The following is a 230,686-nucleotide window of genomic DNA, read 5'->3' as shown; positions in this document are numbered from 1 at the left end:
TTTGTTGACCCGCAGCGGCGACAGGGCGCCATCGAGGTATTCCCACACGGGGCGGGTGAATTCCGGCTGGCTGCGATCGGCCTTGATCACGCTCATGTCGGGGCTGACGCCAATGAACGCGCGATCGAACAGGTCGGGACGGATCCCGGCGGCCAAGGCGTCCTTGCGAAACCCGGCCTGCCATTCAGCGAAGGTCTGGGTGGGGACGATGTCCAGGTTTTCACCAGTGGGCACGACAGGCGGCACCACGGCCGGGGCGGTCACGGCGGGGATGGTCTGGAGCGGTTGGGCGTCGGCGGCGGTGGGTTTTTCAGCGCAGGCGACCAGCAGGGCGATGCTGGTGGCGGCAATCAGCTGGCGCAGGGGCAAGCGACGGGAAAGACAAAAGGGCATGCACGGGTCCAGAAATACAAATCAGGTGCTGACCTTAACATGCGAAAGGGCTGTAGGGCTTGTCCAGGTGTTCAAGCGGCCAGAAAGCAAGAAGCCTCCCAGTTGTCAGACTGGAAGGCTTCGCGGCGGTAGCTGCCCTTGCCCTTGGCGGGTCGTTCCTGGCGGCTGCGAAACAGCGGCTGGGCGACGATGGACTTGGCCTTGTTGGGGCCATGCCTGGATGGCTTTTTGCTCATGGTGGGATCTCTCATGGGGGAGGGTTGTGCGGGGCGAATCATGGGCCAGAGTTGGAGGGCTGTCCAGTCCCGGCAGGCCGGCGGAATGTGTGCAGCGTTTGCGACCAGCGCGCTTGTGTGGCGAGGGAGCTTGCTCCCGCTTGAGTGCGTAGCGCTCATCGCTTTTTTGGGATCGCTTCGCGATCCAGCGGGAGCAAGCTACCTCGCCACAAAAGCATCTGGCAAGGCGGTGTTTATTCAGCTGGAAGCGTCAGTCGCTGCCCGGCCATCAACAGCGACAACCGACTCAGGCTCATCCACGGCGAGCCAGCGGCCTGGCCCTTGATCTGCGCGTCGATGCGCTGCGCTTCGAGCAGCAGTTGTGCCCAGCGCGGCGCCGAGTAACGTTGCAGGGCCTTGCTCATCAGCGGCTTGCGTTTGTCCCATACGGGCGGGCGGGCCTGGCTGAAGGCCTTGTCCAGCGGTACACCCTGGCTGTACTGCAACGACAGGTTGGCCAGCAGGCGCAATTCCCGGGACAGCGCCCAGAGGATCACCGGTGGCTCGACGCCTTCGCCTCGCAAGCCTTCAAGCATGCGCAGGGCGTGGGCAGCCTCGCCGTTGAGGATCGCATCGGTCAGCCCGAAGACATCGAAGCGAGCGCTGTCGGCCACGGCGGCCTGCACCGTTTCCACGGTGATTTGTCCGCCTTCGGCCATCAGCTTGAGCTTTTCGATTTCCTGGGCCGCGGCCAGCAGGTTGCCTTCGACGCGGGCGGCAATCAGCTCCACCGCGTCCTGGCTGGCCGAGAGGCCGGCCTGGGACAGGCGTTGGCGGATCCAGCTCGGCAGTTGGCTGACATCCACCGGCCAGATCTGCACGAACTGGGTTTGCTGACCCTCCACCAGGGCCTTGCCCCATTTGGTCTTCTGCGCACTGCCATCGAGTTTCGGCAGGTTGATGAGCAGGACCGTGTCCTCGGCAGGCCGCGAGCAATACTCGATCAGCGCGGCGGCGCCTTTGTCGCCAGGTTTACCGGACGGCAGGCGCAGCTCCAGCAGGCGCTTTTCTGCGAACAGGGACATGCTCGCCCCGGCCAGCAGCAGGCTGCCCCAATCGAAATTGGCGTCGGCGGCGAACACCTGGCGTTCGTCGAACCCTTGCTGGCGAGCGGCACTGCGGATGGCGTCGGCAGCTTCCTGGCACAGCAATGGGTCATCGCCACTGATGATGTAGACCGGCGCGAGGGCGCCTTGCAGGTGCTTGCCGAGTTGGGCGGGGGCCAGTTTCATGGAATGCAGCTCATGAGCGCAGATGGGCGGGGCGCCGGAGCACCCCGCACGGCTTATTCAGCCGGGACTTCCAGAGGCGACTGCTGCGGTGTTTCCGCCTCCGCCTTGCGTGCCGCTTCCAGCGCGTCGGCTTCGGCCTTGGCGCGGGCGTCGGCGGTCTGTTGCAATTGCTCCAACTGGGCCGGGCTCAGGCGTTGCAGGCGCAGCATCATGCGCTGTACCAGCTCGCGACGCATTTCGCCACGCACCTGGGTCGATTCCTGGTCGGAGCCGGTGATGTTGTTGCCGTCGTGCAGGTAGACCTTCTGCACCTGGAGCTTGTCGTCCAGCAGCGACAGGTTGTTCTGGCCACGGATTTCATAGCTCAGCACGTTGGTCAGCTCGTATTCGGCCGAACGCCCGGCGCCGGCGTAGCTCAGGCTGCGCTGACTTTGCTGTTCATTGGTCAGCACCAGCTTGTAGGGCGCGCCGTTGTAGACCTTCACGCCACTGTTCTGGAGCGTGTCGCGCAGCATTTTCACGGTTTCGCCGTAGGCGTCCCGCGCACTGAGGTCCAGCTCCTTGATAGCCAGCTCGGTGGTGCCGGTGCCACGCAGCTGGAAGCCGCAGGCGCTCAACAGGACCGCCAGGCCCACGACCAGCAGATTACGTTTGATCATCTTGTTGCTCCCCTTGAAACCCTATGGGCCGACAACGCGGCCCCCCAGGTCATATTCGGCGCCCGGCCCGCGGCCAGGCGCCCGATCCAATTAGCTTGCGACGATGTTGACCAGTTTGCCGGGCACGACGATCACTTTGCGAATCGTCAGGCCATCGACGAAGCGCAGCACGTTCTCGTTGGCCCGTGCGGCGGCTTCGACTTCTTCGCGCGTTGCGCTGGCCGGCATGTCGATCTGGCCGCGCAGCTTGCCGTTGACCTGGATGACCAGGGTCAGGCTGTCCTGCACCAGCGCGGTTTCGTCCACCACCGGCCAGCGGGCGTCGATCACCGGGTCGGCGTGACCCAGTCGATTCCACAGCTCGTGGCTGATGTGCGGGGTGATCGGCGCCAGCAGCAGCGTCACCGCTTCCAGGCCTTCGTGGAGCAAGGCGCGATCCTGTCCGGTGGCTTGCGCGGCTTTTTCCAGGACATTCATCAACGTCATCACCTGGGCGATGGCGGTGTTGAATTTGTGGTTCTGGCCGACGTCATGGCTGGCCTGCTTGATGGCCAGGTGGATCGAGCGGCGAACGGCTTTCTGTTCGTCGTTCAGGCCGTTGACGTCCAGCTTGCCCGGCAGGCCCTGGGCCACGTGGGCCTGGGCCAGGCGCCAGACGCGCTTGAGGAAACGGTGCGAGCCCTCGACGCCGGAGTCGGACCATTCGGCGCTCATGTCGGGCGGCGAGGCGAACATCATGAACAGGCGGCAGGTGTCCGCGCCGAACTGGTCGATCATCGACTGTGGGTCGACGCCGTTGTTCTTCGACTTGGCCATCTTCTCGGTGCCGCCGATTTCCACCGGCAGGCCGTCTGCGATCAGCTTGGCGCTGATGACCTTGGCCTTGCTGTCGCGTTCGAGCTCGACATCGGCGGGGTTGAACCAGGTGTAGGCGCCGTTGGCTTCGCGACGATAATACGTCTCGGCGACCACCATGCCCTGGGTCAGCAGGTTCTTGAAGGGCTCGTTGGAGCTCACCAGGCCTTCGTCGCGCATCAGCTTGTGGAAGAAGCGCGCATACAGCAGGTGGAGAATGGCGTGTTCGATACCGCCGATGTACTGGTCCACTGGCAGCCAGTGGTCGGCGGCGGATTTTTCCACCAGGCCGCCTTCATGGTGCGGCGAGGCGTAGCGGGCGTAGTACCACGAGGACTCGACGAAGGTGTCCATGGTGTCGGTTTCGCGCTTGGCCGGTGCGCCGCATTTCGGGCAGCTGCATTCGTAGAACTCGGGCATGCGGGCCAGTGGTGAGCCGGCGCCGTCGGGCACGACGTCTTCCGGCAGGACCACGGGCAGTTGGTCTTCCGGCACCGGTACGTCGCCGCAGGTGCCGCAATGCACGATCGGGATCGGGCAGCCCCAGTAGCGCTGGCGGCTGATGCCCCAGTCGCGCAGGCGGAACTGGGTGCGGGAGGCACCGAGGTTCTTCTTGATCAGGGCCACTTCGATGGCGTCGAACGCACCCGCGAAATCCAGGCCGTTGAATTCACCGGAGTTGATCAGCTCGCCGTGTTCGCCGTAGGCGTCCTGCCACGGGGCCGGGGTCTGGTCGCCGGCGCTGGTGCGGACCACGGGCTTGACCGGCAGGTTGTACTTGTGGGCGAACTCGAAATCGCGTTCGTCGTGGGCCGGCACCGCCATGACGGCGCCATCGCCGTAATGCATCAGCACGTAGTTGGCGACCCACACCGGGAGTTTCTCGCCGGTCAGCGGGTGCTCGACGAACAGCGAGGTCGGCAGGCCTTTCTTCTCCTGGGTGGCGACGTCGGCTTCGGCGACGCTGCCGCCCTTGCATTCGGCAATGAACGCCTGCAGCGCGGGATCGTTCTGGGCCGCCAGGGTCGCCAGCGGGTGCTCGGCGGCCACGGCCACATAGGTGGCGCCCATCAGGGTGTCCGGACGGGTGGTGAAGACCTTCAGGGTGCCGGCTTCGCCAATCGAGGCGACGTCGTAGGGGAACTGCACTTCCATGCCCCGGGACTTGCCGATCCAGTTGCGCTGCATGGTCTTGACCTGTTCGGGCCAGCCGGTCAGCTCGTCGAGACTCTCCAGCAGTTCATCCGCGTAGGCGGTGATCTTGAAGTAGTACATCGGGATCTCGCGCTTTTCGATCAGCGCGCCGGAGCGCCAGCCGCGACCGTCGATCACTTGCTCGTTGGCCAGTACGGTCTGGTCCACCGGGTCCCAGTTCACGGTGCCATTCTTGCGATAGATCACGCCTTTTTCGAACAGGCGGGTGAACAGCCACTGCTCCCAACGGTAGTAGTCGGGCTTGCAGGTGGTGACCTCGCGGGACCAGTCCACCGCCAGGCCCAGGCTGCGCAGCTGGGACTTCATGTAGGCGATGTTTTCGTAGGTCCACTTGGCGGGGGCCACGTTGTTCTTCATCGCGGCGTTTTCCGCCGGCATGCCGAAGGCGTCCCAACCCATGGGTTGCAGGACGTTCTTGCCTTGCATGCGCTGGTAGCGGGAGATCACGTCGCCAATGGTGTAGTTGCGCACGTGCCCCATGTGCAGCTTGCCGCTGGGGTAAGGGAACATCGACAGGCAGTAGTAGGTCTCCTTGCCTGGCTGTTCACTGACTTCAAAGGACTTTTGCTCGTCCCAGAACGACTGGGCGGCGGCTTCGATTTCACGGGGCTGGTAGTGTTCGTGCATGGCTACTTTTGTACTGAATGGGGTGGCCCAATCCTCTTCGTTGCCATGCTGGACGCAGACGACGCCGTATGCGGCGTTCTCGATGCCCAGCCAAGCTGGAAGTGGAGTTACAGGAAGCGCCGTAGCATACATGACCGCGCTCTGCCGAGGGAAACCCTGATTGCATGCCGGCCATTGCCGACCACCGCCCGTGTCGGGCGTTCAGGGCCGTTGGTCGCGGCGTCCTGCCGGTTTGCCAAGCGAAGCTAAGCTTCTCAATGGGGAGTGAGTCTTATCTTCAATGAGGTGAGGGATGGTTGAATCACAGCGAAAAGTAACGACACCTGAGTTGTACGAAAAACTGATCGATCGTCTCGGGGTGGCCCTGGACGCTGCAAGAACCGCCGGTCGTTTGCGCGACGAGCGTCCGACAGAGCTGGAACTGCGCGGCCTCAGCCCCGCAGAGTTCGAACTGGTCAAGGCTTACCTCGAACAGGTCGGACACCCGACCCGCCCGAGCGCAGCCCAGGTACCCCAGCGTCACGAGGCGCCCCGTTCGGCCAAGGTGGTATGGCTCAAGGACCGGACGCCGGACAAGGAAGCCGTCAGGCTCCGGTCAATGTAGTTGAACTAGAACCGGACCCACCCAGGTCGCTCTTTTGATTCAAGGTCCTTTCGAATCTGTTGTCGCTTTGCGTCAACCCACTTAGGCTTCGGGCATCTATGGAGATGCCCGATGCCGTTTCGCTATTTCATCAAACAACTTCTCTTGCCGCCGGGCATTCTCTTGCTGCTGCTGGCGCTTGCCTGGTGGTGGCGCAACTCCCGGCCGCGCCTGGCTCGCCTGTGCTTTATCGTGGGCCTGGGCGGCTTTTGGCTGATGAGCCTGCCCGTGGTGGTGCAGTGGAGCGCCAAGGCCCTGGAGCAGGAGCCGCCGCTGGCGCGCAGTGAATGGGCGAGCCTGGCCCAGCGCGCCGACGCCATCGTCGTGCTCGGCTCCGGCCGTGAGCGCGGCGACCTGGCCTGGGGCGCCGACCAGCCCACCGGTGTGGGGCTTGAGCGTCAGCGTTATGCCGCCCGACTGGCCAAGGCATCGGGGCTGCCGGTGCTGACGACCGGCGGCCTGCACTACGGTACTCCACCCAGCGAGGCGAAGCTCATGGCCGATTCGCTGCTGGATGATTTCGGGGTCACCGTACGCTGGCAGGAAGGGCGCAGCCGCACCACCTGGGAAAATGCCCGGATGAGCGCCGAGATCCTCCTGCCCGAGGGTGTCCGCCGCGTCGTGGTGGTGACCCAGTCCTGGCACATGCCGCGGGCGGTCATGAGTTTCGAACGCTCGGGTTTTGAAGTGGTGCCCGCGCCGGTGGGGTTCCTGGGGGCGGACAACGCCCGGCCGTTGGGCGGCTGGATGCCGGAGTTCAAGTCGATCTGGCAGTCCGGGCAGTTGATGAATGAGGCGGTGGGGTTGGTGGGGTACTGGTTGTTCTATCGCTGAATCGTCAAGGTGAACGCTTATTGTGGCGAGGGGGCTTGCTCCCGCTGGGGCGCGAAGCGGCCCCTAAAAACAGGGGCCTGCTGCCGCAGTCCAGCGGAAGCAAGCTCCCTCGCCACGGGGTTTTTCATTCAGATGGGGAACGGGTTATACCGTCCTGGCCATCCGGCCCGTCATCAGGGCCCAGCCCAGCAGTAGCACGCACAGGCCGATCAACGGCCACGAGCGCCATTGCAGGTAGGGCGTCAGGTCGTGCATTGGCACCACTTCGCCATACAGGATGCCGCGCTCGAACTGCGGGATCTGCGCGGTGATCTGGCCGAAGGGGTTGATCAGGCCGGTGACGCCGTTGTTGGTGGCGCGGATCATCCAGCGTCCGGCTTCGAGGGCGCGCATCTGGGCCATTTGCAGGTGCTGCAACGGGCCGATCGAGGTGCCGAACCAGGTGTCGTTGCTGATGGTCAGCAGCAGGTCGCTGCGCGCCGAGAGGCCGGCGGCGAACTCCGGGTAGACCACTTCATAGCAGATGAACGGCGCGATCTGGTAACCCTTGGCCTGCAGCAACGGCTGGTCGGCCGGGCCCCGGGCGAAGTCCGACATGGGCAGGTCGAAGAACGCGATCAGACCGCGCAGGAGGTCCTGCAGGGGCACGTATTCGCCGAACGGCACGAGTTTTTGCTTGAGGTAGGTGCCGTCGCCTTCGCCGGTCACGGTGATGCCGTTGAAGTAGCGCTTTTCGTGGCGCACCAGTTGGCGAATCGGCACGCCGGTGATCAGCGCCGAATGCCGCTCGGCGGCGAAGCTGCCCATCATGTCCAGGTAGCCCTGGGCCGACTCCTTGAGCACCGGGACCGCCGTCTCCGGCCAGACCAGCAGGTCAACGCGCTTGGAGGTAAAGCTCATGTCGCGGTACAGCGCCAATTGGGCGTTGAGCTGTTCCGGGTCCCACTTCAGGCTTTGTTCGATGTTGCCCTGGATCGCCGCGACGCTCAGCGGGTCGCCCGAAGGGCTGGTCCATGCATGCCCCTTGAGCGCCATGCCGGCCACCCACGGACCGACCAGCAACACCACGCCGGCGGCGATGAAGCCCTTGCGCCCGGTGCCGATCAACCGGCGCGCGTTGTACAGCAGCGCCGCCGTCAGTGCCAGGGTGAAGGAGATCAGCCACATCCCACCCACTGGCGCGAGGCCGGCCAGGGGACCATCGAGCTGGCTGTAGCCGGAATAGAGCCACGGGAACCCGGTGAGGAACCAGCCACGGAAGGCTTCCTGGCCCAACCACAGCGCGGCGAACGCCAGGGCATCGGCCAGCGGCGCTTCGTTGCGCCGCAGCCAGCGCGCCCACAGCCAGGCAGGCAGGGCAAAGAACCAGGCAATGGCGGCGATGAACAGCAGCATCAGCAACCCGGCCAGCAGCACCGAGGCACCACCGAAGTTGTGGATGCTGACGTAGATCCAGCTGGTGCCGGCGCCGAACAGACCAAAACCGAAGCACCAGCCTCGGCCGAGGGCCTGGCGTGGCGACAGCTCGCGCAAGCCGGCATAGAACAGCCCGACCGCCAGCAGTGCCAGCGGCCAGATGTCGAACGGTGCCAGGGCCAGGGTGGTGATCGCGCCGGCCGCCACGGCCAGCAGGTTACCGGGCCAGCCGGGGCGGTTTATCCAGCGCATGTGTGTCCTTAGCGGGTCTCGCAGGGTTTATCGGGCAATGGGCGACAGGCGCAGCAGGTGAATCCGACGGCTGTCGGCGTTCAGGATGCGGAAGCGCCAGGAGCCGATTTCCGTGGTTTCGTTGCGCTTGGGCAGGTGCCCGAAAGCGCTCATCACCAGGCCGCCGACCGTGTCGAACTCATCGTCGGAGAATTGGCTGTCGAAGAATTCGTTGAAGTTCTCGATCGGCGTCAGGGCCTTGATCAGGAAGTCGCCGCTGGGCAGGGGCTTGATGTAACTGTCTTCCTCGACATCGTGCTCGTCCTCGATGTCGCCGACGATCTGCTCGAGCACGTCCTCGATGGTGACCAGCCCGGCCACGCCGCCGTATTCGTCGATGACGATGGCCATGTGGTTGTGGTTGGCGCGGAATTCACGCAGCAGCACGTTCAGGCGCTTGGACTCGGGCACGAAGGTGGCCGGGCGCAGCAGGTCCTTGATGTTGAAGCTGTCGCCGTTTTCCTGAAGGATCAGCGGCAGCAGGTCCTTGGCCAGCAGCACACCCATGACGTCGTCATGGCTTTCGCCGACGACCGGGTAGCGCGAGTGAGCGGAGTCGACCACGGCGGGCAGGAACTCGCGGGGTGTCTGGGTCGCCTTGATGCTGACCATCTGCGAGCGCGGGACCATGATGTCGCGTACTTGCAGGTCAGCGACCTGGATGGCGCCTTCGACGATGGCCAGCGCTTCGCTGTCCAGCAGTTTGTTCTGGTGTGCATCGCGCAGCAGCTCCAGCAGCTCCTGGCGGTTTTTCGGCTCATGGGCAAAAGCCTGGGTGAGCTTGCCCAGCCAAGACTTCTGCCCGTTGCTCGATCGATCTTCGCTCATAGCGATTACTCTGAATCCTTTGTCGTTACAGGTTGATGTATCAGTGTTCGTCGCCGGCATAAGGGTCGGGATGACCCAGCTCTGCAAGCAACGTTCGTTCCAGTGCTTCCATTTCCTCGGCTTCGTCATCTTCTATATGGTCGTAACCGAGCAGATGCAAGCAGCCGTGAATCACCAGATGGGCCCAGTGGGCCTCGCCAGTCTTGCCTTGTTCGCGCGCTTCGCGCTCCACCACCGGGACGCAGATCACCAGGTCGCCCAGCAGCGGGATGTCGAGCAGTTCGTCGGGCACGTCGGCGGGAAATGACAACACGTTGGTGGCGTAGTCTTTCTGCCGCCAGGTGTGGTTCAGTTCGCGGCCTTCGGGCTCATCCACCAGGCGGATCGTCAGCTCCGAATCGGCGCTGCGCTGGCGCAAGGCCAGTTCACACCATTGGCGGAACTGGGTTTCGCTGGGGGCCGGGCATTCGCTGGCCAGTTGCAGGTCGAGTTCAAGCATTGTGGCGGCTGCCCTTGCCTTCGACCGTGTCTTCGTCGGTGCGGCTCTCGAAGCGCTCGTAGGCTTCGACGATACGCTGCACCAGCGGATGACGGACCACGTCCTTGGGCAAAAAGTGCGTGAAGCTGATACCTGGCACGTCCTTGAGCACCTGGATGACATGGTTCAGCCCGGACTTGGTGCCGCGAGGCAGGTCGACCTGGGTGATGTCGCCGGTGATGACCGCGGTGGAGCCGAAGCCGATCCGGGTCAGGAACATTTTCATCTGCTCGACCGTGGTGTTCTGGCTTTCGTCGAGGATGATGAAGCTGTTGTTCAGGGTGCGACCACGCATGTAGGCCAGCGGGGCGACCTCGATGACCTGGCGCTCGATCAGCTTGGCGACGTATTCGAAGCCCAGCATTTCATACAGCGCGTCGTAGAGCGGGCGCAGGTAGGGATCGATCTTCTGGGTCAGGTCGCCGGGCAGGAAGCCGAGTTTTTCCCCGGCTTCGACCGCCGGGCGCACCAGCAGGATGCGCCGTACCTGTTCGCGCTCCAGCGCGTCGACGGCGCAGGCCACGGCCAGGTAGGTCTTGCCGGTACCGGCCGGGCCGATGCCGAAATTGATGTCGTTACCCAGGATTTCCTTCACGTAGCGCTGCTGGTTCAGGCCGCGCGGGCGAATCATGCCTTTTTTCGTGCGCAGGGCGACGGCCGGTTCCGAAGGCGCGGGGTTGTCCAGCTCTTCGACCGCCGACTCCTGGAGGAACAGGTGCACGGTGTCTGGCGACAACTCGCTCCCCTTGGTTTCCCGGTAGAGGCGGCGCAGCAGGTTTTCCGCGGAGGTGGTGTGCTTGGGTTCGCCGATCAGCTCGAATTGGTTTCCGCGGTTGCGGATCTCGATGGCCAGGCGCTGTTCGATCAAGCGCAGGTGCTCGTCGAATTGCCCGCACAGATTGGCGAAGCGGCGAGCCTCAAATGGCTCGAGAATGAAACGATGAGGTTCGATGGGTGCGTTCAAGGTCGTTTTTAGCCGCCCAGGGGCAATTGAGATGAAACCAAGGATAGCGCCAGTAGGCTGGGTGCGAAAGCTCTTAAACAGGGCAATTCCATTCCTGCGACCGACGTGAACCTGTGGGGAGCAATCTGTGGGAGCGGGCTTGCTCGCGAAGGCGGTGGTTCAGGCCACTCAGTGTTGAGCGCGAAACCGCTTTCGCGAGCAAGCCCGCTCCCACAAGGCAATGATGTAGTTATTGGACCAGCGAGCCGCGCAGGGAGTGCGGTTGCGCGGCGTCGATGTGCACGTCGGCGAACTGGCCGATCAGGGCTGGGGTGTCGCAACGGAAGTTGACGATGCGGTTGTTTTCCGTGCGTCCCTGCAATTCGCCGGGGTCTTTCTTCGAGTAATCGGTCACCAGGATCCGCTGGATGGAGCCGACCATTTGTCGGCTGATCTCGAAACCTTGCTGGTTCAGGCGGTGTTGCAGGGCGTTGAGCCGTTCTTTTTTCAACTCTTCGGGGGTGTCGTCCGCCAGGTCGGCCGCCGGCGTGCCGGGGCGCTGGCTGTAGACGAAGGAATAGGAGAAGTCGAAGCCGACGTCTTCGATCAGCTTCATGGTCTGTTGGAAGTCCTTCTCGGTTTCGCCAGGGAAGCCGACGATGAAGTCCGAGCTGATGCAGATGCCCGGCACGGCGGCCCGCAACTTGCGCAGCTTGGATTTGTACTCCAGGGCCGTGTGGTTGCGTTTCATGGCAGCGAGGATCCGGTCGGAACCCGATTGCACCGGCAGGTGCAGGTGTTTGACCAGTTCCGGGACCTCGGCGTGGGCCTGGATCAGGCTGTCCGAGAACTCCAGCGGGTGCGAGGTGGTGTAGCGGATGCGGTCGATGCCGTCCACCGCGGCCACGACGCGGATCAGCTCGGCGAGATCCGCCAGGCGGCCATCGTGGGTCAGGCCGCGATAGCCGTTGACGTTCTGGCCCAGCAGCGTCACTTCGCGCACGCCGTTTTCCGCCAGGTGGATGATCTCGGCGATCACGTCGTCGAACGGCCGGCTGACCTCTTCGCCGCGGGTGTAGGGCACGACGCAGAAGGTGCAGTATTTGCTGCAACCTTCCATCACCGAGACATAGGCGCTCGGGCCGTCGATGCGTGGTTCGGGCAGGTGGTCGAACTTTTCGATCTCCGGGAACGAAACGTCCACCTGGGGCAGCCTGGTCACACGCGCGGCGTCGATCATCTCGGGCAGGCGGTGCAAGGTCTGCGGGCCGAAGACCACGTCCACGTACGGCGCGCGGTCGCGGATGGCGGCGCCTTCCTGGCTGGCCACGCAGCCGCCCACGGCGATGACCATGTCCGGGTTGGCCAGCTTCAGCTCGCGCCAGCGGCCGAGCTGGGAGTACACCCGGTCCTGGGCACGTTCGCGGATCGAGCAGGTGTTGAGCAGGATCACGTCCGCGTCTTCGGCGCGGGCAGTGACTTCCAGGGCCTGGTGGTCGCCCAGCAGATCGACCATGCGCGAGCTGTCGTACTCGTTCATCTGGCAACCGTGGGTTTCGATGTAAAGCTTCTTGGCCATGGACGGGTCATCACGTGATTCAAAGAACCGCGCATTATAGGGAACAAGTCAGCGGGTTCCTACCGCTGCCGGAGCAGTGGCTATGCTATAGTTTGCGCCCTCATTTTTACCCGCCGATGTGTTTCGCCAGCCATGACCAAACGTGAAGCTCCAATCTACAAGGTGATTTTCCTCAACCAGGGCCAGGTGTTCGAAATGTACGCCAAGCAGATCTACCAGAGCGATCTGTGGGGCTTCCTGGAAGTGGAAGAGTTCGTCTTTGGGGAGCGCACGCAAGTGGTCGTCGACCCGAGCGAGGAAAAGCTCAAGGCTCAGTTCGAGGGCGTGGTACGCAGTTTCGTGCCCATGCACTCGATCGTGCGCATCGACGAAGTCGAACGCCTGGGCACGCCGAAAATCAGCGAAGCCCGCGCTGGGGTGGGCAATGTGATGCCGTTTCCGATGCCGATGCCTGAGAAGTAACGGCTAGACAGTTGCACACAGTCCCTGTGGCGAGGGGATTTATCCCCGCTGGGGCGCGAAGCGGCCCTAAAACCTGACAGCTCGGTATTAGAGGTTGACTGAGTTGACTGCTTTTGGGGCTGCTGCGCAGCCCAGCGGGGATAAATCCCCTCGCCACAAGGGGCCATGGTGGTTTCAGGGCAGCGGCGAAAAAGGCGTACGCCCATCGGCGTTCTGCAGTTCCATCAGGTACTTGCGAAAGATCTGCCCGAGCACCTGGGTGGCCACTTCCAACTCGTCGCGGGGCATTTGCTCGGCGACTTCGTCGGCGGTGTCCAGGGCGTCTTCGGCGCCGTTGACCGCCGCCATCTTCAGGACGATGTAGGCCTGGACATTGTTGGCGGGTACGCCTTCACCATGAAAGAACATGCCGCCCAGCTTGAATTGCGCCTGGGCATGGCCTTGTAGCGAGGCTTTTTCGAAATAGTCGAGGGCTTGCTTGAGGTCGCGCGGCGCAGCCTTGCCTTCGTAGTAGAACTCGCCCAACTCGTACTGTGCCTGCGCATCGCCTGCATCCGCCGCTTTTTGACAGGCGTCGAGGGCCGGTGCGAGATCTTGTGGCTGGGTGTTGAGCGTGCAACGGCCCAGCGCCGGGATCAACAACGAGTTGCCGCCTGCCTGTGCATTCGCCAGCAGGGGCTGAAGGAGCAACAGGCAGCCCAAGGCAAGGGTGCGGCCGGTGCGGTTCATGGGAATCGACTTACCTCTGAGGGGCGCGCGGACCCTCCGGGGGATCCAATAAGCGCGCATTATGAAATAAGCGGGGCCATCCTTACAAAGTCTTTACTCGTTTTTCTGCTGCGAGGGAATGCCAACGGCTGCTTCGCGGCGAAATCCGTAGGAAAAGGATAGGAGGTTGTCGGCAATCACTGACGCCGGCATCAGCCAGCGTCAGTTATCCACAGGCTTATTTCAAGGCTGCGAACGCTCGCTCGGCTGCGTCGAGGGTGATTTTCAGCTCCGCCTCGCCATGGGCGATGGAGGTGAAGCCGGCTTCGAACGCGCTCGGCGCCAGGTATACGCCGCCTTCGAGCATCAGGTGGAAGAAACGCTTGAAGCGATCGGCGTCGCTGGCCATGACGTCTTCGAAGGTGACGATGTCATCGGCACCGCTGAAGTACAGGCCGAACATGCCGCCGGCCTGGGTGGTGACGAACGGGATGCCGGCCGCGTCGGCGCGAACCTGCAAGCCGTCGAGCAGGCGCGTGGTGTAGTCGGTCAGCTCGGCATGGAAGCCCGGGCGACTGATCAGGCGCAAGGTGGTCAGGCCAGCGGCCATGGCCAGTGGGTTGCCCGACAGCGTACCGGCCTGGTAGACCGGGCCCAGTGGGGCGATGCATTCCATGATGGCGCGCTTGCCGCCGAAGCAGCCCACCGGCATGCCGCCGCCGATGATCTTGCCGAAGGTGCTCAGGTCCGGCGTCACGCCATAGTGGGCCTGGGCGCCGCCGAGGGCCACGCGAAAACCGGTCATCACTTCGTCGAAGATCAGCACCACGCCATGCTGGTCGCAGAGGCGACGCAGGCCTTCGAGGAAGCCCGGTGCCGGTGGTACGCAGTTCATGTTGCCGGCCACCGGCTCGACGATGATGCAGGCCACTTCCTGGCCGACGTCGGCGAGCATCTTCTCGACTTCTTCGAGGTCGTTGAACGGCAGGGTCAGGGTGTGCTTGGCAAACGCCGCTGGCACGCCGGCCGAGCTCGGGACGCCTTGGGTCAGGGCTCCGGAACCGGCCTTGACCAGCAAGCTGTCGGAGTGGCCGTGGTAGCACCCTTCGAATTTGATGATGCTGTCGCGACCGGTGAACCCGCGTGCCAGGCGGATCGCGCTCATGGTCGCCTCGGTGCCGGAACTGACCATGCGCACCATCTCCATCGACGGCACGATCGAGCAGACCAAGTCGGCCATTTCGGTTTCCATCGCGGTGGGGGCGCCATAGGACAGGCCGTGGACCAGTTGCTGGCGCACGGCGTCGAGCACCTCCGGATGGCTGTGGCCGAGGATCATCGGACCCCACGAACCGACGTAGTCGACATAGCGCTTGTCGTCTTCGTCGGTCACATACGCGCCTTCGGCGTGCTTGAAGAACAGCGGGGTGCCGCCGACGCTCTTGAACGCCCGGACGGGAGAGTTCACGCCACCGGGAATGTGTTTCTGGGCATTGGCAAACAGGGTTTCGGAACGGGACATGGTTGGGCTCTCGAAATCGAAAAAAAAGATTATTGGGGCTGCAGCAGGGCGTTGAAGGCGCGGGCGCGGCGCGTCACTTCTGCGCTGCTGTCGGCGCCGAACAGGCCATGGACCACGGCCAGCAGGTCGACACCGTGGGCCACCAGCGGGGCGGCGTTGTCCAGGGTGATGCCGCCGATGGCGCAGACCGGAACGTGCAGCCTGGCATGGGCTTGTGCGAGTAACTCAAGCGGTGCGCCGGGGGCGCCGGGCTTGGTGGTGGAGCTGAAGAAGCGCCCGAATGCCACATAGCTGGCGCCTTCGGCGGCGGCCTGCTCGGCCAGCTCCAGGCTGGCGTGGCAGGTGGAGCCGATGATCGCCTTGCTTCCCAGCAGCGCCCGCACCGGGGCCAGCGGGCCGTCGGTCTGCCCCAGGTGCACGCCGACGCCCAGGCGCGCGGCCAGTTCGGCGTCGTCGTTGATGATCAACTGGGTGTTGTAGCGCTCGCACAGGTTGCGCAGGGCTTCGGCTTCGCGCAGGCGACGGGCCTCGTCGCTGCTCTTGTCGCGGTATTGCAGCAGGGCGACGCCACCTTCCAGCGCGGCCTCGACATACGCGAGGAATTTGCCGGCCAGCAGTTGGCCGTCGGTGATGGCGTAAAGGCCACGTAATTTCATTCCACAGGCCTCCGGAGCTAGGAGCAGAAATCCAGCGGCAGGCGACGCGGCACGAACTGGCCTTGGCCCAGCCGTTCGGCATCGCGCAGGGTGCGCCAGGTGTAATCCAGTGCGGTCTTGACGGCGCTGGCGAGCTGTTCGCCCTGGGCCAGGCGGCCGGCCAGGGCGCTGGCGAGGGTGCAGCCGGAACCGTGATAGCTGCCGGGCAGGCGCTGGCAGGTAAAGGTTTCGCGGTGGCCATCGCGGCTGTACAGGCGATTATGGACTTCATGTTCATCGCCGTGGCCACCGGTGATCAACAGGTGCTTGACGAAAGGCAGCAGTTTTTCGGCGCATTCATCGGCGCTGCCCTCGGGCAGTTCGGCGAGGATGCGTGCTTCCGGCAGGTTGGGCGTGGCGATGATCGCCAAGGGCAAGAGGCGTTCGCGCATGGCGTAGCCGACCTCGTCCTTGCCCAGCCGCCCGCCACCGCCGGCGCGCAGCACCGGGTCGCAAACCATGGGCAGGTGCGGGTGCGCCTGGAGCAGTTCGACCACGGTGTCGACCATTTCCAGTGAACCAAGCATGCCCAACTTGACCGCCGCCACCGTCGAATCGTTGAGCACGGCATTGGCTTGCGCCAACACCCAGGCCCGATCGAGCACGCGGAAATCACTGACGTTGACCGTGTCTTGCACGGTCAACGCGGTCACCGCCGGAGCGGCATGACAGCCCTGGGCGAGCAGGGCTTCGATATCTGCCTGCAAGCCGGCGCCACCACTGGGGTCGTGGCCGGAGAGACAGAGGACAACGGGGCGAGAGCTGTAGATATTCATGGTGCGCGAGCTTACCACCAAACCCTTCGATCGGCGCGCACCTGTGACGAGGCCCCGAGGCTTATCCGGTAATCTGACCGAAGCAACAGCTCTATCTCAATGCTTTCCCCTGGAACGCCCGTTCTAGAGCCTTCTGTGGGAAAAATTTCAATGGTGCAAATTGGCCATCAGCGGCTATGCTAGTGATGGATCCAACTCATAACAGGTAATGCCGGTTTTACGTCTACTCAGGGAATGGGGGACTTCCTGACTCAACCGGACAGGCCATGCTGGGGCTTAAATGCGCTATTTGTTGATGTTGTTACTGTGCTTGTCCCCTTGGCAAGTGCCCTCGAATTCGATGAGTTCACCCAAAACCTGCCCCTGGGCCAAGCCCTGCAAGTGTTCGAGGACGCGAGCGGCAATGCCAGCCTCGATGACGTCCTGGCCCAGGCCGCGGCCGGCGGCTTCAAGCCCCATGACAAAGCTACGCTGAACGCCGGTTATTCGCGTTCGGCGTTCTGGTTGAAAGTCGACCTGCAGTACCGCCCCGCGAACCCGGACGCCCAGCGCACCTGGCTGCTGGAGTTGGCGTATCCGCCGCTGGACCATCTCGACCTGTACCTGCCCGATGCTGCCGGGGTGTATCAGTTGGTGCGCCGCACCGGCGACGCGCTGCCTTTCGCGAGTCGTGAAATCCGCCAGAACAACTACCTGTTCAGCATCGATTTCAAGCCCGAACAGCAGCGCACCGTCTACCTGCGCCTGCAAAGCCAGGGGTCGATCCAGGCACCGCTGACGTTGTGGTCGAGCACTGCCTACCTGGAGCAGCAGCCGGTGCGCCTGTACGTGCTGGGGATCATTTATGGCGTGCTGTTGGGGATGCTGGTCTACAACCTGTTCATCTACTTGAGCGTGCGGGACACCAGCTACCTCTATTACATCGTTTACATCGCTTCGTTCGGTCTCTACCAGTTGTCGGTCAACGGCGCGGCCGTGGAGTATTTCTGGCCGGACGACCCCTGGTGGGCCAACGCTGCGACGCCCTTCTTCATCGGCTGCGCAGGCCTGTTTGGCAGCCAGTTCGCCCGCAGCTTCCTGCAAACCGCCCAACATAGCCGCTGGCTCGATCGGCTGCTGTTGGCCCTGATCGCCTACAGCGCCGTGGTGGTCGGCCTGTCGTTGATGACCAGCTATGCCCTGGCGTTGCGCCTGGCAACGGCACTGGCGCTGGTCTTCACCGTGGTGATCTTCGCCGCCGGGCTGTTTGCCTGGTGGCGTGGCTTGCGGGTGGCGCGGTATTTCATCATTGCCTGGTCGGCGTTTCTGCTGGGCGGCGTCGTCAATACGCTGATGGTGCTCGGCTACCTGCCAAACGTGTTCCTGACCATGTACGCCAGCCAGATCGGTTCGGCCATCGAAGTGGCGCTGCTGTCCCTGGCCCTGGCCGACCGTATCAATGCCATGCGCGAGCAGCAGGCTCAGATCCTGCTCGACGCCGGGCAAAAACTGGAAGTGCTCAACCAGCAACTGGCCCAGGGCAACAAGCTCAAGGATGAATTCCTCGCGACCCTGACCCATGAACTGCGCACGCCAATGAATGGGGTGATCGGTTCGTTGGAGTTGATGGAAACCGTCGAGATGGACGAGGAGATGACCCAGTATCAGCAGACCGCCGCCGGTTCGGCGCGGGACATGATGCGCATGGTCAACGGCATCCTCACGCTCACCGAGCTGCAGGCTGGCAAGCTCAAGGCCTGTCCGGTTCCGTTCAGCCTGCGTGAGGTAATCGCGGCATTGGAGGTGCAGTTCGGGGCCAATGCGGCGGCCAAGGGCCTGGATTTCAAGGTGGACGTGGCCCCGAGCCTGCCGGATCGGCTGCTGGGTGACCGTTGCAAGCTGGCCCAGTGCCTGGAGTGTCTTCTGGACAACGCCATCAAGTTCACCCGGGTCGGTGGCCTGGCGTTGCGCGTCAGCGGCCGGTCGACGCAGCTCGATGGGCTGGTGTTGTCATTCGCGGTGATCGACACCGGTATCGGCTTTACCGACCTGGGTGAAGCGACCCTGTACCAGCGGTTCTTCCAACTGGACGGCTCGATGACCCGCGAATACGGCGGCCTCGGCGTGGGCCTGGCCATCTGCCGGCAACTGGTGGAGTTGCTCGGCGGGCGCCTGACCCACACCTCGGAGCCGGGTCGCGGCAGTCGTTTCCAGCTGGACGTCGAGTTTGATGTCGCCTTGCCCGCGCCTGATCCGTCATCGCTCGCGTTCGGCGAACGCCAGGACGCGCGCTTGCCCCAGGACTGCACGGTGCTGCTGGCGGACGACAACAGCATCGATCAGTTGGTGATGCGCGGCATGCTGCTCAAGCTGGGTTACCGAGTGCGAACGGCCGACAGCGGCCGCGCGGCGCTGGAACTGTTGCAGGGCGAGAGTTTTGATGCCGTGTTGCTTGATTGCCAGTCGCCACCTTTCGACGGCGTGTCGGTCTGCTGCCAGATTCGCACGCTGCCCGGTTGCGAGGAGTTGCCGGTACTGGTGGTCAGCCCGACCCCGGGGCATGAGCGCTGCCCGTCGGGCGCCCTGGTGGATTACCTGGGCAAACCGGTGAAATTCGAGGCGTTGCAGGCCATGCTCCAGCGGCGGGTGCTGTGTCCGAAGCAGGGTGAACGCGCCGACATTTAGGCGCATATGACACTTTGTTCGGCCGGGAGGCGGTGCTTAACTGAACCTCTGCTGGCTGACCAAGGAGCCCTGTCATGAACCTGCACCAGTTCGCCGAAACCCACGACGTCACCAACCAGCCACCGTCCCTGGATGGTGCCAACCTGTATCGCATCGACCTGCCGCTGCAGCAGTGGGCCCTGCGTTTTGGGGCGGGCTGGGCGCGGGCGCGGATCGATGCGTACGGGGCGCTGGCCGGCGGGCCGCTGATGGAGGCAGGGTTCCTGGCCAACCAGAATAAACCGGTCTTTGCCAGCCATGACCGCTACGGCCACCGGATCGACCTGGTGGAGTTTCATCCGGCCTATCACCAGTTAATGCGCACCGCCGTCGAGCATGGCCTGCCCAGTTTGCCTTGGGCCCATCCGCAGCCTGGCGCCCACGTGGCCCGTGCGGCGATGACCTATTTGCACAGCCAGGCCGAGGCCGGTACCGGCTGCCCCCTGACCATGACGTTCGCCAGTGTCCCGGCGCTGCGCTTGCAGCCTGACCTGGCCGAGCGCTGGCTGCCGAAGGTGCTCGCCACCGAGTACGACCCGCGCAACGTCGGCATGGCCCACAAGGCTGGGGTCACCCTCGGCATGGCAATGACCGAGAAACAGGGCGGCACCGACGTTCGGGCCAACACCACCAAGGCTTTCCCGGTGGGCCCCAGCGGCCCCGGCCAGGCCTATGAGCTGGTGGGTCACAAGTGGTTCTGTTCGGCGCCGATGTGCGACGCCTTCCTGACCCTGGCCCAGACCGACAAGGGCCTGACCTGCTTTTTGCTGCCACGCCATCGCCCGGATGACACCCGTAACCAGTTCTACATCCAGCGCCTGAAGAACAAACTGGGCAACTGTTCCAATGCTTCCAGCGAAGTGGAGTTCCGCGGGGCGTTGGCCTGGATGATCGGCGAGGAAGGGCGCGGTGTGCCGACGATCATCGAGATGGTCGCCATGACCCGTTTCGATTGCATGGTTGGCTCCAGCGCCCTGATGCGCCAGGCGCTGACCCAGGCCAGCCATCACTGCGCGCATCGCAAGGTCGGTGGCAAGCTGTTGAGCGAGCAGCCACTGATGCAGAACGTACTGGCCGACCTGGCGCTGGAAAGCGAGGCCGCGCTGGCCTTGAGCCTGCGCATGGGCCGGGCGCTGGACCACTTGAGCGACGACCACGAGGCCCGGTTCGCCCGGCTGGTGACGGCCGTGGGCAAGTACTGGATCTGCAGGCGCGCTCCGGCGATGATCAACGAGGCCGCCGAGTGCATGGGCGGCGCCGGTTACGTCGAGGACAGCATCCTGCCGCGCCTGTACCGGGAGGCGCCGGTCAACTCGACGTGGGAAGGTTCCGGCAATGTGCAGTGCCTCGACGTGCTGCGAGCGTTGTCGAAGGAGCCAGGCGTGTTGGAGGTGCTGTTCAACGAACTGGGTGACGGACACGGCGATCGGCGCCTGGCGGACCATATCGGTCGGTTGCAGGCGGCGTTCAAGGACACCGACGACATTCAGTACCGCGCCCGGCAATTGACCGAAGACATCGCCGTTGGCCTGCAAGCCAGGCTGTTGCTCGAAGCGGGCAACAGCGACGTCAGCGATGCCTTCATCGCCAGCCGCCTGGGTGCCGCGGGCCGTGCCTACGGCACCTTGCCTCGGGGCTTGAATGTCGAAGCGATCGTGACGCGCTCCACCCCGCATGGCTTTTAGACACAACGCTTAACCCTGTGGGAGCGGGCTTGCTCGCGAAGACGGTGTGTCAGACAACATCGATACTGAATGTGCCGACGCTTTCGCGAGCAAGCCCGCTCCCACAGAGGGCGCAGTGATGCTCGGTCATTACGCCACTGTTCCCGTCGGGCGGCGATGCAGGCAAGATGAGGGCCTGCAAGTCAGAACACAGGAAGCTGATCGTGACCGAAGCGTTTATTGTCGTTCAAACCGCCGAACAAGCCGTGGATCGTCTGGCGGCCCTGCACGAGCGTGCGACCACCGCGCTGAACCAGGCGCTCATGCGTTATCTCAAGGACCGTATCGAGCCGGATGCCGAGCAACGTGCGCTGTTTCGCTACCCCGCCCTGCGCCTGACCTACCACTGCCACGGTGAAGTTCCGCAAACCACTCGCGCCTACGCCAAGGTCCAGCTGCCGGGCACCTACTGCGTGACCGTCACCCATCCGGCCGCGTTCCGTAAATACCTGCTGGAGCAACTGGTCCCGCTGATGCACGACTTCACCGTCACTGTCGAAGTGGGCGTCAGCGAGCAGAACATTCCCTATCCCTACGTGGTGGAACAGGGCGATGAGCTGGCCGGTTCCGGCGTGACCGCCGCGGTGCTGGCGCGGGTGTTCCCCAGCACCGACCTGTCGGCCGCCACCGATGGCATCGCCGACGGCCTCTACGACTGGGAAAACACCGATCCGCTGCCCCTGGCGCTGTTCGACGCCGCCCGGGTGGACTTTTCCCTGCGTCGGCTGGTGCATTACACCGGCAGCGACTGGCGCCATGTACAGCCCTGGATCCTGCTGACCAACTATCACCGCTATGTCGACCAGTTCATCGTCCATGGCCTTGAGCAACTGCGCAGCGACCCGCGCTTCGTGCGCATGGTGTTGCCGGGCAACGTGATCATCGACAAGCACATGGACCACAGCGAAGCCTCGGCCATCGCCGCCGGGGTGGTCTGGCACCGCTACCAGATGCCCGCCTATCACCTGCAGGCCAGCGATGGCCACGGCGTCACGCTGGTGAACATCGGCGTCGGCCCGTCCAATGCCAAGAACATCACCGACCACCTGGCGGTGCTGCGCCCGCATTGCTGGCTGATGATCGGCCACTGTGGCGGGTTGCGGCAGTCCCAGACCATCGGCGACTACGTGCTGGCCCACGCCTACATGCGCCGTGATGGCATCCTCGACCGAGTGGTGCCGCCGAACATCCCGATCCCGGCCCTGGCGGAGGTGCAACTGGCGCTCCAGCAGGCCGCGGCGAACATCACCGGGGAAAAGGGCGACGAGCTGAAGAAGCGCTTGCGCACCGGCACCGTGCTGACCTACGACGACCGCAACTGGGAACTGCGCTGGGCCCAGGAACGGCCCTTGATCAACCTGTCTCGCGCCGTGGCGGTGGACATGGAAAGCGGCACCATCGCCGCCCAGGGCTATCGTCTGCGGGTGCCGTACGGCACATTGTTGTGCGTTTCGGACAAGCCGCTGCACAGTGAGATCAAGCTGCCGGGGTCGGCCAACGCGTTCTACGAGCGAGCGGTCAACCAGCACTTGAAGATTGGTATCGCGGCGCTGGACCTGCTGCGCACCGAACTCAATTCGCTGCATTCGCGCAAGCTGCGCAGCTTCGACGAGCCGCCGTTCCGCTGATTCGACGGTGGTCATTTGACGGTCGGGCCACTAGCATGGGTGGCCCCGACCGTTAGATGTTGTATTCGCCATGCCCCGTCCGCCCCGTCCCGCTTCCCGTCGCCCTGGCGCGAAGCCTCAAGCCAATGCCCCGCGTCGTGTCGCCAAGGCACCGCCGGCCGAGCCGAAGCTGATCCTGTTCAACAAACCCTTCGACGTGCTGACGCAATTCAGCGACGGTGAAGGGCGGGCGACGCTCAAGGACTTTATCGACGTGCCTGGCATCTACCCGGCCGGGCGGCTGGATCGCGACAGCGAAGGGTTGCTGTTGTTGACCAACGATGGGCAACTGCAGGCGCGCATCGCCGACCCCCGGCATAAGCTGGCCAAGACCTATTGGGTGCAAGTAGAGGGTGAGCCGAGCGCCGAGCAATTGCAGCGTTTGCGCGAGGGGGTGGAGCTGAACGACGGCATGACCTTGCCGGCCGAGGCTCGTCAGTTGGATGAGCCGGCGTTGTGGCCGCGCAACCCGCCGGTGCGTTTTCGCCTCAGCGTGCCCACGAGCTGGCTGGAGCTGGTGATCCGTGAAGGGCGCAATCGCCAGGTGCGCCGCATGACGGCGGCGGTCGGCTTGCCGACCCTGCGGCTGGTGCGGGTCAGGATCGGTGACTGGACCCTCGAAGGGCTCGATCAGGGCCAGTGGAAGGAAGTGCCGGCGCGCTTATAACGCCCCGGTTTCGATCAGGCCGATCACCACGCTCTTGATGACGAACGCCGCGACGCCCAGACCCAGCACGAAAAACAGGATGAACGAGCCGAAACGCCCGGCCTTGGATTTTTTCGCCAGGTCCCAGACGATGAAACCCATGAAAATGATCAGGATGCTGACCAGGCCGGTCATCATCCACTCTTCGAAAACAGCAGGATCCATCAGGACACTCCGGCGTAAGCGGGCTTGAAAAGTCGCGGCGAGTATAAGGCATGAGGCGCGGGCGCGGGATTGGCCTGCGGCGGTGTGTCGCAGCTATCCATCGGCTGACGCGTTGTGGCGAGGGAGCAAGCTCCCCCGCCACAAAAGCGGTCAGCTGCGCAGGTGAGTCAACGGCAGCTCGGTGCTGTTGAGTACCTGGTTCAGCACGAAGCTTGACCGCACGCTGGTGACGCCATCGATCCGGGTCAGGTGCCCCAGCAGCAGTTTCTGGTAGTGGTCCATGTCCGGCACCACCACCTTGAGCTGGTAGTCCGCGTCCATGCCGGTCACTAGGCTGCATTCCAGCACCTGGGGCAGGTTGCGGATCGCCGCTTCGAAGTTTTCGAAACGTTCGGGGGTGTGGCGATCCATGCCGATCAGCACATAGGCCGTCAGGCTCAGACCGAGCATCTTGCGGTCGAGCAGGGCGACCTGGCGGGTGATGTAGCCGTCGTCTTCCAATTGCTTGACCCGCCGCGAGCAGGGCGAGGGCGACAGGCCGATGCGCTCGGCCAGTTCCTGATTGGAGATGCGTGCATCGCGCTGCAATTCCGCCAGAATACTCAGGTCGTATCGGTCGAGTTTGCTCATCGGTCGGGCCTTTATCTGGATAATTGCGGAATATTATCTATCCAGGGCTAAAAATTGCGCAAGCCATGTTTATTTGAGCAATATTCGCAATCATCTGTCGGCGCCCCAGGCCTATCCTTATCACCAAGATCACTGCTCGGACAAACAGTCCAGTGCAGCCCGCCCAATCCGGCCGGCTGCGGTCGCAGCACCCACCGGTGACTGGCAGACCCCCGAGCTGCACACTGTCCAGAAGACGGCGTGAGGTGAGCCGACGTCAAAAGCGTCGAGCACGGACTAGATTCTCAAGGGGAGGCCGACGGGCCTCCCTTTTTTATTGAGCGCAGATTCTGTTTTGGCTAGGGGGCGTCATAGCCGCAGGAGCGCAGGCGCTGGCGGGTCAGGCGTTTGTCCGGGTAATCGGCACCCCAATTGAGGTGCTGGTCATAGCGGGATTTGACGTGGGCGCAGGCGGCTTTGATTTTTTCCTCAGCCTCGGCCAGGGCGGCATCGGACAGGCGATTGATTTTCAGGCTCTGGAAGAATGGCAGGATAAAGGCCTGATCCAGGTCATAGCCCTTGGTGCCTTCGGGCAAGCGTTGGCCGGCGCTGACCGAGAACGGCTGTTTCAGGCCGCTCTGGTTTTCCCAGCACCAGTAGGTGACGTCCTCTTCCCAGGTATCCGTCGGGCTGTGCCATATGTCGTAGAAGCGCAGGCATCGCATGCCTTGCCGGGTGACCCACTCGATCTCTTCGGGGCGTGCCTTGCTTGGGGTAAGGTCCATCAGGGCGAGTTTGTTTTGCAGGAACTGTTCAGGAGCATAGAGCGCTCCTTCGTCCTTGCCATCGAGTAGGCCTTCAACGGTGATCCAGCGCGATGAGGCCAGCACGACGAGGTCGTTGGAGCGATAGCTGCCGCTGGCACTCGCCGACTGAATGTCGCGGACCTTGTCATAGTTGAAGCCGCTTTTGACCGTGCCGCACGGCGTGTGCCGCAATGGCCCTGGCAAGTCATAGGAGAAGCGTGGGCTCAAGGTGACCCTTTGCTCCCCGACTTCACACAGCATCCGGCTTAGCCGCCGATCATCTTCATGCACCAGCGGTGTGCGCCCGCAGCCCCACAAGGCCGTGAGTAACAGCGCCAAAGCAACAAACCTAATCTCCAACACGAAGGCCTGTATGACGGGGGCTCGTTCTCGTGCGGATGAAACTGACATACCTTCACTCCCTTGATAGTTCGCTGCGGCGGACGCCGGCTGGCGCTTTCGGCGAATAGAACCGTTCCTGTCGTCGACGAAATCGGCGGGTATCTTAAACCCCGGGGGCAGAGCGGCAAATGCCTGCTAAATAAAGCCTGTGGCTGATAACCTGTCGCAGAACCGGCCTGGGGTTTCCCAGTCTTATCATCAGGCCCTGAACCGTCGTGAGGAATAACATGAAGTCGCGCATCTGGCGTTTGGCAGGTGTTGGTCTGTTGTGGGCAAGTGTCAGTGCGCAGGGAATGGCCGATGATCAGCAAAACCGCGGAGGCCCGGACGGCGGCCGCGGCTACGATCCGCGCGGCGGCAACGACCAGGGCCACATTGAGCAACCCCGGCCCCGGAACAACGAGATCATCCGAGGCGACAACAGCCGGCAGTTCGAGCCGGGTGCCCAGCGCCAGGGCGGCCCCTCCTATGATCGAGGGCCCCGTGACCCCAATGGCTACGGCCGGCCGCCGTCGCCGCCGGGCAATAACTTACCGATCCAGGGGCGACCCGACAGCGTGAACCAGACCCGTGAACCGCAACCGGGGTATTACCGCGATATCCCGCGTCGCGGCGATGGCTATCCCAACGGCGGGCCACGTCCAAGCCATGACAATCGCCCTGAACAGCATTGGCCCGGTCGCCCGGACGGGCACGGCAATGGCTGGGGCCCAGGCCCGCAATATCGCCCGGGGTACGTGATCGACCGTTTCCCGGATCGCAACTACCGCGTGCCCTATCGCGGCCAGGATTACTTCTATTCGGGCGGCTATTGGTACCGTCCCCAGGGGCCACGCTACATCGTGGTCGAGCCGCCACGGGGCATCCGTACCCGTTACCTGCCTGACTACGCCAGGGAAGTGTGGATCGGCAGTTCGCTGTTCTTTCTCGCCGCTGGCGCCTATTACGTCTATGAGGCCAACACCCGGGATTACGTCGTGGTCGAGCCGCCGGTGGCCAACCCGCAGCCTCAACCCCAGGGCAACAGCTACGACGTGGTGGCGTATCCGGCCAACGGCCAGTCACCCGAGCAGGTCAACCAGGACGGCTACGACTGTTATCGCTGGGCGGTGCAGCAGAGTGGTTTCGACCCGCGCAACTACACCTATCCACCAGCGCCGGAGGTAGTGCAGACCTACCGGCAGGCCCAAGGCAGTTGCCTGAGCAGCCGTGGTTACCAGGTGAGTTACTGAAGCGTCAGCGCCCTTTGTGGCGAGGGAGTGTGCTCCCTCGCCACAGGCGGCGCATCAGGCCCTCGCGCCCTTGACCACTTCCGACGGGTCGGCGTGCACCAGCACTTCGGCCTTGGGGTAAGCGCGATGGATGGCGTCGGCGGCCTGGTCGCTGATTTCGTGGGCGATGGACAGGGTCAACTCGCCCGGCAGTTCCAGGTGCAACTGCACGAACCAGTGGTTGCCCGAGATCCGCGTGCGCAGGTCATGGGCGCCCAGCACGCCGGGTACGGCGCAGGCCAGCTCCAGCATGTGCTGGCTGACATCCGGCGGCAGTTCTTCATCCATCAGCACCGCAAAGCTTTCCCGGCCGATCTGGATGGCGCTCCACAAAATGTAGGCGGCAATGCCCAGGCCGAACCAGGCGTCGAGTTGGTACCAGCCGAACCCGGCGAGCACCAGGGCGATCAGGATGCTGCCGTTGAGCAACAGGTCGGAGCGATAGTGCAGCGAGTCGGCACGTACGGCGTTGGAGCCGGTGGCGCGAATGACCCGATGTTGCAGCGCCAGCAGTGCCACGGTCAGGGCCAGGGAAAACACGATTACGCCAACGCTTAGCCAGGGCGCGTCCACCGGGACAGGCTGCTTCAGGCGCTCGATGGCCTGCAATGCGATCAATACGGCACTGCCGCCGATGAACAGCGCCTGGGCCATGCCGGCCAGGGATTCGGCCTTGCCGTGTCCGTAGCGATGGTCATCGTCGGCGGGGCGCAGGGCGTAATGCACCGCCAGCAGATTGAGCAGCGAGGTGACGCCGTCCAGTGCCGAGTCGGTCAGGCCGGCGAGCATGCTCACTGAACCGCTCAGCCACCAGGCCAGCGCCTTGGCGATCACCAGGATCAGCGCCACGGCCACCGAGGCACGGGTGGCCAGGCGCAGCAGGCGCGCGTGTTCAGTCGCCGTGGTCATGGCGCGATCGCTCTTTCAACGGCGCCCTTCATGCGGCGGGCTTGAGACCGAGCGCGGCCAGTTGCTGTGCGCTGCCCTTGTGCTGGATCAGTCGCGGGTCGTCCAGTGGGAAGCTGCGGCCCAGTTCGCGTTCCAGGATCGCCTGCAACACGTGGTTATTGACTGTGCCATCGGGGTTGATGGCCGGCTTGAGTTTTTCTGGCTCGATCTGGACGCTTTTGCCCGGCTCGAAGTAAATGGCGCCGGTGGCGAAATCCACCGCGAACGCGATCAGGCCGGGAATGATGTAGAACAGCAGGCCGACGGCATCGAGCGCGGCAATCGCCGGGTCGATCTTGCCGTCGATCTGGCCACGGCGGTCGGGGTAGAAGATCGAGCCGCAGGCGCTGAGCTGGGTCAGCAGGGTGGCGACCAGGACGCCGCCGATCACGCGAAAGGGAATACGCATCACAATCTCCTGAGCAGATAAAGGCGTTGCTGGTTGGAGTCCAGACCACGCTAAACAGTTCGCCGTTATACTCGGCCCTCTGTTTTGGAGCCAGCATGATTTCTTTGCCGATCGATGAAGTTTTACCTGCCCTGCGCCAAGCCTTGGCGTCCCGCCATGAAGCCGTGCTCGAAGCGCCGCCCGGTGCCGGTAAAACCACCCGTGTTCCCTTGGCCTTGCTGGACGAGCCCTGGCTGGCCGGGCAGACCATCCTTATGCTCGAACCGCGGCGCCTGGCCGCCCGGGCAGCGGCCGAGCGCCTGGCCAGCGAGCTGGGGGAAAAGGTCGGCGAAACGGTCGGCTACCGGATCCGCCTGGACAGCAAGGTGGGCCCCAGGACCCGCATCGAAGTGGTTACCGAAGGCATCCTCACCCGGCGCTTGCAGGACGACCCGGCGTTGGAAGGCGTGGGGCTGCTGATTTTCGATGAGTTCCACGAACGCAGCCTCGACGCCGACCTGGCCCTGGCCTTGAGCCTCAATGGCCGGGAGCTGTTTCGCGACGACCAGCCGCTGAAGATCCTGCTGATGTCCGCCACCCTTGAAGGCGAGCGCCTGGCCGGGCTGCTGGGCGATGCACCGATCCTGCGCAGCGAAGGGCGCATGTTCCCGGTCACGGTGCGTTGGGGGCGTCCGTTCCAGCCGGGCGAGTACATCGAGCCACGCCTGGTGCAGACCGTGCTGGAAGCGCTGCACGATGAAACCGGCAGCGTGCTGGTGTTCCTGCCCGGGCAAGCGGAGATCCGCCGGGTTCACCAGCAGTTGGCCGACGCCCTGGGCGAGGGCGGCAATGTCTTGTTGTGTCCCTTGCACGGTGAACTGGATCTTGCGGCCCAACGCGCTGCCATCGACCCCGCGCCGCCGGGCCAGCGCAAAGTGGTGCTGGCGACCAACATTGCCGAGACCAGCCTGACCATCAATGGCGTGCGGGTGGTGGTCGATGCCGGCCTGGCTCGCGTCCCGCGTTTCGATCCGGGCAGCGGCATGACCCGGCTCGACACCCAGCGCATCTCCCGCGCCAGCGCCACCCAGCGGGCCGGCCGGGCGGGGCGCCTGGAGCCGGGGGCGTGCTATCGGTTGTGGTCCGAAGACCAGCACGAACAATTGGCCGCCTACGCCAGCGCGGAGATTCTCTCGGCGGACCTGGCCGGGTTGGCCCTGCAACTGGGCCGCTGGGGCATGGCGCCGCAGCAACTGGTGTGGCTCGACAGCCCGCCGGCCGCGGCTTATGCCCAGGCCCAGGACCTGCTGCAACGACTGGGCGCGCTGGAGGGCGAACAATTGACCCGCCACGGCCAAGCCATGGCCGAACTGCCTGCCCACCCGCGTATCGCCCATTTGCTGCTGCGCGGCCAGGCGCTGGGGCTGGCGGACATGGCCTGCAACGTCGCCGCGCTGTTGGGCGAGCGCGATATTCTCCGCGGCGCCGGCGCGGACTTGCATAGTCGCCTGGTGTTGCTCTCCGGCGAAGAACGAGCGACTCGCAGTGCCCAGGGCAACGTACAGCGGGCGCGGCAACTGGCCCGGCAATATCGCGGCTATTTACGGGGCAAGGCCGAACAAGCCGTCGCCGATCCCGATCACCCACGCTGGCTCGGCGCCTTGCTGGCGCTGGCCTATCCGGACCGCGTCGCGCAACAGCGGCGGCCCGGCGGCGCGGAATATCGCTTGGCCAACGGCCGCGCGGCACAGTTCGCCGAGGCCGACAGCCTGATGAAACACGCGTGGCTGGTGGTCGCCGACCTGGGCAGCCGCCAGGGCCAGCGCGAAGAACGGATCTACCTGGCGACGGATATTGACCCGGCGCTGTTTGACTCGGTGCTGGCCGAGCAGGTGCGCACCGTGGATCAACTGGACTGGGACGAGCGCGAAGGCGTGCTGCGTGCCGAGCGCCAGCGCAAGGTCGGCGAACTGGTGCTCAGTCGCGAGCCGCTGACCGGCCTGGACGAGGCGGCGCGCAGTCAGGCGTTGGTGAACCTGGTGCGGCGCAAGGGCCTGGAACTGTTGCCCTGGACCCCGGAACTGCGCCAGTGGCAGGCGCGGGTGGCGCTGTTGCGCCGGCTCGACCTGGAGGCCAAGGGCGAGAGCGAATGGCCGGACGTCAGCGACGGGGCATTGCTGGACAGCCTCGAAGACTGGCTGATGCCGTACCTGGGACGGGTGTCGCGCCTCAGTCATTTTGCCAACCTGGACCTCTCGAGTATCGTCCACAACCGGTTGCCCTGGCCGCTGCCGCAACGCTTGGATGAACTGGCACCGCACCATCTGAGCGTGCCTTCGGGGTCGTCGATCCGCCTGGACTACAGCGAGCACCCGCCGATCCTGGCGGTGCGCCTGCAGGAACTCTTCGGCCTGGCGGACACCCCGCGTATCGCCGGTGGCCGCCAGGTCGTCAAGCTGCACCTGCTGTCACCGGCGCGCCGGCCGGTGCAGGTCACCCAGGACCTGGCGAACTTCTGGCGCAGCACCTACGCCGAGGTGAAGAAAGACCTCAAGGGCCGTTACCCCAAGCATTACTGGCCTGACGATCCGCTGGTGGCGGAGGCGACGGCGCGGGCCAAGCCGCGCAAGGCCTGACGATGCGTCGGCGTTGGATTCAAGCAGGCTTCGCGGCAGGCGGCTGGCGCAGGTGCCTTTCCACGATGTCTGCAATCAAGAGGCCTATTTTCTCGGAGAAGGTCACCGAGAGTTGGCCGTTGGTGTATTGGAGCCTGGCCGGGGCGAGCGATTCGTCGCTTTCGGTCACCCCTTTTGCCACCGCATAGCCGTTGATCGAGACCGTCAGGCGCACTCTCTTGACGGACAAACCATCGCCAAAATCCTTTTGCAGGACGTCCGCCGGGACGGCTCCTGAAATCCTGGGGTCCGACAGCGGTGAACCGGCCTGCCTGTCGTAATGGTTGAAGAAGCGCTCGATGAGCACCCCGTCCGCCCGCTCGAAAGTGAATGTCAGGTTGTCGAACAGCCTCTGCGGGTCGAAGGCCTGGGTGCGCAGGCAGAACGTCAGAACCTTCAGGATGATCTGCGAGCCTTTGAAGAGAGGATCGCCGGCGGGCGGGTGAACGGTTTCGCAAAAATGCAGCCGGGTCAGGTACAGGCAATCGTCCTTGACGAGGATGTTCAGGTCGATTCTGGGCGGCATGGTTTTTATCCCGGCCGCTGCGATGCCATACCATTCGTAGAAGCCACCGAACCTGTCATGGATAGGGGTGTTGGGCCTGCGCCCGTTGTTGATGTCGGATTCGTAGTAGAGCATGTCGGAACACAAGGACTCCGCCAGTTCTTCAGTCGGCGAAATGTGTGCCCAGTCCCAATGCTGGATGGACGTGAAGCGTTGGTCTTCGGTTTGAATTTTGCTTTTGAGGTGGTGCGTCCCGGAGCCGGCCAGGTAGCAGGTGCCAAAGTGCTCGGTGGTCACCGTGGCTTCGGGGCGGTGGATATAGGCGCGCCGGCCGCCTTGTCCATCCAGCAGCACGCCCAGCATGTGGAAGGCGCTCGCGGTCGCGCCCATGCTCATCAGGACCTGATCGATCATGGCCGCCTCAATCAGCGCGTCGGGTTGATAGCCGAGCTTGATCTCGATGGATTGTGATAACGCCACCCAGAATTCATAGGCCGACCGGCAATCCCCGGCAAAGGCGAGCATGCCGCTGTGGTTCGGCAGGAGGTAGGTTTTACGCCCCATGCGGGCGATATGGAACGGCCCGTCCTGGTCATGCCAGTCAGTCGGTATCAGCCCCAGCGAAGGCACCCAGACAGACATTGATTGGCGCTTGTCCGGCCCGTCGGCGCTGATCAGGCAATCGGCGATCAAGTGGGGGTCGTGCTCAGGGTTGATCAGCGCGATGACGGTCATGGTGAGTTCTCCAGGTGAGTCCGATCAGTGGGGCGTGCATTCCATGGGCGGCTGTCAGGGCTGGCGGAGTGGCTAGGGGGCGGCCGGCAACAGAAACCGTGCAATCACCGGCAGATGGTCCGAGATCCGCAACGTGTCGTCCTGGCGTACCTGGGCTTCCACCCGCTTGATCCGCGGGCTGTAGAACAGGTAGTCGACGGTGCGGTCGGGGCCGTTGAGGCCCGGGTCGTTTGGGTAGTGGGTCAACCAGTGCTCGCGGTCGATGCCGCTGGCTTCGTTGTTGGTGGGGATCATCGGGTACTTGTCCCACAGCAGGTGCAGGGCGCTGTCGGCGGAGTAGGGCGTGCGCTGTTCTACCGGCAGGCGTCGGTACTGGCCGAGGGGCAGCAGGTTGAAATCGCCGCCGATCAGCCACGGCGTGCCGGATGATTCGAGTTTGTCCAAGGCCCTGGTCACGGCGGCCACTTGCCGGGGCAAGGTCTCGTCCGGTTCGGTGGCCCGTTCCAGATGGGTGTTGAGCACTGCCAGGCGACCGCCGTCCTTGAGCGCCAGGTAGCTCACCAGCAGGGCGTTCTTGGGTTGGAACTGGCGACTGATGAAGTTGGCATCGGCCACCGGCAGTTGCACCCGTTCGGCGTGGTCGATGCGATAGCGGCTCAGCGTCGCCAGTTGTCGACCGACACTGCCGAAGATATGCGGGTCGGGGATGAATTCGGCCTTCCAGTCGAAGGCGCTGGTGGCGCAGGGGTAGAGATCGGCCAGGCGTTCCTGCAACAGCTTGAGCTGATCCTGGTAGTCGCTGGCCTTGGCGCCATGGTCCAGTTCCTGGAGCAGGACGATGTCCGGTTGCTCGTCGCGAATGACCCGTGCCACTTCATCGAGGCTGAAGGCCATGTCTTCCAGGGTCGGGCTTTCGTCGTCGCCCTGGGCCAGGTCGTGCCAGAACACGTAGCGCTTGCCGGCCAGGAACTGCACGTTCCAGGTCATCACCTTCAAGGCCTGGCCGGGCATCAGTGGCGCTGCGTTGGCGGCGCAACTGACCGGCAGGGTTTCCCGGGGTGTGGGCGCCAGGTCGAACCGTAGATCGCCAGGGCGGCCAGGCACAGGATCGACAGCAGGCCCAGCAGGGTATAGCGCAGTAGACGGGTCATGGCTCAGCTTATGGGCGAACGCAAAAGTGAGCCCGAGCATAACCGAGAGCGGTTCCCAAGCCCAAGCCCGGGACTTGCGCCGCGTGGCTCAGCGGTTCTCGGGCCTTGCTTCGAGCAGCATGAAGATGCGGAACAACACCACGCTGGTGAACAGTTGCAGGAAGCTGTGGACGCTGTCGATCAACAGGCTGATAACCGGGTTCAGGGGGCCCGGATACGCCGAGACACTGGCGCCCTTGAGCAACCACAGCGGCGCCATCACACAGAGAATGCAGGTCAGGATCCGCCAGAAATTGCCGCGGCTCATGGCCAGGCTTTCCTTCATGGCGGCCAGCGGCGTGAGGCCCCTGAGTACCAGCAGGTATTCGCTGAAGGCCAGGGTCACCATCAGCCACAGGCCCGGCAGGAAGTACAAGGTAATGCCCACCAGGATCAGCAGCGTGTTGAGGGCGGTCAACAAGGCAAAGCGTGGCCACAGGGTCAGCGCCGTGGCGAGCAGGTCGCGCGTGCGTGGCGTCTCGCCGCGGCTGCGGGCGTCGAGAAACAGAATCAGCGCGGCGGTGTAGAGCGGGTACACCAGCAGCCCGACGATCACGCTGTAGCCGGGAAAGCCTTCCGGGCCGACGGCGCTGTCCACGCCTTGCTGCAGCAGGGCCTCGAGTATGACCAAGGGCAGGCAAAGCTGGGCGATCCGGCCCAGATGGCGCTTGAAGAAATACAGAGAGTCGCGCAGCACGTCAAACGGATTCATGGTCGCATCGCAGGTCTAAAAGCGGTCCGACACTTTAACCGATCAGGTGCCCGCACAAGCAAACGTAAACATCTGGTAAAGACCGTTGAAACCGTCCAGGCCAGCCCCATTACTGATGGGCACCGGTCGTGTGATCGGAATGGTTTTCTACCCGGCAATCTGATGAGGTCGCCATGAACAGCGAAGAACAAACCCTGATCGATGGACTGTTTTCACGGCTGCAACAGGCCGAAAAGGATTCAGCCCCGCGCGACGCCCAGGCCGAGGCGCGGATCAAGGAACACCTGGCGAGCCAGCCCGCCGCGGGCTATTTCATGGCCCAGGCGATTCTGGTGCAGGAGGCCGCGATCAAGCGTCTGGATGAGCAGAACCGGCAGCTCGCCCAGCAAGTCGAGCAATTGCAGGCCGAGCTGCAGCAGGCCCGGAGCCAGGCGCCGGCATCAAGCAGTGGCGGCGGTGGTTTTCTGTCGAGTATTTTTGGCGGCAGCAACCGGGACTCACGCCCTGCACCTGCTCCAAGCGCTCCGGTCTCCGGCGGCTGGCGTGAACCGGGGCGGCCTTCGTTCAATTCGGCCCCGCCCCAACAGGGCTTCAGCGCGCCGCCTTCGGGCTACGGTGCCCCGCAACAGCAGGCCCCGGCAGCCAGCAGTTTCCTCGGTGGCGCGCTGAAAACCGCTGCGGGCGTAGCCGGTGGCGTCATGCTGGCCCAAGGCATCAGCAGCTTGTTCCACAGCGGCCAGCAGCCGCAGGAAATCGTCGAGGTCATCAAGGAAGAGCCCGCTCAACCGGTCAATGACACCGGTGACAACGGCTGGGGCGATGACCAGCGCGTGGCCGATAACCAGGCCTATGGCAACGATTCGGATGGTTTCAGCGACGCCGACTACAGCGACGACGGATCCTTCTTCGGCGACGACGACTCCTTCGTCTGACCTGCCATTCGTCCGGGGCGCCCTGGCGCCTCGGGCCGATTATTCGCGGAACATTCCCCTTGGCTGGCATACTGGGGACTTTTCGGGCCAGATGGCCTGCGCTTGTGCAGCCAAGAGGAAACGCGGTGAAGAAAATTGCAGTGTTCGCCGATGTCCAGAACCTCTACTACACGGTGCGCCAGGCCTACGGTTGCCACTTCAACTACGCCGCGCTGTGGGCCGATGTCAGCAAGCAGGGGCAGATCGTCGAGGCCTATGCCTATGCGATCGACCGTGGCGACAGCAAGCAGCAGCAGTTCCAGCAGATCCTGCGCAACCTGGGTTTCACCGTGAAGCTCAAGCCCTACATCCAGCGCAGCGACGGCTCGGCCAAGGGCGATTGGGACGTGGGCATCACGCTGGACATCATGGACGCGGCCGACCATGTCGACGAAGTGGTGCTGGCCTCCGGTGATGGCGATTTCGACATGCTGCTCGAACGCATCATCAGCAAGCATGGTGTGCAGGCGGTGGCCTATGGCGTGCCGGGGCTGACCGCCAACTCGTTGATCCGCGCCGCCAGCCGTTACGTGCCCATCGAAGGCGCGTTGCTGCTCAAGAATTGATTTTTACGGAGTTCAGCAGGTTTGGAACGCATCGCAGTCATCGACTTTGAAACCACCGGCATCACCCCCAGCAGCAGTTGCCGGGCCACCGAGATTGCCGTGGTGATCCTCGAACAGGGCCGGATTGTCGACCGTTACCAGAGCCTGATGAATGCCGGTGTGCGCGTTCCGGCCTTCATCGAGCAACTGACCGGCATCAGCAACGCCATGCTGCGCAGCGCCCCGCCGGCCGAGAAGGTGATGAACGAGGTCAATGAGTTTGTCGGCATCACGCCGCTGCTGGCTCATAACGCCGCCTTCGACCAGAAGTTCTGGGACTTCGAACTGGGACGAATCAAGCGCACCCGCCTGCAGAACTTCGCCTGCTCACTGCTGCTGGCCCGGCGCCTGATGCCGGCCGCGCCGAACCACAAGCTCGGTACGCTCAACACCTTCGCCGGCCTACCCCACACCGGCCAGGCTCACCGAGCCATGGCCGATGCCGAAATGGCCGCCAACCTCACCGCGCACCTGGCCTCGGAGCTGCGGCAAAAGCATGGGTTGCAGACGTTGTCCCATGATCTGTTGTGCCGCTTGCAGAAAGTGCCGGCGGCCAAGATCAATGAGCATCTCAAGCGCCATCGCGGATTCTGAACACACCACAGAACCCTTGTGGGAGCGGGCTTGATCCTTATTTCCCGTTGCCTTCCAACTGCCCCAGTGGCACACGCTTTTCAATGGCGCTGGACAGCACGATCGAGGTCTTGCTGAAGCCGAACTTGGCGATGCGGTTGATCAGTGCTTCCAGCTCCGGCATCGAGCCCACTGCTGCCTGCATGATCACGCAGGGGTCGCCGGTTACCCGGTGGCATTCGGTCAGTTGGGGGATCTTGCACAAGTCGTCGTATGCCTTCTGGTTGCCGTGCTGGTTCATCCGCAGTTCGATCACGCACTGCACCGGCAGGCCGATCTTCGCCATGTCGACCTTGGCCTGATAGCCGGTGATCACCCCGCTGGCCTCCAGCTTGCTGACGCGCTCGGCCACGGCCGGCGCCGACAGGTTCACTTTGCGGGCCAGGTCGGCGTAGGAAGCCCGGCCGTTTTCCAACAGGGCGGCGAGCAACATGCGGTCGTATTTATCCACGGGGAGGGCGTCCAACTGAGATGACTTTCGAAAGCACGGTTTATAGCGTCGATCTCCTTGTTTTGAAAAGTGTATGGCTGCGATAAACAGGTTTTGTAGCTTATTTTCCGCTCGTCGCCTTTCTAGAATAGCGGCTCTCCTTGTCCTGACTTCGAGCTGACCATGCCGGGCCTACGCCGTTTTCCTCTGCCACTGATCGCTGCCTTTTTCGCCTTGTATGTCATCTGGGGGTCGACCTACCTGGTGATCCGCCTCGGCGTCGAGCATTGGCCGCCGCTACTCCTGGCAGGTATTCGCTTTGTGTTGGCCGGGTCGTTGATGTACGGCTTTTTGCGCTGGCGCGGGGCACCGGCGCCGACCTGGGCGCAGTGGAAGGCCGGGGCCCTCATCGGCGTGTTGCTGCTCAGCTTTGGCAACGGCGCGGTCAGCGTGGCCGAGCACTCGGGCGTGGCGTCCGGGGTAGCGGCCCTGGCCGTGGCCACGGTGCCGTTGTTCACCTTGCTCTGCGGATATTTCTGGGGCGCGCGTAATACTCGTCTGGAATGGGCCGGCATCGTGCTCGGCTTGATTGGCATCGCCATGCTCAACCTGGGTTCCAACCTGCAATCGAGTCCGTTGGGGGCGACCTTGCTGTTGTTCGCGGCCGCGTCCTGGGCCTTTGGCTCGGTGCTGAGCAAACACGTGCCGCTGCCGGCGGGAGCAATGGCCAGCGCCGTTGAAATGCTGGTGGGCGGCGTGGTGCTGCTGATCGGCAGCTTCGTCAGTGGTGAGCACCTGGAGCGCGTACCGCCGTTCGAAGGCTGGTTCGCGCTGGCCTACCTGACCTTCTTCGGTTCGATCATCGCCTTCAACGCCTACATGTACCTGCTCAAGCATGTCCGTCCGGCGGCGGCCACCAGCTACGCCTACGTCAACCCGGCGGTGGCGGTGTTACTGGGCATCGTGTTTGCCGGCGAGACCATCGGCATTGAAGAGGCCTTGGCGATGCTGGTGATCATCAGCGCCGTGGTGCTGATCGGGCTGCCCCAGTGGCGCAAGCCCAAGCCTGCGCCGGTCGAATCCTGAATTGAGGTAAACTGCCGCGTATTGCACACCATGCGCTGACTTTTCCTACGGTATTTCCATGACTTTCGCCTCCCTTGGCCTGATCGAACCCTTGCTGCGCGCCCTCGACACGCTCGGCTACCAGACCCCGACCCCGGTGCAGGCCCAGGCCATGCCGGCGGTGCTGGCCGGTCGTGACCTGATGGCCGCGGCCCAGACCGGCACCGGCAAGACCGCCGGTTTCGCCGTGCCGCTGTTGCAGTTGCTGACCACCGAAGGACCGAAAGTGGCGGCCAACTCGGTGCGGGCGCTGATCCTGGTGCCGACCCGCGAACTGGCCGAGCAGGTCCATGAAAGCGTGCGTGAGTACGCGCAGAACCTGCCGTTGAGCACCTACGCGGTGTACGGCGGCGTCAGCATCAACCCGCAGATGATGAAGCTGCGCAAAGGCGTCGACCTGCTGGTCGCCACGCCGGGGCGCCTGCTCGACCTGTTCCGCCAGAACGCGCTGAAGTTCAACCAGCTGCAAACCCTGGTGCTGGACGAAGCCGACCGCATGCTCGACCTGGGCTTCTCCGAGGAATTGGCGAATATCTACCGGGCGCTGCCGAAGAAGCGCCAGACGTTGCTGTTCTCGGCGACCTTTTCCGACGCGATCCGCTTGCTGGCCGGGCAGATGCTCAACGACCCGCTGAGCATCGAAGTGAGCCCGCGCAACGTGGCTGCCAACACCGTCAAGCAATGGGTGGTGACGGTGGACAAGAAGCGCAAGCCGGAACTGTTCGTGCACCTGATGCGCAAGGACAAGTGGAAGCAGGTGCTGGTGTTCGCCAAGACCCGTAACGGGGTCGATGCATTGGTGGAAAAACTCCAGGGCCTGGGCGTCAACGCCGATGGCATCCACGGCGACAAGCCCCAGGCCACGCGCCAGCGTGCACTGGACCGTTTCAAAGTGGGGGAGGTGCAGATCCTGGTGGCCACCGACGTCGCCGCCCGTGGCCTGGATATCGAGGATTTGCCGTTGGTGGTGAATTTCGACCTGCCGATCGTGGCCGAGGACTACATCCATCGCATTGGCCGTACCGGTCGGGCGGGCTCGACCGGGCAAGCGATTTCCCTGGTCTGCGCCGACGAAGTGAATCTGCTGTCAGCCATCGAAACCCTGACTCGTCAGACGCTGCCCCGGCAAACGGAGCATGATTTCGAGCCGGAACACCGGGTCCCGGAAACCGACGCCAGCGGCCAGGTCATCAAGAAACCGAAAAAGCCGAAGAAACCGAAAACCGCCGGCGGTGGCGGCAAGCGTAACCTGGGCAAATGGGTGGACAGCGGTGATGCGGCGCCGGTGGAGCCTTCGGTCAAACCTGTGCGTAAAGTGCCGGTGTTCAACACCGGGCCGCGCAAGAAAAAATAGCTGTGCGGGCGATTTGCGCCCCTCAGTGCAAAAACGGCCACCCTTTATTGCCGTTCGTCGCCCCGAAAACCTTTGATCCGCCGCCGTTCACCCGCGCATTGAGGGGCGAACCGCGGCGCTGATCGTGTGCGACCAGATCGTAGGAATTTTCCTGACTTTTGCAAAGATCGGGATTTGTCCTATGAGCAGGCGGCCACGCCTTGGTAACATGTCGTACATATGGAGTTCTTCATTTTGTTGGGAGTGGTTGGGTAGATGGGTGTGGTCGAAGCAAGTATTGCTAAATTCAAGAGTAAGGATGCGGTAATCGGGATCGTAGGCCTGGGTTACGTCGGATTGCCGTTGATGCTTCGCTACAACGCTATCGGTTTCCGCGTCCTGGGAATCGATATCGATACCGATAAAGTGGCCAAACTCAATGCGGGCCAGAGCTACATTGAGCACATTGCCAGCAGCCATATCGCCCAAGCACGGGCGACGGGCTTCATGGCGACGAGCGATTTCAGCAAGGTCAGCGAATGTGATGCGCTCATTCTGTGCGTGCCGACGCCGCTGAACAAATATCGCGAGCCGGACATGAGCTTCGTGATCAACACCACCGACGCCATCAAGCCTTATCTGCGCGCCGGTCAGGTGGTTTCGCTGGAAAGCACCACTTACCCGGGCACCACCGAGGAAGAGCTCCTGCCTCGCGTCGAGGAAGGCAACCTGGTCACTGGCGAAGACATCTTCCTGGTCTACTCCCCCGAACGAGAAGACCCGGGCAATCCCGATTTTGAAACCCGTACCATTCCCAAGGTCATCGGTGGCCACACACCTAACTGCCTTCAGGTCGGTATCGCCCTTTACGAGCAGGCCATCGACCAGGTCGTGACGGTCAGTTCCACCAAAGCCGCCGAGATGACCAAGCTGCTGGAGAATATCCATCGCGCGGTGAACATCGGTCTGGTGAACGAGATGAAGGTCGTGGCCGATCGCATGGGCATCGACATCTTCGAAGTGGTTGACGCCGCGGCCACCAAGCCCTTCGGTTTTACCGCGTATTATCCTGGGCCCGGGTTGGGCGGCCATTGCATCCCGATCGACCCGTTCTACCTGACGTGGAAGGCTCGCGAGTATGGCCTGCATACGCGCTTCATCGAGCTTTCCGGCGAAGTCAACCAGGCCATGCCGGAGTATGTGGTCGGCAAGTTGATGGACGGATTGAACAACGAAGGCAAGGCCCTCAAAGGCAGCCGAGTGCTGGTCCTGGGGATTGCCTACAAGAAGAACGTCGATGATATGCGCGAGTCGCCATCGGTCGAAATCATGGAGCTGCTCGAAGCCAAGGGCGCCGTCGTTGCCTACAGCGACCCGCACGTCCCGGTATTCCCCAAGATGCGTGAGCACCATTTCACGCTGTCGAGTGAGCCGCTCACGGCGGATAACCTGGCGTCGTTCGACGCAGTGATTCTCGCCACAGACCATGAGAAGTTCGACTACGAGCTGATCAAGGACGCCGCTCGCCTGATCGTTGACAGCCGTGGCAAGTACCGTACGCCCGCGGCACATATCATCAAGGCCTGACAGCCGGTCTACAGGGTCGGACCAGCAGAAAGCGGGCTTGCGCTTGCCCCGCCTGCCGGTCCCGCTTCGAGGCAATACCCCTTTTTTGAGGTCTTTCCATGAAACGTTTTGCTCTTATCGGTGCTGCCGGCTATATCGCCCCGCGCCATATGCGCGCTATCAAAGACACCGGTCACGAGTTGGTCTGCGCCTACGACATCAATGATTCGGTCGGGATCATCGATAGCCTGTCGCCACAAAGCGAGTTCTTCACAGAATTCGAGCGCTTTTATGACTACGCCTGGCGGCTCAAGCGCGATCCTGCCACGGCGCTGGATTTCGTTTCGATCTGCTCCCCCAACTACCTGCATCATCCGCATATCACCGCGGGGCTGCGCCTGGGCTGCGACGTGATCTGCGAAAAGCCGCTGGTGCCGACCACCGCCATGCTCGACGACCTGAGCCTGACCGAGCGGGAGACGGGCAAGCGCCTGTGGAACATCCTGCAACTGCGTCATCACCAGGCCATCATCGACCTGAAAAATCGGGTCCAGGTCGAAAAGCGCGCCCACAAGCATGAGGTCGACCTGACCTACATCACCAGCCGGGGCCGGTGGTACATGGAAAGCTGGAAAGGCGACCCTCGCAAGTCGTTCGGCGTTGCCACCAACATTGGCGTGCACTTCTACGACATGCTGCATTTCATCTTCGGCAAATTGCAGCGTAACGTCGTTCACTACGCCAACGATTTCAAGGCGGCTGGCTATCTGGAATACGAAAATGCCCGTGTGCGTTGGTTCCTTTCCATCGACGCCGATGACCTGCCGGCGTCCGTGAAGGGCAAGAAACCGACGTACCGCTCCATTACGTGTGATGGCGAGGAAATCGAGTTCTCCGAAGGCTTCACCGACCTGCACACGGTCAGCTACCAGGCGGTCCTGGATGGCAAAGGCTACGGCATCGAAGATGCGCGGCACTGTGTTGAAACGGTGGAGACCATTCGCACCTTGACCCCGACTCGCGCCCAAGAAGGCGAAGGTCACCCGTTCGTAGCAGGGCTGAAGTAAGCCCAGGGAACATGGTGGCAACATGAAACAGCAGGTTGCCAGCATTGCGGTAACCCGCTGTTTTTGTATATGCGTACCATGACGTACATCAGGACTCAAACGTGAACTACTACCAGCATCCCAGTGCGATCATCGATGATGGCGCCCAGATCGGCGAGCAATCCCGTATCTGGCACTTTGTCCACGTCTGCGGTGGCGCGCGCATCGGTCGCGGCGTTTCGCTTGGCCAGAATGTGTTTGTCGGAAACAAGGTGGTGATCGGCGACCACTGCAAGATCCAGAACAATGTTTCCGTCTACGATAACGTCACCCTTGAAGAGGGCGTTTTTTGTGGACCGAGCATGGTGTTCACCAACGTCTACAACCCCCGTTCGCTCATTGAGCGAAAAAACGAATACCGCGACACCCTGATCAAGAAGGGCGCGACGCTGGGAGCCAACTGCACGATTGTCTGCGGTGTGACCATTGGCGATTACGCTTTCGTGGGAGCCGGTGCGGTGATCAATCGTGATGTACCCGCCTATGCCCTGATGGTCGGTGTCCCTGCCCGGCAGATCGGTTGGATGAGCGAGTTCGGCGAGCAGCTGGACTTGCCGTTGAGCGGAGAAGGCTCTGCGCCGTGCGCCCATTCCGGGGCCACGTATGTGCTCAGTGGGAATGTGCTTAAAAAGGAGAACAAGCAGTGATCGAGTTCATTGACCTCAAGGCTCAGCAGGCGCTGATCAAGGTGCAAATCGACGCGGCTGTCCAGCGTGTCATGGCCCATGGGCAATACATCCTTGGCCCTGAAGTGAATGAGCTTGAAGAGCGCCTGGCAGCCTTTACCGGCGCCAAATACTGCATCAGCGTCGCCAATGGGACCGATGCCCTGCAGATCGCGCAGATGGCGCTCGGCATTGGCCCGGGCGATGAGGTCATCACTCCGGGATTTTCCTATATCGCCACGGCCGAGACCGTTGCCTTGCTCGGAGCGAAGCCGGTCTACGTCGATGTCGACGCCAAGACCTACAACCTGGATCCCGCGCTGCTGGAAGCGGCCATTACGCCGAAAACGAAAGCGATTATCCCGGTCTCGCTGTACGGCCAGTGCGCCGACTTCGACGCGATCAATGCCATCGCAGCCCGGCATGGCATCCCGGTGATCGAGGATGGCGCGCAAAGCTTCGGCGGGCTTTATAAAGGCAAGCGCTCCTGCAACCTGAGCACCATTGGCTGCACCAGTTTTTTCCCGAGCAAGCCCTTGGGCTGCTACGGCGATGGCGGTGCGATGTTCACCAACGATGAGAACCTGGCCAAGGTGCTGCGGCAGATCGCCCGGCATGGCCAGGACCGTCGCTACCACCATGTTCGCGTCGGCGTGAACAGCCGGTTGGACACGCTGCAGGCGGCGATCATGCTGCCCAAGCTGGACGTGTTCGAGACCGAGCTGCGTCAGCGCGAGGACGTCGCGCAACGTTATGCCCGATTGCTGGAGCAGGCCGACATCGCCGCTCCGTTCGTGGCGGCGACCAGCCAGAGTGCTTGGGCCCAGTACACGGTGCAAGTGGCTTCGCGCGATGCTGTCCAGAAACACCTGGCGAGTGCCGGCATCCCTACGGCCGTGCATTATCCCATCCCCCTGAATCGCCAACCCGCGGTCCGGGACGAGCAGGCACACCTGCCGGTCGGCGATGCGATCGCCGCCCGCGTCATGAGCCTGCCCATGCACCCCTACCTCGATGAGCCTTCCCAGCGCCTTATTGTCGACACCTTGAAAGAGAGCCTTCGCGTATGACCTGCAAGATCGTAACCATCGTTGGCGCTCGTCCACAATTCATCAAGGCCGCGGCGGTTTCCCGGGAAATCCTCAAGCATCCGGAACGCCTGGTGGAAGTCATGGTGCACACCGGGCAGCATTACGACCCGAACATGTCCCAGGTTTTCTTCGACGAACTGGAGATCCCGGCACCCAAGTACAACCTTGAAGTGTCCGGTGGGACCCATGGCGTGATGACGGGGCGGATGCTTGAAGGGATCGAGCAGATCCTCCTTGAGGAAAAACCGGATTGGGTGTTGATCTACGGTGATACCAACTCGACATTGGCGGGCGCGCTGGCGGCAGCGAAGCTGCACATTCCCGTCGCCCATGTCGAGGCAGGGTTGCGCTCGTTCAATATGCGCATGCCGGAAGAGGTCAACCGTATCCTGTCCGACCGGGTGTCGACGCTGCTGCTGTGCCCCACGGCCCTGGCCGTCGATAACCTGGCCAAGGAAGGGCTCCGCGAAGGGGTGCACAACGTCGGCGACGTCATGTACGACGTGGCGCTGTTCTACCGCGAGCGCGCCAAGGCGCAAAGCCAGGTCATGGCGCAGCTGGGCTTGAAGGAGGGGGCTTTTGCGCTGGCGACATGCCATCGTGCTGAAAACACCGACGATCCTCAGCGCCTGGGTGAAATCATGGCCGCTCTGGCCGACATTGCCGCGCAGATGCCGGTCGTTCTGCCGCTGCACCCACGTACGCGCAACCTGCTCAAGACCCATGCATTGGAACATCACCTGAGCACCATCAAGGTGGTAGACCCGTTGCCGTTCCTGGACATGGTTGCCCTTGAGCAGGCGGCCAACGTGATCCTGACCGACTCGGGCGGCGTGCAGAAAGAGGCCTATTTCTACCGGGTGCCGTGCATCACCCTGCGCGATGAAACGGAATGGGTCGAAACTGTCGAGCTGGGCTTCAACCAGTTGGTCGGTGCCAATCGCAATGCGATTAAAACGGCAATGGCCAACCGGTCTATCCCTGAAGGCCAGGCAGATGTCTACGGCGACGGTACCGCCGCCGCACGCATCGTCGCTATCCTGGAAAGCACCCGGCCATGAATCCGATTTCAATCATCTGGCGTCACATCCACGTGTTGTGGGCGACGACCTTGACCGATATACGCAGCCGCTTCATCGGCACGATCTTTGGTGTCGCGTGGATCTTCCTCTACCCGTTGCTGTTCCTCGGCCTGTATGCCGTGGTCTACACGATGATCTATCGTGTACGGGTCGCGGAGTTCGGCACCTTCGACTACGTGCTGCTGATATTTTGTGGCCTGGTGCCCTTTCTCGGTTTTTCCGAGGCACTGGGCAGCGGGGTGGGATCGGTACTTGGCAACAAGGGGCTGATCAAGAACACGCTGTTCCCGATCGACCTGATTCCCGTCAAGACCGTCCTGGCCAGCAGCGTGACGATGCTGGTGGGGCTGGTGATGTTGCTGATGGTGTTGTGGAGTCGTGGCATCGTCCATTCCACGCAGTTGGCGATCCCCTTGATATTGGTGCTGCAGATCATCTTCACGGTGGGCCTGATCTGGATACTCTCGGCGATCAATGTGTTCGTTCCCGACCTGAGTCAGATGGTCGCGGTGCTTATCCTGTTCCTGATGCTGGTATCGCCTATCGCCTATACGCAGGAAATGATCCCCAAGGAGCTCATTCCCTTCATGTACCCCAACCCGTTGTACTACCTGATCATGCTGTATCGGGATGCGGCGTTCATCGGGGTCATCAAGCCTGGGCTGCTGGCCATTTTCACCGTCATTTCGTTCTCCACTTTCTTCTTGGGTGGATTTGTCTTTTCGCGATTGAAGCCGTTATTTGCCGATTATGTCTGAGCCGATCATTGAACTAGCCTCCATCGCCAAGATGTACCGGATTTTCCGTTCGCCACGCCATCGTATGGTTGAGGCGCTGGGTTTTCCCGTGGCCCGGTCGACCTACGACGAGTTCTGGGCGGTGCGCAACCTGTCGTTGACGATCAAGCCCGGGGAACGCGTGGGGCTGGTGGGGCGCAACGGTGCCGGCAAGAGTACGATGCTCAAGCTGATCGCCGGGCTCATCCAGCCGACCGAAGGCACGGTCAAGGTACGTGGCAAAGTCCAGGCGTTGATGGAGCTGGGGACGGGGTTCCACCCCGAGTTCACCGGTCGCACCAACGTCATGTCGTCTTTCGCCTACCAGGGTGTGACGGGGGCTCGTGCCAGGAAACTGCTTGACGATGTGCTGGAGTTCGCTGAGCTCGAGGAATTCATCGATAAGCCGGTAAAGACTTATTCATCCGGCATGTACTCGCGACTGGCCTTTGCGGCAGCCACGGCCATACGCCCGGAAATCCTCATCATCGATGAGATTCTTGGCGCCGGTGACTCGTATTTTGCCGGCAAGTCCGCCAAGCGGATGCGTACCTTGACGGCGGAAGGTTCTACCGTCTTGTTCGTTTCCCACGATATGTCCGCCGTGCAGATGATCTGTGATCGCGCCATTTGGGTCGAACGCGGCAGGATTGTCGCCGATGGCGACCCGATCGAGATCGGCCGCTCCTATGCGGCGTCCATCCGCAAGCAGGAAGAGCTGCGCCTGAGGGCGATCAACCTGAAGCTCAGTCGTGGGGATGTCAGTGAATTGCTGACCGACACCGAAGTCGACCGCGTGTCGGTGCTGCGTTTCATCTCCGCTGCCGACGATGCGCCGACAACTCCCCTGGCGGTGTTCGAGATGACGCTCGAGCACAAGGGTGAAGTCATCGACAACGTGCTGGTTGGAGAAGCCCTGGACGATGACCGTAACCAACGGCTGCACCTGTTGACCGCCCATGGCTACATGAACTGGGGGGCGCCAAGCAAGACCTCCGAAGGGATCAGCTACCGGGAGTTCAAGGACTGTGGCGGGCAATACAAGCATGCCCCCGTCAGCATCAAGGTCCCGTTGGGGCTGGGCGAGTTGGGTGAGTTTGCCGTGACCATCCGGCACACCGGCACGGGGGCGGGCGAAACGGTCTACTGCCAGATATTCGATGGCTTGGAATACATCACCATCGGCACGTTGGAGCCGGCTGCCGAGAATGGGCAGATGATCAGCCAGCGTTTTGCTCTCAGCTCCTTCGTGCCTTCGGCAACCGACAATGCTCCGGCCGTGGCCGAGCGGTCCGATTTTGAATACGGCGAAGGCAGTGCCTGGATCGACGGCGTCGACTTTCTGGATCGGCATCAAGAGTCACGGCGCGTGTTCTCTTTCGGCGAGCCACTTTACGTCCACGTGAAATGGGGTGCCAAGGTCGATATCCCCTGTATGTCGTTCATCATTTGCATCTATGGCATGGACGGGCGCTGCGTGGCGCAGGTTGTGTCGCCGTTCATTTCGTCCACGCGGGACCGACGCACGGGGCTGGTCAAGGCGCAGTTCGACCCGCTGATGGTCGGCGTGGGGGACTACGTGATCTCCGTGGGTATTTTCGATGGCATGACCGAGAGCCAGGCGAGCGGCGAACACCCGCTGGACGTCCATGATCGTCAATACCGCATTCGTGTGACGGCGCCTTTGGATGTGCGCATGGAGCGCGGTTTGGTCGTGCACCCGGTGGAATGGGTCAATCTGGAATCCGTTGAATGAGTAAGCGTTCCGAGATCAGTTATTTTGCCCAGGCCGACCTGTGGAGCCGCAACGCGGTTTCCGAGCAGGTCGCCGTTGCCGAGGATCTGATCGAACTGATCCCCGATTCGGTAAACACCATTCTCGACGCCGGTTGTGGCAACGGTACCGTGACCAATCGACTGGTGCCACGCTGGGACGTAGTGGGCTGCGATATCAGTGAGGCTGCGGTCAAGCGCGTGCAAGCGCCCGCCTTGGTGGCCGACTTGTGTGCGATCCCGTTTGGCGACCGCAGTTTTGACCTGACGCTTTCCAGCGATGTGATCGAGCATTTGCCCGACTCCATCTATGCTCAGGCCCTGGCCGAGATTGCCCGGGTATCGGCACGCTATATCCTGGTGGCGGTTCCTTACCGCGAGCTGCTCGAGGCGGCCGAAATCACCTGCCCGGCGTGTGGCACGCGTTATCACGCCCATCTGCATCAGCGCAGCTATACGCTGGAGGACGCGATATCGCTGTTCGCCCCGGTATTCTCGGCGGTGGACGTACGGTTTTCCGGTGAGTCGTGGACGTTTGAAGACCCCAAGATAGTCGAGGCGTCGCGTGCCTTGTCGGGCCTGGATTACCCGTTCGAGGACGGTATCTGCCCTCATTGCTCCACCCGCCGCGGGCCCGTGGAGCGGTCGAGCTCCGCCCTGATGGTGCAGCGCCGTTTCGAGGCGTTGCAGGCGATGCAGTCGGCGCAAGGGCTGCGCAGGATGCCCGACACCAGTGAAATTCTGGTGTTGTTCGAGCGCGGCGCGGCGGCGACAAGCCACTGGGCCACGCCCGATAGTGACGCATCCTTCGATGAATCGGGTTTCGCATTGTCCAGTCTGGCCCTGCGGGACAATCCGTTCAATTATCCGCGCAGCGTCTACCGTATCCAGAGCGACGCCGATTACGGCATAGTCACGGTTCCCCGGCGTCCCGAATCGGTGCAGGTGGAAGTGGGCGAACTGGAATCCCTTGAGGTTTACGATCACGTTCGCGGGCGCTACGTCAGCTGCCCTCGGGACAATGAGACCGGGACCTATCAGCTGGCCCCGGTTCCGTTCGGTCCCCATGGCTGCATCCTGCGCATGCTTCACCCCAGCGCCGACTTGCAATTGCAGATGACGTTCGAGGAGGCCGATCAGCGCAAGATCATTGCCTGTTGCCTGGGCGATGATCCCAGCGTCGCTCAAATGCGTGAAGAGGCAAGCAGGTTCTCGGCCCTGACCGAGCAGTTGGAGATTACGCGCTCGGCCCTTGAGGACAAGCTTCAGGAAAAAGAACGAGCGCTGCTCGAGCAGACCCAGGCGATGGCCAGGGTCAACACACTGGCCAATGAACTCGAGGACAAGCGCGCCGAGTTGGAAGACCGTTACACCCAACTCAGCGAAAGGGCCTCGGCCCAGGAAGTACTGATCAGCAACGGCGAAGTTCGTGTCGAGGCGCTGGCGAGCGAGAACGAACGGCTTTGCTCGCAGATAGCGAACCTGCAGGCCGAGCTCGACGGGACTCGGCACCACGGTGAAGCCTATCGGTTCGAGATTCAGCAACTCACGCTCAAGGTTGAACAACTGAGCCACCTTGCCAATGAACTCGAAGCTCGGCGAGATGCCCTCGAGCGTGAGCTCCAGTCGCGTGATCAGCAGTTGAAGAGCCTGCAGGGCCTGTATGACTCGGCGCTGCTGCAAAAAGAACACTGGATCGAGAAAAACAGCGAACTCGAACTCAGGCAGCACGACCTGACCATGACGATCGAAGCGCTTGAGTCGCAAGTCAATCAGGCACAGATCATCGCGCTTGAATACCAGAACGCCGTTGAGCGGATCGAAGTTCTGGCGCTGGAAAAAACCACGTTGAGCCTGGAGTTGGAAAGTCTGAACATGGAAGTTTCGGCGCGTTCTCACGAATTGGCAGAAAAACACCGTGTTACGCAGCACTTGAATGACTTGTCCGAGCGCCTGGAAAGCCAGCGTGAAATGCTGGAGGCCAAGGTCAAGAGCCTGGGCATGACCATCAACGGCCTGGTGGAGGAGAAAACCGAATACCAGATGTTGGTCGATGCGTTGCATATCCGCCTGGGGGAAGGCCTGCACAGGGAGGTGAACCAGCCACGCAAGGTCCTGGTGCTGTCGCATATGTATCCTCGCGAATACAACATGGTTGGCGGGATTTTTGTCCATGAGCAGGTCAAGGCCCTCAGGGCCCAGGGCATCGACGCCCGCGTGGTCAGCGGCGAGCCGTTCTGGATCAACACCGTCAACCCCAAGGCGATCAGGCGTGCGCTGAATATCTACCGGGCCCAGAAAATCAGTGGCTGGGAGGAGCATGAAGGCGTGCCGCTGATCCGCTTCCCCTATATCGTCAGTTCACTGCTGCCTTTCCAGGCCCATGCCACGACTTACTCCCATGGGTTGCTACGCCAGGCCGAGTGGTTGCGGGCAGACTTCGATTTCGAACTGATCCATGCCCACACCGCCTACACCGACGGCACCGCTGGTCGCCGCCTGGCCAGCAAGCTGAACGTACCGTTGGTCATTACCGAACACACCGGACCTTTCACGACCTTGACCCGTACGCGCTACTTGCGCCGCATGACGCAAAAGGCCCTGAACGCGGCTGACAAGGTGATCGCGGTCAGTTCGGCGTTGCTCTCGGACATGCGTCGGGAGGTCAAGCTCAAGGCGGGTGTCCATACGCAAGTGATCGCCAACCTGGTCGATACCGAGCTGTTTGGCGAACAAGCGGTCACGCGCGACGAATTGATCCATTTGTTGTGGGTCGGTCACTTCGTGCCCGTCAAGCGAGTCCCGGTACTGCTGGAAGCCTTCGCCGTAGCGCTCCAGTCGGAACCGCGCCTGCGCCTGCGCCTGGCGGGCAGCGGGGAAGGACTCGAGGACGCCCAAGCCCTGGTGGACAGCTTTGGCATCGGGCACGCCGTGGAGTTCTCCGGACGCGCCAGCCGCACGCAATTGGTCGATTACTACCGTGAATGCGATTTCCTGGTGATCTCCAGTGAAAGCGAGACGTTTGGCGTGGTGGCGATCGAAGCCATGAGTTGCGGCAGGCCGGTGCTCACCACTCGCTGCGGCGGCCCTGCCGAGATCGTTTCGCATTCACAGCTGGGGCATGTCGTGGGGATGAGCGTTGATGAGTTGACCCAGGGGATGCTGACGATGGCTCGCCAACGGGAAACCTTCAACAGTCGGGTCATCCGGAAAGTGACGGAGCTGAAGTTCTCCAGCGCCAGCATTGCCCAGGAAATCGCGAACGTGTACTCGGCCTCGATGGAAAACCGCAAGCGCTAGATGTCCATCAGCGTGCTGACTTACAAATAATTCAACAGGGATGCTTTCGTTCAATGAATCAAGTCATAACAGGTTCGCCCGTGCGGGCGCATGATTCGAACCTGGATTTTGTGCGGGTGGTCGCTTGCCTGGCCGTAGTGCTGCTGCACGTTTCCGCGCGGCCGATCTACATGCAGGGCGAATTGAGCATGTGGGCCTGGTTTCTCGGTGACGCCGTCAGCTCGTTAACTCACTGGTGCGTGCCGGTGTTCGTGATGCTGAGCGCTGTGCTGATCCTCGGCAATGCCAAGACAACCTATCGCCATATTCTGACCTCCCGCGTGCCGCGCATGCTGGCTGTGCTGTTCATCTCTTCGGTGATCTATGCCCTATGGATGAAGTATTTCCAGCAGGCCTTTGTCTGGACCGCGTTCTTGAGAGCCATTGTCCTGGGGCAGCCGTATTACCACTTGCACTTCTTCTACCTGATCATCGGGCTTTACCTGATCGCGCCACCGCTGTCCCAGGCCGTGGTCAACATGCAAGAGAAAGACCTGCGCAACGCGGTCATCGCCACGTGCACCCTGACCATGGTGACCTTTGCCTGGAGCACGTTTTCCCGCACGTACACGCCCAATGGCGGTAGTTTCTCCTGGTCGTATATCAGTTACTTCCTGCTGGGGTATTACCTGTACAAGTTTCGACCCAACCTGCCTTACGCGATGATCGCCTGGTTGGGTTACCTGGTCACGGTGGTCGGGACCTTCGCGCTGGCCTACGGTTTTGGCAGTGCCTACACGTGGAAGCTGTACTTCTTCAGCTATTTCAGCCCGACGGTTTTCGCCATGTCCATCGGTGTCTGGGGGTTGAGCCTGCAAGTCGCGCAAAAAGTCAGGATTCCCGGGCTCAAGCGGCTGGCTCCGCTGACGCTGCTGGTCTACATCCTCCATCCGATTTTCATGGAATTGTTGCGCTCGCAATACGCCAAGGTCTCTCCCTCGTTGATGAGGCCATTGATAGAAGTGCCATTGACCTTCGTGCTGACGACCCTCTGTGCTTTTGCCACAGCCTGGTTGCTGTACAGGATTTCCTTTATTCGTCGTTTATTTTAAGGGTGTGCAAGTGAGTAACTCTAAGAGCCGTGCCGTGATACTTGCTTCGGCTGCCGTCGTGGCAGTAGCCGGTTTGGGGTATGCATGGAAAAACAACTTGCTGTTCGGTGGTGTCTTTAACTGGAGCAGCGAGCCGGTCGTGCGTGTCCAGCCGGGGTCGGAAGACTCCCTGCATGTCGAATACCCTTCGGTCTTCAAGGTCGGCGATGCGAACGCAATGCTGTACTCCGGGTATGGCGACGATCATCGCTGGAGGATCAAGCTGGCCACCGCGCAGAACGACACCGACTACGTCAAGCAGGGCAACATCTTCGACGAAAAGCTGCTTCCATTCAAAGGCGCCTACGCTTTTCCGTTTGTCAGGAAGAACCTGGTAAACGGTGCAACCCGCTATGAGCTGTTCTTTTCCGTGACCGAAGATGGTTCGGCCTCCTACTCGGCGATCTATCGTTCCACCAGCGCCAATGGCCTTCGTTGGGAGACCCCCAAGAAACTGTTGGGCGACAGTGCCCTTGACCCGGTTGTGTTCAAGCACAATGGGCGCGACACGATCGTCTACACCTCCACGGTCAACGGGAACAATACGATCAAGGCGGCCGAACTGAAGGCCGATGGCGGCGTGGGACCGAGCACTGTGGTGTTGAACCCGGACAGTGGGATCTACACATTGGGTGTTGTCCACGTCAATGACAAGCCTGTGCTCTTCGTGGAAACCCCGAACAGTTGGGATGCCTATTGCTTCAATGCATCGGACAAGCTCGTTGCGGCAAGCCAGGAGCCGGTGTTCACGTTCAAGGACAATACCGGGAAAGCGTGGGATGGCTTGAAGTACGGCATGTACTTCTTTGAAGAGGCCGACTCGCCAACCATCTATTACAACGGTATTGAAGCGCATGGCGTCGAGCAGGGCGGGCAAATTGGCGTTGCCAGTTACGATGCCGGCAACTTGACCAGCAAGTTGAACTTGACCCAGTGTCAATGAATCGGGATTGCAACGGCGCATGAATATTTTGATGACAACAGCCGATCATTTGATGATCGATCGGCGGATTCTGCAGGAAGCCCAGACATTAGTTGAGCAGGGCCACCAAGTGACGTTGTTGGCGGGTTTCGAATGTCCGCAGCGCGAGTCTTACTCGCACAATGGCATAAAGATCGAGCGGTTCATGTTCGATTGGGGCGATTCGCGGTTTTCAGCCCTGGCACGTCGCTATAACCTGCAACCAGGCTCGAGCACTTATAACCGGGCCTGGCGCTTGTTCCGGGCCTGGGCCAACCGTGTGGCGAGCTTGAACAGCTTCGAGCAGTTCATTCTCGATCGAATGACGGAATACCAGGTCGATGTGCTGCACGTGCATGACTTTCCCATGCTGGCGCCGGCCGTCGAATTGGCGAAGATGCGCAAGGTTCCGCTGATCTACGATGCCCACGAACTGTACTACGCCCAGGTGCAACTGCCCGAGGCCACCCAGAGAAAGTACAAGAAAAAGGAATCGCGGCTGATCAAACAGGTCGATGCAGCGATTACCGTCAACCCGTACATTGCCAAGCTGATGGCCGAGCGCTACGCCGTCACGGCCCCGCACGTCATCATGAACGCGGCGCCCAAGGTGCCGGTGGCGTCGACGTCCTTGCTGCGCGAGCGCTTCGGTCTTGCGCCCGATGACAACATTCTGCTGTACCAGGGCTGGATCTCCGACAATCGGGGCATTGAGCGCATCGTCGAGGCGGCGGCCAACTTTGCCGCCAACACTTATCTCGTGCTTGTGGGATACGGTGCATTCGAGGACACCTTGAAAAAACTGGTCATGGAGCGAAACCTCGGAGATCGGGTGTTCTTTTATGGCGGGGTGCCGTCGGATGATCTGCACGAACTGACCTGCGACGCCGACCTGGGCATCATTCCCTACCATGGCGTCGACGAGAATAATTACTTCTGCAGCCCCAACAAGTTGTTCGAGTTTGCGGTCGCCGAGTTGCCTTTCATCAGTAACGACTTGCCATTCCTTCACGATATCGTCGCTACTTATGGCAACGGTTTGCTGGCGGACTTGAATTCTGCCGAGGCCATTGCAAGTGCGGTCAACCAATTGTTCGGCGACTCAGCGAAAATGGCGGCGCTGAAAGACGGGGCGAAGAAAGCCCGGGAAGCGATCAATTGGGACGTGGAAGGTGAAAAGTTGCTGAATATCTATCAACGGGTTACGGGCTGACTTCTTAGAAAATTTGAACGACGCGTCAGTTATTGTTTGTTTAGGGCAGGATGGTTTTTTATGTGTGGGATTGCAGGGATCGTAGCGGTTTCAGGAACGCCAGAGTCGATGCGTGGCTCCGTCATGAAGATGATGGACGCCATTCGTCACCGTGGCCCCGATGGCGAGGGCACCTGGCTTGATCCTGCTCGGCCTGTGGCGCTGGGACATCGGCGCCTGGCAATTATCGACCCGGAACACGGCAAGCAGCCGATGACCACCGAGGACGGTCGTTACACGATCGTTTTCAACGGCGCCATCTACAACTACCTGGAGTTGCGCCGCGAGCTCATCGGTCGAGGTCACCCGTTGCACAACTACTCGGACACGGAAGTGTTGCTGTACGCCTTCCGCGAGTGGGGCGAGCGTTGTGTCGATCGCCTGATCGGCATGTTTGCCTTTGCCATCTGGGACCGCCTCGAACAACGTCTTTTCTGCGCTCGGGATCGGATTGGCATCAAGCCGTTCTACTACCATTTCGATGGCCAGAAACTCGGGTTCGCCTCCGAGATCAAGGCACTCTTTGCCGATGGCTCCCTGAAGGCGGAGTCCAATTCGGACGGTTTGCAGGATTACCTGACGTTCCAGTTTTGCCTGAACGAGAAGACGCTGTTCAAAGGTGTCCAGAAGCTTGAGCCGGGTTATCACCTCAGCGCCTGGTATGAGGGCAGCCAGCTCAAGATCAAGACTTCCCAGTACTGGGATCTGCAATACAACATCGACGAGCGCCATGACGAGCGTTACTTCGTCGATAACCTCGCGGCCCTGATCGAAGACTCGGTGCGCATGCACTTGCGCTCCGATGTGCCGTTGGGCGCGCACTTGTCCGGCGGCCTGGATTCCAGCGCAGTCGTGTGCCTGGCGTCGAGGATGTTGGGTGGCGAGCAGCTCAAGACATTCACCGGGGCTTTCCATGAAGGCCCGCAGTTCGATGAGACGGGGCACGCCAAGGCTGTATCGGCGTTCGCCGGTACCGACTACAACGAGGTGTACATCCCGGGCAGCGAGCTGGCCGACCTGCTCCCCAAGCTGATGCACTTCATGGATGAGCCGCTTGCCGGCCCAGGCCTGATTCCACAGTATTACGTTTCGCGCCTGGCTGGCGAGCAGGTCAAGGTCGTACTGGGCGGGCAGGGCGGTGACGAGCTGTTCGTAGGGTATGCCCGCTACATGGCGGCCTACCTGGAGAAGTGCTTGTCCGGTGCGATCAATGAAACGGCGAACCAGCATCGCTATGCCGTTTCGCTGGAATCGATCATCCCCAACCTGTCGTTGCTCAAGACGTACCAGCCAATGTTGCAGGGGCTATGGCGCGAAGGGCTGTTCGCCTCGACCGACCAGCGCTATTTCCGCTTGATCGATCGCAGTGAAGGCATGTCGCACCTGTTCAACCCGGATGCCTTCGACAAGGGCTACTCGCCGTTCGAGTCCTATCAGAAAATCTTCAATCGCGAAGGCCTGCATTCCCTGGTCAACCAGATGACCTACTTCGACCTCAAGGGCTCCTTGCCGGCGTTGCTCCATGTGGAAGATCGCACCAGCATGGCGGCGTCCATCGAGTCGCGTGTGCCGCTGCTGGATCACCGCATCGTGGAGTTCATGGCGACCATTCCGCCGAACATCAAGTTTGCTGGCGGGCGCATGAAGCATCTGTTCAAGGAGTCCGTACGCAACGCGGTGCCGCAGAGCATTTTCGAGCGCAAGGACAAGATGGGCTTCCCGACGCCATTGACGCAATGGACCAAGGGCGTTGCCCGCGATTTCGTTCGCGACACGCTGCTGTCCGAGCGAGCCCGCTCGCGCGGGTTGTACAACGCGCAATCCGTCGAGAAGGCATTGAACAGCGAAAGCGAGTTCGGACGGGTCGTCTGGGGGTTGCTGTGCATGGAGCTCTGGCATCGCAACTTTATCGATGGAGACCTGCAACCGGGTGGTATCTGAAATCATGCCGAATGCCCCGCGGGTCTTGATGCTCTGTAACGACAGACAGATTGACCGAAGAATCCTTCTCCAAGCCGACAGCCTGGAAGAGGACGGTTGGGACGTCACGATCCTGGCCATGCCGGCGGATGAACTCATGGGGACGGATGACCGCCGCGTGCGGCGCATCGGTGCCCAGACCGAGTCGACTGCACGCAAGGAAAATCGGGTGCTCGAGGCCTATGGCCTGATGCGCCGGCATCTACCGATGAACGGTCGCCTGATGCGTGCCATGAAATCCCTTGCCTGGCGCTTCCTGGTCGATCATGAGCGTTTCTACCTGAACCTGTTCCTGGCCGATGGGCTTCAACACAAGGCTCAGGTGGTGGTGGCTCACGATCTGCCGATGCTGGCGGTGGGGCGCACGTTGTCCGAAGCGTTCGAGGCGCGCCTGGTCTACGACAGCCATGAGCTCTACAGCGAGCAGGAGTTCTCTCGGGGACAGCGCGCCAGTTGGGCCCAGGTCGAGCGTCGGCATATACAGGCCTGTGATCGCGTGATTACCGTCAACCCCTCCATCGCCCGCGAGCTGGAGGCGCGTTATGGGGTGGCTGAAGTGGCCGTTATCCACAATGCCGAGCGTATCCAGCCGCAAACCGAGCGTTCCTGGTACTTGCACGAGCGCTTTGGCATTCCCCGCGAGCATCGCGTGTTGTTGTTCCAGGGCGGTTTTTCCGCCGGGCGCAATCTGCCTGAACTGGTCGAGGCCATGGCATTGTTGCCCCGCGACGCAATCCATCTGGTCCTGCTGGGAGACGGTCAGCTTGCCACGGGCCTGCAGCGCCTGGTCGAGCGCAAAGGACTGGCGGCACGGGTGCACCTGCATCCGGCGGTGGCCCAAGCGGATCTGCTTGCAATAACGGCCTCGGCCGATGCGGGTGTCATCCCCTACCAGCCGATCTGCTTGAACAACTATTACTGCACGCCGAACAAACTGTTCGAATTCATGGCGGCGGGGCTGCCGATCCTGGCCAGCGACCTGCCCGAACTTCGCCGCCTGGTGGAGGGAAACCGGATCGGCTGCGTGGGCGATCTTTCGACGCCCCGGGCGATCGCCGGCATGATCGAGACTTTTTTTGCCGATGGACAAAGGCTGCAGCACTGGCGTGAGCAACTCACCGTGGTTCGCCAGGCGCTGAGCTGGCAGCAGGAAGGCGAGCGGCTCAAGCAACTGTACAAGGCGTTCAAATGAAAGTCGCAGTGGTTTATCAGTACTATCAGGGGCACTCGTCTCCGGGGCATTCGCTGGTGTACGAACTGACCCAGCATCTGGCGGCTGAGGGCCATAGCGTGACGGTGGTGTCCGGGCAAACCGGTTACATGCAGCGCGACACGCCGGTACTCCCTTGGTACCGGCGGCTGATCCTCAAGGAAAAAGAAGGCCTGGTTAAGATCATTCGTACCTACACCTACAGTGAATTGCATCGCAGTTATCTGGGGCGGTTGATCAGTTTCCTTTCATTCTCCGTGACAGCGCCCTTTGGTCTTCTGCGGGCCGAAAGACCGGATGTCGTGCTGGCCTCCTCACCCCCTATCTTCCCCATGCTTCCCGTGTGGGTGGTGTGCAAGCTGCGAGGTATACCGCTGGTATTCGAGGTCCGGGACCTGTGGCCGGAGTCTGCCGTGCAGATGGGGATCCTGCGCAATCGGTTGCTCATTTCCATCATGTCCTGGATGGAGCGGTTGCTCTATGACAAGGCGCAACGCATCGTCACCCTGACCCAGGGGATTCGCAATGACATCCATGCGCGCGGCTGGCCTGCGAGCAAGCTGGAAGTCATTACCTGTGGTGTCGACACCCAGATGCTCTATCCGGACGCCGAAGCTGGAAGCGTGGTGCGTCGCAACTTCGGTTGGGAGGGGCGCAATATCGTCCTGTACTTCGGCGCCATGGGCGAAGCCAATAACCTGGATGTGGTCATTGATGCCGCCGTGCAGTGCCAGGATGAAAACACGCTGTTCCTGTTGATCGGTGACGGCATGAAGCGGCCCTACCTTGAGCAGCGGATTGCCGAGCTGAACATCGATAACGTATTGATCCTGCCTCCGGTGTCCAAGCACGAAGGGCGGGGTTTCATCAACGCCGCCGATGTATGCCTCGTCACCTTGAAGGACATTCCGTTGTTCAGGGGCGCCATCCCTACGAAGCTGCTCGATTACATGGCCTGCGGTCGCCCCGTGTTGTGCGGTGTCGAAGGAGAGGCTGCCGAGATCGTCAAGGATGCGAAAGCCGGGATGGTGTTTGAGCCGAACAATGGCCATCAACTTTCAGTCATCATTGCCGACCTGATGCGCAATGAGCCTCTGCGCAACAAGATGGGGCAGAGTGGGGCGCAGTATGTAAAGAGCAACTTCGATGCGGTGCAAAGCCGAACGGCAATGACCGCGCTGCTCGAGGCTGTTTCAGTCGGCTAGGCTGCCAGGCCTGGCCTGCCCGGCGTGAACGAGTGGCTCAGGATGCCGTGCCCTTCCTGAGCCAATCCAGCACGCCCAGCCCCGCACGGTAGCCTGTCGCAAAGCATGCCGTGAGCAGGTAGCCGCCGGTCGGCGCTTCCCAATCGAGCATTTCCCCTGCAACGAAGACCCCTGGAACGGACCTCAGCATCAGGTTCTCGTCCAGACCGCTGAACACCACGCCGCCGGCACTGCTGATGGCTTCATCCAGCGGACGAGGCTTGACCAGGGTGATGGGCAGGGCCTTGATTGCCTGGGCGAGCCGTGCTGGGTCGGCGAAGGCGTCGGCGGGGGTGAGTTCGCGCAGCAGTGCGGCCTTGACCCCATCCAGGCCCAACTGGCTGTGCAGATGCTTGGCCATCGAGCGTGAGCCGCGTGGCTTGCCGAGGGCCTGGAGGACTTTGTCCACAGGCCGGCCGGGCAGCAGGTCCAGATGGAGTGTGGCGCTGCCGTGTTGGTTGATGGCCTCGCGAATCGACGCCGACAAGGCATAGACCAGGCTGCCCTCGATGCCGGTGGCGGTGATCACACATTCGCCGAGGCGCGGCACCTCGTCGTCCAGGCCCAGGGCGACGTTCTTCAGCGGCGCACCGGCGAACTTGCTGACCAGCAGTTCGCTCCAGGCCTGGACGTCGAAGCCGCAGTTGCTCGGTTGCAGCGGCGCCAGGGTGACGCCCCGTTGTTCCAGGGGCAGCATCCACGCGCCGTCGGAGCCCAGGCGCGACCAACTGCCGCCACCCAGCGCCAGCAGCGTCGCGGCGGGGCGCACGGCGTGTTCGCCTGCCGGCGAGGCGATCTTCAGGCTGCCGTCGGCGTTCCAGCCGAGCCAGCGATGGCGCGTGTGGATCGCCACGCCGCCGTCGCGCAGGCGCTTGAGCCAGGCCCGCAGCAGCGGGGCGGCTTTCATGTCGGTGGGAAAGACCCGGCCGGAACTGCCAACAAAGGTGTCGATGCCCAGCTCATGGATCCAGCGGCACAACTCATCGGCACCGAAGCTGCGCAGCAACGGTGCGAGGTTCGCCGCGCGCTCGCCGTAGCGGGCCAGGAACGCCGGAAAGGCTTCGGAGTGGGTGATGTTCATGCCGCCGACACCGGCCAGCAGGAATTTGCGACCCACGGAGGGCATGGCGTCGTACACATCGACCTGGATCCCGGCCTGGCTCAATACCTCGGCGGCCATCAGGCCGGCGGGGCCGCCGCCGATGATGGTGACGTTTGGAGGGGGGGATGGGCCGGTCGAGGTCATGATGGGCGCTGACAAAGAAGTGAGTAGGCGCGGCATTCTATCAGCACGCAAATCCTGTGGGAGCGGGAGATGCCGGTGCAGGTGCTCAAAAAACAGTCAGGGCTCTGCAGGCCATGTCCGGCATGGCCTGCAAGTCGTTTCGCTCAGGTTATCCACAGGCCGCTCCACAGGCATTGTGGGTAACGCGCCCTGGTTTCAATGACAACCTGATGACGTCCAGACCTTTTGTGCGCTGTGGTGCAGGATCCCGTGGCGGCGGGCCAGGGCCTGGCGATCCTTGCTGTAGCCGCCGCCGATCACGCCGACCACCGGAATGTCGCGCCCCAGGCAATGGCGCATGACCCGTTCGTCGCGGGCGGCGAGGCCTTCGTCTGTCAGCTTCAGGTAACCGAGGGCGTCGTCCTTGTGCACATCGACGCCGGCGTCGTACAGCACCAGGTCCGGCTGGTACAGGGGCAACAGGTAGTTGAGGGCGTCGTCCACCACCTCCAGGTAGGCGGCGTCGCCCATGCCCATGGGCAGTGGAATGTCCCAGTCGCTTTGTGCCTTGCGTGCCGGAAAATTCTTTTCGCAGTGCAGGGAAACTGTCACTGCGTCGGGAGTGTCATGAAGTATTCGCGCGGTGCCGTCGCCCTGGTGCACGTCGCAGTCGAAGATCAGCACCCGCGAGACCCGGCCGCTGGCCAGGAAATAGCGGCTGATCACGGCCAGGTCGTTGAAAATGCAGAAGCCGGCCGGGTGGTCGTAGTGGGCATGGTGGGTGCCGCCGGCCAGGTGACAGGCCAGGCCGTGCTCAAGGGCCTGTTCGGCGGCCAGCAGCGAGCCGCCCACGGCGCGAACCGTTCGGCGGGCCAGGGCGTCACTCCAGGGCAGGCCAAGGCGCCGTTGGTCCTCGCGGGACAACTCGCCCCCCATGTAGCGTTCGATATAGGCACGGTCATGGGCCAGGGCGAGGATGTCCGGCGGACACAGTGAAGGGCGCAGCAGGTCGGCGTCGCGGGTCAGCCCGCTGTCGACGAGGTGATCGCGCAACAGGCGAAACTTGTCCATGGGGAAACGGTGTTCCGCCGGGAATTCGGGGCTGTAGTCTTCGTGGTAGATCAGCGGCAACGGCATGGTGTTTTTCAAAGGTGATTTAAGTGACGGATCCTACCAGCGATGTAGACTCAGGGCATGGAGAGGGAGTGAAGATGGAGCCGATACTCGAATTGGAAAGCGCGCGGCTGGTCTTGCGCCAGTGGCGTGACGACGACTTGCCGGAATTTGCCGCCATGTGCGCGGACCCGCAGGTGATGCGTTATTTCCCTGCGCCGCTGAGCCGCCTGGAAAGCGCCGCGCTGATCGGGCGCGTGCGCGGGCATTTTGCCGAGCACGGTTTCGGTTTGTGGGCGTTGGAGCGCAAGGACACCGGCGCCTTCGTCGGCTTCACCGGCCTTGGCGTGGTCGGCTTCGACGCACCGTTCACCCCGGCGATCGAGATCGGCTGGCGCCTGGCCCGCGAGCACTGGGGCCTGGGGTATGCCAGCGAAGCCGCGTGGACCGCGCTGCGGTGTGCCTTCGATGCCTTGGGGCTGGAGGAAGTGGTGGCGTTCACCGCCGTCGACAACCTGCCGTCGCAGAAGGTCATGCAGGCCATCGGCATGCAGCATGACCCGGCGGACGACTTCGAACACCCAACACTCGCAGTCGGCCATCCGTTGCGTCACCATGTGCTCTATCGCATCAATCGTGAGCAGTGGTTGCAGACCCTTCACGGTTAGCCAACACGGACGTTTACAATGCCCGCCCAATGGCCCGGGCCAACAATCGATCCACCGCCGCAGCACAGACTGCGCGGTATTGCGCTGTGTGAGGAAAGTCTGAATGAGCCACGTGTTGGAAGATCTGGTCGACCTGCTGACCCTGGAACCGATCGAAGAAAACCTGTTTCGCGGTCGCAGCCAGGACCTGGGGTTTCGCCAGTTGTTCGGCGGCCAGGTGCTGGGCCAATCATTGTCGGCGGCCAGCCAGACCGTGGAAGAGGCCCGTCACGTCCATTCGATGCACGGCTATTTCCTGCGCCCCGGTGATGCGGCTTTGCCGGTGGTCTACCAGGTGGACCGGGTGCGTGACGGCGGCAGCTTCAGCACCCGTCGGGTCACGGCGATCCAGAAGGGCCATCCGATCTTCACCTGCAGCGCCTCGTTCCAGTACGACGAGCTGGGCTTCGAGCACCAGAGCAGCATGCCGCAGGTGGTCGGGCCGGAAAACCTGCCGTCCGAGTTGGAACTGACCCAGCAGCGCGCGCACCTGTTGCCTGAGCACATGCGCGAAAAGCTGTTGTGCCCCAAGCCGATCGAAGTGCGCCCGGTCACGGAAAAGGATCCTTACAACCCGCAGCCGGCCGACCCGATCAAGTACGTGTGGTTTCGCGCCGATGGCGCCCTGGCGGATTCGCCAGCCTTGCATAAGTACCTGCTGGCCTATGCCTCGGACTTCGGCCTCTTGACCACCTCGATGCTGCCCCATGGCAAGTCGGTCTGGCAGAAGGACATGCAGGTCGCCAGCCTCGACCATGCCTTGTGGTTCCACGCCGACCTGCGGGCCGACGATTGGTTGCTCTACGCCATGGACAGCCCGTGGGCCGGCAACTCCCGCGGGTTTTCCCGGGGCAGCGTGTTCAACCGCGCCGGGCAACTGGTGGCGTCGGTCACCCAGGAAGGGCTGATTCGCCATCGCAAGGACTGGGCATGAGCCTGGCCGATGTCCGTCACTGGGTCTTCGACATGGACGGCACGCTGACCATCGCCGTGCATGATTTCGCGGCGATCCGGGTGGCCCTGGCGATCCCGCCCGAAGACGACATCCTCACCCACCTGGCGGCCCTGCCGGCCGATGAGGCCGCGGCCAAGCACGCCTGGCTGCTGGAGCACGAGCGCGACCTGGCGCTGGGCTCCAGGCCGGCGCCGGGGGCGGTCGAGCTGGTGCGCGAGTTGGCAGGACGCGGTGACCGCCTGGGAATCCTGACCCGCAACGCCCGCGAGCTGGCCCACGTCACTTTGGAGGCCATCGGCTTGGCCGACTGTTTCGACGTGGCCGATGTACTGGGCCGCGACGAGGCGCCGCCCAAGCCGCATCCCGGTGGCCTGTTGAAGCTGGCGCAGGCCTGGGACGTGGCCCCCGAGGCAATGGTGATGGTCGGTGATTACCGCTTCGACCTGGACTGTGGTCGTGCGGCAGGGGCGCGGACGGTGCTGGTGAACCTACCGGACAACCCGTGGCCGGAACTGACCGACTGGCATGCGCGCGATTGTGACGAGCTGCGGCGGATGCTGTTGGCTTGAAGTGTTGAATCGAGTGTTCGCGATGAGGCCAAGTCAGGCAGGACGAGGCTTACTGCCCGAACAAGGCCTTCAGCCCCTCGGGCGAATTGAACATCCCACTGCCATCGTGCCCGATCCCGGGCACTTCGATCAGCCGTTGGGGCATCTCCCCTGGGTGCCTTCTGGTCAGGTAGTCGAAAAAGAAATGACCGCGCAATAACCGATACGGTCCCTGGGTTTGCGCTTCGCAGCTTTTGTCCAGGGCTGGATGCTCCGGGTCGACATCCTGTTGGCCGAGCAGGTAGACGATGTCGCGCTTGATGTAGTTGTCTTCCAGTTGGGCCGGTGTTTGCCCGGCGGCGTAGGCCGGCAAGTTTTTCAGCCCGTACTTCCAGTGATTGAAACCCGGACAACTGGCGGCATCGAAGGCCATCGGCCGTTGTTCATCGAAATAGGCGTAGGACGACGGGTTGGCGACGACGAAGCGCGGGTTGATCCTGAAGGGGCCGTGGGCGAGCAGGGCGTAGCGCTGCACGACCTGGGCACCACCGGAATGGCCGGCGATGACGATCTGTTGCACTTCGGGGAACTGCTGCCGGTCACTGACCCGCGCGACGATGTCGTCCAGAACCTGGAACGAGCTGACCGGATGCGGCCCCGTGGACAGGCCTCCGGCCATCCAGTCGTTGCCCTGCCAGCGGAGCAGGTCATTGGGCAACAGGTGGCGAGCAACGTCCTGCTCGTTGAGAAACTGCGGGGCGATGATCAGGGTGGTGCCCAGTTGCCCGGCCTGCCCGGCCGCTTTCTCGGCGCTGTGCAGGTAGGTGTCGGCATTGCGCAGCCGACCGTGGAGGATGATCAGCACGCGCTGGATGGACGCCGGGGCCGGGCTGACGTCCACGGCCATGGCGCCACCCTTGAGTTGCAGGCGCCCTTGCGCGACCACGTTGACGCCGTGCTCATTGGCCTGGGCCAAGGTGCTGCCCAGCACCAGCGCGAACCATGCGGCCCACTTCATCATCTACAAGCTTTTCGCCGCAAAAGTGTCGCACTGGCTGACCTGGCCCTGGGCGAACCCGGTCTTGAACCAGCGTACCCGCTGCGCCGAGGTGCCGTGGGTGAAGGAGTCGGGTACCACGCGGCCCTGGCCCTGCTGTTGCAAGCGGTCATCGCCGATGGCATTGGCGGCGTTCAGGGCTTCTTCGATGTCGCCCGGTTCCAGCCAGTTCAGGCGTTTCTGGGCATGGTTGGCCCAGACGCCGGCCAGGCAGTCGGCCTGCAACTCCTGGCGCACCAACAGGCCGCCGTCACCTTCCATCTGCCGGCCTTGCTGGCGGGCCTCCTGGATTTTCGCCGACACGCCCAGCAGCGTCTGCACGTGGTGCCCGACCTCGTGGGCAATGACGTAGGCCTGTGCGAAGTCCCCGGCCGCGGAGAAACGTTGGGCCATTTCCTTGAAGAAACTCATGTCGAGGTAGACCTGCCGGTCTGCCGGGCAATAGAACGGCCCGGTGGCCGATGACGCGAGGCCGCAGGCCGAGTTGACCCGACCGCTGAACAGCACCAGCTTCGGTTGCTGGTACTGGCGCCCAGCCTGCTGGAACACCTGGCCCCAGGTGTCTTCGGTATCGCCGAGGATCGAGCGCACGAACTCGGCCTGCTCGTCGTTGGCCGGCGGCGCCTGGCGGGTCTGCGACGAGGCGGGGGCGGACGTGTCCATCTGCCCGGCCAACTGCCCAAGGATCTGCATCGGGTCCTGGCCGGTGATCCAGCCGATGCCGACGATCAGGAGAATGGCCGTCAGGCTCAAGCCCTTGCCGCCGCCGAAGCGCAATCCGCCACCCCCGCCGCCATCGCCTCGGGCGTCCACCACGTTGTCACTGCGGCGACCTTTTTTCCATAGCATGTGGGCAGTCCTCTGATTGACCGGTGTGAACAGTGTTGCCGCTGAGTGGGATTGCCGCCAGTTCACTAACAGATTTTTGACTGTGGGAACGGATCGGCGCGCGAGTGCGCTGTATCCGTTGACCTTCTGCGTGGCGCGAAGTGCCGCTTCTCGCGCCGGCTCGCTGACACCGATATGGATTAAAATCCCATGTCGTTCCAGAATTTGCATTAAACTTCGCTTATTCTGGAATCAGCGTACTCATCTGGATCGTCCATGGCCGGCAGTCAAATCGAACGTGTCTTCAATGTGTTGGAAAATCTCGCCAGCGATCCCCGAGGCTGGCCGCTGCTAGGGCTGGCCGAGCAGTTGCAGATCCCCAAGAGCGCCACCCATCGCTTGCTCGCCGAGCTGATGCGCCTGGGCTATGTGCGCCAGAACCCTGATAACCTGCGGTATCACCTGTCCACCCGGTTGGTGGCCATGGGTTTTCGCTACCTGTCGCGAAGCGGCGCTGACATCGTGCAGCCCGTGCTGGATCGCCTGGCCCGGGAAACCGGCGAGCTGGTGCGCCTGGGCGTCATCGAAGGCGATTGCCAGACCTGGATCGCCAAATCCCAGGGCGCGCGGTCCGGGCTGCGCTACGACCCGGACATGGGCCGCGAGGCGCCGCTGTTCTATACCGCTTCGGGCCATGCCTGGCTGGCGTGCATGAGCGACGCCGAGGCGCTGTCGCGGGTGGAACGCCAGGCTGCCCAACTGCCGACAGAGGCGGGGCCCAACGCGCCGCGCAACTCGGTCGAACTGCTGGAATACCTGCGCCAGGCGCGCGAGCAAGGCTACGCCTGTGTCGAGGAAAGTTCGGCGATCGGTACGTCGGCCATTGCCGCCGTGGTGCGTCATCCGGTGGATGGGCGGGTCGTCGGTGTGCTCAGCGTGGCCGGTCCCAGCGCGCGGATGACACGGCCGCGCCTGCATGAGCTGGCACCGACCTTGCTGGCGTTTGCCGAAGAGCTGTCCCAGGCCAGCCAGGCTTCGGAGTTGTTCAACTGAACCGGTCGTCGCAGCGATTGAATGGGCGTGGGCGCGGTCTTATCCGTCACACGCCAGCCCTGGCCTCTTACTTCATGCATCGCGGGATTCCTACATGACCGTCAGCACTCCGCTTTCCGGCGTCAATCAGGCCTTCAAGGGCATCCTGCTGATTCTTTGCGCAACATTCCTGTTCTCCAGCCATGACGCCTTGTCGAAATACCTTTCGGGGTTCTACCCGATCATCATGGTGGTGTGGGCGCGCTACGTGGTGCACACCCTGTTGATGGCGGGCATCTTCCTGCCCCGTTCGGGATTGCCGGTGCTACGCACCAAGCGTCCCTTGTGGCAAGTGGCCCGGGCGTTGTGCCTGCTGGGCACCAGCTTGTTCTTCACCACGGCGTTGTTGTACATCCCGTTGGCGGAGGCGACGGCGGTCAACTTCCTGGCCCCCGTGCTAGTCACGGCGTTGTCGGTGCCGTTGCTGGGTGAGCGGGTGACGCGTGGCCAGTGGATCGCGGTGATCTTCGGTTTCATCGGGGTGTTGATCATCGTCCATCCCGGCGGGGATCTGTTTACGCCGGCGGTGTTGCTGCCGTTTTGTTCGGCGCTGTTCTTCTGTTTCTACCAACTGCTGACCCGCAAGCTCAGCGAGATCGACAGCCCGACCACCAGCAACTTCTTCGCCGGCCTGTGCAATACGTTGGTGATGAGTGCGTTGGTGCCATTCTTCTGGCAAGTGCCGAGCCTGGTGCATGGCTTGATGATGCTGGCGCTGGGGGCCTGCGGGATGACGGCACACCTGATGCTGACCCAGGCGTTCCGCTTTGCCGCCCCGGCGCTGCTCGCGCCGTTCGGGTACTGTCAGATCGTGTTCGCCGGCCTGCTGGGGTGGTTGTTGTTCAACCATACGCCGACGTTGACCACGGTGTTCGGTATCGTGCTGATCTGCCTGAGTGGCCTGGCGGCGGCGTGGCAGCAGCGACGCAAGTGACTGGCTGCCGCAACCCCTGTGGTGAGGGAAGAAGGTCTCTCGCCACAGGGGCTGCGGTCGTATCAGCTCTCCAGATTTGGAATCTTGCGCGGCGCCATGAAGTACAGCCAGGTCAGGGCGATGAAGTACATCGCCGGGATCAAGGTGAACAACACGGTGTAGTTGTTGTTTGTGACGGTCAGGATGTGGCCCACCAACTGGGTCATGAACATCCCGCCGATGGCCGCGCACATGCCGCCGAAGCCGAACACCGTGCTCATCATGTATTTGGGCGTGTAGTCCATGACCAGGCTCCAGATGTTGGCGGTCCAGGCCTGGTGCGCGCCGATGGCCAGGGAAATGGCGAACACCGCCATCCATAGGTTGCTTGCGCCGGCGGCCATGATCACACCGATGATGCAGCAGGCGAACAGCAACATGGAAAGCAGGCGCGCCTTGATCGGGTTGAGGCCGCGGCCAATCAGGAACGAAGACAGGATACCGCCGCCCACGCTGCCGAAGTCGGCGGTCAGGTAGATGATGATCAGCGGGATGCCCATCTGGGTGACGTTGATGCCCAGGTTGTATTGCTGGTTCAGGAACGGCGGCAGCCAGTAGAGGTAGAACCAGAACACCGGCGCGGTGATCGAGTAGGCGAGGGCGAACGCCCAGGTGCCGCGCATGCGCAGGATACGGGAGAAGGGCACGCGGGCCTGCTCCGGTTCGTCCTGGGCCTGGATGTAGGCCAGTTCCGACGCCTTGACGTTGGGATGGTCTTCCGGGTTGAAGTATTTCAGGCCCCAGAACAGCAACCAGACCCCGCCCAGCGCGGCCATGCACAGGAACGCCGCCTGCCAGCCCCACACGTGCAGGATCAATGGCAGCAGCATCGGCGTGAACATTGCGCCGACGTTGGTCCCGGCGTTGAAGATACCGGTGGCCACCGCCCGTTCGCCGGCCGGAAACCACAGCCGCGTGGTTTTCACGCAGGCCGGGTAGTTGGCCGCTTCGGTCAGGCCCAGGATGAAGCGGCAGACCATGAAGCCGACCGCCGAAGTGGCCAGGCCATGGGCACCGGTCGCCAGGCTCCAGAGCAGCACGGCGCAGAAGAACACGCGCTTGACGCCGATCCGGTCGATCAGCCGGCCCTGCAGGACAAAGCCCACGGCATAACCGACCTGGAACCAGAAGTTGATGTTGGCGTAGTCCATCGCCGTCCAGCTCATTTCCTTGGCCAGGATGGGCTGCATCACGCCGAGAGCGGCGCGGTCGATGTAGTTCAGGGTGGTGGCGAAAAACACCAGCGCGAGCATGCCCCAACGGGTCTTGCCCACGGCCAGGGCGCCGCGGATTTTGTCGCCGATGCCACCGGTCGTGACGCCCATGCCTGGGCTCAGGGGAGAACTTTGGGAAGGATTCATAGCGTGTACCCGTTTTTGAAATTCTTATGGGGTGATCGGGGTATTCCACGACGCCGGCCAATCCGGCTGCGTCAATGTGGGGCTGATGGTGCGCAGTGGACGAAAAATCGTCAATTCGCCCCAAGGCATTTTGTTCGATAATCGCCCAAAAAACTAACTGGGTGGTACATATTAAATTGCTGAAAGCCATCAGCGCCTCAATAATCGGTCCATTCCTTCAAAAGCGCTGCCAACAGCGCCGCAACTCTGTAGCCGATGCCTCCCGGGAGCCGAAGTCATGCAGCGTTCCATTGCCACCGTTTCCTTGAGCGGTACCCTGCCGGAAAAACTCGAAGCCATTGCCGCCGCCGGTTTCGATGGTGTGGAAATCTTCGAGAACGATCTTCTCTATTACGATGGCAGCCCGCGGGAAATCAGGCAGATGTGCGCCGACCTGGGCATCGCCATCACCTTGTTCCAGCCGTTTCGTGACTTCGAAGGCTGCCGTCGTGATCGCCTGGCGCGTAACCTGGATCGGGCCGAGCGCAAATTCGACCTGATGCAGGAGCTGGGCACCGACCTGGTGCTGGTGTGCAGCAATGCCTCGGCCGATAGCCTGGGCGATGAGCAATTGTTGGTCGATGACCTGCGGCTGCTGGCCGAACGGGCTGGCGCGCGCGGCCTGCGCATCGGCTATGAAGCGTTGGCCTGGGGCCGGCACGTCAATACTTATCAACAGGTCTGGAACATCGTGCGCCAGGCCGATCATCCAAGCCTTGGCGTGCTGCTCGACAGCTTCCACACCTTGTCCCTCAAGGGCGATCCGAGGGCGATTGCCGAGATCCCCGGCGAGAAGATTTTTTTCGTGCAGATGGCCGACGCGCCGATCCTGGCAATGGATGTTTTGGAGTGGAGCCGCCATTTTCGCTGCTTCCCCGGCCAGGGCGAGTTCGACTTGCCGGGTTTCCTGGCGCCGATCATCAAGAGTGGCTACCGCGGGCCGCTGTCGCTGGAGATCTTCAACGACGGCTTCCGCGCCGCGCCACCAAGGGCCAATGCCGCCGATGGCTTGCGCTCGCTGCTGTACCTGGAAGAGAAGACCCGCCAACGCCTGGCCGAAGAGGCCATGCCGGTCAGTAACGCCGATTGCCTGTTCGCGACGCCGTCGGCCAGCGAATACAACGGTATCGAGTTCCTCGAGTTTGCCGTGGACGACAACCTCGGCGCCAAGCTCTCCCACTGGCTGGAGCGGCTGGGCTTCGTCAAGGCCGGCCAGCATCGTTCCAAGAACGTCAGCCTGCTGCGCCAAGGCGATATCAACCTGATCCTCAACAGTGAACCGTACTCCTTCGCTCACAGCTTTTTCGAAGCTCACGGGCCGTCGTTGTGCGCCACCGCGTTGCGGGTCAAGGACAGTGCCAGCGCCCTGGCGCGGGCGGTGGCCTACAAGGGCCAGCCCTACCGCGGCTTGGTCGGGCCCAATGAGCTGGAGCTGGCGGCGGTGCGCGCACCGGACGGCAGCTTGATCTACCTGGTCGACCAGGACGCCGACGTCTATGGCACCGATTTCAATTTGCAACCGGGCGCGGTCATCGGGGCCGGGCTCAAGCGCATCGACCACATGGCCATGGCGTTGCCGGCCGACAGCCTCGACAGCTGGGTGTTGTTCTACAAGAGCCTGCTGGATTTCGAGGCCGACGACGAAGTGGTGCTGCCCGACCCCTATGGCCTGGTGAAAAGCCGCGCGCTGCGCAGCCGCTGCAGTTCGATCCGGTTGCCCCTGAACATTTCCGAAAACCGCAACACGGCAATCTCACACGCGCTGTCGAGTTATCGTGGCTCTGGCGTGCACCACATCGCCTTCGATTGCGATGACATCTTCGCCCAGGTCAGCCGCGCCAAGGAGGCCGGGGTGCCGCTGCTGGACATTCCGCTCAATTACTATGACGACCTGGCCGCGCGTTTCGATTTCGACGATGAGTTCCTCAGCGAGCTGGCCTATTTCAACGTGCTGTATGACCGCGACGCCCAGGGGGGCGAGTTGTTTCATGTCTACACCGAACCGTTCGAGGGGCGGTTTTTCTTCGAGATCATCCAGCGCAAGAACGGTTACGCCGGCTACGGCGCGGCCAACGTGGCGGTGCGGCTGGCGGCCATGGCGAAATCCCGCAGCGGTGGCTTGCGGCATGCCAAGTTGTAGGGAAATCGTAAAAGTGGCGGCAAAGGGCGGCCCCGTGACTTCCTTCACTGCACGGTGCGGCCCATAATCGCAAGCCTTGCAGTGATGGCCGTGAGCCCACAATGACTATGAATCCAGAGCTTCCCGCAGACCTCGACGAGCCCCTCGTCGCGCCACGCAAGAGTCGCAAGAACAACCCGGAGAAAACCCGGGAAAACATTCTTCAGGAAGCCATCGTCGAATTCGTCCAGCAGGGCCTGGCCGGCGCCCGGGTCGATGCCATCGCCGAACGCATCCATACCTCCAAGCGCATGATCTATTACTACTTCGGCAGCAAGGAGCAGCTGTACATCGAGGTGCTGGAGAAGCTCTACGGCGATATCCGCAGCACCGAGGGCCGGCTGCACCTGGCCGAGCTGGCGCCGGTCCACGCGATACGGCGCCTGGTGGAGTTCACGTTCGACCACCATGATCGCAATGTGGATTTCGTGCGGATCGTCGCCATCGAGAACATCCATAACGCCGAGTACGTCAAGCAGTCGCGGGTGATCAAGGCGATGAACAGCACCATCCTCGACTCCCTCGACCTGATCCTGCGGCGGGGCGCTGAAGAAGGCGTGTTCCGGGCGGGCCTGGCACCGCTGGATGTGCACTTGCTGATCAGTTCGTTCTGTTTTCACCGGGTGTCGAACCGCCACACCTTCGGCGAGATTTTTCAGATCGACCTATCGGACGAAGCGATCAAGCAGCGTCATCGCCAGATGATCTGCGAGTCGGTGCTGCGCTATTTGCAGGCCTGAACGCAACCCCTGTGGGGGCGGGCTTGCTCGCGAAAGGGCCCGCACAGTCGCCATGGAGGTTGACTGTCGGATCGCATTCGCGAGCAAGCCCGCTCCGACAGGTCTTCAGTGATTCATGCGCTGGAAGTGTTCCAGCATCCGCTGCGCATCCGGCACCACGCCACTGAACAATTCAAACGCCTTCACCGCCTGGAACACGGCCATGTTGCCGCCATCGAGTGTGCGGCAGCCCAAGGCGCGGGCGTTGCGCAGCAGTTCGGTTTCCAGGGGGAAGTAGACGATTTCCGCCACCCACAACGCGCCCCGCAACAGCTCGACCGGCACCGGCATGCCCGGCAACTTCGTCATGCCCATCGGGGTGGTGTTGACCAGGCCGTCGGCCTCGGCCATGGCGGCGGGCAAGTCATGCCCGGCCCGGGCGCGGCCGGCGCCGAAGTGTTGGTTCAGGTTGTGGGCCAAGGCCTCGGCGCGGCTGACTTCCACATCGAAAATACTCAGCGTCTGTACGCCTTCAGCCAATAGCGCGTGGGCAACGGCCGCACCGGCGCCGCCGGCGCCCATCTGGACCACGTGCCCGCGGGAAACATCCCCCAGGCCACGGCGAAACCCTTCGGCGAACCCCAGGCAATCGGTGTTGTGGCCGACGCGTTTGCCGTCCTTGAGCACCACGGTATTCACTGCGCCGATGCCGCGGGCTTCGGGCGACAGTTCGTCCAGCAGCGGGATGATCGCCTGCTTGCACGGAAAGGTGATGTTCAGGCCGGTAAAGCTCATGCGTTCGGCGGCGGCCAGCAGGTCGGGCAGAGCGCTGCTGTCGAGTGTCAGCGCATCGAGGTCGATCAACCGGTAGAGGTAGCGCATGCCTTGGGCGTCGCCTTCGTGCTCGTGCAGGGCAGGGGTGCGCGAGGCCTGGATACCGGCGCCGATCAGCCCGGCGAGCACAGTGATGTTCGACATGTGGATCAACCCTTCAACCGCTGACTGAAATGCTCCAGGGCCAGGCGATAGCCGTGGCTGCCAAACCCGCACATCACACCGATGGCGATGGAGGAGACGAAGGAGTGATGGCGGAAGGTTTCCCGCGCATGGACGTTGGACAAATGGACTTCGATCACCGGGATTTCACTGGCCACCAGGGCGTCGCGGATGGCCACCGAGGTGTGGGTCCAGGCGGCCGGGTTGATGACGATACCGGCACAGCGGCCACGGGCGCCGTGAATCCAGTCGAGCAGTTCACCTTCCTGGTTGGTCTGGCGAAACTCCACCGCCAGGCCGAACTCTTCAGCGGCGCGTGCGCACAACGCGGAAATGTCCGCCAGGGTTTCATGGCCATAGGTGGCCGGCTCGCGAGTGCCGAGCAGGTTCAGGTTCGGGCCGTTCAGCACCAGGACGATCGGAGGCATCAATTTTCTCCACACTTTTTATTGTTGGTGTTGGCCGGGTTCCAGCCGTTGGAGGTAAATTGTACTAGATGGTTAGTTTGGTCAAACGAAGCCGCTGTCGGCGCTCAATAAGTGTTCGATGATCGAACAGCACCTTTAAGCGGCAAGCGGGGTTGTAGGAGGAACTCGTTTGTGGCGAGGGGATTTATCCTCGTTGGGCTGCGAAGCAGCCCTGAAGTCGTGCACTGCCGTCACAGCGCAACCGTGTTGGTTGATTTGCGACTGCTGCGCAGTCGAACGGGGATAAATCCCCTCGCCACAGGAATCGCCTCAACGCCGGGTCAGCAACACCCCGGATTCCATGTGATGGGTCCAGGGGAATTGGTCGAACAACGCGCAGCGCGTGATGCGGTGGGTGTCGTTCAGTTGCGCGATGTTGGCGGCGAGGGTTTCCGGGTTGCAGGAGATGTACAGGATGTTGTCGAAGCGCCGGGTCAGTTCGCAGGTGTCCGGGTCCATGCCTGCGCGCGGCGGATCGACGAAGACGCTGCCGAACGCGTAGCTTTTCAGGTCGATGCCCTGCAAGCGGCGGAACGGCCGGACTTCGTTCAACGCTTCGGTCAATTCTTCCGCCGACAAGCGCACCAGCGTCACGTTAGCCACGGCGTTTTCGTCCAGGTTGCTCAGCGCCGCGTTCACCGAAGTCTTGCTGATTTCGGTGGCCAGCACGTTGCGTACGCGGGTTGCCAGGGGCAGGGTAAAGTTGCCGTTGCCGCAGTACAGTTCCAGCAGGTCGTCGTTGCGATCGCCCAGGGCGTCGTAGGCCCAATTGAGCATCTTCTGGTTCACCGTGCCGTTGGGCTGGGTGAAGGCGCCTTCGGGCTGGCGATAGCTGAAGGTGCGGCCGCCCACTTCAAGGCGCTCCACCACGTAGTCGTGGCCGATCACTTCTCGCTTGCCCTTGGAGCGGCCAATGATGCTGACGCCCAAGTCGTTGGCCAGTTGCGTGGCGGCGGCATGCCAATGCTCGTCCAGCGGACGGTGATAACACAGGGTGATCATCGCGTCGCCGGCCAGGGTGGTCAGGAACTCCACCTGGAACAGCTTGTGGCTCAGGGGCGCGCTGGCCTGCCAGGCGGCTTTGAGTTGCGGCATCAACTGGTTGATGCGCAGGCTGGCGATAGGGAACGTCTCGATGAGGATCGGCGTGCGTTTGTCTTCCTGGAAGAACATCGCGTAGTGCCGCTCGCCGGCCTCGCGCCACAGGCGGAATTCGGCCCGCAGGCGGAAGTTCTGCAGTGGCGAGTCGAACACCTCGGGTTGCGGCGCATCGAAGGGGGCCAGCAGCTCACGCAAGCGGGTGACCTTGTCCTGGAGCTGCGTGGCGTACGCCTGGGAATCGAAAGTCATGCGTTGAACCAACCCAACTTGATCACGAACAGGATGGACAGGATGACCAGCGCCGGGTTCAGCTCACGGCCACGGCCCGACACCAGCTTGATGGCGGTCCAGGCGATGAAACCGAAGGCGATGCCGTTGGCGATGGAGTAGGTGAACGGCATGGCCAGCGCGGTCACCACCACCGGGGCGGCGACGGTGATGTCGTCCCAGTCGATTTCCGCCAGGCCCGAAGTCATCAGTACGGCGACGAACAGCAAGGCCGGCGCGGTGGCGAACGCCGGGACGCTGCCTGCCAGTGGCGAGAAGAACAACGCCAGCAGGAACAGGACCGCCACCACGATGGCGGTCAGGCCGGTGCGGCCGCCGGCACTGACGCCCGCCGCCGACTCGATGTAGCTGGTGGTGGTGGAGGTGCCCAGCAGCGAACCGGCCATGGCGGCGGTGCTGTCGGCGATCAGCGCACGGCCCATCTTCGGCATGTGGCCGTCCTTGCCCATCAGCCCGGCGCGCTTGGCGACGCCGATCAGGGTGCCGGAGTTGTCGAACAGGTCGACGAACAGGAAAGCGAAGATCACGCTGACCAGGCCGATGTCCAGGGCGCCCTTGATGTCCAGTTGCAGGAAGGTCGGGGCCAGGGAGGGCGGCATCGATATCACGCCGCCGAACGGGGTGAAGCCCATCAGGATCGAGACGATGGTCACCGCGAGGATGCCGATCAGCACGGCCCCGCGCACTTTCAGTGCTTCGAGCGCGACGATCAGGACAAAACCGAGCGTGGCGAGGATTGGCGCCGGTTGCTTCAGGTCGCCGAGGCCGACCATGGTCGCCGGGTTTTTCACCACGATGCCGGCGTTGTTCAGGGCGATCAGCGCCAGGAACAGGCCGATGCCGGCGGCGATGGCCGAGCGCAATGGCAGCGGGATGCTGTTGATGATCCACTCGCGGATGCGAAAGATCGACAGCAGGAAGAACAGCACCGCAGAGACGAACACCGCGCCCAGCGCCACTTGCCAGGTATGGCCCATGTGCAGGACCACGGTGTAGGTGAAGAAGGCGTTCAAGCCCATGCCCGGGGCCAGGGCGATCGGGTAGTTGGCGATCAGCCCCATGACCGTGGAGCCGATGGCTGCCGCCAGGCACGTGGCGACGAATACGGCGCCCTTGTCCATGCCGGTTTCGCCGAGGATGCTCGGGTTGACGAACAGGATGTAGGCCATGGCCAGGAAGGTCGTGACGCCCGCCAGGATCTCGGTCCGCACGTTGGTGTTGTGTGCCTTGAGTTGAAACAGCCTTTCCAGCATGTCTGCTCCCCGTGGCGCGCAGGGCGCCGTGAATGTATCGACCTCAACAGCAAAGCACAGACCGCCAGGGGCGCCTGAATTTTCTGCGGGTCGGAAAAAGCCGCGCATCATACCAGCAGCGTGGCCATGTGGCTGCGATCGTCGTCGATGTTTTACCGAAGCAAAAAGAGCGCCATACTGCGCGCGGTTCAGAAGCTCGATAGGTCTCACATGAACAGAAATCTGCTGGCCTTGGTTTGCGCGTTGGGCCTGTGGTTGCCCGGCCTGCCCGTCAATGCCGCTTCGGCACCGCCGTTGAGCGAGGTCAAGGTGCTCAAGGTCGAGTCGCCGGCCTGTGGCTTCGAGGACATCACCCCCGGGCAGGCACAGACCCGTTGTGACCACAGTGGTGCGAACATCAAGGTCTATGTGCTGGAAGTCGGCTATGGCCGCCAGCCCCATGTCACGCTGGACGGCTTCGAAGTCGACGGCACCCGCTCGCCGGTGTGCGCGTTCAGCAATGGCAATCTCAACGATTGTTCGAGCCGCACCAAGGTCGTCGGCTATCTGTACATCTTCGACCTGAAGGGCAAGCAGGAGGGCACCTTCAGCTACAGCAACGTCTCGATCAATGCGCCGGGCAATCGGATGTCGACCCAGTTGTATATCAAGTGACGGGCAGTTGGCAGGACGCAGTCCGGCAAACCTGACTAGTCTTCAGGAACACCCCTGCGGAGAACACCCATGATTGCTGGAACCGCGATTCCCCGAGCCCTGATCGCCGTTGCCGAAGGTGTCGACGACTTGCAGACCGTCACCCTGATCGACGTCCTGCGCCGGGCGCAGCTCGAAGTGGTGCTGGCGAGCATCGAAGGCCGGCGGATGCTGACCTGCGCCCGTGGCACCCGCCTGACCGCCGACGGCATGTTGGTGGACGTGCTGGTGCAGGACTTCGACCTGATCGTCCTGCCCGGCGGCCTCATCGGCGCCCAGCATCTGGCCGCCCATCAACCCCTGCAACAACTGCTCAAGGGCCAGGCCGCCGCCGGCCGCTTCTTCGCCGCCATCGCCGAAGCGCCTGCGCTGGCATTGCAACCTTGCGGCGTGCTGCGCCAACGGCGCATGACCTGCCTGCCCGCCGTCAGCCAGCAATTGTCCGGGTGTACCTTTGTCGACCAACCCGTGGTCGTGGATGGCAACTGCATCACCGCCCAGGGCTCGGCCGCCGCCCTGGCGTTTGCCCTGGCGTTGGTGGAACAACTCAGCGGCAAGGGCGTGCGCAATGTGGTGGCGGCGGAACTGCTGGCCTGACTGGCGTCAGGCGTGTTGTGGGAAAGCTGGAAGGCTTTAATCATGGCGCCGAGTGTAAGGCGATGTATTGCACAGGGTGCGGTATATAGAGACCGCACTTGAGCGACATAAAGGTGCGCTTTGCCGCGCCTGTTCGCCTTCACGAACGCCTTTGAACGCTCACCGCCCCCCGAAGTCGTACCCCTTATGACGGCGGTTTCCCAAAACGCCGCGAGTGTACGACCAACCGTGAGGTGTTTATGAGCGCGACCCTGTCCGAAGCGACGCAGGCGTCCTTCGTCCGTCATCCGATCCGCCTGACACTCAATGGCCAGGTGCGCGAGCTGCAGGTATTGCCCTGGACCACGCTGCTGGACCTGCTGCGTGAGCAACTGGACCTGGTGGGCAGCAAGAAAGGCTGTGACCACGGCCAGTGCGGCGCGTGCACGGTGTTACGCGATGGCAAACGCATCAATGCCTGCCTGACCCTGGCGGTGATGTGCGACGGCGTCGAATTGACCACCATCGAAGGCTTGGCCGGCGATGACGCGTTGCACCCCATGCAGCAAGCTTTCATCACCCATGATGCCTTCCAGTGCGGCTACTGCACGCCGGGGCAGATCTGTTCGGCCGTCGGCCTGGCCAACGAGGGCCGGGCGCGGACCGGCGCGCAGATCAGTGAACTGATGAGCGGTAACCTCTGCCGCTGCGGTGCCTATAACAACATCCGCGACGCCATCGAAGAAGCCTTGCCGCTTTGCCCACAACCCCAGGCACCGGAGGGCGAGCAATGAACCCCTTTCAATACAGCAAGCCTGAGACCGTGCAGGCTGCCATCGACCTGTCGAGCCCGGTGTCGCGCTTCATCGCCGGTGGCACCAACCTGCTGGACCTGATGAAGGAGAACCTCACCCGCCCGGCGCACCTGATCGACATCACCGGGCTGCCCCTGGCGGACCTCAGCGAAACCCCATCGGGTGGGGTGATGATCGGCGCCTTGGTGAGCAATGCCGACCTGGCCTGGCATCCGTGGATCGAGCGCCGCTACCCGCTGCTGTCCCAGGCGATCCTGGCGGGCGCCTCGCCGCAACTGCGCAACATGGCCAGCACCGGTGGCAACCTGTTGCAACGCACCCGCTGCTACTACTTCTACGACGCCAACGTGCCGTGCAACAAACGCCAGCCTGGCAGCGGCTGCCCGGCGCGCAGCGGGCTGAACCGGATCCACGCGATTTTCGGTGCCAGCGACCAGTGCGTCGCGACGCATCCGTCCGACATGTGCGTGGCCTTGGCGGCCCTGGAAGCGGTGGTCCATGTGCTGGGCCGGGGCGGAGCGCGGACCATCGAGTTCGCCGACTTCCACCGCCTGCCCGGCGATGCCCCGGAGCGGGATAACCAACTGGCCGACGATGAACTGATCACCGCCATCGAACTGCCGGCCGCTGGTTTTGCCGAGCACAGTCACTACCTGAAGGTCCGTGACCGAGCCTCCTACGCCTTTGCGCTGGTGTCGGTGGCGGCGGCGCTGGAACTCGACGGACCGGTGATCCGCCAGGCGCGCCTGGCCCTGGGAGGCGTAGCGCACAAGCCCTGGCGCGACCGGGCGGTGGAAAGCTGGCTGAGCGGCCAGACCGTCAGCCGCGAAACCTTCACCGCCGCTGCCGACGCGCTGCTGCAAAACGCTGAACCGCTGGAACACAACGGCTTCAAGGTCAGGTTGGCGCGCCGGGCGATCGTGCGCGCCTTGAGCGATGCCGCACTGGGAGGGCAAGCCAAATGAATGCTCCGAGCAAATCCATAGGGCAGCCACTGGACCGGGTCGATGGCCTGCTCAAGGTGACGGGCCAGGCCCGCTATGCCGGCGAATACCCCGAAGACGGCTTGCTGTACGGCAGTGTCGTGTCGGGCACCATCGCCCGCGGCCGGGTGCTGCGCATCGACGCCTCCAAAGCCTTGGCGCTGCCTGGCGTCGTCGCCGTCATCGACCATACCAACCGGCCCAAGGTCGCCAGCTACGATGAGCCCTACCAGGACGCCGACGCGGCGGATGGCTCGCCGTTCCGGCCGCTGTACAACGACGAGGTGCTCTACAGCGGCCAGCCGCTGGCCCTGGTGGTTGCGCAGAACCTCGAACTGGCCCGTTATGCCGGCTCGCTGGTCGAGATCAAATACGAGGTCCAGGACCACCAGACCGACCTGGCCCTCCTGCAAGGCGAGGCCTATCCGGCACCGGCCGAACTGCCCAAGCCCCGTGGGAATTTCCAGGGCGAGTACGCCAGTGCGGCGCTGAGTGTGGATGTGTCCTACAGCACACCGATCGAACACCACAACCCGATGGAGCTCCATGCCTGCACCGTGCTGTATCAGCCTGACGGCAGCCTGCACATCCATGACAAGACCCAAGGCACGCAGAACTGCCAGGCCTATGTGCAGAAGGTATTCGGTCTGGAGAAAGACCAGGTCCGCGTGTTTGCCGCGTTCGTCGGCGGTGCCTTCGGCTCAGGGCTGCGGCCGCAGTATCAATTGGCGTTGGGGGTGATGGCGGCGCTGGCCCTCAAGCGTTCGGTGCGGGTCAGCCTGACCCGCCAGCAGATGTTTACCTTCGGCTACCGGCCACGCACGTTCCAGCGTTTGCAACTGGGGGCCGCGGCCAATGGGCGGCTGCTGGCGGTGGCGCACAGTGCTGTCGGCCAGACCTCGCGTTTCGAGGATTTCACCGAACACGTGGTGGAGTGGAGCGGCATGCTCTATCACTGCGACAACGTCGAGCTGAGCTACAAACTGGTGCCGCTGGACGTCTACACGCCGCTGGACATGCGCGCCCCCGGTGCCGCTCTCGGGTTGATCGGCCTTGAGTGCGCCATGGATGAACTGGCCTGCGCCCTGGCGATCGATCCCGTCCAGTTGCGCTTGAACAACTACGCCGAGCGCAACGAAAACGAAGACAAGCCGTACTCCAGCAAGGAACTGCGCGAGTGCTACGCCCAGGGGGCTCGTCGCTTCGGGTGGGACAAGCGCAACCCCGAGCCGCGCAGTATGCGTGAAGGCCGGCAACTGGTGGGCTGGGGGATGGCCGGCGGCGTATGGGAAGCCATGCAGCAGAAGGCCAGCGCCCGGGCGTCCCTGGACGCGGACGGCAAACTCACGGTCAGCAGCGCCACCACGGACATCGGCACCGGCACCTACACGGTCATGACCCAGATCGCCGCCGAGGCGTCAGGCGTGCCCGTGGCAGACATCACCTTTGTCCTCGGCGACTCATCACTGCCGACCGCGCCGCTGCAAGGCGGCTCGTTCACCGTGTCATCGGTCGGCACGGCCGTGCAGCAGGCCTGCGAAGCGCTGAAGGAAAAACTGCTGGCCGTGGCCTGGCAGACCTGTCCGGACTTCAGCGGTGCGACCCTTGAGCAAGTCACCTTCGCCGATGGGCAACTGCGCTTTGGCGAGGCCCAGGTCGCCCTGGCGGCGCTGGCAGGACAAAGCGCCGAGATGCCCGTGCAAGCCCAAGTCACCGCCGAGCCGGATGAAAAGCGCAAGGCCTACGCCACCGCGACGCACTCGGCGGTGTTTGTCGAAGTCCGGGTGGATGAAGACCTGGGCACGGTGAAGGTCAGCCGGGTGGTCAGCGCCATCGCCGCCGGGCGGGTGGTCAACCCGAAAACCGCGCGCAGCCAGATCCTCGGTGGTGTGGTCTGGGGAATCGGCATGGCCCTGCACGAGGAAACCCTCACCGACCACGCCCTGGGCCGGCACATGAACCACAGCTTGGCCGAGTACCACCTGCCGGTAAACGCGGACATCGGCGACATCGAAGTGATCTTTGTCGACGAGCAGGACGAGATCGTCAACGCGCTCGGTTCCAAGGGCGTGGGAGAAATCGGCATCGTCGGCGTGGCGGCGGCCGTGGCGAATGCGATCTACCACGCCACCGGCAAGCGGGTGCGGGATTTCCCCATCACCCTCGACACGTTGCTCTAGGGTCTGTTTGAAAAGTCTTGAGACGAAGGTCAGGCAAGGCGAAAACCGGCGAGGAAGCGGAGTTTACTGGAGTAAATGAGCATTCCGAGCCGGTTTTCAACGCAGCATGAACGAGTATTAAGGCTTTTCAGACAGAGCCTAGGGTGTCGCCTCGGCGACCGGCTCGTGCATCCGGTCGCGCTGGGCCAGGGTCGGGAACAGCTTGATCCAGACCCCGGTCACCAGCAGCGTGCCGACACCGCCCATGACCACCGCCGGCACCGTGCCGAACCAGTGGGCAGTGAGGCCGGACTCGAACTCGCCCAACTGGTTCGAGGCGCCGATGAACAACCCGTTCACCGCGCTGACGCGGCCGCGCATTTCGTCCGGGGTTTCCAGTTGTACGAAGGAGGCGCGGATCACCATGCTGATCATGTCCGCCGCGCCGAGCACCACCAGCACCGCCAGGGAAAACCAGAACGACGTCGAAAGGCCGAAGGCAATGGTGGCGACACCGAACACGCCCACGGCGGTGAACATCACCCGGCCGACCTTGCGCTCCACGGCGAACCGCGCCAACCACAACGACATCAGCAAGGCCCCGACCGCGGGCGCCGAACGCAACAGGCCAAGGCCCCAGGGACCGGTGAGCAGGATGTCCTTGGCGAATACCGGCAGCAGCGCCGTCGCACCGCCGAGCAACACCGCGAACAGGTCCAGGGAGATCGCCCCGAGGATATCCGGGCGGCTGCGGATGAAGCGAATCCCGGCCAGCAACGAGTCCATCGTCGCCTTGCCTTTGTTCAACGGGGTTTGCCGGGCCGGGAGATTGAGCATCAGGCAGCAGGCGATGACGTAGAGCAACACGGTGGGCCCATAAACCCAGACGCTGCCGAAGGCATAAAGCAGGCCGCCGAGGGCCGGGGCGACGATGGTGGCCGACTGCTGGGCCGATTGCGCGGCGGCCACGGCCCGTGGAAACAGCGCGGCCGGCACGATGCTTGGCAGCAGTGCCTGGGTGGTCGGCATTTCGAACGAGCGCGCGGCGCCGAGCAGGAAGGCGAGGATGAAAATCATCTCCCGCGTGACGTTGTCGGTGGCGCTGCCGATCACCAGTGCCAGGGCGATCATCGCCTGCAACGACTGGCAGAGGGCCGCGACCTTGCGCCGGTCATAACGGTCGGCCACGTGCCCGGTGTGGAGCATGAACAGCACGCGCGGCGCGAATTCCACCAGGCCCACAAGCCCCAGGTCCAGGACATTGCCGGTCAGTTGATAGAGGTTCCAGCCGATGGCCACGGTCAGCATCTGGAAGCCGCTGGCGGTGAAGATCCGGGCCAGCCAGAAGGCAATGAAGGGACGATGGTGACGGAGCAGCAGCGGCGCTTGGCTGGGCATCTGGAAGAGGTCCGGTGATGAAGGCAATGAGATTATCACCGAGCTGTAACCGGAAGTTGCGGTGGTGGGAAAAATAGTTAGCCAAACATCGATTTTGACCAGAGCACCTCCCTCGCCACGGTTGGCTGATGGTGCCCCGGCCGGATGCTATCAATTGTCGCTGAGTCAACCTGTCACGCGACAAAAGACCACGCCGTCCATCGGCCATAATGCGACTACTCTTTGATCATTGCTTGATCCAGATCAATACCCTGCCGGGTGCTGGGCTGGCGGCCATCCGGCCAGAATCCTGCGTTGTGACGGTTTAAAAAGAACGATTTGAAAAGCATCGCACTCCATATCCCTGGAGGCGGTGATGCAAGCCCCGCCCGCAGCCGGTTTTACCTGACAGAGGAAGACTTATGTTCGGTTTGGAGGCGCTTGATCTCGCCCGAATCCAGTTCGCGTTCACCATCTCGTTCCATATCCTGTTTCCGGCGATCACCATCGGACTGGCGAGTTACCTCGCGGTGCTCGAAGGCCTGTGGCTCAAGACCCGAGACGACACCTACCGTGACCTGTACCACTTCTGGTCGAAGATCTTTGCCGTCAACTTCGGCATGGGCGTGGTGTCCGGGTTGGTCATGGCCTATCAGTTCGGCACCAACTGGAGCCGGTTCTCCGACTTCGCCGGGGCGGTGACCGGGCCGCTGCTGACCTACGAGGTGCTCACGGCGTTCTTCCTCGAAGCCGGCTTCCTCGGTGTGATGCTGTTCGGCTGGAACCGCGTCGGCCGTGGCCTGCACTTCTTTTCCACGGTCATGGTGGCGATCGGCACGCTGATCTCGACGTTCTGGATTCTGTCCTCCAACAGCTGGATGCAGACCCCGCAGGGCTACGAGATCGTCGACGGGCGAGTGATCCCGGTGGACTGGCTGGCGGTGGTGTTCAACCCTTCATTCCCTTATCGCCTGTTGCACATGTCGACCGCGGCGTTCGTCGCTACCGCGTTCTTCGTTGGCTCTTCGGCGGCCTGGCACCTGCTGCGCGGCCGTGACACCCCGGCGATCCGCCGGATGCTGTCGATGGCGATGTGGATGGCCTTGCTGGTGGCGCCGATACAGGCAGTGATCGGCGACTTCCACGGCCTCAACACCCTCAAGCACCAACCGGCGAAGATCGCGGCCATTGAAGGCCACTGGGAAAACGTCGGCAACGAGCCGACTCCGCTGATCCTGTTCGGCCTGCCCGACATGCAGGCGGAGAAAACCCGTTTTGCCGTGGAAATTCCCTACCTGGGCAGCTTGATCCTGACCCACAGCCTGGACAAACAGGTGCCGGCCCTCAAGGAGTTTCCACCCGAGGATCGTCCGAATTCGACCATCGTGTTCTGGTCGTTCCGGGTCATGGTGGGCCTGGGCCTGCTGATGATCTTCACCGGCCTGTGCAGCTTGTGGCTGCGCCGCAATGACCGGATCTACCAATCCCGGCCTTTCCTGCACATGGTGCTGTGGATGGGGCCGTCCGGGTTGATCGCGATCCTGGCGGGCTGGTTCACCACCGAAATCGGCCGCCAGCCGTGGGTCGTCTACGGCCTGATGCGCACGGCCGATGCTTCATCCGGCCACAGCGTCGCGCAGATGAGCATCACCCTGGTGCTGTTTGTCGTGGTGTATTTCGCGCTGTTCGGCGCTGGGCTGAGCTACATGATGCGCCTGGTGCGCAAGGGGCCGGAGGCCCACGAAGCCGAGCCGAGCGACGGTGGCCCAGGCCAGAAACGCACCCCGGCCCGACCCTTGTCGGCCGCCGACGAAGGCGACGACGACATGGACCACAACGACCGCGCGAACAAGGAGAATTGAACCATGGGTATTGATCTTCCGCTGATCTGGGCCGTGGTCATCATCTTCGGCATCATGATGTACGTGATCATGGACGGTTTCGACCTGGGGATCGGCATTCTCTTCCCCTTCATCAAGGGCGAGCGCGACCGTGACGTCATGATGAACACCGTTGCGCCGGTCTGGGACGGCAACGAGACCTGGCTGGTGCTGGGCGGCGCAGGGCTGTTCGGGGCGTTTCCGCTGGCTTATTCGGTGGTGTTGTCGGCCCTGTACCTGCCATTGATCCTGATGCTCATCGGCCTGATCTTCCGGGGCGTGGCCTTCGAGTTCCGCTTCAAGGCCAAGGCACATAAGCGGCACCTGTGGGACAAGGCCTTCATCGGCGGTTCGCTGACGGCGACCTTCTTCCAGGGCGTGGCGCTGGGGGCGTTCATCGACGGCTTCGAAGTGGTCAATCGCCAGTTCGCCGGCGGGTCCCTGGACTGGTTCACGCCGTTCACGGTGTTCTGCGGCCTGGCCTTGATCGCCGCCTACGCCTTGCTCGGTTGTACCTGGCTGATCATGAAGACCGAAGGCAAGTTGCAGGAGCAGATGCATGATCTGGCCAGGCCGCTGGCGTTCGTGGTGCTGGCGGTGATTGGCATTGTCAGCCTCTGGACACCGCTGGCCCATGCCGACATTGCCGCGCGCTGGTTCACCCTGCCGAACCTGTTCTGGTTCCTGCCGGTGCCGATCCTGGTGCTGGTGACCATGTACGGGCTGTTCCGCGCGGTGGCCCGCAACGCCCACTACACGCCGTTCATCCTGACGCTGGTGCTGATTTTCCTCGGCTACAGCGGGTTGGGCATCAGCTTGTGGCCGAACATCGTGCCACCGTCCATCTCGATCTGGGACGCCGCGTCACCGCCCCAGAGCCAGGGCTTCATGCTGGTCGGCACGTTGTTCATCATTCCGTTGATCCTGGTGTACACCTTCTGGAGCTACTACGTGTTCCGCGGCAAGGTGACCCATGACGACGGCTACCATTGACCGACCTGCGAGGCATGCACATGGCCAAACCTGACTTGAAGGACATCGAGGCGGCCGAGCGAAAGCCCTTGTGGCAGCGGCTGGGTTGGCTGGCGATGATCTGGGCCGGCAGCGTGCTGGCGCTGTTCATCGTGGCCAGCCTGATGCGGATGTTCATGAACGCCGCCGGCCTGACCACCCACTGAGTTCCCGTGGTGGTTACTTGCGGGCCTTGAGGATGACGAACTTCGGCGTCGCGGCCACTTGCTCGACGCCGCGGAACAGCCGGGCCAGCTTGCTGTGATAACCCAAATGTCGGTTGCCGACGATGTACAGGGCACCGCCGACGACCAAGGCTTCGCGCGCCTGCTGGAACATGCGCCAGGCGAGGAAATCCCCCACGACCTGCTGCTGGTGGAACGGCGGATTGCACAGCACCACGTCCAGCGACTGCGCCGGTTGCCCGGCAAGCCCGTCGCCGGAGCGCAGCCTTACCTCGCGCTCGCCCAGGGCGGCGGCCCAGTTTTCGGCCGCCGACTGCACGGCCATGTACGACTCATCCACCAGCGTGTAGCGGGCCTCAGGGTTTTGCAGGGCGCTGGCGATGGCCAGCACGCCGTTGCCGCAGCCCAGGTCCGCGACCTCGGCCGTGCCGAGATTTTTCGGCAGGTGCGGCAGGAAGGCGCGGGTGCCGATGTCCAGGCCTTCGCGGCAGAACACATTGGCGTGATTGCGCAGCTCGATGTGGGGTTCGTCGAGCCAGTAGCGGGTGGGGTAGGGGGACACGACCGGCGCCTTGGCTTCTGGCGTGGCGATCAACAGGCGGGCCTTTTTCACCGCCAGGGACGCTTGCACCGGGCCGATGTAGCGCTCCAGCAAGTCGCCGGCGGCGCGGGGCAGGTGCTTGATCATGGCCCCGGCAATCACCTGGGCGCCGGGCGCCAGTTGCCCTTGCAGACGGATCAATTGTTCTTCCAGCAGCGCCAGGGTTTTCGGCACCTTGATCAGCACACGGTCGAAGGGGCCGGTCAACGCTTCGCTGGCGGGCACTGTCGGCACCGCATCGAAGGGCCGGCCATTACGCACCAGGTTTTTCTCCAGCGCCTGCAGGGCCAGGAATGAGTCGCCGCTGCTGGTCACGGCCACCTTGCCGGCCAGGCTGGCGGCCAGTGCGCCGAAGCCGTCATTGAGCACCAGGACCCGGGTCTGCGCCGTGGGCTGTTGTTCGGCCAGGTGGGCGAGCAGGTATTCGTCGGCCGCGTCAAAAGCTTGCAGCGGTTCGTTCTGCTGTTCGGGCTGGCGGATCAGGTCGAGCTGGGCGAAGGGGCTGTCGAGCAGGGGCATGGCTGGGACTCTGGAGATCGGTGGATGTCCCGCTGCCTGGGGTAGGAGTCTGGGCGGGACCGCCTGAATGAACTACGTCGCGCAGATGGAGCGGCATCATTCAAGTGGAACCGTAAATGGTACGTTTTTTTGCCTCGTATTGCCCGCGGGTTTTTCCTGGCCGGTCAGGTCACACGGCATGTCAGATCACGTGAATGTGGGCGGCCTTGGCGACGGCGGAAATCTTGTTGCTGACATTCAGTTTGCGCATGCAACTGCACACGTGGAAATTCACGGTGCGTTCGGAAAGGCAAAGGATCCTGCCCACTTCCGATGCTGTCTTGCCTTCGGCGGACCACTTCAACACTTCGATCTCCCTGGGTGACAGGTGAACGCTCGGCTTGCTGGTGACAGTGTCGGATAACTTCTTGCTGGCCAGGGCGTGCAGCCGTTGGCTGGCGAAAATCGCATAACCGAGGTTGCCGTAATGCTCGTCGATATCGATGGGGTAATGAGACCTGGCCAGGCTGAACAGGCTGCAATGGGTGCCCTGTTCATCATGGACGGCCTGGGTCCAGCCGTACTTGAGTCCCTGTCGATTAAGTTCGCGCCATAACTTCGGCGCTTTGGCAAAGACTGTTTCACTCCAGAGAATGGGGATCATTGATTGATTGCAATGTGCTACTAACGGATCCTGCGAGGCATAGCCGTTTTGCTCATAGAACCGGTCCCAGCCATAAGGGTAGTTATTAAGGTTGACCTTGTTGGTGTGCTTATCGGGGCTGCCGTGATAGCTGGCGAACGCACAATATTCAAACCCCTGATTGTTAAAGAAATTCAGGACCAGACGATAGGCCGCCTGCAGGTCTTTTTCACAGGACAGTTTTCTCAGCTGCGAGTCCTTCCAATTGTCCATCGCTTTCTCCTGGGTTGATTCGTCCATGCGGATCCAATCCATGATGCGAAATTTCAGTGTAGGACTATTCCTGATTTGCAGTGGAATTTTTTTAGTTTACTGACAGTGTGAGGTGTTTAAAAAGTAAACTTCCTAGTCGGTTGTTTTTACAGCGTTTGTAACTTTGTACAAGTTTACGAAGTGTTCGCGGCTGGTGCGGCTACATAGCTATTAAATTGCCATTGCGTCGCGACGGTGGTGGCGATTGTCCATTTGCGGGACACTGTGCACTGGTTCCATTGGAGTGACGCATGAGCGACAGTGCAGAGAAGTTCACCCGCCAGACCCTGCTCGATGTCCAGACATTGACCCCTCATTTGTTTACCTTGCGTACGACGCGAGATCGCGGCTTTCGCTTCCGCGCCGGTCAGTTCGCCCGGTTGGGCGTGACCAAGGCGGACGGCAGTACCGTCTGGCGGGCCTACTCCATGGTGTCTTCGCCGTTCGATGAGTTCCTCGAATTCTTTTCCATCGTGGTGCCCAATGGCGAGTTCACCAGCGAGCTCAGCCGGTTGCAGCCGGGCGACACGTTGCTGGTGGATCGCCAGGCGTTTGGCTACCTGACCCTGGACCGCTTCGCCGATGGCCGCGACTTGTGGCTGCTGTCCACGGGGACGGGCGTGGCCCCGTTCATTTCGATCCTCCAGGATTTCGAGGCCTGGGAGAAATTCGAACGCATCATCTTGGTGTACAGCGTGCGTGAAGCGCGGGAGCTGGCGTATCAGGACCTGATCGAAGCGTTGCCCCGGCGTGAATACCTGGCCGAGTACGCGCACAAGTTTCGTTTCATCCCCACCGTCACCCGCGAGCAGCATCCGGGCGCGCTCAATGGGCGTATTACCACGTTGATCGAGAATGGCGAGCTGGAGCGGGCGGCGGAGGTGGCACTGACGCCGGAGCATTCGCGCGTGATGCTCTGCGGCAACCCACAGATGATCGACGACACGCGCCAGTTGCTCAAGGCCAGGGGCCTGCAGTTGAGCCTTACCCGCCGACCCGGCCAGGTGGCGGTGGAGAATTACTGGTAGAGGCCCGACATGAAACCCGTGGGAGCGGGCTTGCGCGACGACGTCGGCACAGTCGACATCACCGCAAACTGACCCACGCTTTCACGCGCAAGCCCGCTCCTATAGGAAAAAGACTGCTCAAGGCCTCTCGTTCTGCGCCTTGAGCAGGTCGCGAATCTCGCTCAGCAGCAGCTCTTCCTTGCTCGGGACAGAAGGCGCGCTCGGGGCCACGGCTTCTTCGCGCTTGAGGCGGTTGATGGCCTTGACGCCCATGAAGATGGCGAACGCGACAATGATGAAGTCGATGACACTCTGGATGAATTTGCCGTAGGCCAATACCACCGCCGGCGCGTCACCTTGGGCGGCCTTGAGGGTAATGGCCAGGTCGCTGAAATCCACCCCGCCGATCAGCATGCCGATGGGCGGCATGATCACATCGCCAACGAATGACGACACGATTTTGCCGAAGGCGGCACCGATGATGATCCCGACGGCCATGTCGACGACATTGCCTTTGACCGCGAAGGCCTTGAACTCGCTTAGCACGCCCATGTGTTATTCCTTGTGGCAGGTGAGGGGTGAGTGGCAGTGTAAATCAGCCTGGCGTGTCTTGCGCAAACGCCTGCTTAGAAGCTTAGTTATCGACCCGGCCCCAGGTCAAAAGTTTACAAAGTGCCACCAATCGCGCGTGATACGTGGTTTGAAACCGATTCCCCACAACGTTTTTTCTATCGAAGCGGTACGGGATTTCTATTTAGGTTTTGGTTTTTCGGGCACTAGCCTCTGACAGGCGCACCTGGATGCGCTCTACAACATCAGAGGAACACGCCTATGAATACCTCACTTGGCCGCGGGGCTTTTTCCCACCGTCGCGCGTTTTTTGCGCTGACCGCCAGCCTGCTGTCCTTGTCCGTCAATGCCGCCACCCTGACCCGTGATAATGGCGCGGCGGTCGGTGACAACCAGAACTCGCAAACCGCTGGCCCCAACGGGCCGACCCTGTTGCAAGACGTGCAGTTGATCCAGAAGCTCCAGCGCTTCGACCGCGAACGCATCCCGGAACGCGTGGTGCATGCCCGGGGCACCGGGGCCCATGGCACCTTCACGGTCTCCGATGACCTCAGCGACCTGACCAAGGCCAAGGTCTTTGCCGGCGGCCAGGTCACGCCGGTGTTCGTGCGTTTCTCGGCGGTGGTCCATGGCAATCATTCTCCGGAAACCCTGCGCGACCCCCGTGGTTTCGCCACCAAGTTCTACACGGCGGACGGTAACTGGGACCTGGTGGGCAACAACTTCCCGACCTTTTTCATTCGCGATGCCATCAAATTTCCCGACATGGTCCACGCGTTCAAGCCCGACCCACGGACCAACCTGGACGACGATTCACGTCGCTTCGATTTCTTCTCTCATGTTCCAGAATCCACCCGCACCCTGACCGAGTTGTATTCCAACTCCGGGACACCGGCCAGTTATCGTGAAATGGACGGTAATGGCGTGCACGCCTACAAACTGATCAATGCCAAAGGCGAAGTTCATTACGTCAAGTTTCATTGGAAAAGTTTGCAGGGGTTGAAAAATCTCGATCCGAAAGAAGTCGTGAAAGTTCAAGGTCAGGATTACAGCCATATGACCAATGACTTGGTCACTCACATCAATAAAGGCGATTTTCCAAAGTGGGACTTGTATGTCCAAGTGCTGAAGCCGGAAGACCTGGCCAAGTTTGACTTCGACCCACTGGACGCCACCAAGATCTGGCCCGGTGTGCCTGAGCGCAAGGTCGGGCAGATGGTCTTGAACCGCAACCCGGCGAACGTCTTCCAGGAAACCGAACAAGTGGCGATGGCGCCGGCCAACCTCGTCCCGGGCATCGAGCCTTCGGAAGACCGCCTGCTCCAGGGGCGGGTGTTCTCCTACGCCGATACACAGATGTACCGCATAGGCGCCAACGCCCTGCAATTGCCGATCAACGCACCCAAGGTGGCGGTGAACAACGGCAACCAGGACGGTGCCATGAACCCTGGTAGCACCAGCACCGGCGTGAACTACCAGCCGAGCCGCCTGACGCCTCGGGACGAACAACCTGCGGCGCGCTACAGCCAGACGGTGCTGACGGGCAGCACCCAGCAGGCGAAGATCCAGCGCGAGCAGAACTTCAAGCAGGCCGGTGACCTGTACCGCTCGTTCAACCAGAAGGAACGCAACGACCTGATCGAGAATTTCGGTGGGTCCCTGGCCACCACCGACGACGAGAGCAAGCACATCATCCTGTCGTTCCTCTACAAGGCAGACCCTGAGTACGGCACCGGCGTGGCCCGTGTCGCCAAAGGCGACCTGGCCCGGGTCAAGGCGCTGGCGGAAAAGCTGGCTGACTGATCAGGCACATGACGAGTGGGAGCAAGCCCGTGATGCAGCCACTGGCTCGCGAGCGGGCTTTGTTCCCACGCTCTTGTGTCAGAAGGAGACATGACGATGCGCTATTTCCTGTGTTCACTGCTCGCCACCTGCTCACTCGCCGCACTGGCCGATGAGCCCCTGCCCACCGACCCGGCGGCCGTGCAGGCCGAGTTGCAAACCTATTACTTCGACGCCGCCCGCCGGGGCGACGTGCCCATGCTCGATGCCTTCATCGACGCCGGCTACGCGCTCGATACCCAGGACGAAAAGGGCTACACCGCGCTGATCCTCGCGGCCTACCACGGCCAAGGGCCGGCGGTGGAGCGGCTGCTGGCCGCCGGGGCCGATGCCTGCGCCCAGGACAAGCGCGGCAACACCGCGCTGATGGGCGCCATCTTCAAGGGCGAAGTGCAGATCGCCCGGCGCCTGCTGTCCACCGATTGCAGCCCCGACCAACGCAATGGCGCGGGGCAGACCGCAGCGATGTACGCCGGCCTGTTCAAGCGCGATGAACTGTTGGAGGCCTTGAAGGCCAAGGGCGCCGACCTGCAAGCCCGGGACCCGCTGGGCAATAGCGCGACGGACCTGGCCCGCGGTGAAATCAGAATGCCGGCCCCGCGCTGATGCTCGCCTGAGCTATCATCGCGATTTTTACCCCGGAGTTCAGATGGCCAAGGCAAAGCGCATGTACGGCTGCACCGAGTGCGGTTCGACCTTTCCCAAATGGGCCGGCCAGTGCGGTGAGTGCGGAGCCTGGAACACCCTGACTGAAACCATGGTGGAGAGCGGCGGTGCGGCGGCGCCTGCCGGGCGTACGGGGTGGGCCGGCCAGCAGGCCCAGATCAAGACCCTGGCCGAAGTCAGTGTCGAAGAAATCCCGCGTTTCTCCACGGCCTCCGGGGAATTGGATCGGGTGCTGGGAGGCGGCCTGGTGGACGGCTCGGTGGTGCTGATCGGGGGCGACCCGGGCATCGGCAAGTCCACCATCCTGCTGCAGACCCTGTGCAACATCGCCACGCGCATGCCGGCGCTGTACGTCACCGGCGAGGAATCCCAGCAACAGGTCGCCATGCGTGCCCGGCGCCTGGGCTTGCCCCAGGATCAGTTGCGGGTCATGACCGAGACCTGCATCGAAACCATCATCGCCACGGCGCGCCTGGAAAAACCCAAGGTGATGGTGATCGACTCGATCCAGACGATCTTCACCGAACAACTGCAATCGGCGCCGGGCGGCGTGTCCCAGGTGCGCGAAAGCGCGGCGCTGCTGGTGCGCTACGCGAAACAGAGCGGCACGGCGATTTTCCTGGTGGGCCACGTCACCAAGGAAGGCGCGCTGGCGGGACCGCGAGTGCTGGAGCACATGGTCGATACCGTGCTGTATTTCGAAGGCGAGTCCGATGGCCGCCTGCGTTTGCTGCGGGCGGTGAAGAACCGTTTTGGCGCGGTCAATGAGCTGGGAGTGTTCGGCATGACCGACCGGGGCCTGAAGGAGGTCTCCAACCCGTCGGCCATCTTCCTGACCCGTGCTCAGGAAGAAGTGCCGGGCAGCGTGGTCATGGCGACCTGGGAGGGGACGCGCCCGATGTTGGTCGAAGTGCAGGCGCTGGTGGACGACAGCCACCTGGCCAATCCGCGCCGCGTGACTCTGGGCCTGGATCAGAACCGACTGGCCATGCTGCTGGCCGTGCTGCACCGGCACGGGGGGATCCCGACCCATGACCAGGATGTCTTCCTCAACGTGGTGGGCGGGGTAAAGGTGCTGGAAACCGCCTCCGACCTGGCCTTGATGGCGGCGGTCATGTCGAGCCTGCGCAATCGACCGCTGCCCCACGACCTGCTGGTATTCGGTGAAGTGGGGTTGTCGGGTGAAGTCCGGCCGGTGCCCAGCGGGCAGGAGCGACTCAAGGAGGCGGCCAAGCACGGCTTCAAGCGCGCCATCGTGCCCAAGGGCAACGCCCCGAAGGAAGCCCCGGCAGGGTTGCAGATTATTGCCGTGACACGCCTGGAGCAGGCGTTGGATTCGTTGTTCGAATAAGCCCAGGCTTTTGCAGTGCCCATTTGAGCAAATGAATCTGTGGCGCGGGCTCAGACCTGGATCAATGCCGCCAACTCCCGCTCCAGTTCGTCATGGTCGGCCAGGTTCAGCTCCACCAGGCGCCGCAGGTGGGCGATCGAATCCAGGTCGATGTGTTCGCAGACAAAACCCAGGTGGCCATGGTCGTCGTGGGCCAATCGAACTTCCATGCGCACCTCCACCTCATTGCTCAGGTGGACATCGGCCACGAAGGGTTCTTCCGGGTTGCCGAGCCAGGGCTCGGGTTTTTTGATCAGCAGGCCCTTGAGGGACAGGTCCAGCAACTCCACTGGCCAGATAAAGGGGCCCTGGCTCAGTTCCGTCCTGGCGTGAAACTCGATTCGTACGAAGCGGCGGCGTTCGCTCATGACCCATCCTCTTTGAAGATTCACTGACTATAGACCCAACCTGCGCGTCTTCATCACCGTTCGGCCGGCGGCAGACGAATGTCGGGTATGGCCTTTGTTCGGGTTAGCGCTAAACTCCGGTAGCTGTCTTCTTGTCCACCCCTGGCTGGAATATAAAAATGACAAACAATAATAGCCTGCTGCGCCATATCCCCTGGCTCCTGCTGGCCGTCGTCGGCGCGTGCGCGCTGGGCGTCGTCGCGTTACGCCGCGGCGAAGCCATCAACGCCCTCTGGATCGTCGTCGCAGCCGTGGCCATCTACCTGGTCGCCTACCGCTACTACAGCCTCTTCATCGCCAACAACGTGATGCAACTCGATGCGCGCCGGGCCACGCCTGCCGTGCTCAACAACGATGGCCTGGACTTCGTCCCGACCAACAAGCACATCCTCTTCGGTCACCACTTCGCCGCCATTGCCGGCGCGGGGCCGCTGGTCGGGCCGGTGCTGGCCGCGCAGATGGGCTACCTGCCCGGCACGCTCTGGCTGATCGCCGGCGTGGTGCTGGCCGGGGCCGTGCAGGACTTCATGGTCCTGTTCCTGTCCACCCGCCGCAACGGTCGTTCCCTGGGGGACATGGTCCGCGAGGAAATGGGCCGCATTCCCGGCACCATCGCGCTGTTCGGCTGCTTCCTGATCATGATCATCATCCTCGCGGTGCTGGCGCTGATCGTGGTCAAGGCCCTGGCCGAGAGCCCGTGGGGGATCTTCACGGTGATGGCGACCATCCCGATCGCGATGTTCATGGGCCTTTACATGCGCTACATCCGCCCGGGCCGCATCGGCGAAATCTCGCTGATCGGCGTGCTGTTGCTGCTGGGGTCGATCTGGCTCGGCGGGCAGATCGCCGCCGACCCAGTCTGGGCCAAGGCCTTCACCTTCACCGGGATCCAGATCACCTGGATGCTGATCGGCTACGGCTTTGTCGCCGCCGTGCTGCCGGTGTGGCTGATCCTGGCACCGCGGGACTACCTGTCGACTTTCCTCAAGATCGGCACCATCGTCGCCCTGGCGATCGGCATCCTGGTCACCATGCCCGAGCTGAAAATGCCGGCGCTGACCCAGTTCACCAATGGCCTGGGCCCGGTGTGGAAGGGCGGTCTGTTCCCGTTCCTGTTCATCACCATCGCCTGTGGCGCGGTTTCGGGTTTCCACGCGCTGATTTCCTCGGGCACCACGCCCAAGCTGCTGGATAACGAAACCAACGCCCGCTACATCGGCTACGGCGGCATGCTCATGGAGTCCTTCGTGGCGATCATGGCGATGGTTGCCGCGTCGGTGATCGAACCGGGCGTGTACTTCGCCATGAACAGCCCGGCGGCCATCGTCGGCGGCGACGTGGTGGCCGTGGCGCAGACCGTCAGCAGTTGGGGCTTTGCCATCACTCCGGACGCCCTGCAGGCCGTGGCCAAGGACATCGGCGAGACCACCATCCTGGCCCGTGCCGGCGGCGCGCCGACCCTGGCGGTGGGCATCGCGCAGATCCTGCACTCGGTGCTGCCGGGTGAGAACACCATGGCGTTCTGGTACCACTTCGCGATTCTGTTCGAAGCGCTGTTCATCCTCACCGCGGTGGACGCCGGCACCCGTGCCGGGCGCTTCATGCTGCAGGACCTGCTGGGCTCGTTCGTGCCGGCCCTCAAGCGCACCGAATCCTGGACCGCCAACCTGATCGCCACCGCCGGTTGCGTGGCGCTGTGGGGTTACCTGCTGTACCAGGGCGTGATCGATCCGCTGGGCGGCATCAACACCTTGTGGCCGCTGTTCGGCATCTCCAACCAGATGCTGGCCGGTATCGCGCTGATGCTCGCCACCGTGGTGCTGATCAAGATGAAGCGCCAGCGCTACGTCTGGGTCACGCTGCTGCCGGCGACCTGGCTGCTGATCTGCACCACCACCGCGGGCCTGATCAAGCTGTTCGACGCCAACCCGGCGATCGGCTTCCTGGCCCTGGCGCGCAAATACAACGAGGCGCTGGCCGCCGGGCAAGTCCTGGCCCCGGCCAAGAGCATCGAGCAGATGCAGCACGTGGTGTTCAATGCCTACACCAACGCGACGTTGACGGCACTGTTCCTGTTCGTGGTCTTCAGCATCCTGTTCTACGCGCTCAAGGTCGGCATCGCCGCCTGGGGTACGAAGGAGCGCACGGACAAGGAAGCGCCTTTCCAAGCGCTGCCGGACGCCTGAAACGAGGATTGCAACGATGTTCAATGACTTGAGTCGCCTGGGTAAATACCTCGGTCAGGCCGCCCGCCTGATGGTCGGCATGCCCGACTACGACAACTACGTCGAGCACATGCAGACCCAGCACCCGGACAAGCCGCTGATGGACTACGAGACGTTCTTCCGCGAACGCCAGGAAGCCCGTTACGGCGGCAAGGCCGGGCCCAAGTGCTGCTGACCCGGCAGCCCTGAGGTACCCGCCCTGTGGGAGCGGGCTTGCTCGCGAATGCAGTGGGTCAGTCGATGAAGAGGTTGGCTGACTGAGCTGGTCTAATAGCCCCGGACACCTCAATGGGTGAAACTACACTCATTGAGGAATATTCCATGACTAAGAAGTACAGAAAATTCGACGCCGAGTTCAAGCTGAAGGTCTGCAAGATGGTTGTTGATCAAGGTCTGAGCGTGAACTCGGTTTGTACCGATTTAGGCCTGAGCGATACCGCCGTGCGCCGCTGGGTTCAGCAGTATCAAACCGAGCAGTCGGGCGGTACGGGGATTGGCAAACCATTGACCAGCGACCAGCAGCGTATTCGCCAGCTTGAACAGCAAGTCCGCGAACTGAAGACGGATAATGACATATTAAAAAAAGCTACGGCCTTCTTTGCCCGCGAGTTGAAGTGATCCACCAGTTGGTTCACCAAGTCCAATGCAAGGCCTACCCGGTGGCGCGTATCTGCCGGGTGTTGCGGATCAGTCGTTCGGGGTTTTACGAAGCTCGTCAGCGGCGTTTGAAGCCAAAACCTGTGTGCTCGGTTTCCGCTCAGCTCAAGGCTGCCTTCGTGTCCAATGAACACTGTTATGGCAGCCGTCGTTTGGTGAAAGCGCTGCGTGACACTGGCGTCTCCGTTGGACGGAACAAGGTCCGCCGCCTGATGAAACAACAGGATTTGCGTCCGATTTGGAAGCGCAAGTTCGTTCATACCACTGACAGCAATCACAATTTTCCGGTGGCTGAGAACCTGCTCAATCGCCAGTTCAATCCCGAGCGCATCAACCAGTCGTGGGTCGCTGACATCACCTACATCCGTACCCGCAGCGGCTGGCTGTACCTGGCGGCCGTCATGGACCTGTACTCACGCAAAATCGTGGGCTGGGCCATGGCACCCCACATGCGAGCAGAGTTGGTATGCAGTGCGATGCAACTGGCCATCGCGCAGAGACAACCTGAACCGGGCTTGATCGCTCATTCGGATCGAGGCAGCCAGTATGCCGGTACGGATTACCAGAACTTGCTGACGCGACATGGAATGCGTTGCAGCATGAGTCGCAAGGGCAACTGCTGGGACAATGCGGTCATGGAGCGCTTCTTCTTGAATCTGAAGATGGAGCGTGTTTGGCGCAAGGATTACGCCAACCATGGCGAAGCGATCAAAGACATCACGGACTACATCGTGCGGTTCTATAACGGAAGGCGAATCCATTCATCCTTGGGCTATTTGCCGCCCAATCAGTATGAGCGGCAAGCAGCCTGAAAAACACCGATTGAGGTGTCCGGAAAAAATTGACCACCTCAGACCCACCGCTTTCGCGGGCAAGCCCGCTCCCACAGTGTTTTTTGGTGGACTCAAGAGGTGGGTGCGCCACAGATCCCTTGTGTGGGAGCGGGCTTGCTCGCGAATGCAGTGGGTCAGTCGATGAAGAGGTTGGCTGACCCACCGCTTTCGCGGGCAAGCCCGCTCCCACAGTGTTTTTTGGTGGGCTCAAGAGGTGGGTTCGCCACAGATCCCTTGTGTGGGAGCGGGCTTGCCCGCGATGGCGTACTATCAGCCGACATCGACAGTGACTGACCCTCTGCTGTCGTAAGCAGGCTCGCTCCCACAAAAATCCGCATCAAGGAGATTCTGTTTGTCCTCTCCCATCCCGGTCACCATCCTCAGTGGCTTCCTCGGCGCTGGCAAGACTACGCTGCTGCGTCATCTGCTCAAGGCCGAGCACGGCCTGAAAATTGCCGTGATCGAGAACGAATTCAGCGATGCTGGCATCGACACCCAACTGCTGGGCGACGAGCCGGTGCAGGTCATGACCCTGGCCAACGGCTGTGTGTGCTGCACCATTCACACCGACCTGACCAAGGCCCTGTACCTGCTGCTCGAACGGCTGGACAGCGGCGCGATCGCCTTCGATCGCCTGGTGATCGAGTGCACCGGCCTGGCCGATCCGGCGCCAGTGGCCCAGGCGTTTTTCATCGACGAAGACCTGCGCGAGCGCTACATCCTCGACGGCATCCTGACCCTGGTAGACGCCGCCCACGCCGACCTGCACCTGACCCAGGCCATCGCCCAGGCCCAGGTCGGGTTCGCCGATCGCTTGCTCCTGAGCAAGACCGACCTGGTGGACGTGGCCCAGGTCGAGGCCCTCGGCGAGCGTCTGGCGCGGATCAATCGGCGAGCGCCCATCCGGGTGGTGGAGCACGGCAAGATCGACCTGGCCGAGCTGCTCGACATCCGCGGCTTCAACCTCAATGCGGACCTGGGCGCCGGGTTCAGCCTGCGCCCGGTCGGCAAGGCGACCCCGGGCGATCGCATCAGCAGCCTGGTGCTGCGTACCGACAAGCCGCTGGATATCGACAAGCTCAGCGCGTTCATGAACCAGTTGCTGGAGGAGCACGGCAAGCAACTGCTGCGCTACAAGGGCGTGCTGAACATCGCCGGTGAACCTCGTCGGCTGGTGTTCCAGGGCGTGCTCAAGCTCTACGGTTTCGATTGGGACACCGAATGGGCCCCCGATGAGCCTCGCGAGAGCGTGATCGTGTTCATCGCCGATGAGCTGCCCGAAGAGAAGATCCGCGCAGGCTTCGACGCCGCGCTAAGTTGACGATCCGGCGCCGGCGGCCATCAGCAACTTCTGTTCGAGATGGTCCAGGTGCTCGTCCATCAGCCGCATGGCTTCATCGACGTCGCCGTTTTCCACGGCGTCCACGATGGCCAGGTGTTCTTGCCAGGCGCAGTGCCGGCGTGACTTGACCTCATGCCGGGCCAGGGCCAACGAGGTCAATGGCACCAGGCTGCCGAGGAACTGCGCCAAGGGTGCGTTGCCAGCCATGGCCGCCAGTTGCAGGTGAAACTCGCCGGACAGGCGTATCGCCGGGCCGCGTTCGCCGCGGTCCAGGCACTGGCGTTCGCGGTCCACCAGTTCGCGCAGGCCTTGCAGGTCCCTGGGGTGTGGCGCCTTGCAGGCCAGGCGCACCAGGGTATGTTCGGCCAGGCGGCGGGCATGGAGGATTTGCCGGGTCTGTTCGAGGTCCGGTGCCGCGACCTGGGGCCGGTGGTTGGGGCGCAGGATCACCACCTGCTGATGGGACAGGCGCGCCAGGACGCGACGAATGATGCTGCGGCTGACGCCGAACACATCCCCCAGGCTTTCCTCGGTGAAACGGCTGGCCGGGGCAATGCGCTGGTCGAGAATGGCGTCGAAGATCCGCGGGTAGATATCGTCCACCGACGGCTTGCCGACCCGGCCGGGCAAGGGCAGGGAGGCAAGTACGCTGCGCTGGTGCTGATGGGAAGCGAGGTTGTTCATGGCGATCTCCGCAGGCCGTGGCTCAAGTGCCGAGGTTGTCGTCCGGGATATTCAGTTCGATGCCCATGCGTTGGCCTTCCCGCAGGATGTGCCGCCGCATCTCGGCGCTGGCCTGGGCACTGTTCTTGGCGCGAATGGCGCGCACCACCGCTTCGTTCTCTTCCAGGCGCTCGGCCAGGTGTTCGGGCGAGTTGCGCAACACATCGGCGCTCTGCTTGAGGGCGTTGCTGGTCTGCTGCACCACGTTCTGGAAAATCGGGTTGGAGGTCAGGGCGAACAGTTCCTCGTGGAAGGCGATGTAGGCGTTGGCGCAGGCGTCGCTGTCATTGGCTTCCAGGGCTTCGCGCATGTCCATCAGGGTCAGGCGCAACTGGCCGACTTCCTTGCTGCTGATGGACTGGGCCACCAGGCCAACGATGAAGGGTTCAAGGGTGTAGCGCAGTTGCAGCAGGTCTTCGAGACTGGCGCCGGCCATGGCGCTGCTGTCACCGCCGGCATCGCTGAAATTGGCCTCCAGCACCACGACGCCCTTGCCGGGCATCGAGCGAACCAAGCCCAGGGTTTCCAGCACAATCACCGCTTCGCGCAGGCTGGGCCGGCTGATGCCCAGTTGCTCGGCCAGTTCGCGCTGGCCCGGGAGCATGTCGCCGGAGCGCCATTGGCCTCGGGCGAGGGCGGCGCGGAGTTTCTCCACGACCGAGTTGACGACGGTTGATGAACTGATCACATGGGGCTCCTTGGAAATCATCAGGCGGTGCCGGTTCGCGGGCCGGCGCCGCAGTCTTTCAGAATTGCTGGTGATGAGCACTGCCCACCGGTTTTCGGGCCTGGAAGGTATAGCCTTGCTGGCCGGACAACACCTTGCGGGCCCGCGGTACGTCGATGTCTTTTTCCCAGCGGGCGATGGCCACGGTGGCCACGCAGTTGCCGATCAGGTTGGTCAGGGCGCGCCCGATGCCCATGAACCAGTCCACCGCCAGCACCAGGACCAGGCCAACCACCGGGATGGCCGGGATCGCCGTCAACGTGGCCGCCAGGATAACCAGCGCCGAACCTGGAATCCCGTGGGCGCCCTTGGAGGTGATCAACGACACCAGCAGGATGGTCAGCAGGTCGCTCATGGCCAGCGGCGTGCCGGTCGCATTGGCGATGAAGACGATGGCCAGGGTCAGGTAGATCGAAAAGCCGTCCAGGTTGAACGAGTAGCCGGTTGGGATGACCAGGCCCACGGTCGAGCTGCCGATGCCGAGGTGTTCGAGCTTGCGCATGATTTGCGGCAGCACGGCGTCTGACGAAGCGGTGCCGAGCACGATCAGCAGTTCTTCACGCAGGTATTTGAGGAACGGCAGCATGGGCAGCCCCGACGCGCGCATCACCAGCCCGAGGATGACCGCGACGAAGGCGATGCAGGTCAGGTAGAACAAGCCGACGAGGCTGCCCAGGTGCTGCAGCGAATCCAGGCCGTATTTGCTGGTGGTGAAGGCGATGGCGCCAAAGACACCGATTGGCGCCAGGCGTACGATCATGCCCATGATGCGAAAAATCACGTGGCTGAGTTCGTTGATCAGGCGCGAAATACCCGAGGCGGCGTCCCCCACCAGGTTCAACGCACTGCCGAACAGCACCGCGAACAGCAGCACTTGCAGGATGTTGTTTTCCGCGAAGGCGCCGATCACCGACGTCGGGATCAGGTTCATCAGAAATTGGGTGGTGGTGACCATGTGCTGGCCGCGCTGGGCGATGTCACCCATGTCAGCGCTGGAGAGCTGCTCCAGGTGGATATTGGCGCCGCTGCCGATGCCGGTGGTGAAAGCGAACACCAGCCCGATCACCAGGGCGATGGTGGTGAGAACTTCGAAATAGATGACCGACTTGAGGCCGATGCGTCCGACCTTCTTGAGGTCGCCGGCACCGGAGATGCCGCTGACCACCACGCAGAACACGATCAGACCGATGAGCATCTTGATCAGCTTGATAAACCCGTCACCGAGGGGCTTGAGCTGTGCAGAGTATTCGGGAAGGGTAAGCCCGCAGACGATGCCAAGCACCAGTCCGAGGACAACTTGAAGGAAGATCGACCGCGAGCACCATTTGAGCATGGGAGGGATTCCTGGTTCGGTGTCCGTGTCCGCTGGGCTTTAGGGCCGTTGGCGTCAGGACTTCATTATTGTGGTCTTACCGGTTTGTCCAGTGCAGGCGCAGTCTAGGCGCGGTTTTGCCACGGCCGCAAGGCGATTTTTTAGGTTTTGGCTTTACCGGTCTTACCAGTTGCAAGGAAACCCTCGTGCTTGAGCCTTTTCCCTCCCATGAAAAAATGACCGGCGGCCCAGGCCTGGGGCAAAACCAGAAACGTGTGGGAGCGAGCCGGCTTGCGAAAGGAGCAGGTCAATCAAGGCCGATTGAACGGGCCCTTATCGCGAGCAGGCTTGCGCCCACACAGTCTATTCAAGTCAGGCTGAGTATGAACGTCAGCTTCGAGCGTACATCGGTTTCTGCCAGATAAAGATAAGGCGAACCGTGCATTCTTAATCCGCCCACATATTTGTTGTGCTTCGTCATGAGCGAGAGGGGCGAGTGTTGGGCCGTTATATCGTCCAAGGTGATTACGCGGTTCTTTGGATTAACAAGTCTAAAGGTACTTGGTTGGCCCGAGTCTTTTACGCCAAGGGCGTCGAACCAACTTTTGCCGATGAACTTGTCGTGGTGTTCGCCGGGCGTTTTTATCCACAGGGTGTAGCCATCGGCGCTGTGGCGAAAGTGCAGCATCAGCGGCGCGACGGCGCCGCCGCTGGCTTTGGCGTGCATGCCCAGCAGGCTTGAATGATCGACGGTTTGGGGTTTGCCGCTGAAAAATCCACCGCTGAATGAAGTAATGGTCGCCATGGCCGGTTTTCCGTGCAGCGTTTCAAGCAAGTGGATATGCATGTCTGGCGAGCGAAGTGTTGCGGAAAAAGAGCGTTTACTGTCCATGTAGGGATCGCATCCTTTATTGAAGACCTGAGGGGCCGTGAATAATGAGATTCGATGTTAGGAGTTTCTTGGTAAGTTGTGTGGGAGGCTATGTTTCAAGGCGTGAGGTATATAAAGTTATTACTGGCTTTACAGGGAAGAGCAGCCAATAAAAAAGCCCGCCTATTTCGAGGCGGGCTTTTTCAATGACAGCCTAGTGCTGCATCAAGCGCCGTACACCGGCAGCTTCTTGCAGATGGCCTTGACCTTTTCACGCACGGCGTCGATCACCGCTTCGTTGTTCAGGTCCGCCAGGATGTCGCAGATCCAGCCGGCCAGTTCCTTGCACTCGGCTTCCTTGAAGCCACGGGTGGTCACGGCTGGCGTGCCGAAGCGCAGGCCGGAAGTGACGAACGGGGAGCGAGGGTCGTTTGGCACCGAGTTCTTGTTCACAGTGATGAACGCCTTGCCCAGCGCTGCGTCGGCGTCTTTGCCCGAGATGTCCTGCTTGATCAGCGACAGCAGGAACAGGTGGTTCTGGGTGCCGCCGGACACGACGTCAAAGCCGCGCTCGATGAATACGTTGGCCATGGCTTGGGCGTTCTTCACCACTTGTTGCTGGTAGGCCTTGAACTCAGGTTGCAGCGCTTCCTTGAAGCAGATCGCCTTGGCCGCGATCACGTGCTCCAACGGGCCGCCCTGGGCGCCTGGGAACACGGCGGAGTTGAGCTTCTTCTCGATGTCGGCGTTGGCGCGTGCCAGGATCAGGCCGCCACGTGGACCGCGCAGGGTCTTGTGGGTGGTGGTGGTCACGACGTCGGCGAACGGCACCGGGTTCGGGTACACACCGGCGGCAACCAGGCCGGCGACGTGAGCCATGTCGACGAACAGGTAGGCACCGACCTTGTCGGCGATTTCACGGAAACGCGGGAAGTCGAGCACTTGCGAGTAGGCGGAGAAACCGGCCACGATCATTTTCGGCTTGTGCTCGAGTGCCAGGCGCTCGACTTCGTCGTAGTCGATCAGGCCGTTGCCGTCGATGCCGTACTGGATGGCGTTGTACAGCTTGCCGGAGGACGACACGCTGGCGCCGTGGGTCAGGTGGCCGCCGTGGGCCAGGCTCATGCCCAGGATGGTGTCACCGGCCGACAGCAGCGCCAGGTACACGGCGGCGTTGGCCTGGGAGCCGGCGTGCGGCTGGACGTTGGCGTAGTCGGCGCCGAACAGTTGCTTGGCGCGGTCGATGGCCAGTTGCTCGACCACGTCGACGTACTCGCAGCCACCGTAGTAACGCTTGCCCGGGTAGCCTTCGGCGTACTTGTTGGTCAGTACCGAGCCTTGAGCTTCCATCACCGCGGGGCTGGTGTAGTTTTCCGAAGCGATCAGCTCAATGTGCTCTTCCTGGCGCTGGGCTTCTTGCTCCATGGCGGCAAAGAGATCGGCGTCGTACTTGGCAATAGTCAAATCACGGCTGAACATGGCGGTCCTCAAGGATCGGGGCAGAAAAGGGGGGCATTCTAACCCAACCGGTTTTGGAAGGGGTATGAAAGGACGTCATGTCGTGGACGAATGGGATTCACGCACGTTCGCGTTGTTGTTTGGACAGACGTCTTCGCGGGCAAGCCCGCTCCCACATGAACCGCGTTCCCCTGTGGGAGCGGGCTTGCTCGCGAAGAGGCCCGCACAGGCAGTAGAGATTTCAGTCGAGCATGAACAGCGCATCATTGCTGAACTGCGCTTCGAAGCGATTGGCCGGCATTGGGCGGCCGAACAGGTAGCCCTGCACTTCGTCGCAACCGTGTTCGCGCAGGAAGTCCAGTTGTTCGTGGGTCTCGACCCCCTCGGCGATCACCGCGAGGTTGAGGCTGTGGGCCATGGCGATGATCGCACGGGCGATCTGCGCGTCCTGTTCGCCGGAGGGCAGGCCATCGACGAAGGTGCGGTCGATCTTCAACACGTCAATGGGGAACTGCTTGAGGTAGTTGAGCGACGAGTAGCCCGTGCCGAAGTCATCCACGGCGATACTCAGGCCGAGGTTTTTCAACCCGGCCAGGATCTGCATCGCTTCGCTGACTTCGCGCATCAGGATGCTCTCGGTCAATTCCAGCTCCAGGCACGCCGGCGGCAGGCCGGTGCTGCGCAGGATATTGGCGATGCGCGTCCCCAGTTGGCCATCGGAGAATTGCCGGGCCGAGATATTGACCGAAACCTTCGGCACCCGGACCTTGGCCTGGTGCCAGGTCCTGAGCTGTCGACAGGCCTCGGCGATGACCCAGTCGCCCACGTCCACCACCAGCCCGAGTTCTTCCAGGACCGGGATGAAATCCCCCGGCGGCACCAGCCCGCGGCGTGGATGGCGCCAGCGCAGCAGGGCCTCGGCGCCGGTCAGGCGCTTGCCGTCGCCGCTGAACTGCGGCTGGTAATACAGCACGAACTCGTTCTGCTCCAGGGCGTGGCGCAGGTCGCTTTCCAGCTCCAGGCGTTCCAAGGCGCTGGCGTTCATGTCGGCCTGGTAGAACTGGAAGTTATTCTTGCCGCGTTCCTTGGCGTGGTACATGGCCGTGTCGGCGTTTTTCATCAACTGGCTCAGTTCGTTGCCGTCCTGGGGGCTCAGGGCAATACCGATACTGGCGGTGACGAAGAACTCCCGGCCTTCGAGCACGAAGGGCCTGACCAGGCTGGCGAGGATCTGTTCGGCCACGGTAATGGCTCGGTTCAGCGCCATCTCGCGACTGGCGCGCGGTTGCAGCAGCAGGGTGAACTCGTCGCCGCCCATGCGCGCCACGGTGTCGTCGTCGGCGACGCAGCCGAGCAGCCGCGTGGCCATTTCCTTGAGCATCCGGTCGCCGGCGGCATGGCCCAGGGAGTCGTTGATCGGTTTGAAACGGTCGAGGTCGAGGAACATCAGCACGACCCAGCTCTTCTGCCGCTCGGCCGCTTGCAGCGCGGTGTGCAGGCGGTCCTGGAACAACGTGCGGTTCGGCAGGTGGGTCAGGGCGTCGTAGTAGGCCAGGCGATGGATGCGCTGTTCGCTGGCCTTGCGTTCGCTGATGTCGCTGAAGAAGCACACGTAGCTGGCCAGGTCGCCTTCGTCATCCAGCACCGCGGTGATGCCGACCCAGGCCGGGTAGTGCTCGCCATTGCGCCGCTTGAGCCACACTTCGCCTTCCCAGGTGCTGTGCTGTTGCAGCTGCTTGAGCACATAGCGCAGGTGCGCTTCCTGCTGTTCGTCCACGGTCAGCATGTTGGGCAACTGGTCCAGCACCTGCGACACCGCGTAGCCACTGACGCGGCTGAACGCTTCGTTGGCCTGGACGATGTAGCCCGCCGGGTCGGTGATCAGGATGGCCGAGGTCGAATGCTCGAATACCGTGGCGGCCATGCGCAGGTCTTTTTCGGCGCGGCGCTGCTGGCTGATGTCGCGGCCCACGCCCAGCACGCCTTCGAACGCGCCGTGATCGTCCCACACCAGCACCAGGCGCAACTCGATGGGGATCTTGCGCCCATCGGCCCGCAGGCAGTCGAACAGGAACAGCTGGGTCTGCATCTGGTTGCGTAGCTCGGCCAGTTGCTCGGGCTTGTCGAGGGCCTTGCTGACCCGCTCCATCAGGCTGTAGATGCCGGTCAGTTGCTGCGGGTTGGCGATGGTCGACTGCCAGCCGTTCTGGAAAATCCAGTCGACGTTGTAGCCCAGCACCGCCTGAACCGACGGGCTGACATAGTTGAGCGAAAGCTTGCTGTCGGTGGAGAAGATCACGTCGCTGATGCTTTCGGCGAGCATCCGGTAGCGTTGTTCGCTGTCGCGCAGCGATTCGCTGGCTTCGATCTGCTCGGTGATGTCCTTGGCCACGCCGATGATCCGCGTTACCTGGTCATGCCGGTCCCGGGCCAGGGCCTGTTCGCGGATATCGAAGCGCCGCCACTTGCCGTTGCGGTGACGAAAGCGCAGTTGGCATTGCAGCAGTTGCGTGTACCCGCCCCGACGCTGTTCCTGGCGCAGGCCGTGGTAATGGTCGGCATCTTCGCTGTGCAGCAGGATTTCCCAGAAGTACTCGCCCATCTGGTGCAGTTCGGTGCGGTCGTAGCCCAGGGTCTGGCCGAGGTGATGGTTGCTGAAGATCATCCGCTGGCTGATGACGTCCTGCACGTAGAGGTGATCCGGCACGGTGCGCACCACGTCGGACCAGAAGCCTTCGCGTTCGAGCAGCGAGAGTTCCACCAGCTTGCGGCTGGTGATGTCGCTGATGCTCAGGATGACAGCGTTATAGTCGTCCTGTTTTTCCGGCAGGCGCAGCACCAGCCACAGGTGCTGGTCGCGGCCATGGGCGTCCTGCAGGCGGATTTCCAGTTCCAGTTGCTTGTGCTGGTCGAGCAGGGCCTGGAGCAGTTTCGAGCCCACGGGGTTGTGGTCTTGCGGGCCGTTGCCCACCAGCAGTTGCCAGGCCTGTTCGCACGAGTCGACGTTAAGCAGCTTCAACGCCATCTGGTTGACCTCGGTCACCACCACTTCCCGTTGCAGTTGCTCGCGCTGATGGGGTGTTTCCAGCCAGGTGCGCAATTGATCGCCGGTGTGCAGGCCGACCTTCTGGAAGAAGGCCTTGAGCCCCGACAAATCGAGCACGCACAGGGCCACGCCGGTGCCTTCGAAAATATCCTGGTAACGCCGGCGACCTTCATGCAGTTGCCGTTGGCGTCGGCGCATGTTCAACAGCGCGATCACCGGCAGCAGCGAGATCGCCAGGCCCAGCAGGCATTTGCCGATGAAGGCCGGCAACAGTTGCTCGATCACCTGGCGCCGGTCGAACAACCCACGCAACTGCCAATCGCTGCTGCTCAGGGGCACGGTCAGCACGGTGTTTTCCAGATCGTCCGGGGAGAGCCGGGCGGCGCTTTCCGAAGGCAGGCCCTCGTCGCGGCTGATGATCTGCTGGTCGAGACGGTTTTCCACCAGCCACAACGGGCGCAGGCCCACATCGGCCTGCTTGGTCAGCGTGGCGAAGAAGTTCGGGGTCAGGCGCAAGGCCCAGTAGCCGCGGGTGCTGCCGCTGGCCTGGTGCAACAGCAGGTGCACCACGGAGCCGTCCGTGGAGTTGCTGAAATAGTGGGCCTGGGCCCGGCTGCGTCGCACCAGGTCGGCCAGATAGTCGGCGTCTTCGCTGGCGGCGTCGCTGTCGCTGAGGACCTTGCCCGAAGGGCTCAGCAACGCCAGGCTGCGCAGTTCGGGCAACGATTGCTGCAGCTTGCGCAACAGCGCCTGCTGTTCGTCGGCCGTTTGCGGTTGTTCGACGATCGGTAGCAGGTTGAGGGCGATTTGCGCGTTCAGCGCCATGTTCAGGCTGATTTGCGAGGCCAGGTCGGCGGTGTAGTCGATGGTGTACTGGCGCTGTTGCTGCTGGGTTTCACGCAGTTGGTCGAGCAACTGCCAGAAGAGCAGGCCGAGCAACAGCAGCACCAGTGTGGCCAGCGCGCCCTTCAATGTCCCGCGCAGGGGCGAGCCGGGCACCGTAGCGGGCGCGCGTGGGGACGAGGGCGGCGTGACTTTGGACAAGCTGTAATCCTGCGGTTTGCTGGACTGGCGCGACGTGCACTATAAGCCGGACGCCCGAAGGGCGGCTAGCATGCCTTGCCTTGTGGCAAAGTGCCAGTCCCTGGCGGCTGGACCTTGACCGACGGTTGAGGTAGCTTTGCCGGTCAAACAAGAGCGTTCCAGCTCCACATTCCCAGGCGCCATCGGCCCCCTGGCCTTGATCCCCTTCAAGCGCCGGCGCCGTGCATGGCCTGGCTCGTTCTTTTCACCTGTCACTGACGCTAGGTTCACCATGGCTCAATACGTCTTCACCATGCATCGGCTGAGCAAAGTTGTTCCGCCGAAGCGGGAAATCCTTAAAAACATTTCGCTGTCGTTCTTCCCCGGCGCCAAGATCGGTGTGCTGGGCCTCAACGGCTCGGGCAAGTCCACGCTGCTGAAAATCATGGCCGGTGTCGACAATGAATTCGACGGCGAAGCCCGTCCGATGCCGGACCTGAACATCGGCTACCTGCCGCAGGAACCGCAGCTCGATCCGACCAAGACCGTTCGCGAAGTGGTCGAGGAAGCGGTCAGCGTGATCAAGGATGCCCAGGCACGCCTGGACGAGGTCTATGCCGCCTACGCGGATCCCGATGCCGATTTCGACAAGCTGGCCGCCGAACAGGCCAAGCTCGAAGCCATTCTGCAAGCCAGCGACGGCCACAACCTGGAGCGTCAGCTGGAAGTGGCCGCCGATGCGCTGCGCCTGCCGGCCTGGGACGCGAAGGTCGAGCACCTGTCTGGTGGTGAAAAACGCCGCGTGGCCCTGTGCCGCCTGCTGCTGTCCGCCCCGGACATGCTGCTGCTCGACGAACCGACCAACCACCTGGACGCCGATTCCGTCGCCTGGCTCGAACACTTCCTGCACGATTTCCCGGGCACCGTGGTAGCGATCACGCACGACCGTTACTTCCTCGACAACGTCGCCGGCTGGATCCTGGAACTCGACCGTGGCGCCGGCATCCCGTACGAAGGCAACTATTCGGGCTGGCTGGAAGCCAAGTCTGAGCGTCTTGCCCAGGAATCCAAGCAGCAGTCGGCCCATGAAAAGGCCATGAAGGAAGAACTGGAGTGGGTGCGCAAAGGCGCCAAGGCCCGCCAGTCCAAATCCAAGGCTCGCCTGCAACGCTTCGAGGAAATGCAGTCGCAGGAATTCCAGAAGCGCAGCGAAACCAACGAGATCTACATCCCGGCCGGTCCACGCCTGGGCGACAAGGTCATCGAGTTCAAGAACGTCACCAAAGGCTACGGCGACCGTGTGCTGATCGACAACCTGTCGTTCTCCATGCCCAAGGGCGCCATCGTCGGTGTCATCGGTGGTAACGGCGCGGGTAAATCCACGCTGTTCCGCATGCTGATGGGCAAGGAAACACCGGACTCGGGCAGCATCGAGATCGGCGAAACCGTGCAACTGGCCTGCGTCGACCAGAGCCGCGAAGACCTGGACGGCAGCAAGACCGTGTTCCAGCAGATTTCCGACGGCTCCGACCAGATCCGCATCGGCAACTACGAAATCCCGTCGCGCACCTACGTGGGGCGTTTCAACTTCAAGGGCGGCGACCAGCAGAAGTTCGTCAAGGACCTGTCCGGCGGTGAGCGCGGCCGCTTGCACCTGGCGCTGACGCTGAAGGAGGGTGGCAACGTCCTGCTGCTCGACGAACCGTCCAACGACCTCGACGTCGAAACCCTGCGTTCCCTGGAAGAAGCCCTGCTGGACTTCCCGGGCGCCGCCATTGTGATCTCCCACGATCGGTGGTTCCTTGACCGCGTGGCAACTCACATCCTGGCGTACGAAGACGACTCCCAGGCGGTGTTCTTCGAAGGTAACTACACCGAGTACGAAGCCGATCGCAAGAAACGCCTCGGCGAGGCCGCTGCCCAGCCGCACCGTGTGCGGCACAAGAAGCTGGCTTGAGGGGCGTGCGACCGCAAGGTCGCTGAACCCATGGCGAGGGAGCGTGCTCCCTCGCCATGCAGGTCAGGCGCTAGGCCTGTGGCGCAAAATCGAGCGTGAGAATGTTGGGGATCGTCGGGTCCATCTCGTACAGCAAGGCATAGCCCACACCGGTGATGCCCGTCAGCAGGCTGACGTCGGGCACCCTGTCGTTGTCCAGCCAAGGTCCTGCAAAAAATTGCCGGGCGGCCTCGTCTAGGGCTGTCCTGACCCTGTTCATGCCATCGGCGTTGCCTGAATGCCGATACAGGTCATGCAAGCACAACAGATTGCCGAAATCGCCGTGGCACAGGTTGTAACCCTCACCCAACCCGTGCTCCCAGAGATTGCGCTCGCATCGCTGTATGTCGTCGAGCACGGTCTGTCGGGTCGCCGCGTCCAGCACATCCCCCATCGATTGCAGCAGCTGTCGCCTGGCAATGAGCACACCGCCGTCGCCATGGCACCACTTGGACGTATGGTCCGCTGGTCCGAGGTTCCTCAGGTCCAGCCAGAAACCGTCCCGGCTCAAGCGGTTCTCACCTTCGAGCACCTGGATGGCCAAAGGCACCAGCGTCGCATCCCCGGTCACGTCATAGGCCTTGCACAGGGCATGGATGACGCCCGAGAGACCGTGGGACAAGCCCGTCAGGATGACGGAGCGATCATCGCGCCGTAGAAGCCGACCCTCTTCGATCAGGACCTGCTCCCGTATGTAGTCGACCATCCGCCGGAGGGCCGGCAGTACCTCGTTCTGTGCCGACGACTCGTGGAGATTGGCCAGGAGCGTCACCGCGCCACAACAGCCTGCCAGGAAGTCGAAATCGTAGCGCTCAGGGGGGATTTCGATCAGTTGGGTAAGCAAGCCGGCAATCTTTTCATCATGGCGGGCATCCGCGGTGATCCGGCGGCGATTGATAAGCAAGTAAAGGTAGGCCCCCAGACCGTGATATGCGCTGACAGTCAGGTCGGTTCGGAAAAAGCCGAAGTGCTGGTCCAGGGCGTCCAGGATCCGATCCATGCGCGACAGCCAGTGCGACTGGCCACCGACTTTGAACGCGGCCAGGTAAAACAGGCCGATCCCGGCGATACCCGAATACAACCCATGGTCCATCGGCGCCGGGTATTTGCGCAGGCTCGTGGGGTGAGTATGAAAAGACAGCCAGCGGACGTCGGTTGCCGTGCCCCTCACGGCAAGTTCATCGAGACGGGCGCTGATGGCCAGGACCGCGTCGAGTCGCTCTGCTGGCGGTTCTTTTCCAGGGAGTAGGGGTGTTCGCGTTTCCGGTGAGGATGGCTCTGGGAACAGGCAGATGTCCAGGAGTGTGCGTTGCAGGGCCCAGTCCTCACGGGACAGGTGACTGATTTTTTGCAGGCAACTTTTTAATGGAGGTTCCAGGGTTGCCATCTCGACGGTTTCACCTTGTGCGCTCGTAAAGCAGCGTGCGTTCAGCGCCATGGTGAAACACGGAATACTGGACCTTTGCAGGTCGGCTATTTCATAGCGGGCAATACCTCTTTCCCGATAGGGTTCTTTTAGATCTTTCCACAGGGTTGCAAGCAGCAGTTCTCGGTCGAGCATGTTCTGCATGAAGCGTGGGTGGCGGATCAGTCCGATAAAGTCGGCGTAGCGCTGCGAATTCTTGAGCAATACGCGGGTGGTCAGTTCGCCGGCGGATTGTTCGAGCATCTCCATGATCGCGTGCCGATGAACCATCAGTGCGCCGTAAGCGTATTCGAAGCCTTTGAACAGCGCGGTCTTATAGGCCTGCGGCCCTATTCGCTCGCCTTGCAGCAGGGGCAGGTGTTTTTGCGCCAACTGATGCTCGAATTCGATTTTGCGCAGGTGGTAGAACCCACCCTCGAAAACCAGGGCGCGACGGGTGGAAATGAACAGGGCCTGGCGAGTCAGCCCGCTCTGGTCGTTATTGGTCTTTTGCGAAAAGGGCACGAAGCCGCTGGAACAGATGGATTGCTGGATCGCCTTGAAACTGCTGGACAGTGCGCAGCCCGCGGGCAACTCCGTCAGCAAGTCGCTGGTGGACGCCGTGAACAGGCATTCGAGGTCGATCATGACCGGGCTGCTGCCGCAGGCAATGATGTTCTCGTAATGAAAGTCGATGCCGTTCAAGGCATGAATGACGGCGATCTGGGCGCCCATTCTCTTGTAGAACAACTCGACATCCGTTGCCTGTTCGCAGGGCAGGTTGTCGATTTTTTCTATCCAGCTATGCCGCGGGCGGCTGAGAATCCTTGGCCCGCGCACAGAGAAGCAGTCCGCGCCCGTCCACTCGTGCAGGTGTTCAAGCAAGCGGTTGTAGAAAAGCGCTTCCCGGCTTGCCCGAGGTTTGTAGACCAGTGAAACGCTGCCGACGCTGACCAGACAGACCGTTTCGCCGCGCCCGTGGGGGTCACCGAGGCCCAGTTCAATTGCGCTGATTTGCCGAGCTGCGATTGAAAACGCGCCCTCCAATAATGCGAGGTCGGCTGCGAAATGGAGAATGACCGTATAAAGATAGTTGAGGGTGTCTTCCAATTGATCGAACAGCAGCGTTGCCAGTACCGGGTAGCACTCGAAGAGTGGCCGCAGTGGCGACGTGCGCAGTTGTTCATTGAAGGTGCCCAGGTCAATGTTTTCGCCTTGCGCAATTCGCGTATTCAAATGATGCACAAGACTTTGTTCTGAGGTGCGACTCACCCGGGCCAGAACATACTGTTCGAGGCTTGCGAGCAAGGCCGACTCGTCAATGTGCGGTGAAACTTGGGAGTAACGCTTGTCGGCCTTGAACGTGTCGATGAAATAAAGAAGAAACCGCTGGCCGAAGCCATGAAAGTTATCTTTTTTAGTTGCACTTGTTTTTGTTTCGACAGGAAGGCTGTCGAGGTGGGCCAGCTTCTGTTCCAAACTTTGCAGGCATGATTCGCTGCTGGGGGGCAGGCGGTGTTGGTGGTTGGGGGCGCTGACGTGTTTCAGCAGTTGTTCCCGGCCCAGACCAAAGTGATCCAGCAAAGCCTGGTCATCGGCGTGCAGGCGAGTCAGGTTGCTTTCGAACAGGGCGATGTCGAGTGTGGAAGCGCCTGTGTACTGCCCTCGCTGATCCCACTTCAAAGCGTTAACAAGCATGCCTAGGCTCCTGGCATGGATGGAGCAGGCGGTGCCTGCTCCATGTTTATCGGTGTTGCCTGTTGCGACGGTCAGTGGGCTGGATCAGCACCCGAGTGTCGAGCACTCGAGGTTGGTGCAGGTGCCGAACGTGTTGCATTCCATCGTCGTCGCCAGGATTGCGGCGATGTTGCTGGCCGGCGCTTGATAGGCGTCGAACTCGAGGTAGAAATCGCCGGACATGTTCAGGATCTGTTCGCTCATGATGTGTTCCTCATCAGGTTGATCAATTCAATACAGTGACCCACGGGCGAACGGGTGCCAGACAGCGCATCCGAACGGTGGGATGTCATGAAGTTATTAAGGGATAGGGTTAGGGAGTGTCGAAGTGCCCGCGGTGCGGATTGACTTCAAAGAGCAGGATTCAGCACAAGATAGCGGTGCAATGCACAGTGCCGCACTCGACAATGGTCCGCGCCGCCGATTCGATGCCGAGGTGGTTTACCTGTTGGTAGGCATTGAAGTCGCCGTCGAAGTCACCGGACATTGCCAAAATGTGTTCGCCCATCATGCATCTCCTTGTTTTTGTTTGCGCCGGTTTCGACGCGGGAAAAACAGTAGCATGGACTTCGATAAGCGCAAACTTGCGGTTATAACCTCATGTTGCAGTTACCTGTCGCTACAGGCAACTAAGCGAATGGCTGTTAGTTGTGAGTTAACCCAATAGCAAGATGCCGTCGCGCGCCGCTTCAGGGCAGTTCGATTGCAATCACTTCAATGCAAAGATCGCCCACCGGTCGCTGCCAGACCACCTCATCCCCCAACTTCGCTCCCAGCAACGCCCGGCCCAGGGGTGATCCCCAGTTGATCAGCCCGCTGGCCGCGTCGGCCTGGTCCTCGCCCACCAGTTGCACCCGTTGCTGCTGGTCCAGTTCGTCGGCGAAGGTCACCCAGTGTCCAATCCGGACCTGATCGGATGACGTCGGCGCCACGACCTGGGCGCTTTGCAGGCGCAGGTTGAAATAGCGCAGGTCACGTTCGATGTCCGCGATCCGCTGCTTATCGGCCTGATCGCCGCGGGCTGTCTGCTGGCTGTGCAACGCCTGCAACTGTGCGACCCGCGCCTGCAACTCGGCGAGCCCGCTGGGCGTGACGTAGTTCGGTTGTGCGCTGACCTGGCGTTCGACTGGCTGGTCGGCCTGGGCGGCGGCGTTGTCTTCGTTGACGAAAGCGCGACTCATGGTGTTCTCCTCTGTTGGAGTTTGGGCCATGGTCGCAGGCTTTTGGTTTCGACGAATGTCTGTGCGCGACTCACTGCGAGCGATAAGCCCGGCCGGCGTCCCGATCCTTTTCCTGTTGCCAGGCGCGTTCGCGCTCGTCCCAATGGCGTTCGCGATAGGCATCGCGCTCTTCGCTTTCGCGCATGGCCTGGCACTGCCGGAACCCGTCGCTCCAGCCTTCGGCGTAGCGGGGATCCTTCAGATAGCGCGGCACATCTTTGCGGAACTGACCGGTAATCACGCCGGCGGCTTGCCGGCCGCTGCTGCAACCGTCGTCGTAGCCGTCGGCGAAGGCCGGTGGGAAACCTCGGGCAATGAGGTCCTCGTGAGTGGTCTCGCAACCGCCAAGCAACATCAGTACCGCCAATACCACCACCGCCCGCCTCATTTTCTGCCTTCCTGCCGGATTCACCTGTACCTGAAGTCTAGAAGCGGATTCGTCAGGCCGATGTGAAAGCGTTGTGAGCAATCCGTTGGGCAGGTGACGAACGCCCTGGCGGGGGCGCTCGATTGACGGCCGTCGGCGTCAGTAGTGGTACCACTTCACCTCGAGCATCACTTCGTTCTCCGGCGAGGCGAGGTGGCTGAATTCACGTTGGGCACTCAGGCGCAGGCCGAGGTTGCGGGACAATTCCCATTGCTGGTTCAGGCTCAGGCTGCGGCGCACTTCGCCGTTGACGAAGTAGTCGCCCTTGGCTTCCAGGCTCAGGTTGCCCAGCGGGTTTTTCCACAGCACGCCGCTGTTGAAGCCGCCGGCCGGGGCGATGAACTCGGCGAAGTCGTTGTTGTGCTCGACCCGCACCGTGCCCAGGGCGAACCCCAGCACATCTTCGCCCAATGCCCAGGTCCCGCCGGCACCGCCGTTGACGTGGCTAACCAGGGTTTCATCGTCGTGCTTGCCCGGCACTCGCTCCAGGCCGCCGGTAACCTGCCAGGACCATGGCTGCAACAACTCGTTGCGCGGCGTCAGCGAGCGAATCGTCGCCAGGTCGAGTTGTTGCACCTGCCAGTCATTACCTTCGTACTGGCGCAGTTTGAGTTGCAGGATTTCAATCTGGGCCCCCAGCGGGAAGCTCTCGGCGTTGTCGTTGAGGTCGTGATAGGCCATGCGCAAGCCATACTCGCCGAACGCCCGGTCGCCCCGGGTGCCGAGGCCGGCCTGCCAGGTGCGGGATTCATGGCCGTCCTCGGGCAGGCCTGGCTGCGGGATGTCGAGTTCCGGCGCGGGATTCTGGTTGATCGCCCGCAACAATTCGAAGCTGCGCTGGGAGCGCTGTGGGTCGCGCTCCTGGCCGTTGGCGCGGTAGCGCTCCAGGCGGTAGGCCGCATCGACGATCAGCGCCTGGCGGTCCCGTGGCAGCGCCTTGAAGGCGTCGGCTTGCAGTTGTTGCTGGTCGGCGCTGACCTTCAGCACCCATTGTTGTTCGTCATCGCTGAGCGGTTCGGCACGGCTGAGCAGTTCCCGCTCCCGGGACGGTCGGTACTGGATGCTTTCCACCAGGCCGGCTTCCTTCACCGCCTTGACGGTGTCGGTGGGGATGGCGGTCAGCGGGAACTGTTCGGTCAGGCGCAGGCTGGGGCGCGCCACCTGCAGCAGTTCAAGCAGGCGATAGGAGCAGTTTTCGTCGAAGAAAAAGTAGTCGAACTGAATCTGCTTGAGTTCCCAGACGTGTTCGACCATGCGCTCGGTTTCGACCTGGCTCAGGTTGAGGCGATACTCCCACAGGTCGCGGTTCTCCAGGCTTCGGTACTCGGAAAGTTTTTCCTGGTAGGGCACCAGGGCGAACAGGCCGGGATAGCCCCCCATCAAGCCCTTCCAGGCGTAGAGGATGCTGTTGTCCGAGCCTTCGATGTAGGCGCCGAAATTGATCGCGTAGCTGAGCAAGGCGGTCTTGTCGCTTTGCACGTCGGCCTGGTCGATGCGCAGCAGGGTATGGCCGAACATCGAGGACGGGCTGTTGAGGTACGCGGCCGGGAAAATCATCACCGCACTGTGGGGCGAGACGTCCTTGAACCATTGGTTGAATTCGCTGCAGTCGACGGCGGGCAGGTCCGTCAGCTTGAGCTGCGCCTTGAGCCAGCGTGTGCGCGCCGGGTACACACATTGGGCGTGCTGCTGGCCGGCACTGGTCGGGCCGTACAGGGCTTGCAGCGTGGCGGTCAGTTCGCGGTCGGGATGCTGATTGCCGTCGGGCGCGAGGAAGAATTTCTTGTCGCTGATGTAGCTGCGCCAGCCACCGAGCTTGGCGGTTTCGTAGTGGCCCAGGGAAATCCAGAAGCGGTCATTGGCCAGTTGCTGCAAACGTTGAGGGTCGACATGAGGCGCTGCGGACAGCGGGGCGCACACACAGAGCGCCAGCCAGGCAAAGCGTTTGAGCATAGTCGGCTACTTGGAAAGTCGAAAAAAAAGAGCGCAAGGGGCCCCAGAAAGAAAACCCGCTCCCCGAGAGGAGCGAGTGCGGTCGAGCTTAAGCTTGAGTGGCGTATTTGGCCAGGCGAGGATCGTTCTTCAGGACGGCCAGGGTATTGGTATGCACGTCTTCGGCGGTCACGTCAGCCTTGCTGAAGATCTGCTGGAAGTGCTCGTGGGTAACGGCCGAGAAGTGTGCGCGATCTTCCGGCGCCACGCCCAGTACCACGGCGTAGGTGGTCAGCGCTTCGCCCTGACCCTTGGCCATGTCTTCGGACAGCTCGTTCATCATGCCATTCATGGCCAGCCAGGACTTGCCACCGTAGGTCAGTGCCGCGTTGGTCGAGCAGCCGTTGGTGCCGGAGGTCATGCCGAAGGTGGCGTTACCGGAGGTGCCGTTGGTGGTGGATGCCAGGAAGTGAGCCGGAGTGCCACGCTGACCTTCGAACAGCATGTTGCCCCAACCGCAATCCGGACCGCCTGGCGCCTGAGCCATGGCGTTGATGGATACAGCGGTGAAGAGAGTACCGAGAAGAATCCGTTTCATAGCTATGTTCTCTTTATGTGCATACCAATGGACAGGGTCTGGCGCCTTTGTGGCTTCAACCACGCGTGCCAGTGGGCCGGTTATTGTTCCAGCCGCGCAATTTGGAGTTTAGGCACGATCCTGGGGTTCCGTGACATTTTGCAAAAACAATCCTTTACATCATCAATGGACCGACCCCGGCCCGGGGCAGGCCACTGGACTATGCTTTGGCCTGAGGCGCTCCTTGCCAGTCAGGCATGGGCAGCGCCAGAATGCCGCTATCTGCCCCGCCTGATGTAAGGAAGCCCGATGCCTGATCCTGTTGCTGCCAGCTTGCGTCTAGCGCCTGAAGCGCTGACCCGTCCGTTTTCCGCTGAACAGTTCAGCTTCTCTACCACCAATGATCTGGAGCCCTTTCGCGGTGTGCTCGGCCAGGAGCGTGCGGTCGAAGCCTTGCAGTTCGGCGTGGCCATGCCGCGCCCCGGTTACAACGTATTCGTCATGGGCGAGCCCGGCACCGGTCGGTTCTCGTTCGTCAAGCGCTACCTCAAGGCCGAGGGCAAGCGCATGCAGACCCCGGCGGACTGGGTCTACGTCAACAATTTCGATGAGCCTCGCGAACCCCGTGCACTGGAGCTGCCGTCGGGCACCGCCGGCGCCTTCATCGCCGACATCAACGGCCTGATCGACAACCTGCTGGCGACCTTTCCCGCGGTGTTCGAGCACCCGTCCTACCAACAGAAGAAGAGCGCCATCGATCGCGCCTTCAATCAGCGCTACGACCGCGCCCTCGATGTGATCGAGCGCCTGGCGCTGGAAAAGGACGTCGCGCTGTACCGCGACAGCAGCAACATCGCCTTCACGCCGATGAGCGAGGGCAAGGCCCTGGACGAGGCGGAATTCGCCCAGTTGCCGGAAGCCGAGCGCGAGCGTTTCCACGAGGATATCTCCAGCCTGGAAGAGCGCCTGAACGAAGAACTCGCCAGCCTGCCGCAGTGGAAGCGCGAGTCCAACAACCAGTTGCGTCAGCTCAACGAAGAAACCATCACCCTGGCCCTGCAACCGCTGTTGGCGCCGTTGTCGGAAAAGTACGCCGAGAACGCCGCCGTCTGCGGTTATCTGCAAGCCATGCAGGTCAACCTGCTGCGCACGGTGGTCGAGCAATTGGTGGATGACAGCAAGACCGACGCCGTTGCCCGCAAGCTGCTGGAGGAACAATACGCCCCCAGCCTGGTGGTGGGGCATCCGTCCAGCGGCGGTGCGCCGGTGGTGTTCGAGCCGCACCCGACCTACGACAACCTCTTCGGCCGTATTGAATACAGCACCGACCAAGGCGCGCTCTACACCACGTACCGGCAACTGCGTCCGGGGGCCCTGCACCGGGCCAACGGTGGTTTCCTGATCCTCGAAGCGGAAAAAATGCTCGGCGAACCGTTCGTGTGGGATGCGCTCAAGCGTGCCCTGCAGTCGCGCAAGCTGAAAATGGAATCGCCGTTGGGTGAGCTGGGCCGACTGGCCACGGTGACCCTGACGCCGCAGCACATCCCGTTGCAGGTCAAGGTCGTGATCATTGGCGCCCGCCAGCTCTACTACGCCTTGCAGGACCTGGATTCGGACTTCCAGGAAATGTTTCGCGTGCTGGTGGACTTCGACGAAGACATCCCGATGGGCGACGAGAGCCTGGAGCAGTTCGCCCAGTTGCTCAAGACCCGCACCTCGGAGGAGGGCATGGCGCCGTTGACCGCCGATGCGGTGGCTCGCCTGGCGACCTACAGCGCTCGCCTGGCCGAGCACCAGGGGCGTCTGTCGGCGCGTATCGGCGACCTGTTCCAACTGGTCAGCGAAGCGGATTTCATTCGCCAGCTGGCCGGTGACGAAATGACCGATGCCGGCCATATCGAACGCGCACTGAAAGCCAAGGCCACCCGCACCGGACGCGTCTCGGCGCGGATCCTCGACGACATGCTGGCGGGGATCATCCTGATCGACACCGATGGCGCCGCCGTGGGCAAGTGCAACGGTCTGACGGTGCTGGAGGTCGGTGATTCGGCGTTTGGCGTGCCAGCGCGGATTTCCGCCACGGTGTACCCGGGTGGCAGCGGCATCGTCGACATCGAGCGCGAGGTCAACCTCGGCCAACCGATCCACTCCAAGGGCGTGATGATCCTCACCGGTTACCTGGGCAGCCGTTATGCCCAGGAATTCCCGCTGGCGATCTCGGCCAGTATCGCCCTGGAGCAATCCTACGGTTACGTGGACGGGGACAGCGCCTCGCTGGGTGAGGCGTGCACGCTGATTTCGGCCCTGTCGAAGACGCCGTTGAAGCAATGTTTCGCCATCACCGGTTCGATCAACCAGTTTGGCGAAGTGCAGGCGGTGGGCGGGGTCAACGAGAAGATCGAAGGCTTCTTCCGCCTCTGCGAAGCCCGCGGGCTGACGGGCGAGCAGGGGGCGATCATCCCCCAGGCCAACGTCGCGACGCTGATGCTCGATGAGCGGGTGCTGGCCGCCGTGCGCGCCGGGCAATTCCACGTCTATGCGGTCCGCCAGGCCGACGAGGCGTTGAGCCTGCTGGTGGGTGAGCCGGCCGGTGAGCCCGATGAGAACGGCGAGTTTCCGGAGGGCAGCGTCAACGCCCGGGTGGTGGAGCGCCTGCGGGTCATCGCCGAAATGATCAGCGAAGACGACATCAAGGAAGCGGAAAAGGAACTGGCCCAGCAGGCCCTGGCGGAGGCCAAGCCGGTTTGATGTTCTTGTAAACCCTGTGGGAGCGGGCTTGCTCGCGAAAGCGGTTTGCCAGCTGGCATAGTCGTCAGCTGACACATTGCTTTCGCGAGCAAGCCCGCTCCCACAATAGGTTTTGCAGTGATTTCCTGTTAGTAACGCCACCACTTTGGCGTCAATATTCACACTGTGACCGCTCGGCGTATTCTGGTCTCGAAACCCTTTGCGCCCGGAACTTTTCTTCTATCCTCAGCTCAAGGATAACGAGAGCCATCATTGGATCGAAACAGCCCCCTCCTGGGACTGAATACCGGATCTACCGAGGGGCGCCGCCATGTCGCGCAACCTTTGTCTCACTCGTCAATGCCTGGGCCTTGTGACCCGTATCGAATGCGCCATCCGCCCGCTGGCGGGAGATACCGGTATGTGGACCTTGCTCTTTGCCGCCGGAATGGCCGGTGAACAACCTTCCGCCATCAAGGCCCAGGGCCCATTTGCCGGCCCGAACGCCGCCGAAACCATCCTCGATACCATCGTCCAGAGCCTGACGTTGCACGGCTATGAGCTGGCCAACGACCCACAGATCTGGTGCCTGCACATGCAGGCCCAACTGCGTGAGATCAATGGCGGGCGGTGTCGCAACGTGGGCGGCTTCGAGTATCGCCCGCTGCATTGAGCGTTTCCACCACGCAGCTCTTGGCTGTTGCGCCGGGTCCAGGGATGTGGCCTGGCGTTTGTAGGGCCGCTCGTGGCTGATATACTCGCCGCGATTTTTCAGCCCTGGTGTGAGACTCAATGGAACGCTTTATCGAAAATGCAATGTACGCCTCCCGTTGGTTGCTGGCGCCGATCTACTTCGGGCTGTCCCTGGGCTTGCTGGCTCTGGCACTGAAATTCTTCCAGGAAGTCTTCCACGTTATCCCCAACGTGTTTTCCATGGCCGAGTCCGACCTGATCCTGGTGTTGCTGTCGCTGATCGACATGGCGCTGGTGGGCGGGCTGCTGGTGATGGTGATGATTTCCGGCTACGAAAACTTCGTCTCGCAACTGGACATCGACTCCGACAAGGAAAAGCTCAACTGGCTCGGCACCATGGACTCTTCCTCGCTGAAGATGAAAGTGGCTGCCTCGATCGTGGCGATTTCCTCCATCCACCTGCTGCGCATCTTCATGGACGCCAAGAACGTCGATCCCGAGCACCTGATGTGGTACGTGATCATCCACATGACCTTCGTGGTCTCGGCGTTTGCCATGGGTTACCTGGATAAACTGACCAAGCACTGAGGCGCGTCCCGCGTGCTGGTGCAACGCCCACCTGTTGAGAAGCCGGTGGGCGTTGTCGTTTCTGGCGGCGTGCTTTGGCGCGGGTGTTGGTCATCCGCCCCGGCATCTGTGCTAGTCTGCTCGCCCTTTTGGTTCCGGGCGCTCCGGGAAGCGCCGTGTCATCCATGGCCATTCCCGGGCCGTCCGCACAGCGGAGCAGCACCATGTCCGAAGTTAACCTGTCCACCGACGAAACCCGCGTCAGCTACGGCATTGGCCGTCAGTTGGGCGACCAACTGCGCGACAACCCGCCACCGGGCGTCAGCCTGGACGCGATCCTGGCTGGCCTGACCGACGCCTTCGCCGGCAAGCCAAGCCGCGTGGGCCAGGAAGAGATGTCCGCCAGCTTCAAGGTCATCCGCGAAATCATGCAAGCCGAAGCGGCTGCCAAGGCTGAAGCCGCGGCGGGCGAAGGACGTGCATTCCTGGCCGAAAACGCCAAGCGCGAAGGCATCACCACCCTGGCATCGGGCCTGCAGTTTGAAGTGTTGACCCAGGGCGAAGGCGCCAAGCCGACCCGTGAAGACCAGGTGCGTACCCACTATCACGGTACCCTGATCGATGGCACAGTGTTCGACAGCTCCTACGATCGTGGCCAGCCTGCCGAATTCCCGGTCGGCGGCGTGATCCCAGGCTGGACCGAAGCGTTGCAACTGATGAACGCCGGCAGCAAATGGCGCCTGTACGTGCCGAGCGAACTGGCTTACGGCGCTCAAGGCGTTGGCAGCATTCCGCCGCACAGCGTACTGGTGTTCGACGTCGAGTTGCTGGACGTCCTGTAAGACCCTGCCCGGTTTAACAGTGGGCAAAATGAGGGAGCGAGCTTGCTCGCGAAAGCGGACTTTCAGTCGACCTATCAGCTAACTGATGTACCGCCTTCGCAAGCAAGCCCGCTCCCACATTGTCTTCATGCTCATCCGTGAAACCTGCCATTGAAATCGCCAGTCGGGCGCAATGCCCTGGCGTAGCAGAACAGGAACAGGTTGCGCACCAGTTCCTTGAGCACCAGCGGCTCGCTGGAATTGAGGCTGTTGAGGTCCAGATCACCCTGGTCCTGCAGCTCGCTCAAGGCTTCTTCCTCAAGCACTGCGCAGACTTCCCCGGTTTCCCGATGCAGGATCCTGAGGTAGGGGTGCGGGCGATCCAGCCAGGCGTCGATCAAATAAGTCATGGTTCTCACCTCCGTGATGGGTTTCGATGAGAATAATTCTTATTCGCTAAATAGCAAGTCTCTATTGGTATTCCGATTTGTTTTCTGACGACGGGCGGTCGACGTTCAGGACCGCTGGCAATGGGCTGGTACGTGCAAGGCGGGGTGGGATCGGGGGAGGTGGGGGCGCCATCCCACGGCAGGCGCGGGATGGCGTACGGCAGATTCAGACTTTTCTGACGAACTCGGATTTGAGTTTCATTGGGCCGATGCCGTCGATCTTGCAGTCGATGTCATGGTCGCCTTCACACAGGCGGATGTTCTTGACCTTGGTGCCGACCTTGACCACCAGCGAGGTGCCCTTGACCTTGAGGTCTTTGATCACGGTGATGGTGTCGCCGTCCTGCAGGACGTTACCGACCGAATCCTTCTTCACCGTGGTGTCGGAGGCCGTCTCGACCTCGCCGCTGGCGGACCATTCGTGGGCACACTCAGGGCAGACCAGTTGAGTACCGTCTTCGTAGGTGTATTCGGAATTGCATTTCGGGCAGGGAGGCAACGTGCTCACTAGGGTTCCTTGGTATCAGGAGGACAAAAGGGCGCACATTGTATAGGGTTTTGCCGCTGGAAGGGCGATGCGGGGCTTTTGTGGTGAGGGAGCAGGCTTCCTCACCACAAAAGCTCTTTGCGATCTATGTGATCAGTGAGTACGCGCCACCGCAAACTCGCTCAGTTCCACCAGCGCATCGCGGTATTCGCTGGAGGGCAGGGCATCGAGGCACTTGATCGCGCGGGCGACGTAGTCACGGGCCAGTTTCGCGGTGTAGTCCAGCGAGCCGGAGGCTTCAACCGCTGCCCGAATGCTTTCCAGGTCTTCGATCCCGCCTTTCTGGATCGCCTGGCGCACCAGCGCCGCCTGTTCGGGTGTGCCTTCGCGCATGGTGTAGATCAGTGGCAGGGTCGGCTTGCCCTCGGCGAGATCGTCACCGACGTTCTTGCCCAGGGTTTCGGCGTCGCCCTTGTAGTCCAGCAGGTCGTCCACCAACTGGAATGCCACGCCCAGGTGGTCGCCAAAGGTGCGCAGCGCTTCGCTCTGTTCGGCGCTGGCGCCGGCCAGGGCGGCGGCACTGTGGGTCGAGGCCTCGAAGAGCATCGCGGTCTTGCCGCGGATGACCTCCATGTAGGTTTCTTCCGTGGTGCTGGCGTCGCGTACCTTGGACAGTTGCAGCACTTCGCCTTCGGCGATGATGCGCGTGGCCTGGGACAGGATCTTCATCACCGGCATCGAGCCCAGTTCGACCATCATTTCGAACGAGCGCGAGTACAGGAAGTCGCCTACCAGCACGCTGGGGGCGTTGCCCCACATGGCGTTGGCAGTCGAGCGGCCGCGGCGCATGCCGGACATGTCGACCACGTCGTCATGCAGCAGGGTGGCGGTGTGCAGGAATTCGATGGTGGCGGCCAGCAGGCGCATATCGTCGCCTTCGCGGCCCAGGGCCTTGCCACACAAAAGCACCAATAAAGGACGCAGGCGCTTGCCACCGGCTGAAGTGATGTAATCGCCGATTTTCGATACCAGAGGCACTCGGGAAGTCAGCTGCTTCTTGATGATGCCGTCGACGGCGCTAAAATCGTCCGCCACCGCGCGGTAGAAAGCTTGGGGTTGCATCAGCGACAGGTGCTCCAGAAGGGTTGCGCGGCATGCTAGGACCCACATCCGCAGGTGTCAAGGCGCGATGGACGGCTACTTGCAAGCCTGGAACAGCTTGCGTACAATCGCGCACCCTGAACTTCCTGGGCAGCACCTGCCTTACGCAATTGCATCCGGGCCTTCCAGCCCATGCAGCCATGCCAGCCAATACCTCTTCTTATAAAGCGCTGGGTGAGCAGGATTATCGGAGAAATACCATGTCGTATGCAGTAATCGTTACTGGTGGCAAGCAATACAAGGTCGCCCCAGGTGAATACCTGAAGATCGAAAAACTGGAAATCGCTACCGGCGAATCCGTGACTTTTGATCGCGTTCTGTTGGTCGCCAATGGCGATGACGTGAATATCGGTGCTCCAGTTGTTGCTGGCGCGACCGTTGTGGCTGAAGTGATCTCCCAAGGTCGTCACGATAAAGTCCGCATCATCAAGTTCCGTCGTCGTAAGCACCACATGAAGCGTATGGGCCACCGCCAGTGGTACACCGAGATCAAAATCACCGGTATTCAGGCTTAATTTCAGCCTAATTCCTCACTAGGAGAATTGAACTCATGGCACACAAAAAAGCTGGTGGTAGTACCCGTAACGGTCGCGACTCAGAAGCCAAACGCCTTGGCGTGAAGATGTATGGCGGCCAGGCTATCAAAGCAGGCAACATCATCGTGCGTCAGCGCGGCACCCAATTCCACGCTGGCTACGGCGTGGGCATGGGTAAAGATCACACCCTCTTCGCTAAAGTCGAAGGCGTGATCAAGTTTGAAGTAAAAGGCGCCTTCGGTCGTCGTTACGTAAGCGTTATCGCAGCTTAATTGCGAGACCGCTGGAGAAGCCCTGTCTTGCGACGGGGCTTTTTCGTTTGTGGGGTGAGTCTCTTGCAAAGCTGTTTGTGTGGGCTGGTGGCGCCGCAACCGGGCGCTTGATCGGGTCGCAGCGTGCATTTTTGCAAGAGTCTTATGTCTTGTTTTTTTCGGCTCGTCCGTATGGCGAGAGGCGTGTGTCATGAAGTTTGTTGATGAAGTATCGATTCGAGTAAAGGCCGGCGACGGCGGCAATGGCTGCATGAGTTTCCGTCGGGAAAAATTCATTGAAAACGGCGGCCCGAACGGTGGTGACGGCGGCGACGGCGGCTCGATCTTCATGCTCGCCGACGAAAACCTCAACACCCTGGTGGACTACCGCTACACCCGGCACTTCGATGCCGAGCGTGGCTCCAACGGCGGCAGCACCGACTGCACCGGCAAAAAGGGCGAAGACCTGATCCTGCGCGTTCCGGTCGGCACCACGGTGATCGACTCCGCGACTCAGGAAGTGATCGGCGACCTGACCAAGCCGGGCCAGCGACTGCTGGTGGCTCATGGCGGCTGGCACGGCCTTGGGAATACGCGTTTCAAATCCAGTACCAACCGCGCGCCGCGCCAGACCACGCCAGGCAAGCCGGGCGAGCAGCGTGACCTGAAGCTGGAAATGAAGGTGTTGGCCGATGTGGGCCTGCTGGGCCTGCCGAACGCTGGCAAAAGTACCTTCATTCGCTCCGTGTCGGCAGCCAAGCCGAAAGTCGCCGACTACCCGTTCACCACTCTGGTGCCGAACCTGGGCGTGGTCAGCGTCGATCGCTGGAAAAGCTTCGTGGTCGCGGACATTCCGGGCCTGATCGAAGGGGCTTCCGATGGCGCTGGCCTGGGCATTCGCTTCCTTAAGCACTTGTCTCGTACCCGTCTGCTGCTGCACCTCGTGGACATGGCGCCGCTGGATGAAACCAGTGCCGCCGATGCGGCCGAAGTCATTGTCAGTGAGCTGACCAAGTTCAGTCCGGCCCTGGCTGAGCGTGATCGTTGGCTGGTGCTGAACAAGTGCGACCAGATCCTCGAGGAAGAGCATGAAGAGCGGGTCAAGGAAATCGTCGAGCGCCTGGAGTGGGAAGGTCCGGTCTACGTGATCTCGGCCATTGCCAAAGAAGGCACAGAGCGCCTGTGTCACGACATCATGCGTTACCTGGAAGATCGCGCCGATCGCCTGGCCAACGACCCAGCCTACAAGGAAGAGCTGGCCGAGCTCGACCAGCGTATCGAAGACGAAGCTCGTGCCCAGTTGCAGGCCCTGGATGACCAGCGTGCCCTGCGTCGCAGTGGTGTCAAGTCGGTCCATGACATCGGTGACGACGATTGGGATGAGGAAGATGTGGATGACGAAGACGGTCCGGAAATCATCTACGTTCGCGACTGATCTTGTGCTGATATCACTCAACTGAAACCAGGGCCTGCAGGAGTCCTGTGGGAGCGAACTTGCTCGCTCCCACAGGTTCAAGTGTTTCAGTGCGGTGTTATCATCGCCGGCAAGCCGGTTTCCTAGGCGCCGCTCATTCGAGCGGCGTTTTGGTATCTGTAGAACGCAAATACGAATAATCCCATGGGCGGCGCTGGGTCGCGCCGTCCGCTGGCAAAGGTTGAAGATGATGCGGAGCAAGGTGACGGGTGCGCAGCGCTGGGTCGTGAAGATCGGCAGCGCACTGCTGACGGCGGATGGCAAGGGGCTGGATCGCCAGGCCATGGCGGTGTGGGTCGAGCAGATGGTGGCCCTGCATGAGGCTGGCGTCGAACTGGTGTTGGTTTCTTCCGGTGCCGTGGCGGCCGGCATGAGCCGTTTGGGCTGGACGTCGCGACCCAGTGCGATGCACGAATTGCAAGCCGCTGCCGCCATCGGCCAGATGGGCCTGGTGCAGGCTTGGGAGTCGAGCTTTGCCGAGCACGGTCGCCACACGGCGCAGATCCTGCTGACCCATGACGACCTGTCGGACCGCAAGCGCTACCTCAATGCCCGCAGCACCTTGCGCGCGCTGGTGGAGTTGAAGGTCATCCCGGTGATCAACGAGAACGACACAGTGGTCACCGACGAGATCCGTTTCGGCGACAACGACACCCTGGCCGCGCTGGTGGCGAACCTGGTGGAGGCGGACCTGCTGGTGATCCTCACCGACCGTGACGGCATGTTCGATGCCGACCCGCGCAACAATCCCGATGCCAAGCTGATCTACGAAGCTCGGGCCGATGATCCGGCGTTGGATGCGGTGGCGGGTGGTACGGGGGGCGCGCTGGGGCGCGGCGGCATGCAGACCAAGCTGCGTGCCGCGCGGCTGGCGGCGCGTTCCGGGGCTCATACAATCATCGTTGGTGGGCGGCTGGAGCGGGTGCTGGATCGCCTGAAAGCCGGCGAGCGTATCGGCACCTTGCTTTCCCCTGAGCGCGGCATGCTGGCGGCGCGCAAGCAGTGGCTGGCCGGGCACCTGCAGACCCGTGGCACCCTGGTGCTGGACGCGGGCGCCGTCGCGGCGCTGTCCCAGGGCAACAAAAGCTTGCTGCCAGTGGGTGTGAAGCTGGTCCAAGGCAGTTTCCGGCGTGGCGAAATGGTCGTGTGCGTGGCGCCGGACGGTCGCGAGATCGCCCGTGGCCTGGCCAACTACAGTGCGCTGGAAGCCCAGAAAATCATCGGCCAGTCGTCCGATGCAATCGTTGGTCTGTTGGGGTACATGGCGGAGCCTGAGCTGGTTCACCGTGACAACCTGATCCTCGTCTAAGGAAAAATCATGGGTTTGGCAAAAGGATTGATCGGCTTGCTGCTGGCGGTGCCGCTGTTGGCTTCGGCCGAGGAGATCGGCCAGGTATCCACCGTGTTCAAGTTTGTCGGGCCGAACGACCGGATCGTGGTCGAGGCGTTCGACGACCCCAAGGTCGAAGGCGTGACCTGCTACCTGTCGCGGGCCAAGACTGGTGGCGTGAAAGGTGGCCTGGGCCTGGCCGAAGACCGTGCCGAGGCCTCCATTGCTTGTCGCCAGGTGGGGCCGATCAGCTTCAAGGGCGAGCTCAAGGACGGCGATGAGGTGTTCAGGGAGCGCACTTCGCTGGTGTTCAAGACCATGCAGGTGGTGCGTTTCCTCGACAAGAAGCGCAACACGCTGGTGTATCTGGTCTACAGCGATCGCGTGATAGAGGGCAGCCCGCAGAACGCGGTGACGGCGATCCCGATCCTGCCGTGGGCTCGTACTCAATAATCGACACATAGCCCTGTGGGAGCGAGCTTGCTCGCGATGGCGGTGCGTCAGTAACAACGATTTGTCTGATGCTCCGCCATCGCGAGCAAGCTCGCTCCCACAATGTTCTGAATGAAGAGTTGCAGGCAATAAAAAACCGACCCTGAGGTCGGTTTTTTAATGAGCGCGTCGCTTAGGCAGCAGCGGCAACGTTCAGGGCCTTTACGTGGCCATTCAGGCGGCTCTTATGGCGAGCAGCCTTGTTCTTGTGGATGATGCCTTTATCGGCCATGCGGTCGATAACTGGCACAGCCAGAACGTAAGCAGCTTGAGCTTTTTCAGCGTCTTTTGCGTCGATGGCCTTAACTACATTCTTGATGTAGGTACGGACCATGGAACGCAGGCTGGCGTTGTGGCTGCGACGCTTCTCAGCCTGTTTTGCACGTTTTTTGGCGGAAGGTGAGTTGGCCACCGTCGAGCTCCTCGAAAGACTTTTTAGGAAATAGCAAACAAAATAGGCCGCGAATCATGCCGATGAGTTGAGGTCTTGTCAAGGGCGGGTGACACGTTCCGCTGAATGGCAGGTGCTACGCACCGGGTGATTTCTTTCCGGCGTGCGACCTGTAAACTCGCGGGCTTTGGCGCTGTGCTGTTTAGCGGCGCGGAGTATCGCACAAGTGGGCGCGTTGTTCGCCTGCTGTTTATCGACAGGCAAAACTCTTTTCATGAATCTGCTCAAATCGTTGGCTGCCGTCAGCTCTATCACGATGCTTTCCCGTGTCCTGGGGTTTGTTCGCGATACGCTGATCGCGCGCATTTTCGGGGCCGGAATGGCCACCGACGCCTTTTTCATCGCCTTCAAGCTGCCCAACCTGCTGCGGCGGATCTTCGCCGAGGGCGCGTTCTCCCAGGCCTTCGTGCCGATCCTGGCGGAATACAAGAGCCAGAAAGGCGACGAAGCGACCCGCACATTCATTGCCTATGTCACTGGCCTGCTGACCTTGGTGCTGGCGCTGGTCACCGCCGCCGGCATGCTCGCCGCCCCCTGGGTCATCTGGGCCACGGCGCCGGGGTTTGCCGACACCCCGGAGAAATTCCAGCTCACCTCCGACCTGTTGCGGGTGACCTTCCCTTATATATTGCTGATTTCCCTGTCGTCCCTGGCCGGCGCGATCCTCAATACCTGGAACCGTTTTTCCGTCCCGGCCTTCGTGCCGACCTTGCTCAACGTCAGCATGATCGTGTTCGCGCTGTTCCTGACACCGTATTTCGACCCGCCGGTGATGGCCCTTGGTTGGGCGGTGCTGGTGGGCGGCCTGGCGCAGTTGCTGTACCAACTGCCTCACCTGAAAAAGATCGGCATGTTGGTGCTGCCCCGGCTGAACCTGCGTGACAGCGGCGTGTGGCGGGTGATGAAACAGATGCTGCCGGCAATCCTCGGCGTGTCGGTGAGTCAGATTTCCCTGATCATCAACACGATTTTCGCCTCGTTTCTAGTGGCTGGTTCCGTGTCCTGGATGTACTACGCCGACCGTCTGATGGAGCTGCCGTCCGGTGTGCTGGGCGTGGCCTTGGGCACCATCCTGCTGCCGACCCTCGCCAAGACCTACGCCAACCAGGACCGCCAGGAGTATTCGCGCATCCTCGATTGGGGCCTGCGGCTGTGCTTCGTGCTGGTGCTGCCTTGTGCCCTGGCGCTGGGTATCCTCGCCGAGCCGTTGACGGTTTCGTTGTTCCAGTACGGCCAGTTCAATGCCTTCGACGCCGTCATGACCCAGCGGGCGCTGATCGCCTATTCGGTGGGCCTGCTCGGGATCATCGTGATCAAGGTGCTGGCGCCGGGGTTCTACGCTCAGCAGAACATTCGCACGCCGGTAAAGATCGCCGTGTTCACCCTGGTGATGACGCAGTTGTTCAACCTCCTGCTCATCGGTCCACTGGCCCACGCCGGGCTGGCCTTGGCGATCAGTGCCGGTGCCTGTCTCAATGCCGGGCTGCTGTTCTATCAGTTGCGCAAGCAGAAGATGTATCAGCCCCAGCCGGGCTGGGGCCGGTTTGGCCTCAAGTTGCTGGTCGCCGTGGCGGTGATGTCGGCGGTCCTGCTGGGGGCGCTGCACTTCATGCCGGCCTGGAGCGAAGGGCAGATGCTCGAACGTTTCCTGCGCCTGGGCGTGCTGGTTGTCGCGGGCGTGGTGGCGTATTTCGGCATGTTGCTGCTGATGGGATTCCGCCTGCGGGACTTCAATCGCAAGGCCTTGGGCTGAGGGCGGGGCCTCGATCAACCCGGACCGGGCAGTGGTTTTGTCGGTTCGAGCACTTTGGGTTACGGTGTTGCCTGTCGTCGGCCGCCGGGTGTGGTTATAATCGGCCACTTTATGAGCAAGAAGCGCGTTATGCAGCTGGTTCGAGGCCTCCACAACCTGCGCCCCCAGCATCGGGGCTGTGTCGCCACTATTGGCAACTTTGACGGTGTCCACCGTGGCCACCAGGCTATCCTGGCGCGGCTGCGTGAGCGTGCGCTGGAATTGGGCGTGCCCAGCTGCGTGGTCATCTTCGAGCCGCAGCCGCGGGAGTTTTTTGCCCCGGACACCGCGCCGGCCCGTCTGGCCCGGCTGCGGGACAAGTTGCAACTGCTTGCCAGCGAAGGCGTCGACCGGGTCTTGTGCCTGGCCTTCAACCAGCGCCTGAGCAAGCTCAGTGCCGCCGAGTTCGTCGAGACCATCCTGGTGGACGGTCTCGACGTGAAACACCTGGAAGTGGGTGATGATTTCCGCTTCGGCTGCGACCGTTCCGGGGATTTCGAATACCTGCAACAGTCCGGCAGCGTCCATGGTTTTACCGTCGAAGCCGCGCAGACCGTCGAACTGGACGGCTTGCGCGTGAGCAGTACCCAGGTCCGCAATGCCCTGGCCGCTGCCGACTTCGAACTGGCCGAGCGTCTGCTCGGCCGTCCGTACCGGATTGCCGGGCGGATCCTGCATGGGCAGAAACTGGCGCGTCAATTGGGCACGCCGACTGCCAACGTGCAACTCAAGCGCCGTCGCGTGCCGCTGACCGGGGTGTTCCTGGTCAGCGTCGAGATCGACGGCAAGGCCTGGCCCGGTGTCGCCAATATCGGCGTACGGCCCACGGTCCAGGGGATGGCAAAGCCCACCTCGAAGTACATGTTCTGGATTTTGCCGGCGATCTGTATGACCGGCGTTTGACGGTGGTTTTCCACCAGAAGCTGCGTGAAGAGCAGCGTTTTGCCTCCCTGGAGGCGCTCAAGACGGCGATCCATGCAGATATCGCCGCCGCCCGTGCCCTTGTCGCAACCAGCGCCAATCGCTAATGAAGAGCCTTAAATGACCGACTATAAAGCCACGCTAAACCTTCCGGACACCGCCTTCCCTATGAAGGCCGGCCTGCCTCAGCGCGAACCACAGATTCTGCAGCGTTGGGACAGCATTGGCCTGTACGGAAAGTTGCGCGAAATTGGCAAGGATCGTCCGAAGTTCGTCCTGCACGACGGCCCTCCGTATGCCAACGGCACGATCCATATCGGTCACGCACTGAACAAGATTCTCAAGGACATGATCGTGCGCTCCAAGACCCTGTCGGGTTTTGACGCACCGTATGTTCCGGGCTGGGATTGCCACGGCCTGCCGATCGAACACAAGGTGGAAGTGACCCACGGCAAGAACCTGGGCGCCGACAAGACCCGCGAGCTGTGCCGTGCCTACGCCACCGAGCAGATCGAAGGGCAGAAGTCGGAATTCATCCGCCTCGGCGTGCTGGGCGACTTCGCCAATCCGTACAAGACCATGGACTTCAAGAACGAAGCCGGTGAAATCCGTGCCTTGGCGAAAATCGTCGAGGGCGGTTTCGTGTTCAAGGGCCTCAAGCCGGTGAACTGGTGCTTCGATTGCGGTTCGGCCCTGGCCGAGGCGGAAGTCGAGTACGAGAACAAGAAGTCGTCGACCATCGACGTGGCGTTCCCGATCGCCGATGAAGACAAGCTGGCCGCCGCGTTCGGCCTGGGCCAGTTGGCCAAGCCGGCCGCGATCGTGATCTGGACCACCACCCCGTGGACCATCCCGGCCAACCAGGCGCTGAACGTCCATCCGGAATTCAACTACGCGCTGGTGGACGTCGGCGACAAGCTGCTGGTGCTGGCCGAGGAACTGGTCGAGTCCTGCCTGGGCCGCTACGGCCTCGAAGGCTCGGTGCTGGCCATCGCCCCGGGTTCGGCGCTGGAACTGATCAACTTCCGTCACCCGTTCTATGATCGCCTGTCGCCGGTGTACCTGGCCGACTACGTGGAACTGGGCGCCGGCACCGGTGTGGTTCACTCCGCACCGGCTTATGGCGTGGATGACTTCGTGACCTGCAAGAAGTACGGCATGGTCAACGACGACATCCTCAATCCGGTCCAGAGCAATGGCGTGTACGCGCCGTCGCTGGCGTTCTTTGGCGGCCAGTTCATCTGGAAAGCCAACCCAGCCATCGTCGACAAGCTGACCGAAGTCGGTGCGCTGCTGCACACCACCGTCATCGAGCACAGCTACATGCACTGCTGGCGCCACAAGACCCCGCTGATCTACCGCGCCACCGCGCAGTGGTTCATCGGCATGGACAAGCAGCCGGCCAGCGGCGACACACTGCGCCAGCGCTCGCTCAAGGCCATCGAAGACACTAAGTTCGTCCCGGCCTGGGGCCAGGCGCGCCTGCACTCGATGATCGCCAACCGTCCGGACTGGTGCATCTCCCGCCAGCGCAACTGGGGCGTGCCGATCCCGTTCTTCCTGAACAAGGAAAGCGGTGAGCTGCACCCGCGCACCGTCGAACTGATGGAAGAGGTGGCCAAGCGCGTCGAAGTCGAAGGCATCGAAGCCTGGTTCAAGATGGACGCCGCCGAGCTGCTGGGCGACGAAGCGCCGCTGTACGACAAGATCAGCGACACCCTGGACGTCTGGTTCGACTCCGGCACCACCCACTGGCATGTGCTGCGCGGTTCGCACCCGATGGGCCATGAGAGCGGCCCGCGTGCCGACCTCTACCTGGAAGGCTCGGACCAACACCGCGGCTGGTTCCACTCGTCCTTGCTGACCGGTTGCGCCATCGACAACCACGCACCGTATCGCGAGTTGCTGACCCACGGTTTCACCGTCGACGAAGCCGGCCGCAAGATGTCCAAGTCCTTGGGCAACGTGATCGCGCCGCAGAAGGTCAACGACACCCTGGGCGCCGACATCATGCGCCTGTGGGTGGCCTCCACCGACTATTCCGGCGAGATGGCGGTGTCCGACCAGATCCTGCAGCGCAGTGCGGACGCCTACCGGCGCATCCGTAATACCGCGCGCTTCCTGCTGTCGAACCTGACCGGCTTCAACCCGACCACCGACCTGCTGCCGGCTGAAGACATGCTGGCCCTGGACCGTTGGGCCGTGGACCGTACCCTGCTGCTGCAACGCGAATTGCAGGAGCACTACGGCGAATACCGCTTCTGGAACGTCTACTCGAAGATCCACAACTTCTGCGTGCAGGAGCTGGGCGGTTTCTACCTCGACATCATCAAGGACCGCCAGTACACCACCGGCGCCAACAGCAAGGCGCGTCGCTCGTGCCAGACCGCGCTGTTCCACATCAGCGAGGCGCTGGTGCGCTGGATCGCGCCGATCCTGGCGTTTACCGCCGACGAGCTGTGGCAATATCTGCCGGGCGAGCGTAACGAATCGGTGATGCTCAACACCTGGTACGAAGGCCTGACCGAACTGCCGCAAGGCTTCGAGCTGGACCGTGCCTATTGGGATCGCGTCATGGCGGTCAAGGCGGCGGTCAACAAGGAAATGGAAATCCAGCGTGCGGCCAAGGCCGTCGGTGGCAACCTGCAAGCCGAAGTGACCCTCTATGCCGAGGAGTCCCTGGGGGCTGACCTGGCCAAGCTGGGCAACGAACTGCGCTTCGTGCTGATCACCTCCACCGCCAGTGTCGCCCCGTTGGTGCAGGCCCCGGCCGATGCCGTGGTCACCGAAGTGGCGGGCCTGAAGCTCAAGGTGGTCAAGTCGAGCTTCGTCAAGTGCGCCCGTTGCTGGCACTGCCGCGAAGACGTCGGCGTGAACCCGGAGCATCCGGAAATCTGCGGTCGTTGTGTCGACAACATCAGCGGCACCGGTGAGGTTCGCCACTATGCCTAACGCAGCGGGCCGTTTCGGACGGCTGGGCTGGCTCTGGTTGAGCGTGCTGGTGCTGGTCATCGACCAGGCCAGCAAGTTCTACTTTGAAAGCTCGTTGACCATGTACCAGCAGATCGTGGTCATTCCCGACTACTTCAGCTGGACGCTGGCCTACAACACGGGGGCGGCATTCAGCTTCCTGGCCGACAGTTCGGGCTGGCAGCGCTGGCTGTTCGCCTTGATTGCCATCGTGGTCAGCGCGGTGCTGGTGGTCTGGCTCAAGCGCCTGGGCCGCGATGAAACCTGGCTGGCGGTGGCGCTGGCACTGGTTCTCGGCGGCGCCCTGGGCAATCTCTATGACCGCATCGCCCTGGGCCACGTGATCGATTTCATCCTGGTGCATTGGCAGAACCGCTGGTACTTCCCGGCGTTCAACTTTGCCGACAGCGCCATCACCGTGGGCGCGATCATGCTCGCCCTGGACATGTTCAAGAGCAAGAAAACCGGAGAAGCCGTCCATGACTGAGCAGCGTATCGCTCAAAACACCGAAGTGAAGCTGCACTTTGCCCTGCACCTGGAAAACGGCGACACCGTCGACAGCACTTTCGACAAGGCCCCGGCGGTGTTCAAGGTCGGTGATGGCAACCTGTTGCCAGGCTTCGAGGCGGCGATCTTCGGTTTCAAGGCCGGCGACAAGCGCACCGTGATCGTTGCCCCGGAAAACGCCTTTGGTCAGCCCAATCCACAGAACGTGCAGACCATGCCACGCTCCCAGTTCCAGGACATGGAGCTGTCGGAGGGGCTGCTGGTGATCTTCAATGACGCGGCCAACACCGAACTGCCGGGCGTGGTGAAGGCTTTCGACGACGCCCAGGTGACCGTGGATTTCAACCATCCCCTGGCGGGCAAGACCTTGAATTTCGAAGTGGAAATTCTTGAGGTCAAGGCGGTTTAGGATTTAACAGGGCAGTTCCTGCTGCCACCCGATTCACTGTGGGAGCGAGCTTGCTCGCGATGACGGAGTCACTTTCAATACAGGGGTGACAGACTCGCCGCCATCGCGAGCAAGCTCGCTCCCACAGGGGATCTCCTTGTTCTCGGGCCTTTTGCTCGATTAACAGGCAAGCATTCAATTTCTTGCGCGCAAGACACGAGGCACAGCATGCAAATCAAACTCGCCAACCCCCGTGGCTTCTGCGCCGGTGTGGACCGGGCGATCGAAATCGTCAACCGCGCCCTGGAAGTTTTCGGTCCGCCGATCTATGTGCGCCACGAAGTGGTCCACAACAAATTCGTCGTCGAAGACCTGCGCAGCCGCGGGGCCATCTTCGTCGAGGAACTGGACCAGGTGCCGGACGACGTCATCGTGATCTTCAGTGCCCACGGGGTTTCCCAGGCCGTACGCACCGAAGCCGCCGGCCGTGGCCTGAAGGTGTTCGACGCGACGTGCCCGTTGGTGACCAAGGTGCACATCGAAGTGGCGCGCTACAGCCGTGACGGTCGCGAATGCATCCTGATCGGCCACGAGGGCCACCCGGAAGTCGAAGGCACCATGGGTCAGTACGATGCCAGCAATGGCGGCGCGATCTACCTGGTCGAGGACGAGGACGACGTGGCTGCCCTGCAGGTCCGCAACCCCGAGAGCCTGGCCTTCGTCACCCAGACCACGCTGTCCATGGACGATACCAGCCGCGTGATCGACGCCCTGCGCTCGCGTTTCCCGGCCATCGGCGGGCCGCGCAAGGATGACATCTGCTACGCCACCCAGAATCGCCAGGACGCGGTCAAGCAATTGGCCAACGAGTGCGACGTGGTGTTGGTCGTCGGCAGTCCGAACAGCTCCAACTCCAACCGCTTGCGCGAGCTGGCCGAGCGCATGTCCACGCCGGCCTACCTGATCGACGGTGCCGAGGACCTGCAGCGCAGTTGGTTCGACGGTGTCGAGCGCATCGGTATCACCGCCGGTGCGTCGGCCCCCGAGGTGCTGGTGCGTGGGGTGATCCAGCAGTTGCAGGCCTGGGGCGCTACAGGTGCCGATGAACTGGCCGGCCGCGAGGAAAACATCACGTTCTCCATGCCCAAGGAACTACGCGTCCGCTCGCTGCTTTAAGCGCTTTTCGCACGCGGCCTGCTCGGCGACCTCGTTGCGCAGGCTCACGCGCCCTGAGGGCGCGAGCACCACTTGATGGTGGCTGATCGAGTCGTGTTTGCCACAGACGTATAGCGTTCCCGAATGAAAGGCCCCGCTGGGCCATACCGCCTGGCCATGGAAGGCGAACCTGACCGACCCTTTCATCGCCCAGTTACCCATGATGCGAGCCCCGTTGCTGCGCTGTGTCAGCAGCGCCTGGTCATCGCCGTCCAGAATGATTTGCCACCCTTTGCTCCAGTCATTGTCTATCCCTCTGATCGCCACCGTCCGGTTACGGGTGATGGCTTCGCTTCGCGCAGTGCGCAAGCCACTGGCCAGTAACCGGGCGGCGTCCTTGCGTTCGATGGATTCGATGAGCGCTTTGTAGCCGGAACTGGCCCACGGCAGAACAATCGCGGCAATTGCCAGTCCCATGAGCAGCTCGATCAGGCTGAACCCCTGTTGGTGCATGTTGCCTCCTCCCTGGAGTGCGTGAAAACGGTTCTGAGGCTGGTGAGTTGTGGCGAGGGGATTTATCCCCGTTGGGCTGCGTAGCAGCCCCAAACCAAACGCAGCCGTGCATCAGGTCGCAACGGTGATCAGCTTCATTGGGGCTGCTTCGCAGCCCAACGGGGATAAATCCCCTCGCCACAGTTGATCAGCGTTACGCATGCTGCGGCTGTTTGTTCTAGCTTTGTAAAAGCAGGTATAGCCGACGGCGGCAGAGGGCATCGATGGATCTTCGTACAAAAGGTTTCACGCTGATCGAGGTGCTGGTAACCCTTGGCGTCATGCTGATCCTCATCACCCTGGCGGTGCCGGCCTTCACCAGTTCAATGCAGGGCACCCGGGCCGATACCGAGATCGGCGACCTGCGTCGGGCGTTGAACTTCGCCCGGATGGAGGCCATCGACCGGGGTACCACCATCAGGATTCGCCCCACGGTGCTGGGCAGCGCCTGGAGCGGCGAACTGACGGTGTATGACAGTACGGGCACGCCGGCCAATGTATTGCGGGTTGTTCCAGCGATGGGCGGTGGCGCGACTCTGACGCTAACCTCAGACGTGACCGCGATTGATTTCAACAACCTGGGCGGATTATCGGCACCGGCCACGCCGGTGGGTTTCAATTATGTGCGGGGAACACAGAGCAGGACGCTGAATGTTTGCCTCAACGGAAGAATCGTATTGGGTGGAAGTTGCGGATGAAGGATTGCAGTAGACGCGCGCAGGAGGGCATGACCCTGATCGAGGTGCTGGTGGCGGTGTTGATTCTCGGCGTGGGCTTGTTGGGCGCCGCGATGATCCAGCTCAACGCCCTCAAGTACACCGACAGCTCGCGCATGACCAGCCAGGCCAGTTTCATCGCCTATGACCTGCTGGACCGCATACGCGCCAACTCCGGCGCGGACTACACCGTCACGCCGCCCAGCGCGCCAAACCTCAATGTGGCGCGGGACCAGGACCTCTACGACTTCAAGACCAACATCATCGCCTTCGGCGGCGCCACGGCCACCGGCACCGTCGCCCTGAACCAGCGCGTCTACACCATCACCATTTCCTGGGACGATGCGAGGGCCGCCAACACCACCAACGCGGCCGACGCGCGGCGCAGCTTCGTGCTGACCAGCCGTGTCGCCGTCGACCCGATCGCGACGCCGACGCCATGAACGGGCGCAGCCGGGGTTTCGGCCTGATCGAGCTGATGATCGCGCTGGTGCTCAGCCTGATCGTCGTGCTGGGGGTCGTGCAGATTTTCATCGCCGCGAAGAACACCTACGTCAGCCAGGGGGCGGCGGCGGTGATTCAGGAGGATGCGCGGTTCGCCTTGAGCAAAATGGTCCAGGAGCTGCGCATGGTGGGGATGTTCGGTTGCCTGGGGAGCATCACCGACGCGTCCGCCGCCGGGGATTTCAACGCCAGCCAGATCACGCCGATCCGCTGGGACAACGCCAACCTGAAGTTGACCCTGGTGACGGCGGACGTGGGCAGTGGCGGCGGGGCGCCCACCTGGACCGTGGTTTCCGACTGTCGCACCTCGGCCACCGCCTACACGGGCGTGCGGGCGCCTGCGGCCGGGCAAATCGCGTTTCCGATCAGGCGATTGATCTACAGCTACAGCAACAACCAGCTGCTGATGGGCGTCCAGACAGCCGGCGGTCCTGCCAACCCGCCCATGGCGGTGCTGGTGGATAACGTGCGCACGTTCAGCGTGACCTTCGGCGTGGCCGGCAGTGCCTCGGACATCGCGGCGTCCAGCTACAGCAGCAACCCGGCCGACCCGGCACTGATCCGCAGCGTGCGCCTGAGCCTGACGCTTTTCGATCCGCGAAACGCGGTGCGCGAGCAAACCTTCAACGTGGTTGCCGCCTTGCGCAACCGGCTGTTGTAAAGGGCAAGCCCATGAAATCGATTCCAATCAAACATCGACAACGTGGCATGGCTTTGCTGGTCAGCCTGGTGTTTCTGCTGCTGTTGACCCTGATCGGGCTGTCGTCCATGCAGAGCGCCACGCTCCAGGAAAAAATGACCAGCAGCGTCATGCTGCGCAACCAGTCGTTCCAGATCGCCGAGGCGGCGCTGCGGATGGGCGAGAGCGCGGTGCAGGTCGACACTTATTCGCTGGCAGTGTGTACCACCGCGACCCAATGTGCGCCACCGGCCGAGTCGGCAACTGTGACGGCCGCCGGGCGCAATTCCACCTCGGGGGTGACCTGGGTCGCCGCCGGCGCAGGCTTCTATGGCGTACAGAACATCGGCACCACGCTCACGGCGGTCAACGTACCCAGCAATACTTCGGCGACGCTGTATCGGATCACGGCAGTGGCGGTGGTGGGGAACAACCAGCGCAGCGTGGTGGAGAGCATCTATGCGAAATACTGAGGGGCGTCGCGGCTGGCGGCAGGCCTTGTGGGGCGCGCTGCTCGGCCTTTACCTGGCGGCCCCGGCCTACGCTTTCACGCCGTCGGATTCGCCACTGTTGAGTGCGGGGGCGGTGACGCCGAACGTGATGCTGCTGATCGACGATTCGGGGAGCATGAACAGCATCATCTGGGCGTCGGGGTTCGATCCGGAGGTTTCACGGCCGCTTATCTACAACTGCAACTCGAGCAGCAGTTGCTTCGGCGGCCAGCAACTGGACCCCGATGACGGGAATGTCTTGCTGTCGAGCTTGTTGCGCGGTGGTTGCTCGAGCGGCTGGGTCGGTTTCTACCGCAACATCCTCAGCCGGGTCTGCCTGCGGTTGCCGGACCCGGTGGGTGGGGGCGATACCCGCTACACCACCAAATACCTGTCCTACCTGCTGACCCTCGCCAACGGCTCGAACCGTGATTTCACCACCGGCACCATCCCCATTGACTACCGCATCAACGTGGCCCGGAACGTCTCCACCGACCTGGTGGCCAGCAACCGCGCCCTGCGCATCGGCCTGGCCACCTTCAACCCGCCCAACAGCACCAACTCCGGTCCCGGCGGCTATATCGCCCGGGCGGTCAGCGACCTATCGCCGGTCAGCGGCAGTGTCACCCAGGCCCAGGCCAATACCAACTACACCGCGCTGACCAGCGCCATCAACGCCCTGGGCGCGGTGGCAAATACACCGTTGGCCGAGAGCTACTACGAGATCACCCGCTATTTCAGGGGCATGGCGCCGTACCACAACAGCACGCCGACCACCTACACCAGCCCGATCCAGTATCGGTGCCAGAAGAACTTCGGCGTGGTGATCACCGACGGCTTGCCCACCTATGACCGGACGTTCCCCACCAATGACCCGCAGGCTACGGCTACGGGTGGTCCCCGGCTGCCGAACTGGGACGGGATCAGCACCAACGACGGCGACAACCCCAACGGCGATGGCGAAGGCGACACCCTGTACCTGGATGACATTGCCAAGTTCGCCTTCGACATCGACATGCGCTCCACCGGCACCGACGCCACCGGCAAGAGCTGGAATGCCGCCGACTTCCCCGGCAATACCTCAACACCTACACGGTCGGTTTCACCGCGGCCAACCCGATGCTGTCGGATGCCGCCCGCTATGGCGCTGGCAAGTACTACCAGGCGACCGATAGCGAAGGCCTGAGCTCGGCGCTGTCCTCGGCCTTGAGCGACATTACCTCCAAGGCCGGTTCGGGCGGCGGTGGCGCCACCAACGGCGCCTCGTTGTCCAGCACCTCCAGCTTCTACCAGACCACCTACGACCCCAAGGATTGGCGCGGCACCATCCGCGCATTCGGCTTCACGTCGGCGGGCACGGTCGATTCGGCGGCGGTGCAGTGGACCACCGACACCGCCATCGTGCCCGGTGCCACGGCCCCGACCTATCAATCCTGGAACACCGCGACCAATGCGCCCGTGACCCTTTCCTACGCCAACTTTTCACCGGCCCAGCAAACCAGCCTCAACCAGAACCTGCCCACGGGCATCACCGGCAATGATCTGGTGGAGTGGAGCAAGGGCGTCAACAAGACCGGGCTCAAGGTGCGCAGCGTGTTGCTGGGGGACATCATCAACTCGCCGCTGGTGCTGGCCTCGCCCAATGACCAGACCGCCGCGGACCTGCTGAACGACACCAGCTACAGCACTTACCTGGCGACCAAGGCGACCAACATGAGCAGCAGCCTGGTGGTGAACGCCAACGACGGTTTCTTCAGCGTCATCAACAGTGCCAACGGCACGCGGCGCTATGCGTACATGCCGTCGAGTGTGCTGCCGTCGTTGCAGGGCATCGCGGACCCCAACTACATCAACGGTGTCAGCCACGACTTCCTGGTGGACGGGCAGATTGGCGTGTTCGATACGCAGTCGGGAACCGCCTGGAAGACCGTCGCCCTGGGCGGTACCGGGGCGGGTGGCAGGACGTTCTATGCGGTTCAATTGTTCGACGCGGCGGCGGGTAACGTGTATCGGGCCTTGTGGGAAATCAGTGCGCCGGCCGTGGCCAGCACGGCCAACGTCTTCAATGACCTGGGCTACGCCTATGCCCGTCCCGAAGTGGCGCGCCTGGCGGACGGGCGCTGGGCCGCGTTCATTTCCAACGGTTATGGCAGCAACAGCGGCGTGGCGGCGCTGTATGTGGTGGATATCCGCGACGGCTCGCTGATCAGGAAGATCGTCATCAACAGCAGCGAGACCGACAACGGCTTGTCGTCGGTCAAGCTTCGGGTCAACTCCCAGAACGTCGTGCAGGCTGCCTACGGTGGTGACCTGAAGGGGCGGATGTGGAAATTCGACCTCAGCGCCACCTCCCCGACGGCCTGGGGCCTGGCGTTTGCCGGCCAACCCTTGTTCACCGCACCGGGGGGCGCTACCCAGCCCATCACCGTGCAGCCGTTGCTGGCGGACAACCCCCAAGGCGGGACCCAGGTGTTCTTCGGCACCGGCAAGTTCAATGAGACGGCAGACAAGCTCAACAAGGATCTACAGGGCTTCTACTCGATCTGGGATGCTGTCGGCGGAGGGGGGCAGATCACCGTCTCGAACCTGCAGGCCCAGGCCATCACCGGGGTGTTTTCCGGCAGTACGGGGCAGTTCGTGACCACCAGCCAGAACGATGTGGCCTACCCCTCGAAAAAGGGTTGGTACTTGCCCCTGGTGTACAACAACGTCTTGACCGGGGAGCGGGTGATCAACTCGGCCAACCTGGTGCTCGGGCGCGTGGTCTTCACCACGGCCGCCGTGGACACCACCGACCCCTGCGCGAGCTTCGGGACCGGCAAACTGATCGAGTTGAGTGCGTTCAACGGTAAGATGCTCAACTATGCGGTGCTCGATACCAACAATGACGGCGCCCTCAGCAACCTCGATACGATTTCCGCCGGCGTCGTTTTCACCGGTGGCATCCCGACCTTGAGCGCCGTCGTCAGCGCCAGCGGGGCCACCAACATGGTTGTGAATGACTCCAGCGGTGGTATCACCAACCTGCTGGAAAAGACCGTCGGCGGCAGCCGTCGCATCATGTGGCGGCAAATACAGTGAGAGGCAAGGGCATGCGCAGTTCCAACCGGGGTTTCACCTTGATCGAAATCATGATCGTGATCGCGATCATCGGTATCGTGGTCACCATCGGCTATCCGAGCCTGACCGAGTACATGAAGAAGGGGCGGCGTACCGAAATCGCCGGGTTGTTGTCGGAGCAGGCACAGATTCTCGAGCGCTACTACTCGAAGAACAACGTCTACACCAACGCGACCGGCCTGAGCAGCGGTAACGATTTCTACACCATTACCCAGACGCTGGCGGACCAGAGCTTCACCCTGACGGCCGTGCGCAAAAGCGGCTCCTCCATGGCGACGGACAAGTGCGGCGATTTCACCCTCAACAACACGGGCGTACGGAGTATGCTCAACGCCGCCAGCGGGGTGACCACCAAGGATTGCTGGGGGCGTTAGGTTTTCCTTGTTTCGGGCGCGGTCTTGCGCCCTCTGTCTTATGAGTCGAATCAGAACATGACCATGCAACAGCAAGTGGTGATTGTCGGCGGGGGCGTCATCGGCCTGCTGACGGCGTTCAATCTGGCGTGCGAAGGGCAGCGCGTGGTGCTGCTTGACCGCAGTGGTGTTGGCCAGGAAGCCTCCTGGGCCGGTGGCGGTATCGTTTCGCCGCTATACCCCTGGCGCTATAGCCCGCGGTCACCGCCCTGGCCCATTGGTCGCAGGATTTTTATCCACAACTGGGGCAGCGTCTGTTCGCGTCCACCGGCGTCGATCCGCAAGTGCATGTCACCGGCTTGTATTGGCTGGACCTGGATGACCAGGACGAAGCGCTGGCCTGGGCGGATCGGGAAGGGCGCCCATTGCGGGCGGTGGATATCGGTGCCGTGCAGGATGCGGTGCCGGTGCTGGGTGCAGGGTTTTCCCGGGCGATCTACATGGCCGACGTCGCCAACGTGCGCAATCCCCGGTTGGTGAAGTCCCTCAAGGCCGCCTTGCTGGCGATGCCCGGTGTCACGCTGCATGAGCATTGTGAAGTCAGCGGCTTCATTCGCGAGGGTGAGCGTGTCGTGGGGGTGAACAGTTCCGCGGGGCCTATCCAGGGCGACCAGGTGGTGCTGGCCGCGGGTGCCTGGAGTGGCGAGTTGCTCGGCACGCTGGGGCTGAAGTTGCCAGTCGAGCCGGTCAAGGGCCAGATGATCCTGTACAAGTGCGCTGCGGATTTCCTGTCGAGCATGGTCCTGGCCAAGGGCCGTTACGCGATACCCCGTCGCGACGGGCACATCCTGGTGGGCAGCACACTGGAGCGCGAAGGCTTCGACAAGACCCCGACCGATGTGGCGCTGGAGAGCCTGAAGGCTTCGGCGCAGCAGCTGATTCCGGCGCTGGCCGATGCCGAGGTGGTCGGACATTGGGCAGGGTTGCGACCGGCGTCGCCGGAGGGGATTCCCTATATCGGTGAAGTGCCGGGGTTTGCGGGGTTGTGGTTGAACTGTGGGCATTATCGCAATGGGTTGGTGTTGGCGCCGGCGTCGTGTCGGTTGTTTGCGGATGTGATGCTGGGGCGCGAGCCGGTGATCGACCCTGCGCCGTACGCGCCGGCGGGGCGGATGTAGGGTTAATTGTGGGAGCGAGACTGCTCGCGATGGCGGTCTTGGGTCGAGCACATATCCGTTGCTGCGGTAACGGCGGCTTAGGGTTCCGCCCTGACGGCGGCTTACTTTTTTTCAGACGCCAAAAAAAGTAAGCAAAAAAGGCTTGGCCCCACCACTCGGTGCCTCGCCTGGGCTCGGCATACCCTCACTCCGGCATTGCTCCGTGGGCCCACCGCGAAGGGCCATCCATGGCCCAGCGCGGCTACCCCGGCATCCATGCCGGGGTGCCCACTACGCAATGCCTGCGTTCGGCCGTCGTGGTTAACGGGGCCCGAAGATCAAAAGCAAAAGCAAAAGTGAGGCGGCCTTACAGCCGGCCTGTTCTTGCGGCTGGCCTCGGTCTCCCTGTGGGAGCGGGCTTGCTCGCGAAGGCGTCGGCACATCCAATATTTATTCACTGTCATGGCTGGCTGTGCGTGGGATACCTTCGGGTATGCCGGGTACCAAGGTCTCGGTGCGCGAACCCGCGTACAGCTGCCACCTCCAATCGCGTCGCGGCGTGTATCAGGTAGATTTGTATTGACTGTCTTGGGGCTGCTACGCAGCCCCGCTGGGGATAAATCCCCTCGCCACAGGAGGGGAGAGCCCAGCCATTGGAGGCGGCTTCCCTCAATCCAGCCCCAGCTTCTTCAACCGATACCGCATCGAACGAAACGACAGTTTCAACCGCTGGGCCGCCGCCGTGCGGTTCCAGCGGGTTTCTTCCAGGGCCTGGAGGATGAGTTTGCGTTCGACGTCTTCCAGGTAGTCTTCCAGGTTGTCGACCTGCACCAGGTCAGCGCTGGTGGCGTCGGTGGCGTTATTGCTGTCGGCCAGGCGCAGGTCGTCGGCTTCGATCTGTTGGTGCTCGCAAAGGGTGTAGGCCCGTTCGAGCATGTTCTCCAGCTCCCGCACGTTTCCTGGGAAACGGTAGTTGCGAAGGGCCTCCAGGGCCTGGGGGTGGAGTTTGACGGCAGGGCTGGCGGTGTTGGCCGACAGGCGTTGGAGCATGTGGTTGGCCAGGGGCTCGATGTCTTCGCGGCGTTCGCGCAGGGGCGGGACGCGCAGTTCGATGACGTTCAGCCGATAGTACAGGTCCTGGCGAAAACGCCCGGCGGCGACTTCGGCGTCCAGGTCCTTGTGGGTGGCGCAAAGGATGCGTACGTCCACCACTTCTTCCTGTTGGCCGCCGACGGCGCGCACGGCTTTTTCCTGGATGGCCCGCAGCAGTTTGACTTGCATGGCCAGCGGCAGGTCAGCCACCTCGTCGAGGAACAGCGTGCCGCCATGGGCGGCCTGGAACAGCCCGGGTTTGTCTTCGATGGCGCCGCTGAAACTGCCTTTGCGGTGGCCGAAAAACTCGCTTTCCATCAGCTCCGTGGGAATTGCTCCACAGTTGACCGGCACAAAGCCGAGATTGGAACGGGGACCTTGTTCGTGGATCAGCCGGGCCACCAACTCCTTGCCACAGCCCGACTCGCCGCTGATGTACACCGGCGCCTGGCTGCGGGCGAGTTTTTCGATCTGTTTGCGCACGTTGCGCATGGGCGGTGATTCGCCCAGCAGGCAGCGCTCGATGGTTGTGCCGGGGGCGGCAACCGGTGGCAGGCGCAGGGCGCTGGCGACCAGTTCACGCAACCGGGTCAGGTCGACCGGCTTGGTCAGGAAGTCGAAGGCCCCGGCCTTGAGGGCGTCGATGGCGGTTTCCAGGCTGCCGTAGGCGGTGATCATCGCCACGGGCAGTTGGATGTAGCGTTGCTGGATGTGTTGCACCAGTTCCAGGCCGGTGCCATCGGGCAGGCGCATGTCGGTCAGGCACAGGTCGAAGGCCTCGTCCGCCAACAGGGCTTGGGCCTCGGCAAGGTTCTTGGCGCTGCGGGTGTCGAGTTTCATCCGGCCCAGGGTGATGTCCAGGAGTTCGCGGATGTCCGGTTCGTCGTCGACGATCAGGATTCGTTGCCGTGAGCGTGTATTCAAATCTGTTTCCGTCCGTGAGCAAAGGTGATGCGAAAGCAACCGCCGCCTTGGCGTGGTTTGAAGTCTAGGCGGGCCTGGTTGCTTTCGCACAGCTCACGGGACAGATAGAGGCCAAGGCCGGTGCCCTGGCTGCTGGTGGTGAAAAAGGGTTCGAACAGATGCGCCTGCTGGTCGGGTGTCACGCCGGGCCCGTTGTCGATGATGTCCAGCGTGGATAGCTGGCTCTGTGGGTCGACGGACAGCTTCAACCAGGCTTCGGCCTGCTCGTTGATCATCGCGCTGTGGCGCCAGGCGTTGCGCAGCAGGTTGTCGAGCACCTGGGTCAACTGGTCGGGGTCCATGAGGGTAATGTAGTCGCCTGGATCGATGCTCAGGTGCAAATGCTGGTGCTCGGTCGCGCTTTCGTGGGCTTGCTGGACGAATTGCTGCAGCCAGGTCCGCAGGTCGAGGCGTTGGGGCGTGGGTGGCTGGCGGCGTGACAGCTGCAGGACGTTTTCGATGACGCGGTTCATTCGTTGCGAGTGGTCTTGAATAATCTGCGTCAGACGCCGATCGGCGCTGTTCAGTTCCTCGGACTCGCGCAGCAATTGCGCGGCATGGCTGATCGCGCCCAAGGGGTTGCGGATTTCATGGGCGATGCCGGCGGTGAGGCGCCCGAGGGAGGCGAGTTTAAGTTGTTGGGCCTGTTGGGACACCTGGGCCAGGTCTTCGAGAAACACCAGGATCTGATGCTGTTCGTGATGCCCCAGGGCGATGAAGCTCGGCTGCAGCGTCAGGCCGGTGCCAGGGACGGTCAGGCTCTGTGGCCGCAGGCTGGGGTTGTTCAGCCAGCGTTGCAGGCGTTCGACCAGGGCGTTGGAGCAGTCGTCGATCGGCTGGCCGACCAGGTCGTGCATGCCCAGCAGGTTCAGCGCGCTTTCGTTGGCCAGTTGCACCCGGCGTTGGCGGTCGAGCACCAGGATGCCGGTGCGCATGCGTTGCAGGATCAGGGCGTTGAGCGCCTCCAGGCCGACCACTTCACTGGCCCGTTGCTCGGCCAGGGTTTCGCTGGCCTCCAGGCGTCGGGTCAGGCCTTGGACCAATAGCGCGGCGGCAAAGCACAGCGCGCCCAGGGTGCCGGCCTGCAGGTAGTTGCTGGGCCGGCTTGCGTCGCTCAGCCCGAGGAAGAAACTCGAGCCGACGATGCCGAGGGTGGCGACGGCGGCGATCAACAGGCCGATACGGCCTCGCAACAGCGTGTTGCCGATGGCCACGGAGACGATGAGCAGGTTACCAATGGCGCTGGGGGCGCCCCCGGCGACGAAAAACAGCCAGGAGAGCAACAGCACGTCGGCCAGGGCCAGGCCGAACAAGCGGGCCGGGCGGCGGGTGTTTTCCAGGAACACCACCAGCAGGATGTTCAAGACCAGGTACAACCAGCTGCCGCTGCGCAGCAAGTCGTCGTTGGCGGACTCCAGCAAACGGTTGTCCATGTTGCTGGAGATCAGCAGCACTAGGGTGATGCCGATACTCAGGCGGTACAGGTGATACAGACGCAGCAGGCGCTGCGCCTGCTTGACGCGCGGGCTGGCGGCCTCAGCGTTCACGGCTGCCCGGGCCTTGCTCGAGGTGAGCCTGGCTGCAATACCACTGTTGTTCGAGCACCAGTGCCCGGTCGCGAGGCAGGTGCACGCCGCACTGGGCGCAACGGACCATCGGCGGCGCATCCGGCTCCCGGGGAGCGTTCGGCGTGGCAGAGGCGGCCTTGAGCTTGCGCCAGAACCATACCGCGGCGGCAATCAGGGCGATCCAGAATAGTAGACGAAGCATGATGGGCGGCTTTTTGGCTAGAGATCAGGCAGTTTAGCCGGGCACGGGAGCGGCGCACAGGTCTGTGGATTCCAGGCACAAAAAAGGGAGACCGTCGGGTCTCCCTGTTTGCCTGGCAGCGTGGCCTTAGTCGAACAGGCCGAAGGTCATGTAGCTGAACCAGGAGCGGTCGCTGGATTCGTTTTCGGGGGTTTCTTCCTCGATCACGTCGCCATTCTCGTCCTTAGGCTTGAGCTCGTTCGGAATGGCTTCCTTGGCGTCCTGGAACTGGCGCTGTACGTCCTGGTTGGCGCGGGTTTCTCCCGGCGGCAGCGGTGGACGGGACTCGATCAGGCCCAGGGTGGCCTTGCTCAGCCACGAACGGTTGTCGACTTCGCCGACCCGCGGGGTGAACTGGCCATCCACCAGGGAAGGGTGGTCCGGGTAGTTCAGCTTCAGGGTTTCCAGGCTGGTGGCAGCCAGGTCGTCCAGGTGCAGGCGCTGGTACGCTTCGGTCATCACCGCCAGGCCGTCGCCCACCGAAGGGGTTTCCTGGAAGTTTTCCACCACGTAGCGGCCACGGTTGGCGGCGGCGACGTAGGCCTGACGGGTCAGGTAGTAATCGGCCACGTGGATTTCGTAGGAGGCCAGCAGGTTGCGCAGGTAGATCATGCGCTGCTTGGCGTCCGGCGAATAACGGCTGTTGGGGAAGCGGCTGGTCAGCTGGGCGAACTCATTGTAGGAGTCGCGAGCCGCGCCCGGGTCACGCTTGGTCATGTCCAGCGGCAGGAAGCGCGCCAGCAGGCCGACGTCCTGGTCGAAGGAGGTCAGGCCCTTGAGGTAATAGGCGTAATCGACGTTCGGATGCTGCGGATGTAGGCGAATGAAGCGCTCGGCGGCGGACTTCGCCGCTTCCGGCTCGGCGTTCTTGTAGTTGGCGTAGATCAGTTCCAGCTGGGCCTGGTCGGCGTAGCGACCGAACGGATACCTCGACTCCAGGGCCTTGAGCTTGGCTGTGGCGCTGGTGTAGCTGTTGTTGTCCAGGTCGTTCTGCGCCTGTTGGTACAGTTCGACTTCGCTCAGGTTTTCGTCTACGACTTCCTTCGACGAGCAAGCAGCAGTCAATGCGAGGATGGCGATCAGCAGCAGGTGTTTCACTTGCATGGCGGCTTGCGTCCCTATGACGGCCGCTGTCTTGGGCGGGGCCGTCCTGTTATGATGAGCGCCCCGTTGAAAAGCCTCGGGGCAAAAGACGCCGTATTTAACCACAAGCGCGCAGCCGAAACCAAAGGCTGTGCCGACGCCCAGTCCGAGCATGTCCGATAAAATAGAACTTCGCGCAGAGGTGCCGTCCGAATTGGGCGGCCAACGCCTCGATCAAGTCGCCGCCCAACTCTTTGCCGAGCACTCTCGCTCGCGCCTTTCCGCCTGGATCAAGGACGGCCGCCTGACCGTGGATGGGGCGGTCGTTCGCCCGCGCGACATCGTCCATGGTGGCGCCGTCCTCGAACTGACTGCCGAGCAGGAGGCCCAGGGAGAATGGGTCGCCCAGGACATCGCCCTGGACATCGTCTATGAAGACGACGAGATCCTGGTCATCAACAAGCCTGCGGGCCTGGTGGTGCACCCGGCGGCCGGGCATGCCGATGGCACCCTGCTCAACGCCTTGCTGCACCACGTGCCGGACATCATCAACGTGCCCCGTGCCGGCATCGTCCATCGCCTGGACAAGGACACCACCGGCCTGATGGTCGTGGCCAAGACCATCCAGGCCCAGACACAGCTGGTCGCACAGTTGCAAAGCCGCAGTGTCAGCCGTATCTATGAGTGCATCGTTATCGGCGTGGTCACCGCCGGTGGCAAGATCAACGCACCGATCGGCCGTCATGGCCAGCAGCGCCAGCGCATGGCGGTGATGGAGGGTGGCAAGCCGGCGGTCAGCCATTACCGCGTGCTGGAGCGTTTCCGTTCCCATACCCACGTGCGGGTCAAGCTCGAAACCGGCCGTACCCACCAGATTCGCGTGCACATGGCCCACATCAACTTCCCGTTGGTGGGCGACCCGGCCTATGGCGGACGTTTCCGCATTCCGCCGGCAGCCAGCGTGACGATGGTCGAGTCGCTGAAGAACTTCCCGCGCCAGGCGCTGCATGCGCGTTTCCTGGAGCTGGACCATCCGACCACCGGCAAGCGCATGAGCTGGGAGTCGCCGCTGCCGGATGACTTCGTCTGGCTGCTGACCTTGCTCAAGCAGGACCGCGAGGCGTTCATCGGATGAGTGACTGGCTGATCCCCGACTGGCCCGCGCCGGACCGGGTCAAGGCCTGTGTCACCACCCGTGCGGGCGGCGTCAGCCTGGCGCCGTTCGACAGCCTCAACCTCGGCGATCATGTGGAGGACGACCCTGCGGCCGTGGGCGAAAACCGTCGCCGTCTCACCGATCGATTCGCCATCCGTCCAGCCTGGCTACGGCAGGTCCATGGGATTGACGTGGTCGAGGCTGACCCCAGCCAAGTGGCCACCGCCGATGCCAGCTGGACGGCGACACCCGGTATCGCGTGTGCGGCGATGACCGCAGACTGCCTGCCCGTGCTGTTCTGCGACCATGCCGGCACCCGCGTCGCGGCCGCCCATGCCGGTTGGCGTGGGTTGGCGAACGGCGTGCTGGAAGCGACCTTGGACAGCCTTCAACTGCCCGCCGACCAGGTCCTTGCCTGGCTCGGCCCGGCCATTGGCCCGCAAGCCTTCGAGGTCGGGCCGGAAGTGCGTGACGCGTTCACCGCGCAACTGCCCAGTACGGCGCAAGCCTTCGTCCCCAGCCACAATGCCGGCAAGTTCCTCGCCGACATTTATGCGTTGGCGCGCCTGCGGCTGGCGGCGCGCGGCGTTACGGCGGTCTATGGTGGCGGCCTGTGTACCGTGACCGATCCTCGCTTTTTCTCCTACCGTCGCAATCCGCGTACCGGCCGCTTCGCCTCCCTGGTCTGGCTCGACCAATAAAAAGCCCCTTCGGCTGCCTCCTTGTAGCAGATCCCTTTGTGGGGACGAGCCTGCCCGCGACGGCGACGGGTCAGCTAACCTTTAATTGGCTGACAAGCCGCCTTCTTCGCGAGCAGGCTCGCGCCCACAAAGGCTTGGAAGGGGCTGCCATCTGACTGATCTGTGTCAATGAAGCCCGCTTGAATCTTCCAGAATCGTCCACATCTATAGCGGTATCTGGCAGGTTTCTTCATTCAGGATGTTTTTCGGTCCGGCCTGCTCAAAAGGAAGGTGACCCATGCGAATTGATCGTTTAACCAGCAAATTACAATTGGCCCTGTCCGATGCCCAGTCCCTGGCCGTCGGCCTGGACCATCCCGGTATCGAACCGGCGCACTTGATGCAAGCCATGCTCGAACAGCAAGGCGGCTCCATCAAGCCCCTGCTGATGCAGGTGGGCTTTGACGTCAACAGCCTGCGCAAGGAGTTGGCCAAGGAGCTCGACCAACTGCCCAAGATCCAGAATCCGACCGGTGACGTGAACATGTCCCAGGATTTGGCCCGGCTGCTCAACCAGGCCGATCGCCTGGCCCAGCAGAAGGGCGACCAGTTCATTTCCAGCGAACTGGTGCTGCTCGCCGCCATGGACGAGAACAGCAAACTGGGCAAATTGCTGCTCGGCCAGGGCGTGAGCAAGAAAGCCCTGGAAAACGCCATCAACAACCTGCGTGGCGGCGAAGCAGTCAATGACGCCAACCACGAGGAGTCCCGCCAGGCGCTGGACAAATACACCGTCGACCTGACCAAGCGCGCCGAGGAAGGCAAGCTCGACCCGGTGATCGGTCGCGACGACGAAATCCGCCGCACCGTGCAGGTGCTGCAACGCCGCACCAAGAACAACCCGGTGCTGATCGGTGAGCCCGGCGTGGGCAAGACCGCCATCGCCGAGGGCCTGGCCCAGCGCATCATCAATGGCGAAGTGCCCGATGGCCTCAAGGGCAAGCGTCTGCTGTCCTTGGACATGGGGGCGCTGATCGCCGGCGCCAAATACCGTGGCGAGTTTGAAGAGCGACTCAAGGCGCTGCTCAATGAACTGTCCAAACAGGAAGGCCAGATCATCCTGTTCATCGACGAGTTGCACACCATGGTCGGCGCCGGCAAGGGCGAGGGCTCGATGGATGCGGGCAACATGCTCAAGCCGGCACTGGCCCGTGGCGAGCTGCACTGCGTCGGCGCGACCACGCTCAATGAATACCGCCAATACATAGAGAAGGACGCGGCCCTCGAACGGCGTTTCCAGAAAGTGCTGGTGGAGGAGCCGAGCGAAGAAGACACCATCGCCATCCTGCGTGGCCTCAAGGAGCGGTACGAGGTTCACCACAAGGTGGCGATCACCGATGGCGCGATCATCGCGGCGGCCAAGCTCAGCCACCGCTACATCACCGACCGTCAATTGCCGGACAAGGCCATCGACCTGATCGACGAGGCGGCCAGCCGCATCCGCATGGAAATCGATTCCAAGCCCGAAGTGCTGGATCGCCTGGAGCGGCGCCTGATTCAACTCAAGGTCGAATCCCAGGCCCTGAAGAAAGAAAGCGACGAAGCGGCGAAGAAGCGGCTGGAAAGGTTGCAGGACGAAATCGTTCGCCATGAGCGCGAGTATTCCGATCTCGAGGAAATCTGGAACTCGGAGAAAGCCGAAGTCCAGGGTTCGGCGCAGATCCAGCAGAAGATCGAGCAATCCCGCCAGGAACTGGAGGCGGCCCGCCGCAAGGGCGACCTTAACCGCATGGCCGAGCTGCAGTACGGGGTGATCCCGGACCTGGAGCGCAGCCTGCAGATGGTCGACCAGCACGGCAAGAGCGAAAACCAGTTGCTGCGCAGCAAGGTCACTGAGGAAGAAATCGCCGAAGTGGTGTCCAAGTGGACCGGTATCCCGGTGTCGAAAATGCTCGAAGGCGAGCGCGACAAGCTGCTGAAGATGGAAAGCCTGTTGCACCAGCGTGTGATCGGCCAGGAAGAGGCGGTGGTGGCGGTGGCCAACGCCGTGCGTCGGTCCCGTGCCGGGTTGTCGGACCCGAACCGGCCGAGTGGTTCGTTCATGTTCCTCGGCCCGACCGGTGTCGGTAAAACCGAGCTGTGCAAGGCGCTGGCCGAGTTTCTCTTCGACACCGAAGAGGCGATGGTGCGCATCGATATGTCCGAGTTCATGGAGAAACATTCCGTGGCGCGGCTGATCGGTGCCCCACCGGGATACGTCGGCTATGAGGAAGGTGGTTACCTGACCGAAGCGGTACGGCGCAAGCCTTACTCGGTGATCCTGTTGGACGAGGTCGAGAAGGCGCATCCGGATGTGTTCAACATCCTTTTGCAAGTGCTGGAGGATGGGCGCCTGACCGACAGCCACGGGCGCACGGTGGACTTCCGTAACACCGTGATCGTGATGACCTCCAACCTGGGCTCGGCGCAGATCCAGGAATTGGTAGGTGACCGCGAGGCACAACGTGCGGCAGTGATGGATGCGATTTCCACCCACTTCCGGCCGGAGTTCATCAACCGGGTCGACGAGGTGGTGATTTTCGAGCCGTTGGCCCGTGACCAGATCGCCGGCATCACCGAGATCCAGCTGGGTCGCCTGCGCAGCCGCCTCACCGAGCGGGAGTTGAAGTTGCAATTGAGCGACGAGGCCTTGGACAAGTTGATTGCGGTGGGTTACGACCCGGTCTATGGCGCACGGCCACTCAAGCGTGCGATCCAGCGCTGGATCGAAAACCCGTTGGCGCAGTTGATCCTGTCCGGCCGCTTCATGCCAGGTGAAACTGTGACCGGTACAGTGCAGAACGACGAAATCGTCTTCAATTGAGGCGATTATCTGGGCTTTGTGGCGAGGGAGCTTGCTCCCGCTGGAGTGCGAGGCACTCCTCGCTTTTTGAGGGGCCGCTACGCGACCCAGTGGGAGCAAGCTCCCTCGCCACGGCTGGGGTTGTTTTTCCTGATTGATGGGATGGCTCGCTTCCAAGCACCATTTTTTTCATCAGGTCGTTGAACTCAAAGGAAAAGGCTTGTAAAGTGCGCCCCGCAGTACGTCACCCCAAGGGTTACTTCTCCCTGAGAAAGAATCCGAAATAAGTTGCAAATCATTGTCTTGAAAGCAATTTAAGGGGTTGACAGAGGTTTTGAAGATTGTAGAATAGCGCGCCTCAGACACACGAACGCAGCGATGCGAACAGGGTCGAAGAGGTTGAAGCTAGCTTCAACGTTGTAACTTGAAATATCAGTTCCGTGATAGCTCAGTCGGTAGAGCAAATGACTGTTAATCATTGGGTCCCAGGTTCGAGTCCTGGTCACGGAGCCATTTCAATCGGGGTATAGCGCAGTCCGGTAGCGCGCCTGCTTTGGGAGCAGGATGTCAGGAGTTCGAATCCCCTTACCCCGACCATATTTGGGTCGTTAGCTCAGTTGGTAGAGCAGTTGGCTTTTAACCAATTGGTCGTAGGTTCGAATCCCACACGACCCACCATTTTTGAGACCAGTTCGCTGGAATCGAATCTTAAGATCAGAGGCCAAAAGCACTGATCGAGGAAGGCGACTTGTTGAGGTCGCCTTTTTTTTACCGGGGTATAGCGCAGTCCGGTAGCGCGCCTGCTTTGGGAGCAGGATGTCAGGAGTTCGAATCCCCTTACCCCGACCATATTGAAAATCCCCGTATCGAAAGGTACGGGGATTTTTTTTGCCTGCGAAAAAGGCCCGGGGTGTCAAGTTGTCATACAACCTGCCGATAACGCCTGTGGGAGCGAGCCTGCTCGCGAAAGCGTCGGGCCCATTGCCCACCAACCGGGGCTTGGACTGATCGCCCCATTTCAGGCCAATAACAAAAAAGGCACCCCGTTATGTTTCTTCGTCAGCTGAATATTGCCCCCCGCGCCGCCTTGGGGTTTGCCTTGATCGCCTTGCTGGTGGCGTTGCTCGGGGTGTTTGCGCTGGGCCAGATGTCGAGCATCCGTGACAGCGAAGTCGCGGTGGAAACCCAGTGGTTGCCCAGCATTCGCGGTGGTGACGAGATTCGCGAACTGATGCTGCGCATCCGCACGATTTCCTTGCGCATGGCGCTGGACGAAGACCCGAAGAACATTTCGGTGTATCGCGGGCAAATGGACACCCGTGACAAGGAACTGAGCGAAAAAATCGCCACGTATGACAAGCTCGTCGTCACCCCTGAAGGCAAGGCGCTCTATGACCAGTTCAAGCAGACCTTCGCCGCTTACCGCGCCGGTATCGCCCAGTCCTTTACCCTGGCGGAGCAGGGTCGGCGCGAGGACCTGATCAAGTTGTTGCTGGTGGACATGAAGACCGTGGTGGACGGTTCCGGCAAACAGCTCAACGACCTGGCGCAGTTGTTCTCCCAGCAGGTGTCCCTCGAGAGCCAGAAATCCCAGGAGCACTACGCCAACTCCCGCATGATCGTCAGCCTGTTCATCGTGCTCGCGGCCCTGGCCACGGTGATCCTGGCGATGTTGCTCACCCGCAGTATCGTCAAACCCCTGGGCGAGGCGCTGAGCGCGGCGGAGCATGTCGCCCAAGGTGACCTGACCCGGCCCATCGAGACCCACGGCAACGACGAAGTGAGCCGCTTGCTCAAGGCGTTGGCGACCATGCAGTTGAACCTGCGTGAAACGCTGCAGAGCATCAGCGGTTCGGCGACGCAATTGGCCACCGCCGCCGATGAGCTGAACGCGGTGACCCTCGACAGCACCCAGAGCCTGCAACAGCAGAACAACGAAATCGAACAGGCGGCCACCGCGGTCACCGAAATGACCACCGCCGTGGAGGAGGTTGCCCGCAACGCCGTGTCCACCTCCGATGCCACGCGTCAGTCCAGTGAGTCGGCTTCCCTCGGACAGCAGCGGGTCAGTGACACGGTGGACGCCATTGGCGCCCTCGCCAGCGATGTGCAGGTCACGGGTGACCTGGTGCAGTCCTTGGCCAACCAGTCGCAGGATATCGGCAAGGTGCTGGATGTGATCCGGGCCATTGCCGAGCAGACCAACCTGCTGGCCCTCAACGCGGCCATCGAGGCGGCCCGGGCTGGGGAAAGCGGTCGCGGTTTTGCGGTGGTGGCCGACGAGGTCCGGGCGCTGGCGTATCGCACGCAGCAATCGACCCAGGAAATCGAGCAGATGGTCCAGGGCATGCGCAGCGGTGCCAGCCAGGCGCTGGGTTCCATGCAGGCCAGCTCCAGTCGCGCCGCCAGCACCCTGGCGATGGCGGAGCGCGCGGGAGAAGCGCTACAGACCATCACGACGTCGGTCAGCGAAATCCACGAACGCAACCTGGTCATCGCCAGCGCCGCCGAGGAGCAGGCGCAAGTGGCCCGTGAGGTTGATCGCAACCTGGTGAATATCCGGGACCTGTCCGTACGTTCGGCCACGGGGGCGGACCAGACCAGTGCGTCCAGCCATGAACTGTCGCAGTTGGCCAATTCGTTGCGCACGATGGTGCAGCGGTTTCAGGTTTGAGTGCAGGGCTGTAGATCAGCATCGATTGCACTGCCGTCTTCGCGAGCAAGCCCGCTCCCACAGTTGACCGCGTACACATCAGGTACTCGATCTCCTGTGGGAGCGGGCTTGCTCGCGAAGGCGGTGTTTCAAGCAACGACTCTCTTCAGTGCAACTTGAGCCGTGGCTCGGTTCCGCGGCCGATCTTGCTGCCCAGCATCAGCATCGCCGTGCGGAACGTGCCATACAGCGCCATCTGGTGCATGCGGTACAGCGACACGTAGAACATCCGCGCCAGCCAACCCTCGAGCATCACGCTGCCGGTGAGGTTGCCCATCAGATTACCCACCGCCGAGAACCGCGACAGCGAGATCAGCGAGCCGTAGTCGGTGTATTTGTAATGGGGCAGCGGCTTGCCTTCGATTTTCAACTTCAGCGATTTTGCCAACAGCGATGCCTGCTGGTGCGCCGCCTGGGCGCGGGGCGGCACGTTGCGGTCGCTGCCCGGTTGAGGGCAGGCGGCGCAGTCGCCGAAGGCAAAGATGTTCTCGTCGCGGGTGGTCTGCAGGGTCGGCAGCACTTGCAGCTGGTTGATCCGGTTGGTCTCCAGGCCATCGATGTCCTTGAGAAAAGCCGGTGCGCGGATCCCGGCGGCCCACACCTTCAGGCTCGCATCGATCACCTTGCCGTCGCCGGTGATCAGACTGTCGGCGGTCACCTGGCTGACGGCGGCATTGGTCATCACATTCACCCCGAGTTTCTCCAGGGTCTTGTGCACCGGGCCGCCGATACGTTCGGGCAGGGCTGGCAAGACCCGTGGCCCGGCTTCGATCAGGGTGATGTGCATGTTTTCCGGCTTGATCCGGTCCAGGCCGTAGGCCGCCAGCTCATGGGCGGCGTTGTGCAGCTCGGCCGCCAGTTCGACACCGGTGGCACCGGCGCCGACGATGGCGACGCTGATACGCTGCGCTGCATCGGCCTGGTCGGCGGCGTGGGCGCGCAGGTAGTGATTGAGCAGTTGTTGGTGGAAGCGCTCGGCCTGCTTGCGGGTGTCGAGGAACAGACAGTGCTGCGCTGCGCCTTCGGTGCCGAAATCGTTGGTGGTGCTGCCGACGGCGATCACCAGGGTGTCGTAGCCCAGCTCCCGGGCCGGCAACAACTCCACGCCCGCCTCGTCGTAGGTGGCTGCCAGTTGGATCTTCTTCTGCTCACGATCCAGTCCGCTCATGCGCCCCAATTGGAACTCGAAGTGGTTCCATTTGGCTTGGGCGACGTAGTTGAGTTCGTCTTCGGAGGAGTTCAGGGAGCCGGCGGCCACTTCGTGCAGCAGGGGTTTCCAGATGTGGGTCAGGTTGGCGTCGACCAGCATCACACTGGCGGTGCCGCGCTTGCCCAGAGTCTTACCCAGACGGGTAGCCAACTCCAGACCGCCGGCGCCGCCGCCAACAATGACAATACGATGAGTCATGGGGATATCTCGCAAGGCTAAAGGAAATCGGTGCCGTTACCCTCGCGAGTGTGGTGTCGTGCCTCACAAACACTGTTCCTTGAAATGAGGCACGACACCTGCTCATAGCGTCAGGTAACTGATCAAGCGGCTCAACAGGCCCAGGCCGATGGTCACGGCCAATACCACCACCAGGAGCATCCACGGCCGGAAAGGCCGGCGCTCGACTCGGTGCTGGGACAGTTGCAGGTACTCTTCGACATGCTTCTGGTCATCTGGGTTCAGGCGGCTGGTCATAAAGGCCTCGTCAGGTAGACGTTGCGAAATGGGCTGGCGTTACAGCGTCCGGCGATCCGGCATTCAATGCAGCGTAGCCGCTCGTCAGATGAGTGTGCGCCACGGGCTGCCTGGTGCGCGCTCACAGGCTGATTCCGACGTCGAAAACGATGCTGCGACCCAGGTTGCCCCGCAGGAAATCCGGCGCATCGGGATGGGCGAACAGCACCCGGGCAAACGTGGGCCCCACCAGCGACAGCGAGCGCCACCCCTGGCGCAGGTACTCGGTGGGCGGCGGAAAATGACTGTTGAGGTCCAGCACTTCGCGCTTGAGGCTGGCGAAGGCAATGATGTCCAGCTCGCCCAGGTCCATGCCGCGCTCGGTGTAGTTGTGGGCTTTCTTGCGCAAGGTGGGCGCCAGTCTGAGCAGGAACTCGTTGGCGGGGATACGCCGGGGCTTGGCTTCGCGGCGCACCAATTGGCTCAGGGAAAAGGCGCTGCGGCGCCGTTGCAGCTCGTCGCGCCACTCGTCATTGAGGCGCCGGCCCTCGTCGAGCACGAAGAACACTTCGAAATTGGCATCGCGAAACAGCACGTCCGGCGGCTCGCCAGCGGGGGCGAATTCGTCGGCGCGATAGGGCACGTTCAGGCCTTGCAGCAGGCGTTGGCAAACCCAACGCTCACGCTCCCATTTGCGGGCATTGGAAAGAAAGGCGTTGGCCTGCTCGGCCGCAATGGTCAGCAGGCGTAAATAATCGGAATCATCCATGGGCCCAAGCTTAGCGTTCAATTGCGACAAGCTGAAAGCGTTGCGTTGATTAATGGCGGTCCTTGGGGAGGTGTAGACTGCCGACTGGAAATGACGCTGGCGAGGGGACGGCTGCGCAGCCCGGTGCCGCCAGTGCCCCGGCCACAGGACATGAAAGGTGTAACGCGATGATCGGTGCCGAACTGCTCTCACCGCAGACCCTGGCGGTGGGGTGGCTGATGTATGTCCCGGTGCTGGCTTGCGCCGTTTGGCGTGCGCCGTGGGTGGAGCTGTTCACCGACAGTCGGCGCCAGCACCTGTTGTTCGGCACGGTGCTGGCGCTGTTCATGCTGTGGCTGGTGCGCCGGGATTTCGACACGGGCGTGTCGTATCACTTCATCGGCATGACCGCCGTGACGCTGTTGCTGGACTGGCCGCTGGCAATCCTCGGCGGCCTCTTTGCCCAGTCTGCACTGGTGCTGCTGGGGCGTCAGGACATGGCGGCGATGGGCGTCAACGGTGCGCTGCTGATCCTCTTGCCGGTGCTGGTCACCGAGTGTTGCGCGATCCTGGTGGAGCGCGCCCAGCCGCGCAACCTGTTCGTCTACATCTTCTGCTCGGGCTTTCTCGCCGCCGCGCTGTCGGCGTTGCTGTGCCTGCTGCTGGGGCTCGCGCTGCTGTGGTACGACGGCGTATTCGCCATGCCTTACTGGCTGGAAGACTTCATCGGTTACCTCTGGCTGATCATCTTTCCCGAGGCGTTCATCAACGGCATGGTGGTCAGTGCGCTGGTGGTGTTCAGCCCCGAATGGCTGGAGACCTTCAACCGCACGCGCTACCTGTCGGCACCCTGGAAGGATGAAGACAAATCTTGATGCATATCAAGGCCGTGCAGGCAGGCGCCGCTCATGCTCTGGAAAACTTCCAGGAGCACAGCAATGAGTGTTTATGAGTGGGCGAGACAAGAGATCAGGCGTAGCCACGATGCCGCGATGGAGATTGGTTTCGACCCGGGCTTGAGCCTGCGTGCCTTGCTCAGTGCAATCGTGCAACAGAGCAAGACAGTGCGCAGCGCCGAGGACCTGGCCGATGAGTTGAGCTTCCTCGCGGAAAACCTCGACGATCAACAGGACTACGGTTTCATGCGGCCTTAATGATGGGAGCGGGGGTTGAAGTCCTCGCTGAACAGCTCATCCTCGGCCTCCGGGCTGACCGGGATCTTGTGTTCCTCGGACGCCCATGCGCCCAGGTCGATCAGTTTGCAGCGATCGGAGCAGAACGGCCGGAACGTGCTCTGCGGGCTCCATTCGACGGGTGCGCCGCAGGTTGGGCAATCAACGGTTGGGGTTTGGCTCATGACTGGCCTCCACGCAAAGTAAGGTAAAAGTGGTGCAGCCGCTCGACCTCGCTGTGCAACCAGGCGAGGTCGCGGTCGTTGACCACCACGTCGTCGGCATGGCTCAGGCGGTCCTGGCGGCTGGATTGGGCCTTGAGGATCGCCTGGACCTGCTGTTCGCTGGTCTGGTCACGCTGCAGCGTGCGTTCGACCTGCAACTGTTCCGGCGCGTCGATCACCAGGATGCGCCGGGTCATGGCGTATTGTCCCGATTCGATCAACAACGGCGATACCAGAATCGCGTAGGGCGATTGTGCCTGTGCCAGATGGTGGGCGATTTCATCGGCGATCAACGGATGCAACAGCGCTTCGAGCCAGCGGCGTTCATCGGCATTTTCGAAGATCAACTTGCGCAGCGCCGCTCGATCCAGGGTGCCGTCGGCCTGCAACACGCCTGGGCCGAAGTGTTCGGCGATTCGGGCCAGCGCCGGGCGGCCGGGTTCGACCACCCAGCGCGCCGCGTGATCGGCGTCGATGACATGCACGCCCAGGTCGATGAAGTGCTGGGCCGCCGCGCTCTTGCCGCTGCCAATGCCACCGGTCAGGCCGAGAATCCAGGGTTTTTCCTTGAGGTTATTCATAGTGAATCGACATTAGAAACCGACAGCCTGCCAATAGAAGTCGGTTATTTGACCACCCCAGAGCAATGCAATCCAGCCGGCAATGGCCAGAAAAGGGCCAAAGGGGATCTGCGTCGACCCCGGGGCGTTGCGCAGGCGCAGCACGATGACCCCGATCACAGCCCCCACCAGCGACGACAGCAACAAGGTCAGTGGCAGGATCTGCCAGCCACCCCAGGCGCCTAGCATCGCCAACAGCTTGAAGTCACCGTAGCCCATGCCTTCCTTGCCCGTGAGCAACTTGAACACCCAATACACCGACCACAAGGCCAGGTAGCCCGCCACCGCTCCCCACATGGCCTGGTTCAAAGAGGCGAACAGGCCGAAGCTGTTGACGATCAGGCCCAGCCATAACAGCGGCAGGACCAGGGTATCGGGGAGCAGTTGGTGTTCGGCGTCGATCAGGCTCATGGCCAGGAGACCCCAGGTCAACACCATCACCCCTGCGGCTTGCCAGCCGAAGCCCAAATGCCAGGCGACGAACGCCGACAGCACACCGCAGGCCAGTTCCGTCAACGGGTAACGCCGGCCAATGGGAGCGGAGCAACTCGAACAGCGGCCGCGCAGCATCAGGTAGCTGAGCAGCGGGATGTTTTCCCAGGCCCGGATGCGATGGCCACAGTGGGGGCACTGGGAGTGGGGCAGCATCAGGTTGTAGACCGGGCCGGGGGCTTCGGCCGGCAGGCCCAGCAGGTCGTGGGCCTGCACGCGCCATTCGCGGCTGAGCATCTTCGGCAGACGCCACACCAGTACGTTGAGGAAGCTGCCGACGATCAGCCCTAGCAGCAACGCAGTGAGCACGAAGGCCAGGGGATAAAGCACGAAGAATTCGCTCAGGGGCATGTCAGATCGCAGAGCCGAGTTGAAAGATGGGCAGGTACATGGCAACCACCAAGCCACCGACGACCAACCCCAGGATCACCATGATGAAGGGTTCCATCAGGCTGGTGAGGTTGTCCACCAGATTGTCCACTTCGGCTTCGTAAAAGCTTGCCACCTTGTCGAGCATGTCATCCAGCGCGCCGGACTCTTCGCCGATGGCCGTCATCTGGACCGCCAGGTTTGGGAAGATGCCGGAAGCGCGCATGGAGAAATTCAATTGCATGCCGGTCGAGACGTCCTGCTTGATGCGTTGCACCGCTTGCTTGAACACCACGTTGCCGGTGGCGCCGGAAACCGAATCCAGGGCCTCCACCAACGGGACGCCCGCGGCGAAGGTGGTGGACAGCGTGCGGGCGTAGCGGGCCACGGCGGTCTTGTACATCAGCGTGCCGATCAGCGGCAGCTTCAGCATCCATTTATCGCGCCAGTCACGCAGCGCCGCGGAGCGCTTGAGGGCGTACTTCACACCAAAGAACAGGCCGACCAACAGGGCCAGTATCAGCCACCAATAGCGCTGCATGAACTCCGACAGGCCGATGACCATCAGCGTGAAGGCCGGCAATTGCGCGCCGAAGCCGGAGAACACCGACTCGAACTGGGGCACCACCTTGACCAGCAGGATGCCGGTGACCACGGCCGCGACGAGCACCACGGCCGCCGGGTAGGTCATGGCCTTCTTGATCTTGGCCTTGAGCGCCTCGGTCTTTTCCTTGTAGGTCGCGATCCGGTCCAGCAGCGTGTCCAGGGCGCCGGCCTGTTCGCCGGCATCCACCAGGTTGCAGTACAGCTCGTCGAAATACTGCGGGCATTTGCGCAGTGCCGCGGCGAAGCTGTTACCGGCAGCGACTTCCTGCTTCACCTCGTCCACCAGCTTGCGCATGTTGGGGTTGTCGAAGCCCTCGCCAATGATGTCGAACGCCTGCAACAGCGGCACGCCGGCCTTGAGCATCGTGGCCATCTGGCGGGTGAAGAGGGCGATGTCCAACGGCTTGATGCGCTTGCCCTTGCTGAAGATCGAAGAGGTCTTCTTGCGCACCTTCTGCGGGTTGATGCCTTGCTTGCGCAACTGGGCCTTGACCAGGGCGGTGCTCTGCCCCGTCAGCTCGCCGGTCATCCTCGTGCCTTTGCGGTCCTTGCCTTCCCAGGTGTAAACATCGGTTTTGACTGCCTTGACCGCCATGTTCAATCCTTGGTGACGCGGTTGATTTCTTCGAGGCTGGTGACGCCCTGCATCACTTTGAGCAGCCCCGAGGTGCGCAGGTCATTGAAGCCGTCCTTGCGCATTTGCAGGTCGATTTCCAACGAGTTGCCTTCGGCCATGATCAGGCGTTGCAACTGAGGTGTATTCCTGACCACTTCGTAGACCCCCACGCGCCCTTTGTAGCCACTGTTGCACTGCTGGCAACCGACCGGCTCATAGATCGTGAATGAGCCGATGCGTTCCCGGGGGAAGCCTTCCTTGAGCAGGGTTTCGTCGGGAATCTCGAGGGCTTTCTTGCAGTGGTTGCACAACTTGCGCGCCAGCCGCTGGGCGATGATCAAGTGCACGGCGGTGGCGATGTTGAAGCCGGGGATGCCCATGTTCTGCAAGCGGATCAGGGTTTCCGCCGCGCTGTTGGTGTGCAGCGTGGAGAGCACCAGGTGACCGGTCTGGGCGGCCTTGATGGCGATCTCGGCGGTTTCCAGGTCGCGGATCTCGCCGACCATGATCACGTCCGGGTCCTGGCGCAGGAACGAGCGCAGGGCCTGGGCGAAATCCAGCCCCTGGCGCGGGTTCACGTTGACCTGGTTGATGCCTTCCATGTTGATCTCCACCGGATCCTCGGCGGTGGAAATGTTGATGTCCACGGTGTTGAGGATGTTCAGCCCGGTGTAGAGCGATACAGTCTTGCCCGAGCCGGTGGGCCCGGTGACCAGGATCAGCCCCTGGGGTTGCTTGAGCGCCGCCATGTACAGCGCTTTCTGGTCAGGCTCGTAGCCCAGGGCGTCGATGCCCATTTGCGCGCTGGAAGGGTCGAGGATCCGGATGACCACTTTTTCGCCCCAGAGCGTGGGCAGGGTGTTGACCCGGAAATCGATCGACTTGTTTTTCGACAGGCGCATTTTCAGGCGTCCGTCCTGGGGCTTGCGGCGCTCGGAAATGTCCAGGCTGGCCATGACCTTCAGCCGTGCGGCGATACGGCCGGCCAGTTGGGTGGGCGGCTTGGCCACTTCACGTAGCATGCCGTCGGTGCGCACCCGCACCCGATAGGATTTTTCATACGGCTCGAAGTGCAGGTCGGAGGAACCGCCCTTGATCGCGTCCAGCAACATCTTGTTGACGAACCGCACCACCGGCGCGTCGTCGGCGTCCTGGCCAGCAAGGGTGTCCTGCTTGCGATCGTCGTCCGACTCGATGTCCAGGCCGTCGAGGTCGACATCACCCATGCCCTCCAGGCCGGTGCTGCTGGACTCGAAGAACTTTTCGATGGCGTCGCTGAGTTTGTCGTCCTCCACCAGGATGGCTTCGGTGGTCAGGCCGGTGCTGAACTGAATGTCATTGATGGCCTGGTGGTTGGTTGGATCGGAGATGCCCACGAACAACTTGTTGCCACGTCGCCAGAGCGGCAGGGCGTGGTGTTGGCGGACCAGTTTTTCGCTGACCAGGCCGGCGGGCTGGTTCTCCTTGTCGAGGCTGTTGAGATCCAGCAGGGCGACGCCGAAATGCTCCGAGGCAATTTCCGCAACCTGACGACTCTGGACCAGTTTGTTCTGTACCAGGTAGCTGACCAGGGGCATGCGATTGCGCTGGGCCTGCTGGTACGCCTGCTGGGCATTCTGCTCGGTGATCAGTTCAGCCAACACCAGTTGCTTGGTCAAGCCGCTGAGTGCGATGTCATTCATGGGCATGGGGATACCAGACGCGGACAGTTCATGACTTATAGCCTAGTCAAGCATCGACGCCAAACCAGCGAGGCGGGGTGACAAAAAGTGTCAGATAGTGCGGTTGTTGGGGTAGGACGCAAGGCTTCTGGCCGGCGAAGTCCTTTGTCAGTGGCGTCTTGAGGGTTGGCATGTGCCGTGCAATAGCCGCCTCAGGACATGAGATTCCGCCTCATGCGATGGAGAAGTCTATGAGCAAGCAAAAAGGTTTTACCCTGATCGAACTGCTGATCGTCGTGGCGATCATCGGCATCCTGGCGACGTTTGCGTTGCCGCAGTATTCCAGGTACCAGGCGCGGGCGAAGGCTACCGCCGGACTGGGGGAAATATCCGCGCTGAAGGTAGCGTACGAGGATCAGATGAATCAGGGGGTTACGCCAACGTTGGCCCTCATGAACGCCCCGTCCACAACCAATAATTGCGCCATCTCGCTAACAGGTACAGCCACGACGGCAGGCTCTATCATTTGTACCCTCCAGAACGCCCCTGCCGCCATAGCAGGTAAAACGATCACGCTTAGCCGTGATGTCAATGGCGCCTGGACATGCGCATCCACCGCACCCAAGGAATACCTGCCGACCGCTTGCCCTGGTACCTGATACTGCGCGGCGATGGGGCACTCCCTCGCCGTTTAAAACCTTCTTTGATTCATCAGCTTAGCGGCGAGGCAGAATCGGCAAGTTGCATGTTGAAAATGGGAGGCTCATGCAATTTGCATGATTATGAATTTTGCCGCTTCGCTTAACTATTTGATTTATAAGGAATTAATTGATTTATCAAAACTGGCACAGCCTTCGCACTACTCCTGGTAACCCTGCTGGATGCAAATCCGGCAGTTTCTGAGAAAAACAGGAGTTACTCGTATGAAGAAGTTCGCTATCACTGCCGCTGCTGCAACCGCTCTGACCCTGACCATGGCTAGCGCATTCGCCGAGACCACTCAAGCAACTCAGGCTCCAATGATGCTGGCTGCTGGCGAAGTGACCAAGGCGAAGGAAACCACTTCCGACACCTGGATCACCACCAAGGTCAAGGCTGACCTGCTGACCGAAAAAGGTATTCCAGGCTCCGACATCAAAGTTGAAACCAACAAAGGTGTTGTGTCGCTGTCCTCCACCGTGGCCGTGACTGATTCGCAAAAAGACATGGCCGTGGCCATTGCCAAGAAAATCAAAGGCGTCAAAGCCGTCTCAGCTGATGGCCTGAAAGCCGAGTAAGGCTGACGAGTTCTCGCCTGGACCGGGAGAAGGCGCGGCAAGCGGGCTGAGTCATACGCCTGCCGTTGCTTTTGAAGTTCATGCGAAGGCCACACGGACGTGGCCATTACAGGCCCCCGGCATACGTGCCGGGGGCCTGTTCTATTCAGGGGTGGAAAACTGGCGTGAGCGGGGGTGGTGGGTATTCGCGAGCAGGCCCGCTCCCACATGGGGTGGCCTGCACGATCCCTGTGGGAGCGAGCTTGCTCGCGAAGAGGGCGCCCTTTCAGCGCCCGCGCTTGCTGGTGATCTGCACCAACCGGTTTCCCTCAAAACGCAGGTACTGGTACATGCCGCTGTTGGGGCCGTAGGTCCATTCCTCAACCGGGTATTCTTCCCGGCGATTGACGCTGCGCTTGTAGCCCAGGTCGTCCCGCGCCGCAGGCTCGCCACACTTTTGCAGCACTTCGCTGGAGCGGTCGCCGACGCTGATCAACTGGCTGCCGCAACGCAGCGTATCGGCTGCCGATGCCGTGCCGGCGGCCAGCCATGCGCCCAGCCCGAGCAGGTACAAACACTTCATCATTCGGCATCCAGGTGCATGGGGGTAATGACGCGTCCGTCGCTCTCGGCCTGGCCGAGGCTGGCGTCGATGAAGTAGACGCGGTCGTCGGCCAGGCGCCCTTTGTCCACCAAAAAGTCCTTGATGCTACCGGCCCGCTCTTGCCCCAGTTGGCGCAGCAACACATCACTGCCGCTCCAGAACTTGATCACGCTTTCGCGCAGCTTGTCGGTGCGCGCTTTTTTGTCCAGCTGCGCCCATTCGGCCGGCGGCTGGGTCTTGAGGCGGGTGCGATAGATGCCTTCGAGCAACGGTGCCTTTTCATCTTCGGGCACCTGCAACAGCGAGGCCTGGGCCGGCACCTTGTCGCCGCGCCGCTGCAGCATCTTGTAGTAGTTGTACTGGTATTCACGTTCCAGGCGCTGGGCGGCGAGCAGCGGGCCGTCGCTGCTTTCGGCCGCCGTGCCTTCGATCTCCAGGCGCAGTTCCGGGCGCTTGCCCAAGGCTTCGGAAAGTTTGAGCAGCACGCCCTCGCTTTCTTTGCTCAAGTCGCTTGAACCTGGGGCGAATGCCACGCTGCCGAGGTCCTCCGAACCGCCACCGGACACCAGCCCGCCGATGAGCTTGAACGGCGCCTGCGCCGCGCGGACCACCAGGTTGCGCAAGGTCTGCCAGACAATCGGCATGACGCTGAATTGCGGGTCGTTGAGGTTGCCGGTCACCGGCAGTTCGATGGAGATCTTGCCTTCGGAGTCCTTCAGTAGTGCGATGGCCAGCTTCAATGGCAGGCTCACGGCGTCCGGGCTGTCGACTTTTTCCCCCAGTTGCAATTGCTCGACCACCACTTTGTTTTCAGCCTGGAGCTGACCCTTGGTGATCCGGTAATGCAGGTCCAGGTTGAGTCGGCCCTTGCGGATACGGTAGCCGGCGAACTTGCCGGAATAGGGGGTCAGGGTGGTCAGCTCGACCCGTTTGAAACTGGTGGCGATGTCGAGGCTGGCCATCGGGTCGAAGGGGTTGACTGCCCCCTTGATGGTGACCGGCGCATAGCGGTCGACCTTACCCTTGACGTCGACGCTGGCCGGCTTGGCCTCGCGGCTGTCGATGGTGCCGATCTGGCCGTTGAGCTGTTGGATGGCCGTGGCGAAATTCGGCGTCAGGCTGAAGTCGGCGAAGTTGGCCGAGCCGTCGTTGATGGCGATGCCACCGATGTGAATGCCCAGGGGTTTTTCCGCCGAGGCCGGTTTGGCCGCCGCGGTTTTCGGCGCGCCCTCGGCCGGTTGCGGGATCAACAGGTCATCGACGTTGGTGGTGCGGTCGTCGTTGATCATGAAGCGGGCATAAGGCTGGAACAGGTTGACCTTGTCGATGGAGAGGCGGTCACCGTGCTGGTAGTCGAGGCCTTCGAGGACCAGGCTCTGCCACTTGAGGAAGTCCCGGGTCTTGAGGGTGTCGAGGGTGTGCAATTGATCGACCTGGGCACGGCCGGTCACTGCAAAGGCCAGCGGCTCGGTGCTCTTGAGGTCTACCGCCAGGTCGCTGCCGAGCATCCCGGAGCGCAGTTCCAGGCGAATGAACGGGTTGATGTACGACTGGGCGACTCGCAGGTCGATGTCCTGGGTCTTGACCTTGAGCCGGGCGCTGATCGGGTTCAGGTTCACCTCGCCGTCGGCGAGGATCTTGCCCTGTTTGCCCAGCCCGGTGTCCAGCTTGAGGGTAAAGGGCGAACCGTTGAGCATGTCGTAGTTCTGCAGGTCCAGGTTCAGCGGGCCGACTTCCAGTGCCACGGCAGGTTGCGCCTGGCGGTCGGCCAGGTGCACCTGGTAATTGCGCAGTTGCACGTCTTTCAACAACACCTGCCAGGGTTTGCTGGGGGCGGCGGGTTCAGGTTTCGGTGAGTCGGCGGCGGCCGGGGCTGAAGCGGGTTCGGCCTTGGCCTGTGGCTTGGCCGGCTGGCTGGCGAAGAGCTTCTGCCAGTCGAGCTGCCCGTCCGCCTCGCGAGCGGCCCAGGTCTCGAGTTTCTGGCTGCGGATCTTGCCCACCACCACTTGTTGCTTGGCCAGGTCGACCGTGGTTTCGCTGACGTCCAGGCGTTCGAGCCTGGCCAATGGCCGGCCATCGGGCGCCTTGATGGCGAAGGGCGCGACGCTGGCGGCGACATTGTCCAGGCGCAGCTCGGTGCCCTTGGCCAGGTTGAGTGTGTAGTCGGTGCTGACGTTCAGCACGCCGTTCTCCAGCACCAGCGGTACGGCGTCGCGGACGTAGGGCCAGAAGGCTTTCATCTGGCCGTCGGTGATCTTGAGTTTACCTTCGGACGCGATGGGCGTAAGGCTGAAGTTACCGGTCCAGTCGACACGTCCGCCGCCAGGGCCGACGGCCACCAGGGTCATGTCGGCGCTGTCGTCGGGCAGGGTGCTGAGGTTATTCAGCTCGAAATCGAGGGCGTCGTAGAGAAACTCGATCGGCTCGCTGGGGCGCAAGTCCTGGAAGTGCACGTAGCCGCTGGCCAGCTTGATCCGGTCCACACGCAGTGGAAATGGCTTGGCCTCGGGGTCGGCCGGGGTCGGCTCGCTGGCCGGCAGCTTGAACAGGCCCAGCAGGTTCAACTGGCCATCCTTGGCGAACACCACCTCGGTCTTGGGTTTGTCCAGCTCGATGTCGGCCAGGTGCAGGGCGCCTGACCACAGGCTGTCGACCTGCAGGTTGGCGTACAACCGTTCGAAACCAATCTGCTCCTTGCCCGGTTCCCCGATGCTCAGGCCCCAGAGGGTCACTTCGAGGCTGAACGGATTGAGCTCGACCCGCTGGATCCTGGCGGGCACCGTGGCGTGTTCGGCCAACTGCTGATTGGCGATCCGCAAGGCGACACCGGGCAGGATCAGGAAACCCAACAGGCTGTAGAGGGCCAGTGCGGTCAACAGGGCGCCGAGAGCGCGGAGCAATCCTTTGGGCATGTGCGGCTTCATCTGATGTGAATTCGGAGTGCCTTGGAGTATGGCATGCGTTTGCGGTTCCGAAACCACTGTGATTTATGAGACTTGTCCGCTTCTGCAGTAGGATTGCGCCGGATTCAAAGCTGCAGGATCAACGTCTTGAGCGGCGGCTGATGGTCCATCGAAGGGAAATCGCTGCCGGGCGTCAGTACGCTCCACTCCCGAACCGGGCGGCCAGCCTTTTGCGCGCAGCGCAGCACCTGCTCGCGCCAGTCGTCCATGGGCACCTTCGCCAGGTTGTTGCAGCAGATCAGCACGCCGTCGTCGGCGGTGGTCAGCAGCGCCGGTTTGAGCAGGCTCTGGTAGTCGCGCAGCAGGTCGACGGTGCCGAACGCGCTCTTGGCCCAGGCCGGCGGGTCGAGCAGCACCAGATCGTACTGGCGCGGTTCCAGGCGCACATAACTGGGCAGCTTCTGGCCGCGCCGCTGGCTGATGGGCAGGCCGGCCAACTGACGGATCGCCGGGAAGTAGTCCGACTGCACGAACGTCATGGCCGGCAAGGTCGGGTTGAGCAAGCCATTCTCACGGCCGACCGCCAGGTTGCCTTCGGCGAAGTCGAGGTTGCAGACGTCCCGCGCCCCACCGGCGGCCGCGCTCAGGCCGACGCCACAGGTATAGGCGAACAGGTTCAGCACGCTCTTGCCGCGGCTGTGGGCCTTGACCCAGCCCCGAGCGTTGCGCAGGTCGAGGAACAGCAGCGGGTCCTGCCCGGCATGGCGCCCGCGCACGCGGTAGTTCAGGCCCCACTCATGGCCGACCAGGTCTTGCAGGGCGGCTTCGTCAGCCTGGTAGACCGTGTCCTGGCGATCAATGCGCGAGTTGCCCCCCGAGCGGTCGTTGTAGACCAGCAGGGTGTCCAGGCCCAGGTGTTCGTTGACGATGCCGTGCACTTGCAGCAGGGCATCGCGCTCCAGCGACTGGTGGAAGCTCTGCACCAACAGTTGCGGGCCGTAGCGGTCGACGGTCAGGCCGGGTGCGCCTTCCTGGCTGCCGTGGAAGAGGCGATAACAGTCGGTGCCTTGCTGGTGCAACTGGCCGAGCAGGTCCTGACGCTGGTCGAGGGCGGCGCGCAGCGCCTGATTCAAGGAAGACATGCCATGCGCGCCTTAGAGAAATGAGGCGCGGGAGTTTAGCAGCTATGGACAGTGTATGCGGTTCACAGCCGAGCACTGACCGTGGCGAGGGAGCTTGCTCCCGCTGGGGCGCGAAGCGGCCCTGTTTTTTTTGGGGCTGCTACGCAACCCAGCGGGAGCAAGCTCCCTCGCCACAGGGATTGCGGTGATATCAGCGATTCAGGCGCTTGTCGATCAGCCCTTCCACCACGCTCGGGTCGGCCAGGGTCGAGGTGTCGCCCAGGCTGTCCAGCTCGTTGCAGGCGATCTTGCGCAGGATGCGTCGCATGATCTTGCCCGAGCGAGTCTTGGGCAGCGCCGGTGCCCACTGGATCAGTTCCGGCTTGGCGAAGCTGCCGATCTCCTTGCTGACATGGGCCAGCAGCTCCTGCTGCAACGCTTCGTTGGCCTCGACGCCGTTCATCGGGGTGACGAAGGCATAGATGCCCTGGCCCTTGAGGTCATGGGGATAGCCGACCACCGCCGCTTCGGCAATGCTGTCGTGCAGCACCAGGGCGCTTTCCACTTCGGCGGTGCCGATGCGGTGGCCGGAGACGTTGATCACGTCGTCGATGCGCCCGGTGATCCAGTAATCGCCATCTTCATCGCGACGGGCCCCATCCCCGGTGAAGTAATAGCCGGGGTAAGGCTTGAAGTAGGTGTCGACCATGCGCTGATGGTCACCGTAGACGCTGCGGATCTGCCCGGGCCAACTGGATTTGATGGCCAGCACGCCGCTGCCGGCGCCGCTGATCTCCTTGCCCACTTCGTCCAGCAGCACCGGCTGTACGCCGAACATCGGCCGGGTGGCGCAGCCCGGCTTGAGCCGTGGGGCGCTGACCAGCGGGCTGAGCATGATGCCGCCGGTCTCGGTCTGCCACCAGGTATCGACAATCGGGCAGCGCTGTTCGCCGACCGCATTGAAATACCACTCCCACGCTTCGGGGTTGATCGGCTCACCAACGCTGCCGAGCAATCGCAGGCTCTGGCGAGAAGTGTCCTGCAGGGGACCGGGGCCTTCGCGCATCAGCGCTCGCAGGGCCGTCGGCGCGGTGTAGAAAATGTTGACCTGGTGCTTGTCGATCACCTGCCAGAAGCGTGAGCTGCTGGGATGGCTCGGTACGCCCTCGAAGATCAGCGTGGTGGCGCCGTTGGCCAGCGGTCCGTAGACGATGTAGCTGTGGCCGGTGACCCAGCCCACATCGGCGGTGCACCAGAAGACTTCGTTGTCGCGGTAGTCCAGCACGTACTTGAACGTCATCGCCGCTTGCAGCAGGTAGCCGCCGGTGGTGTGCAGGACACCCTTGGGTTTGCCGGTGCTGCCGGAGGTGTAGAGGATGAACAGCGGGTCCTCGGCGTCCATCGGCTCGGCCGGGCAGTCGTCGCTCGCCTCGTGCATGGCCTGGTGGTACCACAGGTCGCGGCCTTCGACCCAGCTCACCTCGCCCTGGGTGCGCTCGACCACCACCACGGTGCTGACATTCGGGCAGCTTTCCAGGGCCTTGTCGACGTTGCGCTTGAGCGGTATGAAGCGCCCGCCGCGCACGCCTTCGTCCGCGGTGATCACGGTGCGGCAATCGGCGTCGAGAATCCGATCGCGCAGCGAGTCCGGCGAGAAGCCGCCGAACACCACCGAGTGCACCGCACCGATGCGGGTGCAGGCGAGCATGGCGTAGGCCGCTTCCGGAATCATCGGCATGTAGATGCAGACCCGATCGCCTTTTTTCACTCCACGACTTTTCAGCACGTTGGCCAGGCGGCAGACATGGTGATGAAGTTTTTTGTAGGTGATTTGCGCCGATTCGGCGGGGTTGTCGCCTTCCCAGATGATCGCGACCTGGTCGCCACGGGTGTCCAGGTGACGGTCGATGCAGTTGGCGCTGACGTTCAACTTGCCGCCGGCGAACCAGGTCGCGTCGCCGTTCTTGAGGTCATAGCGCTGGACGGTTTGCCAGGGTGCCATCCAGTCGAGAAAGCGCGTGGCCTGCCCGGCCCAGAAGGCGCTGGGGTGTTCGATGGATTCCTTGTAGAGCCGCTGGTACTCGTCCTGACTCAATTGCGCAGCCCGGCGGACGGTGTCGGCTTGGGGGTACTGGCTGATCTCGAACATGACGGATCCTTATTCTTGTTTTTGCGACAAGCCTAAAGATGCGCCCAGCGAATATCGAGTTCAAGCTGTACATGAAGTCATTGTGGGAGCGGGCTTGCTCGCGAAGGCGGGGTGTCAGGCACATGAATGGCCACTGACACAACGTCTTCGCGAGCAAGCTCGCTCCCACAGGGGGATGCGAACCTCGGGGGTTAGCCGCGATGGCGTCCGCGGAAGTAGTTGATCAGGCCTTGGGTCGAAGCGTCTTCCGCCGGGCTTTCTTCGCTGCCCACCAGACGGTTGTACACGCCTTTGCCCAATTCCTTGCCCAGCTCCACGCCCCATTGATCGAAGGCGTTGATGCCCCAGACCACGCTTTGCACGAACACCTTGTGTTCATACAACGCCACCAGCGCACCCAGGCGCCGCGGGCTGATGCGTTCGACCACCAGGGTGTTGCTCGGACGGTTGCCCGGGATCACCTTGTGGGAAGCCAGTTTCTGTACCTCTTCTTCGCTCGCGCCCTTGTCCCGCAGCTCGGCTTCGGCTTCGGCGCGGGTCTTGCCCAGCATCAGTGCCTGGCTCTGGGACAGGCAGTTGGCGTACAGCCACTGGTGATGGTCGGCGACCGGGTTGAAGCTGACGATCGGCACGATGAAGTCGGCCGGGATCAGTTGCGTGCCCTGGTGCAACAACTGGTGATAGGCATGCTGGCCGTTGCAGCCGACGCCCCCCAGATCACCGGCCCGGTGTCGGTGGACACGGGGGTGCCGTCCTGGCGCACGCTCTTGCCGTTGGACTCCATGTCCAGCTGTTGCAAGTGCTTGGTGATGTTACGCAGGTAGTGGTCGTACGGCAGGATCGCGTGGCTCTGCGCGCCCCAGAAGTTGCCATACCACACGCCCAGCAGGGCCAGCAGCACCGGCATGTTCTGTTCGAACGGTGCGCTCTGGAAATGCTGGTCCATGGAATAGGCCCCGGAGAGCAATTCCTTGAAGTTGGACATGCCGATGGCCAGGGCGATCGGCAGGCCGATGGCCGACCACAGCGAGTAGCGCCCGCCGACCCAGTCCCACATCGGGAAGATGTTTTCTTCGCGGATACCAAAGGCCACGGCAGCGGCGTTGTTGCTCGACACCGCGATGAAGTGGCGATACAGCTCGGCCTCGGAACCGCCCTGGGCGAGGTACCAGGAACGAGCGGCCTGGGCGTTCTTCAAGGTTTCGAGGGTGTTGAAGGATTTCGACGAGACGATGAACAGCGTGGTCTCGGCGCGCAGCTTCATGGTCAGTTCGTGGAATTCGCTGCCGTCGATGTTTGCCAGGTAGTGGCAACGTACGCCTTTGTGCGTGTAGGACAACAGGGCTTCGGACACCAGTTGCGGGCCGAGGAACGAGCCACCGATGCCGATGTTCACCACGTCGGTGATCGGCTTCTCGGTGTAGCCACGCCACAGGCCGTCGTGGATGCGGCCTACCAGGTCGGTGATCTGGTTCAGCACCTTGTGGACTTCCGGCATCACGTTGACGCCGTTGACCGACAGCTTGTCGCCCACTGGGCGGCGCAGTGCGGTGTGCAGGGCCGGACGGCCTTCGGACGAGTTGACGATTTCGCCTTCGAACAATGCCTTGATCGCGCCCTGGAGGTCGACTTCGTTGGCCAGGCTGACCAGCAGGTCGCGGGTCTGGGCGTTGATCAGGTTTTTCGAGTAGTCGAGAAACAGGCCGCAGCTCGACAGGGTGAATTGGTTGAAACGCTGCGGGTCGGCATTGAACGCTTCGCGCATGCTGAAATCCTGCATGGCTTTGCGGTGGTCATTCAGCGCTTGCCAGGCGGGCAGAGCGGTCACGTCATGAGGGGTTCGGTAGTACGCCATCGCTGCGGGTTTCCTTTTTACTTGAACGACCTTTTGTACACTAAAAATGCCGGCGCGGCATGGGACGGGCGTCCGGACACTGCATCGGGACGATCGCCGGACGCAGGGCGACTACAGTAAACCTCGCGTTGCGATCTGTCTCGGCTTTGTCAGACCTCAGGGCGGTACTTTTTTATACATCGGGGCTGGGGAGGTGGCGACGAGCGGGTGCGGTGCCACGATCTTGCGTGAGAGCGAGCCTGGCGCGCGAAGGCGGTGGCTCAGTCAGCATTGAAGCCGATGGATCCACCGCTTTCGCGGGTAGGCTCTTTCCACAGCAGGGTAGGTCAGAGAGGCGCGTCGAGGTCCAGGTGCAGGTTGTCGATCAACCGGGTGGTCCCGAGGAAGGCGGCCACCAGAATCACCAGGTCGCGATCTTCCTGGGTGGCCGGGCGCAGGGTTCGGGCGTGGCGGACTTCCAGGTAGTCGGGGCGCAGGCCTGCCGCTTGGAGTTGCTGGATCTGCCCGGCGACCAACGCCGGGTAATCGCGCTGTCCCTGCCGGATGGCCTCGGCTATCTGGCTCAGGCCACGATAAACCACAGGGGCGACGGCGCGTTGCTCGGCGCTGAGGAAGCCATTGCGCGACGATAGCGCCAGGCCGTCGTCGGCACGCACGGTTGGTTCGCCGATGATCTGGATCGGCATGTTCAAGTCATGGACCAGCGCGCGGATCACCGCCAGTTGCTGGAAGTCTTTCTGGCCAAACACCGCGATGTCAGGCTGGACCATGTTGAACAGCTTGCTGACCACCGTTGCCACGCCCTCGAAGTGCCCGGGGCGGCTGGCGCCACACAGGCCTTCGGATAACTGCGGGACGCTGACCCGGGTCTGCCCGGTCATGCCGTCGGGGTACATCTCCTCGACGCTGGGGGCGAACAGCAGGTGGCAGCCGGCCTGGAGCAGTTTCTCCTGGTCGGCCGCCAGGGTACGAGGGTACTTGTCCAGGTCTTCGCCGGCGCCGAATTGCAGCGGGTTGACGAAAATGCTCGTCACGACGAAGTCGGCCCGTTGCCCCGCCTTGGTCACCAGCGCCACGTGGCCGCTGTGCAGGTTGCCCATGGTCGGCACGAAGGCGATGCGTTTGCCTTCGCTGCGGGCGCGAGCCACGGCGGCGCGCAGTTCGCGTACGGTTTTGACGGTGTTCATGCGGAGAATCCGTGTTCGACGCCCGGGAAAGTCGCGGCCTTCACTTCGGCTACGTAGGCGCCCAGGGCGGCCTGGATGCTGGTTTGCCCGGCCATGAAGTTCTTCACGAACTTGGGCGAGCGCCCGGTGAGCGACAAGCCGAGCATGTCGTGCAGCACCAGCACCTGGCCGTCGGTGGCGTTACCGGCACCGATCCCGATCACCGGGATCTTCACTGCCTGGGTGATTTCTTCCGCCAGTTCGCTGGGCACGCACTCGAGCAGCAGCATCGCCGCGCCGGCCTGTTCCAGGGCAATGGCATCGGCGCGCATCTGGCGTGCCTGGTTTTCATTGCGCCCCTGGACCTTGTAGCCGCCCAGGATGTTCACCGCCTGCGGCGTCAGGCCCAAGTGCGCGCAGACCGGAATGCCACGTTCGGCCAGCAGCCGGATCGAGTCGGCCAGCCACAAGGCCCCTTCGACCTTGACCATGTGCGCGCCGGCCTGCATCAGCTGGGCGCTGTTGGTCATGGTTTGTTCGAGGGTGGCGTAGGCCATGAATGGCAGGTCGGCGAGGATCAGTGCATCGGTGTTACCGCGTTTGACGGCGGCCACGTGATAAGCCATGTCGGCGGTGGTCACCGGCAGCGTGCTGTCGTGACCTTGCAGCACCATGCCGAGGGAATCGCCCACCAGCAACACTTCGACACCGGCTTCGTTGCAGGCGTGGGCGAAGGTGGCGTCATAGCAGGTCAGCATGGCGATTTTCTCGCCTTTTTGCTTGAGACCTTGCAGCGTGGTCAGGGTAATAGCTGGCATGAAAAAGTCCTCTTCAGGCGCTCGTGAACTACTGCGAGTAACGCGCATGATTCGTCATTTACACAGGCGCACCCTCTTATGCGTGGTGCTTGTAAGGCCTGGATTGCGCCCTTAAACGCCGCGTTGGCGGCTATGGGACGCCTATAGTCGTGAGGAGGACCCGGGAAGTCAATTGGATGTGTTACCGGCGGGTGTTACCGAGGTTACTGATGCGTTTCAGCGAGGAGGGGCGTTTCTGATGTGACTGTCCGGTCCCCACGCCTGAGGCGTAGCTGGCAGCAATGATCCTGAGTTGTGGGCGCGAGCAAGCTCGCTCCCACAAGGGGGTTACACAGGCTTTAGGCGTTCCAGGCCTTCGAACGGGCAAGCGGCAAGCAGGTCCTGGAGCAAGCGTCCATCGGCCAGGCGCAGCTCGGCGGGCGCCAGTTCCGCCAGTGGATACAGGACAAACGCCCGGGCCTGCATGTGGTAATGCGGGACTTTGAGGCGGGGCTCGTCGATCAGGCGGTCGCCGAACAGCAGGATGTCCAGGTCCAGGGTGCGCGGGCCCCAGCGTTCCAGGCGCTCGCGACCTTGGCCGGTTTCGATGGTCTGCAGGGCGTCGAGCAGGTCCAGCGGTGCCAGGCGACTGTCCAGCGCCGCCACCGCATTGGTGTAGCGCGGCTGCCCAGGCAACAGCGAGTCGCTTTGATAGAACGACGAGACGCCTGCCAGTTCGGTATCGGGCAGTTGCGCCAGGGCCTGGAGGGCACTGCGCAGTTGCTCGGCAGGTTCGGCCAGGTTGCTGCCCATGCCGATGTAGACGCGTTCCATCGATTACTCGCCCGACTCGCTCGAAGCACCGGCGCGCTTGCGCTTGGTACCACCCCCGCTGCGACGCCGCTTGCGCGGGCCGCTGCCGGCTTCATCCTTGCCGCTGAGGTCGCGGATCATCTCGCGGCGTTCGCTGTCGTTGGCATCCTGGTAGTCGGTCCACCATTCGCCGAGGCCGTCGGTCTGCTCGCCAGCGCTTTCGCGCAGCAACAGGAAGTCGTAGCCGGCACGGAACCGCGGGTTGTCCAGCAGCAGGTCGGCGCGTTTGCCGCTGCGTCGTGGCAGGCGCTCCTGCATGTCCCAGATCTCGCGGATCGGCATCGTGAAGCGTTTTGGAATCGCGATGCGTTGGCACTGTTCGGCAATCAGTTCGTGGGCGGCTTCCTGCATCGCCGGAATCGGCGGCATGCCACGGTCTTGCAGGCGCAATACCCGTGCTGGCAAGGCTGGCCAGAGCAGGGCGGCGAACAGGAACGCCGGGGTCACCGGTTTGTTCTGCTTGATGCGCAGGTCGGTGTTGATCAGGGCTTCGCTGATCAAGGTGTGGGTGTAGGTCGGGTTGTGCTCCAACGCCTCGGCGCTGGCCGGGAACAGCGGATCGAACAGTTGCAGGTCCACCAGCATCTCGAAGGTGTCCGCGGCGTTGCCCGACAGAAACAGCTTGAGCACTTCCTCGAACAACCGCGCCGAAGGGATCTCCCGCAGCATCGGCGCCAGGTCGCGAATCGGCGCGGCGCTGTGTTTTTCGATGCCGAAGTTCAGCTTGGCGGCGAAACGCACGGCCCGCAGCATGCGTACCGGGTCTTCCTGGTAACGCTGCCTGGGGTCGCCGATCAACCGGATCAGATGGTTGCGGATGTCGTGCACGCCATTGGCGTAGTCGAGGATGCGCTCGCTGACCGGGTCGTAGTAGAGGGCGTTGATGGTGAAGTCGCGGCGTTGCGCGTCTTCTTCCAGGGTGCCGTAGACGTTGTCGCGCAGGATGCGCCCGCTCTCGTTGCGAGAAGACTGGTTGCTGTCTTCTTCTTCGTCGTTTTGCGGGTGGTTGGCGCGGAACGTCGCCACTTCAATGATTTCGCGCCCGAAATGGATATGGACCAGCTTGAAGCGCCGGCCAATGATCCGTGCGTTGCGGAATTCGGCCCGGACCTGCTCCGGCGTGGCGCTGGTGGCGACGTCGAAATCCTTGGGCGTGATGTTGAGCAGCATGTCGCGCACACAGCCACCGACCAGGTAAGCCTGGTAGCCGGCGTTCTGCAAGCGTTCGACGATGTTCACCGCATAACGGCTGAACTGGGCCTTTTGCAGCGAATGCTGGCCGATGTTGAGCACTTCAGGCGTGCTGCGAATGTGTTGCGTACGACGCAAGGGAGAACGGAATGACTGGAACAGCTTCTTCAGCATGGGATGCACTGTTTGAAGGAATGTTCGGCCAAAATGAAGAATTGACCGCATGATGGGCGGGGATTCTAGCATTTAGTCGAGGGATGGTGTAGGACGCAGCAGATTTGGCTGCAAGCTTTGAACGATAAGCCCTGTAGGCTTGGGGGAGGGCGGAACGTCGGAAACCACAAGGGGAGCCTAAGCTCCCCCAGAATTAGTTTCGTGCTCTATTTTTATTATTGATTTCGGGCTTCTTGTTTTTGTTGAGTGCCCGTGTCACGAGGTTTCCCTTCGTGACGCTCCCAATCGGGAGTCAAGAGCAAACGGATTGCTTTGGTCGCTGTGTTGCAGTGATCAACCGATCCAACCAGTTCAGGCACCTGTCTTGAGACAGTTTTTATTGTTCTCGGCCTGGTTGTGGGGCAAGCCCCAAATACAACGCCTCTCCAAAAGAATCAGTTAGCTGCGCCTCTCGCCGTCTTGTTTTTATTGTGCGTGAGTCGATTCGTCTTATTTTTATTGTCTTTTGCATTGCTTGTTATTGTTCTTGTACCAAAGCTATAGCAGGGTGCGTGCCAACTTTTGCGTGGCCCAGTGAAACCGGGGGTTCTATGGTTATACCCATTTTTTCGGGACGAAAAAAAGCCGGGGTTTCGTTACCGTAAACCCCGGCTTTTGTTACGTGGAAAAACTGAGGTAACAGTTTTTTCACATGCACTGGTAGACAGTGATCTCTTGTGGGGGCGAGTTTCAGCTTTCGCTGGCCACGCCGGTCTTGCGCCGGGGGATGCCCAGGCGCTGGCGGCGTTCCCACAGGCATTTGCGGCTGACGCCCAGCTTGCGCGCCAGTTCGGTCTCGGTCATGTGGTCCTGGTGTTCCAGGACGAAATGCTGGAAGTAGTCTTCCAGGGACAGGTCCTCGGTAGGCTCGTGGCTGGTGTTGTTGGCGGCACCGCCGTGCTGCGGGGCCAGGCCGATGAACTCTTCGTCGTCCAGGTCGCCCAGCTCAATGTCGATGCCCAGCAAGTCGGCGGAAATTTCCGGGCTCTCACTCAGGATCACCGCGCGCTCGACGGCGTTTTCCAGCTCTCGGACGTTACCCGGCCAGGCGTAATGACGAATGGCCTGTTCGGCGTCCGGGGCGAACTTGAGGTCGGTGCGATTGATGCGCGCGCTCTGGCGGGCGAGGAAGGCCTGGGCGATTTCGTTGACGTCGGCGCCACGTTCGCGAAGGGGCGGCAGTTTCAGGGCGATCACGTGCAGGCGGTAATACAGGTCTTCACGGAACTGGCCGATCTTCGCCAGGCTCTTGAGGTCTCGGTGGGTCGCCGCGATCAGGCGTACGTCGACTTTCTGTGATTGCACCGAGCCCACCCGCCGAATCTCGCCTTCCTGGAGCACCCGCAGCAAGCGCGCCTGGGCTTCCAGTGGCAGCTCGCCGATTTCATCGAGGAACAATGTGCCGCCGTCCGCCGCCTCCACCAGCCCGGCGCGGCCGGCGCTGGCACCGGTGAACGCGCCTTTCTCGTGGCCGAAGAGTTCGGATTCGATCAGGCTTTCCGGGATCGCCGCGCAGTTCACCGAGATCATCGGTGCCTTGGCCCGGCGAGACAGGTTGTGCAGGGCGCGGGCAACCAGTTCCTTGCCGGTGCCGGACTCGCCCTGGATCAGCACATTGGAATCGGTCGGCGCGACTTTGCGGATTTTGCCGTACAGGTCCTGCATCGGTGGGCAGGAGCCGATGATGCCGATTTCGCCATTGCTGTTGCTGGCGCCACCTTTCACAGCGGTGCTGGCCTTGCCGGCAGGTTCCGACGAATGGCTGCTCGCTGCCTGTCGGTCGCGCAGGATGCGGGCCACGGCCTGGAGCATCTCGTCATGGTCGAACGGCTTGGCGATGTAGTCCACCGCGCCCATTTTCATGGAGTCCACCGCCGAGCGCAGGCTGGCGTAGCTGGTCATGATCAGAACCGGCGTGCCCTGGCCGAGCTTGATCAGCTCGGTGCCGGGAGCGCCGGGCAGGCGCAGGTCGCTGACGATCAGGTCAAACGTGGGAATGCTGAAACGTTCTTGTGCTTCCTGCACGGAACCGGCTTCGCTGACCTGGTACTGGTTGCGTTCCAGCAGGCGGCGCAAGGCGGAGCGGATAATTGTTTCGTCTTCGACGATCAAAATGTGCGGCATTGATTCGATTCTCTCGACGGTCTCAGTTCACAGCGGACGTCGCTTCGACATGACGCGGCAAGGTCACCCTGATACGGGTGCCGCGTTGGCTCTGTACATCGGCCGGGCTGTCGATGGTGATTTGTCCATAATGCTCTTCAACGATGGAATAGACCAGTGCGAGGCCCAGACCGGTGCCTTCGCCAGGATCCTTGGTGGTGAAGAAGGGTTCGAACAATCGGTCCATGATGTTCTGTGGGATACCGCTGCCCTCGTCTTCGACGATCAGGTCGATCGTGTGTTCGCTGGCTTCGCTCCTGACCCGCACCGCGCTTCCCGCCGGCGTGGCGTCGCGGGCGTTGGACAGCAGGTTGATCAGTACCTGGGCGAGTCGCTGGGGATCGCCGTCGACCCAGTGGTCCGGATCGCACAGGTTGAAGAATTGCACTTCGAAATTGCGCCGGTTAAGGGCCAACAGACCAATGGCATCCTGGGCCACTTCGGCCAGACAGACGGCCTCGTCGTTGTGCTGGTGGCCGCCGGCATGGGCAAAGCTCATCAGCGACTGGACGATGCGCGACACCCGCTTGGTCTGTTCAAGGATCTGCCCGCTGATTTCCGTCAGCTCGCTGTCGTCCTCGCGCTCTTCGCGCAGGTTCTGCGCCAGGCAGGCGATGCCGGTGATCGGGTTGCCGATCTCATGGGCCACCCCGGCTGCCAGCCGGCCGATGCTGGCCAGGCGTTCGGAGTGGACCAGCTTGTCTTCGAGCATCTGGGTGTCGGTCAGGTCTTCCACCAGCAGCACCAGGCCGCTGTTGCCGGGCGCCAGGGGTTCGTCGATCGCGGCCTTGTGCAGGTTCAGCCAGCGGGTCTGTCCGTCCAAGGCCAGGTGTTGCTTGTGCAAGTGTTCGTCCGGCAGGTCGATGAAGCCTTGCAGCAGACCTTTCCACGGCTCGCCGAGGGTGCTCAGGCGTGAGCCGACCACCCGTTGGGCGGCGATCCCGGTCAGTTCTTCCATGGCCTTGTTCCACATCAGGATCTCTTGGTCCTTGGCCAGGGAGCACACGCCCATCGGCAACTCTTGCAGGGTCTGGCGATGATAGCGGCGCAAGGCGTCCAGTTCGGCGGCCAGGCCGGTGAGGCGCGAGTGGTAGTCCTCAAGGCGGCTTTCGATGAAGTGGATGTCTTCGGTGACATAGTTTTCGCCACCGGCCTTGTAGGGCAGGAACGTCTCGACCATGTCCTGGGCCACGCTCGGGCCCATCAGGCCGGAGAGGTTGGCTTCGATCCGGTCGCGCAGGCGACGCAAGGCATACGGGCGCCGTTCGTCAAAGGGCAGGTAGAGGTCGCGCAGCGCCTGTTCGACTTCTTTTTGCGCGGCCTTGGCGCCCAGAGGCTTGGCCAGTTGCGTGGCGAACTCCTGGGGCGAGGCGGCGTGCAGCTCGCGCCGTTGCGGGCGACGGACGTTGTCCACGGCGCAGGCCTCGGCGGCGCTGGCTTCTTCGCTGCTGGCGTTGGTGAACAGCGAAATCAGCGTGAACATCAGCACGTTCGCCGCCAGGGAGGCGATGGCCGCCATGTGCCAACTGGTGTCGTCGAGCACGTAGATCATGTTCAGTAGCGGGATGTAGAAGCCTTGCAGGTTGCCCATCAGCGGCAACAGCATGGCCACCAGCCACACCAGGATGCCCGCCAGCAGCCCGGCAATGAAACCGCGACGGTTGGCGGTCGGCCAGTACAGCACCGACAGCACCCCGGGCAGGAACTGCAAGGTGGCCACGAACGCGACGATGCCCAGGTTGGCCAGGTCCTGGCCGTCACCCAGCATCAGGTAGAACCCGTAGCCGGCCATGATGATCGCCACGATCAGCGCCCGGCGCGTCCATTTCAGCCAGCGGTAGATGTTACCTTCGGCCGGTGGCTGGTAAAGCGGCAGCACCAGGTGATTGAGGGCCATCCCCGACAGTGCCAGCGTGGTGACGATGATCAGGCCGCTGGCCGCCGACAGGCCACCGACGTAGGCCAGCAGGGCCAGGGCCTTGCTGTTGGCGGCGATGCCGATGCCGAGGGTGAAGTATTCGGGGTTGGTGCTGGCCCCCAGTTTCAGCCCGGCCCACAGGATCAAAGGCACCGCGAGGCTCATCAGCAACAGGAACAGCGGCAGGCCCCAGCTCGCGCTCACCAGCGAGCGTGGGTTGAGGTTTTCGGTAAAGGTCATGTGGTACATGTGCGGCATGACGATCGCCGACGCGAAGAACACCAGCAGCAGCGTACGCCACGGGCCTTCCTGCAAGGGCGTGTGCAGGGCGGCGAGGGCGGTCTGGTTCTGCAGCAGCCAGATTTCCAGTTGCTGCGGGCCGTCGAATACGCCGTACAACGCGTAGAGGCCGACGCCGCCGATGGCGATCAGCTTGATCACCGATTCGAACGCGATCGCGAACACCAGACCTTCGTGTTTCTCACGAGTGGCGATGTGGCGGGAGCCGAAGAAGATCGTGAACAGGATAATCAGCCCGCAGAAGCTCAGGGCCACGCGGTGCTGTACCGGTTCGCCGGTGAGGATGCTGATGGAGTCGGCGACGGCCTGGACTTGCAGGGCCAGCAATGGCAATACCCCGACCAGCATGAAGATCGTGGTCAGCGCGCCCGCCCAGGTGCTGCGAAAGCGGAAGGCGAACAGGTCGGCCAATGATGACAGTTGGTAGGTGCGGGTGATTTTCAGGATCGGGTAAAGCAGCACCGGCGCCAGCAGGAACGCCCCCGACACGCCGAGGTAGCTGGACAGGAAGCCATAGCCGTACTGGTACGCCAGCCCGACCGTGCCGTAGAACGCCCAGGCGCTGGCATAGACGCCCAGCGACAAGGTGTAGGTCAGCGGGTGGCGGATGATCGCCCGGGGGATCATGCCCCGTTCGCTGACCCAGGCCACGCTGAACAGCACGGCCAGGTAGGCGGCGCTGATCAGGATCATCTGGGTCAGGCTAAAGCTCATCGGCATCTTTTTGGCTCTGCAGGATGAAGGTCACGACAATCAGGATCAGCCAGAGCAGATAGGGCCGATACCAGGCACCCGTGGCGTCGATCCACCAATCCATGATGGCCGGGGAGAACAGGTAAATCCCCACTACCAGAAGCAGGACCAAGCGATAGATGTACATCCCGGCCTCTCTATGTTGATGCGCGTGCCCGAAAACGTGCGGCGATGGTAACGGATGGGCGCCAGGCTGCAAGGGCCGTCAACGGATTTGCGCTTCCGGCAGGTTCAGCGTGCGCGGGATCCTCGCGGCATCCCAGTGGCGCATGCCCCAGGCCAGCAACTCCCGCGGGCTGGCGTCGGCCAGTTCGGGCCCCGGTTGCTGGCCCAGTGCGCGCAGTGCCCGCAACAGCAGCGGCGTGGCCTGGTCGGCCGAAAGCGGCGGTGAGCGATAGGACTTGCCCAGTTTGTGCCCGTCAGGCTGGGTGATCAATGGCACGTGCAGGTAACGCGGTTGGGGCAGCCCGAGCAGTTCTTGCAGGTACAACTGGCGCGGTGTCGAGTCCAGCAGGTCGGCGCCGCGCACGATATCGGTCACGCCTTGCCAGGCGTCGTCCAGCACCACGGCCAGTTGATAGGCGTAGAGCCCGTCGCGGCGGCGGATCACGAAGTCGCCCGCCTCGCGGCCCAGGTGTTGGCGGAACGGGCCCTGGACCCGGTCGGTGAAGTGGTATTCGAGCTCCGGGACACGCACGCGGATGGCAGCGTCCTCGGTGTCGTGCCCGGCATTGCGGCAAAGCCCTGGATAAATGCCCTGGTACGCTTCCAGTTGTTTGCGCGAGCAGGTGCAGGCGTACGCCAGCCCTTGGCTGAACAGCCGGTTGATCACGTGCTGGTAGGCCTCGTGGCGCTCGCTCTGGCGCACCATCTCGCCGTCCCATTCAAACCCGTAGCGCTCCAGTGCCCGCAGGATCGCCGTCTGGGCACCGGGCTCTTCACGGGGCGGGTCGAGGTCTTCCATGCGCAGTAACCAGCGCCCGCCCACGGCCCGGGCGTCCAGGTACGAGGCCAGCGCGGCGACCAGCGAACCGAAGTGCAGGTGGCCGCTGGGGGTGGGGGCGAAGCGGCCGATGTAGGGAGAGGTGGCAGTCATGGGAAGAATGTTGCTGGATCCGGTTGGCAGAGGCATATGTCTTTTAATCACGGACCGTCTGTGGGAGCGGGCTTGCTCGCGAAGGCGGTGTGTCAAGCGATATCAGTACTAACTATACAGCCCTCTTCGCGAGCAAGCCCGCTCCCACAGGACTTCGCCAGGTCCGAGAGGGCGTGTCGGTTTCAGAAACAAAAAACGGAGCGTATGAACGCTCCGTTTTTCTGTAACAGCCCGGGCAATTACTTGCCGACCTGTTTTTCCTTGATTTCAGCCAGGGTCTTGCAATCGATGCACAGGTCGGCGGTCGGTCGGGCTTCCAGGCGGCGAATGCCGATCTCGATGCCGCAGGACTCGCACCAACCGTATTCTTCGTCTTCGATCAGTTGCAGGGTCTTGTCGATTTTCTTGATGAGCTTGCGCTCACGGTCACGGGCGCGCAGTTCGAGGCTGAATTCTTCTTCCTGGCTGGCACGGTCGGCCGGGTCGGGGAAGTTGGCCGCTTCGTCTTTCATGTGATCCACGGTGCGATCGACTTCTTGCATCAAGTCCTGTTTCCACTTGTTCAGGATCTTGGTGAAGTGCGCGCGCATGGGGGCGCCCATGTACTCTTCGCCCGCTTGCGGGACGTACGGCTCAAACCCGCTGAGCGACTGGTTTTGATTCTGCTTTGCTTGGGTGGGCATGAATGGACCGCCTCTACTCTTGTAATCCACTACGCAGGATTGCTCCATCACCGACACCTGCCGGCCCTGCGGCTGCAAGCGGGCGAACTTACCAGATCGAATCGGGCCGCGCTACTCCCGGTTGTCGAGCCTGCGGCGGGCGGGCTTCGTAGCCCAGGGTCGGGTTCGGTTCGGTGTGGATGTAATCCTGCTCAATGCTTGATTCTAGGCTATGTACAGCCTAGTCAAGCCTGGGCCAATCGCCGGAGTCATTTCCTGCAATCCACGGCCTCAGACCGCTGCGGGTTCGCGTGCGTTCCGCAGTTGCTTCTGACTTGAGGGGAGAGTTGGGTAGAATCGGTTCTTTTTTACCTTGAAGGAAGGCTAATGCCTCAGCCCTACAGTGCGCGCAGCCGCGCCATCGAACCTTTCCATGTGATGGCGCTGCTGGCCCGCGCCAACGAGCTGCAGGCGGCGGGGCACGACGTCATTCACCTGGAGATCGGCGAGCCGGACTTCACCACCGCCGAGCCGATCATCCAGGCCGGCCAGGCGGCGTTGGCCGCGGGCAAGACCCGCTACACCGCGGCCCGTGGGATCCCCGAGTTGCGCGAGGCCATCGCCGGTTTCTATGGCCAGCGCTATGGCGTGCAGATCGACCCGCGGCGCATCCTGGTGACGCCGGGCGGCTCGGGCGCGTTGTTGCTCGCCAGTGCCCTGCTGGTGGACCCGGGCAAGCATTGGCTGCTGGCCGACCCCGGCTATCCGTGCAACCGTCACTTCCTGCGGCTGGTGGAGGGCGCGGCGCAGCTGGTGCCGGTGGGCCCGGAGGTGCGTTATCAATTGACCCCGGACCTGGTGGATCGCTACTGGGACCAGGACAGCGTCGGCGCGTTGGTGGCATCGCCGGCCAACCCGACCGGGACGATCCTTTCCCGGGATGAACTGGCGGGCTTGTCCAAGGCCATCAAGGCGCACAACGGCCACCTGGTGGTGGACGAGATCTATCACGGCCTGACCTACGGCACCGATGCCGCCAGCGTGCTGGAAGTGGATGACGACGCCTTTGTCCTGAATAGTTTTTCCAAGTATTTCGGCATGACCGGTTGGCGGCTCGGCTGGCTGGTGGCGCCCTCGGCGGCCGTCAGCGAGCTGGAAAAGCTCGCGCAGAACCTTTACATCAGCGCCCCGAGCATGGCCCAGCACGCGGCCCTGGCTTGCTTTGAACCGGCCACCATCGAGATCTTCGAGCAACGTCGGGCCGAGTTTGCGTTACGCCGCGATTTCCTCCTGCCGGCCTTGCGGGCGTTGGGCTTCGGCATTGCCGTGGAGCCGGAAGGGGCGTTCTACCTCTACGCCGATATCAGCGCCTTCGGCGGCGACGCGTTCGCGTTCTGCCAACACTTCCTGGAAACCGAACACGTGGCCTTCACCCCGGGTCTGGATTTTGGCCGCTATCAAGCCGGCCATCACGTGCGCTTCGCCTACACCCAGAGCCTGGGACGACTCCAGGAAGCGGTGGCGCGAATCGAACGTGGACTGCGGAGCTGGCAAGGCTGATGCGTTTCTCTCCTGCGTTAGAAGAAGGTCGCCTGATTCGACGTTACAAGCGTTTTCTCGCTGATATCGAGACCGTTCAGGGCGAACTGCTCACTATTCATTGTCCGAACACCGGCTCGATGCTCAATTGCATGGCGCCTGGTGCACGCGTTTGGTTCAGCCGCTCCAACGACCCCAAGCGCAAGTTGCCGGGCACCTGGGAACTAGGCGAGACCCCTCAGGGACGGCTCGCCTGCATTAATACGGCGCGGGCCAACACCCTGGTCGAGGAAGCCCTGCGCGCCGGGGTCATCAGTGAACTGAACGGGTTCATCGGGCTCAAGCGCGAAGTGGCCTATGGTCAGGAAAACAGCCGTATCGATTTTCGGCTGGACTACGAACAGGGCTCGGCCTGGGTCGAAGTCAAAAGTGTGACGTTGGGGTTCGACGACACCCCGGTGGCGGCGTTTCCCGATGCGGTGACCCAGCGTGGGGCCAAGCATCTGCGCGAGCTGGCCAGCCTGGCCCGGCAAGGTATACGGGCGGTGCAATTGTATTGCGTGAACCTGAGCGGGATCGAAGCGGTGCGTCCGGCGCACGAAATCGATCCGGCGTACGCCGCCGCGCTGCGTGAAGCGATTGCGGCGGGGGTGCAGGTGCTGGCCTACGGCGTCACGCTGACGCCTGAGCAGATGTGGGTGGACCGACCGTTGCCGGTGCTGTCGGCCCCGTTAGAGCTCGACCCAGAGACCTTGCTCGTCCTCCCGGCTGTCTAGCGCCGTCAGGAATTGGCCGGCACACGGACCGGCCACGCATTCGCCGTTCTCGATCAGGAACAAGGCGCCGTGGGTGGCGCAGTGGATCAGGCTGGCGCTGGGGTCGAGGAACTGGTCCGGTTGCCATTCCAGCGGCACGCCGCGGTGCGGGCAGCGATTGACGTAAACGTAGGCCTGGCCTGCGCGGCGCACGGCCATCACCTTGCGTCCATCGAGGTCGAAGCCGCGGCTGCCGTTGTCGGGCAGTTCGGCGCTGTAACATAGAAACTTCATGGGTGTCTCTACACATCGGTGGGAGAGCCCCGAGGCGGGCGCGAGCCTGCGAAGGGTTCAAGCTTGACGGTCAAATGAAAGCAATCATCAAATGGCGCCTTCTCGCGGATGGCTGAGGATACTTGCCCTGACCAGTTCATGCTCGGTCCCCTTTACAACTTCTTTGAGGAAGCCGCCTGATGCGTCTGAGTAACCGCGTGGCTGCGCTCTTCGCCAGCCCGGGCGCCGCAGTGCTCAAGCCGCGAAGCCTGTTCGTCGGCTTGGGCCTGTTGTGCCTGCTGGCGACCTGGCTGTCCCTGGCCTTGGGGTCGGTGAGCCTGCCACTGCTCGACACGGTGCGGGCGGCGTTGCGGTTATCGGGGCTGCCGGTGTCGGCCGATGGCCTGGAGCAGGCTGAGCTGATCCTCGGCCAGATTCGTTTGCCACGCACCTTGCTGGGCCTGACGGTGGGCGGGGTGTTGGCATTGTCTGGCGTGGCGATGCAGGGGTTGTTCCGCAATCCACTGGCCGATCCGGGGCTGGTGGGGGTCTCCAGTGGCGCTGCACTGGGCGCCGCGTTCGCCATTGTCGGCGGTTCGGCGCTGGGCGGAGTCCCGCAAGCGTTCAGCCCCTATGTACTGTCACTGTGTGCGTTCCTGGGTGGGCTCGGGGTCACGGCGCTGGTGTATCGCCTGGGGCGGCGCAACGGCCAGGCGCATGTGGCGACCATGCTGTTGGCAGGCATTGCCCTGACCGCGCTGTCGGGATCGGCCGTGGGCCTGTTCACCTACCTGGCGGACGATGCGACCCTGCGCACCCTGGCGTTCTGGAACCTGGGCAGTCTCAACGGCGCCAGCTACGCCAGGCTGTGGCCATTGCTCCTGGTCAGCACGGGCGTGGCGCTTTGGTTGCCGCGTCGGGCGCAGGCGCTCAATGCATTGTTGCTGGGAGAGTCCGAGGCCGCTCACCTGGGTGTTGACGTCGAACGGCTCAAGCGCGAACTGGTGTTCTGCACGGCCCTGGGTGTGGGCGCGGCGGTGGCGGCGGCCGGCCTGATCGGGTTCGTTGGATTGGTGGTGCCGCACCTGGTCCGATTGCTGGCGGGGCCCGACCATCGGGTGTTGCTGCCCGCCTCCGTGCTGGCGGGGGCGAGCCTGCTGCTGTTCGCCGACCTGGTGGCACGCCTGGTCCTGGCTCCGGCAGAGCTGCCGATAGGGATCGTCACTGCCTTTATCGGCGCGCCGTTCTTCCTTTATTTATTGCTGCGAGGGCGCGCCTGATGTTGCGAGCGCAGAACCTGCAGGTCCAGCGTGGCAAGCACACCGTGTTGACCGACATCGACCTGCGGCTAAACCCCGGCGAAGTGCTCGGTGTGCTCGGGCCCAACGGTGCCGGTAAAAGTAGCTTGCTGGCCGGCCTGTGTGGCGACTTGCGCCCGACCCAGGGACAGGTCTGGCTGGATGATCGACCGCTGGCCCAATGGGAGGGCCCCGAGCGCGCGCGACGCCTGGCGGTCTTGCCACAGTCCTCGACCCTGGATTTTGCCTTCCGGGTCGAAGAGGTGGTCGGTCTGGGTCGCCTGCCGCATCAAACGGGGCGCGTGCGGGACGGGCAGGTCGTCGCTGCGGCGCTGCAAGCGGCCGACGCCTCGCACCTGCACGGGCGCAGTTACCTGGCGTTGTCCGGCGGCGAGCGCCAGCGTGTGCACCTGGCGCGGGTACTGGCGCAGTTGTGGCCGGGTGAGGTGGGGCAGGTCCTGCTGCTGGACGAGCCAACGTCCATGCTCGATCCATTGCATCAGCACACCCTCCTGCAAGCGGTGCGCGGGTTTGCCGATCGCGGCGCCGCCGTACTGGTGATCCTGCATGACCTGAACCTGGCGGCGCGCTACTGTGATCGCCTGTTGCTGCTTGCGTCGGGGCAGTCGGTTGCCATGGGCATCCCCCAAGAGGTACTGCGCCCGGATTCGCTCAAGGCCGTGTTCGGCCTGGAAGTTCTCGTGCAACCCCATCCGGAGCGCGGGCACCCGTTGATCATTGCCCGTTGAGGGCCTGTCGAGGATATGGACATGCGCCTGATTCTGCTGCTTGCACTGAGCATCCTGGCGGCCTGCCAGAGTGTCGCACCGCCCCCGGTCAGTGGGCGAATCGTGGATTTGCACAGCGGCCAGGCCGTGACGCCCCAGAGGTTGGTCGAGCGCCTGGCAGTGGCGCCGCGGGTGGTGGTGGGCGAGCAGCACGACAACCGCGACCATCACACGCTGCAGCGCTGGTTGCTCCAGGCTTTGGGCGCAGAGCGGGCCCAAGGCAGTCTGTTGCTGGAAATGCTGACCCCGTCGCAGCAGCCACGGGTGGATGCGCTCCGCCAACGATCCACAATGCCCAACGACCTGCCCGCCGTCCTGGCTTGGTCGCCGGGTTGGGATTGGAGCCTGTATGGGCCCGTCGTCGAGTTTGCCCTGGCACAGCGCTACCCGTTGCTGGCCGCCAATCTGGATGCCACCGAAATCCAGCGATTCTATCGGCAGCCGCCGGCCTTGCAGGGCGATCGCAGCAATGCGGTTGCCGTGAAAGACGTGTTATTGGGGCAGATCCGCGAGTCCCATTGCGGCCTGCTGCCGGAATCGCAAATGCCGGCGATGCTGGCGGTGCAGCAACAGCGTGACCGGCGCATGGCCGAACGCCTGCTGCAAGCGCCGACGCCCGCATTGTTGTTGGCGGGTGCCTGGCACGGGCGAAAGGACCTCGGCGTACCGTTGCACATGCTGGACCTGGGCGCCGATGAAGCGCCGATCGTTCTGATGCTGGCCGAGGAGGGCAGCGACGTGACCCCGGCCATGGCCGATTACGTGTGGTACACCCCGGCCACTGCGTCACAGGATTACTGTGCGCAGATGCGTGAACAGTCCGAAAGGTGATTTTTGCGGGCAAAAAAAGACCCGGCAAAAGCCGGGTCAAATAACCGTGATTAGCCTGATGAGGAGATATCTGAGAGTCCGAACCAAGGGCTGTTCAAATATCGACCAGTCTCGCGACCGGATGTGGTAATCATAGCGATTCTCATTACCATGTCAAACATTGTTTCGTGATTCGCTGAAATTACCCTGCAACGAGGTGCGAAGAGGCCGTCAGGACTTGTGCCGTGTCGTCATGGCGTCCAGCTGTTTATTGAGGGCTTCCTTGCGTTCGGCGGGAACGTCATTCCAGTGCACGTCCAGCAACGCGCCCTCGATCGCATACAGCAATACCTTGGAAGCCCGGAAACCGCGGGTGCGCACGGCGCGATAAGCATCCACCGCACCGAGCCGGCGCAGATCCGAGGCACTGTGGATGCCCACGGCGTGCAGCCACTGGGCTGATGTCTTGCCCAGATTCTTCAGGTGTTGCAGTTCATCATTCATCGAGCCTCCTTGCGACGGCCGATCGGTGCGGTGGGCAAGCTTCTGAGCAGTGTAGCGGTCAGTAGGAAAAGCGTGATTCTTTGGTGGGATTAGTTGCGAAAGCTTCTAAGGCATTACGCACGATCGAGGCGGCAACAAGCCTGTTTCAGCGCAGGCGGGGGCGCTGGAAGGGGGGACCAGGGAACGAGCCTGCTCGCGAAGGCGCCAGCAACACTGACACCCCATCGGGAGCAGCCCTGTCGTCAACGGGTGCGGTAGCGCAATCGGGTGCCGAAGTTCATCGACATCAGGATCTCGTCCGCGGACAACTCGGGCGGGAAGTAGGCACCGGATATTTGCGCGTGGGCCAGGCTCGCGCCCTCCAGCGATGCCTTGCGGAAGTCGATCCCGCGCAGATCGGCAGATCGGAAGTAAGCGTCGGTGAAATCCACGTCGTCTGCGTTCAGTTCGCGCAGGTCAAGGCCACGAAAATCGCCGCCACGCATGTCGACCGGACCCTGCGGACGCTCGCTGTTGAAGCCGGCGATATCGTCTTTGCGCAGCAAGGCGTACAGCGGGGTATTGAGAAGCTTGGGAAGGCTCATGTCACATCACCTGTTGGTTTTATGACGCCAGTATAGTGCCACTATTTGGCGGCCGTGAAGCCGAGCGTCGCTTCACGGCCGAAATAGTTTTCTACAGACCTGGCAGGCGTTGGCGGATCTGCGCGACCACGACGTCGAGTGTCCCGCTTTCGTTGGTCTGGACCCGTTTGCTGCAAAGGATTTCCGCTGGAGTAAGGGCTTCCCGGTTGGCTTGCTGGGCAGCGATGACGGCCAGGTTCGCATCGGAAGGGTCGTTCTGGTCGGCCTGGCGCTGCGCCAGCCAGCTTTCGATCACTGCCTGCGGTGCATTGCAGTCAAGGATCAGGAACGGAGCGCCCGTGGCTTCGGCGATTTTCGCGGCGGCATCGCGCTGGTCACGCTTGAGGTAGGTCGCGTCGATCACCACGGGGAAGCCGGCGCGCAGGATGACGTCGGCGATTTCATGCAGGCGGCCGTAAGTGGCGCTGCTGGCGTCGCTGCTATAGATGCCGGCCTGTGGATCGTTGGGCACTTGCTGCTCGCCGAACAGGCGCTTGCGCTCTACGTCCGAGCGCAGGCGAATGGCGCCCAGGGCTTCGACCAGGCGCATGGCGACGTGGCTTTTGCCGACTGCCGAAACACCGTGGGTAATGGCCAGGAAGCGTGAAGGAATGGTGCTGTAGCTTTCGGCCAGGTTAGCGTAGTTGCGGTACTGGCGCAGGGTGGTGGCGCGCTGCACTGGATCGGCTTCGGCCGGCATGCTGAACAGTGCGATCTTGGCGCGCACCAGGGCGCGGTAGGCTTTATAGAAGTTCAGCAGTTCCAGCCCGCGGTAGTCGCCGGTCAGTTCCAGGTACTGGCTGATGAAGCGTCGCGCCAGCGACTTGAGGCCACGGTCCTCCAGGTCCATCGCCAGGAACGCGGTGTCGCCGTAGACGTCGGTGAAGCGGAACGGCTCGTTGAATTCGATGCAGTCGAAAATCACCACCTTGGCGTCGATCACCGTGGCGTTGCCCAGGTGGATGTCGCCATGGCATTCGCGGATGAACCCTTCGGCCTTGCGCTGGATGAACAGTGGCTTGAGGCGCTCGAAACTGCTGTCGGCCCACGCTTGCAGGGCTTCGAGTTGCAGCAGATCGGCCTTGTCGCTGAGGAACGGGCGAATCTGTTCGAAGTTCTGGCTCACCGGGGCCATCACGCTCTCCGGGGTGCCGGCGGCGTTATCGGCCGGGACTTTGGGTGTAGAGAGATGGAACTGGGCGATCTGCGCGGCCATTTCGTCGATGTGCGCGGTGGTCAGCTCGCCATTGGCTTGCAGCGTGCTGAGCAGTTGGCTCTGCGGGAACTGGCGCATTTTCAGCGCGTACTCGATGACCGGCCCGTCGCCACCCAGTTGAGGGGCTTCGGCGCTGCCGGTCACAGGCAGCACTTCCAGGTACAGGTCTTGGGTCAGGCGTTGGTTCAGCCGCAGTTCTTCGCCGCAAAAATGCTTGCGCGCCTCGAGGCTGGTGAAGTCGAGGAAACCGAAGTTGACCGGTTTCTTGAATTTGTAGGCGTAGGGCCCGGTGAGCAATACCCAGGAAATATGCGTCTCGATGACCTGAAACCCTTCGACGGGATGCGGGTAGAGGGCCGGGTTTTGCAGGGCAGCGATCAGGGACTGGCTCACGGGCGATCCTTCAGAGTCTGGGAAAATTCACGGCCGTCATTATGGCGGCAAGTGTCGTGAACGCAAACAGGCTGGCCTGGGTGCCAAGCGGGGCCATCGGGCTCATGTTGAACCGTAGCAAAGTGCGTATAATCCGCCGCCATGACTCGTACTCGATCCCCCCGAACCCCCAAGAAACCACCCGCCAGCCGCCTTCGGCCCTGGCTGGGCTGGGCCCTTAAACTCAGCCTGGTCGGCCTCGTCGTGCTCGCCGGTTTCGCGGTCTACCTCGATGCCGTGGTCCAGGAGAAGTTCTCCGGCAAGCGCTGGACCATCCCGGCCAAGGTCTACGCCAGGCCGCTGGAGCTGTTCGTCGGACAGAAGCTGAGCCGCGACGACTTCCTGACTGAACTCGATGCCCTGGGCTATCGTCGCGAAAGCGTCGCCAATGGCCCGGGCGCGGCCTCGGTCAATGGCAATACCGTCGACCTCAACACCCGTGGCTTCCAGTTCTATGAAGGCATGGAGCAACCGCAGCCGGTGCGGGTGCGTTTTTCCGGTGACTACGTCGCGGCGCTGACCGGCGCCAATAACGCCAGCCTGTCGGTGGTGCGTCTCGAACCGCTGCTGATCGGCGGCCTGTACCCCAAGAACCTGGAAGACCGGATCCTGATCAAGATCGACCAGGTGCCACCGTTCCTGCTCGATACGCTGATCGCCGTCGAAGACCGTGATTTCTACCATCACTTCGGCGTCTCGCCCAAGTCGATTGCCCGCGCCGTCTGGGTCAACACGTCCTCGGGCCATATGCGTCAGGGTGGCAGTACCTTGACCCAGCAGTTGGTCAAGAACTTCTACCTGACCAACGAACGCAGCCTCACCCGCAAGCTCACCGAAGCCATGATGGCGCTGCTGTTGGAGCTGCATTACGACAAGCAGGAGATTCTCGAGGCCTACCTCAACGAGGTCTTCATCGGCCAGGACGGTCAGCGCGCCGTGCACGGTTTTGGTCTCGCCAGCCAGTTCTTCTTCAGCCAGCCGTTGTCCGAGCTCAAGCTGCACCAGGTGGCGTTGCTGGTGGGCATGGTCAAGGGGCCGTCTTCCTACAACCCGCGGCGTTACCCGGAACGCGCCCTCGAGCGGCGCAACCTGGTGCTCGACCTGTTGCAGCAGCAAGGCGTGGCGACGGCCGAGCAAGTGGAGGCCGCGAAGAAGATGCCGCTGGGCGTGACCAAGCGTGGCAGCCTGGCGGACAGCTCGTTCCCCGGCTTCATGGACCTGGTCAAACGCCAGTTGCGTGAAGACTACCGAGACGAGGACTTGACCGAAGAAGGGCTGCGAATTTTCACCAGCTTCGACCCGATCCTGCAGATGAAGGCCGAGGCATCGGTGGATGACACCTTCAAGCGCCTCGGCGCGCGCAAGGGCGCCGATGAAGTCGAAGCCGCCATGGTCGTGACCAACCCGGAAACCGGTGAAGTCCAGGCCATGATCGGCAGTCGCCAGGCCAGTTTCGCCGGTTTTAACCGGGCACTGGATGCGGTCCGCCCGATTGGCTCGCTGATCAAGCCGGCGGTGTACCTCACCGCCCTGGAAAAACCCAGCCAGTACACGCTGACCAGTTGGCTGTCGGACGAGGCGTTTTCGGTCAAGGGCGCCGATGGCCAGGTCTGGAAGCCGCAGAACTACGACCGGCGTTCCCACGGCACGGTCTTCCTCTATCAGGGGCTGGCGCATTCCTACAACCTGTCAACCGCTCGCCTGGGCCTTGAAGTCGGCGTGCCGAACGTGCTCAAGACCGTCGCGCGCCTGGGAGTGAGCCGCGAATTGCCGGCCTTCCCATCGATGCTGCTGGGGGCGGGCGGCCTTACGCCGATTGAAGTGGCAGCGATGTACCAGACGCTGGCCAACGGCGGCTTCAACACGCCGATGCGCGGGATTCGCAGTGTGCTGACTGCCGATGGCGAACCGCTCAAGCGCTATCCGTTCCAGATCCAGCAACGGTTCGATCCGGCGTCCATCTACCTGATCCAGAGCGCGATGCAGCGGGTCATGCGCGAAGGCACCGGCAGCTCGGTCTATAACGTGTTGCCCCGGACCCTGACCCTGGCCGGCAAGACCGGTACCAGTAACGATTCGCGTGACAGTTGGTTCGCCGGTTTCAGCCAGGATCTGCTGGCGGTGGTCTGGCTCGGCCGCGACGACAATGGCAAGACCCCGTTTACCGGTGCCACCGGCGCGCTCCAGGTCTGGACCAGTTTCATGCGCAAGGCCGACCCGTTGCCGCTGGACATGCCGCAACCGGACAATATCGTCCAGGCCTGGGTGGATTCGCGTACGGGCCAAGGCTCCGACGCCAATTGCCCGGGTGCGGTACAGATGCCGTATATTCGCGGCAGCGAGCCTCCACCCGGTGCTGCTTGTGGTAGCCAGAATCCTGCCGAATCGGTGATGGATTGGGTCAAGGACTGGATGAATTAAGCAAAGAGGGTTTCAAGTGAACAAGTGGTTGATTCCAGCGGTAACGGCCGTGGCTTTGCTCAGTGGTTGCTCTACCGTACAGCGCGGTTCGATTCCGGTCGTTGATTCCGGCACGGCGGTGTCCAACAGCGAGCGCGTCTCGGCCAATGGCGGTTTCCGGCAGACGACGGTGAAACGTCCGACCCAGGGCCAGGCCCAGGCGATTCCCCAAGGCGACTCCGGTGTCGTCGTGATGATTCCAGGTGGCGGTGCCACGACCTCGGCTCCGATCAGCAGCACGCCGATCACGCCAGGACCGATCACGCCGGGGCCTATCGAGACGTCGCCGATCAACCAGGGCAGCTACAGCATGCCTTCGACGCCGAACAGTATCCCGTCGGCCAGCTCGGGTGGCTTGTCCGCCGATGAACAGCTGGACGGTCCGGTGCTGGCGCTGTTGACCACGGCGCAACAGCAACAGGCCGGTGGTGACCTCAACGGTGCATCGTCGAGCCTTGAGCGTGCCCAGCGTGTTGCGCCGCGTGAGCCACAGGTCCTGTATCGCCTGGCCCAGGTGCGCATGGCCCAAGGCGACGCGCCGCAAGCCGAGCAGCTTGCCCGTCGTGGCCTGACCTTCACCAGCGGTCGTCCGGCACTTCAGGCCAGTCTGTGGGAGTTGATCGCTCAGGCCCGTGAGAAACAAGGCGATCCAGCTGGCGCGGCCCTGGCTCGTCAGAAGGCCAAGGTCTCGCTCTGATGGATACGCGTTTTCCCCAAATCGCCGATCAGCTTCTGCTGATCGAGCGGGAGCTGCGGGTCCAGGGCTGGTGGAGCGAGCAGTCGCCCTCGGCCGAAGCACTGGCCAGTGTCGAGCCATTCGCGGTCGACACCCTGGACTTCGAGCAGTGGCTGCAATGGATCTTTCTGCCACGCATGAAAGCCATCCTGGAAAACGACCTGCCGCTGCCCAACGCCTCCGGCATTCTGGCGATGGCGGAGATGGTCTATGCCCAGCGCCCGGGGCAGGGCACCGAGTTGCAGCGGCTGCTGTCGCAGTTCGACCAGTTGATCAGCCGCGCCAGCTGACCTTCTTCACTGGCAGTTTTCCTCTATCTGCTTGCGGGTCTCATCGATCCGCTGGCGCCGCTGTTCGTCGCTGAGGCGGCGCATTTCACCTTCCACGTCCTCCCGTACCCTCGGGTTGTTCTGCAGTTGCGCCAGGTTGGTCCGGGCCTGCTCGCAGAACGCCTTGAGCTGGGCTTCCTGCTCGGCGACCTGTTTCTTGACCTGTTGATCGATCGCCTTCTGGTCGCCAACGACCCCACCTGACGGCGGCGACGCAGCCTTGGCGGGCGCAGGTGGGGTGGATTTGATCATGGTTGCGGCTTGCTCGCCTTCGGGCGGCTGGGCACTGAAATGGGTAACGCCCTGGGCGTCCACCCATTTATAGACCTGGCCGGCCACGCAGATTGGGCTCAGGCCAACCAGCAGGCTGGCCGTCAAGAAGAACATTCGCATGCTGTTTCCTTGTCATGGGTTGCGCAATTGAAGCTAACACAGTTGCCGTTTATAGGTTTTTTCTTGCGTTCTCATGCGCTTACTTCGAATAAAGCACATTGACGTCTTGACTTGCAGAGGGCGAAACAGAAGAATCCAAAGTCCGCTGTAGAGGGACTGCCAGAAGCAGGCCCACTCGGCAGATCATGAGGCGCACATCCGCGCCGACCTGTTACACCCGCAACGCGTTACCTCGCGCTGGGTGGGAAAGGCCCGCAACACTTGGGACGATCCCAATACTTGCTCAGTCAGTGCTGACGTAGTCGGCGACCACCGTCGCTCATGCTCTGCCGAGAAGTAAACCTATTAAGACCCGTCCCCTTTCGTGGGCCGGTATTCTGGCGTTTTAGAGGTGAACAACGTGGAGCTTTTATCTGGCGGTGAGATGCTCGTCCGCTTTTTGCGCGACGAAGGCGTCAAATATATCTATGGGTACCCGGGTGGTGCTCTTCTTCATGTCTATGATGCCCTGTTCAAAGAGCCGGAAGTGACCCACATCCTGGTTCGTCACGAGCAAGCGGCGACCCACATGGCTGACGGCTATGCCCGTGCCACCGGCAAGGCCGGCGTGGTGTTGGTGACTTCCGGTCCAGGCGCCACGAACGCCATCACCGGTATCGCCACCGCCTACATGGACTCCATCCCGATGGTGATCATCTCCGGTCAGGTGCCCAGCACCATGGTCGGCACCGATGCGTTCCAGGAAACCGACATGATCGGCATCTCCCGGCCGATCGTGAAGCACAGCTTCATGATCAAGCACGCGTCGGAAATCCCTGAGGTCATGAAGAAGGCCTTCTACCTGGCTGAATCCGGTCGTCCAGGCCCGGTCGTGGTCGACGTGCCGAAAGACATGACCAACCCGGCCGAGAAGTTCGAATACATCTTCCCGAAGAAAGCCAAGCTGCGCTCCTACAGCCCGGCCGTACGCGGTCACTCCGGGCAGATCCGCAAGGCAGCCGAAATGCTCCTGGCGGCCAAGCGTCCCGTTTTGTATTCGGGTGGCGGCGTGATCCTCGGTGGTGGCTCCGCGCCGCTGACCGAACTGGCGAAAATGCTCAACCTGCCGGTGACCAATACGCTGATGGGCCTGGGCGCGTTTCCGGGCACCGATCGCCAGTTCATCGGCATGCTCGGCATGCACGGCAGCTACACCGCCAACCTGGCGATGCACCATGCCGACGTGATCCTGGCTGTGGGTGCGCGCTTCGATGACCGTGTCATCAACGGTGCGTCGAAGTTCTGCCCGAACGCCAAGATCATCCATATCGACATCGACCCGGCTTCCATCTCCAAGACCATCAAGGCAGACGTGCCTATCGTCGGTCCCGTAGAGAGCGTGCTGACCGAAATGGTCGCCATCCTCAAGGAAATCGGCGAGACCCCGAACAAGGAAGCGCTGGCCAGTTGGTGGAAGCAGGTCGATGAATGGCGCGGCGATCGCGGACTGTTCCCTTACGACAAGGGCGACGGTAGCGTGATCAAGCCGCAGACCGTGATCGAAACCCTCTGCGAAGTCACCAAGGGCGATGCCTTCGTGACCTCCGACGTGGGCCAGCACCAGATGTTCGCTGCGCAGTACTACAAGTTCAACAAGCCCAACCGCTGGATCAACTCCGGCGGCCTGGGCACCATGGGCTTCGGTTTCCCGGCGGCCATGGGCATCCAGTTGAGCTTCCCGGATGCCGACGTCGCCTGCGTCACCGGCGAGGGCAGCATCCAGATGAACATCCAGGAACTGTCCACCTGCCTGCAATACGGCTTGCCGGTGAAGATCGTGATCCTGAACAACGGTGTACTGGGTATGGTTCGCCAGTGGCAGGACATGAGCTACGGCAGCCGTCACTCGCATTCCTACATGGAATCGCTGCCTGACTTCGTCAAGCTGGCAGAGGCCTATGGTCACGTCGGCGTACGCATTACCGAGTCGAAAGACTTGAAGACGAAAATGGAGGAAGCGTTCGCCATGAAGGATCGCCTGGTGGTGATCGATATTGCGGTCGACACCAGCGAGCACGTCTACCCGATGCAGATCAAAGACGGCTCCATGCGCGATATGTGGCTGAGCAAGACGGAGCGTACCTAATCATGCGACATATTATTTCCCTGCTTCTGGAAAACGAACCGGGTGCGCTGTCTCGTGTTGTGGGCCTGTTCTCACAGCGCAACTACAACATCGAAAGCCTGACCGTGGCGCCAACCGAGGACCCGACCCTGTCGCGTCTGACGCTGACCACTGTCGGGCACGATGAGATCATCGAGCAGATCACCAAGAACCTGAACAAGCTGATCGAGGTGGTCAAGCTGGTGGACCTGTCGGAAAGTGCTCACATCGAGCGCGAACTGATGCTGGTCAAGGTCAAGGCCACCGGCGCCCAGCGCGCCGAGATCAAACGCACTACCGATATTTATCGTGGGCAGATCGTCGATGTCAGCGCCAGCGTCTATACCGTTCAATTGACCGGTACCAGCGACAAGCTCGACAGCTTCATCCAGTCGATCGGCACTGCCTCGATTCTGGAAACCGTACGCAGTGGTGTCACCGGGATTGCCCGTGGCGACAAAGTACTGAGCATCTAAACCAAATTAGCGAATGGCCTGAACGGCCGGATAGAGAGGAAATTCATGAAAGTTTTCTACGATAAAGACTGCGACCTGTCGATCATCCAGGGCAAGAAAGTCGCCATCATCGGCTACGGTTCCCAGGGCCACGCGCAAGCTTGCAACCTGAAAGACTCCGGCGTTGACGTGACCGTCGGCCTGCGTAAAGGCTCGTCCACCGTTGCCAAGGCAGAAGCCCATGGCCTGAAAGTGGCTGACGTGGCTTCCGCCGTTGCCGCTGCCGACCTGGTAATGATCCTGACCCCGGACGAATTCCAGGGCGCGCTGTACCGCGACGAGATCGAGCCGAACATCAAGAAAGGCGCAACCCTGGCCTTCTCCCACGGCTTCTCGATCCACTACAACCAGGTCGTGCCGCGTGCCGACCTCGACGTGATCATGATCGCGCCGAAGGCACCGGGCCACACCGTGCGTTCCGAGTTCGTGAAGGGCGGCGGTATCCCTGACCTGATCGCGATCTACCAGGACGCTTCGGGCAACGCCAAGAATGTCGCTCTGTCCTACGCGGCAGGTGTGGGTGGCGGTCGTACCGGCATCATCGAAACCACCTTCAAGGACGAGACCGAAACCGACCTGTTCGGCGAACAAGCCGTTCTGTGCGGCGGTACCGTCGAACTGGTGAAAGCCGGTTTCGAAACCCTGGTCGAAGCGGGCTACGCGCCAGAAATGGCTTACTTCGAGTGCCTGCACGAACTGAAGCTGATCGTTGACCTCATGTACGAAGGCGGTATCGCCAACATGAACTACTCGATCTCCAACAACGCCGAATACGGCGAGTACGTGACCGGTCCGGAAGTGATCAACGCCGAATCCCGTCAGGCCATGCGCAACGCCCTGAAACGTATTCAGGACGGCGAATACGCCAAGATGTTCATCAGCGAAGGGGCTACCGGCTATCCTTCGATGACCGCCAAGCGTCGTAACAACGCTGCGCACGGTATCGAAATCATCGGTGAGCAACTGCGCTCGATGATGCCGTGGATCAGCGCCAACAAGATCGTCGACAAAGCCAAGAACTAAGTCGCGAGCTTGATCGAAAAAACGCGGCCTCGGCCGCGTTTTTTCGTTTGGGCGATGGCTTCTGGTATAAAGCTGCATCGTTTGCGGCCGAACCGTCGTCCCAGACGCCTGTCGAATTTTTTCACACCGTTGCAAGGTACTGTCCATGAGCGAACGCCCCGACGAGCCAAACCAGGCTCCTGACGCCGAAAGCCTGCTGCCCATCGATGAGCACATCGAAGAAGGCCATGACGCTGAAGGCCGTAAGGTCCGGCATCGTGGCATCTATCTGTTGCCGAATCTGTTTACCACTGCGAACCTCTTCGCCGGCTTCTATTCCATCATCAACTCCATGAGTGCCCAGGCGGCATTGAGTGCCGGCGACAGCGTGGGGGCGAGCCGCTATTTCGCTTTCGCCGCCATTGCTATCTTTGTCGCCATGGTGCTCGATGGCCTGGACGGGCGCGTGGCCCGCATGACCAACACCCAAAGCGCATTCGGCGCCGAATATGACTCCCTGTCCGACATGGTCGCCTTCGGCGTGGCGCCGGCCTTGCTGGCGTTTGGTTGGGCGTTGGGAGACATGGGCAAGGTCGGCTGGATGGTCGCCTTCATCTATGTGGCGGGTGCGGCGTTGCGCCTGGCGCGTTTCAATACCCAGGTAGGCAAGGCGGACAAGCGCTACTTCATCGGGCTCGCCAGCCCGGCCGCTGCGGGCGTGGTAGCGGGCGTCGTCTGGGCGTTCAGCGATTACGGCATACAGGGTTCGAAGATGTCGTTCCTCGTCGCGCTGCTGGTGGCGGCGGCCGGGATGCTGATGGTCAGCAACATCAAGTACAACAGCTTCAAGGAGCTGGACCTGAAGGGGCGCGTGCCATTCGTTGCGATTTTGGCGGTCGTGCTGGTGTTCGCGGTGGTCTTCAGTGATCCGCCACGCATCCTGCTGCTGATCTTCCTCGCCTACGCGGCCTCCGGTCCGGTTCAGTATTTGTTGCGTCTTCGCCGGCGCTAAACGTTGCCTTAATGTAATTTCCCCCATACTCCGCAGTCTATTGGTGCAACTGCCCTCCAATACTGCGGAGTTGTCATGCTGATCAAGATCCCCAAGTCGTCCGACTGCCGTGAATCGGACGTCACACCCGAATCCTTCTATCTTTCCCGTCGCCAGGTACTCGGTGCATCCATGGCCGGGCTGGCCGTAAGCAGCCTGCCACGCTGGGCGAGTGCTGCCGACGCCGCACGTTATGCCGAGGTCGAGCCCGGCAACGCGCCATCGTGGTTTACCGAGAAACTGCCGTCTATCCAATGGGGAGCGGTGACCGTCAACGAAACCATCACCCCGTTCAAGGACGCGACCCACTACAACAACTTCTACGAGTTCGGCACCGACAAGGGTGACCCGGCCGCCAATGCCGGTTCCTTGAAAACCGAACCCTGGAGCGTGGTAGTGGATGGCGAGGTCGGCAAGCCGGGGCGCTATGCGTTGGAAGACTTCATGAAGCCCTACCAGCTGGAGGAGCGGATCTATCGATTGCGCTGTGTCGAGGCGTGGTCAATGGTCATCCCGTGGATTGGCTTTCCCATCTCTGCGTTGCTCAAGCAGGTCGAGCCTACTTCCAAGGCTAAATACATCCGTTTCGAAACCTTGCAGGACCCTAAGGTGATGCCGGGGCAGCGTTCCGGTTTTGCCCTGATCGACTGGCCTTATGTGGAAGGGCTGCGACTGGACGAGGCGATGAATCCTCTGGCCATCCTGGCAGTCGGGATGTATGGCCGCGAACTGCCCAATCAGAATGGTGCGCCTCTGCGGTTGGTGGTGCCGTGGAAGTACGGCTTCAAGAGTGTGAAGTCGATCGTGCGCATCAGCCTGGTGAGTGAGCAGCCGAAGACCACCTGGCAGAGCATTGCGGCCGATGAGTACGGCTTCTATGCCAACGTCAACCCGACGGTCGACCATCCGCGCTGGACCCAGGCCCATGAGCGTCGGTTGCCGAGCGGGCTGTTCAGTCCCAATGTTCGCGATACCTTGATGTTCAATGGTTACCAGGACGAGGTGGCCTCCCTGTATGCAGGGATGGACTTGAGGAAGGACTACTGATGCGTTTTCCAGTGTGGCGGGTGGGTGTCTTCCTTGCGGCGGCGGTCTGGCCGTTGGCCTGGCTTTACCAGGCGTTGATGAATGCGCTGGGACCTGATCCCGGCAAGGTGCTGGTGGACAGGCTTGGGCTGGGCACGCTGATCCTCTTGTTGATCACCTTGAGCATGACTCCGCTGCAGAAGCTGACCGGCTGGGCGGGGTGGATGGCGGTCAGGCGCCAGTTGGGGTTGTGGTGTTTCACTTATGTCGTGCTGCACTTGAGCGGGTACGCCGCGTTCATCCTGGGCTTCGATTGGTCGCAGTTGGGTGTTGAGCTGAGCAAACGGCCCTACATTATTGTCGGCGTGCTCGGGTTTCTCGGCCTGCTGGCCCTGGCGGTTACCTCCAACCGCTACAGCCAGCGCCGGCTTGGGGGGCGCTGGAAAAAACTGCATCGTCTGGTTTACCTGATCCTGGGGCTTGGACTGCTGCACATGCTGTGGATCGTGCGAGCGGACCTGAAGGAGTGGTCGATCTATGCGTCTATAGGCGCTGTACTCTTGTTGCTCAGGGTGCCGCCGATTACGCGCCGGATCCCGCGTTTGCTGGGCAGGAAAGTACCTTCTGCAACAAAAGCTTAATTAAGTGTTGACGGCAGATTCCAGACGTCTATAATTCGCCCCACTTCCGGCGCAGCCGAAAAGAAAAACTCCTTGAGTTTCAATGAGTTAAACGATTTTAGGTCGCGCAGGGCTTCAGTTCATCGAAGTCCGGAAGCCGTGGATAAGGCGCTGTCGTTTGGCTTTATCAACGGTTCGATCCTCTCGGTCGAAAGCGGTGAAAAAGAGGTGTTGACAGCAGCGAACAACGCTGTAGAATTCGCCTCCCGCTAACGAGAGATCGAAAGCGCAAGTGGTTGAAGTTGTTAGTGTTTTCCACGGGAAACTTTGAAAAACTTCTTAAATAACCGCTTGACAGCAACACCGGGCGCTGTAGAATGCGCGCCTCGGTTGAGACGAAAGAATCAACCACCGCTCTTTAACAACTGAATCAAGCAATTCGTGTGGGTGCTTGTGGAGTCAGACTGCTAGTCAACAGATTATCAGCATCACAAGTTACTCCGCGAGAAATCAAAGATGTAACCAACGATTGCTGAGCCAAGTTTAGGGTTTTCTCAAAACCCAAAGATGTTTGAACTGAAGAGTTTGATCATGGCTCAGATTGAACGCTGGCGGCAGGCCTAACACATGCAAGTCGAGCGGTAGAGAGGTGCTTGCGCCTCTTGAGAGCGGCGGACGGGTGAGTAATGCCTAGGAATCTGCCTGGTAGTGGGGGATAACGTTCGGAAACGAACGCTAATACCGCATACGTCCTACGGGAGAAAGCAGGGGACCTTCGGGCCTTGCGCTATCAGATGAGCCTAGGTCGGATTAGCTAGTTGGTGAGGTAATGGCTCACCAAGGCGACGATCCGTAACTGGTCTGAGAGGATGATCAGTCACACTGGAACTGAGACACGGTCCAGACTCCTACGGGAGGCAGCAGTGGGGAATATTGGACAATGGGCGAAAGCCTGATCCAGCCATGCCGCGTGTGTGAAGAAGGTCTTCGGATTGTAAAGCACTTTAAGTTGGGAGGAAGGGTTGTAGATTAATACTCTGCAATTTTGACGTTACCGACAGAATAAGCACCGGCTAACTCTGTGCCAGCAGCCGCGGTAATACAGAGGGTGCAAGCGTTAATCGGAATTACTGGGCGTAAAGCGCGCGTAGGTGGTTCGTTAAGTTGGATGTGAAAGCCCCGGGCTCAACCTGGGAACTGCATTCAAAACTGTCGAGCTAGAGTATGGTAGAGGGTGGTGGAATTTCCTGTGTAGCGGTGAAATGCGTAGATATAGGAAGGAACACCAGTGGCGAAGGCGACCACCTGGACTGATACTGACACTGAGGTGCGAAAGCGTGGGGAGCAAACAGGATTAGATACCCTGGTAGTCCACGCCGTAAACGATGTCAACTAGCCGTTGGGAGCCTTGAGCTCTTAGTGGCGCAGCTAACGCATTAAGTTGACCGCCTGGGGAGTACGGCCGCAAGGTTAAAACTCAAATGAATTGACGGGGGCCCGCACAAGCGGTGGAGCATGTGGTTTAATTCGAAGCAACGCGAAGAACCTTACCAGGCCTTGACATCCAATGAACTTTCCAGAGATGGATTGGTGCCTTCGGGAGCATTGAGACAGGTGCTGCATGGCTGTCGTCAGCTCGTGTCGTGAGATGTTGGGTTAAGTCCCGTAACGAGCGCAACCCTTGTCCTTAGTTACCAGCACGTTATGGTGGGCACTCTAAGGAGACTGCCGGTGACAAACCGGAGGAAGGTGGGGATGACGTCAAGTCATCATGGCCCTTACGGCCTGGGCTACACACGTGCTACAATGGTCGGTACAGAGGGTTGCCAAGCCGCGAGGCGGAGCTAATCCCATAAAACCGATCGTAGTCCGGATCGCAGTCTGCAACTCGACTGCGTGAAGTCGGAATCGCTAGTAATCGCGAATCAGAATGTCGCGGTGAATACGTTCCCGGGCCTTGTACACACCGCCCGTCACACCATGGGAGTGGGTTGCACCAGAAGTAGCTAGTCTAACCTTCGGGGGGACGGTTACCACGGTGTGATTCATGACTGGGGTGAAGTCGTAACAAGGTAGCCGTAGGGGAACCTGCGGCTGGATCACCTCCTTAATCGACGACAGCAGCGGCTTCATGAGCTCCCACACGAATTGCTTGATTCATTGAAGAAGACGATTAGAAGCAGCCCGAAATTGGGTCTGTAGCTCAGTTGGTTAGAGCGCACCCCTGATAAGGGTGAGGTCGGCAGTTCGAATCTGCCCAGACCCACCAATTTTGTGTGGGAAACGCCTGTAGAAATACGGGGCCATAGCTCAGCTGGGAGAGCGCCTGCCTTGCACGCAGGAGGTCAGCGGTTCGATCCCGCTTGGCTCCACCACTACTGCTTCTGAGACTGAAAGCTTAGAAATGAGCATTCCATCGACGCGATGGTGAATGTTGATTTCTGGTCTTTTGACTGGATCGTTCTTTAAAAATTTGGGTATGTGATAGAAAGATAGACTGAACGTTACTTTCACTGGTAACGGATCAGGCTAAGGTAAAATTTGTGAGCGTTCTTAATTGAGCATGCAAATTTTCGGCGAATGTCGTCTTCACAGTATAACCAGATTGCTTGGGGTTATATGGTCAAGTGAAGAAGCGCATACGGTGGATGCCTTGGCAGTCAGAGGCGATGAAAGACGTGGTAGCCTGCGAAAAGCTTCGGGGAGTCGGCAAACAGACTGTGATCCGGAGATGTCTGAATGGGGGAACCCAGCCATCATAAGATGGTTATCTTGCACTGAATACATAGGTGCAAGAAGCGAACCAGGGGAACTGAAACATCTAAGTACCCTGAGGAAAAGAAATCAACCGAGATTCCCTTAGTAGTGGCGAGCGAACGGGGACTAGCCCTTAAGCTTCTTTGATTTTAGCGGAACGCTCTGGAAAGTGCGGCCATAGTGGGTGATAGCCCTGTACGCGAAAGGATCTTAGAAGTGAAATCGAGTAGGACGGAGCACGAGAAACTTTGTCTGAATATGGGGGGACCATCCTCCAAGGCTAAATACTACTGACTGACCGATAGTGAACTAGTACCGTGAGGGAAAGGCGAAAAGAACCCCGGAGAGGGGAGTGAAATAGATCCTGAAACCGTATGCGTACAAGCAGTGGGAGCAGACTTTGTTCTGTGACTGCGTACCTTTTGTATAATGGGTCAGCGACTTATTTTCAGTGGCGAGCTTAACCGAATAGGGGAGGCGTAGCGAAAGCGAGTCTTAATAGGGCGTCTAGTCGCTGGGAATAGACCCGAAACCGGGCGATCTATCCATGGGCAGGTTGAAGGTTAGGTAACACTGACTGGAGGACCGAACCGACTACCGTTGAAAAGTTAGCGGATGACCTGTGGATCGGAGTGAAAGGCTAATCAAGCTCGGAGATAGCTGGTTCTCCTCGAAAGCTATTTAGGTAGCGCCTCATGTATCACTGTAGGGGGTAGAGCACTGTTTCGGCTAGGGGGTCATCCCGACTTACCAAACCGATGCAAACTCCGAATACCTACAAGTGCCGAGCATGGGAGACACACGGCGGGTGCTAACGTCCGTCGTGAAAAGGGAAACAACCCAGACCGTCAGCTAAGGTCCCAAAGTTATGGTTAAGTGGGAAACGATGTGGGAAGGCTTAGACAGCTAGGAGGTTGGCTTAGAAGCAGCCACCCTTTAAAGAAAGCGTAATAGCTCACTAGTCGAGTCGGCCTGCGCGGAAGATGTAACGGGGCTCAAACCATACACCGAAGCTACGGGTATCACGTAAGTGATGCGGTAGAGGAGCGTTCTGTAAGCCTGTGAAGGTGAGTTGAGAAGCTTGCTGGAGGTATCAGAAGTGCGAATGCTGACATGAGTAACGACAATGGGTGTGAAAAACACCCACGCCGAAAGACCAAGGTTTCCTGCGCAACGTTAATCGACGCAGGGTTAGTCGGTCCCTAAGGCGAGGCTGAAAAGCGTAGTCGATGGAAAACAGGTTAATATTCCTGTACTTCTGGTTATTGCGATGGAGGGACGGAGAAGGCTAGGCCAGCTTGGCGTTGGTTGTCCAAGTTTAAGGTGGTAGGCTGAAATCTTAGGTAAATCCGGGGTTTCAAGGCCGAGAGCTGATGACGAGTTACCCTTTGGGTGACGAAGTGGTTGATGCCATGCTTCCAAGAAAAGCTTCTAAGCTTCAGGTAACCAGGAACCGTACCCCAAACCGACACAGGTGGTTGGGTAGAGAATACCAAGGCGCTTGAGAGAACTCGGGTGAAGGAACTAGGCAAAATGGCACCGTAACTTCGGGAGAAGGTGCGCCGGTGAGGGTGAAGCACTTGCTGCGTAAGCCCACGCCGGTCGAAGATACCAGGCCGCTGCGACTGTTTATTAAAAACACAGCACTCTGCAAACACGAAAGTGGACGTATAGGGTGTGACGCCTGCCCGGTGCCGGAAGGTTAATTGATGGGGTTAGCTAACGCGAAGCTCTTGATCGAAGCCCCGGTAAACGGCGGCCGTAACTATAACGGTCCTAAGGTAGCGAAATTCCTTGTCGGGTAAGTTCCGACCTGCACGAATGGCGTAACGATGGCGGCGCTGTCTCCACCCGAGACTCAGTGAAATTGAAATCGCTGTGAAGATGCAGTGTATCCGCGGCTAGACGGAAAGACCCCGTGAACCTTTACTATAGCTTTGCACTGGACTTTGAATTTGCTTGTGTAGGATAGGTGGGAGGCTTTGAAGCGTGGACGCCAGTCTGCGTGGAGCCATCCTTGAAATACCACCCTGGCAACTTTGAGGTTCTAACTCAGGTCCGTTATCCGGATCGAGGACAGTGTATGGTGGGTAGTTTGACTGGGGCGGTCTCCTCCTAAAGAGTAACGGAGGAGTACGAAGGTGCGCTCAGACCGGTCGGAAATCGGTCGTAGAGTATAAAGGCAAAAGCGCGCTTGACTGCGAGACAGACACGTCGAGCAGGTACGAAAGTAGGTCTTAGTGATCCGGTGGTTCTGTATGGAAGGGCCATCGCTCAACGGATAAAAGGTACTCCGGGGATAACAGGCTGATACCGCCCAAGAGTTCATATCGACGGCGGTGTTTGGCACCTCGATGTCGGCTCATCACATCCTGGGGCTGAAGCCGGTCCCAAGGGTATGGCTGTTCGCCATTTAAAGTGGTACGCGAGCTGGGTTTAGAACGTCGTGAGACAGTTCGGTCCCTATCTGCCGTGGACGTTTGAGATTTGAGAGGGGCTGCTCCTAGTACGAGAGGACCGGAGTGGACGAACCTCTGGTGTTCCGGTTGTCACGCCAGTGGCATTGCCGGGTAGCTATGTTCGGAAAAGATAACCGCTGAAAGCATCTAAGCGGGAAACTTGCCTCAAGATGAGATCTCACTGGAGCCTTGAGCTCCCTGAAGGGCCGTCGAAGACTACGACGTTGATAGGCAGGGTGTGTAAGCGCTGTGAGGCGTTGAGCTAACCTGTACTAATTGCCCGTGAGGCTTGACCATATAACACCCAAGCAATTTGCGCTTAGAAAGCCAGATTGCGGTGTGGTGAAGACGAAACGAACCGAAAGTTTGCGGCTCACACCTGATCACATACCCGATTTGCTGGAACGCTGAAAAGCGCGCTGGCTCAAGAATTTCTTGACGACCATAGAGCATTGGAACCACCTGATCCCATCCCGAACTCAGAAGTGAAACGATGCATCGCCGATGGTAGTGTGGGGTTTCCCCATGTGAGAGTAGGTCATCGTCAAGATTAAATTCCGAAACCCCAATTGCGAAAGCAGTTGGGGTTTTGTTTTGTCCGCCATAAAACACCAGTGGAAGCTCGTGATAAATTTGCACGGTTATTTACCAGCGAGGGCACTAGAATAGCCCTTCCTTAGCTGAGCCAGAGCGCTTTATGCCCGATCCGTCAGACACCAAGAGATTGTCAGATCTACCCCTGAACGATCTGGTGGCATGCCATGAATGCGACCTGTTGATGCGCAAGCCTCGGCTGGCCCATGGCGAAAAAGCCGAGTGTCCCCGTTGCGGATATGAGCTTTACGCACACCGGCACAATGTCGTCGAACGCAGTCTTGCCCTGGTTATCGCCGCGCTGCTGTTGTACGTGCCGGCCAACTTCCTACCCATCATGCAGCTCAACCTGCTCGGGCAGTCCTCCCAGGACACCGTCTGGAGCGGTGTAGTCGGCCTGTTCGATACGGGCATGCAGGGCATATCGGTGGTGGTGTTCCTGTGCAGCATGGGCATTCCGCTCCTCAAACTGCTTTGTCAATTGCTTGTGTTGTTGACCATTCGCCTGAATATCGGGCGTAGCTATGGGCTGTTGCTGTATCGCATTTATCACCATCTGCGCGACTGGGGATGCTCGAGGTCTATCTCATGGGCGTGCTGGTGGCCATCGTCAAGCTGGCGGACATGGCGGCCATCACCGTAGGGCTCGGCCTGGTGTGCTTTATCAGTTTGTTGCTGGTCCAGGTCTGGTTGGAAGTGGCGATGTCACCGCATCAGATCTGGCAAGCGTTATCAGGAGAGGATGACCATGCGGGCGATTGATGCAGGCATTCTGATCTGTACGGAATGCCATGAGTTGAATCGACAGGACCCCGAGACCGACAAGCAAACCTGCACCCGTTGCGGCGCACGGGTTCATCCCCGTCGTCCGGACAGCATGATGCGGACCTGGGCGTTGTTGATCACTGCCGCGATTCTTTATATTCCGGCCAACCTGCTGCCGATCATGACCATCAACTCGCTGGGCCAGGGTGCCCCGAGCACGATCATGGCCGGCGTTATCGAGCTGGTGCAGCACGGCATGATCCCCATCGCCGCAGTGGTGTTCATCGCCAGTATCGTTGTGCCCACGTTCAAGTTGGTGGGGATTGCCCTGTTGCTGTTTTCCGTACAACGGCACCAGCCGATGTCGGCGCGCCAGCGCATCCTCATGTACCGTTTCATCGAGTTCATCGGCCGCTGGTCGATGCTGGATATCTTTGTGATCGCCATCCTGGTGGCGGTGGTGAATTTCGGTCGCCTTGCCAGTGTCGAAGCCGGGCTGGGGGCCATCGCTTTTGCCAGCGTAGTGATTTTGACAATGATTGCCGCAGTAACCTTCGATCCCCGACTGATCTGGGATAACACGGAGTCGGATAACGACCATGACTGATTTGCCTACCGCAAAAACCCGACCGGCTTCGAACTGGTCGGCCATCTGGATCCTGCCGTTGATTGCCCTGATCATCGGCGGCTGGCTCGGCTGGCGGGCCTACAACGACACCGGGATCGAGATCAACGTACGCTTCGAAAGCGGCGAAGGCATCCAGGCCAACAAGACCGAAATCGTCTACAAGGGCATGTCGGTGGGCAAGGTGAAGACCCTGACGCTGGACGATGAAGGCAGCTCCAAAGGCGTGATCGCCACCGTTGAGATGAACAAGGACGTCGAGCAATACCTGAAGACCGGAACGCGTTTCTGGCTGGTCAAGCCGAGCGTCAGCCTGGCCGGTATCACCGGCCTGGAAACCCTGGTGTCGGGCAACTACGTGGCGATCAGCCCGGGTGAAGGGGAGTCGACCCGCAAGTTCAAGGCCTTGGCGGAGGAACCGCCGCTGTCGGATTCCAAGCCGGGGTTGCACTTGACCATCAAGGCCGACCGACTGGGTTCGCTGAACCGCGGCAGTCCGGTGTTCTACAAACAGATCCAGGTCGGCCAGGTGAAAAGCTACCTGCTGTCCGAGGATCAGAGCACCGTCGAGATCAAGGTGTTCATCGAGCCGACCTATGCCAGCCTGGTGCGCAAGCACACGCGTTTCTGGAACGCCAGCGGCATCAGCATCGACGCCAACCTGTCGGGCGTAAAGGTGCGTAGTGAGTCCCTGGCGAGCATCGTGGCCGGTGGTATTGCATTCGCCACGCCCGAAGGCCGCAAGGACAGTCCGCCGACAGACCCGAGCCTGCCGTTCAGGCTCTACGAAGACTTTGACGCCGCTGCCGCGGGCATCCGCGTGAAGGTCAAGCTCAGCGACTTCGAAGGCTTGCAGGCCGGCCGTACGCCGGTAATGTACAAAGGCATCCAGGTCGGCAGCCTGAAGAACCTCAAGGTCGATCCGGACCTGTCCAGCGCCACGGCCGAGTTGACCATGGATCCGCTGGCTGAAGATTACCTGGTCACCGGCACCCAGTTCTGGGTGGTCAAGCCATCGATCTCCCTGGCGGGGATCACCGGCCTGGAAGCGTTGGTCAAGGGTAACTACATTGCCGTGCGCCCCGGGGACAAGGGGGGCGCCCCGCAGCGTGAGTTCGAGGCGCGGGCCAAGGCGCCGCCGCTGGACCTGCGTTCACCCGGGCTGCACCTGGTCCTGCTCACCGAGAACCTGGGATCGCTGGAGGTCGGCAGCCCGATCCTCTACAAACAGGTCAAGGTCGGTTCGGTGCAGAGCTACCAGTTCTCACGCAAGAAAAAGCAGTTGATCATCGGTGTGCACATCGAGAAGGAATACGAAGGACTGGTCAACGGCTCGACACGTTTCTGGAACGCCAGTGGCATCACCCTCACGGGCGGCTTGACGGGCGGTATCCAGGTCAAGAGCGAGTCCCTGCAAAGCCTGATGGCCGGCGGGATTTCCTTTGAGACTCCGGAGCCGAATGTGCCGCTGAAACGGCGGATCCCACGCTTCCGCCTGTTCGAAGACCGTGAAGCGGCACAACAGCGAGGCACCCTGGTGACGATCAAGGTCGATCGCGCCGATGGTTTGCGCAGCGGCACGCCGATCCGTTTCAAAGGGTTGGATGTGGGCAAGATCGAAACGGTGGATCTGAGCGCCGATATGCAATCGGTGCTGCTCAGCGCGCGGATCACCGAAGTGCCGGAGCGCATCGCCCGGGTCGGTTCGCAGTTCTGGGTGGTCAAGCCCGAGTTGGGCTTGATGAAGACCTCCAACCTGGAGACCTTGGTAAGCGGCCAGTACATCGAGGTGCAACCTTCGGCGAAGAACCTGGGGCCACAGAAGAACTTCGTGGCCCTTGCCAATCCACCGGAAACGGCCGTGCCAGAAGCCGGCCTGAGCCTGGTATTGAGTGCGGCTCGCCGTGGCTCGTTGAAGATCGGCGTGCCGGTGACCTACCGCGAAATCACGGTGGGCAAGGTCACGGGATATGAATTGGGCCAGACCGCGGATCGGGTATTGATCCATATCCTGATCGAACCCAAGTACGCGCCATTGGTGCGCAGCGGCACGCGATTCTGGAACAGCAGTGGCTTTGGCCTGGACTTCGGTTTGTTCAAAGGCGCAACGGTGCGCACCGAATCGCTGGAGACACTGCTCCAAGGCGGCATCGCCTTCGCCACGCCGGATGGCGAGCGGATGGGCAGCCCGGCACGACCGGAGCAGACCTTCGCGCTGTTCGATAAATTCGAAGATGAATGGCTGACCTGGGCACCCAAGATCAAGATCGATAAGTAGGGATTCGCGAGCAGGCTCGCTCCCTCAAGGGATCACCCGCTCGCCAAGGGGCCTGAACAAAAACACCGAGCAATAAAAAAGGCCGCGATCCATGGATCGCGGCCTTTTTCATGCCCGGCGATTCACCTCACACCGGGTCCAGCTCCGGCTCGTCGGCCTGTGCGTTCACCGTGGCTTTGACCGCATCGCGGCGACGGATGTACTTCCAGTCCGCCTCGTCGATGTAGATCCCGCTCGGGCCGCTGCCACCTTCCAGATCGATGGCGACACTGGCGCAGACCTGCGGCTTCACGCTCGCCAGGATCGGCACGAAGCCCAGTTGCAGGCTGGTTTCCAGCAATGCGGCCTGGTTCTTCTCGTCGATGTCCGCCGCTTCGTCCAGGTAGTACGGCAAGCGCACGCGACCGGCCTGTTCACGGTCCATCAGGTGCAGCAACAGGTACATGTTGGTCAGCGCCTTGATGGTCATGGTGGTGCCGTTGGACGCCGCACCGTCGATGTCGGTGTGGATGACGGGCTGGCCATTGACCTTGGTGATCTCGAAGGCCAGTTCGAACAGGTCCTTGAGGCCGAGTTGGTTGTGGTTCGCCGCCACCAGGCGCGCCAGGTATTCCTTGGCCTCTTCGTTCTTGTTGTCCTGTTCCGCGCTCTGGCTGAGGTCGAACACCGACAGGGTTTCGCCTTCCTCGTACTGGCCGGCGCTGTGGATGATCTGGTCGATGTGCTTGAGGGCTTCCTTGTTCGGCGCCAGGACGATACGGAAGCTCTGCAGGTTGGACACCTGGCGCTTGTTGATCTCGCGGTTGAACAGGGCCAGTTGGTGTTCGAGGCTGTCGTAGTCGCTGCGAATGTTGCGCAGGGTCCGGGCGATGTCGGTCACCGCCGCGCGCCGTGCCTTGCCCAGGGTCAGGGCTTCGTCGGTACGGTGGGCATAGGCGTTGATCAGCAGTTGCAGGCGCCGCTCCATGTCGTCTTCGCTGTCGAACTTGGCGACACCCTTGAGGCGTACCTGGGCGTACAGCGCTTCGATCTGGCCATCGACCCGCAGCAGGCCTTGCCAGCTGTCCTGGTAGTCATTGAGCAGCGGCAACAGGTTGTCCATGGAGTCGTCGACCGGGTCCATGAACGGCGTGCCGAACGGCAGGTCCGCCGGCAGCAACTGGCGGCGACGCAGGGCGTCGTCGAGAGTGCGCTGCTTGGCTTCCATGTCGGCGATCTGGCGGCCCACCAATTGCAGCTTGGCGGAGAGTTGCTGGACACGTTCGGTGAAGGCATCGCTGGAACGCTTGAGCTCGTCCTGGGCGGCTTCCATCTGCGCCAGTTGTTCCAGTTTCTCGCCTTCCTCGGCGCTCAGTGTCTGGGTGCGACGGAAGTCTTCCAGGGCTTTCTGCGCGTCCAGGACCTGCTGGTACAGCGCTTCGGTCTGGGTCTTGCTTGCCGCACGGTCGGCCGCGACGGCCTGCTGTGTCTTGAGCTGCTTGAGTTCTTTTTCCAGGCGTTCCTTCTGGTCGCGCAACGCGGCACGGTCGGCCAGTGCCTGCAAGGCGGGAGGTTCGATGTGAGACAGGTCGATGGCCAGGCCCGGTACTTCGAAGCGCTCACCCTTGAAGCCGTCGAGGATCAGTTCCAGGGATTTGACCCATTGGCCGTCCTCGTCCAGCGCGATGCCGTGTTCGCCCAGTGGCAGGCTGAACAGGGCGCTGTTGAACAGGCGCATCAGGCGTTCGACGTCCTGCTGGGAGAACTCCTCGCGCAGGCGCGCATAGCTGTTGTTGTCGGCGTGATCGAGTTGCTGCTTGACTGACTTCAGGCGCTTTTCCAGGTCCCGCAGACGCTCGTCCAGGTCCTCGGCGCTGAACTGCCGGGACTGGGCCAGGGCGCCGGCCAGTTCGTCGTGGGCGTCCTTGGCGGCGAGCAACTGCTGCTCCAGGAGCTTGACGTCATCGACCAGGGCAAACCGATGCTTGAGCACCGAGAGTTCGCCGAGCCAGCGCTGGATGCCGGTTATTTCCCGCTCCAGGCGCATCAGTTCCTGGGTGCCGCCGCGCTGGTCGTTTTGCAGCGCGTCCTGCTCGTTACGGTAGTGTTCGGCCTGGAGGGTCAACTCTTCCTTGCGCGCACTGGCGTAGTCCGACCAGGTGCCGAGCAGCGAGTCGAGCAGCGGCGACAGGCGATGCAGTTTGCCGCGCAGGATGTCGCGTTGCTTCACGCCATTGGCCAGGGCTTCCACCAATGGGCCGGCGGCCACCAGGGAGTTGTAGTCCTGCTCCATGCGTCGTACGTCACGGAACGCTTCTTCGCACGCGGCAATGTAGTCCACGCTGCCGGAGCGCAGGCTGTGTTCGAACGCGTCGAGGAACAGCTGCTTGAGCTTGGCCGCGGTGATTTCGCGCATGTGCAGCAGGTTGATGAACAGTGCGCGGAAGGTCTTGAGGCTCTGCTCGCTGGTGGAGCGCAGCGGGATCAGCGTCAGGTCCAGGGGAATCGAGGTGTGGCCACCCACCAGCAGGCGCCGCAGCTCATCCGGCTTGAGTTCATAGGCTTTCAGGCCTTCGCGCTCAAGGTTGGTGAACAGCTCCTTCTGGCGCAGGCAGGTGTCATCTTTCTGGTAGTGAGCCAGGTCCAGCTTGCCGGCGTAGGCAAAGAACTGGTGGCCGAAACCGCCGCCAGGGCCGCGACCGACCACGCCGATGACGTGCGGGCCATGGGGCAGGGCGACTTCCACGAGGATGTAGCTGGTGTCCGAGGCAAAGTAGAAACGCCGGGATTGTTCCAGGCTGTACTTGCCGAAGCTCATGTCCGACATGCGCGCCAGGATCGGGAACTGCAAGGCGTTGATCGAGGCGGATTTACCGAGGTTGTTCGCGCCATACACCGACAGCGGTTCTTCCAGCGGAAACAGGCCGAGGCTGTAGCCGGCGGTGTTCAAAAGGGCGAAGCGGCGGATGCCGTAGCGTTCCTGGCTCATGCGTCGGTCTCCTGTTCTTCGGCAATGGCGCGGGCCAGTGCATCTTCTTCGCTCTCGTCTTCAAAAGGGGCCAGGTCGAGCGGGTCGTCGGTCTGCAGCAGTTTCTCGTCGCTGTCTTCGTCGATCAGCACCGGCGCCGGCAACGGCAGCACGCTGTGCACGCTGGCGGCCAGGTCACGGTCCTGCTGGACCGACAGGCAGACGTCGAGGAAGCGGTGCATCGGCGGCAAGAAGCGGTACACGCCGTTATCTTCGCTGGCAAAACCCAGCTGGGTCATGCGGCGCATGATTTTTTCTTCCAGTTCTTCCTGGGTCTGGACTTCGGCCTGGATGAACAGGTCGCGGTACTTTTCCAGCAACGAAGGCAGCTCATCGCGGCCCAGGCTGCCGCCATCGAGCACGGCGATCGGGTCGCGGCCCTGGTCGGCCAGGTGTTCGACCAGGATGAACGTGAACAGGGCCAGGCGCTGGGCGGTCTTGTTCACCGCCGCGGCAGCCAGGTCCGGCACGAAGTAATAAAAGCCGCGGGTGTCGCACACCAGTTCGAAGCCCAAGGCCTTGAACAAGGTGCGGTACTGGTCCTGGAAGTTGGACAGTTGGGCGTACAACTCCGGGTCGCGCCGGCTGACGTGGTAGCCCTTGAACAGCTCGCGGAAGATCGGCGCCAGCTGGGACAGTTCGGATAGATCAAGATGCATGGGGGATGCTCGCAGAATCTTCGGCAGCGTTGTCGCGGGCCGAGAGCAGGGCGAAGGAGCGCAGGCTGACCTGATGCTCGTGAGTGTAGTATTCGCGGCGTTCCAGACGCTCGCGCTTGAAACGTTTTTCCCGCGACAGGCGCGAGAACCAGTACAGCAATTCGTCGGTGGCGCTGTCCGGTTCCTGCTCCAGCAGCCAGGTCATCAGGTCCGGCATCGGCAGCGCCTCTTCGCAGCGCTCGACCATCTCGCGTGCGGTGCGCGGCGCGCGTGGGGCGTCGCCACCCTTGTGGGTCTTGTGGGACTTGGGGAAGCGCGCCGGTTTCGGCTCGAAGCGGGCCAGGGCGTAGACATAGGCTTCCACCTGGCTGGCACTGCCGAGGAAGGTACTTTGCGGCCGGGTGAACAGCGGCATGGCCGCCTGGGGCACGGCATCGAGGCCTTTGCGGCGAATGGCGGCCAGGGCCAGCGCGGCGCCACGGGTCACGGCGTTGTGACGGCGGGCTTCTTCGCGCAGCGGCAGCAACAGTTCACGGGCATGACGCAGGGTCAACTGGGCGCTGGTCTGCATCTCGAGGATACGGGCGTGGGTGCGCAGCAGCATGTCGTCGTCCACCAGGTGGCCGAGGCGCTGTTGTTCGGTGAGCATGCGCAACAGAACGTTCTCGACCTTGCGCACGCCCTGCTCGAAGGCACCGTCGGCGTTCACCAGTTGGATCATCGGCTCGACGTACTCGTCCCAGGTCGCCAGGACTTCGGCATAACGCTGGCGCAGCGGGATCTGCCGGTCGCTGGTCTTGGCGCGTTCGGCCACGGCCACCAGGGCCTGTTCGTCATTGGCGAGTTTCTTCAGGACGTCGCGCACGCGCATGTCCAGCAGCCGCAGTTGGCGGGCGAGGTCATTGCCGTCGCGCACGTCGAAGGCGTCCTGGATATAGCCGGCCAGGCGTTCGAGGTGGCGCAGGTAGGCTTCGATCTCCAGGCACAGGCCCAGGCGGTGTTCACGACGCAGGTAGGCGAGGAAATCGTGGATCTGGGCGTTCAGTTCGAAGCGGTTCGGGCTTTTTGCCACCGGCACCAGGATGTCCAGGCGGATCCACACGTCCAGCAGGTTGGTGATGTCCTGAGGCGTGCTGTCCAGTTGTTGGGCGGCCAGTTGTGAACGCAGTTCGTTGAGGCTCAGGGTGCCCTGGTCGAAGTGCTCGCACAAAGGTTCCAGCAATGCCCAGTGTTCAGCGAGGGCGCGCAAGACGCGCTTGGGTTCGATCATCGCAATGGCCGTCGGGTTGGCAATTAAAAGCGGCGATTGTACTGCATCGGGCCGGTTGCGATTCACCCCTGAGACGGACTGTCGTGCGGATCGCCCAACTATTGGCTCAACAGGGAAGCGATCCGCGTCGAAGGGCGGTAGAATCCCTCCCACTTTCCGTTATCCACAAGTGGCCGACCCTTGCTTATCGAGTCTCGTCGCCGCGCCTATCTGACCGCCATGCAGGTGGTCAGTTGGCTGCCGCGTACCGAATTGCCCTTCGCCGCCCCGTCGCGGCCCGAGCTGCTGGACACGCCCGAGCCGCTGGACGTTGCGCCGGTGCCGGCGATGCCGGTGGCCCGGGCGCCCGCCGAACCGTCGGTGCCGATGCCCGAGCGGCCTAAACCCGAACGGCCGAAAATCGAAGTGCCGCGTCCGAGCCTGGCCTCGACTCGTACCAACGCCAAGCCGATGGAAGAGGCCGAAGAGGCCGCGGCCCCGGTCAAGGCCCCTCCGGTCGCGCCACCGCGGTTCGCCTTGCAACTGCTGCGCGCGGGACGTTGCCTGCTGCTGGTGGAGTTGCCCACCGGCGAGCCGTTCCAGAGCCGAGACCCGGCCTACCTGCTGCTCAAGGACATGCTGCGCGCCGCCGGCCTGCCGGACAGCCCGCAGATCATCGGCGAGCCGGTGCGCTGGCCGCTGTTGTCCCGTGGGGCACTGGACCAGGGGCCGGAGGCGGCGCGGGATTTCGTCCAGGGATTTGTCTCGGCCCGGCTCGAGGACGAGCCCTGCGTGTGCCTGTGGCTGATCGGCCTGCCGGCGGTGAAGTTCGCCGGCGAGGCAGACGCGCAGGCATTCAATCGCGAACTGCAGGTCGAAGGCCTGGGCTCGGCCTGGGCGTTGCCCGGGCTGGAACTGTTAATGGAAACGCCACAGCGCAAGGCTGACGTCTGGCAAGCCATGCGCCGGCTGATGGCGCGTTGGAAAGAATCGAATGAGTGACGCTGTATCGTTCCGCCCGATGACCGAGGCGGACCTCGACGCTGTGCTGAAAGTCGAATACGCCGCCTACAGCCACCCCTGGACCCGGGGCATCTTTCTCGACGGGCTGGGCAAGTACCAGATCTGGCTGATGTTCGAAGGCCAGCAGCAGGTGGGTCATGGCGTGGTCCAGATCATCCTGGATGAGGCGCACCTGCTCAACATCACCGTCAAGCCGGAAAACCAGGGCCGCGGCCTGGGCTTGCGCCTGCTGGAACACCTCATGTCCATCGCCTACAAGGCCGAGGCCCGGGAGTGCTTCCTGGAAGTGCGCGACAGCAACCGCACGGCGTTTCGGCTGTATGAGCGCTACGGTTTCAACGAAATCGGCCGGCGCCGCGATTACTACCCGGCGGTGGGCGGGCGTGAAGACGCAGTGGTCATGGCGTGCACGTTGGTGGATTGATGGTCCAACGGGCATGACGCATGCCCTTGTGGGAGCGGGCTTGCTCGCGAATGCGGTGTGTCAGCCGAAAGACTCGTTAACTGACACACCGCATTCGCGAGCAAGCCCGCTCCCACATGAGAGGTCTAGCGCTTACCATCCAGCGGATCGATGTCGGCCATTTCGGCCTCGTCCAGGCCATCGCCGCCACCGATGTCATCCTCATCCACCACGCTCAGGTCCCAATCCGCCTGGCCATCGTCGCCCGCTTCGAGGGCATCCCGGGCGCCGTCTTCGCGAATCAGGGTCTCGGGGCTCAGGTCGTCGTCGGTCGGCTGGTGATCATCCGTCGAGGCGCCGGTCAGGCCCGCTTCGCGCACCCGCTCACGGGGCATCAGGTGTTCGCGCTCGTTTTCCGGCAGCTCGTCGCCGATCTTCGCGCTGGGCTGTTCGTCGTCGAATGCCAGCTCGTGCATCGAGCCCATGCGGTCTTCGTTGTCGTCGATCGGTTCCGGCTGCGCTGCGTCGAAGGGACGTCGTGAATCATTCATGGCAATTCCTCATACTGTGTTACTGGGTGGACCCGCCGCGGTGCCGAGAATTCCAACGGCGTCACCGAAGTGACCTCTACAGCCCGTCGGCTGTCAAAGTTGCGCACTATTCTCGAGGGCAAGAAGCATGAACGAATTACAAGATCTGATTGATAACAACGCGCGCTGGGCCGATGCGATCAAGCAGGAGGATCCTGACTTCTTCGCCAAGCTGGCTCGTCAGCAGACCCCGGAGTACCTGTGGATCGGCTGTTCCGACGCGCGGGTGCCCGCCAACGAAATCGTCGGCATGTTGCCGGGCGACCTGTTCGTTCACCGCAACGTGGCCAACGTGGTGTTGCACACCGACCTCAATTGCCTGTCGGTGATCCAGTACGCGGTGGACGTGCTGAAGGTCAAGCACATCCTGGTGACCGGCCACTACGGCTGTGGTGGCGTGCGGGCCTCGATGCAGGACCGCCAGTTGGGCCTGATCGACGGTTGGCTGCGCTCGATCCGCGACCTGTACTACGAGCACCGTGAGACGCTGGCCCAATTGCCAACCGAAGAGGAGCGCGTGGATCGCCTGTGCGAGCTCAACGTGATCCAGCAGGTGGCCAACGTCGGCCATACCAGCATTGTCCAGAACGCCTGGCATCGCGGGCAGAAGCTGTCGATCCACGGTTGCATCTACGGCATCAAGGATGGGCGCTGGAAAAGCCTGGACACCACCATCAGTGGTTTCGAGCAGTTGCCGCCGCAGTATCGGTTGCGTCCCGTCGGCGCGCCGTGACCTCGGCGGGTCAATCGCGATGACACCGATGGCGCCAGTGCTGTAGGAACTCCATCCCCTGCTCGTTGGGCGGTTCGTCATAACCTGTGATCCAACCGTGACAGTTGGACGAACCGCACCGACAGGCAAACTGGCGATACAGCTTCTGTTCGGTGCTGGCGCGGTCGGTGGTCAGGCTGTCGCCCTGACGATGCGGGTCAGGGCCCACAGCCACAATTCGCTCATGTCGAGAAAGACGTTCGGATTGCAGGAATGCTCCAACAGGCCGGCGAAGTGCGGGTCGTACATGTGCACGTCCGGCAATATCTGCAGTGTATGCGGGCCTCGTCGGCCCACCAGTAGCCCCGAAACCCGGCAGATGCGTTCCATGGGGGCGAAGTTTCGCTGAGTGATGACGGCGAAACCGCGTCCGTCCGCTGTCCGCAGGACTTGAAAATCCCGGGCCGAGGGATACTGCAGTCGCGTACTGAGTGCCTTTTGGGGATAGATGCAATCCCCGATCCGCGAACGGGCTTGATATGGACTGGAAGTGGTCATGACTGTCCTTGTCTGCAAGGTAAGCTTTCAGCGCCGGCGATCCTGCCAACACTCGTCGTACTCCACAGCTTCCCCCAAGTCCTGCCTGATGGCTACTGTCAACTCTGACAGGCGCGCCGAGCGCTTGCCGCTGTCAGCGCGCGCTGACAGAGGCAAAGGGCTTTGGCTTATACCGGTTCGGCAGGCAACGGCATCGGTGCCTTGAGTTGCGGAAGTTGCGTCTTGATCGCCGGCGTATCGCAGGTTTTAGCCGCTTCTTCCGGAGTCAGCTTGCGAATCGTGGTGTAGAACAGCTCGCAGGTCTTCTCCTTTTGCGTGACTTGCCAGGTCTGCGTGCACTGGTTCAACTGCGTGGTCGGGTCGGTGCCCGGCTTGCTGCCCATGCCGGCTTGCCAGCAGGCCGCGCTCAGGTCCTGGCCCATGACCTTCAGGCCCGCCGCATCGGCCTTGGCTTCATCCCCGTCGTAGTTGTCCTTGTTGGCGGCATACCAGATATAGCTCGGATGATTGGAGCCCAGCACCGGGACCGGGGTGCCGCCAGCCGGCGTGATGGTTGCCAGGCCGAGCACGTTCACGGTTTGGCCGTACTGGGTCTTGATCCAGTTCCGCACGGGAGCGCCGAAGGCCACCATGGGCAGCGAGGCGCCGCCGGCGGTCTGTGTCAACTGCTTGACCATGGTGGTCTGGTAGGCGTTGAAGTAACCGTAGAGCCCTTCCAGGGTCTGACCGGCGTTGGACGGGGCCGCGATGGGGGCGATGTCGATGATGGTCTGGTAGCCCGGCGTCTGCGCGGCGGGGATGCCGTTGTCGGTCAGCAGCGAGGCCCAGCGGTCAGTGGTGGCCGACTCGAGGTAATCCTGGGCCTGGGTCAGGGAGTAATCCGGCGGGAAGTGCAGCAGCTCGATGCTCTTGCGGTTTTCCAGGGCCATGCCCAGAGGTAGGAACAGGTACCAGTTGTAGGCCCATTTCTTCTCGCTGTTGAGTTTCGTCGCGCCGGTGTAGGCCAGGTCTCCGGCATTGAGCAGCGCCGTCAACGGCTGGCCATAGCCCTTGGGCACGCCGCTGATGTGGGCGTAAACCTTGTCCTTGTCGCGTTTGACGCTGACCTTGGCCGTGCCATAGCCGTCGCGCTGCACGCTCTGGGTCAGGTAGTGCTCGACGGTCTGCTCCAGGGTCCAGTTGCGGAAGCAGATGACGTTGCAGTTGTTGGGGTAGGCGAAGAGGCGGGTAACGCGTTCGGTGCTGCCCAGCTGTACATCGATATCGGCCGCGTGGGCGGCGGCACTGAAGGCCAGGGCGGCAAGAGAACATACGGCGAGTTTTGACATGCTCAGATCCTTTTCAGCGTGGAGACCCCTCGATAGGGTGTCTCCATACTGAAACAGACCGAGCTGAAGAAACAGTGGGCCAAGGGAAATATCAGCGTTTTTTTATGGCTTTATGGCATCACTGGCGGCAAATAAGACAACGTCGTTCCCAGCGCCCACAACAGCGCCAGCACCAGGGGCGTGTGCACCAGCAATTGCACGAACGAGAACCCGATCAGGTCCCTGGCCTTGAGCCCCAGCACGCCCAGCAGTGGCAGCATGTAGAAGGGGTTGATGAGGTTCGGCAAGGCTTCGGCCGCGTTGTAGATCTGCACCGCCCAGCCCAGGTGGTAGTTCAGGTCATTCGCCACCTGCATGACGTAGGGCGCCTCGATGATCCACTTGCCACCGCCCGAGGGAATGAAGAATCCCAGCACCGCCGAGTAGACGCCCATCAGCAAAGCGTAGGTGTCATGGGACGCGACTTGTACGAAAAAGGTCGAGATGTGGTGGGCCAGCGTCTGGGCATCAGTACCCTTGACCGTGGTCAGCAACGCCGCAATCGAGCCGTACAGCGGAAACTGGATCAGCACGCCGGTGGTGGTCGGTACCGCGCGGGCCACGGCGTCCAGAAAACTGCGGGGCCGCCAGTGCAACAGCGCGCCCAGCATCAGGAACAGGAAGTTGTAGGTATTGAGCCCGGAGATGGCGCTGATCGCCGGCTTCGTCGAAAACTCATGGAACAGCCAGCCAGCGGCCAGCAGCACCAGGGCGATGGTCAGCAGCGGGCTGTGCTCCAGCCATTCGCCGGGCCGGGTGCGAGGTTGCAACGCCGGCATGCTGAAGCTCGGATCGATGCCGCACGCGGCGGCGTCGCGGGCGCTGTTCGGCCCTGGGGCGGTGGCGTAGGCGACGATCAACGAGATCACGATCAGCGCCAGCAGCATCACCCCGGACTGCCAGAGAAAAATGGTCTGGGTGAATGGAATCACCCCGGTGATCGACAGAATCGACGGCGGCAGGCTCGCCGGGTTGGCCTGCAACTGCGCGGCCGACGACGACAGTCCCAGGGCCCACACCGCCCCCAGTCCCAGATAGGCGGCGGCACCGGCGGCGCGATAATCCATCTTCAACTCGGTACGACGGGCGAGGGCACGTACCAGCAGGCCGCCGAATACCAGCGACAGCCCCAGTTGAGCAGCGAGGCGACCATCGAGATCAAGGCCACCCAGGCGACGGCGGAGCGTCCATTGCCCGGGATCCGCGCCAGGCGATCGATCAACCTCACGGCCGGCGGCGAGCTGGCGACCACATAGCCGCCGATGACCACGAAGGCCATCTGCATGGTGAACGGGATCAGGCTCCAGAACCCATCGCCGAAGGCCATGGCCGTCGCCGTGGGCGTGGCACCGATGAATTGCGTTGCCACGGCGACCACCAATACCGCCAGCGCGGCGAAGACCCAGGAGTCGGGGAACCAGCGCTCGGCGAAACTGGAACAGCGCAAGGCGAAGCGGGCGCTACGGCTGTCTTCGATGTCGGTGGTCACGGTCGTTACCTCGATTTTTATGATTGGTCTTGAGGGGGCTCTGGAGCGGTGAGGCTCCGACAACGGTAGAACAATCCACTGACCATGAAAGCGGGGCCGTGGTTCGCGAGCCGGCAGGAATATTCACCGCCGACCAACGGTACTCTTCAGAAAAAATTTGCCGGGCCGATGGCAAGGGAAAGGAACTGTCAACTCTCCTGCCTGGAGCATGCTCTATGTTCAACAATCGCCTGAAGCAGGAGCTGTTGGCTCTTCGCCAAGAACTGTCCAGTCTCATGCAGGTAAAGGAAAGCCTGGATCGAGAAATGCTGGCCATGACCCTGGATGTCGACGGACGCATCCAGACGGTCAATCAGAACTTTCTCGATCAAATGCAGTACCGGAGCCAGGACCTGATCGGCCGACCGGTCGAGGACCTGGTCCCGGCCTACCTGAGATCCAACGAGTTCCAGCTTCGCTTCAAGACGGCGCTGACCCGTGGCGAGCATTTTTCTGGTGCCGTACGTATTTTGCGTGGCAACGGTCAGGAAGCCTGGCTGCGTTCGATCCTGCAACCGGTACTCAATGCCGAGGGGCGGATCCGTTTTTTCTCGATGTACTCCAACGACCTGACCCGCACGATCGAGGGTTCGCGCGAGCATGAAAACCTGATCGGTGCACTGGTGCGTTCCACGGCAGTGATCGAGTTCGACCTGGAGGGCCACGTGCTGTCGGCCAACGACCGTTTCCTCAATGCCATGGGATACAACCTGGCGCAGATCAAGGGCAAGCATCACCGCATGTTCTGTGAGCCGGAGGAATACAACAGCCCGTCTTACCAGCATTTCTGGAAGCGCCTGAACAGTGGTGAGTTCGTCGCCGGTCGCTTCAAGCGCATTGACAGCAACGGTCGCGAAGTCTGGTTGGAGGCGTCCTACAACCCGGTGCTCGACGCCAACGAGCGGTTGTACAAGGTGGTCAAGTTCGCCACCAACATCACCGATCAGGTCAACCAGGAAAAAGCCGTCGCCGAGGCCGCCAACATCGCCTACAGCACCTCGTTGCAAACCGATAACAGCGCCCAGCGCGGCACCACGGTGGTGACCCAGGCGGTGGACGTGATGCGCGACCTGGCCCGGCACATGCAAACCGCCGGCGAAGGCATCGAAGCACTCAATGAGCAGTCCCTGGTGATCGGGACCATCGTCAAGACCATCAGCGGCATCGCCGAACAGACCAACCTGCTGGCGCTCAACGCCGCGATCGAGGCGGCCCGGGCCGGCGAGCAGGGCCGTGGCTTTGCGGTCGTGGCCGATGAGGTCCGGCAGTTGGCATCGCGTACCAGCCAGGCGACGGATGAGATTGTCGGCGTGGTTCGCCAGAACCAGGACATGGCGCGCAACGCCGTGGCGTTGATGACCGACGGCCAGCACCAGGCCGAGCAAGGCCTGGCCCTGGCCGCCGAAGCGGGGTCGGTGATCGTCGAGATCCAGGACGGGGCGAAGAAGGTGGTCGATGCGGTGAGCCAGTTCGCCAACCAGCTGTCCACCTGATGCCATGAAGTTATTGTTTTTTACATATTAATTATTGTTTTGCGATAATTTCGTGGCTATGTTTTGGGCTCCCTTTATTGATGGAGCCCTCACATGTCATCGAATCGTCTTGCCTCTTACAGCCAGCGCATGGCCGCCATCACGCTTGTCTTCATTGTCGTGATGATGGTCGTCAACACTGGCGCCTGGCTGTTTCCCGATGTGGCCGCACGCTATGGCCTGGGTTTCGCCCTCACTGAGCGTCAGCTGTCGAGCATGTCCGAAGACGCGATGCACTTGGCCGGTTGGCAACGCCTGGGCGCCATCCTCTTGTCGAGTATCCCGTTACTGGCCCTGGCGCTCGGGCTGGCCAACCTGCGCCAGCTGTTCAAGCGTTATGCCCAGGGCCTGTATTTTTCCAGCGAAGCCGCGGTGTATCTGGGCAGGGCCGGGCGTGCGGTGGCGTTGTGGGTACTGCTGGATTTCCTCTGCGAGCCGTTCCTCAGCCTGCTGGTGACGATCCACGCGCCGGTCGGCCAGCGCCTGCTGACCCTCAGCGTGACCGCGCCGTCGTTTGTCGCTTTGTTTCTCGCGGCCTGTATTGCGATCATTGCCCGGATACTGTCCCAGGCCAGTGAAGTCGATTCAGAAAACCGAACCTTCGTTTGAGATCCCCATGCCTATCGTGATTCAACTTGATGTGATGCTGGCGCTGCGCAAGGTCAAATCCAAGGACCTGGCCGCCGGTATCGGCATAACGGAAGCCAACCTTTCCTTGCTCAAACAAGGAAAGGTCAAGGGCATACGCCTGGCGACCCTCGAAGCCATTTGCAGCTACCTGGACTGCCAGCCTGGCGACCTGCTGGTCTACCAGCCGCCGGGCGAGGGCGATCAGTCTCCCAGCGCCTGACCCTCGCGGCGTGGATCCGCGCCGCCGGCCAACGCGGCTTTCCCTTGGGCATCACGCACCCGGACGATTGCCTGGGTGCCGCTGGTCATGTCGATTTCGCTGACCGCGTGGCCTTTGTCTTTCAGTGCCTGGATCAGCGTCGGGCTGAACTGGCCCTGCTCCAGTTCGGTAGGGCCGTTGCGGCTGCCGAAGTTGGGTAGGTTGATGGCGCTTTGCGGGTCAAGGTTCCAGTCCAGCAAGCCGATCACCGACTTGGCAACGTATTCGATGATTTGCGAGCCGCCCGGTGAGCCGACGGTGGCCATCCACTCACCGCTCTGGCGATCGAAGATCAGCGTCGGAGCCATGGAGGAACGCGGACGCTTGCCAGGCTCGACGCGGTTGGCAACTTTTTGCCCGTTCTCTTCGGGAATGAACGAGAAGTCGGTCATCTGGTTGTTGAGCATGAACCCCTGGACCATCAAGTGTGAGCCGAACGCTGACTCCACTGTGGTGGTCATGGACACGGCGCCCCCCTGATCGTCCACGGCCACCACTTGGGACGTGGAGATGCGCAGCGGCGAGCGGTCCGGCGCATAGGCCACCTGGATGCCCGGCGGTGTGCCCGGCTTGGCGACACCCATGCTGCGAGGGCCGATAAGGCTGGCACGGCTGGCCAGGTAGCCGGGATTCACCAGGCCTTTGACCGGTACGGGGACAAAGTCCGAGTCGGCGACATATTGCGCGCGATCGGCATAAGCCAGGCGTTCGGCCTCGGCGATCAGGTGCACCGCTTCGGGCGCGGGCTCGATACCGGCCGGCTTATCGGTCTTGTGGGGTTTGAGGGGCGCAAGGGCCAGGCGACTGTCGCGCTGCTCCAGGGCCTGCAAGGTGCCGAGGATTTGCGCCACGGCGATCCCGCCGGAGGACGGTGGCGCCATGCCGCAGACCTGCCAGCGCTTGTAGTCGGTGCACAGGGGCGCCCGCTCCTGGGCGGTGTAGCCTTTGAGGTCGTCCAGCGACAGGCTGCCGGGATTGGCATGGGCACGGACCTTGGCGACGATCTCTTCGGCCACGGGGCCTTGGTACAACGCGTCGGCACCTTCGTCGGCGATGCGCTTGAGCACACCGGCCAGTGCCGGATTTTTCAACAGGGTGCCAACCGCTTTCGGGCTGCCATCGGCATTCAGGAAATACTTCGCCATGTCCGGCGAGCCCGGCAAGGACGGATCGGCAGCGATCATTGAATGCAATCTCGGCGAGATCGTGAAACCCTGTTCCGCCAGGGCGATGGCCGGCTCGAACAGCGTCGCCCATTTCAGCCGGCCGTGTTTGCGATGGGCCAGTTCCAAGGCCCGTAGTACTCCCGGCGTCCCCACCGAGCGACCGCCGATCTGGGCGGCGGCAAACCCCATGGGCTTGCCGTCGGCTTGCAGGAAAAGCTTTTCCGTAGCGCCGGCCGGTGCCGTCTCGCGACCATCGTAAGTGCGCACGGCCTTGCCATCCCACAGCACGATAAACGCACCGCCGCCGATGCCCGAGGATTGCGGCTCCACCAGCGTCAGCACTGCTTGCATCGCAATCGCCGCATCGATGGCCGAACCGCCGCGCCGCAGCATTTCTCGCCCAGCCTCGGCCGCCAGCGGGTTGGCCGCGGCCGCCATGTGCCGGGTGGCATGTTGGGTTTGCAGGTCGGTGCGGTAGCCGGAAGCGATCTCCGGCGCGGTGGGCAATGCCGGTGTCGTCGAGGAGGGCGGGGCCTTGCAGGCGACGAGGGCCAGGGCCACAGCCAGCAGCGAAACGGCTGACAGGCGTTGAAGGTTCGATGGCTGATGTGTGGGCACGTGTCGCTCCATCCGTGGGCCAGGGGTAGGGAGATCGACTGTAGCGATGCGAGGCGTGTGGCGCAAATCAGCGGCTGTCGGAGCGGGTGTGTGACGAGTGGGCTCGTGGCTGCTGCAAAAGGGCTGGGGCCAATGCTTTTCTTGAGGCATAAAAAAACGGCTTATCTTTCGATAAGCCGTTTTTAGTACTTGGTGGCTACACAGGGACTTGAACCCCGGACCCCAGCATTATGAATGCTATGCTCTAACCAACTGAGCTATGTAGCCAAGTGGCGCGCATTATTCGCCGGTAACGAAGAAGTGTCAAGCGTAAATCTGAAATATTTCTCTGCGCTTTCAACTGCTTATCCATCCTCGCTGCAAATGCCTGTCAACCGAGTTGAAATCTCCCCGTGTTGGCACTCAAGGCCTGGCTTCCCTGGCTCAGGGTGTCTGCTGCCAGGTTCACCGCGCGGGCGCCTTCCAGGAGGCGCATCGCAGCTTGGTCGACTTGCTGGATATTACCGCTGACCTCGTCGGCAGTGCTGGCCTGTTCATCCACGGCGGTGGCGATTTGCGCCAGGGTATCGGTGACGCTCTGCACGGCGCTGGCAATTTCCCCCAGGCGTTCGCCCAGGCCGGTGACGGCTTGCGCATCGGTCTGGGCCTGGCCACAGGCCGCTTCCATCAGGCTGACCGCTTCGTCGACCGTGGCGCGCAGGCTGTCGACGGTGGCGGCAATCTGTTGCGTGGACGACTGGGTCCGTTGCGACAGGCTGCGGACCTCGTCGGCCACCACGGCGAAACCACGACCCTGTTCCCCGGCGCGAGCGGCCTCGATGGCGGCGTTGAGGGCCAGCAGGTTAGTTTGTTCGGCCACGCCGCGGATGGTGTCGACCACCAGCTGGATCTGTTGCCCCTGCTCGCTGACCCGGCCCAGCGCGGCGGCGGTGTCGTTCAGGCGCTGGTTGAGTTGCTGGATGCTCGTGGTGGTGCGCTGGCTGTCGCGGCTGCTGTCGGTGGCAATGCGTCGGGTTTGCTGGGCGCTGTCGGAGGCCTGCTCACAACTTTTCGCGACGCCTTGGGACGTCGCCGCCAGTTGTGTGGCCGCGGCTGCAATCTGGCTGATTTGCATCTGCTGGGCTTCGACTTCGCCCAAGGCGCCACTGGAGTGGGTGTTGAGGGTGCGCACGGCATTGCTCAACTGCAGCGTCTCGTGGTCCACCCCCAGCAGGCTGTTGCGCAACTGCACCACGGCGACGTTGAGCGCGGTGCTGATGGCCGCCAGTTCATCGCGTCCTTGCACCGGCACTTGCAGGCTGAGATTACCGTCACGCAGGGCTTCGGCCAGCAGGGTGATGCCGCTGGCGCTGCGCCGGATCGACGCTTGCAGGCAAACGAACAGGTAGAGCGCCGCCAACAGCAGGCAGCCCAGCACTGTTGCGACCAGGGCGAACTGGCGGACGGCCGAGCCGTGGTAGTGGTCCAGCCGCGTATCCAGGGCCACCAGCGATTGCTGGCGCAGGGTCGCCAGGTCGGCCAGCAGCGTGTCCATGTGTTTCTCGAAGGCGTCCGGCTTGAGCGTGATGGAGCCACCGAATACCCCGTCATCCAGCACTTTCAAGCCGGCATCCAGGTTCTTGAGGCTACCCTGGTACTGGCCGGCCCAGGTCTGCAAATCACTGGGCAGGCGCGTTTCCAGCAGCGCGCCGGTCTTGACCAGTTGGTCCCGGGCGTCGCCGATGCGGCTGCGCAGGTCTCGCAGTTGCAGGCGGCTCTGCAAGGAGAACTGACCCGATACCACCGAAGCCTGGCCGACGCTGGTCAGGCGACCGACCCGTTCGATCAGATCCGGGGTCTGCTGGGTGGAGATCTGGGTCAACAGATAGGTTTCCAGCCAGGAGGCGAGGTTCAGGCGGTTGTCCATCACCATCTGCTCACGCAACGCTTGCAGGGAACTGAGGGCGGCGGTGAAACGATCATAGCCGTCCGGCCACCAGCCCACGGCACCGAGGCTTTTCGAATCCAGGCCGTTGAGGCTGTTGTGCAGGGCCTGGAAGCGGGCGAGGGTGTCGGCCTCGGCACCTTCGGCTTGCAAGGTGGCGCCCAGGTCATTGGCGGCCTGGACGAGGGCCGGTTGCACGGCATCGAACGCCGCCATGGCCGCCAGCGTCGCCGGGGTCGGTTGACGATTGGTTTCCGTGGCGCGCCAACGCGCCGCACGGTTGCGCTGGGCGGTGAGCAGATTGTCCAGGTTGTCCAGGGCCAGCAATTGGCGTACCCCGGCGCGCTCCCCGGAAATCAGGCTGAGCTTGTCCCGATAGTCCTGGCCGATGAGCCACAGACTGCCCATGAGCGGCAGGATGAAAAGCAGGAAAAGCAGTTGGAATTTACGGGCGAAGCCGAAACGCCCCAACAATCTGATGCCCGGTGATAGAAAAGCCTGCATGCCCATACTCCCCTGAACACCTGCGCACTGTTTTTGTGCGTTTTTACACGCGTGCTGAAACAGGTGCCCTTTTAAAAGGCCTCGAAAGTTTGTCCAAATCGGCTCTGTAGGCCAGCTCTGTAGCGAAACTTCCCATTCTCGGTCCCCTTTGTAAGGGGCCGCGTTGTAGAGCATTTACAAGGCAAGATTCAGACCATGGCGTTGGGCTATCACCCTGTTTGCAGGGCATTTCTTTCCAGAGCTGTTGCACCTCGATGGGCCACCTCATCGCACTGAAAAATGGCACCTTGGGTGAGCGAGCCCGCTTGCCACGACATGACCCGCTGAACCAGCACCTCCAACCGGTACCGTCGCCTTATCGAGCAGGTCCACTTCCCTGTGCAATTGCGACCAAAGTACTGATTTATATAAGTCCTAAGTTGATGTTGTAGAAATAAGGCCCGTGTTAATTTGCCGCCGTGGTTATGGGTATGAATGGATTCTGCGGCCTTATTCAAAGGTGACTTGTGCTTACAGCAAAAGCAGGCGTTCACATTCTTGCCCCTGATCGCCCTTGTTCCTCGAGATAAGGCCCTCGGTTTGATTCGAATAGCGCGTCCAGCGCGCAAGCGCAAAGCTGGATTCGTGCCCCGACCTGCCACGTTGAAATGTTCCTGGATAGCTGTATTGCCGCGCTCTGCAAGGCATTCGCCTGGGCGTCGCACAAGCAGCAGCGATCGATTGTTATTTGCTACG

General features: G+C 62.0%; 192 protein-coding genes, 7 tRNA genes, 3 rRNA genes and 9 pseudogenes (1 of these 211 cut by a window edge). 115 read left to right on the top strand and 96 right to left on the bottom strand.

Translation table 11 applies throughout. The features are described from left to right. The 5 genes from KI241_RS23775 to leuS all read right to left on the bottom strand — a co-directional run. On the bottom strand, positions 1–393 hold the 5' end (the start) of the coding sequence (locus KI241_RS23775; RefSeq protein WP_047736341.1) for a lytic murein transglycosylase. 930 nt of this gene lie to the left of the window's left edge; the window shows 393 of its 1,323 coding nt (coding positions 1–393); it begins with the start codon at positions 391–393; its stop codon lies beyond the left edge, outside the window. Positions 394–464: 71 nt separating this feature from the next. After that, positions 465–629, bottom strand: coding sequence for an alternative ribosome rescue factor ArfA (arfA, locus tag KI241_RS23770; protein ID WP_030140368.1), 165 nt, complete (start codon positions 627–629; stop codon positions 465–467). Between the two features lie 233 nt (positions 630–862). Further along, positions 863–1,900, bottom strand: a complete 1,038-nt coding sequence (gene holA / locus KI241_RS23765) for a DNA polymerase III subunit delta (protein WP_042732824.1) — start codon at positions 1,898–1,900, stop codon at positions 863–865. 53 nt (positions 1,901–1,953) lie between these two features. Next, a complete protein-coding gene (lptE, locus tag KI241_RS23760; protein WP_042732825.1) occupies positions 1,954–2,559 on the bottom strand; it encodes an LPS assembly lipoprotein LptE in 606 nt (201 codons plus the stop codon). Between the two features lie 90 nt (positions 2,560–2,649). Then, positions 2,650–5,256 (bottom strand): leucine--tRNA ligase, encoded by a 2,607-nt coding sequence (leuS, locus tag KI241_RS23755; protein WP_123579646.1) that lies wholly within the window; start codon positions 5,254–5,256, stop codon positions 2,650–2,652. A gap of 292 nt (positions 5,257–5,548) precedes the next feature. Between leuS and KI241_RS23750 the strand changes: the two genes are divergently transcribed. Further along, complete coding sequence (locus KI241_RS23750; RefSeq protein ID WP_042732831.1) at positions 5,549–5,860, top strand: hypothetical protein; 312 nt, start codon at positions 5,549–5,551, stop codon at positions 5,858–5,860. Positions 5,861–5,971: 111 nt separating this feature from the next. Next, entirely contained in the window at positions 5,972–6,733 is a 762-nt protein-coding gene (locus tag KI241_RS23745) for a YdcF family protein (protein ID WP_042732832.1), read from the top strand. A 144-nt stretch (positions 6,734–6,877) separates the two neighbouring features. Here the strand turns inward: KI241_RS23745 and lnt are convergent, their stop codons facing one another. From lnt to miaB, 5 genes are all read right to left on the bottom strand, one after another. Next, entirely contained in the window at positions 6,878–8,401 is a 1,524-nt protein-coding gene (gene lnt, locus KI241_RS23740; protein WP_212803060.1) for an apolipoprotein N-acyltransferase, read from the bottom strand. Between the two features lie 27 nt (positions 8,402–8,428). Then, a complete protein-coding gene (locus KI241_RS23735; RefSeq protein ID WP_025215634.1) occupies positions 8,429–9,268 on the bottom strand; it encodes an HlyC/CorC family transporter in 840 nt (279 codons plus the stop codon). A gap of 40 nt (positions 9,269–9,308) precedes the next feature. Further along, complete coding sequence (gene ybeY / locus KI241_RS23730; RefSeq protein ID WP_042732441.1) at positions 9,309–9,767, bottom strand: rRNA maturation RNase YbeY; 459 nt, start codon at positions 9,765–9,767, stop codon at positions 9,309–9,311. Beyond that, positions 9,760–10,770, bottom strand: coding sequence for a PhoH family protein (locus KI241_RS23725; RefSeq protein ID WP_212803059.1), 1,011 nt, complete (start codon positions 10,768–10,770; stop codon positions 9,760–9,762). Before KI241_RS23725 ends, ybeY begins: the two co-directional genes overlap by 8 nt. A 229-nt stretch (positions 10,771–10,999) precedes the next feature. After that, on the bottom strand, positions 11,000–12,328 hold the full coding sequence (gene miaB / locus KI241_RS23720) for a tRNA (N6-isopentenyl adenosine(37)-C2)-methylthiotransferase MiaB (protein ID WP_042732439.1): 1,329 nt from the start codon (positions 12,326–12,328) through the stop codon (positions 11,000–11,002). A gap of 132 nt (positions 12,329–12,460) precedes the next feature. Between miaB and KI241_RS23715 the strand changes: the two genes are divergently transcribed. Continuing rightward, on the top strand, positions 12,461–12,790 hold the full coding sequence (locus KI241_RS23715) for a DUF1820 family protein (RefSeq protein WP_047736335.1): 330 nt from the start codon (positions 12,461–12,463) through the stop codon (positions 12,788–12,790). 174 nt (positions 12,791–12,964) lie between these two features. On the opposite strand, the gene KI241_RS23710 is transcribed toward KI241_RS23715, so the two are convergent. The 4 genes from KI241_RS23710 to KI241_RS23695 all read right to left on the bottom strand — a co-directional run bounded on the left by KI241_RS23710 (position 12,965) and on the right by KI241_RS23695 (position 16,491). Then, entirely contained in the window at positions 12,965–13,519 is a 555-nt protein-coding gene (locus KI241_RS23710) for a tetratricopeptide repeat protein (protein WP_042732295.1), read from the bottom strand. A 217-nt stretch (positions 13,520–13,736) separates the two neighbouring features. Continuing rightward, positions 13,737–15,020 (bottom strand): glutamate-1-semialdehyde 2,1-aminomutase, encoded by a 1,284-nt coding sequence (gene hemL / locus KI241_RS23705; RefSeq protein ID WP_042732296.1) that lies wholly within the window; start codon positions 15,018–15,020, stop codon positions 13,737–13,739. Between the two features lie 29 nt (positions 15,021–15,049). Next, a complete protein-coding gene (gene thiE, locus KI241_RS23700) occupies positions 15,050–15,676 on the bottom strand; it encodes a thiamine phosphate synthase (protein WP_042732297.1) in 627 nt (208 codons plus the stop codon). A gap of 17 nt (positions 15,677–15,693) precedes the next feature. Then, positions 15,694–16,491: a hydroxymethylpyrimidine/phosphomethylpyrimidine kinase gene (locus KI241_RS23695; protein ID WP_047736333.1), complete on the bottom strand. Its 798-nt coding sequence runs from the start codon at positions 16,489–16,491 to the stop codon at positions 15,694–15,696. Positions 16,492–16,771: 280 nt separating this feature from the next. Between KI241_RS23695 and KI241_RS23690 the strand changes: the two are divergent. The 4 genes and pseudogenes from KI241_RS23690 to KI241_RS23675 all read left to right on the top strand — a co-directional run bounded on the left by KI241_RS23690 (position 16,772) and on the right by KI241_RS23675 (position 23,252). Further along, a pseudogene (locus KI241_RS23690) lies at positions 16,772–19,155 on the top strand (7TM diverse intracellular signaling domain-containing protein). Positions 19,156–19,229: 74 nt separating this feature from the next. Continuing rightward, a complete protein-coding gene (locus KI241_RS23685) occupies positions 19,230–20,879 on the top strand; it encodes an acyl-CoA dehydrogenase family protein (protein ID WP_212803057.1) in 1,650 nt (549 codons plus the stop codon). A gap of 167 nt (positions 20,880–21,046) precedes the next feature. After that, positions 21,047–22,546 carry an AMP nucleosidase gene (amn, locus tag KI241_RS23680; RefSeq protein ID WP_161796129.1) on the top strand — a complete coding sequence of 500 codons (1,500 nt, stop codon included), beginning with the start codon at positions 21,047–21,049 and terminating at the stop codon, positions 22,544–22,546. Positions 22,547–22,616: 70 nt separating this feature from the next. Continuing rightward, complete coding sequence (locus tag KI241_RS23675) at positions 22,617–23,252, top strand: pseudouridine synthase (protein WP_042732666.1); 636 nt, start codon at positions 22,617–22,619, stop codon at positions 23,250–23,252. On the opposite strand, the gene KI241_RS23670 is transcribed toward KI241_RS23675, so the two are convergent. The 3 genes from KI241_RS23670 to KI241_RS23660 form a co-directional block, all read right to left on the bottom strand. Then, positions 23,247–23,456, bottom strand: a complete 210-nt coding sequence (locus tag KI241_RS23670) for a DUF2788 domain-containing protein (RefSeq protein ID WP_042732667.1) — start codon at positions 23,454–23,456, stop codon at positions 23,247–23,249. The genes KI241_RS23675 and KI241_RS23670 overlap by 6 nt on opposite strands. 150 nt (positions 23,457–23,606) lie before the next feature. Then, complete coding sequence (locus tag KI241_RS23665) at positions 23,607–24,086, bottom strand: Lrp/AsnC family transcriptional regulator (RefSeq protein ID WP_025215622.1); 480 nt, start codon at positions 24,084–24,086, stop codon at positions 23,607–23,609. A gap of 338 nt (positions 24,087–24,424) precedes the next feature. Next, positions 24,425–25,210 carry a hypothetical protein gene (locus KI241_RS23660; RefSeq protein ID WP_234407978.1) on the bottom strand — a complete coding sequence of 262 codons (786 nt, stop codon included), beginning with the start codon at positions 25,208–25,210 and terminating at the stop codon, positions 24,425–24,427. Positions 25,211–25,500: 290 nt separating this feature from the next. On the opposite strand from KI241_RS23660, the gene KI241_RS23655 reads away from it, so the two are divergent. Then, on the top strand, positions 25,501–26,505 hold the full coding sequence (locus KI241_RS23655; protein WP_042731235.1) for a DUF6515 family protein: 1,005 nt from the start codon (positions 25,501–25,503) through the stop codon (positions 26,503–26,505). Between the two features lie 54 nt (positions 26,506–26,559). Here KI241_RS23655 and KI241_RS23650 read toward each other — a convergent pair whose 3' ends face one another. Then, positions 26,560–27,453 (bottom strand): cation diffusion facilitator family transporter, encoded by an 894-nt coding sequence (locus KI241_RS23650; protein ID WP_042731234.1) that lies wholly within the window; start codon positions 27,451–27,453, stop codon positions 26,560–26,562. 28 nt (positions 27,454–27,481) lie between these two features. After that, on the bottom strand, positions 27,482–27,901 hold the full coding sequence (locus tag KI241_RS23645; RefSeq protein WP_042731233.1) for a hypothetical protein: 420 nt from the start codon (positions 27,899–27,901) through the stop codon (positions 27,482–27,484). A gap of 95 nt (positions 27,902–27,996) precedes the next feature. Between KI241_RS23645 and hrpB the strand changes: the two genes are divergently transcribed. Further along, on the top strand, positions 27,997–30,516 hold the full coding sequence (gene hrpB, locus KI241_RS23640; RefSeq protein WP_042731232.1) for an ATP-dependent helicase HrpB: 2,520 nt from the start codon (positions 27,997–27,999) through the stop codon (positions 30,514–30,516). A gap of 19 nt (positions 30,517–30,535) precedes the next feature. Here the strand turns inward: hrpB and KI241_RS23635 are convergent, their stop codons facing one another. From KI241_RS23635 to KI241_RS23625, 3 genes and pseudogenes are all read right to left on the bottom strand, one after another. Next, positions 30,536–31,795, bottom strand: coding sequence for a hypothetical protein (locus tag KI241_RS23635; RefSeq protein ID WP_212803056.1), 1,260 nt, complete (start codon positions 31,793–31,795; stop codon positions 30,536–30,538). 72 nt (positions 31,796–31,867) lie between these two features. Next, positions 31,868–32,946 (bottom strand): annotated as a pseudogene (locus KI241_RS23630) (endonuclease/exonuclease/phosphatase family protein). A gap of 88 nt (positions 32,947–33,034) precedes the next feature. Then, positions 33,035–33,697 carry a YciC family protein gene (locus tag KI241_RS23625; protein WP_212803055.1) on the bottom strand — a complete coding sequence of 221 codons (663 nt, stop codon included), beginning with the start codon at positions 33,695–33,697 and terminating at the stop codon, positions 33,035–33,037. Positions 33,698–33,870: 173 nt separating this feature from the next. Between KI241_RS23625 and KI241_RS23620 the strand changes: the two genes are divergently transcribed. The 3 genes from KI241_RS23620 to KI241_RS23610 all read left to right on the top strand — a co-directional run bounded on the left by KI241_RS23620 (position 33,871) and on the right by KI241_RS23610 (position 35,867). Then, positions 33,871–34,629, top strand: a complete 759-nt coding sequence (locus KI241_RS23620; protein ID WP_212803054.1) for a DUF2076 domain-containing protein — start codon at positions 33,871–33,873, stop codon at positions 34,627–34,629. A gap of 125 nt (positions 34,630–34,754) precedes the next feature. After that, positions 34,755–35,234, top strand: coding sequence for an NYN domain-containing protein (locus KI241_RS23615; RefSeq protein ID WP_030140338.1), 480 nt, complete (start codon positions 34,755–34,757; stop codon positions 35,232–35,234). Between the two features lie 21 nt (positions 35,235–35,255). Then, on the top strand, positions 35,256–35,867 hold the full coding sequence (locus KI241_RS23610; RefSeq protein WP_047736323.1) for a 3'-5' exonuclease: 612 nt from the start codon (positions 35,256–35,258) through the stop codon (positions 35,865–35,867). 37 nt (positions 35,868–35,904) lie between these two features. On the opposite strand, the gene KI241_RS23605 is transcribed toward KI241_RS23610, so the two are convergent. After that, on the bottom strand, positions 35,905–36,357 hold the full coding sequence (locus tag KI241_RS23605; RefSeq protein WP_042728456.1) for an Lrp/AsnC family transcriptional regulator: 453 nt from the start codon (positions 36,355–36,357) through the stop codon (positions 35,905–35,907). Positions 36,358–36,519: 162 nt separating this feature from the next. Here KI241_RS23605 and yedA point away from each other — a divergent pair, with 162 nt between their 5' ends. From yedA to KI241_RS23525, 16 genes are all read left to right on the top strand, one after another. Continuing rightward, the gene (yedA, locus tag KI241_RS23600) at positions 36,520–37,422 is read left to right on the top strand and encodes a drug/metabolite exporter YedA (RefSeq protein ID WP_042728455.1); all 903 of its coding nucleotides are present in this window, start codon (positions 36,520–36,522) and stop codon (positions 37,420–37,422) included. A gap of 58 nt (positions 37,423–37,480) precedes the next feature. Then, a complete protein-coding gene (locus tag KI241_RS23595; protein WP_212803053.1) occupies positions 37,481–38,815 on the top strand; it encodes a DEAD/DEAH box helicase in 1,335 nt (444 codons plus the stop codon). A gap of 255 nt (positions 38,816–39,070) precedes the next feature. Beyond that, positions 39,071–40,381, top strand: coding sequence for a UDP-N-acetyl-D-glucosamine 6-dehydrogenase (wbpA, locus tag KI241_RS23590; protein ID WP_042728453.1), 1,311 nt, complete (start codon positions 39,071–39,073; stop codon positions 40,379–40,381). A 98-nt stretch (positions 40,382–40,479) separates the two neighbouring features. Beyond that, entirely contained in the window at positions 40,480–41,427 is a 948-nt protein-coding gene (locus KI241_RS23585) for a Gfo/Idh/MocA family oxidoreductase (protein WP_042728452.1), read from the top strand. 101 nt (positions 41,428–41,528) lie between these two features. Then, the gene (gene wbpD / locus KI241_RS23580) at positions 41,529–42,113 is read left to right on the top strand and encodes a UDP-2-acetamido-3-amino-2,3-dideoxy-D-glucuronate N-acetyltransferase (protein ID WP_047736321.1); all 585 of its coding nucleotides are present in this window, start codon (positions 41,529–41,531) and stop codon (positions 42,111–42,113) included. Beyond that, a complete protein-coding gene (locus KI241_RS23575; RefSeq protein WP_042728450.1) occupies positions 42,110–43,201 on the top strand; it encodes a DegT/DnrJ/EryC1/StrS family aminotransferase in 1,092 nt (363 codons plus the stop codon). Before wbpD ends, KI241_RS23575 begins: the two co-directional genes overlap by 4 nt. After that, positions 43,198–44,283, top strand: coding sequence for a UDP-N-acetylglucosamine 2-epimerase (non-hydrolyzing) (wecB, locus tag KI241_RS23570; RefSeq protein WP_042728449.1), 1,086 nt, complete (start codon positions 43,198–43,200; stop codon positions 44,281–44,283). The genes KI241_RS23575 and wecB overlap by 4 nt, the downstream gene beginning before the upstream one ends. After that, positions 44,280–45,062, top strand: a complete 783-nt coding sequence (locus KI241_RS23565; protein ID WP_038859231.1) for an ABC transporter permease — start codon at positions 44,280–44,282, stop codon at positions 45,060–45,062. Before wecB ends, KI241_RS23565 begins: the two co-directional genes overlap by 4 nt. A 64-nt stretch (positions 45,063–45,126) precedes the next feature. After that, positions 45,127–46,836, top strand: coding sequence for an ATP-binding cassette domain-containing protein (locus tag KI241_RS23560; protein ID WP_160310723.1), 1,710 nt, complete (start codon positions 45,127–45,129; stop codon positions 46,834–46,836). Then, a complete protein-coding gene (locus tag KI241_RS23555) occupies positions 46,833–50,153 on the top strand; it encodes a glycosyltransferase (RefSeq protein ID WP_042728448.1) in 3,321 nt (1,106 codons plus the stop codon). Before KI241_RS23560 ends, KI241_RS23555 begins: the two co-directional genes overlap by 4 nt. A gap of 53 nt (positions 50,154–50,206) precedes the next feature. Beyond that, entirely contained in the window at positions 50,207–51,244 is a 1,038-nt protein-coding gene (locus KI241_RS23550; protein WP_080922015.1) for an acyltransferase family protein, read from the top strand. A gap of 10 nt (positions 51,245–51,254) precedes the next feature. Next, entirely contained in the window at positions 51,255–52,226 is a 972-nt protein-coding gene (locus KI241_RS23545; RefSeq protein ID WP_212803052.1) for a hypothetical protein, read from the top strand. Positions 52,227–52,233: 7 nt separating this feature from the next. Then, complete coding sequence (locus KI241_RS23540; RefSeq protein ID WP_144419393.1) at positions 52,234–53,457, top strand: glycosyltransferase; 1,224 nt, start codon at positions 52,234–52,236, stop codon at positions 53,455–53,457. Between the two features lie 60 nt (positions 53,458–53,517). Further along, positions 53,518–55,437 carry an asparagine synthase (glutamine-hydrolyzing) gene (gene asnB / locus KI241_RS23535; RefSeq protein WP_042728444.1) on the top strand — a complete coding sequence of 640 codons (1,920 nt, stop codon included), beginning with the start codon at positions 53,518–53,520 and terminating at the stop codon, positions 55,435–55,437. A 4-nt stretch (positions 55,438–55,441) separates the two neighbouring features. Next, complete coding sequence (locus tag KI241_RS23530) at positions 55,442–56,668, top strand: glycosyltransferase family 4 protein (RefSeq protein ID WP_161796093.1); 1,227 nt, start codon at positions 55,442–55,444, stop codon at positions 56,666–56,668. Further along, positions 56,665–57,891, top strand: coding sequence for a glycosyltransferase family 4 protein (locus KI241_RS23525; RefSeq protein WP_042728442.1), 1,227 nt, complete (start codon positions 56,665–56,667; stop codon positions 57,889–57,891). The genes KI241_RS23530 and KI241_RS23525 overlap by 4 nt, the downstream gene beginning before the upstream one ends. 37 nt (positions 57,892–57,928) lie before the next feature. Here the strand turns inward: KI241_RS23525 and KI241_RS23520 are convergent, their stop codons facing one another. Together KI241_RS23520 and KI241_RS23515 are read right to left on the bottom strand one after the other, a co-directional pair. Next, entirely contained in the window at positions 57,929–59,176 is a 1,248-nt protein-coding gene (locus KI241_RS23520) for a TIGR03862 family flavoprotein (RefSeq protein WP_152622897.1), read from the bottom strand. Between the two features lie 195 nt (positions 59,177–59,371). After that, entirely contained in the window at positions 59,372–60,292 is a 921-nt protein-coding gene (locus tag KI241_RS23515; RefSeq protein ID WP_042728440.1) for a histone deacetylase, read from the bottom strand. 74 nt (positions 60,293–60,366) lie between these two features. Here KI241_RS23515 and KI241_RS23510 point away from each other — a divergent pair, with 74 nt between their 5' ends. The 3 genes from KI241_RS23510 to KI241_RS23500 all read left to right on the top strand — a co-directional run bounded on the left by KI241_RS23510 (position 60,367) and on the right by KI241_RS23500 (position 62,499). Beyond that, positions 60,367–60,936 carry a GNAT family N-acetyltransferase gene (locus tag KI241_RS23510; protein WP_042728439.1) on the top strand — a complete coding sequence of 190 codons (570 nt, stop codon included), beginning with the start codon at positions 60,367–60,369 and terminating at the stop codon, positions 60,934–60,936. Positions 60,937–61,039: 103 nt separating this feature from the next. Then, positions 61,040–61,909, top strand: a complete 870-nt coding sequence (tesB, locus tag KI241_RS23505) for an acyl-CoA thioesterase II (RefSeq protein WP_042728438.1) — start codon at positions 61,040–61,042, stop codon at positions 61,907–61,909. Then, positions 61,906–62,499, top strand: a complete 594-nt coding sequence (locus KI241_RS23500) for an HAD family hydrolase (RefSeq protein WP_212803051.1) — start codon at positions 61,906–61,908, stop codon at positions 62,497–62,499. The genes tesB and KI241_RS23500 overlap by 4 nt, the downstream gene beginning before the upstream one ends. A gap of 49 nt (positions 62,500–62,548) precedes the next feature. Here the strand turns inward: KI241_RS23500 and KI241_RS23495 are convergent, their stop codons facing one another. Then, positions 62,549–63,499, bottom strand: a complete 951-nt coding sequence (locus KI241_RS23495; protein ID WP_042728436.1) for a hypothetical protein — start codon at positions 63,497–63,499, stop codon at positions 62,549–62,551. Then, on the bottom strand, positions 63,500–64,384 hold the full coding sequence (locus KI241_RS23490) for a neutral zinc metallopeptidase (protein ID WP_042728435.1): 885 nt from the start codon (positions 64,382–64,384) through the stop codon (positions 63,500–63,502). Between the two features lie 255 nt (positions 64,385–64,639). Here KI241_RS23490 and KI241_RS23485 point away from each other — a divergent pair, with 255 nt between their 5' ends. Both KI241_RS23485 and KI241_RS23480 read left to right on the top strand, forming a co-directional pair. Further along, positions 64,640–65,416, top strand: a complete 777-nt coding sequence (locus tag KI241_RS23485; RefSeq protein ID WP_042728434.1) for an IclR family transcriptional regulator — start codon at positions 64,640–64,642, stop codon at positions 65,414–65,416. A 94-nt stretch (positions 65,417–65,510) separates the two neighbouring features. Next, on the top strand, positions 65,511–66,389 hold the full coding sequence (locus KI241_RS23480) for a DMT family transporter (protein ID WP_042728433.1): 879 nt from the start codon (positions 65,511–65,513) through the stop codon (positions 66,387–66,389). A 62-nt stretch (positions 66,390–66,451) separates the two neighbouring features. On the opposite strand, the gene KI241_RS23475 is transcribed toward KI241_RS23480, so the two are convergent. Next, a complete protein-coding gene (locus tag KI241_RS23475; protein WP_234408003.1) occupies positions 66,452–67,753 on the bottom strand; it encodes an MFS transporter in 1,302 nt (433 codons plus the stop codon). Positions 67,754–68,066: 313 nt separating this feature from the next. Here KI241_RS23475 and quiC point away from each other — a divergent pair, with 313 nt between their 5' ends. Both quiC and KI241_RS23465 read left to right on the top strand, forming a co-directional pair. Continuing rightward, on the top strand, positions 68,067–69,968 hold the full coding sequence (gene quiC / locus KI241_RS23470) for a 3-dehydroshikimate dehydratase QuiC (protein ID WP_042728431.1): 1,902 nt from the start codon (positions 68,067–68,069) through the stop codon (positions 69,966–69,968). 101 nt (positions 69,969–70,069) lie between these two features. Then, positions 70,070–70,747 (top strand): TetR/AcrR family transcriptional regulator, encoded by a 678-nt coding sequence (locus KI241_RS23465; RefSeq protein ID WP_047736309.1) that lies wholly within the window; start codon positions 70,070–70,072, stop codon positions 70,745–70,747. Between the two features lie 105 nt (positions 70,748–70,852). On the opposite strand, the gene KI241_RS23460 is transcribed toward KI241_RS23465, so the two are convergent. From KI241_RS23460 to KI241_RS23445, 4 genes are all read right to left on the bottom strand, one after another. After that, a complete protein-coding gene (locus tag KI241_RS23460) occupies positions 70,853–71,704 on the bottom strand; it encodes a shikimate dehydrogenase (protein WP_053144247.1) in 852 nt (283 codons plus the stop codon). A gap of 5 nt (positions 71,705–71,709) precedes the next feature. Continuing rightward, the gene (gene aroQ / locus KI241_RS23455) at positions 71,710–72,150 is read right to left on the bottom strand and encodes a type II 3-dehydroquinate dehydratase (protein WP_047736308.1); all 441 of its coding nucleotides are present in this window, start codon (positions 72,148–72,150) and stop codon (positions 71,710–71,712) included. Positions 72,151–72,459: 309 nt separating this feature from the next. After that, on the bottom strand, positions 72,460–73,539 hold the full coding sequence (gene trmA, locus KI241_RS23450; RefSeq protein WP_212803050.1) for a tRNA (uridine(54)-C5)-methyltransferase TrmA: 1,080 nt from the start codon (positions 73,537–73,539) through the stop codon (positions 72,460–72,462). Next, positions 73,536–74,831 (bottom strand): NCS2 family permease, encoded by a 1,296-nt coding sequence (locus tag KI241_RS23445; RefSeq protein ID WP_042732077.1) that lies wholly within the window; start codon positions 74,829–74,831, stop codon positions 73,536–73,538. Before KI241_RS23445 ends, trmA begins: the two co-directional genes overlap by 4 nt. A gap of 210 nt (positions 74,832–75,041) precedes the next feature. On the opposite strand from KI241_RS23445, the gene KI241_RS23440 reads away from it, so the two are divergent. From KI241_RS23440 to KI241_RS23420, 5 genes are all read left to right on the top strand, one after another. Continuing rightward, positions 75,042–75,485, top strand: coding sequence for a DUF4879 domain-containing protein (locus tag KI241_RS23440; RefSeq protein WP_212803049.1), 444 nt, complete (start codon positions 75,042–75,044; stop codon positions 75,483–75,485). A 69-nt stretch (positions 75,486–75,554) separates the two neighbouring features. Further along, positions 75,555–76,121 carry a DJ-1 family glyoxalase III gene (locus tag KI241_RS23435; RefSeq protein WP_042732079.1) on the top strand — a complete coding sequence of 189 codons (567 nt, stop codon included), beginning with the start codon at positions 75,555–75,557 and terminating at the stop codon, positions 76,119–76,121. A 239-nt stretch (positions 76,122–76,360) separates the two neighbouring features. Then, the gene (locus KI241_RS23430; RefSeq protein WP_042732080.1) at positions 76,361–76,894 is read left to right on the top strand and encodes a (2Fe-2S)-binding protein; all 534 of its coding nucleotides are present in this window, start codon (positions 76,361–76,363) and stop codon (positions 76,892–76,894) included. Beyond that, a complete protein-coding gene (locus tag KI241_RS23425; protein WP_047736305.1) occupies positions 76,891–77,880 on the top strand; it encodes a xanthine dehydrogenase family protein subunit M in 990 nt (329 codons plus the stop codon). The genes KI241_RS23430 and KI241_RS23425 overlap by 4 nt, the downstream gene beginning before the upstream one ends. After that, positions 77,877–80,078 (top strand): xanthine dehydrogenase family protein molybdopterin-binding subunit, encoded by a 2,202-nt coding sequence (locus KI241_RS23420; RefSeq protein WP_042730953.1) that lies wholly within the window; start codon positions 77,877–77,879, stop codon positions 80,076–80,078. The genes KI241_RS23425 and KI241_RS23420 overlap by 4 nt, the downstream gene beginning before the upstream one ends. A 138-nt stretch (positions 80,079–80,216) precedes the next feature. Here the strand turns inward: KI241_RS23420 and KI241_RS23415 are convergent, their stop codons facing one another. Further along, the gene (locus tag KI241_RS23415; protein ID WP_042730952.1) at positions 80,217–81,455 is read right to left on the bottom strand and encodes an MFS transporter; all 1,239 of its coding nucleotides are present in this window, start codon (positions 81,453–81,455) and stop codon (positions 80,217–80,219) included. A gap of 401 nt (positions 81,456–81,856) precedes the next feature. Here KI241_RS23415 and KI241_RS23410 point away from each other — a divergent pair, with 401 nt between their 5' ends. From KI241_RS23410 to KI241_RS23400, 3 genes are read left to right on the top strand one after another with little or no spacing between them, the layout of a single operon-like run. Further along, complete coding sequence (locus KI241_RS23410) at positions 81,857–83,296, top strand: cytochrome ubiquinol oxidase subunit I (RefSeq protein WP_042730951.1); 1,440 nt, start codon at positions 81,857–81,859, stop codon at positions 83,294–83,296. A 3-nt stretch (positions 83,297–83,299) separates the two neighbouring features. Continuing rightward, entirely contained in the window at positions 83,300–84,307 is a 1,008-nt protein-coding gene (gene cydB / locus KI241_RS23405; protein ID WP_042730950.1) for a cytochrome d ubiquinol oxidase subunit II, read from the top strand. A 14-nt stretch (positions 84,308–84,321) separates the two neighbouring features. Beyond that, entirely contained in the window at positions 84,322–84,492 is a 171-nt protein-coding gene (locus KI241_RS23400) for a DUF2474 domain-containing protein (protein WP_080922111.1), read from the top strand. A 13-nt stretch (positions 84,493–84,505) separates the two neighbouring features. On the opposite strand, the gene KI241_RS23395 is transcribed toward KI241_RS23400, so the two are convergent. Both KI241_RS23395 and KI241_RS23390 read right to left on the bottom strand, forming a co-directional pair. Beyond that, a complete protein-coding gene (locus KI241_RS23395) occupies positions 84,506–85,630 on the bottom strand; it encodes a methyltransferase (protein WP_042730948.1) in 1,125 nt (374 codons plus the stop codon). Positions 85,631–85,811: 181 nt separating this feature from the next. Then, on the bottom strand, positions 85,812–86,552 hold the full coding sequence (locus tag KI241_RS23390) for an autoinducer binding domain-containing protein (protein ID WP_234407976.1): 741 nt from the start codon (positions 86,550–86,552) through the stop codon (positions 85,812–85,814). 263 nt (positions 86,553–86,815) lie between these two features. Between KI241_RS23390 and KI241_RS23385 the strand changes: the two genes are divergently transcribed. After that, positions 86,816–87,592: a ferredoxin--NADP reductase gene (locus tag KI241_RS23385; RefSeq protein WP_212803048.1), complete on the top strand. Its 777-nt coding sequence runs from the start codon at positions 86,816–86,818 to the stop codon at positions 87,590–87,592. Positions 87,593–87,709: 117 nt separating this feature from the next. Here the strand turns inward: KI241_RS23385 and mscL are convergent, their stop codons facing one another. Beyond that, a complete protein-coding gene (gene mscL, locus KI241_RS23380) occupies positions 87,710–88,123 on the bottom strand; it encodes a large-conductance mechanosensitive channel protein MscL (protein ID WP_042730946.1) in 414 nt (137 codons plus the stop codon). A gap of 279 nt (positions 88,124–88,402) precedes the next feature. On the opposite strand from mscL, the gene katB reads away from it, so the two are divergent. The 3 genes from katB (at position 88,403) to radA (ending at position 92,000) form a co-directional block, all read left to right on the top strand. Continuing rightward, entirely contained in the window at positions 88,403–89,944 is a 1,542-nt protein-coding gene (gene katB, locus KI241_RS23375; protein ID WP_212803047.1) for a catalase KatB, read from the top strand. Positions 89,945–90,040: 96 nt separating this feature from the next. After that, positions 90,041–90,589 carry an ankyrin repeat domain-containing protein gene (locus KI241_RS23370; RefSeq protein ID WP_042730944.1) on the top strand — a complete coding sequence of 183 codons (549 nt, stop codon included), beginning with the start codon at positions 90,041–90,043 and terminating at the stop codon, positions 90,587–90,589. A 43-nt stretch (positions 90,590–90,632) separates the two neighbouring features. Then, entirely contained in the window at positions 90,633–92,000 is a 1,368-nt protein-coding gene (gene radA / locus KI241_RS23365) for a DNA repair protein RadA (protein WP_047736300.1), read from the top strand. A gap of 50 nt (positions 92,001–92,050) precedes the next feature. Here radA and KI241_RS23360 read toward each other — a convergent pair whose 3' ends face one another. Next, entirely contained in the window at positions 92,051–92,407 is a 357-nt protein-coding gene (locus tag KI241_RS23360) for a PilZ domain-containing protein (RefSeq protein ID WP_047736299.1), read from the bottom strand. Between the two features lie 158 nt (positions 92,408–92,565). On the opposite strand from KI241_RS23360, the gene KI241_RS23355 reads away from it, so the two are divergent. The 4 genes from KI241_RS23355 (at position 92,566) to yjiA (ending at position 97,482) form a co-directional block, all read left to right on the top strand. Next, positions 92,566–94,632 (top strand): carbon starvation CstA family protein, encoded by a 2,067-nt coding sequence (locus KI241_RS23355; protein WP_053144271.1) that lies wholly within the window; start codon positions 92,566–92,568, stop codon positions 94,630–94,632. A gap of 16 nt (positions 94,633–94,648) precedes the next feature. Beyond that, positions 94,649–94,846 carry a YbdD/YjiX family protein gene (locus tag KI241_RS23350; RefSeq protein ID WP_042730733.1) on the top strand — a complete coding sequence of 66 codons (198 nt, stop codon included), beginning with the start codon at positions 94,649–94,651 and terminating at the stop codon, positions 94,844–94,846. 146 nt (positions 94,847–94,992) lie between these two features. After that, positions 94,993–96,140, top strand: a protein-coding gene (locus tag KI241_RS23345) for an IS3 family transposase (RefSeq protein WP_144419424.1) whose coding sequence is annotated in 2 segments (ribosomal slippage) — positions 94,993–95,248 and positions 95,248–96,140 — 1,149 coding nt in all. Because the reading frame shifts where the segments join, the coding sequence is not laid out codon by codon here. Positions 96,141–96,513: 373 nt separating this feature from the next. Next, the gene (gene yjiA / locus KI241_RS23340; protein WP_042730732.1) at positions 96,514–97,482 is read left to right on the top strand and encodes a GTPase; all 969 of its coding nucleotides are present in this window, start codon (positions 96,514–96,516) and stop codon (positions 97,480–97,482) included. On the opposite strand, the gene KI241_RS23335 is transcribed toward yjiA, so the two are convergent. The 6 genes from KI241_RS23335 to KI241_RS23310 all read right to left on the bottom strand — a co-directional run bounded on the left by KI241_RS23335 (position 97,474) and on the right by KI241_RS23310 (position 106,684). Next, positions 97,474–98,187 carry a GntR family transcriptional regulator gene (locus tag KI241_RS23335; RefSeq protein WP_042730731.1) on the bottom strand — a complete coding sequence of 238 codons (714 nt, stop codon included), beginning with the start codon at positions 98,185–98,187 and terminating at the stop codon, positions 97,474–97,476. The genes yjiA and KI241_RS23335 overlap by 9 nt on opposite strands. Positions 98,188–98,209: 22 nt before the next feature. Beyond that, the gene (locus tag KI241_RS23330) at positions 98,210–98,914 is read right to left on the bottom strand and encodes a FadR/GntR family transcriptional regulator (RefSeq protein WP_042730730.1); all 705 of its coding nucleotides are present in this window, start codon (positions 98,912–98,914) and stop codon (positions 98,210–98,212) included. Positions 98,915–98,972: 58 nt separating this feature from the next. After that, complete coding sequence (locus KI241_RS23325; RefSeq protein ID WP_042730729.1) at positions 98,973–100,286, bottom strand: C4-dicarboxylate transporter DctA; 1,314 nt, start codon at positions 100,284–100,286, stop codon at positions 98,973–98,975. A 346-nt stretch (positions 100,287–100,632) separates the two neighbouring features. Next, positions 100,633–101,157 carry a hypothetical protein gene (locus KI241_RS23320; protein ID WP_212803046.1) on the bottom strand — a complete coding sequence of 175 codons (525 nt, stop codon included), beginning with the start codon at positions 101,155–101,157 and terminating at the stop codon, positions 100,633–100,635. Positions 101,158–101,361: 204 nt separating this feature from the next. Continuing rightward, a complete protein-coding gene (glyA, locus tag KI241_RS23315; RefSeq protein ID WP_042730727.1) occupies positions 101,362–102,615 on the bottom strand; it encodes a serine hydroxymethyltransferase in 1,254 nt (417 codons plus the stop codon). Positions 102,616–102,835: 220 nt separating this feature from the next. Further along, positions 102,836–106,684, bottom strand: a complete 3,849-nt coding sequence (locus KI241_RS23310) for an EAL domain-containing protein (RefSeq protein WP_047736294.1) — start codon at positions 106,682–106,684, stop codon at positions 102,836–102,838. A gap of 271 nt (positions 106,685–106,955) precedes the next feature. On the opposite strand from KI241_RS23310, the gene ettA reads away from it, so the two are divergent. Further along, positions 106,956–108,620, top strand: a complete 1,665-nt coding sequence (gene ettA / locus KI241_RS23305) for an energy-dependent translational throttle protein EttA (RefSeq protein WP_042730725.1) — start codon at positions 106,956–106,958, stop codon at positions 108,618–108,620. Positions 108,621–108,690: 70 nt separating this feature from the next. Here the strand turns inward: ettA and lanM are convergent, their stop codons facing one another. From lanM to KI241_RS23270, 7 genes are all read right to left on the bottom strand, one after another. Beyond that, on the bottom strand, positions 108,691–111,648 hold the full coding sequence (gene lanM / locus KI241_RS23300) for a type 2 lanthipeptide synthetase LanM (RefSeq protein WP_244868242.1): 2,958 nt from the start codon (positions 111,646–111,648) through the stop codon (positions 108,691–108,693). A gap of 198 nt (positions 111,649–111,846) precedes the next feature. Continuing rightward, complete coding sequence (locus tag KI241_RS23295) at positions 111,847–112,005, bottom strand: hypothetical protein (RefSeq protein WP_172679685.1); 159 nt, start codon at positions 112,003–112,005, stop codon at positions 111,847–111,849. A 160-nt stretch (positions 112,006–112,165) separates the two neighbouring features. After that, a complete protein-coding gene (locus tag KI241_RS23290; protein WP_185057691.1) occupies positions 112,166–112,309 on the bottom strand; it encodes a hypothetical protein in 144 nt (47 codons plus the stop codon). Positions 112,310–112,490: 181 nt separating this feature from the next. Further along, entirely contained in the window at positions 112,491–112,982 is a 492-nt protein-coding gene (locus KI241_RS23285; protein ID WP_042732729.1) for a GreA/GreB family elongation factor, read from the bottom strand. A gap of 70 nt (positions 112,983–113,052) precedes the next feature. Then, entirely contained in the window at positions 113,053–113,409 is a 357-nt protein-coding gene (locus tag KI241_RS23280) for a hypothetical protein (RefSeq protein WP_042732730.1), read from the bottom strand. Positions 113,410–113,547: 138 nt separating this feature from the next. Then, on the bottom strand, positions 113,548–115,401 hold the full coding sequence (locus tag KI241_RS23275; RefSeq protein WP_123579589.1) for a DUF4105 domain-containing protein: 1,854 nt from the start codon (positions 115,399–115,401) through the stop codon (positions 113,548–113,550). Positions 115,402–115,489: 88 nt separating this feature from the next. Beyond that, positions 115,490–115,978 carry a DUF3015 domain-containing protein gene (locus KI241_RS23270; RefSeq protein WP_030140293.1) on the bottom strand — a complete coding sequence of 163 codons (489 nt, stop codon included), beginning with the start codon at positions 115,976–115,978 and terminating at the stop codon, positions 115,490–115,492. A gap of 288 nt (positions 115,979–116,266) precedes the next feature. Between KI241_RS23270 and KI241_RS23265 the strand changes: the two genes are divergently transcribed. The 4 genes from KI241_RS23265 (at position 116,267) to KI241_RS23250 (ending at position 120,786) form a co-directional block, all read left to right on the top strand. Further along, positions 116,267–118,705 (top strand): ATP-binding protein, encoded by a 2,439-nt coding sequence (locus KI241_RS23265; protein WP_042731946.1) that lies wholly within the window; start codon positions 116,267–116,269, stop codon positions 118,703–118,705. 310 nt (positions 118,706–119,015) lie between these two features. Next, complete coding sequence (locus tag KI241_RS23260; RefSeq protein ID WP_042731945.1) at positions 119,016–119,357, top strand: hypothetical protein; 342 nt, start codon at positions 119,016–119,018, stop codon at positions 119,355–119,357. A 119-nt stretch (positions 119,358–119,476) separates the two neighbouring features. Then, complete coding sequence (locus KI241_RS23255; protein ID WP_042731944.1) at positions 119,477–119,965, top strand: TIGR00645 family protein; 489 nt, start codon at positions 119,477–119,479, stop codon at positions 119,963–119,965. 203 nt (positions 119,966–120,168) lie between these two features. Next, on the top strand, positions 120,169–120,786 hold the full coding sequence (locus KI241_RS23250; protein ID WP_042731943.1) for an FKBP-type peptidyl-prolyl cis-trans isomerase: 618 nt from the start codon (positions 120,169–120,171) through the stop codon (positions 120,784–120,786). 131 nt (positions 120,787–120,917) lie between these two features. Here KI241_RS23250 and KI241_RS23245 read toward each other — a convergent pair whose 3' ends face one another. From KI241_RS23245 to KI241_RS23235, 3 genes are all read right to left on the bottom strand, one after another. Further along, on the bottom strand, positions 120,918–121,175 hold the full coding sequence (locus KI241_RS23245) for a hypothetical protein (RefSeq protein ID WP_042731942.1): 258 nt from the start codon (positions 121,173–121,175) through the stop codon (positions 120,918–120,920). A 205-nt stretch (positions 121,176–121,380) separates the two neighbouring features. Continuing rightward, entirely contained in the window at positions 121,381–121,722 is a 342-nt protein-coding gene (locus KI241_RS23240; RefSeq protein WP_042731941.1) for a zinc ribbon domain-containing protein YjdM, read from the bottom strand. 132 nt (positions 121,723–121,854) lie between these two features. Further along, positions 121,855–122,823 carry a polyprenyl synthetase family protein gene (locus tag KI241_RS23235; RefSeq protein WP_042730794.1) on the bottom strand — a complete coding sequence of 323 codons (969 nt, stop codon included), beginning with the start codon at positions 122,821–122,823 and terminating at the stop codon, positions 121,855–121,857. A 239-nt stretch (positions 122,824–123,062) separates the two neighbouring features. On the opposite strand from KI241_RS23235, the gene rplU reads away from it, so the two are divergent. The 5 genes from rplU to KI241_RS23210 all read left to right on the top strand — a co-directional run bounded on the left by rplU (position 123,063) and on the right by KI241_RS23210 (position 126,906). After that, positions 123,063–123,377, top strand: a complete 315-nt coding sequence (rplU, locus tag KI241_RS23230) for a 50S ribosomal protein L21 (protein ID WP_003176051.1) — start codon at positions 123,063–123,065, stop codon at positions 123,375–123,377. A gap of 35 nt (positions 123,378–123,412) precedes the next feature. Continuing rightward, a complete protein-coding gene (gene rpmA, locus KI241_RS23225) occupies positions 123,413–123,670 on the top strand; it encodes a 50S ribosomal protein L27 (RefSeq protein WP_003205738.1) in 258 nt (85 codons plus the stop codon). A 190-nt stretch (positions 123,671–123,860) separates the two neighbouring features. Beyond that, on the top strand, positions 123,861–125,084 hold the full coding sequence (gene cgtA, locus KI241_RS23220; protein ID WP_042730793.1) for an Obg family GTPase CgtA: 1,224 nt from the start codon (positions 123,861–123,863) through the stop codon (positions 125,082–125,084). Between the two features lie 229 nt (positions 125,085–125,313). Further along, a complete protein-coding gene (proB, locus tag KI241_RS23215; RefSeq protein ID WP_003205734.1) occupies positions 125,314–126,432 on the top strand; it encodes a glutamate 5-kinase in 1,119 nt (372 codons plus the stop codon). Positions 126,433–126,441: 9 nt separating this feature from the next. After that, entirely contained in the window at positions 126,442–126,906 is a 465-nt protein-coding gene (locus KI241_RS23210) for a CreA family protein (protein ID WP_042730792.1), read from the top strand. 172 nt (positions 126,907–127,078) lie between these two features. On the opposite strand, the gene rpsT is transcribed toward KI241_RS23210, so the two are convergent. Beyond that, positions 127,079–127,357, bottom strand: a complete 279-nt coding sequence (gene rpsT, locus KI241_RS23205) for a 30S ribosomal protein S20 (RefSeq protein ID WP_020798646.1) — start codon at positions 127,355–127,357, stop codon at positions 127,079–127,081. A gap of 253 nt (positions 127,358–127,610) precedes the next feature. Here rpsT and murJ point away from each other — a divergent pair, with 253 nt between their 5' ends. The 6 genes and pseudogenes from murJ to ispH all read left to right on the top strand — a co-directional run bounded on the left by murJ (position 127,611) and on the right by ispH (position 135,151). Further along, a complete protein-coding gene (gene murJ / locus KI241_RS23200) occupies positions 127,611–129,149 on the top strand; it encodes a murein biosynthesis integral membrane protein MurJ (RefSeq protein ID WP_042730791.1) in 1,539 nt (512 codons plus the stop codon). A gap of 129 nt (positions 129,150–129,278) precedes the next feature. Continuing rightward, positions 129,279–130,216, top strand: a pseudogene (gene ribF, locus KI241_RS23195) (bifunctional riboflavin kinase/FAD synthetase). A gap of 13 nt (positions 130,217–130,229) precedes the next feature. Beyond that, on the top strand, positions 130,230–133,061 hold the full coding sequence (ileS, locus tag KI241_RS23190) for an isoleucine--tRNA ligase (protein ID WP_123579592.1): 2,832 nt from the start codon (positions 130,230–130,232) through the stop codon (positions 133,059–133,061). Continuing rightward, complete coding sequence (gene lspA / locus KI241_RS23185; RefSeq protein WP_042730788.1) at positions 133,054–133,566, top strand: signal peptidase II; 513 nt, start codon at positions 133,054–133,056, stop codon at positions 133,564–133,566. Before ileS ends, lspA begins: the two co-directional genes overlap by 8 nt. Further along, entirely contained in the window at positions 133,559–133,996 is a 438-nt protein-coding gene (fkpB, locus tag KI241_RS23180; protein ID WP_042730787.1) for an FKBP-type peptidyl-prolyl cis-trans isomerase, read from the top strand. Before lspA ends, fkpB begins: the two co-directional genes overlap by 8 nt. Positions 133,997–134,203: 207 nt before the next feature. After that, positions 134,204–135,151: a 4-hydroxy-3-methylbut-2-enyl diphosphate reductase gene (ispH, locus tag KI241_RS23175; protein ID WP_047736289.1), complete on the top strand. Its 948-nt coding sequence runs from the start codon at positions 134,204–134,206 to the stop codon at positions 135,149–135,151. On the opposite strand, the gene KI241_RS23170 is transcribed toward ispH, so the two are convergent. Next, complete coding sequence (locus tag KI241_RS23170; protein ID WP_042730785.1) at positions 135,128–135,643, bottom strand: GspH/FimT family pseudopilin; 516 nt, start codon at positions 135,641–135,643, stop codon at positions 135,128–135,130. The two genes, ispH and KI241_RS23170, sit on opposite strands and share 24 nt — an antisense overlap. 263 nt (positions 135,644–135,906) lie before the next feature. Here KI241_RS23170 and KI241_RS23165 point away from each other — a divergent pair, with 263 nt between their 5' ends. The 7 genes and pseudogenes from KI241_RS23165 to thiO all read left to right on the top strand — a co-directional run bounded on the left by KI241_RS23165 (position 135,907) and on the right by thiO (position 142,723). Next, on the top strand, positions 135,907–136,380 hold the full coding sequence (locus tag KI241_RS23165; protein WP_042732998.1) for a GspH/FimT family pseudopilin: 474 nt from the start codon (positions 135,907–135,909) through the stop codon (positions 136,378–136,380). Continuing rightward, positions 136,377–136,841 (top strand): type IV pilus modification protein PilV, encoded by a 465-nt coding sequence (pilV, locus tag KI241_RS23160; RefSeq protein ID WP_042732997.1) that lies wholly within the window; start codon positions 136,377–136,379, stop codon positions 136,839–136,841. The genes KI241_RS23165 and pilV overlap by 4 nt, the downstream gene beginning before the upstream one ends. Next, positions 136,838–137,563, top strand: a complete 726-nt coding sequence (locus tag KI241_RS23155; protein ID WP_212803045.1) for a prepilin-type N-terminal cleavage/methylation domain-containing protein — start codon at positions 136,838–136,840, stop codon at positions 137,561–137,563. Before pilV ends, KI241_RS23155 begins: the two co-directional genes overlap by 4 nt. An 11-nt stretch (positions 137,564–137,574) precedes the next feature. Next, entirely contained in the window at positions 137,575–138,054 is a 480-nt protein-coding gene (locus tag KI241_RS23150; protein WP_047736284.1) for a PilX N-terminal domain-containing pilus assembly protein, read from the top strand. Continuing rightward, positions 138,041–141,153 (top strand): annotated as a pseudogene (locus tag KI241_RS23145) (PilC/PilY family type IV pilus protein). The gene KI241_RS23150 and the pseudogene KI241_RS23145 overlap by 14 nt, the downstream one beginning before the upstream one ends. An 11-nt stretch (positions 141,154–141,164) precedes the next feature. Beyond that, the gene (locus KI241_RS23140) at positions 141,165–141,566 is read left to right on the top strand and encodes a type IV pilin protein (RefSeq protein WP_042730702.1); all 402 of its coding nucleotides are present in this window, start codon (positions 141,165–141,167) and stop codon (positions 141,564–141,566) included. A 57-nt stretch (positions 141,567–141,623) separates the two neighbouring features. Further along, positions 141,624–142,723: pseudogene (gene thiO / locus KI241_RS23135) on the top strand (glycine oxidase ThiO). 648 nt (positions 142,724–143,371) lie between these two features. Here thiO and KI241_RS23130 read toward each other — a convergent pair. The 4 genes from KI241_RS23130 to KI241_RS23115 all read right to left on the bottom strand — a co-directional run bounded on the left by KI241_RS23130 (position 143,372) and on the right by KI241_RS23115 (position 147,670). After that, positions 143,372–144,718 carry a sigma-54 dependent transcriptional regulator gene (locus KI241_RS23130; protein ID WP_212803044.1) on the bottom strand — a complete coding sequence of 449 codons (1,347 nt, stop codon included), beginning with the start codon at positions 144,716–144,718 and terminating at the stop codon, positions 143,372–143,374. Next, positions 144,715–146,304 (bottom strand): ATP-binding protein, encoded by a 1,590-nt coding sequence (locus tag KI241_RS23125; protein WP_047736281.1) that lies wholly within the window; start codon positions 146,302–146,304, stop codon positions 144,715–144,717. The genes KI241_RS23130 and KI241_RS23125 overlap by 4 nt, the downstream gene beginning before the upstream one ends. Next, positions 146,294–146,527, bottom strand: a complete 234-nt coding sequence (locus KI241_RS23120; RefSeq protein WP_042730706.1) for a PP0621 family protein — start codon at positions 146,525–146,527, stop codon at positions 146,294–146,296. Before KI241_RS23120 ends, KI241_RS23125 begins: the two co-directional genes overlap by 11 nt. Before the next feature lie 126 nt (positions 146,528–146,653). Further along, entirely contained in the window at positions 146,654–147,670 is a 1,017-nt protein-coding gene (locus KI241_RS23115; protein ID WP_042730707.1) for an outer membrane protein assembly factor BamD, read from the bottom strand. 151 nt (positions 147,671–147,821) lie between these two features. Here KI241_RS23115 and rluD point away from each other — a divergent pair, with 151 nt between their 5' ends. From rluD to KI241_RS23075, 8 genes are all read left to right on the top strand, one after another. Further along, positions 147,822–148,784 carry a 23S rRNA pseudouridine(1911/1915/1917) synthase RluD gene (gene rluD, locus KI241_RS23110; protein ID WP_042730708.1) on the top strand — a complete coding sequence of 321 codons (963 nt, stop codon included), beginning with the start codon at positions 147,822–147,824 and terminating at the stop codon, positions 148,782–148,784. Further along, positions 148,781–149,506, top strand: a complete 726-nt coding sequence (pgeF, locus tag KI241_RS23105; protein ID WP_123579599.1) for a peptidoglycan editing factor PgeF — start codon at positions 148,781–148,783, stop codon at positions 149,504–149,506. The genes rluD and pgeF overlap by 4 nt, the downstream gene beginning before the upstream one ends. Before the next feature lie 277 nt (positions 149,507–149,783). Further along, positions 149,784–152,348, top strand: a complete 2,565-nt coding sequence (clpB, locus tag KI241_RS23100; protein ID WP_042730710.1) for an ATP-dependent chaperone ClpB — start codon at positions 149,784–149,786, stop codon at positions 152,346–152,348. 416 nt (positions 152,349–152,764) lie between these two features. After that, positions 152,765–152,840, top strand: a tRNA-Asn gene (locus tag KI241_RS23095). Between the two features lie 7 nt (positions 152,841–152,847). Then, a tRNA-Pro gene (locus tag KI241_RS23090) sits at positions 152,848–152,924 on the top strand. Positions 152,925–152,929: 5 nt separating this feature from the next. Continuing rightward, positions 152,930–153,005, top strand: a tRNA-Lys gene (locus tag KI241_RS23085). A gap of 94 nt (positions 153,006–153,099) precedes the next feature. After that, positions 153,100–153,176, top strand: a tRNA-Pro gene (locus KI241_RS23080). Positions 153,177–153,375: 199 nt separating this feature from the next. Then, on the top strand, positions 153,376–155,001 hold the full coding sequence (locus KI241_RS23075; protein WP_212803043.1) for a methyl-accepting chemotaxis protein: 1,626 nt from the start codon (positions 153,376–153,378) through the stop codon (positions 154,999–155,001). A gap of 145 nt (positions 155,002–155,146) precedes the next feature. Here the strand turns inward: KI241_RS23075 and KI241_RS23070 are convergent, their stop codons facing one another. The 3 genes from KI241_RS23070 to KI241_RS23060 all read right to left on the bottom strand — a co-directional run bounded on the left by KI241_RS23070 (position 155,147) and on the right by KI241_RS23060 (position 157,472). Continuing rightward, positions 155,147–156,448 (bottom strand): NAD(P)/FAD-dependent oxidoreductase, encoded by a 1,302-nt coding sequence (locus tag KI241_RS23070; RefSeq protein ID WP_123579600.1) that lies wholly within the window; start codon positions 156,446–156,448, stop codon positions 155,147–155,149. 102 nt (positions 156,449–156,550) lie between these two features. Continuing rightward, on the bottom strand, positions 156,551–156,724 hold the full coding sequence (locus tag KI241_RS23065; protein ID WP_003185543.1) for a DUF3094 domain-containing protein: 174 nt from the start codon (positions 156,722–156,724) through the stop codon (positions 156,551–156,553). Positions 156,725–156,845: 121 nt separating this feature from the next. Continuing rightward, on the bottom strand, positions 156,846–157,472 hold the full coding sequence (locus KI241_RS23060) for a DUF1780 domain-containing protein (RefSeq protein WP_003185538.1): 627 nt from the start codon (positions 157,470–157,472) through the stop codon (positions 156,846–156,848). Between the two features lie 167 nt (positions 157,473–157,639). Between KI241_RS23060 and KI241_RS23055 the strand changes: the two genes are divergently transcribed. Continuing rightward, complete coding sequence (locus KI241_RS23055) at positions 157,640–158,326, top strand: energy-coupling factor ABC transporter permease (protein ID WP_042730988.1); 687 nt, start codon at positions 157,640–157,642, stop codon at positions 158,324–158,326. 63 nt (positions 158,327–158,389) lie between these two features. After that, entirely contained in the window at positions 158,390–158,605 is a 216-nt protein-coding gene (locus KI241_RS23050; protein WP_042730989.1) for a hypothetical protein, read from the top strand. Here KI241_RS23050 and yacG read toward each other — a convergent pair. From yacG to pilB, 5 genes are read right to left on the bottom strand one after another with little or no spacing between them, the layout of a single operon-like run. Beyond that, the gene (gene yacG, locus KI241_RS23045) at positions 158,602–158,808 is read right to left on the bottom strand and encodes a DNA gyrase inhibitor YacG (protein WP_042730990.1); all 207 of its coding nucleotides are present in this window, start codon (positions 158,806–158,808) and stop codon (positions 158,602–158,604) included. The two genes, KI241_RS23050 and yacG, sit on opposite strands and share 4 nt — an antisense overlap. Then, positions 158,805–159,428: a dephospho-CoA kinase gene (gene coaE, locus KI241_RS23040; protein WP_042730991.1), complete on the bottom strand. Its 624-nt coding sequence runs from the start codon at positions 159,426–159,428 to the stop codon at positions 158,805–158,807. Before coaE ends, yacG begins: the two co-directional genes overlap by 4 nt. A 12-nt stretch (positions 159,429–159,440) precedes the next feature. Continuing rightward, entirely contained in the window at positions 159,441–160,310 is an 870-nt protein-coding gene (locus tag KI241_RS23035; RefSeq protein WP_042730992.1) for an A24 family peptidase, read from the bottom strand. A 1-nt stretch (position 160,311) separates the two neighbouring features. After that, positions 160,312–161,529: a type II secretion system F family protein gene (locus tag KI241_RS23030; RefSeq protein ID WP_212803042.1), complete on the bottom strand. Its 1,218-nt coding sequence runs from the start codon at positions 161,527–161,529 to the stop codon at positions 160,312–160,314. 2 nt (positions 161,530–161,531) lie between these two features. Continuing rightward, on the bottom strand, positions 161,532–163,232 hold the full coding sequence (gene pilB, locus KI241_RS23025) for a type IV-A pilus assembly ATPase PilB (protein WP_042730994.1): 1,701 nt from the start codon (positions 163,230–163,232) through the stop codon (positions 161,532–161,534). A gap of 230 nt (positions 163,233–163,462) precedes the next feature. On the opposite strand from pilB, the gene KI241_RS23020 reads away from it, so the two are divergent. Both KI241_RS23020 and KI241_RS23015 read left to right on the top strand, forming a co-directional pair. After that, a complete protein-coding gene (locus KI241_RS23020; protein ID WP_042730995.1) occupies positions 163,463–163,870 on the top strand; it encodes a pilin in 408 nt (135 codons plus the stop codon). Between the two features lie 264 nt (positions 163,871–164,134). Then, positions 164,135–164,488 (top strand): BON domain-containing protein, encoded by a 354-nt coding sequence (locus KI241_RS23015; RefSeq protein ID WP_042730996.1) that lies wholly within the window; start codon positions 164,135–164,137, stop codon positions 164,486–164,488. 265 nt (positions 164,489–164,753) lie between these two features. On the opposite strand, the gene KI241_RS23010 is transcribed toward KI241_RS23015, so the two are convergent. The 14 genes and pseudogenes from KI241_RS23010 to dksA all read right to left on the bottom strand — a co-directional run bounded on the left by KI241_RS23010 (position 164,754) and on the right by dksA (position 184,252). Next, positions 164,754–165,050, bottom strand: coding sequence for a DUF2845 domain-containing protein (locus KI241_RS23010; protein ID WP_053143980.1), 297 nt, complete (start codon positions 165,048–165,050; stop codon positions 164,754–164,756). Beyond that, positions 165,050–167,983, bottom strand: coding sequence for a DUF748 domain-containing protein (locus KI241_RS23005; RefSeq protein WP_047736278.1), 2,934 nt, complete (start codon positions 167,981–167,983; stop codon positions 165,050–165,052). The genes KI241_RS23010 and KI241_RS23005 overlap by 1 nt, the downstream gene beginning before the upstream one ends. 116 nt (positions 167,984–168,099) lie before the next feature. Beyond that, positions 168,100–169,116 (bottom strand): class I SAM-dependent methyltransferase, encoded by a 1,017-nt coding sequence (locus KI241_RS23000; protein ID WP_047736277.1) that lies wholly within the window; start codon positions 169,114–169,116, stop codon positions 168,100–168,102. 190 nt (positions 169,117–169,306) lie between these two features. Continuing rightward, complete coding sequence (acs, locus tag KI241_RS22995) at positions 169,307–171,244, bottom strand: acetate--CoA ligase (RefSeq protein WP_047736276.1); 1,938 nt, start codon at positions 171,242–171,244, stop codon at positions 169,307–169,309. Between the two features lie 191 nt (positions 171,245–171,435). After that, positions 171,436–173,099: pseudogene (gene pgi / locus KI241_RS22990) on the bottom strand (glucose-6-phosphate isomerase). Between the two features lie 326 nt (positions 173,100–173,425). Further along, entirely contained in the window at positions 173,426–174,286 is an 861-nt protein-coding gene (gene panC, locus KI241_RS22985) for a pantoate--beta-alanine ligase (protein ID WP_042728796.1), read from the bottom strand. After that, positions 174,283–175,083, bottom strand: coding sequence for a 3-methyl-2-oxobutanoate hydroxymethyltransferase (panB, locus tag KI241_RS22980; protein WP_042728795.1), 801 nt, complete (start codon positions 175,081–175,083; stop codon positions 174,283–174,285). Before panB ends, panC begins: the two co-directional genes overlap by 4 nt. Positions 175,084–175,410: 327 nt before the next feature. Continuing rightward, positions 175,411–175,896, bottom strand: coding sequence for a 2-amino-4-hydroxy-6-hydroxymethyldihydropteridine diphosphokinase (gene folK / locus KI241_RS22975; protein ID WP_042728794.1), 486 nt, complete (start codon positions 175,894–175,896; stop codon positions 175,411–175,413). Between the two features lie 3 nt (positions 175,897–175,899). Continuing rightward, complete coding sequence (locus tag KI241_RS22970) at positions 175,900–177,300, bottom strand: polynucleotide adenylyltransferase PcnB (protein WP_042728793.1); 1,401 nt, start codon at positions 177,298–177,300, stop codon at positions 175,900–175,902. Between the two features lie 729 nt (positions 177,301–178,029). Next, on the bottom strand, positions 178,030–179,463 hold the full coding sequence (locus KI241_RS22965; protein ID WP_212803041.1) for a sigma-54 dependent transcriptional regulator: 1,434 nt from the start codon (positions 179,461–179,463) through the stop codon (positions 178,030–178,032). A gap of 22 nt (positions 179,464–179,485) precedes the next feature. Continuing rightward, complete coding sequence (locus KI241_RS22960) at positions 179,486–182,440, bottom strand: sensor histidine kinase (RefSeq protein WP_161796098.1); 2,955 nt, start codon at positions 182,438–182,440, stop codon at positions 179,486–179,488. Continuing rightward, complete coding sequence (locus KI241_RS22955) at positions 182,424–182,600, bottom strand: hypothetical protein (RefSeq protein WP_003176118.1); 177 nt, start codon at positions 182,598–182,600, stop codon at positions 182,424–182,426. Before KI241_RS22955 ends, KI241_RS22960 begins: the two co-directional genes overlap by 17 nt. Positions 182,601–182,678: 78 nt before the next feature. Continuing rightward, the gene (gene gluQRS, locus KI241_RS22950) at positions 182,679–183,569 is read right to left on the bottom strand and encodes a tRNA glutamyl-Q(34) synthetase GluQRS (protein ID WP_042728790.1); all 891 of its coding nucleotides are present in this window, start codon (positions 183,567–183,569) and stop codon (positions 182,679–182,681) included. 239 nt (positions 183,570–183,808) lie between these two features. After that, positions 183,809–184,252, bottom strand: coding sequence for an RNA polymerase-binding protein DksA (dksA, locus tag KI241_RS22945; protein WP_003205639.1), 444 nt, complete (start codon positions 184,250–184,252; stop codon positions 183,809–183,811). A gap of 366 nt (positions 184,253–184,618) precedes the next feature. Here dksA and KI241_RS22940 point away from each other — a divergent pair, with 366 nt between their 5' ends. Together KI241_RS22940 and sfsA are read left to right on the top strand one after the other, a co-directional pair. Beyond that, positions 184,619–185,791, top strand: a complete 1,173-nt coding sequence (locus tag KI241_RS22940) for a pyridoxal phosphate-dependent aminotransferase (protein WP_042728789.1) — start codon at positions 184,619–184,621, stop codon at positions 185,789–185,791. Continuing rightward, positions 185,791–186,546 carry a DNA/RNA nuclease SfsA gene (gene sfsA, locus KI241_RS22935; RefSeq protein ID WP_042728788.1) on the top strand — a complete coding sequence of 252 codons (756 nt, stop codon included), beginning with the start codon at positions 185,791–185,793 and terminating at the stop codon, positions 186,544–186,546. The genes KI241_RS22940 and sfsA overlap by 1 nt, the downstream gene beginning before the upstream one ends. Here the strand turns inward: sfsA and KI241_RS22930 are convergent. Continuing rightward, positions 186,502–186,819 carry a Rieske (2Fe-2S) protein gene (locus KI241_RS22930; RefSeq protein ID WP_212803040.1) on the bottom strand — a complete coding sequence of 106 codons (318 nt, stop codon included), beginning with the start codon at positions 186,817–186,819 and terminating at the stop codon, positions 186,502–186,504. The genes sfsA and KI241_RS22930 overlap by 45 nt on opposite strands. A 275-nt stretch (positions 186,820–187,094) precedes the next feature. On the opposite strand from KI241_RS22930, the gene KI241_RS22925 reads away from it, so the two are divergent. From KI241_RS22925 to KI241_RS22915, 3 genes are read left to right on the top strand one after another with little or no spacing between them, the layout of a single operon-like run. Next, positions 187,095–188,078, top strand: coding sequence for an iron ABC transporter permease (locus tag KI241_RS22925; protein WP_162489262.1), 984 nt, complete (start codon positions 187,095–187,097; stop codon positions 188,076–188,078). Next, on the top strand, positions 188,078–188,845 hold the full coding sequence (locus KI241_RS22920) for a heme ABC transporter ATP-binding protein (protein WP_212803039.1): 768 nt from the start codon (positions 188,078–188,080) through the stop codon (positions 188,843–188,845). Before KI241_RS22925 ends, KI241_RS22920 begins: the two co-directional genes overlap by 1 nt. 21 nt (positions 188,846–188,866) lie before the next feature. Beyond that, entirely contained in the window at positions 188,867–189,715 is an 849-nt protein-coding gene (locus KI241_RS22915; protein WP_199925085.1) for a ChaN family lipoprotein, read from the top strand. A 210-nt stretch (positions 189,716–189,925) separates the two neighbouring features. On the opposite strand, the gene KI241_RS22910 is transcribed toward KI241_RS22915, so the two are convergent. The 3 genes from KI241_RS22910 to KI241_RS22900 form a co-directional block, all read right to left on the bottom strand. Beyond that, positions 189,926–190,198: a TfoX/Sxy family protein gene (locus KI241_RS22910; protein WP_042728783.1), complete on the bottom strand. Its 273-nt coding sequence runs from the start codon at positions 190,196–190,198 to the stop codon at positions 189,926–189,928. 242 nt (positions 190,199–190,440) lie between these two features. Next, positions 190,441–190,782, bottom strand: coding sequence for a pentapeptide repeat-containing protein (locus tag KI241_RS22905; protein ID WP_042728782.1), 342 nt, complete (start codon positions 190,780–190,782; stop codon positions 190,441–190,443). 91 nt (positions 190,783–190,873) lie between these two features. Further along, entirely contained in the window at positions 190,874–192,430 is a 1,557-nt protein-coding gene (locus tag KI241_RS22900; RefSeq protein WP_212803038.1) for a bifunctional aminoglycoside phosphotransferase/ATP-binding protein, read from the bottom strand. A gap of 141 nt (positions 192,431–192,571) precedes the next feature. On the opposite strand from KI241_RS22900, the gene mrcB reads away from it, so the two are divergent. From mrcB to KI241_RS22885, 3 genes are read left to right on the top strand one after another with little or no spacing between them, the layout of a single operon-like run. Beyond that, positions 192,572–194,890 carry a penicillin-binding protein 1B gene (gene mrcB, locus KI241_RS22895; RefSeq protein WP_042728780.1) on the top strand — a complete coding sequence of 773 codons (2,319 nt, stop codon included), beginning with the start codon at positions 192,572–192,574 and terminating at the stop codon, positions 194,888–194,890. A 16-nt stretch (positions 194,891–194,906) separates the two neighbouring features. Beyond that, positions 194,907–195,626: a lipoprotein gene (locus tag KI241_RS22890; RefSeq protein ID WP_042728779.1), complete on the top strand. Its 720-nt coding sequence runs from the start codon at positions 194,907–194,909 to the stop codon at positions 195,624–195,626. Continuing rightward, positions 195,626–195,955 carry a YqcC family protein gene (locus tag KI241_RS22885; RefSeq protein ID WP_212803037.1) on the top strand — a complete coding sequence of 110 codons (330 nt, stop codon included), beginning with the start codon at positions 195,626–195,628 and terminating at the stop codon, positions 195,953–195,955. The genes KI241_RS22890 and KI241_RS22885 overlap by 1 nt, the downstream gene beginning before the upstream one ends. 6 nt (positions 195,956–195,961) lie before the next feature. Here KI241_RS22885 and KI241_RS22880 read toward each other — a convergent pair whose 3' ends face one another. Then, positions 195,962–196,381, bottom strand: coding sequence for a DUF4124 domain-containing protein (locus KI241_RS22880; protein WP_080922029.1), 420 nt, complete (start codon positions 196,379–196,381; stop codon positions 195,962–195,964). Positions 196,382–196,787: 406 nt separating this feature from the next. Here KI241_RS22880 and KI241_RS22875 point away from each other — a divergent pair, with 406 nt between their 5' ends. The 15 genes and pseudogenes from KI241_RS22875 to KI241_RS22805 all read left to right on the top strand — a co-directional run bounded on the left by KI241_RS22875 (position 196,788) and on the right by KI241_RS22805 (position 212,222). Then, on the top strand, positions 196,788–198,512 hold the full coding sequence (locus KI241_RS22875) for an acetolactate synthase 3 large subunit (protein ID WP_042728800.1): 1,725 nt from the start codon (positions 196,788–196,790) through the stop codon (positions 198,510–198,512). A gap of 2 nt (positions 198,513–198,514) precedes the next feature. Continuing rightward, positions 198,515–199,006 (top strand): acetolactate synthase small subunit, encoded by a 492-nt coding sequence (gene ilvN / locus KI241_RS22870; RefSeq protein ID WP_003205610.1) that lies wholly within the window; start codon positions 198,515–198,517, stop codon positions 199,004–199,006. Positions 199,007–199,051: 45 nt separating this feature from the next. Beyond that, complete coding sequence (gene ilvC, locus KI241_RS22865) at positions 199,052–200,068, top strand: ketol-acid reductoisomerase (RefSeq protein ID WP_042728776.1); 1,017 nt, start codon at positions 199,052–199,054, stop codon at positions 200,066–200,068. Positions 200,069–200,213: 145 nt separating this feature from the next. Continuing rightward, positions 200,214–201,059: a CDP-diacylglycerol--serine O-phosphatidyltransferase gene (gene pssA, locus KI241_RS22860; RefSeq protein WP_047736269.1), complete on the top strand. Its 846-nt coding sequence runs from the start codon at positions 200,214–200,216 to the stop codon at positions 201,057–201,059. 75 nt (positions 201,060–201,134) lie between these two features. Further along, the gene (gene msrP, locus KI241_RS22855; RefSeq protein WP_123579609.1) at positions 201,135–202,145 is read left to right on the top strand and encodes a protein-methionine-sulfoxide reductase catalytic subunit MsrP; all 1,011 of its coding nucleotides are present in this window, start codon (positions 201,135–201,137) and stop codon (positions 202,143–202,145) included. Beyond that, a complete protein-coding gene (gene msrQ / locus KI241_RS22850; RefSeq protein ID WP_123579610.1) occupies positions 202,145–202,765 on the top strand; it encodes a protein-methionine-sulfoxide reductase heme-binding subunit MsrQ in 621 nt (206 codons plus the stop codon). The genes msrP and msrQ overlap by 1 nt, the downstream gene beginning before the upstream one ends. A 72-nt stretch (positions 202,766–202,837) precedes the next feature. Further along, on the top strand, positions 202,838–203,017 hold the full coding sequence (locus tag KI241_RS22845) for a hypothetical protein (RefSeq protein WP_212803036.1): 180 nt from the start codon (positions 202,838–202,840) through the stop codon (positions 203,015–203,017). A gap of 300 nt (positions 203,018–203,317) precedes the next feature. Then, positions 203,318–204,854 (top strand): 16S ribosomal RNA (locus KI241_RS22840). A gap of 82 nt (positions 204,855–204,936) precedes the next feature. Beyond that, a tRNA-Ile gene (locus KI241_RS22835) sits at positions 204,937–205,013 on the top strand. 30 nt (positions 205,014–205,043) lie between these two features. Further along, positions 205,044–205,119, top strand: a tRNA-Ala gene (locus tag KI241_RS22830). Between the two features lie 246 nt (positions 205,120–205,365). After that, a 23S ribosomal RNA gene (locus KI241_RS22825) occupies positions 205,366–208,257 on the top strand. Between the two features lie 137 nt (positions 208,258–208,394). Then, positions 208,395–208,510: ribosomal RNA gene (gene rrf, locus KI241_RS22820) — 5S ribosomal RNA — on the top strand. Together the 16S, 23S and 5S rRNA genes with 2 tRNA genes alongside form the textbook arrangement of a ribosomal RNA operon. A gap of 147 nt (positions 208,511–208,657) precedes the next feature. Next, positions 208,658–209,316: pseudogene (locus KI241_RS22815) on the top strand (paraquat-inducible protein A). Continuing rightward, positions 209,303–209,926 carry a paraquat-inducible protein A gene (locus tag KI241_RS22810; RefSeq protein WP_042729245.1) on the top strand — a complete coding sequence of 208 codons (624 nt, stop codon included), beginning with the start codon at positions 209,303–209,305 and terminating at the stop codon, positions 209,924–209,926. The pseudogene KI241_RS22815 and the gene KI241_RS22810 overlap by 14 nt, the downstream one beginning before the upstream one ends. Continuing rightward, positions 209,919–212,222 (top strand): MlaD family protein, encoded by a 2,304-nt coding sequence (locus KI241_RS22805; RefSeq protein WP_042729246.1) that lies wholly within the window; start codon positions 209,919–209,921, stop codon positions 212,220–212,222. The genes KI241_RS22810 and KI241_RS22805 overlap by 8 nt, the downstream gene beginning before the upstream one ends. A 127-nt stretch (positions 212,223–212,349) precedes the next feature. Here KI241_RS22805 and mksF read toward each other — a convergent pair whose 3' ends face one another. The 3 genes from mksF to mksB are packed head-to-tail and all read right to left on the bottom strand — an operon-like array spanning position 212,350 to position 217,158. Next, positions 212,350–215,190 (bottom strand): Mks condensin complex protein MksF, encoded by a 2,841-nt coding sequence (gene mksF / locus KI241_RS22800; RefSeq protein WP_123579892.1) that lies wholly within the window; start codon positions 215,188–215,190, stop codon positions 212,350–212,352. Further along, the gene (mksE, locus tag KI241_RS22795; RefSeq protein ID WP_024778194.1) at positions 215,187–215,888 is read right to left on the bottom strand and encodes an Mks condensin complex protein MksE; all 702 of its coding nucleotides are present in this window, start codon (positions 215,886–215,888) and stop codon (positions 215,187–215,189) included. The genes mksF and mksE overlap by 4 nt, the downstream gene beginning before the upstream one ends. After that, entirely contained in the window at positions 215,878–217,158 is a 1,281-nt protein-coding gene (gene mksB, locus KI241_RS22790; RefSeq protein WP_042729248.1) for an Mks condensin complex protein MksB, read from the bottom strand. The genes mksE and mksB overlap by 11 nt, the downstream gene beginning before the upstream one ends. 180 nt (positions 217,159–217,338) lie before the next feature. On the opposite strand from mksB, the gene KI241_RS22785 reads away from it, so the two are divergent. Continuing rightward, positions 217,339–218,139, top strand: a complete 801-nt coding sequence (locus tag KI241_RS22785; protein ID WP_080922046.1) for an energy transducer TonB — start codon at positions 217,339–217,341, stop codon at positions 218,137–218,139. Further along, positions 218,132–218,584, top strand: coding sequence for a ribosomal protein S18-alanine N-acetyltransferase (rimI, locus tag KI241_RS22780; protein ID WP_042729250.1), 453 nt, complete (start codon positions 218,132–218,134; stop codon positions 218,582–218,584). Before KI241_RS22785 ends, rimI begins: the two co-directional genes overlap by 8 nt. Positions 218,585–218,709: 125 nt before the next feature. Here rimI and KI241_RS22775 read toward each other — a convergent pair whose 3' ends face one another. Next, positions 218,710–219,114 (bottom strand): hypothetical protein, encoded by a 405-nt coding sequence (locus tag KI241_RS22775; RefSeq protein ID WP_042729251.1) that lies wholly within the window; start codon positions 219,112–219,114, stop codon positions 218,710–218,712. Positions 219,115–219,241: 127 nt separating this feature from the next. Here KI241_RS22775 and can point away from each other — a divergent pair, with 127 nt between their 5' ends. After that, positions 219,242–219,886: a carbonate dehydratase gene (can, locus tag KI241_RS22770; protein ID WP_042729252.1), complete on the top strand. Its 645-nt coding sequence runs from the start codon at positions 219,242–219,244 to the stop codon at positions 219,884–219,886. 10 nt (positions 219,887–219,896) lie between these two features. Here can and KI241_RS22765 read toward each other — a convergent pair. The 3 genes and pseudogenes from KI241_RS22765 to KI241_RS22755 all read right to left on the bottom strand — a co-directional run bounded on the left by KI241_RS22765 (position 219,897) and on the right by KI241_RS22755 (position 223,279). Further along, positions 219,897–220,423: pseudogene (locus KI241_RS22765) on the bottom strand (lysine methyltransferase). 167 nt (positions 220,424–220,590) lie between these two features. Then, complete coding sequence (locus KI241_RS22760) at positions 220,591–221,751, bottom strand: hypothetical protein (protein ID WP_212803035.1); 1,161 nt, start codon at positions 221,749–221,751, stop codon at positions 220,591–220,593. Positions 221,752–221,861: 110 nt separating this feature from the next. After that, positions 221,862–223,279 (bottom strand): annotated as a pseudogene (locus tag KI241_RS22755) (TIGR00366 family protein). Between the two features lie 215 nt (positions 223,280–223,494). Here KI241_RS22755 and KI241_RS28030 point away from each other — a divergent pair. The 3 genes from KI241_RS28030 to KI241_RS22740 all read left to right on the top strand — a co-directional run bounded on the left by KI241_RS28030 (position 223,495) and on the right by KI241_RS22740 (position 225,700). Continuing rightward, entirely contained in the window at positions 223,495–224,811 is a 1,317-nt protein-coding gene (locus tag KI241_RS28030; protein ID WP_042729256.1) for a PAS domain-containing methyl-accepting chemotaxis protein, read from the top strand. Between the two features lie 93 nt (positions 224,812–224,904). Next, positions 224,905–225,459: a DUF2975 domain-containing protein gene (locus KI241_RS22745; RefSeq protein ID WP_123579891.1), complete on the top strand. Its 555-nt coding sequence runs from the start codon at positions 224,905–224,907 to the stop codon at positions 225,457–225,459. Positions 225,460–225,466: 7 nt separating this feature from the next. After that, the gene (locus tag KI241_RS22740; RefSeq protein ID WP_042729258.1) at positions 225,467–225,700 is read left to right on the top strand and encodes a helix-turn-helix transcriptional regulator; all 234 of its coding nucleotides are present in this window, start codon (positions 225,467–225,469) and stop codon (positions 225,698–225,700) included. Here KI241_RS22740 and ggt read toward each other — a convergent pair. From ggt to KI241_RS22725, 3 genes are all read right to left on the bottom strand, one after another. Further along, on the bottom strand, positions 225,682–227,535 hold the full coding sequence (ggt, locus tag KI241_RS22735) for a gamma-glutamyltransferase (protein ID WP_123579890.1): 1,854 nt from the start codon (positions 227,533–227,535) through the stop codon (positions 225,682–225,684). The two genes, KI241_RS22740 and ggt, sit on opposite strands and share 19 nt — an antisense overlap. 178 nt (positions 227,536–227,713) lie before the next feature. Next, a tRNA-Met gene (locus KI241_RS22730) sits at positions 227,714–227,790 on the bottom strand. Positions 227,791–227,893: 103 nt separating this feature from the next. Continuing rightward, a complete protein-coding gene (locus KI241_RS22725) occupies positions 227,894–229,951 on the bottom strand; it encodes a methyl-accepting chemotaxis protein (RefSeq protein WP_042729263.1) in 2,058 nt (685 codons plus the stop codon). Positions 229,952–230,686 lie beyond the last annotated feature (735 nt).

Origin of the sequence: Pseudomonas sp. Cab53, assembly GCF_018325965.1 — a bacterium.
Classification (GTDB): Bacteria; Pseudomonadota; Gammaproteobacteria; order Pseudomonadales; family Pseudomonadaceae; genus Aquipseudomonas; species Aquipseudomonas chlororaphis_E.
Note: the sequence above shows the minus strand (reverse complement) of the source record. Positions and strands in the feature narration are given on the sequence as shown.

Coding starts and splice junctions, on each gene's coding strand:
- arfA (WP_030140368.1), bottom strand. CDS start 629: ATGAGCAAAAAGCCATCCAGGCATGGCCCCAACAAGGCCAAGTCCATC.
- holA (WP_042732824.1), bottom strand. CDS start 1,900: ATGAAACTGGCCCCCGCCCAACTCGGCAAGCACCTGCAAGGCGCCCTC.
- lptE (WP_042732825.1), bottom strand. CDS start 2,559: ATGATCAAACGTAATCTGCTGGTCGTGGGCCTGGCGGTCCTGTTGAGC.
- leuS (WP_123579646.1), bottom strand. CDS start 5,256: ATGCACGAACACTACCAGCCCCGTGAAATCGAAGCCGCCGCCCAGTCG.
- KI241_RS23750 (WP_042732831.1), top strand. CDS start 5,549: ATGGTTGAATCACAGCGAAAAGTAACGACACCTGAGTTGTACGAAAAA.
- KI241_RS23745 (WP_042732832.1), top strand. CDS start 5,972: ATGCCGTTTCGCTATTTCATCAAACAACTTCTCTTGCCGCCGGGCATT.
- lnt (WP_212803060.1), bottom strand. CDS start 8,401: ATGCGCTGGATAAACCGCCCCGGCTGGCCCGGTAACCTGCTGGCCGTG.
- KI241_RS23735 (WP_025215634.1), bottom strand. CDS start 9,268: ATGAGCGAAGATCGATCGAGCAACGGGCAGAAGTCTTGGCTGGGCAAG.
- ybeY (WP_042732441.1), bottom strand. CDS start 9,767: ATGCTTGAACTCGACCTGCAACTGGCCAGCGAATGCCCGGCCCCCAGC.
- miaB (WP_042732439.1), bottom strand. CDS start 12,328: ATGGCCAAGAAGCTTTACATCGAAACCCACGGTTGCCAGATGAACGAG.
- KI241_RS23715 (WP_047736335.1), top strand. CDS start 12,461: ATGACCAAACGTGAAGCTCCAATCTACAAGGTGATTTTCCTCAACCAG.
- KI241_RS23710 (WP_042732295.1), bottom strand. CDS start 13,519: ATGAACCGCACCGGCCGCACCCTTGCCTTGGGCTGCCTGTTGCTCCTT.
- hemL (WP_042732296.1), bottom strand. CDS start 15,020: ATGTCCCGTTCCGAAACCCTGTTTGCCAATGCCCAGAAACACATTCCC.
- thiE (WP_042732297.1), bottom strand. CDS start 15,676: ATGAAATTACGTGGCCTTTACGCCATCACCGACGGCCAACTGCTGGCC.
- KI241_RS23695 (WP_047736333.1), bottom strand. CDS start 16,491: ATGAATATCTACAGCTCTCGCCCCGTTGTCCTCTGTCTCTCCGGCCAC.
- KI241_RS23685 (WP_212803057.1), top strand. CDS start 19,230: ATGAACCTGCACCAGTTCGCCGAAACCCACGACGTCACCAACCAGCCA.
- amn (WP_161796129.1), top strand. CDS start 21,047: ATGAGGGCCTGCAAGTCAGAACACAGGAAGCTGATCGTGACCGAAGCG.
- KI241_RS23675 (WP_042732666.1), top strand. CDS start 22,617: ATGCCCCGTCCGCCCCGTCCCGCTTCCCGTCGCCCTGGCGCGAAGCCT.
- KI241_RS23670 (WP_042732667.1), bottom strand. CDS start 23,456: ATGGATCCTGCTGTTTTCGAAGAGTGGATGATGACCGGCCTGGTCAGC.
- KI241_RS23665 (WP_025215622.1), bottom strand. CDS start 24,086: ATGAGCAAACTCGACCGATACGACCTGAGTATTCTGGCGGAATTGCAG.
- KI241_RS23655 (WP_042731235.1), top strand. CDS start 25,501: ATGAAGTCGCGCATCTGGCGTTTGGCAGGTGTTGGTCTGTTGTGGGCA.
- KI241_RS23650 (WP_042731234.1), bottom strand. CDS start 27,453: ATGACCACGGCGACTGAACACGCGCGCCTGCTGCGCCTGGCCACCCGT.
- KI241_RS23645 (WP_042731233.1), bottom strand. CDS start 27,901: ATGCGTATTCCCTTTCGCGTGATCGGCGGCGTCCTGGTCGCCACCCTG.
- hrpB (WP_042731232.1), top strand. CDS start 27,997: ATGATTTCTTTGCCGATCGATGAAGTTTTACCTGCCCTGCGCCAAGCC.
- KI241_RS23635 (WP_212803056.1), bottom strand. CDS start 31,795: ATGACCGTCATCGCGCTGATCAACCCTGAGCACGACCCCCACTTGATC.
- KI241_RS23625 (WP_212803055.1), bottom strand. CDS start 33,697: ATGAATCCGTTTGACGTGCTGCGCGACTCTCTGTATTTCTTCAAGCGC.
- KI241_RS23620 (WP_212803054.1), top strand. CDS start 33,871: ATGAACAGCGAAGAACAAACCCTGATCGATGGACTGTTTTCACGGCTG.
- yedA (WP_042728455.1), top strand. CDS start 36,520: ATGCCGGGCCTACGCCGTTTTCCTCTGCCACTGATCGCTGCCTTTTTC.
- KI241_RS23595 (WP_212803053.1), top strand. CDS start 37,481: ATGACTTTCGCCTCCCTTGGCCTGATCGAACCCTTGCTGCGCGCCCTC.
- wbpA (WP_042728453.1), top strand. CDS start 39,071: ATGGGTGTGGTCGAAGCAAGTATTGCTAAATTCAAGAGTAAGGATGCG.
- KI241_RS23585 (WP_042728452.1), top strand. CDS start 40,480: ATGAAACGTTTTGCTCTTATCGGTGCTGCCGGCTATATCGCCCCGCGC.
- wecB (WP_042728449.1), top strand. CDS start 43,198: ATGACCTGCAAGATCGTAACCATCGTTGGCGCTCGTCCACAATTCATC.
- KI241_RS23565 (WP_038859231.1), top strand. CDS start 44,280: ATGAATCCGATTTCAATCATCTGGCGTCACATCCACGTGTTGTGGGCG.
- KI241_RS23560 (WP_160310723.1), top strand. CDS start 45,127: ATGGTTGAGGCGCTGGGTTTTCCCGTGGCCCGGTCGACCTACGACGAG.
- KI241_RS23555 (WP_042728448.1), top strand. CDS start 46,833: ATGAGTAAGCGTTCCGAGATCAGTTATTTTGCCCAGGCCGACCTGTGG.
- KI241_RS23550 (WP_080922015.1), top strand. CDS start 50,207: ATGAATCAAGTCATAACAGGTTCGCCCGTGCGGGCGCATGATTCGAAC.
- asnB (WP_042728444.1), top strand. CDS start 53,518: ATGTGTGGGATTGCAGGGATCGTAGCGGTTTCAGGAACGCCAGAGTCG.
- KI241_RS23530 (WP_161796093.1), top strand. CDS start 55,442: ATGCCGAATGCCCCGCGGGTCTTGATGCTCTGTAACGACAGACAGATT.
- KI241_RS23525 (WP_042728442.1), top strand. CDS start 56,665: ATGAAAGTCGCAGTGGTTTATCAGTACTATCAGGGGCACTCGTCTCCG.
- KI241_RS23520 (WP_152622897.1), bottom strand. CDS start 59,176: ATGACCTCGACCGGCCCATCCCCCCCTCCAAACGTCACCATCATCGGC.
- KI241_RS23515 (WP_042728440.1), bottom strand. CDS start 60,292: ATGCCGTTGCCGCTGATCTACCACGAAGACTACAGCCCCGAATTCCCG.
- KI241_RS23510 (WP_042728439.1), top strand. CDS start 60,367: ATGGAGCCGATACTCGAATTGGAAAGCGCGCGGCTGGTCTTGCGCCAG.
- tesB (WP_042728438.1), top strand. CDS start 61,040: ATGAGCCACGTGTTGGAAGATCTGGTCGACCTGCTGACCCTGGAACCG.
- KI241_RS23500 (WP_212803051.1), top strand. CDS start 61,906: ATGAGCCTGGCCGATGTCCGTCACTGGGTCTTCGACATGGACGGCACG.
- KI241_RS23495 (WP_042728436.1), bottom strand. CDS start 63,499: ATGATGAAGTGGGCCGCATGGTTCGCGCTGGTGCTGGGCAGCACCTTG.
- KI241_RS23490 (WP_042728435.1), bottom strand. CDS start 64,384: ATGCTATGGAAAAAAGGTCGCCGCAGTGACAACGTGGTGGACGCCCGA.
- KI241_RS23485 (WP_042728434.1), top strand. CDS start 64,640: ATGGCCGGCAGTCAAATCGAACGTGTCTTCAATGTGTTGGAAAATCTC.
- KI241_RS23480 (WP_042728433.1), top strand. CDS start 65,511: ATGACCGTCAGCACTCCGCTTTCCGGCGTCAATCAGGCCTTCAAGGGC.
- KI241_RS23475 (WP_234408003.1), bottom strand. CDS start 67,753: ATGGGCGTCACGACCGGTGGCATCGGCGACAAAATCCGCGGCGCCCTG.
- quiC (WP_042728431.1), top strand. CDS start 68,067: ATGCAGCGTTCCATTGCCACCGTTTCCTTGAGCGGTACCCTGCCGGAA.
- KI241_RS23465 (WP_047736309.1), top strand. CDS start 70,070: ATGACTATGAATCCAGAGCTTCCCGCAGACCTCGACGAGCCCCTCGTC.
- KI241_RS23460 (WP_053144247.1), bottom strand. CDS start 71,704: ATGTCGAACATCACTGTGCTCGCCGGGCTGATCGGCGCCGGTATCCAG.
- aroQ (WP_047736308.1), bottom strand. CDS start 72,150: ATGCCTCCGATCGTCCTGGTGCTGAACGGCCCGAACCTGAACCTGCTC.
- trmA (WP_212803050.1), bottom strand. CDS start 73,539: ATGACTTTCGATTCCCAGGCGTACGCCACGCAGCTCCAGGACAAGGTC.
- KI241_RS23445 (WP_042732077.1), bottom strand. CDS start 74,831: ATGCTGGAAAGGCTGTTTCAACTCAAGGCACACAACACCAACGTGCGG.
- KI241_RS23440 (WP_212803049.1), top strand. CDS start 75,042: ATGAACAGAAATCTGCTGGCCTTGGTTTGCGCGTTGGGCCTGTGGTTG.
- KI241_RS23435 (WP_042732079.1), top strand. CDS start 75,555: ATGATTGCTGGAACCGCGATTCCCCGAGCCCTGATCGCCGTTGCCGAA.
- KI241_RS23430 (WP_042732080.1), top strand. CDS start 76,361: ATGAGCGCGACCCTGTCCGAAGCGACGCAGGCGTCCTTCGTCCGTCAT.
- KI241_RS23425 (WP_047736305.1), top strand. CDS start 76,891: ATGAACCCCTTTCAATACAGCAAGCCTGAGACCGTGCAGGCTGCCATC.
- KI241_RS23420 (WP_042730953.1), top strand. CDS start 77,877: ATGAATGCTCCGAGCAAATCCATAGGGCAGCCACTGGACCGGGTCGAT.
- KI241_RS23415 (WP_042730952.1), bottom strand. CDS start 81,455: ATGCCCAGCCAAGCGCCGCTGCTGCTCCGTCACCATCGTCCCTTCATT.
- KI241_RS23410 (WP_042730951.1), top strand. CDS start 81,857: ATGTTCGGTTTGGAGGCGCTTGATCTCGCCCGAATCCAGTTCGCGTTC.
- cydB (WP_042730950.1), top strand. CDS start 83,300: ATGGGTATTGATCTTCCGCTGATCTGGGCCGTGGTCATCATCTTCGGC.
- KI241_RS23400 (WP_080922111.1), top strand. CDS start 84,322: ATGCACATGGCCAAACCTGACTTGAAGGACATCGAGGCGGCCGAGCGA.
- KI241_RS23395 (WP_042730948.1), bottom strand. CDS start 85,630: ATGCCCCTGCTCGACAGCCCCTTCGCCCAGCTCGACCTGATCCGCCAG.
- KI241_RS23390 (WP_234407976.1), bottom strand. CDS start 86,552: ATGGACGAATCAACCCAGGAGAAAGCGATGGACAATTGGAAGGACTCG.
- KI241_RS23385 (WP_212803048.1), top strand. CDS start 86,816: ATGAGCGACAGTGCAGAGAAGTTCACCCGCCAGACCCTGCTCGATGTC.
- mscL (WP_042730946.1), bottom strand. CDS start 88,123: ATGGGCGTGCTAAGCGAGTTCAAGGCCTTCGCGGTCAAAGGCAATGTC.
- katB (WP_212803047.1), top strand. CDS start 88,403: ATGAATACCTCACTTGGCCGCGGGGCTTTTTCCCACCGTCGCGCGTTT.
- KI241_RS23370 (WP_042730944.1), top strand. CDS start 90,041: ATGCGCTATTTCCTGTGTTCACTGCTCGCCACCTGCTCACTCGCCGCA.
- radA (WP_047736300.1), top strand. CDS start 90,633: ATGGCCAAGGCAAAGCGCATGTACGGCTGCACCGAGTGCGGTTCGACC.
- KI241_RS23360 (WP_047736299.1), bottom strand. CDS start 92,407: ATGAGCGAACGCCGCCGCTTCGTACGAATCGAGTTTCACGCCAGGACG.
- KI241_RS23355 (WP_053144271.1), top strand. CDS start 92,566: ATGACAAACAATAATAGCCTGCTGCGCCATATCCCCTGGCTCCTGCTG.
- KI241_RS23350 (WP_042730733.1), top strand. CDS start 94,649: ATGTTCAATGACTTGAGTCGCCTGGGTAAATACCTCGGTCAGGCCGCC.
- KI241_RS23335 (WP_042730731.1), bottom strand. CDS start 98,187: ATGAACAACCTCGCTTCCCATCAGCACCAGCGCAGCGTACTTGCCTCC.
- KI241_RS23325 (WP_042730729.1), bottom strand. CDS start 100,286: ATGCTCAAATGGTGCTCGCGGTCGATCTTCCTTCAAGTTGTCCTCGGA.
- KI241_RS23320 (WP_212803046.1), bottom strand. CDS start 101,157: ATGGACAGTAAACGCTCTTTTTCCGCAACACTTCGCTCGCCAGACATG.
- glyA (WP_042730727.1), bottom strand. CDS start 102,615: ATGTTCAGCCGTGATTTGACTATTGCCAAGTACGACGCCGATCTCTTT.
- ettA (WP_042730725.1), top strand. CDS start 106,956: ATGGCTCAATACGTCTTCACCATGCATCGGCTGAGCAAAGTTGTTCCG.
- KI241_RS23295 (WP_172679685.1), bottom strand. CDS start 112,005: ATGAGCGAACAGATCCTGAACATGTCCGGCGATTTCTACCTCGAGTTC.
- KI241_RS23290 (WP_185057691.1), bottom strand. CDS start 112,309: ATGGGCGAACACATTTTGGCAATGTCCGGTGACTTCGACGGCGACTTC.
- KI241_RS23285 (WP_042732729.1), bottom strand. CDS start 112,982: ATGAGTCGCGCTTTCGTCAACGAAGACAACGCCGCCGCCCAGGCCGAC.
- KI241_RS23280 (WP_042732730.1), bottom strand. CDS start 113,409: ATGAGGCGGGCGGTGGTGGTATTGGCGGTACTGATGTTGCTTGGCGGT.
- KI241_RS23275 (WP_123579589.1), bottom strand. CDS start 115,401: ATGCTCAAACGCTTTGCCTGGCTGGCGCTCTGTGTGTGCGCCCCGCTG.
- KI241_RS23270 (WP_030140293.1), bottom strand. CDS start 115,978: ATGAAACGGATTCTTCTCGGTACTCTCTTCACCGCTGTATCCATCAAC.
- KI241_RS23265 (WP_042731946.1), top strand. CDS start 116,267: ATGCCTGATCCTGTTGCTGCCAGCTTGCGTCTAGCGCCTGAAGCGCTG.
- KI241_RS23260 (WP_042731945.1), top strand. CDS start 119,016: ATGTCGCGCAACCTTTGTCTCACTCGTCAATGCCTGGGCCTTGTGACC.
- KI241_RS23255 (WP_042731944.1), top strand. CDS start 119,477: ATGGAACGCTTTATCGAAAATGCAATGTACGCCTCCCGTTGGTTGCTG.
- KI241_RS23250 (WP_042731943.1), top strand. CDS start 120,169: ATGTCCGAAGTTAACCTGTCCACCGACGAAACCCGCGTCAGCTACGGC.
- KI241_RS23245 (WP_042731942.1), bottom strand. CDS start 121,175: ATGACTTATTTGATCGACGCCTGGCTGGATCGCCCGCACCCCTACCTC.
- KI241_RS23235 (WP_042730794.1), bottom strand. CDS start 122,823: ATGCAACCCCAAGCTTTCTACCGCGCGGTGGCGGACGATTTTAGCGCC.
- rplU (WP_003176051.1), top strand. CDS start 123,063: ATGTCGTATGCAGTAATCGTTACTGGTGGCAAGCAATACAAGGTCGCC.
- rpmA (WP_003205738.1), top strand. CDS start 123,413: ATGGCACACAAAAAAGCTGGTGGTAGTACCCGTAACGGTCGCGACTCA.
- cgtA (WP_042730793.1), top strand. CDS start 123,861: ATGAAGTTTGTTGATGAAGTATCGATTCGAGTAAAGGCCGGCGACGGC.
- proB (WP_003205734.1), top strand. CDS start 125,314: ATGCGGAGCAAGGTGACGGGTGCGCAGCGCTGGGTCGTGAAGATCGGC.
- KI241_RS23210 (WP_042730792.1), top strand. CDS start 126,442: ATGGGTTTGGCAAAAGGATTGATCGGCTTGCTGCTGGCGGTGCCGCTG.
- murJ (WP_042730791.1), top strand. CDS start 127,611: ATGAATCTGCTCAAATCGTTGGCTGCCGTCAGCTCTATCACGATGCTT.
- ileS (WP_123579592.1), top strand. CDS start 130,230: ATGACCGACTATAAAGCCACGCTAAACCTTCCGGACACCGCCTTCCCT.
- lspA (WP_042730788.1), top strand. CDS start 133,054: ATGCCTAACGCAGCGGGCCGTTTCGGACGGCTGGGCTGGCTCTGGTTG.
- fkpB (WP_042730787.1), top strand. CDS start 133,559: ATGACTGAGCAGCGTATCGCTCAAAACACCGAAGTGAAGCTGCACTTT.
- ispH (WP_047736289.1), top strand. CDS start 134,204: ATGCAAATCAAACTCGCCAACCCCCGTGGCTTCTGCGCCGGTGTGGAC.
- KI241_RS23170 (WP_042730785.1), bottom strand. CDS start 135,643: ATGCACCAACAGGGGTTCAGCCTGATCGAGCTGCTCATGGGACTGGCA.
- KI241_RS23165 (WP_042732998.1), top strand. CDS start 135,907: ATGGATCTTCGTACAAAAGGTTTCACGCTGATCGAGGTGCTGGTAACC.
- pilV (WP_042732997.1), top strand. CDS start 136,377: ATGAAGGATTGCAGTAGACGCGCGCAGGAGGGCATGACCCTGATCGAG.
- KI241_RS23155 (WP_212803045.1), top strand. CDS start 136,838: ATGAACGGGCGCAGCCGGGGTTTCGGCCTGATCGAGCTGATGATCGCG.
- KI241_RS23150 (WP_047736284.1), top strand. CDS start 137,575: ATGAAATCGATTCCAATCAAACATCGACAACGTGGCATGGCTTTGCTG.
- KI241_RS23140 (WP_042730702.1), top strand. CDS start 141,165: ATGCGCAGTTCCAACCGGGGTTTCACCTTGATCGAAATCATGATCGTG.
- KI241_RS23120 (WP_042730706.1), bottom strand. CDS start 146,527: ATGCTTCGTCTACTATTCTGGATCGCCCTGATTGCCGCCGCGGTATGG.
- KI241_RS23115 (WP_042730707.1), bottom strand. CDS start 147,670: ATGCAAGTGAAACACCTGCTGCTGATCGCCATCCTCGCATTGACTGCT.
- rluD (WP_042730708.1), top strand. CDS start 147,822: ATGTCCGATAAAATAGAACTTCGCGCAGAGGTGCCGTCCGAATTGGGC.
- pgeF (WP_123579599.1), top strand. CDS start 148,781: ATGAGTGACTGGCTGATCCCCGACTGGCCCGCGCCGGACCGGGTCAAG.
- clpB (WP_042730710.1), top strand. CDS start 149,784: ATGCGAATTGATCGTTTAACCAGCAAATTACAATTGGCCCTGTCCGAT.
- KI241_RS23075 (WP_212803043.1), top strand. CDS start 153,376: ATGTTTCTTCGTCAGCTGAATATTGCCCCCCGCGCCGCCTTGGGGTTT.
- KI241_RS23070 (WP_123579600.1), bottom strand. CDS start 156,448: ATGACTCATCGTATTGTCATTGTTGGCGGCGGCGCCGGCGGTCTGGAG.
- KI241_RS23065 (WP_003185543.1), bottom strand. CDS start 156,724: ATGACCAGCCGCCTGAACCCAGATGACCAGAAGCATGTCGAAGAGTAC.
- KI241_RS23060 (WP_003185538.1), bottom strand. CDS start 157,472: ATGGATGATTCCGATTATTTACGCCTGCTGACCATTGCGGCCGAGCAG.
- KI241_RS23055 (WP_042730988.1), top strand. CDS start 157,640: ATGATCGGTGCCGAACTGCTCTCACCGCAGACCCTGGCGGTGGGGTGG.
- KI241_RS23050 (WP_042730989.1), top strand. CDS start 158,390: ATGAGTGTTTATGAGTGGGCGAGACAAGAGATCAGGCGTAGCCACGAT.
- yacG (WP_042730990.1), bottom strand. CDS start 158,808: ATGAGCCAAACCCCAACCGTTGATTGCCCAACCTGCGGCGCACCCGTC.
- coaE (WP_042730991.1), bottom strand. CDS start 159,428: ATGAATAACCTCAAGGAAAAACCCTGGATTCTCGGCCTGACCGGTGGC.
- KI241_RS23035 (WP_042730992.1), bottom strand. CDS start 160,310: ATGCCCCTGAGCGAATTCTTCGTGCTTTATCCCCTGGCCTTCGTGCTC.
- KI241_RS23030 (WP_212803042.1), bottom strand. CDS start 161,529: ATGGCGGTCAAGGCAGTCAAAACCGATGTTTACACCTGGGAAGGCAAG.
- pilB (WP_042730994.1), bottom strand. CDS start 163,232: ATGAATGACATCGCACTCAGCGGCTTGACCAAGCAACTGGTGTTGGCT.
- KI241_RS23020 (WP_042730995.1), top strand. CDS start 163,463: ATGAGCAAGCAAAAAGGTTTTACCCTGATCGAACTGCTGATCGTCGTG.
- KI241_RS23015 (WP_042730996.1), top strand. CDS start 164,135: ATGAAGAAGTTCGCTATCACTGCCGCTGCTGCAACCGCTCTGACCCTG.
- KI241_RS23010 (WP_053143980.1), bottom strand. CDS start 165,050: ATGAAGTGTTTGTACCTGCTCGGGCTGGGCGCATGGCTGGCCGCCGGC.
- KI241_RS23005 (WP_047736278.1), bottom strand. CDS start 167,983: ATGCCCAAAGGATTGCTCCGCGCTCTCGGCGCCCTGTTGACCGCACTG.
- KI241_RS23000 (WP_047736277.1), bottom strand. CDS start 169,116: ATGTCTTCCTTGAATCAGGCGCTGCGCGCCGCCCTCGACCAGCGTCAG.
- acs (WP_047736276.1), bottom strand. CDS start 171,244: ATGTTCGAGATCAGCCAGTACCCCCAAGCCGACACCGTCCGCCGGGCT.
- panC (WP_042728796.1), bottom strand. CDS start 174,286: ATGAACACCGTCAAAACCGTACGCGAACTGCGCGCCGCCGTGGCTCGC.
- panB (WP_042728795.1), bottom strand. CDS start 175,083: ATGCCAGCTATTACCCTGACCACGCTGCAAGGTCTCAAGCAAAAAGGC.
- folK (WP_042728794.1), bottom strand. CDS start 175,896: ATGGAACGCGTCTACATCGGCATGGGCAGCAACCTGGCCGAACCTGCC.
- KI241_RS22970 (WP_042728793.1), bottom strand. CDS start 177,300: ATGCTGAAGAAGCTGTTCCAGTCATTCCGTTCTCCCTTGCGTCGTACG.
- KI241_RS22965 (WP_212803041.1), bottom strand. CDS start 179,463: ATGCCGCACATTTTGATCGTCGAAGACGAAACAATTATCCGCTCCGCC.
- KI241_RS22960 (WP_161796098.1), bottom strand. CDS start 182,440: ATGCCGATGAGCTTTAGCCTGACCCAGATGATCCTGATCAGCGCCGCC.
- KI241_RS22955 (WP_003176118.1), bottom strand. CDS start 182,600: ATGTACATCTATCGCTTGGTCCTGCTTCTGGTAGTGGGGATTTACCTG.
- gluQRS (WP_042728790.1), bottom strand. CDS start 183,569: ATGACTGCCACCTCTCCCTACATCGGCCGCTTCGCCCCCACCCCCAGC.
- dksA (WP_003205639.1), bottom strand. CDS start 184,252: ATGCCCACCCAAGCAAAGCAGAATCAAAACCAGTCGCTCAGCGGGTTT.
- KI241_RS22940 (WP_042728789.1), top strand. CDS start 184,619: ATGCCTCAGCCCTACAGTGCGCGCAGCCGCGCCATCGAACCTTTCCAT.
- sfsA (WP_042728788.1), top strand. CDS start 185,791: ATGCGTTTCTCTCCTGCGTTAGAAGAAGGTCGCCTGATTCGACGTTAC.
- KI241_RS22930 (WP_212803040.1), bottom strand. CDS start 186,819: ATGAAGTTTCTATGTTACAGCGCCGAACTGCCCGACAACGGCAGCCGC.
- KI241_RS22920 (WP_212803039.1), top strand. CDS start 188,078: ATGTTGCGAGCGCAGAACCTGCAGGTCCAGCGTGGCAAGCACACCGTG.
- KI241_RS22915 (WP_199925085.1), top strand. CDS start 188,867: ATGCGCCTGATTCTGCTGCTTGCACTGAGCATCCTGGCGGCCTGCCAG.
- KI241_RS22910 (WP_042728783.1), bottom strand. CDS start 190,198: ATGAATGATGAACTGCAACACCTGAAGAATCTGGGCAAGACATCAGCC.
- KI241_RS22905 (WP_042728782.1), bottom strand. CDS start 190,782: ATGAGCCTTCCCAAGCTTCTCAATACCCCGCTGTACGCCTTGCTGCGC.
- mrcB (WP_042728780.1), top strand. CDS start 192,572: ATGACTCGTACTCGATCCCCCCGAACCCCCAAGAAACCACCCGCCAGC.
- KI241_RS22885 (WP_212803037.1), top strand. CDS start 195,626: ATGGATACGCGTTTTCCCCAAATCGCCGATCAGCTTCTGCTGATCGAG.
- KI241_RS22880 (WP_080922029.1), bottom strand. CDS start 196,381: ATGTTCTTCTTGACGGCCAGCCTGCTGGTTGGCCTGAGCCCAATCTGC.
- ilvN (WP_003205610.1), top strand. CDS start 198,515: ATGCGACATATTATTTCCCTGCTTCTGGAAAACGAACCGGGTGCGCTG.
- ilvC (WP_042728776.1), top strand. CDS start 199,052: ATGAAAGTTTTCTACGATAAAGACTGCGACCTGTCGATCATCCAGGGC.
- pssA (WP_047736269.1), top strand. CDS start 200,214: ATGAGCGAACGCCCCGACGAGCCAAACCAGGCTCCTGACGCCGAAAGC.
- msrP (WP_123579609.1), top strand. CDS start 201,135: ATGCTGATCAAGATCCCCAAGTCGTCCGACTGCCGTGAATCGGACGTC.
- msrQ (WP_123579610.1), top strand. CDS start 202,145: ATGCGTTTTCCAGTGTGGCGGGTGGGTGTCTTCCTTGCGGCGGCGGTC.
- KI241_RS22810 (WP_042729245.1), top strand. CDS start 209,303: ATGCGGGCGATTGATGCAGGCATTCTGATCTGTACGGAATGCCATGAG.
- KI241_RS22805 (WP_042729246.1), top strand. CDS start 209,919: ATGACTGATTTGCCTACCGCAAAAACCCGACCGGCTTCGAACTGGTCG.
- mksF (WP_123579892.1), bottom strand. CDS start 215,190: ATGAGCCAGGAACGCTACGGCATCCGCCGCTTCGCCCTTTTGAACACC.
- mksE (WP_024778194.1), bottom strand. CDS start 215,888: ATGCATCTTGATCTATCCGAACTGTCCCAGCTGGCGCCGATCTTCCGC.
- mksB (WP_042729248.1), bottom strand. CDS start 217,158: ATGATCGAACCCAAGCGCGTCTTGCGCGCCCTCGCTGAACACTGGGCA.
- rimI (WP_042729250.1), top strand. CDS start 218,132: ATGAGTGACGCTGTATCGTTCCGCCCGATGACCGAGGCGGACCTCGAC.
- KI241_RS22775 (WP_042729251.1), bottom strand. CDS start 219,114: ATGAATGATTCACGACGTCCCTTCGACGCAGCGCAGCCGGAACCGATC.
- can (WP_042729252.1), top strand. CDS start 219,242: ATGAACGAATTACAAGATCTGATTGATAACAACGCGCGCTGGGCCGAT.
- KI241_RS22760 (WP_212803035.1), bottom strand. CDS start 221,751: ATGTCAAAACTCGCCGTATGTTCTCTTGCCGCCCTGGCCTTCAGTGCC.
- KI241_RS28030 (WP_042729256.1), top strand. CDS start 223,495: ATGTTCAACAATCGCCTGAAGCAGGAGCTGTTGGCTCTTCGCCAAGAA.
- KI241_RS22745 (WP_123579891.1), top strand. CDS start 224,905: ATGTCATCGAATCGTCTTGCCTCTTACAGCCAGCGCATGGCCGCCATC.
- KI241_RS22740 (WP_042729258.1), top strand. CDS start 225,467: ATGCCTATCGTGATTCAACTTGATGTGATGCTGGCGCTGCGCAAGGTC.
- ggt (WP_123579890.1), bottom strand. CDS start 227,535: ATGGAGCGACACGTGCCCACACATCAGCCATCGAACCTTCAACGCCTG.
- KI241_RS22725 (WP_042729263.1), bottom strand. CDS start 229,951: ATGCAGGCTTTTCTATCACCGGGCATCAGATTGTTGGGGCGTTTCGGC.